Source organism: Cedecea sp. NFIX57 (assembly GCF_900177785.1).
Lineage (GTDB): Bacteria > Pseudomonadota > Gammaproteobacteria > Enterobacterales > Enterobacteriaceae > Cedecea > Cedecea neteri_C.
In genome coordinates this window covers 57,672-236,072 of sequence record NZ_FXAS01000005.1, presented here as the reverse complement: position 1 = coordinate 236,072, position 178,401 = coordinate 57,672, and the positions used below count along the sequence as shown (strand labels likewise).

162 protein-coding genes, 5 tRNA genes, 1 pseudogene, 2 riboswitches and 1 other annotated feature are annotated in these 178,401 nt (G+C 53.8%); of the genes and pseudogenes, 104 read left to right on the top strand and 64 right to left on the bottom strand.

Annotation, left to right across the window (positions count from 1 at the left end; translation table 11 throughout):
- Positions 1–215: 215 nt before the first annotated feature.
- On the bottom strand, positions 216–2,252 hold the full coding sequence (gene metG / locus B9Y90_RS06165; RefSeq protein ID WP_039295320.1) for a methionine--tRNA ligase: 2,037 nt from the start codon (positions 2,250–2,252) through the stop codon (positions 216–218).
- Between the two features lie 162 nt (positions 2,253–2,414).
- Here metG and apbC point away from each other — a divergent pair, with 162 nt between their 5' ends.
- Positions 2,415–3,527, top strand: coding sequence for an iron-sulfur cluster carrier protein ApbC (apbC, locus tag B9Y90_RS06160; protein WP_039295317.1), 1,113 nt, complete (start codon positions 2,415–2,417; stop codon positions 3,525–3,527).
- 83 nt (positions 3,528–3,610) lie between these two features.
- Here the strand turns inward: apbC and B9Y90_RS06155 are convergent, their stop codons facing one another.
- A complete protein-coding gene (locus B9Y90_RS06155; protein ID WP_085540582.1) occupies positions 3,611–4,051 on the bottom strand; it encodes a GNAT family N-acetyltransferase in 441 nt (146 codons plus the stop codon).
- A 168-nt stretch (positions 4,052–4,219) separates the two neighbouring features.
- On the opposite strand from B9Y90_RS06155, the gene B9Y90_RS06150 reads away from it, so the two are divergent.
- Positions 4,220–4,693, top strand: coding sequence for a YehS family protein (locus B9Y90_RS06150; RefSeq protein ID WP_085540581.1), 474 nt, complete (start codon positions 4,220–4,222; stop codon positions 4,691–4,693).
- 51 nt (positions 4,694–4,744) lie between these two features.
- On the opposite strand, the gene B9Y90_RS06145 is transcribed toward B9Y90_RS06150, so the two are convergent.
- From B9Y90_RS06145 to B9Y90_RS06135, 3 genes are all read right to left on the bottom strand, one after another.
- Entirely contained in the window at positions 4,745–5,038 is a 294-nt protein-coding gene (locus B9Y90_RS06145; protein ID WP_231560155.1) for a hypothetical protein, read from the bottom strand.
- Between the two features lie 219 nt (positions 5,039–5,257).
- Positions 5,258–6,268, bottom strand: coding sequence for an alpha/beta hydrolase (locus tag B9Y90_RS06140; protein WP_039295307.1), 1,011 nt, complete (start codon positions 6,266–6,268; stop codon positions 5,258–5,260).
- Between the two features lie 178 nt (positions 6,269–6,446).
- The gene (locus tag B9Y90_RS06135) at positions 6,447–7,358 is read right to left on the bottom strand and encodes a LysR family transcriptional regulator (protein ID WP_085540580.1); all 912 of its coding nucleotides are present in this window, start codon (positions 7,356–7,358) and stop codon (positions 6,447–6,449) included.
- An 89-nt stretch (positions 7,359–7,447) separates the two neighbouring features.
- Between B9Y90_RS06135 and B9Y90_RS06130 the strand changes: the two genes are divergently transcribed.
- From B9Y90_RS06130 to B9Y90_RS06120, 3 genes are all read left to right on the top strand, one after another.
- Positions 7,448–8,449, top strand: a complete 1,002-nt coding sequence (locus tag B9Y90_RS06130) for an aldo/keto reductase (RefSeq protein WP_085540579.1) — start codon at positions 7,448–7,450, stop codon at positions 8,447–8,449.
- Between the two features lie 69 nt (positions 8,450–8,518).
- Positions 8,519–9,742, top strand: coding sequence for an MFS transporter (locus B9Y90_RS06125; protein ID WP_085540578.1), 1,224 nt, complete (start codon positions 8,519–8,521; stop codon positions 9,740–9,742).
- A 10-nt stretch (positions 9,743–9,752) separates the two neighbouring features.
- Entirely contained in the window at positions 9,753–10,169 is a 417-nt protein-coding gene (locus B9Y90_RS06120) for a GlcG/HbpS family heme-binding protein (protein WP_085540577.1), read from the top strand.
- Positions 10,170–10,209: 40 nt separating this feature from the next.
- Here B9Y90_RS06120 and B9Y90_RS06115 read toward each other — a convergent pair whose 3' ends face one another.
- The gene (locus tag B9Y90_RS06115) at positions 10,210–11,256 is read right to left on the bottom strand and encodes a LacI family DNA-binding transcriptional regulator (protein WP_254902663.1); all 1,047 of its coding nucleotides are present in this window, start codon (positions 11,254–11,256) and stop codon (positions 10,210–10,212) included.
- 168 nt (positions 11,257–11,424) lie between these two features.
- On the opposite strand from B9Y90_RS06115, the gene ascF reads away from it, so the two are divergent.
- Together ascF and B9Y90_RS06105 are read left to right on the top strand one after the other, a co-directional pair.
- A complete protein-coding gene (gene ascF, locus B9Y90_RS06110) occupies positions 11,425–12,885 on the top strand; it encodes a PTS cellobiose/arbutin/salicin transporter subunit IIBC (protein WP_085540575.1) in 1,461 nt (486 codons plus the stop codon).
- A 12-nt stretch (positions 12,886–12,897) separates the two neighbouring features.
- Positions 12,898–14,328 carry a 6-phospho-beta-glucosidase gene (locus B9Y90_RS06105; RefSeq protein ID WP_085540574.1) on the top strand — a complete coding sequence of 477 codons (1,431 nt, stop codon included), beginning with the start codon at positions 12,898–12,900 and terminating at the stop codon, positions 14,326–14,328.
- Positions 14,329–14,447: 119 nt separating this feature from the next.
- Here the strand turns inward: B9Y90_RS06105 and B9Y90_RS06100 are convergent, their stop codons facing one another.
- Both B9Y90_RS06100 and B9Y90_RS06095 read right to left on the bottom strand, forming a co-directional pair.
- Positions 14,448–16,580 carry a TonB-dependent receptor family protein gene (locus tag B9Y90_RS06100; RefSeq protein ID WP_085540573.1) on the bottom strand — a complete coding sequence of 711 codons (2,133 nt, stop codon included), beginning with the start codon at positions 16,578–16,580 and terminating at the stop codon, positions 14,448–14,450.
- Between the two features lie 191 nt (positions 16,581–16,771).
- A complete protein-coding gene (locus tag B9Y90_RS06095) occupies positions 16,772–17,902 on the bottom strand; it encodes an ABC transporter substrate-binding protein (RefSeq protein WP_061277974.1) in 1,131 nt (376 codons plus the stop codon).
- A 189-nt stretch (positions 17,903–18,091) separates the two neighbouring features.
- Between B9Y90_RS06095 and hopBF1 the strand changes: the two genes are divergently transcribed.
- On the top strand, positions 18,092–18,703 hold the full coding sequence (gene hopBF1 / locus B9Y90_RS06090) for a T3SS effector protein kinase HopBF1 (RefSeq protein WP_085540572.1): 612 nt from the start codon (positions 18,092–18,094) through the stop codon (positions 18,701–18,703).
- Positions 18,704–18,729: 26 nt separating this feature from the next.
- On the opposite strand, the gene B9Y90_RS06085 is transcribed toward hopBF1, so the two are convergent.
- Entirely contained in the window at positions 18,730–19,656 is a 927-nt protein-coding gene (locus tag B9Y90_RS06085; RefSeq protein WP_039295282.1) for a LysR family transcriptional regulator, read from the bottom strand.
- A gap of 255 nt (positions 19,657–19,911) precedes the next feature.
- Here B9Y90_RS06085 and B9Y90_RS06080 point away from each other — a divergent pair, with 255 nt between their 5' ends.
- Positions 19,912–20,523, top strand: a complete 612-nt coding sequence (locus B9Y90_RS06080) for an FMN-dependent NADH-azoreductase (protein WP_197061689.1) — start codon at positions 19,912–19,914, stop codon at positions 20,521–20,523.
- Between the two features lie 60 nt (positions 20,524–20,583).
- Here the strand turns inward: B9Y90_RS06080 and lpxO are convergent, their stop codons facing one another.
- Both lpxO and B9Y90_RS06070 read right to left on the bottom strand, forming a co-directional pair.
- Positions 20,584–21,486 carry a lipid A hydroxylase LpxO gene (gene lpxO, locus B9Y90_RS06075; RefSeq protein WP_085540571.1) on the bottom strand — a complete coding sequence of 301 codons (903 nt, stop codon included), beginning with the start codon at positions 21,484–21,486 and terminating at the stop codon, positions 20,584–20,586.
- A gap of 137 nt (positions 21,487–21,623) precedes the next feature.
- The gene (locus B9Y90_RS06070; RefSeq protein ID WP_085540570.1) at positions 21,624–22,559 is read right to left on the bottom strand and encodes a YadA C-terminal domain-containing protein; all 936 of its coding nucleotides are present in this window, start codon (positions 22,557–22,559) and stop codon (positions 21,624–21,626) included.
- Between the two features lie 440 nt (positions 22,560–22,999).
- Positions 23,000–23,096: riboswitch (TPP riboswitch) on the top strand.
- 38 nt (positions 23,097–23,134) lie between these two features.
- On the opposite strand from B9Y90_RS06070, the gene thiM reads away from it, so the two are divergent.
- The 3 genes from thiM (at position 23,135) to B9Y90_RS06055 (ending at position 25,553) form a co-directional block, all read left to right on the top strand.
- Positions 23,135–23,923 (top strand): hydroxyethylthiazole kinase, encoded by a 789-nt coding sequence (gene thiM, locus B9Y90_RS06065; protein ID WP_085540569.1) that lies wholly within the window; start codon positions 23,135–23,137, stop codon positions 23,921–23,923.
- Entirely contained in the window at positions 23,920–24,720 is an 801-nt protein-coding gene (gene thiD, locus B9Y90_RS06060; protein WP_085540568.1) for a bifunctional hydroxymethylpyrimidine kinase/phosphomethylpyrimidine kinase, read from the top strand. Before thiM ends, thiD begins: the two co-directional genes overlap by 4 nt.
- An 86-nt stretch (positions 24,721–24,806) precedes the next feature.
- Entirely contained in the window at positions 24,807–25,553 is a 747-nt protein-coding gene (locus B9Y90_RS06055; RefSeq protein WP_039295267.1) for a GntR family transcriptional regulator, read from the top strand.
- On the opposite strand, the gene B9Y90_RS06050 is transcribed toward B9Y90_RS06055, so the two are convergent.
- From B9Y90_RS06050 to B9Y90_RS06040, 3 genes are read right to left on the bottom strand one after another with little or no spacing between them, the layout of a single operon-like run.
- Positions 25,527–26,507, bottom strand: coding sequence for a PfkB family carbohydrate kinase (locus B9Y90_RS06050; protein WP_085540567.1), 981 nt, complete (start codon positions 26,505–26,507; stop codon positions 25,527–25,529). The genes B9Y90_RS06055 and B9Y90_RS06050 overlap by 27 nt on opposite strands.
- Positions 26,494–27,510, bottom strand: a complete 1,017-nt coding sequence (locus B9Y90_RS06045; RefSeq protein WP_139827352.1) for an ADP-ribosylglycohydrolase family protein — start codon at positions 27,508–27,510, stop codon at positions 26,494–26,496. The genes B9Y90_RS06050 and B9Y90_RS06045 overlap by 14 nt, the downstream gene beginning before the upstream one ends.
- Positions 27,510–28,787, bottom strand: a complete 1,278-nt coding sequence (locus B9Y90_RS06040; protein WP_176227844.1) for a nucleoside permease — start codon at positions 28,785–28,787, stop codon at positions 27,510–27,512. Before B9Y90_RS06040 ends, B9Y90_RS06045 begins: the two co-directional genes overlap by 1 nt.
- Before the next feature lie 273 nt (positions 28,788–29,060).
- Here B9Y90_RS06040 and fbaB point away from each other — a divergent pair, with 273 nt between their 5' ends.
- Positions 29,061–30,113 (top strand): class I fructose-bisphosphate aldolase, encoded by a 1,053-nt coding sequence (gene fbaB / locus B9Y90_RS06030; RefSeq protein ID WP_085540563.1) that lies wholly within the window; start codon positions 29,061–29,063, stop codon positions 30,111–30,113.
- A 252-nt stretch (positions 30,114–30,365) separates the two neighbouring features.
- On the opposite strand, the gene yegS is transcribed toward fbaB, so the two are convergent.
- From yegS to B9Y90_RS05985, 9 genes are all read right to left on the bottom strand, one after another.
- Positions 30,366–31,265, bottom strand: coding sequence for a lipid kinase YegS (yegS, locus tag B9Y90_RS06025; RefSeq protein ID WP_085540562.1), 900 nt, complete (start codon positions 31,263–31,265; stop codon positions 30,366–30,368).
- Positions 31,266–31,515: 250 nt separating this feature from the next.
- On the bottom strand, positions 31,516–32,877 hold the full coding sequence (gene trhP / locus B9Y90_RS06020) for a prephenate-dependent tRNA uridine(34) hydroxylase TrhP (RefSeq protein WP_085540561.1): 1,362 nt from the start codon (positions 32,875–32,877) through the stop codon (positions 31,516–31,518).
- A 129-nt stretch (positions 32,878–33,006) separates the two neighbouring features.
- Positions 33,007–33,264: a hypothetical protein gene (locus tag B9Y90_RS06015; protein ID WP_085540588.1), complete on the bottom strand. Its 258-nt coding sequence runs from the start codon at positions 33,262–33,264 to the stop codon at positions 33,007–33,009.
- A 435-nt stretch (positions 33,265–33,699) separates the two neighbouring features.
- Positions 33,700–34,422 (bottom strand): envelope stress response regulator BaeR, encoded by a 723-nt coding sequence (baeR, locus tag B9Y90_RS06010; protein WP_008455132.1) that lies wholly within the window; start codon positions 34,420–34,422, stop codon positions 33,700–33,702.
- The gene (gene baeS, locus B9Y90_RS06005; RefSeq protein ID WP_039295242.1) at positions 34,419–35,813 is read right to left on the bottom strand and encodes an envelope stress sensor histidine kinase BaeS; all 1,395 of its coding nucleotides are present in this window, start codon (positions 35,811–35,813) and stop codon (positions 34,419–34,421) included. Before baeS ends, baeR begins: the two co-directional genes overlap by 4 nt.
- Positions 35,810–37,225: an MFS transporter gene (locus B9Y90_RS06000; RefSeq protein WP_039295239.1), complete on the bottom strand. Its 1,416-nt coding sequence runs from the start codon at positions 37,223–37,225 to the stop codon at positions 35,810–35,812. Before B9Y90_RS06000 ends, baeS begins: the two co-directional genes overlap by 4 nt.
- A complete protein-coding gene (mdtC, locus tag B9Y90_RS05995) occupies positions 37,222–40,305 on the bottom strand; it encodes a multidrug efflux RND transporter permease subunit MdtC (protein WP_085540560.1) in 3,084 nt (1,027 codons plus the stop codon). The genes B9Y90_RS06000 and mdtC overlap by 4 nt, the downstream gene beginning before the upstream one ends.
- Positions 40,306–43,428, bottom strand: a complete 3,123-nt coding sequence (locus B9Y90_RS05990; protein WP_039295232.1) for an MdtB/MuxB family multidrug efflux RND transporter permease subunit — start codon at positions 43,426–43,428, stop codon at positions 40,306–40,308.
- The gene (locus B9Y90_RS05985; RefSeq protein ID WP_085540559.1) at positions 43,428–44,681 is read right to left on the bottom strand and encodes an MdtA/MuxA family multidrug efflux RND transporter periplasmic adaptor subunit; all 1,254 of its coding nucleotides are present in this window, start codon (positions 44,679–44,681) and stop codon (positions 43,428–43,430) included. Before B9Y90_RS05985 ends, B9Y90_RS05990 begins: the two co-directional genes overlap by 1 nt.
- A 272-nt stretch (positions 44,682–44,953) precedes the next feature.
- Here B9Y90_RS05985 and B9Y90_RS27650 point away from each other — a divergent pair.
- Together B9Y90_RS27650 and B9Y90_RS05975 are read left to right on the top strand one after the other, a co-directional pair.
- Positions 44,954–45,318, top strand: a pseudogene (locus tag B9Y90_RS27650) (type II toxin-antitoxin system RelE/ParE family toxin).
- Positions 45,302–45,598 (top strand): helix-turn-helix domain-containing protein, encoded by a 297-nt coding sequence (locus B9Y90_RS05975; protein WP_039297031.1) that lies wholly within the window; start codon positions 45,302–45,304, stop codon positions 45,596–45,598. Before B9Y90_RS27650 ends, B9Y90_RS05975 begins: the two are co-directional and overlap by 17 nt.
- A gap of 44 nt (positions 45,599–45,642) precedes the next feature.
- Here B9Y90_RS05975 and yegD read toward each other — a convergent pair whose 3' ends face one another.
- The gene (gene yegD, locus B9Y90_RS05970; RefSeq protein WP_085540558.1) at positions 45,643–46,995 is read right to left on the bottom strand and encodes a molecular chaperone; all 1,353 of its coding nucleotides are present in this window, start codon (positions 46,993–46,995) and stop codon (positions 45,643–45,645) included.
- 161 nt (positions 46,996–47,156) lie between these two features.
- On the opposite strand from yegD, the gene alkA reads away from it, so the two are divergent.
- The gene (alkA, locus tag B9Y90_RS05965) at positions 47,157–48,002 is read left to right on the top strand and encodes a DNA-3-methyladenine glycosylase 2 (RefSeq protein ID WP_085540557.1); all 846 of its coding nucleotides are present in this window, start codon (positions 47,157–47,159) and stop codon (positions 48,000–48,002) included.
- Here alkA and B9Y90_RS05960 read toward each other — a convergent pair.
- Positions 47,995–51,327: a diguanylate cyclase gene (locus tag B9Y90_RS05960; protein WP_085540556.1), complete on the bottom strand. Its 3,333-nt coding sequence runs from the start codon at positions 51,325–51,327 to the stop codon at positions 47,995–47,997. The two genes, alkA and B9Y90_RS05960, sit on opposite strands and share 8 nt — an antisense overlap.
- A 356-nt stretch (positions 51,328–51,683) precedes the next feature.
- Here B9Y90_RS05960 and udk point away from each other — a divergent pair, with 356 nt between their 5' ends.
- The 3 genes from udk to asmA all read left to right on the top strand — a co-directional run bounded on the left by udk (position 51,684) and on the right by asmA (position 54,928).
- A complete protein-coding gene (gene udk, locus B9Y90_RS05955) occupies positions 51,684–52,325 on the top strand; it encodes a uridine kinase (protein ID WP_008455103.1) in 642 nt (213 codons plus the stop codon).
- A gap of 124 nt (positions 52,326–52,449) precedes the next feature.
- Complete coding sequence (dcd, locus tag B9Y90_RS05950) at positions 52,450–53,031, top strand: dCTP deaminase (protein ID WP_039304717.1); 582 nt, start codon at positions 52,450–52,452, stop codon at positions 53,029–53,031.
- 46 nt (positions 53,032–53,077) lie between these two features.
- Complete coding sequence (gene asmA, locus B9Y90_RS05945) at positions 53,078–54,928, top strand: outer membrane assembly protein AsmA (protein WP_085540555.1); 1,851 nt, start codon at positions 53,078–53,080, stop codon at positions 54,926–54,928.
- A 31-nt stretch (positions 54,929–54,959) separates the two neighbouring features.
- Here the strand turns inward: asmA and B9Y90_RS05940 are convergent, their stop codons facing one another.
- Complete coding sequence (locus B9Y90_RS05940) at positions 54,960–56,543, bottom strand: TerC family protein (protein ID WP_085540554.1); 1,584 nt, start codon at positions 56,541–56,543, stop codon at positions 54,960–54,962.
- Between the two features lie 727 nt (positions 56,544–57,270).
- On the opposite strand from B9Y90_RS05940, the gene B9Y90_RS05935 reads away from it, so the two are divergent.
- The 34 genes from B9Y90_RS05935 to wzzB all read left to right on the top strand — a co-directional run bounded on the left by B9Y90_RS05935 (position 57,271) and on the right by wzzB (position 94,002).
- Positions 57,271–58,410, top strand: a complete 1,140-nt coding sequence (locus tag B9Y90_RS05935; RefSeq protein WP_039295207.1) for a polysaccharide export protein — start codon at positions 57,271–57,273, stop codon at positions 58,408–58,410.
- A gap of 6 nt (positions 58,411–58,416) precedes the next feature.
- Positions 58,417–58,860 carry a low molecular weight protein-tyrosine-phosphatase Wzb gene (wzb, locus tag B9Y90_RS05930; protein ID WP_039295205.1) on the top strand — a complete coding sequence of 148 codons (444 nt, stop codon included), beginning with the start codon at positions 58,417–58,419 and terminating at the stop codon, positions 58,858–58,860.
- 2 nt (positions 58,861–58,862) lie between these two features.
- Positions 58,863–61,031 (top strand): tyrosine-protein kinase Wzc, encoded by a 2,169-nt coding sequence (gene wzc, locus B9Y90_RS05925; protein WP_085540553.1) that lies wholly within the window; start codon positions 58,863–58,865, stop codon positions 61,029–61,031.
- Positions 61,032–61,041: 10 nt separating this feature from the next.
- A complete protein-coding gene (gene wcaA / locus B9Y90_RS05920; RefSeq protein WP_139827351.1) occupies positions 61,042–61,890 on the top strand; it encodes a colanic acid biosynthesis glycosyltransferase WcaA in 849 nt (282 codons plus the stop codon).
- A gap of 2 nt (positions 61,891–61,892) precedes the next feature.
- Positions 61,893–62,378, top strand: coding sequence for a colanic acid biosynthesis acetyltransferase WcaB (gene wcaB / locus B9Y90_RS05915; protein WP_039295199.1), 486 nt, complete (start codon positions 61,893–61,895; stop codon positions 62,376–62,378).
- Positions 62,375–63,592 (top strand): colanic acid biosynthesis glycosyltransferase WcaC, encoded by a 1,218-nt coding sequence (wcaC, locus tag B9Y90_RS05910; protein WP_085540552.1) that lies wholly within the window; start codon positions 62,375–62,377, stop codon positions 63,590–63,592. The genes wcaB and wcaC overlap by 4 nt, the downstream gene beginning before the upstream one ends.
- The gene (gene wcaD / locus B9Y90_RS05905) at positions 63,567–64,799 is read left to right on the top strand and encodes a colanic acid polymerase WcaD (RefSeq protein WP_039295193.1); all 1,233 of its coding nucleotides are present in this window, start codon (positions 63,567–63,569) and stop codon (positions 64,797–64,799) included. Before wcaC ends, wcaD begins: the two co-directional genes overlap by 26 nt.
- Positions 64,799–65,551, top strand: coding sequence for a colanic acid biosynthesis glycosyltransferase WcaE (gene wcaE, locus B9Y90_RS05900; RefSeq protein WP_085540551.1), 753 nt, complete (start codon positions 64,799–64,801; stop codon positions 65,549–65,551). Before wcaD ends, wcaE begins: the two co-directional genes overlap by 1 nt.
- Positions 65,552–65,568: 17 nt before the next feature.
- Positions 65,569–66,108: a colanic acid biosynthesis acetyltransferase WcaF gene (gene wcaF / locus B9Y90_RS05895; protein ID WP_085540550.1), complete on the top strand. Its 540-nt coding sequence runs from the start codon at positions 65,569–65,571 to the stop codon at positions 66,106–66,108.
- A gap of 104 nt (positions 66,109–66,212) precedes the next feature.
- A complete protein-coding gene (gmd, locus tag B9Y90_RS05890; RefSeq protein WP_008455078.1) occupies positions 66,213–67,334 on the top strand; it encodes a GDP-mannose 4,6-dehydratase in 1,122 nt (373 codons plus the stop codon).
- A 2-nt stretch (positions 67,335–67,336) separates the two neighbouring features.
- Entirely contained in the window at positions 67,337–68,302 is a 966-nt protein-coding gene (gene fcl, locus B9Y90_RS05885) for a GDP-L-fucose synthase (protein ID WP_039295185.1), read from the top strand.
- 2 nt (positions 68,303–68,304) lie between these two features.
- Positions 68,305–68,784 (top strand): GDP-mannose mannosyl hydrolase, encoded by a 480-nt coding sequence (locus tag B9Y90_RS05880; RefSeq protein ID WP_085540549.1) that lies wholly within the window; start codon positions 68,305–68,307, stop codon positions 68,782–68,784.
- Complete coding sequence (wcaI, locus tag B9Y90_RS05875; protein ID WP_085540548.1) at positions 68,781–70,001, top strand: colanic acid biosynthesis fucosyltransferase WcaI; 1,221 nt, start codon at positions 68,781–68,783, stop codon at positions 69,999–70,001. Before B9Y90_RS05880 ends, wcaI begins: the two co-directional genes overlap by 4 nt.
- A 17-nt stretch (positions 70,002–70,018) precedes the next feature.
- Positions 70,019–71,461: a mannose-1-phosphate guanyltransferase gene (gene cpsB, locus B9Y90_RS05870; protein WP_085540547.1), complete on the top strand. Its 1,443-nt coding sequence runs from the start codon at positions 70,019–70,021 to the stop codon at positions 71,459–71,461.
- A 74-nt stretch (positions 71,462–71,535) separates the two neighbouring features.
- Positions 71,536–72,906 carry a phosphomannomutase CpsG gene (gene cpsG, locus B9Y90_RS05865; protein ID WP_085540546.1) on the top strand — a complete coding sequence of 457 codons (1,371 nt, stop codon included), beginning with the start codon at positions 71,536–71,538 and terminating at the stop codon, positions 72,904–72,906.
- Between the two features lie 147 nt (positions 72,907–73,053).
- On the top strand, positions 73,054–74,448 hold the full coding sequence (gene wcaJ, locus B9Y90_RS05860; protein WP_085540545.1) for an undecaprenyl-phosphate glucose phosphotransferase: 1,395 nt from the start codon (positions 73,054–73,056) through the stop codon (positions 74,446–74,448).
- A gap of 12 nt (positions 74,449–74,460) precedes the next feature.
- Positions 74,461–75,939, top strand: a complete 1,479-nt coding sequence (locus tag B9Y90_RS05855; protein WP_085540544.1) for an MOP flippase family protein — start codon at positions 74,461–74,463, stop codon at positions 75,937–75,939.
- A gap of 60 nt (positions 75,940–75,999) precedes the next feature.
- Positions 76,000–77,280: a colanic acid biosynthesis pyruvyl transferase WcaK gene (gene wcaK / locus B9Y90_RS05850; RefSeq protein ID WP_085540543.1), complete on the top strand. Its 1,281-nt coding sequence runs from the start codon at positions 76,000–76,002 to the stop codon at positions 77,278–77,280.
- Entirely contained in the window at positions 77,277–78,497 is a 1,221-nt protein-coding gene (gene wcaL, locus B9Y90_RS05845) for a colanic acid biosynthesis glycosyltransferase WcaL (protein WP_085540542.1), read from the top strand. The genes wcaK and wcaL overlap by 4 nt, the downstream gene beginning before the upstream one ends.
- A 26-nt stretch (positions 78,498–78,523) precedes the next feature.
- Entirely contained in the window at positions 78,524–79,948 is a 1,425-nt protein-coding gene (gene wcaM, locus B9Y90_RS05840; RefSeq protein ID WP_085540541.1) for a colanic acid biosynthesis protein WcaM, read from the top strand.
- Between the two features lie 174 nt (positions 79,949–80,122).
- Positions 80,123–81,022 carry a UTP--glucose-1-phosphate uridylyltransferase GalF gene (gene galF, locus B9Y90_RS05835; RefSeq protein WP_039295152.1) on the top strand — a complete coding sequence of 300 codons (900 nt, stop codon included), beginning with the start codon at positions 80,123–80,125 and terminating at the stop codon, positions 81,020–81,022.
- A 396-nt stretch (positions 81,023–81,418) separates the two neighbouring features.
- Positions 81,419–82,492, top strand: a complete 1,074-nt coding sequence (gene rfbB / locus B9Y90_RS05830) for a dTDP-glucose 4,6-dehydratase (protein WP_085540540.1) — start codon at positions 81,419–81,421, stop codon at positions 82,490–82,492.
- Positions 82,492–83,355 carry a glucose-1-phosphate thymidylyltransferase RfbA gene (gene rfbA / locus B9Y90_RS05825; protein ID WP_085540539.1) on the top strand — a complete coding sequence of 288 codons (864 nt, stop codon included), beginning with the start codon at positions 82,492–82,494 and terminating at the stop codon, positions 83,353–83,355. Before rfbB ends, rfbA begins: the two co-directional genes overlap by 1 nt.
- 5 nt (positions 83,356–83,360) lie before the next feature.
- Entirely contained in the window at positions 83,361–83,768 is a 408-nt protein-coding gene (locus tag B9Y90_RS05820) for a sugar 3,4-ketoisomerase (protein ID WP_085540538.1), read from the top strand.
- Positions 83,755–84,303, top strand: coding sequence for a GNAT family N-acetyltransferase (locus B9Y90_RS05815; protein ID WP_085540537.1), 549 nt, complete (start codon positions 83,755–83,757; stop codon positions 84,301–84,303). Before B9Y90_RS05820 ends, B9Y90_RS05815 begins: the two co-directional genes overlap by 14 nt.
- A complete protein-coding gene (locus tag B9Y90_RS05810; RefSeq protein WP_085540536.1) occupies positions 84,296–85,399 on the top strand; it encodes a DegT/DnrJ/EryC1/StrS family aminotransferase in 1,104 nt (367 codons plus the stop codon). Before B9Y90_RS05815 ends, B9Y90_RS05810 begins: the two co-directional genes overlap by 8 nt.
- The gene (locus B9Y90_RS05805; protein ID WP_085540535.1) at positions 85,396–86,655 is read left to right on the top strand and encodes an O-antigen translocase; all 1,260 of its coding nucleotides are present in this window, start codon (positions 85,396–85,398) and stop codon (positions 86,653–86,655) included. Before B9Y90_RS05810 ends, B9Y90_RS05805 begins: the two co-directional genes overlap by 4 nt.
- Before the next feature lie 101 nt (positions 86,656–86,756).
- Positions 86,757–88,079 (top strand): O-antigen polymerase, encoded by a 1,323-nt coding sequence (locus B9Y90_RS05800; protein WP_085540534.1) that lies wholly within the window; start codon positions 86,757–86,759, stop codon positions 88,077–88,079.
- Entirely contained in the window at positions 88,067–88,942 is an 876-nt protein-coding gene (locus B9Y90_RS05795) for a glycosyltransferase family 2 protein (protein WP_085540533.1), read from the top strand. The genes B9Y90_RS05800 and B9Y90_RS05795 overlap by 13 nt, the downstream gene beginning before the upstream one ends.
- 4 nt (positions 88,943–88,946) lie before the next feature.
- Positions 88,947–89,618: an HAD family hydrolase gene (locus B9Y90_RS05790; RefSeq protein WP_085540532.1), complete on the top strand. Its 672-nt coding sequence runs from the start codon at positions 88,947–88,949 to the stop codon at positions 89,616–89,618.
- 17 nt (positions 89,619–89,635) lie between these two features.
- Positions 89,636–90,424: a hypothetical protein gene (locus tag B9Y90_RS05785; RefSeq protein ID WP_139827350.1), complete on the top strand. Its 789-nt coding sequence runs from the start codon at positions 89,636–89,638 to the stop codon at positions 90,422–90,424.
- Positions 90,414–91,223 carry a glycosyltransferase family 2 protein gene (locus tag B9Y90_RS05780; protein ID WP_085540530.1) on the top strand — a complete coding sequence of 270 codons (810 nt, stop codon included), beginning with the start codon at positions 90,414–90,416 and terminating at the stop codon, positions 91,221–91,223. Before B9Y90_RS05785 ends, B9Y90_RS05780 begins: the two co-directional genes overlap by 11 nt.
- A gap of 183 nt (positions 91,224–91,406) precedes the next feature.
- Entirely contained in the window at positions 91,407–92,816 is a 1,410-nt protein-coding gene (gndA, locus tag B9Y90_RS05775) for an NADP-dependent phosphogluconate dehydrogenase (RefSeq protein ID WP_085540529.1), read from the top strand.
- Positions 92,817–93,003: 187 nt separating this feature from the next.
- Positions 93,004–94,002, top strand: a complete 999-nt coding sequence (wzzB, locus tag B9Y90_RS05770) for an LPS O-antigen chain length determinant protein WzzB (protein WP_085540528.1) — start codon at positions 93,004–93,006, stop codon at positions 94,000–94,002.
- A 57-nt stretch (positions 94,003–94,059) separates the two neighbouring features.
- Here the strand turns inward: wzzB and hisIE are convergent, their stop codons facing one another.
- The 9 genes from hisIE to hisL all read right to left on the bottom strand — a co-directional run bounded on the left by hisIE (position 94,060) and on the right by hisL (position 101,294).
- Positions 94,060–94,671, bottom strand: coding sequence for a bifunctional phosphoribosyl-AMP cyclohydrolase/phosphoribosyl-ATP diphosphatase HisIE (gene hisIE / locus B9Y90_RS05765; protein WP_085540527.1), 612 nt, complete (start codon positions 94,669–94,671; stop codon positions 94,060–94,062).
- Complete coding sequence (gene hisF / locus B9Y90_RS05760; RefSeq protein WP_039295111.1) at positions 94,665–95,441, bottom strand: imidazole glycerol phosphate synthase subunit HisF; 777 nt, start codon at positions 95,439–95,441, stop codon at positions 94,665–94,667. The genes hisIE and hisF overlap by 7 nt, the downstream gene beginning before the upstream one ends.
- Positions 95,423–96,160: a 1-(5-phosphoribosyl)-5-[(5-phosphoribosylamino)methylideneamino]imidazole-4-carboxamide isomerase gene (hisA, locus tag B9Y90_RS05755; RefSeq protein ID WP_085540526.1), complete on the bottom strand. Its 738-nt coding sequence runs from the start codon at positions 96,158–96,160 to the stop codon at positions 95,423–95,425. The genes hisF and hisA overlap by 19 nt, the downstream gene beginning before the upstream one ends.
- A 3-nt stretch (positions 96,161–96,163) precedes the next feature.
- Positions 96,164–96,754 carry an imidazole glycerol phosphate synthase subunit HisH gene (gene hisH, locus B9Y90_RS05750; RefSeq protein WP_039295104.1) on the bottom strand — a complete coding sequence of 197 codons (591 nt, stop codon included), beginning with the start codon at positions 96,752–96,754 and terminating at the stop codon, positions 96,164–96,166.
- Positions 96,754–97,821 (bottom strand): bifunctional histidinol-phosphatase/imidazoleglycerol-phosphate dehydratase HisB, encoded by a 1,068-nt coding sequence (gene hisB, locus B9Y90_RS05745; protein WP_039295101.1) that lies wholly within the window; start codon positions 97,819–97,821, stop codon positions 96,754–96,756. Before hisB ends, hisH begins: the two co-directional genes overlap by 1 nt.
- Entirely contained in the window at positions 97,818–98,900 is a 1,083-nt protein-coding gene (gene hisC, locus B9Y90_RS05740) for a histidinol-phosphate transaminase (protein ID WP_085540525.1), read from the bottom strand. The genes hisB and hisC overlap by 4 nt, the downstream gene beginning before the upstream one ends.
- Entirely contained in the window at positions 98,897–100,204 is a 1,308-nt protein-coding gene (hisD, locus tag B9Y90_RS05735; protein ID WP_085540524.1) for a histidinol dehydrogenase, read from the bottom strand. Before hisD ends, hisC begins: the two co-directional genes overlap by 4 nt.
- Positions 100,205–100,208: 4 nt before the next feature.
- Positions 100,209–101,108 (bottom strand): ATP phosphoribosyltransferase, encoded by a 900-nt coding sequence (hisG, locus tag B9Y90_RS05730; RefSeq protein ID WP_008455029.1) that lies wholly within the window; start codon positions 101,106–101,108, stop codon positions 100,209–100,211.
- Between the two features lie 37 nt (positions 101,109–101,145).
- Positions 101,146–101,268: a sequence feature (His leader region), on the bottom strand.
- Positions 101,244–101,294, bottom strand: coding sequence for a his operon leader peptide (gene hisL / locus B9Y90_RS26355; protein ID WP_139827354.1), 51 nt, complete (start codon positions 101,292–101,294; stop codon positions 101,244–101,246). It overlaps the preceding feature by 25 nt.
- A 200-nt stretch (positions 101,295–101,494) precedes the next feature.
- Between hisL and B9Y90_RS05725 the strand changes: the two genes are divergently transcribed.
- The 4 genes from B9Y90_RS05725 to B9Y90_RS05710 all read left to right on the top strand — a co-directional run bounded on the left by B9Y90_RS05725 (position 101,495) and on the right by B9Y90_RS05710 (position 105,055).
- Positions 101,495–102,322: an SDR family oxidoreductase gene (locus B9Y90_RS05725; RefSeq protein WP_085540523.1), complete on the top strand. Its 828-nt coding sequence runs from the start codon at positions 101,495–101,497 to the stop codon at positions 102,320–102,322.
- A 26-nt stretch (positions 102,323–102,348) separates the two neighbouring features.
- Positions 102,349–103,263 (top strand): LysR substrate-binding domain-containing protein, encoded by a 915-nt coding sequence (locus B9Y90_RS05720; RefSeq protein WP_039295089.1) that lies wholly within the window; start codon positions 102,349–102,351, stop codon positions 103,261–103,263.
- Positions 103,264–103,299: 36 nt separating this feature from the next.
- Positions 103,300–103,536, top strand: coding sequence for a hypothetical protein (locus tag B9Y90_RS05715; RefSeq protein WP_039295085.1), 237 nt, complete (start codon positions 103,300–103,302; stop codon positions 103,534–103,536).
- A gap of 154 nt (positions 103,537–103,690) precedes the next feature.
- The gene (locus B9Y90_RS05710; protein ID WP_039295082.1) at positions 103,691–105,055 is read left to right on the top strand and encodes an APC family permease; all 1,365 of its coding nucleotides are present in this window, start codon (positions 103,691–103,693) and stop codon (positions 105,053–105,055) included.
- Between the two features lie 59 nt (positions 105,056–105,114).
- On the opposite strand, the gene sbcB is transcribed toward B9Y90_RS05710, so the two are convergent.
- Both sbcB and B9Y90_RS05700 read right to left on the bottom strand, forming a co-directional pair.
- Positions 105,115–106,542, bottom strand: a complete 1,428-nt coding sequence (gene sbcB / locus B9Y90_RS05705; RefSeq protein ID WP_085540586.1) for an exodeoxyribonuclease I — start codon at positions 106,540–106,542, stop codon at positions 105,115–105,117.
- A gap of 76 nt (positions 106,543–106,618) precedes the next feature.
- Positions 106,619–107,770 (bottom strand): acyltransferase family protein, encoded by a 1,152-nt coding sequence (locus B9Y90_RS05700; protein ID WP_085540522.1) that lies wholly within the window; start codon positions 107,768–107,770, stop codon positions 106,619–106,621.
- Positions 107,771–108,022: 252 nt separating this feature from the next.
- On the opposite strand from B9Y90_RS05700, the gene dacD reads away from it, so the two are divergent.
- From dacD to B9Y90_RS05675, 5 genes are all read left to right on the top strand, one after another.
- On the top strand, positions 108,023–109,189 hold the full coding sequence (dacD, locus tag B9Y90_RS05695) for a serine-type D-Ala-D-Ala carboxypeptidase DacD (protein ID WP_039295076.1): 1,167 nt from the start codon (positions 108,023–108,025) through the stop codon (positions 109,187–109,189).
- Between the two features lie 152 nt (positions 109,190–109,341).
- Positions 109,342–109,806 carry a DNA gyrase inhibitor SbmC gene (gene sbmC, locus B9Y90_RS05690; protein WP_085540521.1) on the top strand — a complete coding sequence of 155 codons (465 nt, stop codon included), beginning with the start codon at positions 109,342–109,344 and terminating at the stop codon, positions 109,804–109,806.
- A gap of 12 nt (positions 109,807–109,818) precedes the next feature.
- Positions 109,819–110,253, top strand: coding sequence for a VOC family protein (locus B9Y90_RS05685; RefSeq protein WP_085540520.1), 435 nt, complete (start codon positions 109,819–109,821; stop codon positions 110,251–110,253).
- Between the two features lie 154 nt (positions 110,254–110,407).
- The gene (locus B9Y90_RS05680; protein ID WP_039295067.1) at positions 110,408–111,466 is read left to right on the top strand and encodes an FUSC family protein; all 1,059 of its coding nucleotides are present in this window, start codon (positions 110,408–110,410) and stop codon (positions 111,464–111,466) included.
- A 173-nt stretch (positions 111,467–111,639) separates the two neighbouring features.
- On the top strand, positions 111,640–111,975 hold the full coding sequence (locus tag B9Y90_RS05675; protein WP_039295064.1) for a DUF496 family protein: 336 nt from the start codon (positions 111,640–111,642) through the stop codon (positions 111,973–111,975).
- 36 nt (positions 111,976–112,011) lie between these two features.
- On the opposite strand, the gene B9Y90_RS05670 is transcribed toward B9Y90_RS05675, so the two are convergent.
- Positions 112,012–112,320, bottom strand: coding sequence for an ArsR/SmtB family transcription factor (locus tag B9Y90_RS05670; RefSeq protein WP_085540519.1), 309 nt, complete (start codon positions 112,318–112,320; stop codon positions 112,012–112,014).
- Between the two features lie 190 nt (positions 112,321–112,510).
- Here B9Y90_RS05670 and fusA point away from each other — a divergent pair, with 190 nt between their 5' ends.
- The 5 genes from fusA to B9Y90_RS05645 all read left to right on the top strand — a co-directional run bounded on the left by fusA (position 112,511) and on the right by B9Y90_RS05645 (position 116,605).
- Entirely contained in the window at positions 112,511–114,613 is a 2,103-nt protein-coding gene (fusA, locus tag B9Y90_RS05665) for an elongation factor G (protein ID WP_085540518.1), read from the top strand.
- A gap of 215 nt (positions 114,614–114,828) precedes the next feature.
- Positions 114,829–115,203: a type II toxin-antitoxin system RelE/ParE family toxin gene (locus B9Y90_RS05660; RefSeq protein ID WP_085540517.1), complete on the top strand. Its 375-nt coding sequence runs from the start codon at positions 114,829–114,831 to the stop codon at positions 115,201–115,203.
- Positions 115,188–115,490: a helix-turn-helix domain-containing protein gene (locus B9Y90_RS05655; protein WP_085540516.1), complete on the top strand. Its 303-nt coding sequence runs from the start codon at positions 115,188–115,190 to the stop codon at positions 115,488–115,490. The genes B9Y90_RS05660 and B9Y90_RS05655 overlap by 16 nt, the downstream gene beginning before the upstream one ends.
- Positions 115,491–115,644: 154 nt before the next feature.
- Complete coding sequence (locus B9Y90_RS05650; RefSeq protein WP_217808976.1) at positions 115,645–116,130, top strand: MarR family winged helix-turn-helix transcriptional regulator; 486 nt, start codon at positions 115,645–115,647, stop codon at positions 116,128–116,130.
- 16 nt (positions 116,131–116,146) lie between these two features.
- Positions 116,147–116,605 (top strand): tautomerase family protein, encoded by a 459-nt coding sequence (locus B9Y90_RS05645; RefSeq protein WP_085540514.1) that lies wholly within the window; start codon positions 116,147–116,149, stop codon positions 116,603–116,605.
- A gap of 48 nt (positions 116,606–116,653) precedes the next feature.
- Here B9Y90_RS05645 and B9Y90_RS05640 read toward each other — a convergent pair whose 3' ends face one another.
- Both B9Y90_RS05640 and B9Y90_RS05635 read right to left on the bottom strand, forming a co-directional pair.
- On the bottom strand, positions 116,654–117,028 hold the full coding sequence (locus B9Y90_RS05640) for a DUF4440 domain-containing protein (protein ID WP_085540513.1): 375 nt from the start codon (positions 117,026–117,028) through the stop codon (positions 116,654–116,656).
- Positions 117,029–117,031: 3 nt separating this feature from the next.
- On the bottom strand, positions 117,032–118,408 hold the full coding sequence (locus B9Y90_RS05635) for an MFS transporter (RefSeq protein WP_085540585.1): 1,377 nt from the start codon (positions 118,406–118,408) through the stop codon (positions 117,032–117,034).
- A 109-nt stretch (positions 118,409–118,517) separates the two neighbouring features.
- On the opposite strand from B9Y90_RS05635, the gene B9Y90_RS05630 reads away from it, so the two are divergent.
- The gene (locus tag B9Y90_RS05630; RefSeq protein ID WP_085540512.1) at positions 118,518–119,417 is read left to right on the top strand and encodes a LysR family transcriptional regulator; all 900 of its coding nucleotides are present in this window, start codon (positions 118,518–118,520) and stop codon (positions 119,415–119,417) included.
- A 16-nt stretch (positions 119,418–119,433) separates the two neighbouring features.
- On the opposite strand, the gene B9Y90_RS05625 is transcribed toward B9Y90_RS05630, so the two are convergent.
- A complete protein-coding gene (locus tag B9Y90_RS05625) occupies positions 119,434–120,960 on the bottom strand; it encodes a purine-cytosine permease family protein (protein WP_085540511.1) in 1,527 nt (508 codons plus the stop codon).
- A gap of 22 nt (positions 120,961–120,982) precedes the next feature.
- Positions 120,983–121,696, bottom strand: coding sequence for a purine-nucleoside phosphorylase (gene deoD / locus B9Y90_RS05620; protein ID WP_254902664.1), 714 nt, complete (start codon positions 121,694–121,696; stop codon positions 120,983–120,985).
- 292 nt (positions 121,697–121,988) lie between these two features.
- Between deoD and B9Y90_RS05615 the strand changes: the two genes are divergently transcribed.
- The 6 genes from B9Y90_RS05615 to B9Y90_RS05590 all read left to right on the top strand — a co-directional run bounded on the left by B9Y90_RS05615 (position 121,989) and on the right by B9Y90_RS05590 (position 126,632).
- On the top strand, positions 121,989–122,657 hold the full coding sequence (locus tag B9Y90_RS05615; protein ID WP_039295030.1) for a Crp/Fnr family transcriptional regulator: 669 nt from the start codon (positions 121,989–121,991) through the stop codon (positions 122,655–122,657).
- A gap of 84 nt (positions 122,658–122,741) precedes the next feature.
- Positions 122,742–123,869: a DNA alkylation repair protein gene (locus B9Y90_RS05610; RefSeq protein ID WP_085540509.1), complete on the top strand. Its 1,128-nt coding sequence runs from the start codon at positions 122,742–122,744 to the stop codon at positions 123,867–123,869.
- 316 nt (positions 123,870–124,185) lie between these two features.
- Positions 124,186–124,710 carry a hypothetical protein gene (locus tag B9Y90_RS05605; protein ID WP_139827349.1) on the top strand — a complete coding sequence of 175 codons (525 nt, stop codon included), beginning with the start codon at positions 124,186–124,188 and terminating at the stop codon, positions 124,708–124,710.
- Between the two features lie 194 nt (positions 124,711–124,904).
- The gene (locus B9Y90_RS05600) at positions 124,905–125,417 is read left to right on the top strand and encodes a hypothetical protein (protein WP_085540507.1); all 513 of its coding nucleotides are present in this window, start codon (positions 124,905–124,907) and stop codon (positions 125,415–125,417) included.
- Positions 125,418–125,742: 325 nt separating this feature from the next.
- Positions 125,743–126,078: a type III secretion system effector protein gene (locus tag B9Y90_RS27215; protein ID WP_254902662.1), complete on the top strand. Its 336-nt coding sequence runs from the start codon at positions 125,743–125,745 to the stop codon at positions 126,076–126,078.
- Positions 126,079–126,275: 197 nt separating this feature from the next.
- On the top strand, positions 126,276–126,632 hold the full coding sequence (locus B9Y90_RS05590; RefSeq protein WP_085540506.1) for a putative T6SS immunity periplasmic lipoprotein: 357 nt from the start codon (positions 126,276–126,278) through the stop codon (positions 126,630–126,632).
- Positions 126,633–126,698: 66 nt separating this feature from the next.
- Here the strand turns inward: B9Y90_RS05590 and B9Y90_RS05585 are convergent.
- Positions 126,699–126,774, bottom strand: a tRNA-Asn gene (locus tag B9Y90_RS05585).
- A 197-nt stretch (positions 126,775–126,971) separates the two neighbouring features.
- Here B9Y90_RS05585 and B9Y90_RS05580 point away from each other — a divergent pair.
- On the top strand, positions 126,972–128,426 hold the full coding sequence (locus tag B9Y90_RS05580; protein ID WP_039295011.1) for an EmmdR/YeeO family multidrug/toxin efflux MATE transporter: 1,455 nt from the start codon (positions 126,972–126,974) through the stop codon (positions 128,424–128,426).
- On the opposite strand, the gene B9Y90_RS05575 is transcribed toward B9Y90_RS05580, so the two are convergent.
- Positions 128,423–129,664 carry a mechanosensitive ion channel family protein gene (locus B9Y90_RS05575; RefSeq protein ID WP_039295008.1) on the bottom strand — a complete coding sequence of 414 codons (1,242 nt, stop codon included), beginning with the start codon at positions 129,662–129,664 and terminating at the stop codon, positions 128,423–128,425. The genes B9Y90_RS05580 and B9Y90_RS05575 overlap by 4 nt on opposite strands.
- Before the next feature lie 159 nt (positions 129,665–129,823).
- On the opposite strand from B9Y90_RS05575, the gene ldtA reads away from it, so the two are divergent.
- Positions 129,824–130,759: a L,D-transpeptidase gene (ldtA, locus tag B9Y90_RS05570; protein ID WP_085540505.1), complete on the top strand. Its 936-nt coding sequence runs from the start codon at positions 129,824–129,826 to the stop codon at positions 130,757–130,759.
- A gap of 44 nt (positions 130,760–130,803) precedes the next feature.
- On the opposite strand, the gene B9Y90_RS05565 is transcribed toward ldtA, so the two are convergent.
- The 5 genes from B9Y90_RS05565 to puuD form a co-directional block, all read right to left on the bottom strand.
- A complete protein-coding gene (locus B9Y90_RS05565; protein ID WP_052050381.1) occupies positions 130,804–131,064 on the bottom strand; it encodes a YdgH/BhsA/McbA family protein in 261 nt (86 codons plus the stop codon).
- Positions 131,065–131,387: 323 nt separating this feature from the next.
- Complete coding sequence (locus B9Y90_RS05560; RefSeq protein ID WP_085540504.1) at positions 131,388–132,668, bottom strand: NAD(P)/FAD-dependent oxidoreductase; 1,281 nt, start codon at positions 132,666–132,668, stop codon at positions 131,388–131,390.
- Entirely contained in the window at positions 132,665–134,158 is a 1,494-nt protein-coding gene (puuC, locus tag B9Y90_RS05555) for an aldehyde dehydrogenase PuuC (RefSeq protein WP_085540503.1), read from the bottom strand. Before puuC ends, B9Y90_RS05560 begins: the two co-directional genes overlap by 4 nt.
- 137 nt (positions 134,159–134,295) lie before the next feature.
- On the bottom strand, positions 134,296–134,853 hold the full coding sequence (puuR, locus tag B9Y90_RS05550) for an HTH-type transcriptional regulator PuuR (RefSeq protein WP_039294996.1): 558 nt from the start codon (positions 134,851–134,853) through the stop codon (positions 134,296–134,298).
- Positions 134,854–134,878: 25 nt separating this feature from the next.
- The gene (gene puuD, locus B9Y90_RS05545; protein ID WP_008454959.1) at positions 134,879–135,643 is read right to left on the bottom strand and encodes a gamma-glutamyl-gamma-aminobutyrate hydrolase; all 765 of its coding nucleotides are present in this window, start codon (positions 135,641–135,643) and stop codon (positions 134,879–134,881) included.
- 212 nt (positions 135,644–135,855) lie between these two features.
- On the opposite strand from puuD, the gene B9Y90_RS05540 reads away from it, so the two are divergent.
- Both B9Y90_RS05540 and B9Y90_RS05535 read left to right on the top strand, forming a co-directional pair.
- Positions 135,856–137,274 (top strand): glutamine synthetase family protein, encoded by a 1,419-nt coding sequence (locus tag B9Y90_RS05540; RefSeq protein ID WP_061278439.1) that lies wholly within the window; start codon positions 135,856–135,858, stop codon positions 137,272–137,274.
- A gap of 378 nt (positions 137,275–137,652) precedes the next feature.
- The gene (locus B9Y90_RS05535) at positions 137,653–139,041 is read left to right on the top strand and encodes an APC family permease (protein ID WP_039297012.1); all 1,389 of its coding nucleotides are present in this window, start codon (positions 137,653–137,655) and stop codon (positions 139,039–139,041) included.
- A 120-nt stretch (positions 139,042–139,161) separates the two neighbouring features.
- Here B9Y90_RS05535 and B9Y90_RS05530 read toward each other — a convergent pair whose 3' ends face one another.
- From B9Y90_RS05530 to B9Y90_RS05515, 4 genes are all read right to left on the bottom strand, one after another.
- Positions 139,162–141,834: an AAA domain-containing protein gene (locus B9Y90_RS05530; protein ID WP_085540502.1), complete on the bottom strand. Its 2,673-nt coding sequence runs from the start codon at positions 141,832–141,834 to the stop codon at positions 139,162–139,164.
- A 285-nt stretch (positions 141,835–142,119) separates the two neighbouring features.
- Positions 142,120–142,195 (bottom strand) — tRNA-Asn (locus tag B9Y90_RS05525).
- Between the two features lie 295 nt (positions 142,196–142,490).
- Positions 142,491–144,269 carry an aminopeptidase P family protein gene (locus B9Y90_RS05520; protein ID WP_085540501.1) on the bottom strand — a complete coding sequence of 593 codons (1,779 nt, stop codon included), beginning with the start codon at positions 144,267–144,269 and terminating at the stop codon, positions 142,491–142,493.
- 21 nt (positions 144,270–144,290) lie between these two features.
- A complete protein-coding gene (locus B9Y90_RS05515; protein ID WP_085540500.1) occupies positions 144,291–145,745 on the bottom strand; it encodes an AMP nucleosidase in 1,455 nt (484 codons plus the stop codon).
- Between the two features lie 200 nt (positions 145,746–145,945).
- Between B9Y90_RS05515 and B9Y90_RS05510 the strand changes: the two genes are divergently transcribed.
- Positions 145,946–147,583 (top strand): methyl-accepting chemotaxis protein, encoded by a 1,638-nt coding sequence (locus tag B9Y90_RS05510; protein ID WP_085540499.1) that lies wholly within the window; start codon positions 145,946–145,948, stop codon positions 147,581–147,583.
- On the opposite strand, the gene B9Y90_RS05505 is transcribed toward B9Y90_RS05510, so the two are convergent.
- A complete protein-coding gene (locus B9Y90_RS05505) occupies positions 147,580–148,500 on the bottom strand; it encodes a LysR family transcriptional regulator (RefSeq protein WP_085540498.1) in 921 nt (306 codons plus the stop codon). The genes B9Y90_RS05510 and B9Y90_RS05505 overlap by 4 nt on opposite strands.
- 111 nt (positions 148,501–148,611) lie before the next feature.
- Here B9Y90_RS05505 and B9Y90_RS05500 point away from each other — a divergent pair, with 111 nt between their 5' ends.
- The 4 genes from B9Y90_RS05500 to B9Y90_RS05485 all read left to right on the top strand — a co-directional run bounded on the left by B9Y90_RS05500 (position 148,612) and on the right by B9Y90_RS05485 (position 151,492).
- On the top strand, positions 148,612–149,619 hold the full coding sequence (locus B9Y90_RS05500; protein WP_085540497.1) for a zinc-binding alcohol dehydrogenase family protein: 1,008 nt from the start codon (positions 148,612–148,614) through the stop codon (positions 149,617–149,619).
- Position 149,620: 1 nt separating this feature from the next.
- Positions 149,621–149,926, top strand: a complete 306-nt coding sequence (locus tag B9Y90_RS05495; protein ID WP_085540496.1) for a putative quinol monooxygenase — start codon at positions 149,621–149,623, stop codon at positions 149,924–149,926.
- 61 nt (positions 149,927–149,987) lie between these two features.
- The gene (gene nfsB, locus B9Y90_RS05490) at positions 149,988–150,641 is read left to right on the top strand and encodes an oxygen-insensitive NAD(P)H nitroreductase (protein ID WP_085540495.1); all 654 of its coding nucleotides are present in this window, start codon (positions 149,988–149,990) and stop codon (positions 150,639–150,641) included.
- 95 nt (positions 150,642–150,736) lie between these two features.
- Positions 150,737–151,492, top strand: coding sequence for a helix-turn-helix transcriptional regulator (locus tag B9Y90_RS05485; protein ID WP_254902660.1), 756 nt, complete (start codon positions 150,737–150,739; stop codon positions 151,490–151,492).
- 11 nt (positions 151,493–151,503) lie between these two features.
- On the opposite strand, the gene B9Y90_RS05480 is transcribed toward B9Y90_RS05485, so the two are convergent.
- Positions 151,504–152,139 carry an acyl-homoserine-lactone synthase gene (locus B9Y90_RS05480; RefSeq protein ID WP_085540493.1) on the bottom strand — a complete coding sequence of 212 codons (636 nt, stop codon included), beginning with the start codon at positions 152,137–152,139 and terminating at the stop codon, positions 151,504–151,506.
- Positions 152,140–152,695: 556 nt separating this feature from the next.
- A tRNA-Asn gene (locus B9Y90_RS05475) sits at positions 152,696–152,771 on the bottom strand.
- Between the two features lie 191 nt (positions 152,772–152,962).
- On the opposite strand from B9Y90_RS05475, the gene B9Y90_RS05470 reads away from it, so the two are divergent.
- The 8 genes from B9Y90_RS05470 (at position 152,963) to zigA (ending at position 161,892) form a co-directional block, all read left to right on the top strand.
- Positions 152,963–153,328: a copper resistance protein gene (locus B9Y90_RS05470; protein ID WP_085540492.1), complete on the top strand. Its 366-nt coding sequence runs from the start codon at positions 152,963–152,965 to the stop codon at positions 153,326–153,328.
- Positions 153,329–153,376: 48 nt separating this feature from the next.
- On the top strand, positions 153,377–155,263 hold the full coding sequence (locus B9Y90_RS05465; protein WP_085540491.1) for a protein-disulfide reductase DsbD family protein: 1,887 nt from the start codon (positions 153,377–153,379) through the stop codon (positions 155,261–155,263).
- Positions 155,260–155,889, top strand: coding sequence for a DsbA family protein (locus tag B9Y90_RS05460; protein ID WP_085540490.1), 630 nt, complete (start codon positions 155,260–155,262; stop codon positions 155,887–155,889). Before B9Y90_RS05465 ends, B9Y90_RS05460 begins: the two co-directional genes overlap by 4 nt.
- Positions 155,879–156,382, top strand: coding sequence for a protein disulfide oxidoreductase (locus B9Y90_RS05455; RefSeq protein WP_085540489.1), 504 nt, complete (start codon positions 155,879–155,881; stop codon positions 156,380–156,382). The genes B9Y90_RS05460 and B9Y90_RS05455 overlap by 11 nt, the downstream gene beginning before the upstream one ends.
- A 249-nt stretch (positions 156,383–156,631) precedes the next feature.
- A complete protein-coding gene (nac, locus tag B9Y90_RS05450; protein WP_085540584.1) occupies positions 156,632–157,549 on the top strand; it encodes a nitrogen assimilation transcriptional regulator NAC in 918 nt (305 codons plus the stop codon).
- A 106-nt stretch (positions 157,550–157,655) separates the two neighbouring features.
- Entirely contained in the window at positions 157,656–158,600 is a 945-nt protein-coding gene (gene cbl / locus B9Y90_RS05445) for an HTH-type transcriptional regulator Cbl (RefSeq protein ID WP_008458004.1), read from the top strand.
- A gap of 385 nt (positions 158,601–158,985) precedes the next feature.
- Complete coding sequence (locus B9Y90_RS05440) at positions 158,986–160,530, top strand: methyl-accepting chemotaxis protein (protein WP_085540488.1); 1,545 nt, start codon at positions 158,986–158,988, stop codon at positions 160,528–160,530.
- A gap of 141 nt (positions 160,531–160,671) precedes the next feature.
- The gene (gene zigA, locus B9Y90_RS05435) at positions 160,672–161,892 is read left to right on the top strand and encodes a zinc metallochaperone GTPase ZigA (protein WP_085540487.1); all 1,221 of its coding nucleotides are present in this window, start codon (positions 160,672–160,674) and stop codon (positions 161,890–161,892) included.
- A gap of 44 nt (positions 161,893–161,936) precedes the next feature.
- On the opposite strand, the gene B9Y90_RS05430 is transcribed toward zigA, so the two are convergent.
- The 4 genes from B9Y90_RS05430 to B9Y90_RS05415 are packed head-to-tail and all read right to left on the bottom strand — an operon-like array spanning position 161,937 to position 165,079.
- On the bottom strand, positions 161,937–162,869 hold the full coding sequence (locus B9Y90_RS05430; RefSeq protein WP_085540486.1) for an ABC transporter substrate-binding protein: 933 nt from the start codon (positions 162,867–162,869) through the stop codon (positions 161,937–161,939).
- A 25-nt stretch (positions 162,870–162,894) separates the two neighbouring features.
- Positions 162,895–163,665 (bottom strand): ABC transporter permease, encoded by a 771-nt coding sequence (locus B9Y90_RS05425; RefSeq protein WP_085540485.1) that lies wholly within the window; start codon positions 163,663–163,665, stop codon positions 162,895–162,897.
- Positions 163,662–164,402, bottom strand: a complete 741-nt coding sequence (locus tag B9Y90_RS05420) for an ABC transporter ATP-binding protein (RefSeq protein WP_085540484.1) — start codon at positions 164,400–164,402, stop codon at positions 163,662–163,664. Before B9Y90_RS05420 ends, B9Y90_RS05425 begins: the two co-directional genes overlap by 4 nt.
- A complete protein-coding gene (locus B9Y90_RS05415) occupies positions 164,399–165,079 on the bottom strand; it encodes a TenA family protein (protein WP_085540483.1) in 681 nt (226 codons plus the stop codon). The genes B9Y90_RS05420 and B9Y90_RS05415 overlap by 4 nt, the downstream gene beginning before the upstream one ends.
- Positions 165,080–165,138: 59 nt before the next feature.
- A riboswitch (TPP riboswitch) is annotated at positions 165,139–165,240 on the bottom strand.
- A gap of 163 nt (positions 165,241–165,403) precedes the next feature.
- Between B9Y90_RS05415 and B9Y90_RS05410 the strand changes: the two genes are divergently transcribed.
- The 12 genes from B9Y90_RS05410 to B9Y90_RS05355 all read left to right on the top strand — a co-directional run bounded on the left by B9Y90_RS05410 (position 165,404) and on the right by B9Y90_RS05355 (position 175,034).
- Positions 165,404–166,426, top strand: a complete 1,023-nt coding sequence (locus tag B9Y90_RS05410; RefSeq protein WP_085540482.1) for an LLM class flavin-dependent oxidoreductase — start codon at positions 165,404–165,406, stop codon at positions 166,424–166,426.
- A 24-nt stretch (positions 166,427–166,450) separates the two neighbouring features.
- Positions 166,451–167,026 carry a DUF1349 domain-containing protein gene (locus tag B9Y90_RS05405; RefSeq protein WP_085540481.1) on the top strand — a complete coding sequence of 192 codons (576 nt, stop codon included), beginning with the start codon at positions 166,451–166,453 and terminating at the stop codon, positions 167,024–167,026.
- 196 nt (positions 167,027–167,222) lie between these two features.
- Positions 167,223–167,951, top strand: a complete 729-nt coding sequence (locus B9Y90_RS05400; RefSeq protein ID WP_085540480.1) for a MerR family transcriptional regulator — start codon at positions 167,223–167,225, stop codon at positions 167,949–167,951.
- Between the two features lie 228 nt (positions 167,952–168,179).
- A complete protein-coding gene (locus B9Y90_RS05395) occupies positions 168,180–168,614 on the top strand; it encodes a nuclear transport factor 2 family protein (RefSeq protein ID WP_085540479.1) in 435 nt (144 codons plus the stop codon).
- Positions 168,611–169,330: an SDR family NAD(P)-dependent oxidoreductase gene (locus tag B9Y90_RS05390; RefSeq protein WP_085540478.1), complete on the top strand. Its 720-nt coding sequence runs from the start codon at positions 168,611–168,613 to the stop codon at positions 169,328–169,330. Before B9Y90_RS05395 ends, B9Y90_RS05390 begins: the two co-directional genes overlap by 4 nt.
- Positions 169,327–170,586, top strand: coding sequence for an NAD(P)/FAD-dependent oxidoreductase (locus tag B9Y90_RS05385; protein ID WP_085540477.1), 1,260 nt, complete (start codon positions 169,327–169,329; stop codon positions 170,584–170,586). Before B9Y90_RS05390 ends, B9Y90_RS05385 begins: the two co-directional genes overlap by 4 nt.
- Before the next feature lies 1 nt (position 170,587).
- Complete coding sequence (locus B9Y90_RS05380; protein WP_085540476.1) at positions 170,588–171,310, top strand: DUF1365 domain-containing protein; 723 nt, start codon at positions 170,588–170,590, stop codon at positions 171,308–171,310.
- Positions 171,307–172,527, top strand: coding sequence for an SAM-dependent methyltransferase (locus B9Y90_RS05375; protein ID WP_085540475.1), 1,221 nt, complete (start codon positions 171,307–171,309; stop codon positions 172,525–172,527). Before B9Y90_RS05380 ends, B9Y90_RS05375 begins: the two co-directional genes overlap by 4 nt.
- Entirely contained in the window at positions 172,524–173,009 is a 486-nt protein-coding gene (locus B9Y90_RS05370) for a DUF2878 domain-containing protein (protein WP_085540474.1), read from the top strand. The genes B9Y90_RS05375 and B9Y90_RS05370 overlap by 4 nt, the downstream gene beginning before the upstream one ends.
- Entirely contained in the window at positions 173,006–173,533 is a 528-nt protein-coding gene (locus B9Y90_RS05365) for a hypothetical protein (RefSeq protein WP_085540473.1), read from the top strand. The genes B9Y90_RS05370 and B9Y90_RS05365 overlap by 4 nt, the downstream gene beginning before the upstream one ends.
- The gene (locus B9Y90_RS05360) at positions 173,530–174,057 is read left to right on the top strand and encodes a DUF3833 domain-containing protein (protein WP_085540472.1); all 528 of its coding nucleotides are present in this window, start codon (positions 173,530–173,532) and stop codon (positions 174,055–174,057) included. The genes B9Y90_RS05365 and B9Y90_RS05360 overlap by 4 nt, the downstream gene beginning before the upstream one ends.
- A 17-nt stretch (positions 174,058–174,074) precedes the next feature.
- Positions 174,075–175,034, top strand: a complete 960-nt coding sequence (locus B9Y90_RS05355; RefSeq protein WP_085540471.1) for a YbgA family protein — start codon at positions 174,075–174,077, stop codon at positions 175,032–175,034.
- Positions 175,035–175,076: 42 nt separating this feature from the next.
- Here B9Y90_RS05355 and B9Y90_RS05350 read toward each other — a convergent pair whose 3' ends face one another.
- From B9Y90_RS05350 to mtfA, 4 genes are all read right to left on the bottom strand, one after another.
- Positions 175,077–175,406 carry a gamma-glutamylcyclotransferase family protein gene (locus B9Y90_RS05350; protein ID WP_085540470.1) on the bottom strand — a complete coding sequence of 110 codons (330 nt, stop codon included), beginning with the start codon at positions 175,404–175,406 and terminating at the stop codon, positions 175,077–175,079.
- 186 nt (positions 175,407–175,592) lie between these two features.
- On the bottom strand, positions 175,593–176,393 hold the full coding sequence (locus B9Y90_RS05345) for an MBL fold metallo-hydrolase (protein WP_085540469.1): 801 nt from the start codon (positions 176,391–176,393) through the stop codon (positions 175,593–175,595).
- Positions 176,394–176,648: 255 nt separating this feature from the next.
- Positions 176,649–176,724, bottom strand: a tRNA-Asn gene (locus tag B9Y90_RS05340).
- A gap of 100 nt (positions 176,725–176,824) precedes the next feature.
- The gene (gene mtfA / locus B9Y90_RS05335; RefSeq protein WP_039294895.1) at positions 176,825–177,622 is read right to left on the bottom strand and encodes a DgsA anti-repressor MtfA; all 798 of its coding nucleotides are present in this window, start codon (positions 177,620–177,622) and stop codon (positions 176,825–176,827) included.
- A gap of 94 nt (positions 177,623–177,716) precedes the next feature.
- Here mtfA and B9Y90_RS05330 point away from each other — a divergent pair.
- Positions 177,717–177,806 (top strand) — tRNA-Ser (locus tag B9Y90_RS05330).
- The last annotated feature ends 595 nt before the right edge of the window (positions 177,807–178,401 follow it).

The following is a 178,401-nucleotide window of genomic DNA, read 5'->3' as shown; positions in this document are numbered from 1 at the left end:
GTCCCAGAGGGGAAACGGGCTGTGGCATCAGGTCAAACGCTTTGACAGTGTACCCGCCTGACGGCGGGTAACTGAAGTGACTTTAAACATACAAGGGGATAAAAGCAGAGTAAATCGCCATATTCCCCTTTCTAAAAAGGAGAGGGGATAAAGACAAGGTAGTTCGATTGTTTTGTACCCTCTCCCCGGTGGGGAGAGGGCTGGGGGGAGGGGAATTACTTAACAGCCATGCCAGGCTGAGCGCCGCTGTCCGGGCTCAGCAGGAAGATATCTTTCCCGCCAGGACCTGCGGCCATCACCATCCCTTCCGACACGCCAAAGCGCATCTTACGCGGAGCGAGGTTGGCCACCATTACGGTCAGACGACCTTCCAGCTTAGACGGATCCGGGTAAGCGGTACGAATGCCGGAGAAGACGTTGCGTTTTTCGCCGCCGAGATCCAGCGTCAGGCGCAGCAGCTTGTCGGAGCCGTCCACGAATTCTGCTTTCTCAATCAGCGCAATGCGCATATCCACTTTCGCGAAGTCATCAAAGGTGATGGTCTCCTGAATCGGATCGTCCGCCAGCGGGCCAGTTACCGGTGCCGCATTCAGCGCTTTCACTTCTTCTTTAGACGCTTCCACCAGGGCTTCTACCTGCTTGGTTTCAATGCGGTTATACAGCGCCTTGAAGCTGTTCACTTTGTGGTTCAGCAGCGGCGTAGCGATGCTGTCCCAGCTCAGTTCGGCATTCAGGAAGGCTTCTGTACGCTCGGTGAGCGACGGCAGAACCGGCTTCAGGTAGGTCATCAGCACGCGGAACAGGTTAATGCCCATGGAGCAAATGGCCTGCAGATCGGCATCGCGGCCTTCCTGTTTAGCCACAACCCACGGAGCCTGCTCGTCCACGTAGCGGTTAGCAATGTCCGCCAGCGCCATGATTTCGCGGATAGCACGGCCAAATTCGCGGCTGTCCCACGCTTCGCCAATGCTTTCTGCCGCGTCGGTGAAGGTTTTGTACAGCTCTGCATCGGCAATCTCTGCGGCCAGCACGCCGTCAAAACGCTTGGCAATAAAGCCAGCGTTACGGGAGGCCAGGTTAACCACTTTGTTGACGATGTCGCTGTTCACGCGCTGCACGAAGTCTTCCAGGTTCAGGTCGATATCGTCGATACGGGAAGAGAGCTTCGCGGTGTAGTAGTAGCGCAGGCTGTCGGCATCAAAGTGCTTCAGCCAGGTGCTGGCTTTGATAAAGGTACCGCGAGACTTGGACATCTTCGCGCCGTTAACCGTCACATAGCCGTGAACGAACAGGTTGGTTGGCTTGCGGAAGTTGCTGCCTTCCAGCATGGCCGGCCAGAACAGGCTGTGGAAGTAAACGATGTCTTTACCGATGAAGTGATACAGCTCGGTGGTGGAATCTTTCTTCCAGTATTCCTCAAAGCTGGTGGTGTCGCCGCGCTTGTCGCACAGGTTCTTAAAGGAACCCATGTAACCGATTGGTGCATCCAGCCAGACGTAGAAGTATTTGCCCGGTGCATTCGGGATTTCGAAGCCGAAGTATGGCGCATCGCGGGAGATGTCCCACTGCTGCAGACCAGATTCGAACCACTCCTGCATTTTGTTTGCCACCTGCTCCTGCAGCGCGCCGCTGCGGGTCCACGCCTGCAGCATTTCGCTGAAGGACGGCAGGTCGAAGAAGAAGTGCTCGGAATCACGCATTTCAGGCGTCGCGCCGGACACCACGGATTTTGGATCGATAAGCTCGGTTGGGCTGTAGGTGGAGCCGCACACTTCGCAGTTATCGCCGTACTGATCCGGGGCTTTACATTTCGGGCAGGTGCCTTTGACAAAGCGGTCCGGCAGGAACATGCCTTTTTCCGGATCGTAGAGCTGAGAAATCGTGCGGTTTTTAATAAAACCGTTCTCTTTCAGGCGGCCATAAATCAGCTCCGACAGCTCGCGGTTTTCGTCGCTGTGGGTGGAGTGATAGTTATCATAGCTGATGTTAAAGCCTGCAAAATCAGTCTGATGCTCCTGACTCATTTCGGCAATCATCTGCTCTGGGGTGATACCCAGCTGCTGTGCTTTCAGCATGATAGGCGTGCCGTGGGCGTCGTCTGCGCAGATGAAGTTAACCTCGTTGCCGCGCATTCGTTGGTAACGGACCCAGACATCAGCCTGAATATGCTCCAGCATGTGACCGAGGTGGATTGAGCCGTTTGCGTACGGCAGTGCGCACGTTACCAATATTTTCTTCGCGGGTTGAGTCATAGTCGGGATTGCATCCTCTGATTAAAAAAGGGGGCTTCGATATTACCGGATTGGCAATTGTTTAGTAACCCCAAAGCCCGCAATAACCGTATATGAATCGGTGGCGTGGTTTCTGGTATGCTTAGCGGATTGCAATGTCCGATAAAAACATAAGGAGTCGGGATGAATTCGCAATCCCCGTCCAGTAAGTCCCCGGAACAGCTACGCGCGATGGTTGCCGGAACCCTGGCTAATTTTCAGCACCCTACCTTGAAACATAACCTCACCGCGCTGAAAGCGCTGCACCATGTCGCCATGCTTGACGACACGCTGCACGTTGAACTGCAGATGCCGTTCGCCTGGCAAAGTGGGTTTGATGCCTTAAAAGAGACCTGCAGTTCAGACCTGCTGCGGATCACCGGCGCAAAAGCAGTAGACTGGAAGCTCAGCCACCACATTGCCACGCTGAAGCGGGTGAAAAACCAGCCCGGCATTAACGGCGTCAAAAATATTATTGCCGTCAGCTCCGGCAAAGGCGGGGTGGGGAAATCAACCACCGCGGTCAACATGGCGCTGGCGCTGGCGGCCGAAGGGGCCAAAGTCGGTATTCTTGATGCCGATATTTACGGCCCGTCGATCCCAACCATGCTGGGTGCCGAACACGAGCGCCCAACGTCCCCGGACGGCAAGCACATGGCGCCGATCGTGGCGCACGGCCTGGCAACTAACTCGATCGGTTACCTCGTCACCGACGAAAATGCCATGGTATGGCGCGGCCCGATGGCCAGCAAAGCGCTGATGCAAATGCTGCAAGAAACGCTGTGGCCGGATCTGGATTACCTTGTGATCGATATGCCGCCGGGCACCGGTGACATCCAGCTAACGCTGGCGCAAAACATTCCAGTCACCGGGGCGATGGTGGTGACCACGCCGCAGGACATCGCGCTGATCGACGCCCGTAAAGGGATCGTGATGTTCGAGAAAGTTGAGGTGCCGGTGGTAGGTATTGTCGAGAATATGAGTATTCATATCTGCAGCAACTGCGGTCACCAGGAGCCGATTTTCGGTACCGGCGGCGCGGAGAAGCTGGCGCAGCAGTATCACACCACGCTGCTGGGGCAGTTGCCGCTGCACATCACCCTGCGCGAAGACCTGGATGCCGGTAAGCCGACGGTCATTAATCGCCCGGAAAGCGACATCACTACGCTCTACCGTGAGCTGGCGGGGCGCGTGGCGGCTCAGCTTTACTGGAACGGGGATGTGATCCCAAGCGAGATCGCCTTCAGAGCGGTGTAAGAATTTAATCTCTCTCCCTTAGCCGCAACACGGCTTCTTATTTCTCCCTCGCCCCTTTGGGGTGAGGGGAAGAGAGATTATATTCAGCCGGTAGGCGGCAATTTCAACACAAAATGCATTAAATAGTACTCCCCGTCCGGCCCGTCTCCCGGGGCCTCAATATGCCAGCCGTTGCGCCGATAAAACTCAATCGCGTGTTCATTTTTCGCCAGGCACTTTAGCGAACCCGTTGCGGTAAATTCACTCTGCACCTTCTCCAGCAGCGCCTTTCCCGCGCCCGTCCCCTGAGCTTCGGGGCTGACGAACAGATTATGCAAGAAATTATCCTGCACCCAGACCGAGGCGAAGCCGATGCGGTGGCCGTTATCTTCCGCCACCCAGATACGTTCATCCTGAGTGGCACTGTCAAAGTCTTCGAGCTGCCATGCGCTGCCGTCTAGCCAGGGCCATGCCTTGCGGCGGGCATGAAGATAAAGGGTACGTAAGAAAGGGCGGTCGGATTCTTGCCAAAGTCGTAGGATCAAATGATTACCTTTTAGGATGAAAGTTAGCCCATTGAGTTTACCCTTAAGCCTGAAGAGTGCCAATTCACCGCCGGTAAATTTAGCTCCGGCGGACAAATCCGCGCGGTTTTTATTACAACGCGTTCGCTTCTCTATATACTGCCCGCTTTTGAGCCCTGAGATTGCCCCATGTTGAATAATGACGTACTGCTTAGCGTTCGCTACATGCTGAACCTGAATAACGATGGAATCGTTAAGATCTTTGCCCTGACCGGCACCGACGTCCCTGTGGAACAGATCGTTCCGTGGTTAAAGAAAGAGGACGAAGAAGGCTTTAAAGCCTGCCCGGATCTGATCATGGCAAACTTTCTTAACGGTTTGATCTACTTCAAACGCGGCAAAGACGAAAGCAAGCCGGAGCCGAAGCTCGAGCGTCGGATGACCAACAACATTATTCTGAAAAAGCTGCGTATCGCCTTTGAGCTGAAGTCTGACGACGTGCTGGAGATCCTTACCGCCCAGCAGTTCCGCATTTCTATGCCGGAAATTACCGCCATGATGCGTAACCCGGATCATAAAAACTACCGCGAGTGCGGCGATCAGTTCCTGCGCTACTTCCTGCGTGGCCTGACCCAGCGCCTGAAGCCTGCGAAAGCGGAATAAGACGTTGTGCGGGTGAGAGTCTCTCACCCGCCGGACATAAGCTTTTAGCTATTACTTTTCTGTCGGAATAATTTCCCCGTGAGCGCGGTGTTTACCGGTCCAACTGACGGAAGGACTGCCGTCAGGCATCACGGCAATCGATAACACCACACCCTGACCACGCGCCTCATAGAAATTATCGTTGACCTTTTTCAGCGCCATCTGCTTGCCGTTCAAATAGACTGGTCCTCCGTTATCGATATGCACATCCCCCGGTGCACCGTGCCCGTTGAACAGCGGTAGGGCGGCGTTTGCCAGGCCACTGACCAGACCCAGCGACAGCACCAACATTCTCAGTTTGCTCATCAGTCATTCACTCATCTGTCTTATTAATGATTAGTTTCCTTGCGGTATAATATGAATTCTATTATTCGCGGATGGCTATCATGCGCTTTCGCGGGAGCACTACGTTGACGTAAATCAACCCGGATAATGTCGGCAGATGAATAATTTGCGCGATCGATGAGTTGAGCTAAAAACAGAAAGGGGATAACCGCCGTTATCCCCCTCAATACAAGCTCGAAATCAGTTCAGATGGGCACGTAACTCGCCTGCGGCCTGTGCAATGGCGGTACGCACTGTGGGTTCATCGCTAATGGCATTCAATAGGCCGTAATCGTGGATCATGCCGTTGTAGCGGGTCACGGTCACCGGCACGCCAGCTTCATCGAGCTTCCGGCCAAACGCTTCGCCTTCATCACGCAGCACGTCAAGCTCCGCCGTTTGAATCAGGGTGGGCGGCAGGTCCTTCAACTGCTCACGGCTGGCCTCCAGCGGTGAAGCCAGAATATTGCGGCGGTCGCTCTCTTTCGTGGTGTAGTTGTCCCAGAACCATTTCATCATGTTCTTACTGAGGAAATAGCCGTTTGAGAACTGGTTATAAGAGCCGGTATCAAAGCGCGCGTCGGTTACCGGCCACAGCATGACCTGGTAGCGAATCGCCGGGGTATGCTGCGCTTTGGCCTGCAGGGCTACGGCGGCAACCATGTTACCACCCACGCTGTTACCGGCCAGTGCAAGGCGACTGCCGTCTACGCCAATTTCGCTGCCGTGTTCGGCCACCCAGCGGGTTGCTTCATAGGCCTGGTTGATGGCCACAGGGAAGTGCGCTTCCGGGGATGGGGTGTAGTTCACAAACACCGCCGCTGCGCCCGACTCAGAGACTAAATCGCGTACCAGGCGTTCATGAGTCTGGAAATCGCCCAGCACCCAGCCACCGCCGTGGAAGAACATAAACACCGGCAATTTGCCGCTGGCATTTTTGGGCTTAACAATGGTGAGCGTTAGCGGCTTGCCGCCAACGGTAATTGTCTTTTCAGAGATATCAGCGGCAGGAAGTTTGGCGCCTTTTTGGGCATCGATCAGTACCTGCCGGGCGGCCTGGGGAGAGAGTTGCTCGATGGGTTTGCCCCCGCCACTGTTTAAAACGGAGAGAAACTTACTCACGCCGACGGTCGGGGTCGGTGCGTCGGCGGCAAAAGCAGGGCTCAGGCTGGAAGCGGTTAAAGTCATGGCGATCAGTAATGAGCGTGACATTTTATCTCCTTTGCGATTGTATCGCGTGCTATTTAATTGGTGATGTCTTGTTGTGATTGAGTGCTGGCGGAAGTGAATTTAAATAGCACGCAATATTATTGCAAGCTATTTGATTGTGAATTAATATAAAATGATACTTACTAATTGATTTTTAAAGTGAAGTATTTTTTTGGGGCTGTCAGTACAGCGTGGCCTCACGCATCATTTCGATAAGTCTTCGCAAGCCGGGATGGAGCTGCCTGCGGCTGGGGTAATACATCACCATCGGTTCATCTTCGCACACCCACTCCGGCATAGCCTGCACCAGCTGCCCGCTTTCCAGCAGCGGCCGCACTCGCACGTCCAGGCAATACGCCAGCCCGAAGCCGTTCAGGGCGGTATCAATGATCATTTCGCTTTCATTGAGTATCAGCGAGCCGGGCACATCCAATGCCAGCGCCTCTTTGCCCCGGTTAAGTTCCCATTTGTACAGCGTGCCGTTGCCGAGCCGCATCCGGATGCACTGGTGCTGAAAGAGATCGTCCGGGTGGTTCAGCGGAAGGTGCGAGGTATGGCTTAAATACTGCGGGGAGGCCACCACAATCCACTTAAGCTTGCGCGTCACCGGCATCGCAATCATGTCTTTAGGGACGCTCTCCCCATAGCGAATCCCGGCGTCGTAGCCGCTGCCGATAATATCGACCAGCGTGTTATCGACGGTAATTTCCATCTGCAGCCGGGGGTATGTAGCCATGAATTTCGCCAGTACCGGCGCAAACAGCAGCTGGGCGGCGTCTCGTGGAATATTAATCCGCAGCCGCCCGACCGGGGATTCGCGGTAATGGTCCAGTTCATCAAGCGCCATGCGAATATGGGAAAACCCGGTTTCCAGGTGCCCGAGCAGCGCTTCACCGGCGTCAGTGGGGACGACGGAGCGGCTGGTGCGGTTGAGCAGGCGAACGCCGAGCCTCTCCTCCAGCCCGCGCATCGTGTGGCTCAGGGCAGAGGTAGACACTCCCAGCTCAGAAGCGGCAAGACGGAAGCTTTTCCGGCGGCAGATGGTCAAAAAAACGTTGAGATCGGCGAGTTCGCCGCGGACCGGAGCGGGCATAAAAGGGGCCTCTGTCATCAAGGGTTCGTTGAAATTAATTCAACTTAACATGAGTTACTATTAGTGCACAGAACAGACAGGGGTAAATCATGGCAATCGAAACGATTCATATCGCGGGCATCTCTGAACCCGTCAGCCGTATCGGCCTGGGCACGTGGGCCATTGGCGGCAGCATGTGGGGCGGCAGTAACGACGGGCAGTCGATCGCGACGCTGCATGAGGCGCTGGAGCGCGGCATCAACCTTATCGACACCGCGCCAGTCTACGGCTTTGGGCACTCCGAAGAGGTGGTAGGCAAAGCGCTGGTGGGCCGCCGGGACAAGGCGATTATTGCCACCAAAGTGGCGCTGGACTGGGACGAGGCCGGGCGGGTCACGCGTAATTCGACGCCGCAGCGTATTCGCCAGGAAATTGAAGACTCGCTTCGCCGCCTGCAAACGGATTATATCGACCTGTACCAGGTGCACTGGCCGGACGATTTAGTGGCGATAGATGAAACCGCGCGTGTGCTGGAAACGCTGCATCAGCAGGGGAAATTCCGCGCCCTCGGCGTCAGCAACTATTCCCCAGCGCAGATGGACAGATTCCGCAGCGCCGCGCCGCTGGCAACCATGCAGCCGCCGCTCAACCTGTTTGAACGCGGCGCGACCGAAACGGATCTGCTGCCCTATGCGAAATACCCTCAGATGGTAGTGCTGGCCTACGGTGCGATTTGCCGGGGCCTGCTGTCTGGCCGCATGACGCCGGAAACCGCGTTTGGCGAAGGCGACCTGCGCAGCTTTGATCCGAAATTCCAGCCGCCGCGCTTTGCGCAGTATCTGGCTGCAGTCGAAGAATTGAAAGCGTTTGCTGCAGAGCGCTACGGCAAGAGCGTGATGGCCCTGGCGCTACGCTGGGTGCTGGATGCCGGCCCAACCATCGCGCTGTGGGGGGCTCGTCGTCCTGAACAGCTTAACGGGGTGGAAGACGTGTCCGGCTGGACGTTGACCGCCGAAGATAAATGCGATATTGATCACATTTTAGCCAAACATATTAGCACCCCGCTGGGGGCCGAATTTATGGCACCTCCGCACCGGAAAACATCGCTTTAGTTCTCTCCCGCGCCCCGCTGAACCGCGCCGGGGCGTATTTTGTTGTTCACCTGCACAAGTCAAAAAACTATGTCATCACTTAATGAACAAACCCTGGAACAGGGGGCTGAGACGGTTTCCCTGTCGCGAGCCGGGCTGCTGAAAGCGCTGTTTGCGCTCGGCATGGGCGGCTTTGCCATCGGTACCGGCGAATTCGTCATCATGGGATTGCTGCCCGATGCTGCAAACGGGCTACACGTTTCTATTCCTTCTGCGGGCCACCTGATCAGCATTTATGCGCTGGGCGTGGTGGTCGGTGCTCCGCTATTGGCGGTGCTGGGCGCCCGTATGGCGCGGCGTGACTTTCTGATTGCCCTGATGGCGATGTTTGCCGTTGGCAACCTGCTGAGCGCATTTGCACCAGGTTACTACTCCATGATGCTGGCACGCTTCCTGGCCGGTTTCCCGCACGGCACGTTCTTCGGTGTCGCGGCTCTGCTGGCGGCAAGCCTTGTTGAGCGCTCGAAGCGGGCACAGGCGGTGTCGATGGTGCTGCTGGGCCTGACGATAGCCAACTTACTCGGCGTACCTGCGGTGGCGGCCATTGGGCAGCTGTTCGGCTGGCGCAGTGCGTTTGCCATCGTCGGCGGCCTTGCGGTATTGACGCTGATTCTGGTGTGGATGTGGGTGCCGTGGCGTGCCGGGGATAAAGACGCCAGTCCGCTGCGCGAGCTGACCGCGCTAACCCGCAAGCAGGTGCTGCTGACGCTGGCTATCGGCGCGATTGGCAGCGGCGGAATGTTCTCCGTATTCAGCTATGTGAAGCCTACCATGCTGGAGCTGGCGAATCAGTCGGTAGGGATGATCCCGGTGATTCTGTCGATGTTCGGCCTGGGCATGATTGTCGGTAATATCGTCGGCGGCCGCCTGGCGGATCGCGGGCTGGAGAAAACCGTTCGCCTGCTGCTGATTTGGGCGATCCTGGTGCTCAGCGCTTACGTTTACACCTCGCACTACCCGTGGCTGGGGGCGGTCACCGTGATGCTGGTGGGCACAATGGTGTCGCTTTCTTCGGTGCTGCAAATCCGCCTGATGGACGTGGCTGGTGACGCGCAAACTATGGCGGCAGCGATGAACCACTCGGCGTTTAACATCGCCAACGCGCTAGGTGCCTGGCTTGGCGGGGTGACGATTTCCGCAGGCTTTGGCTGGGAGTCCACCGGCTGGGTGGGCGCAATTCTGGCGGTCTTCGGGTTGCTGATCCACACCTGGGCTGTTATTGACGCCAAAAAACATCCCCCGTTAGCGCATTGAGGTTTTCATCGTGACAGTCAGTTTAGTTCTTGCAGAAGCGCTGATCGCCAGCGTAAAAACGGTGGTGGAGACCCACAGCTTCCCGCCGGTTTCCGTTGTGGTGCTGGACAGCGGCGGCCACTTAACGGCCTTTGCCCGTATGGACGGCACATTCCTGGCCACCATTGATATTGCCATGCGCAAAGCGCGTACGGCGGTGCTGTTCCAGGCCAACAGCGAAGATGTTGGCGTTAATTTGCATCCGAACGGCCCGGCATATTCGCTGGAAAACAGTAACGGTGGGCTGGTCGGCATTGATGGCGGTATCCCGCTGCGCAACGCGGAGGGCGCTGTTATTGGCGCAATTGGGGTGTCGGGGGCCACGAAAGAGCAGGACGGGCAAATTGCTGTCTTTGCCGTAGAAGCGGTGTTCGGTAGCCGCGTTTAATGACAGAAAAGGAGCGAAGTTCGCTCCTTTTTATTTTTCTCTATTTTTGCTGAAAATAAGGCCCTTTCGCCACAGAATCTCGCACGATCATCTCCGAACTGTACAAGTTATCCCGTGAGAAATAGCCACCATCCAGCATCGCGGTCAGGCGGTTAATCACTTCATGAATCATTTCGCTCACCGGCTCTTTCACACTCGACAGCGGCGGGGTAAGAAAAGCCCCGGTCGGGACATTATCAAAACCAATAACCGACACATCGCGCGGCACCGACAGGCCAGCCTGGCCGAGTCTGCCGATCGCGCCGATAGCCATGTCATCGTTGCTGGCGACCAGGGCGCTGAAGCCCTGTTTCGCTGAGAGCAGCGTTTCTACCGCCGCCGACCCGCTGGCAGGCGTCCATTTTCCGGTGGCGATCAGTTCGTCCCGCATCGGTAACCCGGCCTGCTCCAGCGCTTCCCGGTAGCCCGACAGGCGCTCTCTCGCCGTGGGGGAGTCCAGGACGCCAGTGATAAAGGCGATATCGCGGTGGCCCTGGTCAATCAGGTAGCGCGTGGCCGTAAAACTGGAACCTTTGTGATCGCAGCAAATACAGTGGCTCTGGTGTTTGCGCAGCTTGCGGTTCATCACCATGATCGGCTGCTTATGCTGTTCAATCAGCTCATCCATCTCGTCCACGCTTAAAAATCGCGGATAAATGATCACCGCGTCGCAGTGTAAATCGAGCAGAAACCGCACGGCGGCCTGCTCTTCCTGGGCGCTGTGTTTGCCGTCGACCAGAATCAGCTGACGCCCGCTGGCTTCCAGTTTCAGCGCGGCCTGGGAAAGCAGCTCGCTAAAATAGTTCCCGCTGTACAGCGTGTTGGTCACGACCAGCCCGATGTAGCCTGATTTGCTGGTCGCCAGATTACGTGCCAGCAGATTAGGGCGATATCCCGTTTCCTGAATGGCCTGGTACACCTGCGTTTTAGTGGCCTCGCTCACGTAGCCCTTGCCCGACAACACGCGCGAAACGGTTGCCTTTGATACGCCTGCTTTTTTCGCCACTTCCTGCATCGTCGACATAAAGGCTTCTCGTAAGTTCGTCATTTCTGACCATTTTACACTTTTCGCGGCCAGGGCGCAGTGCAGCCTGTATTTCGATGTAAATCACAAAAATCGATCTCAATAAAAATAATCATTGTGATCTAATTTTCAACTACACATGATTGTGTGGAACCGGTTACCTACGAAATCATAACAAGAGAGTTTCACCTCATGGCTAACAAGTACGAGGCAGTATCCCGACAGATTCTCGAGGCTTTAGGCGGCGCGGAAAATGTGGTGACGGTAACCCATTGCATGACGCGGCTGCGCTTTGTATTACAGGACGATACAAGGGTGGACGGCGCCCGGCTGAAGGCCATTTCCGGCGTGCTGGGCGTGGTGAAAAACGACCAGCAGTGCCAGGTTATCATTGGTAATACGGTGTCTCAGGCCTACGCTGAAGTGCTGAAACATCTTCCCGAAGGAGCTGGCGACAGGCCACAGACGACGGCAAAAGGCAAACTGACCCTGAAACGCATCGGTGCGGGTATTCTCGATGCGCTGATTGGCACTATGTCGCCGCTTATTCCGGCGATTATCGGCGGCTCGATGGTGAAGCTGCTGGCAATGATCCTCGCGATGACCGGGTTATTTGAAACGACATCCTCGACGCTTATCATTCTTAACCTCATCGGCGACGGCGCTTTCTTCTTCCTGCCGGTGATGGTGGCGGCTTCTGCTGCCGTGAAATTTAAAACCAACATGTCGCTGGCGATTGCTATCGCCGGGGTGCTGGTGCATCCGGCCTTTATTGACCTGATGGCGAAGGCGGCCCAGGGGCAAGCGGTTGATTTTATGGGCGTGCCCGTCACCGCCGTGAAATACACCTATACCGTGATCCCCGCGCTGGTGATGACCTGGCTGCTGTCGTACATCGAAAAAGGCGTGGATCGCATCACGCCAGCGGTGACCAAAAACTTCCTCAAGCCGATGCTGATCGTGCTGGTTTCCGCGCCGATAGCGATTTTGCTGATTGGGCCGCTGGGCATCTGGATTGGCAGCGGGATTTCTTCGCTGGTGTACACCGTGCACGGCTACCTGGGCTGGCTTTCCGTCGCCATCATGGGGGCTATCTGGCCGCTGCTGGTGATGACCGGGATGCACCGCGTATTTACGCCGACGATTATCCAGACCATCGCCGAAACGGGCAAAGAGGGCATGGTTATGCCGTCAGAAATTGGCGCTAACCTGTCCCTCGGCGGGTCGTCTTTAGCTGTCGCCTGGCGGACGAAAAACCCTGAACTGCGTCAGACAGCGCTTGCTGCAGCGGCATCGGCAATCGTGGCGGGTATTTCAGAACCTGCGCTTTACGGCGTCGCAGTAAGGCTGAAGCGCCCGCTGATTGCCTGCCTCATTAGCGGTTTTATTTGCGGTGCCGTCGCTGGTATTGGCGGGCTCGCCAGCCATTCTATGGCCTCGCCGGGGCTATTCACCAGCGTGCAGTTCTTCGATCCCGCGAACCCGATGAGCATCGTTTGGGTGGGGGCGGTGATGATTCTTGCCGTGGTGCTGTCGTTTATTACTACGCTTATTCTCGGCTTTGAAGATATTCCCGTGGAGGACGTTAAAGCCAAAGAACAGGGCAGCAACGCGACGTTTGTACGACCAGATAATGCAGTAAAAACACTTTAAGCAGAGGTAAGCATGGCTGAGACAGTTTTTCCAAAAGGATTTTTGTGGGGCGGCGCTATCGCGGCTAATCAGGCCGAGGGCGCGTATCAGGCCGGGGGCAAGGGGCTAAGCACCGTCGATATGATCCCCCATGGCGAGAATCGCCTCGGGGTAAAGCTTGGTGTGGAAAAACGTTTTGCACTGCATGACGATGAATTTTACCCGAGCCACGAGGCCATAGATTTTTACCATCGTTATAAAGACGACATCGCGCTGCTGGCAGAAATGGGGTTCACCGTGTTCCGAACCTCCATAGCGTGGAGCCGCATCTTCCCCAAAGGGGATGAAACGACGCCTAACCCGGAAGGGATCGCCTTCTACCGCGACCTGTTTGCCGAGTGCAAAAAATACAACATCGAACCGCTGGTAACGCTGTGTCACTTCGATGTGCCGATGCACCTGGTGCAGGAATACGGCTCATGGCGCAACCGTAAAATGGTGGAGTTTTTCAGCCGCTACGCGCGCACCTGCTTTGAGGCGTTCGACGGCCTGGTGAAATACTGGCTCACCTTCAATGAAATTAACATCATGCTGCACAGCCCGTTCTCCGGCGCGGGACTGGTCTTTGAAGCAGGCGATAACAAAGAGCAGGTGATGTACCAGGCCGCGCACCACGAGCTGGTTGCCAGCGCGCTGGTCACTAAAATCGCCCACGAAGTTAACCCGCAAAACCAGGTTGGCTGCATGCTGGCGGGGGGGAACTTTTATCCTTACAGCTGCAAGCCGGAGGACGTTTGGGCTGCGCTGGAGAAAGACCGCGAGAATCTGTTCTTTATTGACGTCCAGGCGCGCGGTGCATACCCGGCTTATGCGGCACGAATGTTCCGTGAGAAAGGGATTGAGATTGTCACCGAGCCCGGTGACAACGAGATCCTGAAGAACACTGTCGATTTTGTCTCCTTCAGCTATTACGCCTCGCGCTGTGCTTCGGCAGACATGAACGAGGGCAATACCAACCCGGCGAACATCATTAAATCGCTCAAGAACCCGCACATTACCTTCAGCCAGTGGGGCTGGGGCATCGACCCGCTCGGCCTGCGCATCACCATGAACATGATGTACGACCGCTATCAGAAACCGCTGTTCCTGGTGGAGAACGGGCTGGGCGCGAAAGACGAAGTAAATGCCGAAGGGGAAATCAACGATGACTACCGTATCAGCTACCTGCAGGAACACATTAAAGCAATGGGCGAGGCGATTGCGGACGGTATTCCGGTGATGGGCTACACCTCGTGGGGCTGTATTGATCTGGTGTCCGCGTCAACCGGCGAGATGAGCAAACGCTACGGCTTTGTGTATGTCGATCGTGATGATGAAGGGCAGGGAACGCTGGCGCGCATGCCTAAGAAGTCGTTCTACTGGTATAAGAAGGTGATTGCGAGCAACGGCGGGGATCTGGCGTAATTTTCCCCTCACCCCGGCCCTCTCCCAGAGGGAGAGGGGGAAAAATTCCCCGAAAGATGAGGGAGAAATACCGTTTTATCCCCTCCCTTTTAGGGAGAGGGTTAGGGTGAGGGTTGTGATTAGAACGCCAGAGAACCCTGCACGAAGAAGGTGCGCGGTTCGCCTACGTATTTACCGGAGTTATTATCATTCGAACGCGTGTAATAACGCTGATCGAACAGGTTTTTAATCCCGGCACCCAGTTTCAGGTTAGACAGCGACGGCCCGAAGTCGTACTCACCGCGCATATTCCACACCATGTAGCCTGCGATATTACCAAACTGCCCGTCCGCGCTTTCGTCGGTGATGTAGTTCGGCCCGGTACCCGGTGAGCTTTGTTTAGACTGTGCAAAGCTGTCCAGATTCCATACCCAGTTGCCGGTCGCGTAGCGGGTACCCACGGTGTAAACCTGACGAGAGTAGAACGGCAGGTCTTTACCGGCGAAGTCGCCTTTGTCGTTGGTGGCTTTGGTGTAGGTGTACGTGGTGTATACGCTCACGCCGTCCAGCGCGCGGTTCACTTCGCTCAGATCGTAATTCAGCGCCAGCTCAAGGCCCTGGTGCTTGGTTGCGCCCAGGTTTGTCCAGCCCACAATGTTGTTGATGTATTGCAGCTGATCGTCGAAGTCGATGTAGAACAACGTAGCTTCGGCTTTCAGCGTGGTGTCGTCATAACGGGTGCCGAACTCGTAGGTATGCGCTTTTTCAGGCGTCAGGCCCGCTGCCGGCTGGTTGCCGCTGCCGCCACGGGTCAGCTGGAAGTACTGCATGCTGCCGAAGGAGGTGCTGGCGTTGGCGAACAGTTTCCAGGCATCAGACATATGGTACATCACGCTAATAGAAGGCAGCGGCTGGCTGTAGGTCTTCTCGCGATCGATGTTCTGGAAGGAATCGCTGGTGTGCGTTTTGATGCTTTCATAGCGCAGGCCAGGGGTGATCGTCCAGTCGCTGACGTTGATGGCATCATCAATATAGAAAGCGTTGGCTGCAGTACCGCCGGAGCTGTGCTGGTAGTACTCGGTCATGTCCGGTTTGGTGAAGGTTGTCGCCGGATCATACGCTTTTGGCGTGCGGTAACCTTTCTCGTCCGACGTTTCGTTCAGGTAGCGGTAGCCCAGGGTGACCTCGTGAGACATATCCCAGAAGCGGAAGAGCTGAGAATAGGTTGGCTCAATCGCCCAGGTGGAGTAGTTGCGAGGCGCTGAGTTCAGGGTACGTTTGTTGCCCTTGAAATATTCCAGATCGCTGCTGCGGTAGCTGTCGGTGAAGTAGGTCAGGACTTCCAGCTTTTTGTCGTCTTCGGTGTGCTTATATTTGAAGGACATATCCTTGCGGCGGCCTTCAAAGCTGTCCCAGCGGCGGTCTGACTGGAACGGGTCTTTCGCATACTGGGCGGTCGTCAGGCCGCCCGGCATGCCGGACTGGGCTTCGTAATAGTGGAAGTTAGCCTGCAGCTCATCGCGATCGGTGAAGTTGTACTTCGTCTTCAGCATGAAATCGTCGATGTCGGTATTGTCGTTGCTTTCGCGGTAGCCCTGGCCGTGCAGGCCGGAGTAAAGCAGTTCTGCACCAAAGCCGTTATCGGCCGTGCCGCCCACGGAAGCGCTGGTCAGCGTCTTCAGGCCACCGTGGCTGGCACCCTGGGTCTGCGCGCTGACGGTGCCGCCAAATTCTTTCGGAATATCGCGGGTCACAAAGTTAATCACGCCGCCGACGTTTTGCGGCCCATAGCGCACCGCGCCGCCGCCGCGAACCACGTCCACGGACTGAATGTTGCCCATGCCCAGCGGTGCCATCGAAAGCTGTGGCTGGCCGTAAGGGGCAACCGCCAGTGGAATACCGTCCATCAGGATGGTAGAGCGTGGTGACAGGCGAGAAGTCAGGCCACGCACGCCAACGTTGAGCGAAATGTCGCTGCCGCCGGTGCCGTTGCTGTCACGCACCTGAACGCCGGGAATGCCCTTCAGCGCATCTGCAAGCGTCTCAGAGCCCTGTTCATGAAGCTGCTGCTCGGTGACGATTGAGCGAGCGCCAGGGTGGTTAAGCAGTACGGTGCTGGTGTCCGGGTTATCCAGCCAGTTACCGACGACGGTAATGTCATCAGCTTTTTTATCTGCTGGAGCTTTATCTGTTTGAGTGTTATCTGCGGCGAGAGCTGGCAGCGCAAATGCTATCGCGCTTGCCAGGAGAGAGACACGAAAAAGGGGGCGCATCATCATTCCTATCGAATTATGGGGTTATCGTTATGAGTTTTTTTGGAAATGACAATCTTAATGATAATTATTTTCAAGTAAATAGTTTTATTACGGAATAATTCGGAATAAGTCAGAAAGTAAGCAAAAAAAAGCCGAGCGATTAGGTTAGCGCTCGGCAGGAAAGACCAACAGGCTATGGATTCAGCTCATTAAGGGGTAACCCAGAACACGCCGCTGTAGTCCAGCGCGGTGAACTGCTTGTGAACCTGTTCGATGTCGGCCTGGGGATCAATGTCCTTGAACAGGTCCGGGTGCAGGAACTTAGCGATGGTTTCCACTGCGATATAGTTCAGCGGAGAGTCGTAGAACTGGTGGTAAATCGCCATCACGCGCTTCTCTTTCACCGCCGTCAGCACGTTAATGCCGGTCCGGTTCATCAGCCCTTTGAGCTTTTGTTCGGCCACGGCTTTATCGGCCATATAGCCCAGCGGCACGGCTTTTGGCGCGCGATTGCCGCGGTTCCAGTCGGCACCGGTCATCAGGTAAAAGTCCGGGTTGCTGGTGATCACCTGCTCGGTGTTTACCTGGCCGCTCATTTCCGGGAACAGCTTGCTGCCAATATTGTTGCCGCCGGCGGTATCAATAAACTGGCCGTAGCTGCCCTTGCCGAAGGTCTGGCAGCATTCGTCGCCGCGAATGCCCGCCGCGCGCTCAATAAACACGCTCGGACGCTGCTCAGGTTTCAGCGTGGCCACGCGCTCGCGGACCAGGTTCATCCGCTGCTGGTAGTGCTGAATAAAGGCGTCTGCGTTTTTCTGCTCGTCAAACACTTTGCCCAGCAGTTCGATGCTAGGCAGCGTGTTGGTCAACGGCTGCTGGCGGAAGTCGATAATCAGCACCGGAATGCCCACTTTTTCCAGCTGGCTCAGCACGCCACTGTTCTTCAGCTTGGCCAGCACGCCGATGTCAAAAATGATCAGGTCTGGCTGTAAGGTAACCGCTTTTTCGACGCTGAAATCCGTGTAGTACGGGTTTTCAAACATCGTGATTTTGCTTACCTGCGGGAATTTTCGCGCATAGGCGTCCGCGAGATCGGGCGCTTTGGTCTTCAGCGAGTTATCCCAGGCAATGATGTTTTCCAGCGGATCCTTCGGGTGAATAATATTCAGCGCCAGCAGGGCTCGCGCATCGGCCAGCATCACTCGCTTTGCCGGATGGGGCAGCGTCACTTCCCGGCCCGCTACGTCGGTAACAACAATCGGGGCGGCCTGGGCGGCGAAGCTCAGCAGGGCAACGGCGGCGAGCAGCCAGCGAGCTTTGGCGGTAAACACTGTGAACATGGATGACCTTCAGAACGGGAAAATTTAGGAAGGGAATGATAATCGATCTCATAGCGTTTGGAATGGGGATGCGGGAATTTTTCTGGTTACGAAAGGTGCCAGGGCTTGGCTTACGGGAACCTGCGGGCTGCCAGAGCTACTCAAGGGCTTTGCTATAGCGCGGTGTTGTACCGCACAGGAGAGTCCATCATGTATACCGTTTCAAATAATGCAGCCCAGGGGCGGCACTTGCATGCATCGAATGTACAGGCACCAGCCACGGCGTTTCAGGATGTGCCGTCGCTGGGGCAAAAGATCGGTGCAGGAAGTCAAAAAGATGTCTTTCATTCGCGGCAGGATCCACGCAAGTGCGTATGCCTGTTCAGACCTGGCACTACTGGCACCATTTCAGCGGAACAATACGCTTTAAAAGAGCTTGAAACCACCAAACAGCTTAAGCATCTCGGCTTCCCCGTGGTGGATGCTCATGCCCTGGTCAAACATGGCGGTAGTGTCGGCGTGGAGAAAGACTATATCCACAACGCTTTTGATTCCGAAGATATCGTGAATAATAAGAAAAGCCTGCCGGATGATAAGAAATTCAATCAAAACGTGCTGGCGGACTGTAATGCCATTATTAACAAGCTGAAAAACCATGAATTGCATATCGACGATCTGCAATTTTTAGTCGACAGCCATGGCCGCGTGCTGATTAACGATCCGCGCGATGTGATTCGCTCCTCGCCGGATAAAAGCATCAGTAAAGTCAATGAACTGCGGGCTCATGCTTTAAATAACCTGCTGGATATTGATAGCGACTGATACCCGGCCTGATGCCGTGGATGAAATTAGTCTTTAAGCCGGCTGGCGGCCAGTTTTGCCGGGCAGAGGTTTTTAAGCCGCTCAATCAGCCAGCGTCCGGCCGGGCCGGGCGGGGAGGCAATTGGGTAGACGCCAAACATCGGCAGCGCGAGTCCATCGGGCGGGACGTCCTCAATGTTCAGCCGCACCAGCCGTCCCTCGCGAATATCTCGTTCGACAACGTGCGACGGCATGCTGCCCCAGCCGAGGCCGTCGAGCAAAAAGGCGTGTTTGGCCAGCAGATCGCCCAGCCGCCAGGTAGAAGGCGACATCACGCCAAACTCTTTCCCTTTGGAAAGCTCGGAGCGGTCGGTCAGCACCAGCTGAACGTGTTTGGTCAGCTCTGCTTTTGGCACCATACCCTCGAACTGCGCCAGCGGGTGATCGGGCGCGGCTACCATTACCAGAGAAACGCCGGTCAGACGCTCCCCGGTCAGCGAGGCCGGCATATCCGGCAGTGAGCCAAGAATACCAATCCCCGCGCTGCCGTTAAGCACCGGTTTGTAGCCACCGCCCAGCGCCTCAACAAACAGGCGCAGCGGTGTGCCGGGGAACTGTTCGCGGAAGGCTTTGGCCGCCGAAGTCATCGCCTCCAGCGGGAAGAAAACGTCCACTACCACCGAGAGTTCTGACTCCAGCCCCGATGACATCCCGCGCGCTCGCGCCTTCATAAAATCAACGCCAGAAACAATGCAGCGGGCGTCGATCAGCAGCACTTCCCCCTCAGGCGTTAGCTTTGGGTAGCGGCCGGAACGGTCAAACAGCTGCACGCCAATCTGGGCTTCCAGCCCTTTAATCAAATCGCTGATCACCGACTGGGCGCGGTACATCTTGCGGGCGGCCGCGGAGAAGCTGCCTTCGTCGACGGCGGCAATAAACGTGCGAAGTTGGTCCAGCGAAATACCGTCCAGCATTGTGATTCCTGCCTGGTAGTGAAGGGGTGAAGCGCAATATAGCCCTTCGGCATGGCTTTGTCATTGGCGAAGATGTATCGGGTTTGGCGATGGATTACATCGAAATATAACGGCTATTCGGGTGGGAAAGGCGGTGGCATAGTGACAGCCATGTTCAGCGAATCTTAAAGATTGAGCACACCTATGTTAACGGCTTTAAAAAAACTCTTAACGCGCTTATCCCCTAAACCAGGCTCCATTTCAGAGGCTAAAACGATGTCGACTATCCTGCATATTGATACCAGTGTTCTGGGCGGTTATTCCGTCAGCCGCCAGCTGTCGGCGGAGATTGTTGCCCGCCAGAAAACGCTACACCCTGGTGCCACCGTGATTTATCGCGACCTGGTGCAGTCCCCGGCTCAGCACCTGTCCGACAAGCACATTGCCGCTTTCCAGGGCGCGGAAGTGACCGACGCTGAGCTGGGCGCAGATCTTGCTGCCGGTGGGGCGTTTATTGACGACCTGTTCGCCGCGGATGTGATTGTCATTGGCGTGCCGATGTACAACTTCTCTATTCCATCCCAGCTTAAGGCGTGGATCGACCGTGTTTGTGTGGCCGGGCGCACCTTCCAGTACGGTGCCAACGGCCCGGAAGGCCTGCTGCCAAAAGGCAAAAAAGTATTTATCGCTTCATCGCGCGGCGGCCAGTACACCGGCGACAGCCCGGCGGCATTCCTCGAGCATCAGGAATCCTATCTGAAAGCGGTGCTGGGCTTTATTGGCCTGACCGACGTGACCATTATCCGCGCAGAAAACCTGGGCCGTGGCGACGAAGCGAAAAGTGCCGCAATCGCCGATGCCAAAAACCAGATCGCGTCGCTGGCCTGATAACGGATAAAGAGCCTTTGCTATTACTGCAAAGGCTCTTCTGTTTCATGAAGGCTGAAACTAAAACGCCCGCCAGATAAGCACGGCAATCCCGCCAAACAGGATCCATTTCACGATGTAATACACCGTTTTATTCCAGCTTTTTAACTTCTTGCCGACGATACGAATCTGATAGATGTAGCGGAAAGCGCGGTTGATCCCGCCGATGCGGTCATTTTCATCGTTGGGTGCCGAGGCGGCGCTCATCAGGTTGCGCCCGAGCCAGTGGTTAACCGCCTGAGCCCAGCGATAACGCATCGGTCTTTCCACGTCACAGAACAGAATCAGGCGATTTTCGCCGCTGGTGTTTTCCGCATAGTGAATATAGGTTTCATCGAACAGGACGCCTTCGCCGTCCCGCCAGCTATAGCGCTGTCCGTCCACTTCAATAAAGCAGCGATCGTCATTCGGGGTCGCAAGTCCAAGATGAAAACGCAGCGAGCCGGCATACGGGTCCCGGTGTCTTGGCAGGCGGCTGCCGTCGGGCAGGGTAGCGAACATCGCAGCTTTGATGGACGGAATGGTGCGCAGCAGTTCGGTGGTTTTCGGGCACAGTAAGCTGGCTGACGGGTGGGCATTTTCATACCATTTCAGGTAAAAGCGCTTCCAGCCTGTTTTAAAGAAGGAGTTGAAACCGGCGTCGTTAAATTTTTCTGCGGCTTTTATCTGCTCCATTTGTTGCAGATGCATACCTTCGTCGCGAATCACTTCCCAGTTTTCCCGCAGCGTTGTTAGCTCGGGAAAGGTTTCTGGCGTTAAATAGGGCGTATTCGGCACCCTGGAGAAAAGATACATAAAACCGTTAAGTGGGGCGGTAAACGTTGAATGGTCCGACAGCTGTCGCCAGAAACGAAAACGAATCTTGCCGCGGTAATGCACATAGACCACTGAAATAATAATGACGATTAAAATAATATATTTCATATTGTTATCTGACCACTGTGTTTTTTGGAACGATCCCTGCCGGGCCAAAGCCCCGACTGCCAAAAATGCGCCTTTGTAAAGGCGCTGAAATAGAGCTTAGCAGTGGTTTTAGCGAAGTAAATGTTGCCAGGAACAACTTACCAGCCTACAGATAACCCCGCACCGTAACCCACATTGTTTTCTGTATCGTCACTGACGGTGGCTTTCACAACAACAGTATTTCCGATACGTGTAGAGGCGCCCACGGCTAAAGCATTTTCGCCTTCATAGCCGCCAATACCTGCCCCTATAGCCACGGTTTGATTATTCATCACCTGCGGTATATTGCTCATTGCCATCGCGCCAGAGATACCCGCGTTGGCCTCTTTTTGATTATTGTTAACCTCATCTTTTAATGCAGAAAATCCATTATTTAATTTGTCTATCGATTGACTATTATCCTGAATCAGGCGGGTATTGTTTTCTGCGCGTTCAGTATTTAAAGAAATATTGTTAGCGTTAGTGGATACGCGTGCCTGCGTTGCCGTATCAAGTTTCGTTTCGGTGGTCGTCAGGCCATTTGTGCCTTTAATACCATTGGTCCCGTTTTTACCATCAACGCCATTTTTTACCTGAGACTGGACATATTCGATCATCGCCTTATCTTTGGCTGCCTGGCGGTCGGCATCTGTTGCCGTGCTGTCCAGGTGTCTACTCTTGTCCACTATGGGCGGCACTACCGGGTCCACAACCGTCGTCTTTGAAGGCGTAAGCGTGCTGGCGACGATAGAATGGGGGGCATCGAGATGGGGAGTTACAGGTTCTGAATGGTCGCCATCCAGATGCGGTGTGGTGGTAATCCCACTCACAAAATCACTCGTAAAGTTTGTATTATGGGCGTGGTCATAATCTCGCACAGCCTGCTGTTGCGTTGCATCCATACTTTCAAAACGGGCATTAGCGTCCTGCCAGGTAATCGTTTTATTCACCATGCTGTTATAGAAATCACTCACCATATCGGCCCGGGCAGCAGCCGAAAGCACGAAAATACTCAATACCACGGCCAGTGATTGACCAACGTTAATGGATTTCATTTTTCTCTCGCCATAAATAATTTTAAAAGTGCCAATGCATTATTTGATGCATTGATAACGGCGATGAACTATCCCGGAATGTGACAATGCGATCCTTGATCTAAATCATAAGAAAATTCTTAGTTGAAAGTGTTTAAAATGGCTAAAACAGGCCGTTCACATTCATCACTTGTGCTGGTGTCCGAACGCTTACATGGCTGTTACAACCGGGGCAGGTGAGCTTACGTTTGAAAGTCCAGTGACGCATAGGGTATGCGATGACAGGACCGTTTAGTGCGGCCAAATTCGCCGGAATGATCTCTTCTCCAAATCGCCCTCCGTCCAGCCAGGCCCGCTACGTAAAACCCGCAAAGCGCCGCTTTTGCCGTTTACAAGACTTCCTGCTGGCATTACCATCCTCCTCACGGATTAATGACCTGCATTAATCACAACATATTGCTGTAAATGACTCGGGGTGCCCTTCTTTGTGAAGGCTGAGAAATACCCGTACCACCTGATCTGGATAATGCCAGCGTAGGGAAGTCAGATGCCTGTCCGGCGTCCCTTCTTTCACGCCGGACAGGAGCCTTACCGTTATGCAACCTGACCTGCTGCCCGGCGCGACCGCCGTCTCTGTTTTACACCATCTCCGCCAGCATTCGCCGCTGGTTCACTGCATGACCAATGACGTAGTGCAAACCTTTACCGCTAACGTGCTGCTGGCGCTTGGGGCTGCCCCGGCGATGGTGATTGAAGCCGAAGAAGCGGCGCAGTTTAGCGGGCTTGCCAGCGCGCTGCTGATCAACATTGGCACGCTGACATCAGAACGTTCGGCTGCGATGTTGGCCGCGATTCACGCCGCCAATAGCGCCGGAACGCCGTGGGCGCTCGACCCGGTCGCCGTGGGCGGTCTGGCTTTCCGCACGCGTTTTGCCCGCGAAATTATTCAACTGAAACCCGCCGCCATTCGCGGTAATGCGTCTGAAATCATGGCGTTAGCGGGCGAGCAGGCCGGAGGCCGTGGCGTAGACAGCACCGATGATGCGCTTTCGGCTATTCCGGCTGCGCAAAAGCTGGCGCGTGAAACCGGCGCGGTGGTTGCCGTAACCGGAGAAACTGATTACGTCACCGACGGCGAGCGAACGCTTGCCGTGACCGGCGGGGGAGAACTAATGACGCGTGTGGTCGGCACCGGATGTGCGCTTTCCGCCGTGGTGGCTGCGTGCTCTGCATTGCCGGGGGACAGGCTGGACAACGTCGCCAGCGCCTGCCGCTTTATGTCGCTTGCTGGCGAGCAGGCCATCGCCGCCAGCCGTGGGCCGGGCAGTTTTACCCCAGCCTTCCTCGACGCCCTTTATCTGCTGAACGCGGAGGTGCTGGTATGAAACGCATCAACGTATTAACCATCGCCGGAACCGATCCAAGCGGCGGGGCGGGTATCCAGGCCGATCTGAAAACTTTCTCGGCGCTCGGCGCTTATGGCACTAGCGTCATCACCGCGCTGGTGGCGCAGAATACCCGTGGCGTGCAGTCCGTTTACCGTATTGAGCCTGAGTTTGTGGCGGCGCAGTTAGATTCTGTCCTGAGCGACGTGCGCATCGACACCACAAAAATCGGCATGCTGGCAGAAACCGATATCGTTGAAGCTGTAGCAGAGCGGCTGGCCTTCTATAAGGCGAAAAACGTGGTGCTGGACACGGTGATGCTGGCGAAGAGCGGCGATCCGTTGCTGGCCCCGTCGGCGGTGGAAAGCTTACGTCGGAAGCTATTGCCGCATGTCGCGCTGATCACGCCCAATCTCCCTGAAGCGGCAGCGCTGCTGGATGCGCCCCATGCACGCAGTGAAAAAGAGATGCGTGAACAAGGAGAAGCGCTGCTGGCAATGGGCTGTGAGGCTGTACTGATTAAAGGCGGGCACCTCGACGATGCAGAAAGCCCGGACTGGCTGTTTACCCGCCACGATGTCCAGCGTTTTACCGCGCCGCGTGTGCAGACGAAAAATACCCACGGCACAGGCTGTACTTTATCCGCCGCGCTGGCGGCGCTGCGCCCCCGTCATGATGACTGGGCGCAAACCGTGGCTGCCGCAAAAATCTGGTTGTCTAAAGCGCTGGCGCAGGCGGATTCGCTGGAAGTCGGGCACGGTATCGGCCCGGTGCATCATTTTCACGAGTGGTGGTAACTGTCGGTTAAGAGAGAAGTTTTTAGCCAGCATAATACCAGTGGTACTATACTGGCTTCATCTTCCTTGCCGGACAATTGCGTACCATGGAACAGGCTCATCACCAGTTAGTTGAACAGCTCAAACAGCGCTTTGCCGCCCCGGATAACGCTCCTCTGTACCTCAAGTTTGTTGAAACGGTAAAAAATGCCGTGCGCGCGGGCCTGTTGCCGCAGGGTAATATCCTGCCGGGGGAGCGGGATCTCAGCCAGCTTACGGGCGTGTCACGCATTACCGTGCGCAAGGCGATGCAGGCGCTGGAAGATGAAGGTGTGGTAACACGTTCGCGCGGCTACGGGACGCAAATTAACGCCACGTTTGAGTATTCACTGAAAGAGGCCAGAGGGTTTTCGCAGCAGGTTGTGCTCCGGGGTAAAAAGCCAAACACGTTGTGGGTGAACAAACGCGTGGTGAAATGCCCGGCAGACGTGGCGGAACAGCTCGCGATCCCGGCGGAAAGCGAGGTCTTTTTGCTAAAGCGTATTCGCTATGTGGATGAAGATGCGGTGTCTATCGAAGAGTCTTACGTGCCGACCGGGCTGATTGCCGACCCGGATGAGATTGGCGTTTCGCTGTACGACTATTTCCGCAGCCAGAACATTATTCCGCAGCGCACCCGCAGCCGGGTGAGCGCCAGAATGCCGGACAGCGAATTCCAGTCACACATCAAACTGGAAACGCCGGTGCCGGTTTTGGTCATCAAACAGGTGGCGTTCGACCCGCATAACCGGCCCATTGAGTACAGCATCAGCCACTGCCGCAGCGACTTATACGTTTTCGTCTGCGAGGAGTAAGGCCTGCTCGAGCTGTGCGAGTTTTGGCGCGCAGTCCCCGCCCCGGTGGCCAACCACGTAGCTGGCTACCGCATTACCGAGACTGACAGCTTCTTCCAGGCTCCAGCCTGCTGCCAGGCCCGCAATTGTGCCACCCGCGTGGCTGTCACCCGCGCCGATGGTATCCACGACGGTGGTCGGGAAGGGCGCAGCGATCCCCATATTATCGCCGTCCGCAAACCACGCGCCGTCCTTATCTAAACGAACGATCAGCGGGCTGGCGTAGCGGGTCTGCCATGCGCGGCAGATCGCTTCGATGTTTTCAGGATCGACTTCAAGCCATTCGGCAACAATCGCCGCTTCCTGACGGTTGAGCGAAACAATCGGTTTGCAGGCCATAATCCGCGCCAGCAGCGGCTGCGGAATATCCGCGATACGCGGGCCAAAGTCGATAAACGGCGTAATTGCCTCCAGCGACTCCAGCCAGCCAACGAGCAGTTCCGCGCACGGCCCGGCAAGCTGGTAGCCAGAGAGCGACAGCAGGCTGCCTGGCGGGATGCTCAGGCCGTCAAGCCAGGCCTGACTCCACTGGTGCTCGACGCCGCGAAACGACATAAAGGTGCGCTCACCGTCGGGTTCGACCAGCGCCAGGCACCAGCCGTTGTCTCCCGCATCGGTGTGGATCTCGCTGCGGATGTGCTGTTTTTCGAGGCTGTTGCGAATAATATCGGCCCAGGTTCCCTGGCCAATCGGCAGCGCGTTCTGCGAGGCGATGCCGAGGCGTGAAAGCGTGATGGCGATGTTCAGCGCGCAGCCACCGATGTTCACGCCTTGCTGATGCAGTTCGATATCGCAGCCGCGCCACGGCAGGGCATAGGCGTCGGCGATGACGTCAATCACCGCCGAACCGAGCACGCAAACCGGGCGCTGAGCCTGGAGCTGGGGCAGTTTGCTCAGCAGTTCATTTGGCTTCATGGCTGGCCTCTCTTTGCTGGCGGTAAGCCATAAAGATGCGGCTGTAGCGCGTGAAGTCGAGCTGGTTCTCTTCATCCAGCTCCTGTTTTAACGCCGGGTCGATGCTTTCCACGCCGTTCAGTGCGCCGCAGATAGCCGTGGCCATCGCACCGATGGTGTCGGTATCTCCCCCGAGGTTGGCACACAGTACTGCGCAGCGGTTAGGGTCGGTTTTCGCCAGTTCGACCATTGCAATCGCCGCCGGTACGGACTCCACGGTGCTGGTGCCTGTGCCGACCAACTGGTAAATCTCTTCCATGGCGGATTCGGTGCCACGCGCTTTTCTTGCCACGCTCAGCGCTAATTCCAGGCGTGCCGCGAGGGAAGCGCTAAATGTCGTGATGCGTTTTTCCTGCGCGTGGCGGGCGATGGACGGCAGCTCATCGCAAATCGTTGCCCAGCTTGCACCGTCGATGGCGCGGGAGATGGCCCAGGCAATAACAACCGCTCCGGCAATCGCTAAATCTGATTTGTGCGTCGGGCTTGACGCTAACGCGACCTCGTCCACAAACTCATCGAGATTGGCCGTCGGCAGCAGGCAGCCAAGCGGGGAGGCACGCATCGCCGCCCCGTTGGTTACGCCGTTGTTTTCCAGCTCGCTCACCGGCGTCCCTTGTTTAATCGCATTCAGGGCTATTTTCGATGTTGGTCCGAGCACGTTTTTATTAAACGCATCGAACCCTTCTGCCCACGCCAGGATATGGCGGCCAATGGCGTCCGGGTTGATAGCCCCGTGGTGTTCGATGATGGCATCTGCCAGCGCCAGCGCCATCGACGTGTCATCAGTAAACTTAGCGCGGGCAAAATAACAGGCGGCATTGTTTTCCGCCGGGCCCGGCAGGAACTTGTCTATCCAGCCGAAGTGGGCCTTTACCCGCGAGCGCGGCCACAGTTCGGACGGCATGCCCATCGCATCACCTAACATCTGGCCGTAAAAGGCTCCCAGAATACGATTTTCCATTATTACGCTTCCTTTAATACTTTTTCAGATTCATCACCGGCAACGGCGATGGCAGCAATCTCTTTGTCCGACTCGCGGAAGAAGACCATGAACAGCACGGCGATGGCGGCAATCATTATCGCGCCAAAGCCCCACATCCCCGTCCAGTTAAAGGTCTGGCCGTTCACCGGCGAGGAGTAAGCAAACATTTTTTCCATCATTTTGCCGCCGAGGCTGTAGCCCAGCAGGCTGCCGAAGCCCTGGCAGCAAAGTGTGATCAACCCCTGCGCCGCGGTGCGCATATACACCGGGGATTTCTTGTCCACGTAAATGTAGGCGGTGACGTAGTAGAAGTCATAGCTCACGCCGTGCAGCAGAATGCCGAGGAACAGCAGGCCGTAGGTGAACAGGTGCGACGCATCGCCGTAGACAAAGAAGCCGTAGCGAATGGCGGCGGTAATCAGGCCCAGCAGCAGAACCTTTTTAATACCAAAGCGCTTAGTGAAGAACGGCAGCGCCAGCATAAAGAAGATTTCCGAGAACTGGCCGAGCGTCATCCAGCCCGTGGCGTTATGCATCCCGACTTCGGTCAGGTAGCCGTTGGCGAAGATGTAGTAGAACGCTAGCGGCATCGCAAACAGGAAGGAACAGAAGAAGAAGACCAGGAAGTTTTTGTCTTTCAGCAGCACCAGCGCGTCCAGGCCCAGCATCACCTTCAGGCTCAGCTTGCCGGTGCTTTTCGGCGGAGTGTTCGGAAGGAAGAACGCGAATACGCCTAAAGCGACCGAGCTGATGGCGGTGATCAGCAGCGGCACGTTGGTGGGCGAGATATCGCTGAAGCCCAGCATCTGCGGCAGGAAGCCGCACACGATCCCGGAGGCAATCCAGCCGATGGTCCCCATCACGCGAATACGCGGGAAATCACGCTCCACGTCGTCGACGTTGGAAAACGCGATGCTGTTGGTCAGCGCGATGGTCGGCATATAGGTGAGCGAGTAAGCCAGCAGGAGCGGGAAGAAATAGACAAACTCCGTTTGCTGAGCGGCCAGATACATCAGCCCGGCGCCGACGAACATCAGCAGCGCCAGCACTTTTTGCGCGGCAAAGAAGCGGTCGGTCAGCGAGCCGACCAGGATAGGTGACAAAATAGCAGCGATGGCGGTGCAGGCGTAGGACCAGCCAATTTCGCCGGCGGTAAAACCACTTTTGTTGAGGAACAGCCACAGGGGCACAAACCAGGCGCCCCAGATAAACCATTCCATAAACATCATGAACGAAAGGCTAATCGTTGTACGTTTCATGCTCAGGACCTTCATGACAGGTGTAGGGTGTGCCTTAACCATACCAATGAATAATACCTTTTAAATACCTTTGCGTCGATTCTATGATCGCCCTTGCAAAAATAACCGGGTGGCCACCTGGCTTTACTCCTGGAAAGGAGGCAAAAGTGCGCTCGAACTGGCAAATCCCCGCCGTCGGTACCAAGCTTAGTGCGGCCGGTTTTTTCGACCCGGCAGAACAGGATTTTTCATGCGCAGCGGGCAGGGGGCTCGCTGCCTTTACGGGAGCGTATTATGACTGATATTGCGCAGTTGCTTGGCAAAGATGCCGACGGCTTGTTACAGCATCGTTGTATGACTATTCCGGCAGACCAGCTTTATCTGCCCGGCTCGGACTATGTTGACAGAGTGATGGTGGATAATAATCGCCCGCCTGCGGTGCTGCGAAACATGCAGACGCTATACAACACCGGGCGTCTGGCCGGGACCGGCTACCTCTCTATTCTTCCCGTCGATCAGGGTGTTGAACACTCGGCGGGGGCATCTTTCGCCGCGAACCCGCTCTATTTCGATCCGAAAAACATCGTTGAGCTGGCCATCGAGGCAGGCTGTAACTGCGTGGCCTCCACCTATGGCGTGCTGGCCTCGGTTTCACGCCGCTATGCCCACCGCATTCCGTTCCTTGTGAAGCTTAACCACAATGAGACGCTGAGCTACCCGACCACCTACGACCAGACGCTGTACGCCAGCGTTGAGCAGGCTTTCAATATGGGGGCCGTTGCTGTCGGGGCCACGATTTACTTTGGTTCGCCGGAATCCCGCCGCCAGATTGAAGAGATCTCCGCCGCCTTTGAACGCGCGCACGAACTCGGCCTGGTTACCGTGCTGTGGGCCTATCTGCGTAACTCCGCGTTTAAAAAGGACGGGGTGGATTACCACGTCAGCGCCGACTTAACCGGGCAGGCTAACCACCTGGCGGCGACCATCGGGGCCGATATTGTGAAGCAAAAAATGGCGGAGAATAACGGCGGCTATAAAGCGGTAAACTTTGGCTACACCGACGAAAAAGTTTACAGCAAGCTGACCACCGACAACCCTATCGACCTGGTACGCTATCAGCTGGCTAACTGCTACATGGGGCGTGCAGGCCTGATCAACTCCGGCGGTGCCGCAGGCGGTGAAACTGACCTGGCGGATGCGGTGCGTACGGCGGTAATCAACAAACGTGCGGGCGGCATGGGGCTGATTCTGGGGCGCAAAGCGTTCAAGAAATCGATGACCGACGGCGTGAAGCTGATTAATGCCGTGCAGGATGTTTATCTGAATGAGAAAGTGACTATCGCTTAAGCTCTGTTGAGTAAGGTTATAAGGCCCTCTTTTTGAGGGCTTTTTTATGCGGAGTTTTTGCTGGTTGCGTTATTACCCCTCACCCCGGCCCTCTCCCCAAAGGGGAGAGGGGGGAAAGCAACAGAGAGCGCTTTTTATTCCATCTCCCCAAAGGGGCGGGGGAGGAAAGCAAGCAACAGAGATCGCTTTTTATTCCCTCTCCCTGTTGGGGAGAGGGTTAGGGTGAGGGGAAACAAACTGCACCGTGCTGGCTTACCCCAGCAGCGGGCAATTAGGCGGTAAACGGCAGGCCAGCGCATTCGGATGCACTTCAATGCGGAAATGCCGTCCGCTCAGCGGTTCTCCGTCAAGGTTGAAAGTTATCTCGTGCGGGGCGGAAATCTCAAACCAGGCTGATTTCCCTTCAATAACGTTCGGGTTTTCATCCGGGCGCGTCAGCGTAGTCAACAGCGCAGGAAGCAAGTCTTCACCGGTAAAAATTCGCAGCTCAAGCAGCCCGTCGTTGATCAACGCCTCCGGGCAAAGCTGTTGCCCGCCACCGGCCTGGCGGCCATTACCGATGCCGATCACCAGCGCGTCGCCCTGCCAGCTAAAACCTTCCCCGCGAATATCGCAGCGATCAGGTTTCAGCATATCCATGCGCATCAAACCGTGAATAAAGTAAGAGACGCCGCCGAGTGCTGCTTTGAGTTTTTCCGGCGTTTCGGTGGTGATGCGTGTACCAAATCCGCCGGTCGCCATGTTGATGAAGAAGGCTTCTTCGTTGACCTGTACCAGGTCGATGTTGGCGGCTTTGCCGAACAGCGCGAGGCGCAGCGCTTTTTCAAAGTCCTCAGGAATACCGGCGCTGGTGGCAAAGTCGTTGGCCGTACCCAGTGGGAGAATGCCCAATGCCGGGCGACTGCCCGGTGAAAGTTTTGCGAGACAGGTGGCAATCTCATTGATTGTGCCGTCACCGCCGCCGGCAACCACGGTGTCTACGCCGAGGCTCAGGGCTTCCGCAATGTAGCGTTCTGCATCTCCTTTTTCCCAGGTCACCCTGATGTGTAAGGTATAACCTTCCTCACGCAGCGTATGTACAGCCTCGCGCAGCTGTGGGTTTCCGGCACCTTTGCCGTTCAGAATCAAAAATGAATTCAGAGATCTCTCCATGACTTACCTCAGAAAAGTGAGCATTATCAAAGTGTAGAGCAAAGCGGGAGCGGGGGAGTAAGAACTGACTGAATCAGCGGAAAAAAGAAAGCCTGCGCAAGGGAGATTGCGCAGGCCAAGGAGGTGGTTCCTGGTACAGCTAGCATTTATGGGTTATGTTTTTCAGCTTGCGGATAATAACGTTATCTTGTGTAACCGTATGTGATCGGTTTCTAAGAATGGTCTTAGCGCGAAAAATAACCCGGATTCACTAGTTTGCGTGCGGTTTACGGGTTGTCTGACCAGAGAGATTGCGCATCAGCAGAGCATAATCCAGCGCTATCTCCTGAGGTACAGGCATCCATACGGTATGACCGTCGCCTGGGGCCACGTCTATCGGCTGGGATTTGCCGTTTTCCAGCGTTTCCAGCGTAAAGGTGATATTGCCCTGTGGAGTCATCATTTCCAGACTGTCGCCCAGCAGGAATTTGTTTTTCACTGCCACTGCTGCCAGGTCACCGCGGCGTTCGCCGGTAAACTCGCCCACAAACTGCTGGCTTTCGGAAATAGAGTGGCCGTACTCGTAATTCTGATGGCTGTCGTGGGTATGACGACGCAGGAAACCTTCGGTATAACCGCGATGGGCCAGGCCTTCCAGCGTTTGCAGCAGCGTAGGATCAAACGGTTTGCCCGCTGCGGCATCATCAATGGCGCGACGATACACCTGCGCGGTACGTGCGCAGTAGTAGTAGGACTTAGTGCGGCCTTCGATTTTCAGCGAGTGCACGCCCATTTTGGTCAGGCGCTCTACGTGCTCAATGGCGCGAAGATCTTTCGAGTTCATGATGTAGGTGCCGTGCTCGTCTTCGAAAGCAGTCATGTACTCACCCGGACGTTTGGCTTCTTCCACCATAAATACTTTGTCCGTTGGCGCGCCGATGCCAAGCGTAGGCTCAACGTTTTGCACCGGAATCGGCTCATGCACGTGGACGATGTTACCGATGTCGTCTTCTTTGCCTTCCTGAACCTTATATTCCCAGCGGCAGGCATTGGTGCAGGTTCCCTGGTTAGGGTCACGCTTGTTGATATAGCCGGAGAGCAGGCAGCGGCCTGAATACGCCATGCACAGCGCGCCGTGGACGAAGATCTCCAGCTCCATTTCTGGAACCTGTTCACGAATTTCGGCGATTTCTTCCAGCGACAGCTCACGGGAAAGAATCACGCGCGTCAGCCCCATTTGCTTCCAGAACTTCACTGTCGCCCAGTTAACGGCGTTAGCCTGCACGGAGAGGTGAATATCCATCTCCGGGAAAGCCTCGCGCACCATCATGATAAGCCCAGGATCGGACATGATCAGGGCATCCGGGCCCATATCGATAACCGGCTTGAGGTCGCGAATGAAGGTTTTCAGCTTGGCGTTATGCGGGGCAATGTTCACCACCACGTAGAATTTTTTACCCAGCGCATGGGCTTCGTTGATCCCGAGCTGGAGGTTTTCGTGGTTGAATTCGTTATTGCGTACGCGCAGCGAATAGCGCGGCTGGCCAGCGTAGACGGCGTCTGCGCCGTAGGCGAAAGCGTAACGCATGTTTTTCAGCGTTCCCGCCGGGGAGAGGAGTTCCGGTTTAAACATGAAGTTCTCGTTCTGATATCAGGTCAGAACCGCTCCACCTGGTGAAGCGGCTAAAGTCGAGTGGATTACCACAATTTAAGGGCGGGAATTGTAGCGCCGTGAGGCTGGGGAGTAAACCGTCTTGCGGAGTCAGAAAAGAAATCGCCCTCCGTTGAAGATCAGTGATGAGAATGCGATATCTTTCGCGTAATCCTCCAGCGCTTCGGTGTTTTCTTTGAAATGCGTCAGGTATTGTTCCATTGCCTCTGCTTCATCCTTAGCGTGCGTTTCAAAGCCTATTTTTTGAAACCCTTCTTCGCTCAGGCGCTTTTTTTCTGCAGCGGTAACCGACGCTTTCGGATAGATGTTGACGGAAATTTCTTTGCTGTAAAAAACATATTTTTCCACGATGAACACCTCCCAACTGCCGCTAATATATTTTTATTTCCTCTTCGGGCGAGACCTAATCTTGCTCACGCCAGAGTTGGTTTTTGCATTTGCTGCAAATAATGGTGCGACGAAAATCAGTAAATCTTGCCAGCCCAACGTCGAGTGTTTCTGACGAATGACAGTGAAAACACTGCGGGCTACCGGTGGGGGAAACTTCAGCCGGGTGGGCCTGGAGATATTCCTGCTTTGTTGGCAGTGTTGACCATAATCCCGTAATCGGGGATTTCCCCGTCGGAACAAAGCAGACATACAGCACGCCAAGCACCACTCCTACAGCCAATATAATAAGTATTGTTGACACAGCTTTTCCTTAAACCGAAGACACCCATTGTGGGTAACAGTCTGAAAGATAGTCGGTTAAAGGCAATTTGACTATATGTCGAGGCCGCTATTTTATATCACCCGCCCGGCGTCCGCCTCCCAGCGGTAACCCACGCCGTAAACGGCGCGAATAAACGACTGATCGGTATCCAGTGCTTCAAGCTTGCGGCGCAAGTTTTTAATGTGACTGTCGATGGTACGGTCGGTGACCACGCGGTAGTCGTCATACAAATGGTTCAGCAGCATTTCGCGGGAGAACACTTTCCCCGGCTCGTGGGACAGGGTTTTTAGCAGGCGGAACTCGGCGGGAGTAAGATCCAGCAGTTTACCGCGCCAAATAGCCTGGAAGCGGCCTTCATCAATCACCAGCGGGCTTTCTTCCGACCCAGCGGAAATGGCAAGCTGACGCTTGCAGCGGCGGAGGATTGTTTTCACGCGGGCGACAACTTCGCGCGGGCTGTAAGGTTTGCAAATATAGTCGTCAGCGCCAATTTCCAGCCCCAGCAGGCGGTCAATCTCTTCTATTTTGGCCGTCACCATGACGATAGGGACTTCGGAGAAACGTCGAATCTCTTTGCATAATGTCAGGCCATCTGTGCCGGGGAGCATCAGATCCAGCAAAATGAGATCCGGCGGCGTGTGGCGAACATACGGCAGTACCTGGTCGCCGTGGTTCAGCAGAGTAGGGGCATAGCTTGCCGCACGGAGGTAGTCGATGAGCAACTGCCCAAGCTTAGGTTCATCTTCTACGATCAAAATACGGGGCGTACTGTCGTCAATCGGTAGCTCGGTCATAATGTCCTCGACGTTTCTGTTTCCAGAGGAAGTTCAACGGTAATACTAACGCCGCCAAAGCGTGAATGGGAGGCGGTTAGCGTGCCGCCATGGGCGGTCACAATATTCTGGCAGATAGACAGGCCCAGCCCTGAACCGCCGCTGGCGCGGTTGCGGGAACCTTCCGCGCGGTAGAAACGGTCAAAAAGCTGACCTAACTGCTCGTCCGATACACCGGGCTCACTGTCGTCAAAGCTCATCACAAACTGCTGATTCACAATTTTACCGCTAATCACCAGTTGCCCACCGCTGTCGGTGTAGCGGAGGCTGTTTTCCAGAAGATTGTTGAACAGCTGCATCAGACGGTCTCCGTCACCGAAAATAGTCGCGGATTCCGGTAGCGCAAGACGTATTATCAGCCCGCGTGACTCAAAACGGGATCGAAATGCCCCGGCAACCACTTCCAGCAGCGCAATGATATCCAGCGATTTTTTCTGGTACGCCAGCGCGCCTTCATCGGACATGGAAAGCTGGTGCAGGTCGTCAACGAGTTTGGTCAGGGTGGCGACTTCCATCTGCAGTGACGTGACGGATTCCGGTGTAAACTGGCGCACGCCGTCCTGAATGGCCTCCAGCTCACCGCGTAAGACGGCAAGTGGGGTGCGAAGCTCGTGAGAAATATCCGCCATGTAAGCCCGGCGCATTTTATGGTTTTTTTCCAGCGTACTGGCGAGCTGGTTAAAGTCCTGTGCCAGTCGCCCCAGCTCATCCTGGCTACCGACCGCGACCCGGGTGGAAAAATCGCCGGCGGCCAGTTTGTGGGTACCATCAACCAGGCGTTTCACCGGAGCCAAAAGGCCACGGGCGAGCAGGAAGGTGGCCGCCGCCGCCAGCAGGCTAGACAGGGCGACGATGATCCAACTTGTGCGCCGCTGCTGGCGGTCAAAGTTAATGTCGGTGTTGCGGGTCAGGCGTTCAATCGGGGAGGCAATCACCCAGCCCACGTCCTGGCCATTGACGTTAATCGCTTTGCGCATTCCATCGGGAGGGAGCTTCTCTCGCGGGCCAACCAGAACCTGATAGTTTTGATCGACCACCCAAAACTTGGTGCGCCAGCCTTGTGGAGGCATGCCGTGTGCTTCATCCCCGTCGCGCTCAAATGAACGTAAAATCTGAAACACAAACCTGTCGTTGTGCCGCAGGAAGCGCCAGTTGCCATGAAGCGCATACTGTTCACCCAGCGCATCACTCAGCAGCTCAATGCGCTGGGTATTGCCGCGCTTGATGTAGTCAATAAAGCCGCGCTCAAAACTTAACCTGACGCCCCAGTGCATGATGGCCAGCACCAGCAGGCAGGTGGAGAAAATAGCGAGGAATAATTTCCCGGTGATCCCGGAGCGGCAGAGTTTCATGTTTCGCTCCTTTTACGGCGGCTGATGACCGTGTTTTCTGAACGGTCATTGGGGACGCGGGCAAACAGCAATGCCGGAAGGGCAATGACCAGCGCCATGCAGAAGTAGGTGTACATAAAGATGCTGTGAACCTGCTCACCACCGGCCGGAAGCTGCTGATGGCCAAACATGCCCAGCAGCAGGCCTGCGACGGTCACGCCGATACTCATGGAAAGCTGCATGACCATTGAGAGCATGCTGTTGCCGCCGCTGGCGAGGTCATCCGGCAGATCTTTTAGCGTCAGCGTATTCATGGAAGAGAAGCGCATGGAGTTGACCATGCCCTGTACAAACAGCACTACCGGCAGCAGCCAGAACCAGCCCATCAGGGCCGTACCCATAAACATCAGCGTGATCAGCGCCAGGCCGAGCGTGGCGACGACCAGCACATTGCGGTAGCCGAAGCGGTTGACGACCTGCACAACGATACGCTTCATGCCCATGCTGCCAAGCACCATCGGGACCATCATCAGCCCGGCATGGAACGGCGAGAAACCCATCCCAATCTGCAGAAATACCGGGGTCATAAACGGCAACATGCCGCTGCCGATGCGCCCGCACAGGCTGCCCAGCAGGCCAAGAGAAAAGGTTTTCGTGTTGAACAGATTGAGATTGAACAGCGCGTTTTCGTTGTCGCGCGCATGCCACAGGTAAAGCAGAATGGCGATAACCCCGCCGAGGATTAACAGCCCGAGCGTTTCACTGGAAATGCCCAGGCCCTTTTGGCCGTCCAGCGCAATCGTCAGCGCCGCCATGCCAAACGCCAGCAGCAGGAAGCCGGAAATATCAAAGCGACGAGTTTGCATGGTGTAGTTGGGCATCAGCCACAGGGTCGCGATAGCCCCGACAATGCCGACAGGAATGTTTATCAGGAAAATCCAGTGCCAGGAGGCGTACTCCACAAGCACACCGCCGAGCGCAGGGCCGAGCAGGGGGCCAACCTGGCCTGGAATCGTCACGAAGGTCATTGCCGCCATATACTGCGCACGCGGCACGATTTTCATCACCGTAAGGCGCCCCACTGGTACCATCATCGCGCCGCCAATGCCCTGCACAACGCGGGCCAGAACAAGTTCGTTGAGCGTTGAAGCGTTGGAGCAAAACAGCGACCCAAGGGTAAAAAGAATGATCGCCGTGAAGAAGATATTGCGTACGCCCACTCTGTCCGCCAGCCAGCCGCTTGCCGGGAGCATAACCGCAACCGTTAACACGTAGGCCACCACTACCGAGTGCATGTGCAGAGGGCTTACGCCCAGACTATGCGCCATCGAGGGGAGAGCGGTGTTAACAATCGTGGTGTCCAGCGCCTGCATAAAGAAGCCAAAAGCGACAATCCATAACTGCCAGCGAACGGCGGTGGGCAAATCAGTCATACGGACAGAGCCTTACTTTCACGGGGTTTGCGGCTAAAGCGCAATCTCAGTCGGTCAAAGAACAGGTAAACCACCGGCGTGGTGTATAGCGTCAGTAGCTGGCTCATCACCAGCCCGCCGACGATGGTGATCCCCAGCGGCTGACGCAGTTCTGCGCCGTCACCGCTGGTCAGCACCAGCGGTAATGCGCCAAACAGCGCGGCCAGCGTGGTCATCATAATCGGGCGGAAGCGCAGCAGGCAGGCCTGGAAAATGGCTTCTTCCGGCGTTAAATCGCCCTTACGCTGCGCCTCTATCGCGAAGTCCACCATCATAATGGCGTTCTTCTTCACGATACCTATCAGCAGCATGATACCGATTAGCGCAATCAGGCTGAAGGGGGCGCCGAAAAGTTCCAGCGCCAGCAGCGCCCCGACGCCCGCGGAAGGCAGCGTCGAGAGGATGGTCAGCGGATGCACGTAGCTTTCATACAGCATGCCGAGAACGATATACACCGTGGCAATCGCCGCCAGGATCAGGATCACCTGCGAGTTCATCGTCTGCTGGAACACCTGTGCCGTCCCGGCGTAGCTGCCGCGCACGGTCGACGGTACACCCAGCGAAGTCATCGTCCTGTCGATGGCATCGCTGGCTTCAGAAAGCGACACCCCGTCAGGCAGGTTGAACGAGATGGTGGATGCGGCAGACAGCCCCTGATGGTTCACCGACAGTGGGGCGTTCGCTGGCTGCCATTTGGCAAAGTAGGAGAGGGGAATCGACTTCCCTTCGCTGTTTATGACGAACATCTGGTTGAGCGAGCTGATGTCCTGGGTGTAACGCGGATCAACTTCCATCACCACTTTGTACTGGTTTAACGGCTGGTAGATGGTGGAAATCTGGCGCTGACCAAAGGCGTTGTTGAGCAGATTGTTGGCATCCGAGACGCTGATCCCCAATCGCGACATGGTTTCACGGTCGTAAATCAGGTCCATCTCCGAGCCGTTATCCTGCTGGTCGGAGTTAACGTCCGCCAGTTCTGGCAGCGCCGCCAGCGCTTTGCGGATTTTTGGCTCCCACTCTCGCAGGGCGCTTAAGTCATCCGAAAGCAGAGTGTACTGATAGCTGGCGTTAGCCTGACGACCACCGACGCGAATATCCTGCACCGCCATTAAATAGAGGTTGGCGCCGGGCTCTTTTGCCAGCTTGCCACGCAGCCGGTCAATGACCTGCTGGGCGGTTTCACTGCGTTCACTCAATGGCTTAAGTGAGATAAACATCATGCCGCTGTTAACCCGGGAACCGCCGGTAAAGCCGGTGACGTTATCCACCGCCGGATCTTCACGAATGATCTTCATAAAGTCCTGCAGCTTGCCGCGCATGGCCTGGAAAGAGATGCTCTGATCGGCCTGAATATTGCCCATCAGCCTGCCGGTGTCCTGCTCAGGGAAGAAGGTTTTTGGGATCGCAATGTAGAGCCAGACGCTCAGGGCTATCGTACCCAGAAGCACCATCCCCACCAGCCGAGTATGGTTTAGCACCCATTTCAACGACCGCGCGTATCCACCCTGCATGGCAATCAGCAGGCGACCGAATCCACGATTTTTGTTTCTCTTTTCAGGAGGCCGGTTTTTCAGGAGCCAGCCACACATCATTGGCGTGAGCGTGAGCGACACCACTAGCGAAATCCCGATAGCCACCGAAAGCGTGACCGCAAACTCGCGGAATAAGCGCCCCGGCAGCCCACCCATCAACAGCAGCGGCAGGAAGACCGCCACCAGCGACAGACTCATGGACAGCACGGTGAAGCCCACTTCCCGCACGCCCTGAAGAGCCGCCTGCATGGGCTTTACGCCCGCTTCCAGATGGCGGGAAATGTTTTCCAGTACCACGATGGCGTCATCGACCACAAAGCCGGTGGCGATGGTCAGTGCCATCAGCGACAGGTTATTCAGGCTGAAGCCACACAGATACATGGCGGCAAAGGTCCCGATCAGTGACACCGGGACTGCTACAGCTGGAATAAAGGTCGCTCGCCCTGAGCGAAGGAACAGAAACACCACCAGAATGACCAGCGACACGGAGATCACCAGAGATTGTTCTACCTCGGCCAGCGAGGCGCGAATGGTTGGTGACCGATCCTGGGCTACCTGCAGGTCGATGGAAGCCGGAATGGTTTCTCTTAATTCGGGTATTTTGGCGCGGATGCGATCCACGGTTTCGATGATGTTCGCTTCCTGCGATTTGCGGATCATCAGCAAAATGGCTGGTTTGGCGTTGGTCATCCCGGCGTTACGCACGTCCTGCACGCTGTCGGTTACGTTGGCGACATCCTGCAGCTGCACGGCCGAACCGTTATTGTAATGCACGATAAGCGGCATATAGTTCGCCGCTTTTTTTAGCTCGTCGTTGGTCTGAATTTGCCAGCGGCTTGTGCTGTCTTCTACCGAGCCAAGAGGGCGACGAACGTTGGCATTGCTAATTGCGGTTCGGACGGCATCCAGCGATACGCCCTGGTTAAACAGCGCTTGAGGATTAAGGTCCACGCGCACCGCGGGCAGAGAGCTTCCGCCGACATCCACGTCGCCAACCCCGTCGATTTGCGAGACGGTTTGCGCGAGCTGCGTGGAGGCAAAATCATACAGCTCACCCTGCGACAGCGTGTCGGAGGTGAGCGTCAGGATCATGATTGGCGCATCGGACGGGTTGGCCTTGCGGTAAGTTGGCCGCCCCGGCATCCCGCTTGGCAGCAGGCTTTGGGCGGCGTTGATTGCCGCCTGCACGTCCCGCGCGGCACCGTTGATGTCGCGGTCGAAATTAAATTCCAGAATGATGCGGGTGCTGCCCAGCGAACTGGACGAGGTCATTTCGTTGACCCCGGCAATGCGGCTCAGGGAACGCTCCAGCGGTGTTGCTACTGACGATGCCATGGTTTCTGGTGACGCGCCCGGCAGCGAGGCGCTTATCATGATCACCGGAAAATCCACCTGCGGCAGCGGCGCAACCGGCAGCAGGCGGAAGCCCAGCACGCCACACAGCGTAATGGCGACGGTCAACAAAATCGTCGCTACCGGGCGGTAAATGAAGAGGGCAAAAAACTTCACTTACGCCTCCTCATGCTGGCGGCCAAAGCGGCGGCGCGTGTAGTGTGACAAACGGTCGAACAGCAGGTAAATCACCGGCGTAGTAAACAGCGTCAGAACCTGGCTAAGCAGCAGGCCGCCGACCATGCCGATACCCAGCGGGCGACGAAGCTCCGCGCCAACGCCGGTTGAAAGCATCAGCGGCAGCGCACCCAACAGCGCCGCAAGCGTGGTCATCAGAATCGGACGGAAACGCAGTAAACAGGCCTGGTAAATGGCTTCGTAAGGGGCCATGCCCTGTTCACGCTCGGCGGCCAGCGCAAAGTCGATCATCATGATCGCGTTTTTCTTCACGATGCCAATGAGCAGGATGATGCCGATAATAGCGATAACGTCCAGTTCGGCGCCCGCCAGCATCAGCGCAAGCAGCGCGCCAACGCCCGCTGTGGGCAGCGTCGACAGGATAGTGATCGGGTGAATAAAGCTTTCATACAGCACGCCCAGCACGATATACATCGCCACGACTGAGGCAACAATCAGCCAGATAGTGCTGCCCAGCGCGGCCTGGAAGGCGAGGGTGCTGCCCTGGAACTGCGTCGTGATATCGGACGGCATCGCCAGCTCTTTTTCCGCCGAGGTAATGGCGGTCACCGCGTCACCCAGCGATTGCCCTTCCGGTACGTTAAAGGAGAACGTAGTGGACGGGAACTGGTCGAGGTGGTTAATCGACAGCGGGGCAAAGCGCTGCTCCACCTTCGCGATCGCGCTTAACGGAATGCTGCCGCCGGTGCTGCTGGTGAGGCGAATGTTGTCGAGCGCGCTTAGCCCTGGCGTGGTGCTGGTATCATGTTCGAGTACCACGCGATACTGGTTGGCCTGGGTGTAAATCGTTGAAATCAGACGCTGGCCGAAGGCGTTATACAGGGCGCTGGTCACCGATGACATGGTGATGCCGAGGCGGCTGGCGCTGTCGCGGTCAACGTTGACGTAGGCCATCAGCCCCTGATCCTGCCAGTCGCTGCTGATATCCGCGAGCTGAGGCAGCGTTTTAAGTTTGTCTTCCAGCTGCGGCACCCAGGTGCTCAGTTCGTCCAGTGAGGTAGCCTGCAAGGTGAACTGGTACTGCGTACGGCTCACCGTGGTGTCGATAGTCAGATCCTGGATCGGCTGCAGATAAAGTTGCACGCCCGGGACGCTGGCGACATTCTGCTGCAATCTGTCAATCACCGTCGGGATGCGATCATCGCGGTCACTGAGCGGCTTAAGGTTAATTTGCAGGCGGGCGCTGTTCAATGAAGGGTTGGTGCCGTCCACGCCGATAAACGAGGTCAGGCTTTCCACCGCCGGGTCTTTCAGTATCACGTCCGCCACCTGCTGCTGGCGCTGGGCCATGCTGGCGAAAGAGACCGACTGCGGGGCCTGCAGCGTGCCCTGGATGATGCCGTTATCCTGAATCGGGAAGAAACCTTTGGGGATAAAGATCCACAGCACAATAGTCAGCGCTAATGTGCCAAAAGCCACGCTAAGCGTCAGCCACGGATGATTCAACACTTTGCTTAACAGGCGGCCATAGGCGGCAATGATGTTATCAAACATCTTCTCGCTGGCGCGGGAGAAACGGTTCTGCTTACGCAATGATTCGTGGCTCAGCATTCTCGCGCACATCATTGGGGTAAGCGTTAGCGAAACCACGGCGGAGATTAAAATAGAAATTGCCAGCGTGACCGCAAACTCGCGGAACAGACGGCCCACGATGTCGCCCATAAACAACAGCGGGATCAGTACGGCGATGAGCGAGAAGGTCAGGGAGATAATGGTAAAGCCGATTTCCCCGGCACCTTTTAGCGCGGCGGCCAGCGGCTTCTCACCTTTTTCGATATAGCGAGAAATGTTCTCGATCACCACGATGGCGTCATCCACCACGAACCCGGTGGCGATGGTCAGCGCCATCAGCGTCAGGTTGTTGATGGAGAAATCGAGAAAGACCATCACAGCAAAAGTACCGACCAGCGACAGCGGCACGGCGACGGCAGGAATGATAGTGGCCGGCACGTTGCGCAGGAACAGATAAATGATCATCACCACCAGTGCAATGGCCAGCATCAGCTCGTGCTGGGTGTCGGTCACGGAGGCGCGAATGTTGGTGGTACGGTCGCTGAGCAGCTTCACTTCGACCGACTTCGGCAGGCTTTGTGTCAGCGTCGGCAGCATCTGGCGGATACTGTCTGCCGTCTCAATGATGTTGGCCCCAGGCTGGCGCTGAACGTTCATGACAATAGCCTGCTGCTTGTTCGCCCACGCGCCAAGCCAGCTGTTCTCAGCCCCTTGCTCAACGGTGGCGATATCCCCCAGGCGAATAGGCGCGCCGTTCTGATAAGCAATGATTAAATCTCGGTACTCCTGGGCCGATTTCATTTGATCGTTGGCGGATAGCGTGACGGCGCGTTCCGGGCCGTCAAGGCTGCCCTTTGCCGAGTTAACGTTGGCGTTGGTTATTGCGGTGCGAATGGTTTCGCTCGTCAGGCCAAGTGCGGCAATTGCCGGCGCATTCAGCTTCACGCGCACAGCGGGGCGCTGGCCGCCCGCCAGCGTGACCAGTCCAACGCCAGAAACCTGGGATATTTTCTGCGCTACGCGGGTTTCCACCATGTCTTCCACCTGCGTCATCGGCAGGGCAGTTGAGGTCACGGCAAGCGTCATGATAGGCGGATCCGCCGGGTTGACCTTGCTGTAAACCGGTGGGTTTGGCAGGTCGGTAGGCAGGAGGTTGGTCGCGGCGTTAATTGCGGCCTGCACTTCCTGTTCGGCAACGTCGAGCGCCAGCGTCAGCTGGAACTGAAGGGTGATAACCGACGCCCCTCCGGCGCTTTGCGATGACATTTGTTTCAGGCCAGACATCTGCCCAAACTGGCGCTCAAGCGGCGCCGTGATTGCAGACGTGATCACATCAGGGCTGGCGCCAGGGTAAAGAGTGACGACCTGAATAGTCGGGTAATCTACTTCCGGCAGCGCCGAAACAGGCAGAAAGCGATAGCCAATAATCCCCGCCAGCAGGATAGCCACCATCAATAGCGTGGTGGCAACCGGGCGGAGAATAAACAGGCGGGAAGGACCGCCCGTGGAGCCTGGAGGTAACACCTGCATCAGGAGCGTGCTCCGTTGTGTTTGTGGCCGGATTTCGACTGCGCTGCAGGTTTCGCGTTATCGTCAGCCGCGCTGTGCGGTTCGACAACTTCAACCTGTGCGCCTTCCGTCAGGCGGTCAATGCCATCGGTCACCACGCGATCGCCTGCTGAAACGCCAGCGGTGATCACGACTTTCTGGCTATCCTGAATTCCCGGTGTGACCAGGTGTTTACTGACTTTGTTATCGCTGTTCAGTACCCAGACAAAATGGCCTTCGTTGCCCATTTGCAACGCACCTGCTGGGATCACCACGGCATTCTGCTGGGTATCCACCAGCATACGGGCGTTCACAAACTGGTTCGGGAAAAGAGCGTCGTCCTGATTATCAAAGCGGGCTTTAAGCTTGATAGTGCCGGTAGTGGTATCGATTTGGTTATCAAGGCTCAGCAGTTTACCGCTACTGAGTTTTGTGCTGTTGGTGCGGTCCCAGGCTTCAACGCTCAGCGTTTCACCAGCCTTTTGCGCTTTAATCACCGTGGCGATATCGTTTTCCGGCAGGGTAAAGACCAGGTCAATCGGGTGCGTTTGCGTCAGCACGACAATACCATTGGTGTCGTTGGTGGAAATCTGGTTGCCAATATCGACCTGTTTCAGGCCAACTCGACCGTCGATAGGCGCGGTAACGCGGCTCCAGTTAAGCTGCAGCTGGGCGCTGGCTACGCTGGCTTCATCGGCCTTAACCGTGCCGAGTGTGGATTCTACGAGCGACAGCTGAGTATCGAGATCCTGGCGGGAAACTAAGTTAGTTTTTACCAGCTGTTGGTAGCGGGCGAGGTCGCGGCGAGCATTTGCCAGGGTAGCCTGATCTTTAGCCAATTGCCCCTGGGCCTGAGCCAAAGCGACTTTGAACTGGCTGGGGTCAATTTCTGCCAGCAAATCACCGGCTTTTACCTGCTGGCCTTCCTGGAAATGAATAGCAAGCAACTGCCCGTCAACGCGGCTGCGCACCGTCACGGTATTGGCCGCAGTGATAGTGCCAAGGCCGGTTAAATAATGTGGCACGGCTTCAGTGGTTGCCGTTGCGGCCTGAACCGGGGCCAGCGCACCGCCGCGCATTCCGCGTCGACCGCCCTGGGCGGAAGCCTGGCCAGATTTAGCCTGGGGCTGAGTTCCTGAAGATGTATTGTGGTTGTGCCAGAACCAGACGGCGGCAATCACCACCAGAATAAAGGCTGTAATCCACAACCAGCGAGAAGCCTGCGTGCCTTTCATAAATGACGTGTTCTCTTCCTGAAACGATTTTAGGCGTAATGTTACTAGTTTAGTAACGGATAGCCCTTCAATGATGGAGGAAATATGAAGTACTGTCAGATTAGCAACATATAGTAAGTAAGTGATGTTTTTGTGGCCAAATAAAACTGTTTTTCGCAAAACGTTTTCCGAGGTGTCACGCAAGTTTCAGTCCCAGGAGTAGTCATATCACGAAGTGAAAAATAAACTGTGGTTTATATTTCAAATATAATCTATAGTTTATGAGGTGAGTGATGATATGGCGCGTGATATTTACCGACTATTTCTACTTTTGGTATCAGGCCCAGCCCGTAGAGCTCCGCAAACGACTTGTGGCGGCCTTCGGCAATATTGAGTTCTGGGGCCTGCTTTAAGCCGCCCACAGGCGGACACGGTAAAGGGATCTCGTTATCCCAATATGAAGGAATTACGTTTGCTATGGCGCGGCAAGCCATATCGGATCTTTTTTGCTTTTGACCCGCATCGCAGAGCCGTTGTGCTGTGTGGTGGCGACAAATCAAACGATAAGCGTTTTTATCAGGCGCAGATAAACGTGGCCGATACGCAGTTTGCACATCACCTGGCAGAACTGGAGGATGAAAATGAAAACGTTAACTGAAGTAATGGCGGAGTTCTCGCCGGAAGAGCAGGCCGAAATCCGCGCAATGACAGACGTCTTAATTCTGGAAACCGGGTTGCAGCTGGTGCGCGAGGAACAGGGGTTTTCTCAAAAACAAGTGGCGCAAAAAATGGGTATTTCGCAACCGGCAATCGCCGCGATTGAACAACGCGGTAACGATCTCAAAGTGCTCACGCTCAAGCGCTACGTTGAGGCGCTGGGGGGCAAACTTTCGCTGCATCTGGAGTTTCCAGAAAGCGACCGGCGTTTTCAGATATAAAAACCGCAGGAGGCCTGCGGTTTGAGTGGTATGTTTTAACGCGATTATCTGAAAACTACGTCTGACCAGCGGGCAAGCCCCTGAGTGACCGAGCCAAAGTCATCGCCCCCGGCAATAGGGATATTCGGCAACTGTTGGGCCAGAGCATGGCGCAGCAGCGGAGAACGTGCGCTGCCGCCTGTCAGGTAGATAACCTCAGGCTTCGCCTGGCTGTTATCCATCGCCAGCGTGACCTGTTCCATAATGCGCTGTAGCGGCTGGCTGATGGCGGTTTCCAGTGCTTCCTGGCTGATGCTGCAGCCTACGTCTTTGGCAATAAACGGCAGCAGGGCAGAAACCTGCTGGCTGTTGGAGAGCGAGATTTTGCTCTCTTCTGCCGCCCTGACAAGGCGGTAGCTCAGACGCTGACGCCAGACTTTCTGCAGATACGCTACCTTTTCCGGCTCGCGCGCGTCGCGCACCAGCTCGTTGAGCGAACGACCGTTGGCCGCGCTGTAGAAGTCATTCTGTGCCGGAACATCGTTAATCGCGACGGCATTCCACCACGGCAATACCGGCAGCGCGATGCCTTTTTCCGTCTGGCCGCCCATGCCAAGCAGCGGAGCCAGCTGTTTAAATGCCAGCATAATGTCCAGGTCGTTACCGCCTACGCGGCAGCCGCTATGGCCCAGAAGGCTTTGTTCACGGTCGCGACGCTGGTGCCAGTCAGGCCCCATCAGCAGTACCGAGCAGTCGGTGGTACCGCCGCCAATGTCGACCACCAGCACCTGTTTTTCTTCCTGAAGCGTGGCTTCAAAATCCAGCCCCGCGGCTACGGGTTCAAACTGAAACACCACGTCGCGGAAGCCAGCGCGGTGCGCTGCGCGATCCAGAATGCCCTGAGCCTGCTGGTTGGCCTCTTCGCCGCCTAGCCCCTGGAAGTTAATCGGTCTGCCAATTACTGCCTGGTCGATGGTTCCGTCCAGTTGGCTTTCCGCCTGTTTGCGAATGTGAAGCATCATCGCGCAAACCAGGTCTTCAAATAACGCGACCTGCTGCGGTTTTAGTCCGGTGGCGCCGAGGAAGGACTTCGGCGATTTAACGAAGTAAACCTCTTCCGGATCTTCCATGTACTGGCTAAGTGAGCTTAATCCGAATTTTACGCTGCCGGGCAGTACGTCAATATCTTCTTCGCGATTAAAGCTCACCGCGCGGCGCAGCAGCGCCTGGGTCTCACTTCCCGTAGCCGGAACTTCGTGGTGGCGGAAGAGCCATTCGCTTACCGCTTCACGTGTCGGCGCACAGAGCATAGAAGGCAGCAGCGATGAGCCGTTCTCCATCTCCAGCAGCTGTGGTATTCCATCGCGCATAATGGCGACAGAACAGTTCGCCGTTCCGTAGTCAAAACCGATTTTCATTCTCTTTAATTATCCCCATGCCAGTGAGAAGGGGGGCGACTTTAGCGGAATGCCGGTCCGTGGGCAACTGAATATGAAAGCAAGGCAGAAATCGGTATTTGGCGGTATGCTAAATAAGCAATGTTGCCTGCCTAATACGCTCATTCTCTTCAGGATTATTTATGTACACCCTTAGCTATCAACCGCCTTATGACTGGCCATGGATCCTCAGGTTTTTGCAGGGGCGTGCCGTGGAAGGCGTGGAAATTGTCACCGAAAATCGCTATCAGCGCAGCTTCGCGCTGGGAGAATATGCCGGGTTGGTGACGCTTGAGCCAGACGAAAAGAATCTTTGCCTAAATGTGACGCTGAGCGACGGTCTGCAGCCTGTGGCAGGTGAAGTTTTACAGCGTGTTAAGAACTTACTGGATTTGGACAAGGATCCGCAGCAGGTTTTAAGTAGCCTGGGCACGCTGGCGGCAGCCCGGCCCGGCCTGCGCCTTCCTGGATGCATGGACCCGCTCGAGCAGGCTATTCGGGCCATTCTCGGGCAATTGGTCAGCGTGGCGATGGCGGCAAAATTGACCGGCAAAGTGGCAAAGACCTTCGGACATAAGCTTGCAGGTAACGATGACTGGTATCTGTTTCCGGATGCCTCGGCGCTGGCAAACTGCGATATTCAACAGCTGAAATCTTTAGGCATGTCGCTTAAGCGTGCAGAAGCGATTGTGCATCTTGCCGGAGAGGTGATGAAAGGGCAGTTTCCGCTGCAGTTACCTGATGATCTGGAGCAGGGAATAAAAACCCTGATAGCATTGCCGGGTATCGGGCGCTGGACCGCCAACTATTTTGCTCTACGCGGCTGGCAGGCCAACGACGTTTTCCTGCCGGATGATTACCTGATTAAACAGCGCTTTCCCGATATGACAACGGCGCAGATCCGCCGCTACGCCGAGCGCTGGCAGCCGTGGCGCTCCTATGCGCTACTACACATTTGGTATAGCGACGGCTGGACGCCGGTCAGTTAATGCCGAAATAACTGTTAGCCAGCAGCAGCTCCAGCGGCTGCGGCTGGGCGATGGTTTCCCCATAGATTAAATCAATGCCGATGCCCGACAGCGTATCCATCACCAAAGGCATATCCGCTGGACCGGCGATAGTTTGCAGCGTCATACGTTGGGCATGACCGTGCACAATCGTCACCATCATTTCGTCCATCAGATTACAGTGCACGTTGAGGATCAGGTCGGGATCTAACATCACGTAGTCGAACGGATGATGGCTCAGGGTATTAAACAGCTCCAGATCGCGCCCAACGTGGCTAAGCACCATGCGACAACCGGCTTTGCGCAGCCGCTTCAGGTTGGCATACGCGCGCTGTGGCTCCGTAAGCAAATCGCTGCTTTGAATCGTCAGGTGCAGCAGACGAGCGGGCATCCGGCTGGTGGACAGCTGTTCCAGAAGCTCATTGACGAAAGTGTCGCTGACCAAACCTGCACCAGAAACGGGCAGTGCGACGCCAAAGCCTTTCATGGCGACCTGAGTGGCATACTTCTCAAAAAATTCGCTAAACACGCGGCGATCCAGCGCATGGTGAAGCGCCGGGTCGGCCAGGCCTGAGCGGAATGCGGGTTCGTTGATAACGTCCCCTTCGTTGCCCCAGAAGCGCAGGGTCAGGAGATAGAAACAGGTGGACTCCGGAATACGCGGTGGCGCAACCGCCATCGCTATCATCAGGAGGGGATTGTCTTTGATCACCTGCCATTGTTCGTCGAGCGGCATGGTCTCGCGCCCTTGCTCCATATAGTGGCGGTGCGGCTCATAAACCGTGACCTGGCCACGGCCGTTGTTTTTCGAGGCGTAACAGGCAATATCGGCCTGGGAAAGTACTTCAGACGCGATAGCATTATCGCCGTCAATGTGGGTGATCCCGGCGCTGGCGCCGATGCGGTGCAGGCGGCCATCCCACATAAAGTGGTAGTCGTTGATGCTGCGAATGATGCGCTCGGAGATGTAGCGCGCGTTTTCAGTGGAGCAATCAGGCAGCAGCAAACCAAACTCGTCGCCGCCGAGGCGGGCAAGGAAATCCCCCGTGCGCAGCATACTCAGCATCATGGCCGCCAGCTCCCGCAGCAAAGCATCACCGGCGGCATGGCCTGCGGAGTCATTTACGGCTTTAAAACGGTCGAGGTCAATGAACACCAGCGCATGGTGCTGGCGGTGTTCAATCGCGCCCTGCAGTAGACGCTTCAGGTGATTCTCAAAGCTTACCCGGTTGGCCAGGTGCGTCAGGCTATCGTGGGAGGCGCTGTAGCTCAGCTGTTTGAGCATCTTCCGGGATTCGGTGACATCCTGGATAACCAGCACGGAGCCAATACTTTGGCCGTCCAGCGTGGTCAGTGGCGTAATGGTGTAGTGGATGTCGTAGCTGCCGCCGTTGCGGCAATGCAGCACGACGTCCTGCTCGATGGCGCTCCGGGAAAAATCGCCGCTGTGTATGTTTTCCATCACCGGGCCGTTATCGCCGAAGGTGATACGCAGAATCGCCAGAATGTGCTGGCCGATGGCCGCTTCCTGCGCCCAGCCGCTGAGCTTCTCGGCCACTGGGTTCATAAAGGTGACATTCATGTCGACATCAGTACAAATTACCGCTTCGCCGATCGAGTCCAGCGTGATGTGCAGCCGTTCTTTTTCCTGGTATAGCGCTTCGTTGAGCTGCTTAACCTCGGTCATATCCATATTAATACCCAGCAGCCGTTCCACGTCACCGTTCTTATTCAGCACGCGGTTAGCCAGGGAACGGATATGGCGGATCCCGTCTTTGACATGGATACGAAATTCAAGCTTAAACGGCAGGCGGTTTTTTAACGACTCGCGAATAACGGTTTCCGAGTGGGCAAGATCTTCTTTGACCAGCCTGTCCAGCCAGAGCTGGTAGGTGGGTTTGGTATGCGGCGGCACGTCGTAAAGCTCAAACATCCGCTTATCCCAACTGATGACATCGTTGGTCAGATCCCACTCCCAGATACCGATGCCGCCGGCTTCATTGGCAAGCGTAATTCGCTCCATCAACCGCTTGTTGATCCACTCGGTATGCTTCAGGTCGTTGATGTCTTCAATCTGGGCGATGTAGTAGAGCGGCGTGCCGTCGGTATGACGCACAACGGACGCCGTGAGCATGGCCCACACGACATTGCCCGCACTGGTGTAATAGCGCTTTTCCATTGAATAGCTATTGATGTGCCCGGCCTCGAGTTTGCTCAGGTGCTGCAGATCGAGATTCAAATCTTCGGGCCAGGTAATTTGCTGGAAGGTGAGATCGCTCAACTCTTCGCTGGAGTAACCGAGGAATTTGCACAGTGATTTATTCACCTGTAGCCATTTGCCTTCGGTAGAGACCAGCGCCATGCCAATAGCCGAGTATTCCATGGCGTTACGAAAGCGCGTTTCGCTTTCGGTGATGTGTTTACGCTCTGTGCGGGAGGAGTACATCACCATTGTGATGACGTTTGCCGGAAGCAGAATCAGCAGGAACGGCAGCCACGGCGCATATTCCAGCACGCGAGGGTGGGGCGTTAACATCGGGAACTTGCCGATGGCTATCATCGCGGAGACCATCATCAGCGTGACAAGGAAAATAATAAAGGCTTCCAGACGCGGCAGCCGAATGGCGCTCCACATCAGAATGACGATGATAAAAGTGAACGGCCAGGGCAGATAAATTAATGAAAAATAGCTGAGCGCCAGCGTGACGGCGAAGGTGGCCACGGTTTCAAACAGCAAAGCGGCTTTGCGGTGACGGAGTAAATAATAAGGCTTAAACAGCAGCCCTGCCGGCATTACCGCCAGCGCCCCGATGGATTCGGACAGTACCCAAATAAAGAAGGTTTTCAGGGCGGAAGAGTCAACCGGTATTGGCAATAGCGTAACCAGCAAGCCGCCAACCAGCGGGGGGATCGCCGCACTGCACAGGGCAAGCCGAGCCCAGTTATTGAGATTTTGTAAGGGGTTTTTCCGCGGCAAAAAGCGGCGTAACAACAAAGCACCCAGCAGTGCTTCGATCAGATTTATCGCGGTTAACGAGATATTTAGCCCACTAAAGGGAAAAACGACGGCGCTGGCTGTAATACTGCCCAGCGCGCAGACCACGGCAATTGCCAGCCACTGACGGAGAGGAGAACGGAAAAACGCCGCCATCATCACCGAAGTGGTAAACCAGATAGGCACCAAATCGGTGCCTTTTACCGTCAGTTCCAGAGAGTAGAGGGTGAAAATAAAGCTGAGTAACCCTAAGCCAGCCAGCAGTATCAAGGAGTGGGAGGCGGCTTCTGTTTGTCTATTTTTGATAATCATTACCGCAAATCCGCTTGGACACTGCCGCCAGGAGCCATGCCCGGATGCATATAAATAAAGAATCGGTTTATGCTAGTACAAACAATTTACAATTCCTATGCTCGCTTGTCAGAATTTACCTACAGAGCGTCAGAAATTGCGTAGCCAAATCACGTAATTAAATAATTCCACCTTAACCTGTTGCCAGAGGCTGCTCCGCTGTCATGCTGCTGTCACTTTGTTGCCTTCTTGCCGCGTAATTTCGCGATTGCAGAGGGGAAGAGACTGGTATCAAACGGCGGTTATCCCTATAATTGCGGCGTTTGACGCCTTCGCGTCCTCCTTCCAACACTTTTCGTATTCAGGCCGTAAATAATATGACCGATCAGTCTCATCAATGCGTCATCATCGGGATAGCCGGCGCATCGGCTTCAGGGAAAAGCCTCATTGCCAGCACGTTGTATCGTGAACTGCGCGAGCAAGTCGGCGATGAACACATTGGTGTCATTCCAGAAGACAGTTATTACAAAGATCAAAGCCATCTGTCGATGGAAGAGCGTGTTAAAACCAACTACGATCACCCCAGCGCGATGGACCACAACCTGCTTTTCCAGCATTTGCAGACGCTGAAGTCTGGCAAAGCTATCGAACTGCCGGTTTATAGCTATGTGGAGCATACCCGCACCGATCAAACCGTGCATTTGGTTCCGAAGAAAGTGATCATCCTGGAAGGCATCCTGCTGCTGACCGATGCGCGTCTGCGTCAGGAAATGAATTTCTCCATCTTTGTCGATACGCCGTTAGATATTTGTCTGATGCGCCGCATGAAGCGCGACGTCAACGAGCGCGGGCGTTCAATGGATTCCGTGATGGCGCAGTATCAAAAAACGGTACGCCCAATGTTCCTGCAATTTATTGAGCCTTCTAAACAATACGCCGACATTATTGTGCCGCGCGGGGGCAAAAACCGCATCGCCATCGATATTCTGAAAGCCAAAATCAGTCAGTTCTTTGAATAAAGACCTTTGCGAGCGCGCGTGAGCCGCTCGCTTTTACGTTGAACCCCTCTTCCATTGCCAATTGGCTATCGTCGGCGCTCTGTGGCAGTGTGTGTAAAACTGAGATTGATAAGGAGAATCTGCGATGCGCCTTTGCGATCGTGATATCGAAGCCTGGCTGGATGATGGCCGTTTAGCGATTACCCCCCGTCCTCCGGTTGAACGCATTAACGGTGCCACCGTGGACGTTCGCCTCGGCAATAAATTCCGCACGTTTAGCGGCCATACCGCCCCTTTTATCGATCTCAGCGGCCCTAAAGATGAAGTCACCGAAGCGTTAGAGCGCGTGATGAGTGATGAGATTGTGCTGGATGAGGGCGAAGCTTTCTTTTTACATCCAGGAGAGCTGGCGCTGGCGGTTACGCTGGAGTCTGTGACGCTGCCCGATGACCTGGTTGGCTGGCTGGATGGGCGTTCCTCGTTAGCGCGCCTGGGCCTGATGGTACACGTCACAGCCCACCGTATCGATCCGGGCTGGCATGGCTGTATCGTGCTTGAGTTCTACAATTCAGGGAAGCTGCCGCTGGCGCTTCGTCCGGGCATGATGATTGGCGCGTTGAGTTTCGAACCCCTCTCCGGGCCGGCCGCTCGCCCTTATAACCGCCGCCAGGATGCCAAATACCGCGACCAGCAGGGTGCGGTGGCAAGCCGTATCGATAAAGACTGAATTGCTGTGAGTTGTTCGCCCTGTGGCGAATGATATGGAGAATGCTATGAGACGACTTTTAACCACGTTGATGATTCTGCTGGTTGTGCTGGTAGCCGGCCTGACCTCACTTGTGTTGTTGGTTAACCCTAACGACTTCCGTGGTTATATGGTTCGTCAGGTTGAGGCCCGCAGCGGTTATCATCTTGAGCTGGAAGGGCCGCTGCGCTGGCATGTCTGGCCGCAGCTGAGTATTTTGTCTGGCCGTATGTCGTTGACTGCGCCAGGCGCCAGCCAGCCGATGGTCAGCGCGGAAAATATGCGCCTCGATGTGGCGCTGCTTCCGCTGCTGTCTCACCAGCTTCAGGTTCGCCAGGTGATGCTGAAAAGCGCGGTGATCCAACTGACTCCGGAGGCTGAAGCAAAGCTCTCGGCTAACGCGCCGGTAGGGCCAAAAGGCTCAGTGAGTGAACCGGATACCGGACGTGGCTGGTCGTTTGATGTCGCGAAACTTAAAGTGGTCGACAGCGTACTGGTCTTCCAGCATATCAATGACGAGCAGGTTACGGTCCGCAATATTAACCTGCAAATGACGCAGGATGATAAGCGTCAGGCTCACATTGAATTCAGTAGCCAAATCAACCGCGATCAGCGGGATTTAGCGCTTTCGGTCACTGCCGATGTCGATCTCAATGACTATCCACAGCAGATAAACGCCACGTTAAGCCAAATTGACTACCAGCTGCAGGGCGCCGACCTTCCGGCTGGCGGCATCGTCGGTTCGGGCACGCTACGGCTGGGCTGGAAAAACGCGAGCAGCCAGCTTTCGCTGACAAATATGCAGCTCACGGCTAACGACAGTGATTTGCAGGGCAATGTCAGCCTGACGATGCAGGATAAACCACAGTGGACGGTGGATCTGCAATCTCGCCTGCTCAATCTCGACAAACTGGTGGCTAATCCACCGGGCGCGGATAACGCAATTAACCAACAGGCGCAGCAGGCTCAGCAGCCTCGCCCGGGCCCGGTGATTGCCGAAGAACAGGGTGAAACCAACTACCACAGCCTGCGTAATTTTAATGCCGTAGTGAATATCAATGCCGGTGAAGTCCGCTGGCGTGGCCTGGCGTTCAATGATGTACAAACCGCGCTGGTAAACCAAAATGGCAAACTCAATATTAACCAGCTGAATGGCAAACTGGGGCAGGGCACTCTCTCGCTACCGGGCTTGCTGGACGCGAGCGGCGATACGCCTGAGCTTGCCTTCCAGCCGCAGGTGAAAAACATTGAGATTGGTAAAATTCTCACTGCTTTTGATTATCCGATCGCGCTGACCGGGCAGTTTTCCATGACGGGTGATTTCAGCGGCGAACGCCTGGATGCGGAAGATTTTCGCAGTAACTGGCAGGGAGAAGCCCAGCTTGAGCTGGCCCATTCTCGCCTTGAGGGGATGAACTTCCAGCAGCTTATTCAGCAGGCGGTCAGTCGCAGCAACGAGGGCGTGGATGGGCAGCAAAATGCTGAGAACGTCACCGAGCTTGACCACTTCTCTGCTTCGGCATCGCTGGATAACGGGCTTTTGACGATGACGAAGATGGTCGGTGAGTCCAGCGTACTGTCCCTGACCGGCGAAGGCACGATGGATCTGGTGAAAGAAGTGGGGGATACGACGTTTGCAATTAAAGTCAGCGGCGGCTGGCAGGGTAGCAACAGCAAGCTGATTGAAACATTAAAAAACACCGCTATTCCGCTTCGCGTTTATGGGCCGTGGCAGCAGCTGAATTACACGCTTCAGGTTGACCAGGTGCTGCGTAAGCAACTGCAGGATGAAGCGAAGCGTCGGCTCAATGACTGGCTGGATAAGCATAAAGAGAGCGACAAGGCGAAAGACGCTAAGCAGTTACTGAATAAACTTTAACGACTAAAAGAACCGGCGAAAGCCGGTTTTTTTATACTTCATAATCCAGCAAATTATCCTCTTGTTCGCGCGGGATAATTTGTACTTTATTCACCCTGTGATTCACTACCTCCAGCGTTTTGAGCAAATAATTCCCCACTTCAACGCTCTCGCCTTCGGCTGGAATATGCTGCAAATGCTCCATCAGCAACCCGGCAATGGTGTGGTATTCGCGCTTCTCATCCAGAGGAAGGGCGACGTACTGCACCAGGTCGTCCAGCGGCATGTGGCCGTTCGCCGTCCAGCTGCCATCCTGATTTTTCTGGATATCGTGGCGGGCATCTATCTCTTCCACTTCGTTCGGCAGATTACCGGCGATAGTTTCCATCACGTCGCTCAGCGTCACAATGCCTTCCACCGAGCCAAATTCATCCACAACAAAAGCAAAGTGGGTCCGGGCGTTGCGGAACTGTTCTAACGCCTGCAGCAGCGGTAATGTTTCCGGGAAAACCAGCGGCTGGCGAATCAATGGCGCAATATTCAGTGCTTCGCCGTGCAGCGACTGCTGCAATAAATCGATAACGTGCACCACGCCGAGGATGTCATCGTCATTGTCCGTGACCACAATGCGCGTGTGCTGATTTTTATCCAGCAGCTCGCGAACCTCCGCTTCCGGGGCGGTAATGTCCAGGTGTTCGACGTCGTGGCGGGAAGTCATAATACTGCTGACGCTGCGCTGATTCAGGTGCAGCACGCGCTCGATCATCCGCGTTTCCTGCGGATTAAAAACATCGCTGCTGATGCCGCTGTCGGCAATGAGTGATGCTGTTTTGGCATCCAGCTCCGCGTCTTCTTTCTTGCCATTTAACAGCCGCAGCACGGCTTCGGCAGTGCGCTCCCGCAGCGACTGATTTGCCGAAAGAAAACGCCGACGGTTAAAAATAGCCAATTGATTGAGTGATTCAATCATCACCGAGAAGCCAATGGCGGCGTAGAGGTAGCCTTTCGGGATTTGATAGCCAAAGCCGTCGGCCACCAGGCTAAAACCGATCATCAGCAGGAAGCTCAGGCACAAAATCACGATGGTCGGATGGCTGTTTACAAATCGCGTTAAGGACTTGCTGGCCAGCACCATCAGTCCGATGGCGATGATAACCGCGACCATCATGACCGCAAGGTGGTCGACCATGCCGACGGCGGTAACAACGGAATCGAGAGAAAATACGGCATCAAGAATGACGATTTGAGCGACAACGGGCCAGAATTTGGCGCCTCGTTTTTGCGTGTGGTGCTCGCTGTCTTTGCCCTCGAGTCGCTCATTCAGCTCCATCGTGGCCTTGAACAGCAGGAACATGCCGCCCAACAGCATGATCAGATCCCGAGCGCTAAAGCTAAGGTCATGAATAGTGAAAAGCGGTCGGGTCAGCGTCACCAGCCACGAAATGGAGGCCAGCAGCAGCAGGCGCATAACCATCGCCAGCAGCAAGCCCGTGACGCGGGCGCGGTCACGCAGTTTAGGAGGCAGCTTTTCGGCGAGGATGGCAATAAAAACAAGGTTATCAATGCCCAAAACCAATTCGAGAACGACCAGGGTAACTAACCCGGCCCAGATTGAGGGGTCGGCAATCCATTCCATACGGGGTTTATAGCCTTTAACTTACGGGCAAATGCCACACGGAAATGATGGATAATTGTCGGACAAAAAGCAATGTTTGCCTGAGATTAATCCGTAATGACTTATAGAATTATCATCATTAAATGAATATCCGGTAAGTCATTATGGACAATATTAAAAGAAGTATTTCGATTGTCTATTTTATATTGCCATTAAGCTCTATGAGATAGTTCTGCATATTATACGAGTAATTATCCTGATATTACCGCTGTCAATATAAAGAAAATCCTAAAACGTTATTGTTGCGTGGTTCATATTATTCTTAAAAGTCCCGTTGCGGCCTTTTGTCTCCTTGCTTGCTGAGTTTTAAGCTGCAACAATCTTTATCGATCATTAGCAATGAATGTTTTTTTATACATTGGTTAATAGTTCGCCCCAGCATTTTCATAAAACCTGATTCTCTGATTTCAATATCTTACTGGATATTTGAATACCTTAGATTATTAGGGTTATTTACCGTTTTCAGTAGGTTGGTGACTGTGAGCCAGGGGCGGTAGCGTGCCCGGATGCGGCCAGATAACAGCAAGTCATGGAGTCATCAGAATGTCGGGAAATAAGCTTATTTTAGGAATAATGCCAGTTATCTCACTTTCTGAATATGTTCAATTCTGTACTTCATCCTCACGGCTAATTGCTTGCCTGTTTTATTCGCTCAGGATAATTACTCAGCCATAGTGATAAATATTCAATGATAAAATACAAACTTAAGTTGATGCCTTTATTGGTGTCAGTCACCCTGATGAGCGGTTGCACGGTATTTCCCGGCAGCAATATGTCTGCTTCAGGAAAAGACGTCATCAAACAACAGGATGCTGATTTTGACCTTGACCGAATGGTCAATGTTTATCCTTTAACGCCGCGACTGGTGGAGCAACTGAGGCCTCGCCCGGTGGTTGCTCAACCGAATGCCGGGCTGGATAAAGATATCGCCAATTACCAGTACCGCGTCGGGCCGGGAGATGTATTAAACGTCACGGTTTGGGATCACCCTGAGTTGACCACGCCAGCGGGGCAGTATCGTAGCTCAAGCGACACCGGGAACTGGGTACAGCCGGACGGCACTATGTTCTACCCGTATGTGGGTAAAATCAGCGTGACCGGCAAAACGCTCGCAGAAATTCGCAGCGATATTACCAGCCGTCTTGCGCAGTACATTGCCCAGCCGCAGGTGGACGTTAATATCGCTGCCTTCCGCTCGCAAAAGGCCTATATCTCCGGGCAGGTCAATAAATCCGGCCAGCAGCCCATCACTAACGTGCCGCTGACTATCCTCGACGCGATCAATGCCGCAGGTGGTTTAACCGAAGTGGCCGACTGGCGTAACGTCGTTCTGACCCACAACGGGCAGGAAAAACGTATTTCTCTGCAGGCGCTGATGCAAAACGGCGACCTAAGCCAAAACCATTTGCTCTACCCCGGCGACATTTTGTTCGTGCCGCGTAATGACGATCTGAAAGTGTTCGTGATGGGGGAAGTGAAGAAGCAAACCACCCTCAAAATGGACTTCAGCGGCATGACGCTCACCGAAGCGCTTGGCCAGGCTGAAGGTATCGATCTCACCTCTTCAAACGCCAGCGGCATCTTCGTGATTCGTCCGCTCAAAGGGCAGACACAGCAAAACGGCAAGATCGCCAACATTTATCAGCTCGATATGTCCGATGCGACTTCGCTGGTGATGGGCACTGAGTTCCAGCTCCAGCCGTATGACGTGGTGTACGTCACCACCGCCCCGGTTTCCCGCTGGAATCGCCTGATCAACCAGCTCCTGCCAACCATCAGCGGCGTTCGTTACATGACCGATACCGCCAAAGATATCCACACCTGGTAACGCGCTATGTTCAACAAAATACTTGTGGTTTGCGTGGGGAACATCTGCCGTTCCCCCACGGCTGAACGGCTGCTCAAACGCTACCATCCGGAGCTTAGCGTCAGCTCTGCAGGGCTGGGGGCGCTGGTCGGGAAGAGTGCAGATGCCGGTGCTGTTGAGGTCGCCGGGCGGCACAATCTTTCTCTTGAGGGACATTTAGCCCGCCAGGTTTCCGGCCGCCTGTGCCGGGAGCACGACCTGATTCTGGCGATGGAAAAACGCCACATCACCACGCTGTGCGAAATGGCACCCGAAATGCGCGGCAAAGTGATGCTGTTTGGCCACTGGGATGCAGAGAAAGAAATCCCCGATCCCTATCGTAAAAGCCGTGACGCCTTTGAAGCGGTCTACAGCATGCTCGACCTTTCTGCCCAAAAGTGGGCTAACGCACTCAACGCTCATCAGGGATAACAATGACAGAGAAAGTACGCCGTTCGAGCGCCCCGACCGAGGGCAATGACGAAATTGATATTGGCCGTTTGTTTGGTACCGTGCTGGAGGCTCGCTGGTGGGTTATCGGCATTACCGGGCTGTTTGCCGTGTTGGCCGCGGTTTATGCCCTGTTTGCCACGCCGGTGTACAAGGCCGATGCGCTGGTGCAAATCGAGCAAAATGCCGGTAACACGCTGGTGAATGACATCAGCTCTGCGCTCAGCAATAAGCCACCGGCTTCTGCCGCAGAAATTCAGCTGATCCAGTCCCGCATGGTGCTGGGGAAAACCGTTGATGACCTGAATCTGGATATCTCTGTGACCAAGAACACCTTCTGGCTGTTCGGTGCGGGCTGGGATCGGTTGCAGGGGCATCAGAACGACACGGTGAATGTCACCACCTTCACGCTCCCCGCAGCGATGAACAAAGACACCTTTACCGTTGAAGTGCTGAACGATAAACAGTACCAGCTGACCAGTGACAATGGTTTTAGCGCCAAAGGTGAAGTGGGCAAGCTGCTGAGTAAATCGGGCGTCACGATGCAGGTGGATGGCATCCAGGCGCAGCCTGGTGACAATTTCACGGTGGTGAAGTATTCCACGCTAGGGATGATCAACCAGCTGCTCGGCAACCTGACGGTGACCGAAAACGGCAAAGATACCGGCGTGCTCAGCCTCTCCTACACCGGAGAAGATAAAGATCAGATCCGCACCATTCTCGACAGCATTACCCGCAACTATCTGGCGCAGAACGTGCAGCGCAAATCTGAAGAGGCCGCCAAAAGCCTGAAGTTCCTGGCCGAGCAGTTGCCTGAAGTGCGCCGCAATCTGGATGCCGCAGAGAACAAGCTGAATGCTTATCGCCAGCGTCAGGATTCGGTGGATCTTTCCCTGGAGGCGAAATCGCTGCTGGATTCCGTGGTCAATATTGACGCTCAGCTGAATCAGCTGACCTTCAAAGAGGCTGAGATCTCCAAGCTGTACACCAAAGCTCACCCGTCCTACCGCACGTTGCTGGAGCAGCGTAGAACGCTGGAAGATCAGAAAGCTCGCCTGACCAACAGCATCGCGGCGATGCCTAAGACCCAGCAGGAAATCGTGCGCCTGACGCGCGATGTGGAGTCCGGGCAACAGGTTTACATGCAGCTGCTGAATAAACAGCAAGAGCTGAAAATCACCGAAGCCAGTACGGTGGGTGACGTGCGCATCGTCGACCCGGCGATTACGCAGCCGGGCATTGTTAAACCACAGCGCGTGCTGGTGGTGCTGGGCAGCATCATTCTGGGTCTGATTGTGTCCGTGATTGGTGTACTGCTGCGCTCGCTGTTTAACGGCGGCATTGAAAGCCCGGCCGTGCTGGAAGAAGCGGGGCTCAGCGTCTATGCAAGCATCCCGCTCTCGGAATGGCAGAAAACCCGCGATCAGGCCAACCTGCGCAACGTCAAAGGCACTAAGCGCTTCAAACAGAGCCAATTGCTGGCGGTGGGTAATCCGACTGACCTGGCCATTGAAGCGATTCGTAGCCTGCGCACCAGCCTGCACTTCGCCATGATGCAGGCCTCCAACAATGTCCTGATGCTCACCGGCGTTAGTCCGTCTATCGGTAAAACCTTTGTGTGCGCCAACCTCGCGGCGGTGATTAGCCAGACTAACAAACGCGTGCTGCTGATGGACTGCGACATGCGCAAAGGCTATACCCACGAACTGCTGGGGACCACCAACGTGAACGGGCTGTCCGATGTGCTGTCAGGGCAGGGGGATATTACCCGCTGCGCGCAGAAAACGTCCGTGCCGAACTTTGACCTTATCCCTCGCGGGCAGGTCCCGGCTAACCCGTCCGAACTGCTGATGAACGAGCGCTTCTCTCAACTGGTGAAGTGGGCCAGTGAAAATTATGACCTGGTGCTGATTGATACGCCGCCGATTCTGGCCGTCACCGACGCGGCAATTGTGGGGCGCCATGCGGGCACCACGCTGATGGTGGCGCGCTACGCGGTGAACACGCTGAAAGAAGTGGAAACCAGCCTGAGCCGCTTTGAGCAGAACGGCATTGCCGTGCGCGGCGTGATCCTTAACTCGATTTTCCGCCGGGCCACGGGCTACCAGGATTACGGGTATTACGAATATGAATATAAGTCGGATGCTAAATAAGGTGATGGCCATGAACAGCAGCGCAACTCGCCCGCTTATCTCTATATATATGCCGACGTGGAACCGCCAGCAGCTGGCTATTCGCGCCATCAATTCGGTGCTGCGTCAGGATTATGATCACTGGGAAATGATTATCGTCGATGACTGCTCCGCCAGCTTCCAGCAGCTACAGCAGTTTGTTGCAGATCTTGGCGATCCCCGGGTGCGTTACATTCACAACGACGTGAACAGCGGCGCTTGCGCGGTACGCAACCAGGCGATTCAACTGGCGCAGGGGCGGTTTATTACCGGCATTGATGATGATGATGAATGGACGCCGAACCGTCTGTCGGTATTTCTGTCCCACCAACATCAGCTGGTCACCCACGCATTTTTATACGCCAACGACTATCTGTGTGAAGGGCAGGTCTACTCGCAGCCGACCAGCCTGCCGCTGTACCCGAAGTCGCCCTATTCCCTGAAGCTGTTCTACAAGCGCAACATCATCGGCAATCAGGTTTTTACCTACGCCGAGCGTTTTAAAAGCAGCCTGTTTGATACCGAACTGAAGGCGGCGCAGGATTACGACATCTTCCTGCGCATGGTGGTGGCGTTCGGCCAGCCGTGGAAGGTGGAAGAGGCTACTCAAATTCTGCACGTTAATCATGGCGAAATGCAGATAACCAAATCCCCGAAGAAGTTTGCCGGTTATTTCCACTTTTACCGCAAGCACAAGGACAAGTTCGACCGGGCCAGCAAGAAATATCAGCTGTATACGCTGTATCAGATCCGCAATAAGCGCATGTCATGGCGCACGCTGTTAGCTCTGCTGACGGTGCGCAACGGCAAGCGCCTGGCCGATAGTCTGCGGGGGAGATAAGCATGCTGGAGGATATTCGTGCCAATAGCTGGAGCCTGCGCCCGTGCTGCATGGTGCTGGCCTACCGTGTGGCTCACTTTTGCTCGGTGTGGCGCAAGAAAAGCGTCATCAACAACCTCTGGGCCGCGCCTGTACTGCTGGCCTACCGATTCATTACCGAATGCTTGTTTGGCTATGAAATTCAGGCTGGGGCAACCATTGGCCGCCGGTTCACGATTCATCACGGCTACGCGGTGGTTATCAATAAGTTTGTCGTCGCCGGGGATGATTTTACCATCCGCCACGGCGTCACCATTGGTAACCGGGGGAACAGTCTTGCCTGCCCGGTGATAGGCAACGGCGTTGAGCTGGGGGCCAACGTGATCATAGTGGGCGATATCACTCTCGGCAATAACGTGTCTGTAGGGGCGGGCAGTGTGGTGCTGGACAGCGTGCCGGACAACGCGCTGGTGGTAGGGGAAAAAGCTCGGGTGAAGGTGATCCAATGAACATCATGCAGTTTAATGTGCGCCTGGCTGAAGGCGGCGCAGCCGGCGTGGCGCTCGATCTGCACCAGCGAGCACGCCAGGCCGGGCTGTCTTCACGTTTTATCTACGGTTATGGCAAAGGCGGCAAGAAAAGCGCCAGCCATGACATTTATCCCGACGTTGAAAAGCACACGCCTCGCCTGGTGTCCGTCGCCAATATTGCGCTGTTTCGTTTCCTGAATCGCGATCCCTTCGGCAACCTGAACAAACTTTACCGCCGGGTCACCCGCAGCCCGCAGCCGATTGTGCTGCATTTTCATGTGGTGCACAGCTACTGGCTGAACCTGGACGAAATGGTGTCGTTTTGCCAGCGGGTGAAGGCCCACAAGTCGGATGTCACCTTCGTCTGGACGCTGCACGATCACTGGAGCATCACCGGGCGCTGCGCTTTTCTGGACGGCTGTGAAGGCTGGAAAACCGGCTGTGTTAAATGCCCGACGCTGAACAACTATCCGCCGGTCAAAGTGGATAAGGCGCACCAGCAGGTAGCGGGCAAGCGCCAGCTGTTTCGCGAGATGCTGGCGCTGGGCTGCAAGTTTATTTCCCCCAGCCAGCATGTCGCAGACGCTTTTAATCAGCTCTATGGCGCAGGGTGCTGCAGCATCATCAATAACGGTATCGACGTTGCCACCGAGGCAATTCTGGCGGAGCTGCCCGAAAGCAGCGTCGCAGCGGCGAAACCTCGCGTGGCTATTGTGGCCCACGACCTGCGCTATGACGGCAAAACCAACCAGAAACTGGTACAGGCGATAATGGCGCTGGGCGACAAAATCGAGCTGCATACCTTCGGCAAGTTCTCGCCGTTTGAAGGCGCTAACGTGCTGAACCACGGCTATATGACAGACAAACGAGCGCTGATGAGCGAGCTGAATACGATGGACAGCCTGGTGTTCAGTTCCCGGGTGGATAACTATCCGCTGATCCTGTGCGAGGCGCTGTCTATCGGCGTGCCGGTTGTGGCGACGAGCAGTGAGGCCGCCAATGAAGTTTTGCGCAAGGTTGGGGGAAAGACTTTCACGTCTGATGAGGTGCTGGCGTTGGTGCAGCTCAAAAAAGCGCAGCTAGCAGAGCAGGTTTTCGCGACTGATTTAGCGACGTTCCGCGCGGCTAGCCGTCAGGCCTACAGTGGCAAACAGATGCTGGAGGAGTATGTCTCGTTCTATCAGGGTCTGTAGCTATCTGCTGCTGCCGTTCATCTATCTGGTGGTGAACATTAAGCTTGCCTCCCTGGGAGAGAGCTTCCCGATAACCATCGTGACCTTCCTGCCGGCGATTTTGTTTCTGTATATCGAGCGCATCAACCTTAAAAAGCTGATGATTGCGCTGGGCGTGGGGGCGGGGCTGACGGCGTTTAACTACATCTTCGGCCAGTCGCTCGACCCGGCCAAGTACGTCACCTCGATGATGCTGTTTGTCTATATTGTGCTGATATTGGGGCTGACATGGAGTTGCCGATTCAAAACTATTTCTCAGCGCAATCACCGTAAGATATTGCGGTTTTTCTACGGCGTGGTGGGCATTATTGTGGCGCTGGCGGCGGCGGAAATGGCTCAGATTATTCTGACCGGCGGCAGCAGTCTGATTGAGAAAATTTCGAAATTTCTCATCTACAGTAACAGTTACGTGCTCAACTTTATTAGCTTTGGTGGACGCCGTACTACGGCGCTCTATTTTGAACCCGCTTTCTTCGCCCTGGCATTAATCTCAATTTGGCTCAGCATCAAACAGTTTGGTATCAAAACGCCGAAAACTGATGTTATGATTCTTTTAGGGATAATCCTGTCAGGATCTTTCTCCGGGGTAATGACGTTTATTCTGTTCTATCTGCTGGAGTGGGCGTTCCAATACCTGAATAAAAGCGCCATTAAAAAGAAGTTGCCATTGGCAATTATTTCTCTGGCTGTTTTTTTAATCGGTTTGGTATTTGCTTTCCCTTATATCGCTACCCGTGTTGGTGATTTGGGGACAGAAGGTTCGTCATCGTATTACCGTATTATTGGTCCGTTGGCGATGGTTGGATATTCCCTGGCAAACGTTGATGGTGTAGTACGTTTTGGTTCTCTTTATGAATATGTCGCATCATTCGGAATATTTAACGGTGCGGATGTAGGGAAAACTGTGGACAATGGACTGTATCTGCTGATTATTTATTTCTCATGGTTTGCAGTATTAATGACCGCTGGCTATATGTGGCGAGTCATGAAAATGATGCGTAATGCATTTGGTAATAATGAGAATTATCGTGTTCAGCTTTGGTTGTTTATGCCTGTATCTTTGTTCTTTACCGGTTCTATTTTTAGCCCGGAATATGCATTTTTAATTGTTTGCCCATTTATTTTGCGTAAAGCAATTAATCATTCGCTGCCAGGAGGTGCGCAATAATGTTGTTAAGTATTATTACAGTCGCATGGCGTAACTATGACGGGGTAGTCAAAACCTGGCAATCACTGGCACACCTGGCACAGGCCAAAGATATTGAGTTCGAATGGATTGTGGTGGATGGCAACTCTCCGGACGGCACGGCTGAGTTTCTTGCTGGCCTGCAGGACCAGTACAACCTGCGCTTTGTCAGCGAGAAAGACAACGGTATTTACGACGCGATGAACAAAGGGATTGCCATGGCGCAGGGGCGCTACGCACTCTTTCTGAACTCCGGCGATGCTTTCCACCCTGAGATTGCCGAGGTGATTTATCAGCTGGCAGCGTTAGGCGGGCGTGACGATGCGATGGTGATTGGCGACGCGCTGCTGGACTTTGGCGACGGCAATAAAATTCGCCGCAGCGCCAAGCGCGGCTGGTATATCTATCACAGCCTGCCGGCAAGCCATCAGGCGATCTTTTTCCCGCTCTCCGGCCTGCGTAAATATCCTTACGACCTGCAATATAAAGTCTCATCCGATTACGCGCTGGCGGCAAAAATGTACAAAAGCGGTTATGCCTTTAAGCGTATCAAAGGGCTGGTGTCTGAATTTTCAATGGGCGGTGTTTCTACCTCTAATAACGTCGAGTTGTGCCGCGATGCCAGGAATGTACAGAGAAAAATCTTACGCGTGCCGGGATTCATTGCAGAACTCTCTTTTCAACTGCGGTTAAAAACAACCGGCAAGGCCAAAGCGCTTTATAACAAAACCTAAAGCATACGGGAAATATTATGCAGGATTTAAGCGGCTTCAGTGTACCGAGGGGGTTTCGCGGCGCGAGCGGCATTAAAGTGCAATTGTGGTGGGCGGTACAGGCCACGTTATTTGCCTGGTCTCCGCAGGTTTTATATCCGTGGCGTGCCTTTTTATTACGCATGTTTGGGGCGAAAGTAGGCAAAAAGGTTGTTATTCGCCCCTCGGTAAAAATTACTTATCCGTGGAAGTTAACGCTCGGAGATTATGCCTGGGTTGGCGATGATGCTGTGCTTTATACCCTCGGCGAAATCAGCATCGGCGCAAATTCCGTGGTGTCGCAAAAGTGTTATTTGTGCACCGGCAGTCACGATTATATGAGTAAGCATTTTGATATTACCCAGTCGCCGATTGTTATCGGCGAAAAATGCTGGCTGGCGACGGATGTGTTTGTTTCCCCTGGCGTCACGATAGGCGATGGCTGCGTCGTGGGAGCCCGGAGTAGCGTTTATAAATCATTACCGGCGAATGCCGTTTGCCGGGGAAACCCGGCAATAAAAGTACGCAACCGCGCGTAATTCTTTTCACCCTCGCTTTGTTTGTTAACGGTTGTCTCTCCTCGCGGAGAGACAGGAAGTGAGGGGTAAGGGCCAATAAAAATGTTCACAGAGGATAAATTATCATGACTAAAGTAGCTCTCATTACGGGTGTCACCGGACAAGACGGCTCTTACCTGGCGGAATTCCTGCTGGAAAAAGGCTATGAAGTTCACGGTATCAAGCGCCGCGCCTCTTCTTTCAACACCGAGCGCGTGGACCACATTTATCAGGATCCGCACGCGGGCAACCCTAAATTCCATCTGCACTATGGCGACCTGACCGACACCTCCAACCTGACCCGTATTCTGTCCGAAGTGCAACCGGACGAAGTCTACAACCTGGGCGCGATGAGCCATGTAGCGGTGTCTTTTGAGTCGCCGGAATACACCGCGGACGTGGATGCGATGGGCACCCTGCGCCTGCTGGAAGCCATTCGCTTCCTGGGCCTCGAAAAGAAAACCCGCTTCTACCAGGCCTCCACTTCAGAGCTGTACGGCCTGGTGCAGGAGATCCCGCAAAAAGAAACTACGCCTTTCTACCCGCGTTCCCCGTATGCGGTTGCCAAGCTTTACGCCTACTGGATCACCGTCAACTACCGCGAATCCTACGGCATGTATGCCTGTAACGGCATCCTGTTCAACCACGAATCTCCACGCCGTGGCGAAACCTTCGTTACCCGCAAAATTACCCGCGCGATTGCCAACATCGCTCAGGGCCTGGAAAAGTGCCTGTACCTCGGCAACATGGATTCCCTGCGCGACTGGGGCCACGCCAAAGACTACGTGAAAATGCAGTGGATGATGCTGCAGCAGGAAAAACCGGAAGACTTCGTGATTGCCACCGGTGTGCAGTACTCCGTGCGTCAGTTCGTGGAAATGGCTGCGGCTCAGTTGGGCATCAAACTGCGCTTTGAAGGTCAGGGCGTGGAAGAGAAGGGCATTGTGGTTTCCGTCACGGGCCACGACGCACCGGGCGTGAAACCAGGCGACGTTATTGTCTCCGTTGATCCGCGTTACTTCCGCCCTGCGGAAGTCGAAACCCTGCTGGGCGACCCAACCAAAGCGCACGAAACGCTGGGCTGGAAGCCGGAAATCACCCTGCAGGAGATGGTCGGTGAAATGGTAGCCAAAGACCTGGAAGCGGCGAAGAAACACTCTCTGCTGAAGTCCCATGGTTACGAGGTCGCCATCGCGCTGGAGTCCTGAGCATGAATAAGAAACGTATCTTTGTTGCCGGTCACCGTGGGATGGTCGGCTCGGCCATCGTCCGCCAGCTTGGGCAGCGCGATGACGTTGAGCTGGTGCTGCGCGGGCGCGATGAGCTGAACCTGCTGGATGCCGGGGAAGTTAACGCCTTCTTCGCCAGTGAGAAAATCGACCAGGTTTACCTGGCAGCGGCTAAAGTGGGCGGCATCGTCGCCAATAACACGTTCCCGGCAGAGTTTATCTACGAGAACATGATGATCGAAAGCAACATTATTCATGCCGCGCACACGCACGGCGTGAACAAACTGTTGTTCCTCGGCTCATCCTGTATTTATCCGAAGCTGGCGAAACAGCCGATGGCCGAAAGCGAGCTGCTGCAGGGCACGCTTGAAGCCACGAACGAGCCGTATGCGATTGCCAAGATTGCCGGTATCAAGCTGTGCGAATCCTACAACCGCCAGTACGGACGGGATTACCGCTCGGTGATGCCGACCAATCTGTACGGGCCGAACGACAACTTCCACCCGAGCAACTCCCACGTCATTCCGGCCCTGCTGCGCCGCTTCCATGAAGCCACCCAGGAGAATGCCCCGGACGTGGTGGTGTGGGGCAGCGGCACGCCGATGCGCGAGTTCTTGCACGTGGACGACATGGCTGCGGCGAGCATTCACGTGATGGAGCTGGCTCAGGAAGTGTGGCAGGAGAATACCGACCCGATGCTGTCGCACATTAACGTCGGCACCGGCGTGGACTGCACCATTCGTGAGCTGGCGCAGACGCTGGCGAAAGTTACCGGCTACCGTGGGCGTGTGGTGTTCGACGCCACCAAACCGGACGGTACCCCGCGCAAACTGCTGGATGTTTCCCGTTTGCATCGCCTCGGCTGGTATCACGAGATTTCCCTGGAGGCGGGCCTCGCCAGCACTTACCAGTGGTTCCTCGAAAACCAGCAGCGGTTCCGGGGGTAAGCATGTTTCTGAGCGCTGAAGATTTTGCCACCGTAGTGAGCGCTACGCCGCTGATCTCCATCGACCTTATCGTCGAAAACCAGGCGGGCGAGTTCCTGCTGGGTTTGCGGACCAATCGCCCTGCGAAGGGCTTTTGGTTTGTGCCGGGGGGAAGAGTGCTGAAGAACGAAACGCTGGCGAATGCTTTTATTCGGCTCACCGAGGCTGAACTGGGCAAATCGTTCAGTCTGCTGGACGGGGAGTTTTACGGCGTCTGGCAGCATTTCTACGGCGATAACTTCTCCGGGAAGGATTTTTCGACCCATTACGTGGTGCTGGGTTTCCGCCTGCGGGTGGACGACAAACAGCTGAACCTGCCGGCTGAACAGCACAAGGCTTACTGCTGGCTGACGCCGGAAGCACTGCTCAAGCGCGAAGACGTGCACGACAACAGCCGCGCTTACTTCATCACCCAGGGCAAAGGGAAGGTACCGGGCTTATGAAAATTCTGGTCTACGGCATTAACTATTCCCCGGAACTGACCGGCATCGGTAAGTACACCGGTGAAATGGTGGAGTGGATGACCAGCCGGGGCCATGAAGTACGGGTGATCACCGCGCCACCTTATTATCCGGTCTGGCGCGTGCATCCGGACTACTCGGCGTGGAAATATAAAAAAGAGCAGGGGAAAGCGACCGTCTGGCGCTGCCCGCTGTACGTGCCGAAGCAGCCTTCGACTCTGAAGCGCCTGATCCATTTAGGCAGCTTCGCGCTGAGTTCATTTTTCCCGCTTCTGGCGCAGCGTAGCTGGAAGCCAGATCGAGTGATTGGCGTGGTGCCGACGCTGTTTTGTGTACCGGGAATGCGCCTGCTGGCAAAACTGAGCGGGGCGCGCACGCTGTTGCACATTCAGGACTACGAGGTGGACGCGATGCTCGGCCTCGGTATGGCCGGAAAGACACCGGGTAAAATTGCTCGCCTGGCCCAGCGTTTTGAAAAAAGCGGGCTGCACAACGTCGATAACGTCTCCACCATTTCGCGCTCGATGATGAATAAAGCGACGGAGAAAGGCGTCGACCCACAGCGGGTGATTTTCTTCCCTAACTGGTCGGAAGTGGCGCGTTTCCGTGACGTTGACCCTGCGCAAATCCAGGTTGTGCGCCAGGCACTCAAACTGCCAGAAGATAAAAAAATCATTCTCTACTCCGGCAACATCGGTGAAAAACAGGGGCTGGAAACGGTGATTGAAGTGGCGGGCCGGTTCTCAGAGAGCCCGTACCTGTTCGTGATTGTTGGCCAGGGCGGCGGTAAAGAAAGGCTCGAAAAATTGGTACACGTTCACGGGCTGAGTAACGTGGTGTTTCATCCGCTTCAGTCTTACGAAGCGCTGCCCGCGCTGCTAGGCCTGGCCGATTGCCACCTGGTGATCCAGCGCCGGGGAGCCGCAGACGCCGTTCTGCCGTCAAAACTCACCAACATCCTGGCCGTCGGTGGAAACGCGGTGATTACCGCCGAGCCTGAAACAGAGCTGGGCCAGCTTTGCGACGCCTATCCGGGTATTGCGGTTTGCGTGATGCCGGAGTCTGCCGATGCACTGGCGGCGGGCATAGAGCAGTGTCTGCAATTGCCTCAAAACAACACGACGGCACGTGAATATGCCGAACGCACGCTCGAAAAAGAGAACGTGTTAAGCCAATTTATTGCTGCTATTTCTTCATAAAAAGACGGGGATAAATGATGAGTCAGTCACAACTCTATCCGGTGATCATGGCGGGCGGGAACGGGAGCCGTCTTTGGCCGCTGTCCCGCGTGCTGTACCCCAAGCAGTTCCTCTGCCTGAAAGGGGATCTGACCATGCTGCAAACCACCATCAATCGCCTGAACGGGGTAGAGTGCGAAAGTCCGGTGGTGATTTGCAATGAGGAACACCGCTTCATCGTCGCCGAGCAGCTGCGCCAGCTAAACAAACTGACCGAAAATATCGTGCTGGAACCTGCCGGACGCAACACAGCTCCAGCCATTGCGCTTGCCGCCCTGGCCGCGCTGCGTAACCAGCCGCAGCAGGATCCGCTGATGCTGATCCTCGCCGCCGATCACGTTATTCAAAATGAAGAAGCTTTCCGCGAGGCGGTGCGTTGCGCGATGCCTTACGCCGAGGCAGGCAAGCTGGTGACCTTCGGTATCGTCCCTGACCTGCCGGAAACGGGCTATGGCTATATCCGTCGTGGTGCCGTGTCCGCGCCGGAAAGCGGGGCCGATGCCCTGGCGTTTAGCGTCGCACAGTTCGTTGAGAAACCCGATCTTTCCACCGCTCAGGCCTATGTCGCCTGCGGCGAGTACTACTGGAACAGCGGCATGTTCCTGTTCCGCGCGGGCCGCTATCTGGAAGAGCTGGCGAAGTTCCGCCCCGACATTCTGGCTGCCTGTGAAAAAGCCATGGCGGGCGTTGATCCGGATCTGGATTTTGTCCGCGTCGACGAGCAGGCGTTCCTGGCCTGCCCGGATGAGTCTATCGACTATGCGGTGATGGAAAAAACCGCCGATGCGGTGGTGGTACCGATGGATGCGGGCTGGAGCGATGTGGGCTCCTGGTCTTCGCTGTGGGAAATCAGCGCCAAAAGCCCGGAAGGGAACGTGCATCACGGCGATGTTATCAGTCACGAAACCGAAAACAGCTACATCTATGCCGAATCCGGCCTGGTGACTACCGTGGGCGTAAAAGACCTGGTGGTGGTGCAAACCAAAGATGCGGTGCTGATTGCCGATCGTGACCACGTGCAGAACGTGAAGAAAGTGGTAGAGCGCATTAAAGGTGATGGCCGCCACGAGCACCATAACCACCGGGAAGTTTACCGCCCGTGGGGGAAATATGACTCCATCGACGCCGGGGAGCGTTACCAGGTGAAGCGCATCACTGTTAAGCCGGGCGAGGGCCTGTCGCTGCAAATGCACCACCACCGCGCCGAGCACTGGATTGTGGTGGCGGGCACCGCCAAAGTCACGCTGGGGGATGAGATTAAGCTGTTGGGCGAAAACGAGTCTATCTACATTCCGCTCGGCATGACCCACTGCCTGGAAAACCCCGGCAAAATCCCCCTCGACCTGATTGAGGTTCGCTCCGGCACCTATCTGGAAGAAGACGACATCGTCCGCTTCCAGGACCGCTACGGACGTATTTAATCCCTGACTAAAAAACATGCTCCACGGGCCAAGAACCCGTGGGTTGGGTAACTGTTGCCCGAAGGAGCGAAATCATGCAGCAACTGACCTGTTTTAAAGCTTATGACATCCGCGGTCGCCTGGGCGACGAACTGAATGAAGACATCGCCTGGCGCATCGGCCGCGCCTACGGTGAGTACCTGAAGCCGAAAACCATCGTGCTGGGCGGCGACGTACGCCTGACCAGTGAATCGCTGAAACAGGCGCTGGCGCGGGGCCTGCAGGATGCGGGCGTGGACGTGCTGGATATCGGCCTGTCCGGCACCGAAGAGATTTACTTTGCCACCTGGCACCTGAACGTGGACGGCGGGATCGAAGTGACCGCCAGCCATAACCCGATGGACTACAACGGCATGAAGCTGGTGCGCCAGGGCGCCCGCCCCATCAGCGGCGACACCGGCCTGCGTGACGTGCAGCGGCTGGCGGAAGCCAACGACTTCCCGCCGGTGAATGAGGCGGCGCGCGGCAGCTATCAGAAAGTGTCGGTGGTGGACGCTTATCTCGACCATCTTTTCTCCTATATCAACGTCAGCCACATCAAACCGCTGAAGCTGGTGGTCAACTCCGGCAATGGCGCGGCAGGCCCGATCGTGGACGCCATCGAAGCCCGCTTTAAGGCGCTTAATGTCCCACTGACGTTTGTGAAGGTGCACAACACGCCGGACGGCAATTTCCCGAACGGGATCCCTAACCCGCTGTTGCCGGAGTGCCGCGCCGATACCCGCGACGCGGTGATTGCGCACGGGGCTGATATGGGCATTGCCTTTGACGGGGATTTTGACCGCTGCTTCCTGTTCGACGAGAAAGGGCGGTTTATCGAGGGCTACTACATCGTCGGCCTGCTGGCGGCGGCGTTCCTCGAAAAACAGCCTGGGGCGAAAATCATTCACGACCCGCGCCTGGCGTGGAACACGGTCGATATTGTCGAGCGTGCGGGTGGCCAGCCGGTGATGTCGAAAACCGGGCATGCGTTTATCAAGGAGCGTATGCGTGAAGAGGATGCGATTTACGGCGGGGAGATGAGCGCGCATCACTATTTCCGTGACTTTGCCTACTGCGACAGCGGGATGATCCCGTGGCTGCTGGTGACCGAGCTGCTGTGCCTGAAGGGTAAAACGCTGGGTGAACTGGTGGAGGATCGCATGGCGGCGTGGCCGGCAAGCGGCGAAATCAACAGCAAGCTGAAAACCCCGGCAGAGGCGATAGAGCGGGTACGCGCGCATTTTGGCCCACACGCGGAAGAGATTGACCACACGGATGGCATTAGCATGGCGTTTGGCGACTGGCGTTTCAACCTGCGCAGCTCTAACACCGAGCCGGTGGTGCGCCTGAACGTGGAGTCACGGGGGGATGAGGCGCTGATGCAGGCGCGAACGCAGGAGATTATGGCGTTGCTGAACCAATAATCTGCCGTATTCAGAGGTTTTGGCCCCTCACCCCAACCCTCTCCCCAAAGGGGAGAGGGGGAAGTCCGGACAGTCCCCTCTCCCTTTGAGGGAGAGGGCCAGGGTGAGGGGGAAAACACCGATGCGACAACTTTCTAAGGTAAAACGATGACAAATCTAAAAAAGCGAGAGCTGCCAAAAACCAACGCATCGTTGATCTCTATGGTGCAACGTTTTTCTGACATCAGCATCATGTTTGCCGGGCTATGGATGGTTTGCAAAGCTAACGCTTTGCCCTTTCTCTATATGCATTTGCTGATGGCTTTATTGACCCTCGTTGTGTTTCAGATGATCGGCGGGATGACGGACTTTTATCGTTCATGGCGTGGGGTGAAAATCTCCAGCGAGCTGTTCCTGCTGCTGCAAAACTGGACTCTGAGCGTGGTTTTCAGCGCCGGGCTGCTGGCGTTTAACAGCGATTTTGATGGCTCTTTCTGGGTGTACCTGGCCTGGTATGCGTTGACCGGTGTGGGGATGGTTCTCTGCCGGTCGTGGATCCGTTTTGCGGCAGGCTGGCTGCGTAACAAAGGTTTTAATACGCGTCGCGTGGCGATTGCTGGCTCTCTGCCGGTCGGACAGGTGCTGGCACAAAGTTTCAAGAATGAACCGTGGCTCGGCTTTAACGTGCTTGGCGTGTATGACGATGAGCCGCCCGCAGGCGCCCTGGTTAGCTACGTTGGCAACTTCAATACGCTGGTGACCGACGCCCGCAACGGTCAGATAGATAAAGTCTATATCGCGATGGAAATGAGCCACGAGTCGCGCATTAAAAAGCTGGTGAGTGAGCTGGCGGATACCACCTGTTCGGTACTGCTGATCCCCGATGTCTTTACCTTCAATATCCTGAATGCCCGAACCGAAGAGGTCAACGGCGTGCCGGTTGTGCCGCTGTTTGAAACGCCTTTGAGCGGCTTTAACAGCGTACTCAAACGGCTGGAAGATATCGTGCTTTCCTCTTTTATTCTGCTGCTGATTTCCCCGGTTCTGCTTTGCATCAGCCTGGCAGTGAAGCTGACTTCGCCCGGACCGGTTATTTTCCGCCAGACGCGCTACGGCATGGACGGCAAGCCAATCAAAGTGTGGAAATTCCGTTCCATGAAGGTGATGGAAAACGACGCCGTGGTTGTGCAGGCCACGAAAGGGGATTCACGTATTACCCCGGTGGGCAGCTTCCTGCGCCGCACCTCACTCGACGAACTGCCGCAGTTTATCAACGTGCTGCTTGGCGGCATGTCTATCGTCGGTCCTCGTCCCCATGCCGTGGCCCATAACGAGCAATATCGCGCGTTAATAGAAGGCTACATGCTGCGCCACAAGGTCAAACCGGGCATTACCGGCTGGGCGCAAATTAACGGCTGGCGCGGGGAAACGGACACCCTCGACAAGATGGAAAAACGTGTGGAATTCGACCTGGAATACATTCGCGAATGGAGCCTGTGGTTCGATATCAAGATTGTTTTCCTGACCGTTTTCAAAGGCTTTGTTAACAAAGCGGCATACTGACCGGAACCCAACATGAGCCTGAGAGAAAAAACCATCAGCGGCGCAAAGTGGTCCGCGATTGCAACGGTGATCATTATTGGTTTGGGGCTGGCGCAGATGACGATTCTGGCCAGAACCATCGATAACCATCAGTTTGGTCTGCTGACGGTGTCGCTGGTGATCATCGCCCTGGCCGATACGCTGTCCGATTTTGGTATTGCCAATTCCATTATTCAGCGCAAAGAGATAAGCCAGTTGGAGCTGACCACGCTCTACTGGCTAAACGTCGGGCTGGGCGTGGTGGTGTGCATCGCGGTGTTTTTACTGAGTGGCGTGATAGCCGGCGTGCTGCATAACCCGGACCTGTCGCCGCTGATTAAAACGCTGGCCTTTGCGTTTATTGTTATCCCGCACGGGCAGCAGTTTCGCGCCCTGATGCAAAAGGAACTGGAGTTTTCAAAGATCGGCTCAATTGAGACGGTGTCCGTGCTGGTGGGGTTTAGCGTTACCGTCGCGGCAGCAATGTATTATCCGTTTGCTATCACGGCAATCATTGGTTACCTGGCGAATACCGTCGTTCGTACCTCGCTGTTTGGCTTCTTTGGGCGCAAGATTTACCGCCCTGGTTTCCATTTCTCGCTGAAATCAGTCAGTGCAAACCTGAAATTTGGTGCCTGGCTGACTGCCGACAGCGTGATCAACTACGTCAACACTAACCTTTCCACGCTGGTGTTGGCGCGTATTCTCGGCGCCAGCGTCGCCGGGGGCTATAACCTGGCCTATAACGTGGCCGTTGTCCCGCCGATGAAGCTCAACCCGATCATCACCCGCGTGCTTTTCCCGGCGTTTGCCAAGATTCAGGACGACACCGCGAAGCTGCGGGTGAACTTTTACAAGCTGCTGTCGATTGTCGGCATCATTAACTTCCCGGCGCTGCTGGGGCTGATGGTGGTCTCCAATAACTTCGTTCCGCTGGTGTTTGGGGAAAAATGGCAGTTCATCACACCAATTCTGCAGCTACTGTGCGTTGTTGGCCTGCTGCGTTCCATTGGGAATCCGATCGGGTCACTGCTGATGGCGAAAGCGCGCGTGGACATCAGCTTTAAGTTCAACGTGTTTAAAACCTGCCTGTTTATTCCGGCGATTATTGTCGGCGGCCAGATCGGCGGCGCGCTCGGCGTCACGCTAGGTTTCCTGTTTGTTCAGGTGGTTAACACCGTTCTCAGCTATTTCATCATGATCAAGCCGGTACTGGGCTCCAGCTACCGGGAATACATCCTTAGCATCTGGCTGCCTTTTTATCTGTCGCTTCCCACGCTGATTGTCAGCGCCGGACTTGGCGTGGCGCTCAACGGGCATCTCCCGCTGGCGGCCTTGCTTGGCGTACAGGTAGCGGCCGGGGCTGCGGCTTTTATGGTGATGATTATTTTGTCCCGCAATGCGCTGATTGTTGAACTGAAGCAGCAGTTTTGCCGAAGCGAACGTTTGAAAGCGTTGCTCCGCGCTGGCTAAGAACAATGAAGCGGTAAAAAACATTCTTTTTCCCGTTTCGTCATAAATATAGAGGTCAATATGAAGTTACTTATTCTTGGCAACCATACTTGCGGCAACCGTGGTGATAGCGCGATTTTGCGCGGATTGATTGATGCCATCACCACGCTTGATGACAGCATTCATGTGGATGTGATGAGTCGCTATCCGGTCAGTTCTGCCTGGCTGCTGGGTCGCCCGGTGCTGGGCGACGGGCTCTACAAGCAAATGAAGCGGTATAACAACGCTGCCGGGCTGGTCGGGCGGGTGAAAAAAGTCCTGCGCCGTAAATATCAGCATCATGTGCTGGTGGCGAAAGCAACCAACACCGGGCGGCTGCGCAATATCGCTATCCCGCAGGGGTTTATTGATTTTGTGAAATCCCTGCAGGAATACGACGCGATTATTCAGGTGGGCGGCTCTTTCTTTGTCGATCTGTATGGCGTTACCCAGTTTGAGCATGCGCTGTGCAGCTTTATGGCGCGTAAGCCGGTTTATATGGTCGGGCATAGCGTGGGCCCGTTCCAGGAGCCGCAGTTTAACCAACTGGCGAACTATGTCTTCGGTCACGCCAGGTCCCTTATTCTGCGTGAAACCGTGAGCCTGGAATTGATGAAACAAAGTCAAATCGACACCAGCAAGGTCGAACAAGGGGTCGATACGGCGTGGCTGGTGGCGCAGCATAAAGAGGATTTTGTGCCGGGTTACGCGGTCAAACACTGGCTCGGCGTGGTAGAGGGCAAGAAAACCGTGGCCATTACGCTGCGTGAACTGGCGCCGTTTGATAAGCGGCTGGGCACCACCCAGGAAGCTTACGAGAAGGCCTTTGCCGAAGTGGTGAACCGCACCATTGAACAGGGCTATCAGGTGTTGGCGCTCTCCACCTGTACCGGCATTGACAGCTATAACAAAGATGACCGCATGGTGGCGCTTAATATCCGCCAGTACATCAACCAGCCCGACGACTACCACGTCGTGATGGATGAGCTTAACGATCTTGAAATGGGCAAAATTTTTGCTGCCTGTGAGCTGACGGTGGGCACGCGTCTCCACTCCGCCATTATTTCGATGAACTTCGGTACGCCGGCTATCGCCATCAACTATGAACACAAATCTGCGGGCATCATGCAGCAGTTGGGGATGCCTGAAATGGCTATCGATATTCGCCAGTTGCTGGACGGCTCTTTGCAGGGCGTAGTGGCGGATGTTCTGGGGCAATTGCCAGCGATTAACCAGCGTCTTACGGCGGCAGTGAGCGCTGAGCGTGCAAACGGCATGAAAATGGTGGAGTCGGTGCTTGAGCGAGTTAAGGGGGAGAAATGAAGGTTGGTTTCTTCCTGCTGAAGTTTCCGCTGGCGTCGGAAACCTTTGTGCTGAATCAGATCACCGCTTTTATCGACATGGGCCACGAGGTTGAGATTGTTGCCCTGCAAAAAGGCGATCTCACCAATACCCATGCGGCGTTTAAAAGCTACGGGCTTTCGGAAAAAACCGTCTGGTTGCTCGAAGAACCAGAAGGTAAAGTCGCGAAGCTGAAAACGCGGGCACTCAATACCTTACGGGGTATTTTACGCCGCAGTACGTGGCGAGCCTTGAATTCGGGTCGTTATGGTGATGAAGCCCGCAATCTGATCCTGTCCTCGATTTGCGGACGGCAGAAACGGCCGCTTGAGGCCGACGTTTTTATCGCACACTTTGGCCCGGCGGGCGTGACTGCCGCCAAGCTGAAAGAACTTGGCGTGCTCAACGGCAAAATTGCCACCGTGTTCCACGGCATTGATATCTCGCACCGGGATGCGCTGGCTCACTATACGCCGGAATACAGGCAGCTGTTTGAGCGTGGGGACTTAATGTTGCCCATCAGTAATCTCTGGGCCAGCCGCCTGAAGAGCATGGGCTGCCCGGAGAGTAAAATCTCGGTATCCCGGATGGGCGTGGATATGGATAAGTTTTCTTTAAGGCCCATGAAAACGCCGGGTTCGCCGCTGGAGATAATCTCGGTGGCGCGCCTGACGGAAAAGAAAGGGTTACATTTTGCCATTGAAGCCTGCCGCCTGTTAAAGGCGCGCGGCGTGGCATTTCGCTACAACATTTTGGGTATTGGCTCCTGGGAGCGTCGTCTGAAGACGCTGATTGAGCAGCTGCAGCTGGAAGACGTCGTCTTTATGCCGGGTTTTAAGCCGAGTCATGAAGTGAAAGCGATGCTGGACCAGGCCGACCTGTTCTTGCTTCCGTCGGTCACGGGGGAGGATGGGGACATGGAGGGCATTCCTGTGGCGCTGATGGAGGCGATGGCGGTTGGTATTCCCGTTGTGTCCACTGTGCATAGCGGTATTCCTGAACTTATCGACGCGGATGAGTCGGGCTGGCTGGTACCGGAAAAGGACTCGTTTGCCCTTGCCGACACGCTACAGGCTGCCGCTTCCGTGTCAGAAAGCGACCTGCAGTTGATGCTGACTCGGGCCAGAGAGAAAGTCGCCGGCCAGTTCAATCAGCAGGTTATCTACCAGCAGCTTGCCCGTCAGCTTCAGACGCTATAACTCACTGAATCTTATGCTGAGGACTTATGTTGAAAAGCAAGCCACTGAAACATGTTCCCTTTTTACTGTCTCGCCGTAAGCTGCTGACCGCGGGCTCTGCGATGGCAGCGGTATCCCTTATTCCGGGCACGGTAAAGGCCGCTGGCCGGAGCGCCCAGGTCAACGTCAAAGATTTCTATCAAACCGACTGGATAGCCGCGTTTAACCAGGCATTTGCCGCAGCGGATGTCGTTGAAGTCCCGGCAGACGTTGTCTGCGACAGCATTAATACCGCCATTTTTATGCCGCAGGGGAAAACGCTGCATGTGGCCGGTGGGCTGAAAGGCAACGGCAAAGGGCGATTTGTACTGCAGGATAGCTGCCAGATAGTCGGGGAGGGAAAAGGGCGGTTTAACAATATCACGCTGGATGTGAGGGGATCCGACTGCACGATCAGGGGCATAGATATGAGCGGGTTTGTCAATGTGGCGCAGATTTACATTGGCGGGAAAGATAACCGGACTATGCGCAATCTGACCATCGACAACATCACGGTACATGATGCCAACTACGCCATCCTGCGGCAGGGGTTTCACAACCGCATGGAGAATGTGCGTATCACCAATGGTCACTTCAGCCATCTGCAGGGAGATGCTATCGAGTGGAACGTGGCGATCAACGACCACGACCTGCTGATTTCTGACCACGTTATCGACAACATTAACTGTACGAATGGAAAGATTAACTGGGGAATAGGTATCGGGCTGGCGGGCAGCACATATGACAATAATTATCCCGAAGATCAGGCGGTAAAAAACTTTGTGGTGGCGAATATCACCGGCAGTAACTGTCGACAATTAGTTCATGTTGAGAATGGGAAGCATTTCGTTATTCGTAACGTAAAAGCGCGTAATATTAATCCGACCTTTAGCCGCACCGCAGGGATTGATAACGCGACCGTGGCAATATATGGCTGCGATAACTTTGTGATTGATGATGTGGATATGGTGAACAGCGCCGGGATGTTGATTGGTTATGGCGTGATTAAGGGCAATTACCTGTCGATTCCGCAAAACTTTAAGCTAAGCGATATTAAACTCGATAATAGCGAACTGAGTAGCCCTTTACGTGGCATTCAGATCTCATCCGGCAATGCAACCTCTTTTGTGGCACTGAACAATGTCACGCTCAAGCGCGCCTCGCTTGAGTTTCATAACAAACCTCAGCATCTTTTTATGCGTAATATCAATGTGATGCAGCTTTCCACGGCGGGGCCCGCCCTGAAGCTAAACTTCGACCTCCGTAAGGATGTGCGGGGTAAGTTTATGGCCAAAAACGACACGTTGCTGTCGCTGGCGAATATTCATGCGGTGAATGAAAGAGGGCAAAGCTCGGTAGATATTGACCGCATCGATCAGCTTCACGTCAACGGTGAACATCTTAATTTTACGCTCGCAAGGGTAAGCAAATAATAATGCAACCCCTTTTACGACAATTCTGAGTCAACAGAGGCTGAAATAGCAGCGTTTACATATTTCGTTGACACTTCTATGGCGTTAGCATGAATCATTCGTTTAATAAATTCATGCTGGCATCAGAGCACGAAAAGACTATAATCTTCCAACCATTTAGAGGTGGGACTAAGAATGACTAATTTAAAAGCAGTTATCCCGGTCGCTGGTTTAGGCATGCATATGCTGCCTGCAACGAAGGCGATTCCTAAAGAGATGCTGCCTATCGTTGATAAGCCGATGATCCAGTACATCGTCGACGAAATTGTTGCCGCTGGCATCAAAGAAATCGTGCTGGTAACCCACTCTTCCAAGAATGCTGTTGAAAACCATTTCGACACATCATACGAGCTGGAAGCCCTGCTTGAGCAGCGCGTCAAGCGTCAGCTGCTGGCTGAAGTCCAGTCTATTTGCCCGCCAGGCGTCACCATCATGAACGTTCGTCAGGCCCAACCGCTTGGGCTGGGGCACTCTATCCTTTGCGCACAGCCTATCATTGGCAACAGTCCATTTGTTGTGGTGCTGCCGGATGTGGTGCTTGATGGCGCTACTGCCGATCCGCTGCGCTATAACCTGGCGGCCATGGTCGCTCGGTTCAATGAAACCGGTCGTACTCAGGTGCTGGCTAAACATATGCCAAATGAAGATCTGGCGGCGTATTCAGTGATCACCACTCAGGAGCCTTTGCAGAATGAAGGGCAGGTGAGCCGGGTAGTTGAATTTGTTGAAAAACCCGATCAGCCGCAAACGCTGGACTCCGATCTTGCCGCAGTAGGGCGCTATGTTCTTTCAGCTGATATCTGGCCATTATTGGAAAAAACAGAACCGGGCGCATGGGGACGTATTCAGCTAACCGATGCTATCGCGGTGCTGAACGAAACTCAGCCGGTGGAAGTGATGCAGATGACCGGCGAGAGCTACGACTGTGGTAAAAAAATGGGCTATATGCAGGCGTTCGTCCAGTACGGGCTGCGCAACCACAAGGAAGGCCAAAAGTTTCGCGAAAGTATTCAGAAGCTGCTAGCTAAAGCATAAGTTCTGTTTTAAGTCGCTGTCATGGAGGAGAGCGCATCTAACGGTGGCATCGCGTTCAGTCTATGGTAGACGTTGAATGGTGAGCCGCCGTTTTTGCTTTGTTAATGATTATGTTTTTCAAGGTGTTATCATCTTTTTGGTGGCTTGTACAGACCGAAGATCTTCCTTGAGAATTGCAGTATGAAATATAAAATTGTGGCGATTTCTTAGATGCCGTACCGGAAGGTACGCCTATTGCCTATGTTTACAGTGTGCTGGTAGCTGTTGAGCCAGGGGCGGTAGCGTGGCTAAAATTCAGCCATAGCAAGTATCTGCCATTAAGATATATCTCAAATATATTCAAATCAGGGAGCCGTTCCCCTGAATGAAATGACAAGATTATAGAGAGACTGCACAGTGAAAATCCTTGTTACCGGCGGTGCCGGGTTTATTGGCTCAGCCGTTGTTCGCCATATTATTGATAATAGTCAGGACAGCGTCGTCAATGTTGATAAGTTGACCTATGCCGGTAATCTCGAGTCATTGGCCGATGTTGCCGCAAATGAGCGTTACCATTTCGTCCAGGCGGATATCTGCGATGCCGCAGCAATCAAGCAGATCCTTGAAGAGCACCAACCAGATGCCATCATGCATTTGGCCGCAGAGAGCCATGTCGATCGCTCTATTACTGGACCGGCAGCATTTATTGAGACCAATATTGTTGGTACCTACGTTTTACTTGAAGCCGCGCGTCACTATTGGTCTGGATTAACAGCGGAGAAGAAGAATAGCTTTCGTTTCCATCACATCTCTACTGATGAAGTGTATGGCGACCTGCCGCATCCTGATGAAGTTGAGCAGGGCGAAGGATTACCCCTGTTTACGGAAACGACGGCGTATGCGCCAAGCAGCCCATATTCTGCTTCTAAAGCTTCCAGCGACCACCTGGTTCGCGCCTGGCTGCGCACTTATGGTTTACCGACTGTTGTTACCAATTGTTCAAATAATTACGGGCCATACCATTTCCCTGAGAAATTGATCCCACTTGTTATCCTGAATGCGTTGGAAGGGAAGCCCCTGCCGATTTACGGCAAAGGTGACCAGATCCGTGACTGGCTCTATGTTGAAGACCATGCCCGCGCGCTTTACACCGTTGTGACTCAAGGTAACGTCGGTGAGACGTACAATATCGGCGGTCACAACGAGAAGAAAAACCTCGAAGTTGTGCATACCATTTGTGATTTGTTGGATGAAATTGTGCCTAAAGAAGGGACTTATCGCGATCAAATCACCTACGTGACCGATCGGCCTGGGCACGATCGTCGCTATGCTATCGACGCCGACAAAATTTCCCGCGAGTTGGGATGGAAACCTCAGGAAACGTTTGAGTCGGGGATCCGTAAAACGATCAACTGGTATCTGGCAAACCAAAACTGGTGCCAGCGTGTGCAGGATGGCAGCTATCAACGTGAGCGTTTAGGACTAGAATAATGAAAGGTATCATTCTGGCCGGAGGATCCGGCACTCGTTTGTATCCAATAACGATGGGCGTCTCTAAGCAGTTACTCCCAATTTATGACAAGCCAATGATTTATTATCCGCTGTCAGTACTTATGCTGGCGGGAATTCGTGACATTCTGATTATCACGACCCCGGAAGATCAGGACAGCTTTATTCGGTTATTGGGTGATGGCAGTGCGTTGGGAATTAACCTGACGTATGAAATCCAGCCTACCCCGGATGGCTTAGCGCAGGCGTTTATTATTGGCGAGAAATTTATCGGCAATGATTCAGTTTGCCTTGTGCTCGGTGATAATATTTTCTTTGGGCAAGGTTTCAGTCCTAAATTAAAAGCAGTGGCGCAACGTGAAACAGGCGCAACTGTCTTTGGTTACCAGGTAATGGATCCTGAGCGTTTTGGCGTGGTCGAATTTGATGAAAATAACAAAGCCATTTCTATAGAAGAAAAACCCGCTGAGCCTAAATCTCACTGGGCTGTTACCGGACTGTACTTCTACGATAACTCGGTCATTGACATTGCAAAAAATGTAAAACCCTCTGAACGTGGTGAGTTAGAAATAACCTCAATTAACGATGAATACCTAAAGCGTGGGCAATTGAATGTTGAGCAGCTTGGGCGTGGATTCGCATGGTTAGATACCGGCACGCACGACAGCTTGATTGAAGCTGGCAGCTTTGTTGAAACCGTACAGAAAAGGCAGGGGATGATGGTTGCCTGCCCGGAAGAGATTGCATGGCGTAATGGTTGGTTAAGTGATGCGGAAATTAAAAGCCGTGGAGCGCTGCTGAAGAAAAATCATTATGGTCAGTATTTATTAAAGCTAATTAAGTAATAAAAATGAAAATAGAATTTATTCCGCTTCAGATGCATGGTGATGAGCGTGGTTCTTTAATTGCTCTTGAAGAATCAGCGAATATACCATTTGAAATTAAGCGTGTATATTACATGTTTGATACGTGCAAAAATGTAACACGTGGCTATCATGCCCATAAGGCTTTAAAACAAGTAGCAATTGTCATTCGCGGTTCCTGTTGTTTTGTTCTTGATGATGGCAAAGATAGAGTAGAGGTTATTCTAGACAACCCGGCTCAAGGGCTGCTTATTAATTCAGTTGTCTGGCGTGAGATGAAAGATTTTACCCCTGATTGTATATTAATGGTTTTAGCCAGTGAACATTACGATGAAAATGACTATATTCGTAATTATAATGATTTCTTAAGGTATGTTCATAATGAATGTGAATAAATTGGAATCACGAACAATATATATGCGCTTGGCAACTGTTAATGATGCTGCTTTCATTCACCAATTAAGAACCAATGAACATTTTAACAAGCATCTCTCTACCACAACGGGAAAAATTGAAGACCAAAGAAAATGGTTGTCTGATTATAAATTAAGAGAAGTGAATGGTAGTGAGTATTATTTTATAATAATTCGGAGTGATACTGACCAACCTATTGGCACAGTAAGGTTGTACGATTTTCGTGAAAAGGATAAATCTTTTTGCTGGGGGAGTTGGATACTTGATGAAAACAAAACACGTTCCTCTGCTTTAGAGAGTGCTTTGCTGGTATATTTATTAGCTTTTGAACGCTTGGGATTTATGCAGTCTCACTTTGATGTTCGACGTGGTAATGAAAAAGTTATAGAGTTTCATAAAAAATTAGGTGCAACTGAAGTGTCTAGCAATGACGTAGACCTATTTTTTGTCTACGAAAAAAACACCTTCAGTGCTATAAAAGACAGCTATAAAAAATATCTGGTGCAAAATGGTTAATTTTCTCGATTTAAAAAAACTGAATGAAACATATAGTGATGAACTTAAACTTGCATGTTCGAGAGTGATTGATTCTGGATGGTACATACAAGGCAACGAACTTGAATCATTCGAGATTGATTTTGCTGAATACTGTGGTTCTAAATACTCAATAGGCGTTGCTAATGGATTAGATGCGCTTATCCTTGTCCTCCGAGCATGGAAGGAAATGGGGAGGCTTAAAACCAATGATAAGGTAATGGTGCCAGCTAATACTTATATCGCATCCATTATGGCTATAACACAGAATGAACTCGTTCCTGTACTAGTCGAACCCAACGATCAAACTTTCAACATGGATTATGAGGGATTGAAAAATGCATGGGAAGAGGGGGTAAAAGCCATTCTCCCGGTGCATCTATATGGTCAGATTGCGCCAATGAAAGAGATCATGCGTTTCGCTCGGGACAAAAATATCTTAGTCCTTGAGGATTCGGCGCAGGCGCACGGTGCTGAGATCGATGGGAAGAAAGCAGGTAGCTGGGGAGATGCTTCTGGGTTTAGCTTTTATCCAGGTAAGAATTTAGGTGCGCTCGGGGATGCTGGGATGATAACAACTGATGATCCTGAATTAGCTGATGTCCTAAAAGCGTTGCGTAATTATGGATCTCATAAAAAATACGAAAATAATTATATTGGCTACAATAGTCGACTGGACGAAATTCAAGCTGCAATGTTGCAGGTAAAATTAAAATATCTGAACAAAGAAATTGAACTAAGACGACATATAGCAAGTGTATATCTTGACAACATAAGAACGACACAAGTTATTCTTCCAAAAATTCAGGATATGAAACAACATGTATGGCATTTGTTTGTTGTAAGAGCGAAAAATAGAGATTTATTGCAAAAACATTTATCTGAAAAAGGTATTCAGACTTTAATTCATTACCCAATACCACCACATAAGCAAAAAGCTTATACATCATTGAGCCACTATACTCTACCAGTAACTGAAGCGATCCATAGTGAAGTACTTTCTTTGCCAATGGACCCTAACATGAGCGACGTAGAAATAAATCAGGTTGTTTCGGCAGTAAATGAGTTTGGTTCATGAGAAAGCTGTTTACCGTTACAGTTTTCACTGCAGTATTGACATTTTTTAAAATGTTAGCGGGTTTTTTTATTGCAAAAATAGTTGCTGTTTATACCGGCCCATCAGGTATGGCGATGCTTGGTCAATTACAAAGTTTTGTTACCGCATTGAATGGGATTGCAACTGCTCCTGTGGGAAACGGCGTTGTAAGATATACGGCAGAAAACAACTCGAATGGTTATGGTGCTTGTGCAAGATGGTGGCAAGCATCAGTCCAATGGGCATTTGGACTCACATTCATTACAATTATTTTTGCTTTTTTATTTAATAAAAAACTTTCGACATTTTTATTCAATACAACAGAATATTCGTGGCTGATCACTTTATGTTGTTTTGTGCTTCCCCTTTCGGTTGTTAATACGGCTTTTATTTCAGTTATAAATGGATGTCAGAAATATAGAAAATATGTCGCTGTAGGCTTTTTCTCTATAATTGTATCGACAACCATTATGGCTATAATGATTTATCATATGAAGCTAAATGGTGCGTTAATTGCCGCTGCACTTAATACTTCTATTGCTGGGGTTATTGTTTTTTTTGTGTCAGTTCGTGAGCCATGGTTTAAAGTTCGGTTATGGATTGGTCGCTCAGATACAGCAAGTAGAAAGGGAATTGGGGGTTATGTTTTGATGGCTGCTACATCAGCGCTTGCTACACCAATTGCGTTAGTATGTGTCAGGAATTTATTAATTAGATATACAGGTTGGGATGCTGCTGGGCAATGGCAAGCCGTTTGGAAAATTTCTGAGGTATACTTAGCAGTTATCACAATGGCATTGACGACATATTATCTTCCCCAACTTGCAAGGTTAAAAACACATAAAGAAATAAAAGACGAAATTAACGGGGCGCTCAGGATTATTGTGCCTATAGTTATTTTCCTATCTTTGTCTATATACGTTCTACGAGATTTTATAATTACTGTTTTGTTTACTTCTGATTTTGAAAAAGCCAGGGATATCTTTGCTATTCAGTTGATTGGTGATGTTATAAAAATAATTTCTTGGTTATATGCATTCCCGATGATAGCAAAAGGTGCAATTAAGATTTTCACGCTAACGGAAATATTTTTTTCTTTTACACTTGTCTTGCTAAGTTGGCTTTTTATTTCAAGGTTAGGAATGCAAGGCGCAAACTTAGGATACTTGGTAAATTATTGCTTTTATTTTATATTTGTATATTTAAATTTAAATAAGCTCGTAAAACGAGCTATCTAAGTTTGGATTGTTTCAATGTTAATATACAGATTTATTTAAAATATGAATTTTTACATTCATGTTCAAGAATTGATCTTTGTAATTAAGATGAGCGATGGTTTATGGATATAATTCTTGGTTTGTTGTTTCTTATATTAACCTTTATCCCTGCTTTTTATTTGGGCGCATTAAACTTTAAGACGGTGAACTATTATACACTGCTTTTTTGGTTTCCTATGATATTTTGCGTTGTAGGTGCCTTTATTATTAGAAGTGGAATAATGGACAATACATTTTTTGTCCAGCCAATAGCTAATAATCACGCTGTTAAGACCGTAGGGTTACTAATCACAATATTTTCTTTCTTTGTGTTTTTTTATGCATGTTGGTTTACAGAAATTTTCATCACTCTCGTCAGCCGGAAAAAAATTGATCCTAACGTTAGATGGGCGGAGTTTTCATTACGATATACCAGGGAAACACCAAGTCTTCTTCTTTGTGGAATAACAGTAACATCTTTATTGTTGATAATATATTATTATTCCACAATATCGCCAGCACCATTAATGATGGCTCTAACAGGGGCTTCTTCAGATATTGTTTCTTTAAGAAGACTAGAAATAACAAAAGACTATCAAGGTATTGGATATTTTAAAACATTGGCTTTAGTTTTACCTTGTATAGTTTCTTATTGTTATTTGATTAGATATTCAATAAGAAAGAAAAAAAATACTTTAATTGCTTTTTTATTTACCACATTAATTAGCATTTTTTCATTATCGTTAAATGGAGAGAAGGCACCATTAATCTTTTATATAATCGGTTTAATTGTATCATATTCGACGGTAAGGCCAGTAAAAAAGAAGGTGATGTTGTTTCTCGGCTTGATTATTTTTTTAATAATATTAATGTTATATATAGTGCTCTTCCAGTTTTCTGATTCTAATTATATGCTTTATATTATTATTGAACGTATATTTGTTGCACAGGAAATATCGGTGTTCTATGCTGCTGATTATTTCACTCAACACCAATTTTTAGGTATGTCAACGCTTGACAATGTATTCAATAAATTATTTGGTATAACTCCAGGTATACGAGCATCAGAATTGTTTATGTACTACTATCTTCCTGTTATGGCCAAAAATGGAGGGTGGAATGTCAACGGATTTTTCTCACATGAATCATATTCAAACTTTGGGTATCTTGGCGTGATTCTCGGTGCTATATATGGAGGCGTTGTTAATGCTTTAATCTGTAGGTATTTTCGTTCTACAATAAAAACCGAATTGGTTTTAGGTTTTTATGCTTTTTTTGCTATATCTGTAACATCCTTATTAAGCAGTTTTAATGCTATGTTGTTTAATACTCAATTGATACTTGTATTTATAATTTTTTTGTGTGCCCGTCTTTTTGATAAAGGAATTAAAAAATGCCATATGTAGCAGGGAAGGTATCAGTTGTTATTATTTCTTTTAACCATGCAGTATATATTGAAGAATGTATTGAAAGTATTTTGTGTCAACGTTATAAAAATTTCGAAATCATTATAATCGACAATAATTCAACTGATAATACACATGCAATACTTGATAAATACTCCGACAATGAGCTAGTTTCAGTTGTGAAATTACCTGCTAATAAAGGTGTTTCAGGCGGAATAAACGAAGGATTGGCACACCTTAGCGGTGAGTATGTTATTTTCTTTGCAAGCGACGATGTAATGCTTTCAGATCGTTTACATAAACAAGTCTCATTTATGAGTGGCACACCTGATGCTGATGGTTGTTTCGGGAATATGCTGAGGATCAATTCGGATAGCACTATAAATAAAAACGGATTGCTGCCTTTGGTGGAGTTTAAATGCTGGTCTCTTACAGATGTTCTTTTCAATAGAATTAAGCTTTATTCACCAACTCAAATGTACAAGACTCAATCTTTCATGCGGGCAATAAAAAAACTGCCCGGTGATGTCAAGATTGAAGATATTTGGATGTATCATAAACTATTATCTAAAGGGGCTAGGCTATATACTATGCCTCATCTACTGACGTTATATCGAGTTCATCCAAATAATACACATACAAAATACAAAATGATGATGAATGAAAAAATCAAGATATTGAACGAGTACAAAGATGAGAATTACTACAAAGATGCTCTTGACTTTATTTATCTAGAGCACTTTTCGAATTTTGGAAGCACCTCTAAATTTGATGCAATTAAACTTTTGCCTAAAGTTATTTTAAAATTTAAAAGTAAATACTTATATCTGGGGATTTTACGTTTGATTTTTGACTGGAGATAATTCAATGAAAGGAGTAATCGTTGCTATCGATGTATGCGACACCCTAGTAAAAGGAAATACAACCTTTCATTTTTTGGATGTTCTTTTTCAGGATGATAAAAGATACACTTTCTTTAAAAAAGTCAAAAAGAATTATCTTGTTAGGATCCTTTTAAAAATACTGTTTAAATTGAAGTTTGATATAAATAGACGAGTCGCCATTAAGTTTCTTGCTGGTTACACGAGGGATGATTTATTAGGGAAAGCGGATGTTTTCGTCAGAGAAGAATTCAAGTTTAAAAAGGATGTGTTAAACGTAATTGAGTATTGTAAAGGCAATAATATACCTGTTTATTTAGTTTCTGCTTCTCTAGATTTCATTGTAGAGTCTATATCTAAGTTTTTAGATGTAAATTGGTATGCCAGTAGTTTAGAATACTCACAAGGGGTATGTAATGGAAGAATTAACCAAGATCTTCTGTTTTCAAAAGCTAAAATAATACAGGGTATTGAAAGTCAACCGAATTGTGACTCTCTTATATTCATTAGCGATAATATTGAAGACTTAAAAATATTATCAGATTTGAATTATGGTTTCGGATATTACTCGAAAAAGAATTCGAGATTGTTCACGAGAAATAAAATTACAGCATTCGACACGGAACATATAATTAATCTCCTTAAGAGTATGCAATAATTTGAAAAGGCATTAACGTGATGATTTTATTTTACACCCCTTTCTTGTATACAATTCAAACTAGGCTGAAATCTAAAGCACATGTCTTATCTTGGTTAGTTATATATATTATTCCGGTTTTTTTTTGTTTTTCTTTTTTCAATGAAGGCGATAGTGTTACTACAATTATTTTAAAAGGAGTTCTAGGTATACTGTTAATATATAATCTATATGAAGTGGGTTATATTTATAATGATGCTGAAACAATTAAAAAAGAAAAGAAACCGACATATAGGCTAAGTCCTGATTCGTTAGATTATTATGAAAAAAATAAATATAGCATTTATTCAGTGCGTTTTGTTGCGGCATTAATAATCTCTATCATAATTTTCATTTTTTTTAAAAATGTTGGTTTCCTTTTTGCGGCTTGGAGTATAATTATTCTCTATGCTATCTACAATAACATTCGTAACATTTTCAATTTGCCTATTCATTTTTTACTCGTCACTGTAAGGTTTTGTTCTTTATTAATCTTGTATTCTCCTATTGGATTTGGATGTGCGTTCATTCTTATGATTTTTATTTTCCCAGTCATAAACACCTTAGAAAGATGCAGTGAGAAAAGATTTGATTTAGCGTTGTTTCAGAACATGACGCTCTGTAATAAAAAAGATGGCCGATATAAATATTATCTTGCACTCCTGTTAGTGTCTTTTGTTTTGCTAATAATAGATACTACTCAGGCTACAGTTGTTTTCACAATGTATTGCATTTATTTCTTTATCTATCGTTACCTTTTATCAAGAATTATTAAAGATGAATTTTAGTGTGCTATTATCTCTTTACAGCAAAGAGTCTCCAGAGTTTTTAGATAAATGTTTATTGAGTTTGTATACTCAAACTATCCAATCTGATGATGTCGTTATTGTTTTCGATGGGCCGGTATCCGAAGAACTTAATGATGTTGTTATGTCGTGGAAAGAGCGACTACGCATCAATGTAGTAAAATTACCCAAAAACCTGGGGTTGGGCCGTGCGCTGAATGAAGGGATAAATGAATGCAGGAATGAAATTATACTTCGAATGGATACGGATGATATTTGTCATCCAAAAAGATTCGAGTCTCAAATGAATTATTTCCGCAATCATCCGGAAGTTGATATTATGAGTGGATGGATAGCGGAATTTAATTCCGATATTGAAGATGTTCATTCTATAAGAAAAGTTCCTCATAAACATGCTGACATCATTAAATTTGCTAAAAAACGAAGCCCTTTTAATCATATGGCAGTAGCCTATAAAAAAGGCCGTGTCATCGATTCTGGTGGTTATCAAGCTGATTATTTGTATGAAGATTACGCATTATGGGTTCGAATGATAAGTAAAGGTGCGATAACTTACAACTTACAAGAAATTTTAGTATACGCCAGAACTGGCAATGGAATGTTTGTACGAAGAATGGGATGGAAATATGCTGTTTCTGAGTTTAATGCGCAGCGCAATTTTTATTCTTCTGGATTTATAAGTTTGTTTGAACTTATACGTAACTTGTGTATAAGAATGCCTATGAGAATTATGCCTGCATTTGTAGTGGGTTTTGTTTATAAAAAAATACTGCGTCGATAAAACTGAGTTTTTTAATTTTAAATCTATATGTTAATTCTTTATAAGAAATAAAAAAATTTCAGATAGATTAAATAAAATGTAACAATAATATTCCCATTTTAGCAAGCCCTGGGTTAACATGTTCTTTACTTACGCTCCCCAGGTTAAGCTTGGGTGAGCAACCACACCTGACAGGAGTATGTAATGTCCAAGCAGCAGATCGGCGTTGTTGGTATGGCCGTGATGGGGCGCAACCTGGCGCTGAACATCGAAAGCCGTGGTTACACCGTTTCCGTATTCAACCGCTCCCGTGAGAAGACTGAAGAAGTCGTCGCAGAGAACCCAGGCAAGAAGCTGGTTCCATACTACACCGTAAAAGAGTTCGTTGAGTCTCTCGAAACACCACGTCGCATCCTGTTAATGGTGCAAGCGGGCGCTGGCACAGATGCCGCAATCGACTCTCTGAAACCTTACCTGGATAAAGGCGACATCATCATTGATGGCGGTAACACCTTCTACCAGGACACCATTCGTCGTAACCGTGACCTGTCTGCCGAAGGCTTCAACTTCATCGGAACCGGTGTTTCCGGCGGTGAAGAGGGCGCTCTGAAAGGCCCATCCATCATGCCTGGCGGCCAGAAAGACGCTTACGAACTGGTTGCGCCAATTCTGACCAAAATTGCTGCGATTGCTGAAGACGGCGAGCCATGCGTAACTTACATCGGGCCTGACGGCGCCGGTCACTACGTTAAAATGGTTCACAACGGCATTGAATACGGTGACATGCAGCTGATCGCAGAAGCGTATTCCCTGCTGAAACATGGTCTGGACCTGTCCAATGAAGAGTTGGCAGAAACCTTCACCGAGTGGAACAAAGGTGAGCTGAGCAGCTACCTGATCGACATCACCAAAGACATCTTCACCAAGAAAGATGAAGACGGGAAATACCTGGTTGATGTGATTCTGGACGAAGCGGCCAACAAAGGCACCGGCAAATGGACCAGCCAAAGCTCCCTGGACCTCGGCGAGCCGCTGTCCCTGATCACCGAATCAGTATTCGCTCGCTATATCTCTTCTCTGAAAGAGCAGCGTGTTGCGGCGTCTAAAGTTCTGAGTGGCCCGCAGGCTAAGCCATTCACCGGTAACAAAGCTGAGTTCAGCGAGAAAGTTCGTCGCGCACTGTATCTGGGTAAAATCGTTTCTTATGCTCAGGGCTTCTCCCAGCTGCGTGCTGCATCTGAAGAGAACAACTGGGACCTGAACTACGGTGAGATCGCGAAGATCTTCCGTGCGGGCTGCATCATTCGTGCCCAGTTCCTGCAGAAAATCACCGACGCTTATGCTGAGACTCCGGCGATTGCTAACCTGCTGTTGGCCCCTTACTTCAAAAAGATTGCCGACGATTACCAGCAGGCCCTGCGTGATGTGATTTCTTACGCTGTGCAGAACGGCATCCCAACCCCGACCTTCTCCGCTGCAATTGCTTACTACGATAGTTATCGTGCAGCTGTGCTGCCAGCTAACCTGATCCAGGCTCAGCGTGACTACTTCGGGGCGCATACCTATAAGCGTACTGATAAAGAAGGTGTGTTCCACACTGAATGGTTAGATTAATCCTAAAATCTAAAAGTTAGTGATAAAGGGTCCTTTTGGGGACCCTTTTATATAATGTGTGTAAGATTAGATATTTTATGGCCAGATTTGCTTTGTTATAAAGTGGTGTGGCAGTTTTATTTTTAGTAATGTCAAATATCTCTAATCTCTTTGAAGTATGGAAAATCAAGAAACTCCCAAGGTTAATATGAACACTAATGATACCAATTTGACTAAGGTTCGCGCTGAAAGTCAGATCGAAGAATCTATCGATCTAATCGATCTTCTAATGCAACTTTGGCGTGGTAAAAAAATAATTTCTATCTTTTTTGTTATCTTCATTGTGTGCGCTATAGCATATTTATTTGTCGCTAAAGAAAAATGGACATCATCAGCCATTGTTACGTTGCCGGATGCCGGCCAGGTTTCTAACTATAGCAACGCGATGAACGTTCTGAATATCCAGCATCCAGACAGTGCCCCGACGCTGATTGATGTGCAACAACGTTTCTTTGGGCGTTTTAATGCTGCAGTTTCCGCTTTATCTGAGCAGCTGGATAATCAGCAGAAACCCGAAAAACTAACTATTGAGGCGGCAACAAAAGATCAGCCTCTGCCGCTAAAAGTGAGCTATGTAGGTAACTCCGCTCAGCAGGCACAGCAAACGTTGAATGTCTATCTGCTGCAGCTCAATAAGCGCACGGTAAGCGAACTTGATGATGACCTTAAGTCATCGATCAACTCAAAAATTGATAGCTTAAAAGAACAACTCACAGCCAAAGAAAAAGTGGCAAAAGAGAAGCAGCAAAAACGTCTGGACGAACTGAACCAGGCGCTGGTTGTTGCTCAACAGTCAAATATAACCAAGCCCGTGGTTTCTCAGGCAGAAACCTTGTCGCAGGACACCTTGTTTGTTCTGGGCAGCGAGGCACTTGCTTCGATGATAAAAAATGAAGCTTCCCGCCCACTGCCTTTAGACAATTCCTACTTTAACGCCCGCCAGGCGTTGCTTGCTGTCAGTGACTTGAAATCGACACCGGAAACAACGTATGCGTTCCGTTATGTCATGAAGCCGACCCTACCCGTGCGTAAAGACAGCCCGAAAAAAGGTCTGACGCTCGTATTGGCAGCTTTGCTGGGGATTATTGTTGGTTCAGGTTATGTTCTGGGGCGTAACGCGCTGCGGAACTATAAACCAGCAGCGTAAGTTTGTTAAAAAAACAAAAGGCCGCATTAGCGGCCTTTTTTACATCTGTTTCCGGGGTTATGTATGCCGGGCGCGCAAATTCTCAATCACTGTACTCAAGTCCAAATCCTGATCCTGCAGCAGCACCAGCAGGTGATACATCAAATCAGAGGCTTCGTTGGTCAGCTCGTGACGATCGTTCACGGTTGCGGCCAGCGCGGTTTCCACGCCTTCTTCACCCACTTTCTGCGCAATACGCTTGGTGCCGCTGGCGTACAGTTTGGCAGTGTAGGAACTTGCCGGATCGGCAGTTTTGCGCGAGGCCAGTAACTGTTCAAGCTCAAACAGGAAATGCCAGTCGTGGTGCGCTTCCCCGAAGCAGCTTGAGGTGCCCAGGTGGCAGGTTGGGCCGATGGGGTTCACCAGCACCAGCAGCGTGTCGTTATCGCAGTCTGGCGCAATACGTACCACGTTCAGGAAATGGCCTGACGTTTCCCCTTTAGTCCACAGGCGCTGTTTGGTGCGCGAGAAGAAAGTCACTTTGCCGCTTTCCTGGGTTTTTGCCAGCGCGTCCTGGTTCATATAGCCGAGCATCAGGACTTCGCCCGACACCGCGTGCTGAACGATAACCGGCATCAGGCCATCGGTTTTTTCCCAGTCCAGCTGGGCTAACTGTTGTTCTGTTAACACACTCGAATCTCCACGCCTTGCTGAACCAGAAACGCCTTCAGTTCACCAATATTAATAATTTGCTTATGGAACACGGAAGCCGCCAGGGCACCGTCAACGTCTGCATCGCGGAAGGCCTCATGGAAGTGTTCCATGGTACCTGCTCCACCGGAGGCGATAAGCGGCACGTGGCAGACTTCACGCACTTTCTTCAGCTGTGTCAGGTCGTAGCCGTTACGCACGCCGTCCTGGTTCATCATATTCAGGACGATTTCCCCGGCGCCGCGCTTCTGCACTTCCTGCACCCAATCCAGCGTTTCCCACTTTGTTACGCGGGTGCGGCTTTCGTCGCCGGTGTACTGATTTACGTGGTATTTGCCGGTTTCTTCGTCAAACCAGGTGTCGATGCCGACCACGATGCACTGCACACCAAAGCGATCGGCCAGCCGAGTGATAAGCTCAGGATCTGCCAGAGCAGGGGAGTTAATGGAAATCTTGTCCGCCCCGAATGACAGAATCTGCGCGGCATCCTCAACGGATTTAATCCCGCCCGCCACGCAGAAAGGAATATCGATCACTTCCGCCACGCGGGTCACCCAGCTCTTGTCCACCACGCGGCCATCGCTTGAGGCGGTGATATCGTAGAAGACCAGTTCATCTGCGCCTTCCTGAGCATAGCGTTGCGCCAGCGGCACGATGTCGCCGATGATTTCGTGGTTGCGGAACTGCACGCCTTTCACCACCTGGCCGTCACGCACGTCCAGGCAAGGGATTATCCGTTTTGCCAGCATGAAATCGCCTCCTTCACGTTAAATTTACCTTCCAGAAGCGCGCGTCCAACAATCACGCCTTTCACGCCGCTGCCGCGCAGGGCGGCAATATCATCCAGCCCGCCAATGCCGCCGGAAGCCTGGAAGGCGACCTGCGGGAAGCGCGCACAAACTTCCTGATACAGCTCGACGTTTGAACCTGCCAGCGTGCCGTCGCGAGAAATGTCGGTGCACAGTACATGTTTCAGGCCGAACGGCAGGAACTGCTCCACAAGTTGTTCCAGCGTGGTGCCGGAGGTTTCCTGCCAGCCGCTCACCGCGACCTGCTTGTTACCTTCGGCATCAATGCGCACGTCCAGTGCCAGCACCAGGGCATCGGCGCCAAAGCGTTTAAACCAGCTTTGTACCAGCGCAGGGGATTTCACCGCAGTGGAGCCAACCACCACGCGAGCGGCACCCGCTTCAAGCAGGGCTTCAACGTCCTGCTCTGTACGCACGCCGCCGCCAACCTGAACCGGCACGCTCACGCCAGCCAGCAGTTTTTGCAGCAGAGGAATTTGCCGGGCCGCCGGATCTTTAGCCCCGGTCAGGTCAACGAGGTGCAGTACTTCTGCGCCCTGGGCCTGATAATCCTGTAAACGTGGAAGCGGATCGCTGCCGTAGTCGCGCTGCTGGCCGTAATCTCCCTGATGGAGACGCACCACTTTGCCGTCAATTAAATCAAGAGCCGGAATGATCATCGTCTACATCTCCAGAAAGTTTTTCAGCAACTGAGCCCCAGCCGCACCGGAACGTTCGGGGTGGAACTGAACGCCCCAGAAATTATCTTTTTGCACCGCCGCAGTGAAGGCTTCACCGTAGTTTGCCTGGGCGATTGTGTTTTCGCAGACCGGCATTGCGTAGCTGTGAACGAAGTAGAAGTACGCCCCGTCCTCAATGCCGCGGAACAGGCGATCGCCCGCTTTCGGGTAAACACGGTTCCAGCCCATGTGTGGCAGCGGCAGGCCGAAGTCTTTCATCTGCAATACCGGCTGGTCGATAATGCCCAGCATTTCAACGCCGTGGCTTTCATCGCTGCGGCTGCCGAGAAGCTGCATTCCCAGGCAAATTCCCAGTACGGGCTGAGTACAGGCTTTAATCAACTCCACCAAATCGCGCTCGATGATTTGGTTCATGGCCGCCTGCGCGGTGCCTACGCCCGGCAGAAAAAGCTTATCGGCGCGCAGCACCACGTCCGGGTCACGGCTGACCAGCGGCTCATAGCCGTGGCGCTGAATGGCCGATTTCACCGAATGCAGGTTGGCGCAGCCCGTGTCGAGGATCACCACGTTCATCAGAGCACTCCTTTCGAGGAGGGGAGCATGTCACCCTCTACGCGAATCGCCTGGCGCAGGGTGCGGCCAAAGACTTTAAACAGGCTCTCCACGCGGTGGTGATCGTTCTTGCCTTTGGTCTTCAGGTGCAGCGTCACGCCCATGGTGTAAGAGAGTGAGCGGAAGAAGTGTTCCACCATTTCGGTGCTGAGATCGCCCACGCGCTGGTAGTTGAATTCGGCTTTGTATTCGAGGTGCGGGCGGCCGGAGATATCCAGCGCGCAGCGAGCGAGACATTCGTCCATCGGCAGCACAAAGCCAAAGCGAGTGATACCACGCTTGTCGCCCAGCGCCAGCTTCAGCGCTTCGCCCAGCGCCAGGCCGGTGTCTTCCACGGTGTGGTGATCGTCAATGTATAAATCGCCTTTCACCGCGATCTCCATGCGGAACCCGCCGTGGGTGCAGATCTGATCCAGCATGTGATCAAAGAAACCGACGCCGGTGGCGATCTTGCTGCCGCCTTCGCGATCCAGCCACACCTTCACGTCAATCTGCGTTTCTTTGGTGTTGCGTTCTACGTGAGCGTAGCGATCGCGCTTAGTGAGTTTCTCGGCAATTTGTTTCCAGTCCAGGCCATCGCTGTTGTAACGCAGCCCCTGAATGCCCATATTTTCGGCCAGCTCAATGTCCGTGGCGCGGTCGCCAATCACGTAGCTGTTGGCTTTATCCAGCACGCCGTCCTGCAGGTAGCCGGTGACCAGCGCCAGTTTTGGCTTGCGGCAATCGCAGTTGTCCGCCGGCAGGTGAGGGCAAATCAGCACCTCATCAAAAATAATGTCCTGTGAGGTCAGCACCTGCATCATCAGGTTGTGCGGGCCGTCGAAATCGGCCTGCGGGAAACTGGCGGTGCCCAGGCCGTCCTGGTTGGTGATCATCACCAGGCGGTAGCCCGCCTTTTGCAGCTGCAGCAGAGCCGGGATAACGGCCGGTTCAAAGGCGAGTTTATCCATGCGGTCGACCTGATAATCGCTTGGTGGCTCGGAAATCAGGGTCCCGTCGCGGTCAATAAAAAGTACTTTCTGGCTCATTTGCTCTCCGTGGCCTGCAGGCCGGGTTGCTGACGAAGCGCATCGATAGCGCGCTGGCACTCTTCTCGCGTGCCGATGCTGATGCGCAGGCAGCCGCTTAACGTCGGTTGTTTATTCTGGTCGCGTAAGATAATGCCCTGATCCCACAGCGATTTAAAGACTGCGCTGGAGGCGGTAATTCTGGCGATGATGTAGTTGGTTTCGCTGTCGAAAACCTGCTCAACGCAAGGCACGCTTTTTAGCTCATTGATCAGGTACTGGCGATTAAGCAGCACTTCGGCCACGCGCTCACGCATCGCGTTGATGCCCTGTGGGCTAAGCGCCTGGGCAGCGATATCAGCCACTGGTGTAGAAAGCGGGTAAGGGGCGATGACTTTTAGCAGAATATTAATGACTTCTTCATTCGCCAGCGTAAAGCCGCAGCGCAGGCCGGCCAGGGCAAACGCCTTAGAGAGCGTCCGCAGCACGACCAGGTTTGGGTATTCCTGAAGCCAGCCTGCCAGCGTCGCCTGGGGGCAAAACTCGATATAGGCTTCATCGGCAACGACTAATGCTTTGCCACGGGTCATTTCCAGCAGAACTCGCAGATCCTGCGGGTTGATCAACTGGCCGGTCGGGTTGTTTGGACTGCAAACATACACGACTTTTACGCCGTCGAGGTTCTCTGCAATCGCCGGAAGATCCAACTGCCAGTTATCCAGCGTGGCCACGGTGCGGCACTCTACGCCAAACGTCTCGGCACTGACGGTGTACATGCCGTAGGTCGGTGGGCAATAGAGAATGGCGTCTTTGCCCGGTTCGCAAAACGCGCGAATCAGCAGCTCGATACCTTCATCCGCGCCGCGGCTCACCAACACCTGCTCAGGCTTCACGCCTGCGTAGCTGGCATAGTTGGCGATCACTTGCTTTGGCTGGCACTCCGGGTAGCGGTTCAGCGTCTGCGCGGTTAACTGGAACTCTACCGGCGTTGGGTATTCGTTGGCGTTTAGCCAGACGTCGCCGTTCCCGCCCAGGCGGCGGGCAGACTGATAAGGGGTCAGGGCGCGAACGTTGGCGCGGGCTAACTCTTCAATGCTCATGCTTGCTCCTTCAGGGCGGCGACGCGGAGGGTAACGGCGTTTTTGTGGGCGGTCAGCTGCTCGGCGGCGGCCAGGGTTTCAATGGTTTTTGCCAGAGAAGCAAAACCTTGCGGAGACAGCTCCTGCACGGTCATGCGTTTCTGGAAGTCCGCCAGCCCGAGGCTTGAGCAGGTGGAGGTGTAACCGTAGGTCGGCAGCACGTGATTCGTCCCGGAGGCATAATCCCCTGCGGATTCCGGCGACCAGTCGCCCAGAAATACCGAGCCTGCGCTGGTAATATCATCCACCAGTTCACGGGCGTTTCGGGTCTGAATGATCAGATGCTCAGGACCGTATTGATTCGAGATCTCAATGCACTGAGCCAAATCACGGGCAACAATTAAGCGGCTGCTTTCCAGCGCTTTGCGGGCCGTTTCTGCGCGCGGCAGGGCAGCCAACTGGCGCTCAACCGCTTCGGCGACGGCCTGGGCCATGCCGCTGTCCGGGGTCAGCAGAACCACCTGAGAATCCGGGCCGTGTTCCGCCTGGGAAAGCAGGTCGGAGGCGACAAAGTCAGGCGTTGCGCCGCTGTCGGCAATTACCAGCACTTCCGATGGGCCAGCAGGCATATCAATGGCTGCCCCGTCGAGACGCTGGCTGACCTGGCGTTTCGCTTCGGTGACGAAGGCGTTGCCTGGCCCAAAAATCTTGTCCACTTTAGGAATACTTTCAGTGCCCAGCGCCAAAGCTGCGATAGCCTGTGCTCCACCAACCTGAAACACTTCCTGCACGCCGCAAAGCTGTGCCGCGTAAAGGATCTCGTCGGCAATTGGCGGCGGGGAGCAAAGCACCACTTTTTTGCAGCCCGCGATACGGGCGGGCGTGGCCAGCATCAGCACGGTAGAGAACAGCGGGGCGGAGCCGCCTGGAATATACAGGCCAACAGAAGCCACCGGGCGGGTCACCTGCTGGCAGCGCACGCCGGGCATGGTTTCCACATCCACCGGGGCAAGCTGTTGCGCAAGGTGGAATTTTTCTATGTTAGCGACGGCCACGGCCATCGCCTCTTTAATCTCACTACCAAGTCTCGCCACGGCTTCATCGATTTGCTGCTGAGTGACCTGCAGCTGTTTCACTTCAGTTTTATCGAACTTCGCGCTGTATTCACGCAGGGCCGCATCGCCGTTGCTTTTTACGTTGTGCAGGATCTCCGCCACGGTGCGGGTGATGCTGTCCGAAGCGGAGATAGCCGGGCGCATCAGCAGCGTGCGGCGAGCGGCTTCGTCGCAGTCGTTCCAGTTAATCAGCGTGTTGAAGTTGCTCATCACATCACTCCATCATCTTCTCAATTGGCAGCACCAGAATGGAGCTGGCACCCAGCGCCTTCAGTTTTTCCATGGTTTCCCAGAACAGCGTCTCGCTGCTCACCATGTGCATCGCCACGCGCTGCTGGTCGCCGGCCAGCGGCAGAATGGTTGGGCGCTCGGCACCCGGCAGCAGGGCAATCACTTCATCCAGACGCTCGGTTGGGGCGTGCATCATGATGTATTTGGACTCGCGGGCCTGAATCACCCCCTGGATACGGGTCAGCAGTTTGTCGATCAGCTGCTGCTTGGCTGCCGGCATTTCCCCGTCGCGCTGGATCAGGCAGGCTTTGGAGCGGTAGATAACTTCAACTTCACGCAGGCCGTTGGCTTCAAGCGTTGCGCCGGTAGACACCAGGTCACAGATGGCATCCGCGAGGCCAGCGCGCGGGGCCACTTCCACCGAGCCGTTCAGCAGGCAGGATTTAAACTGCACGCCTTTCTGGTCGAGGTAGCGCTTTAGCAGGTGCGGATAAGAGGTCGCAATGCGTTTGTTGTTGAGGCTGGCCGGGCCATCCCACGGTTCGTCCACGGCGGTAGCCAGCGACAGGCGGCAGCCGCCAAAGTCCAGGCGACGCAGCGTGTAATAACGCGGATCTTCGCCCTGGGCGCGACGTGTGAGCAATTCTTCTTCGAGGACGTTTTCACCGATGATACCGAGGTCCACTACGCCGTCCATGACCAGTCCTGGAATATCGTCATCGCGAACGCGCAGGATGTCGATAGGCATGTTTTCGGCCAGCGCAATCAGGCGTTGGGTGTGCAGGTTGATTTTTATGCCGCAGCGGGCGAGTAATTCGCGTGAATCATCGCTAAGACGGCCAGATTTCTGCATAGCTATGCGTAAACGGTTGTTGTCGGTCATCGGTAGTTACCCCTTATCAATTCCTGTCTGACGCCCAATAAAAAAGCCCCCGGAAGATATCTTCCGGGGGCTTTTTCTCGCGTTCACGCACCACTGGAAGATCTTTTCGTCTCCCAGCACCAATCGCCTGAAAGACTAGTCAGGGTGATAGTGATGATGGTGGTTTTTAAACTGAGCGCGTGTCATAAAATTCTCGTATGAATGACTATTCATTATGTGCCAATTAACGTAAACCAGATGACGCACCGAGCGCAAGGGGTTTTTTCCTCGTTGATTAATATTCTGTAAGGCTGAGGGAATTGTCAGTTCTGCCCGGGTGGCGTAGCCTTAACGGAGAGCTAAATTCACTCGTCAGAAGATAATGCTGCAAGGTCAGGAGACAAGGCATGAAAAGGGTCGCAATAGTCGGGTTGGGGTGGTTGGGAATGCCGCTGGCGCTCTCATTGTCAGCGCGCGGTTATCAGGTTACCGGCAGCAAAACCACGCTGGATGGCGTAGAAGCAGCCCGCATGTGCGGGATCGAAAGTTATCAACTGCATCTGCAGCCGGAACTGGTTTGCGACAGTGAGGACCTGGAAGCGCTGCTGAACGTCGACGCGTTAGTGGTGACGCTGCCCGCCCGACGCACTGGAGAAGGCGATGATTTTTATCTGCAGGCGGTGCAGGAAATTGTCGACAGCGCGCTGGCGCATTCCGTGCCGCGCATTATCTTCACCAGCTCGACCTCCGTGTATGGTGAAGGCGAGGGCAACGTAAAAGAGACGTCTCCGCTTAAACCCGTCACCGCCAGCGGCAAAGTACTTAAAGAGCTGGAAGACTGGCTGCATAAGCTACCGGGGACGTCCGTGGATATTCTCCGTCTCGCAGGGCTGGTGGGGCCGGAACGTCATCCTGGGCGTTTTCTGGCGGGGAAAACGGACGTGGCAAACGGGCAACACGGCGTAAACCTGGTGCATCTGGAAGATGTGATTTCGGCCATCACGCTGTTGCTTCAGGCACCGAAAGGCGGGCGAGTCTATAATCTTTGTGCCCCGGACCACCCAACGCGGGAAGAGTTCTATTCGCGTATGGCGCGGCAAATTGGCCTTGAGGCCCCGTCGTTCCGTAAAGACGCCGCAACTGGCCATGGCAAGCTGATTGACGGCAGCCGTATCTGTAATGAGCTAGGCTTCGACTATCAATATCCAAATCCACTGCTTATGCCTATGCAGTAAATTCAGCCGCCTGTCCGGGAGTGAGTATGAAACCTTTGCTGGAGGTCCTGATCATTCTCGATGCGCTGGATAAAGAAGGGAGTTTTGCTGCCGCGGCGGCAAAACTCTTTAAAACCCCTTCGGCGCTGAGCTACAGCGTGCAAAAGCTGGAAAGCGACCTCAATATTCAAATCCTCGACCGCAGCGGCCACCGGGCGCGCTTTACGCGAACCGGCCAACATCTGCTGGAAAAAGGACGAGAAATTCTGCATTCAGTGCGTGAGCTGGAAAAGCAGGCGATTAAACTCCAGCAGGGCTGGGAGCATGAACTCACCATCGGCGTGGACAATGCTTTTCCCTTTTCCCTGCTGACGCCCTTAATCGAGGCGTTCTATCAAAGCTACAGCGTCACGCGGCTAAAGTTTATCAACGATGTGCTTGGCGGCTCGTGGGAAGCGCTCACGGAAGGGCGGGCGGACATTATTGTCGGGGCGATGAGCGAGCCGCCTTCGCTGAGCGGTTTTGGCTTTACGCTTCTGGGCAGGCTGGAGATCGTCTTTGTTGTCGCCCCACACCATTCGCTGGCAAAAGCGGAGGAGCCGCTGCCACGCCGCCTGGTCAAGCAGTCCCGGGCGGTGGTCGTAGGAGACACCTCCAGAATTGAGTCTGCCAGGGCGCTGCATTTGCTTGAGGAGCAGGAAGCCATCACCGTGTTTGATTTCAAAACCAAGCTCGAGCTGCAAATCAGCGGCATTGGCTGCGGGTATATGCCACGCTATATGGCACAGCGCTATATTGAGAGCGGCGCGCTGGTGGAAAAGCAGGTCGCGGGGCAGGTGCCCTATGTGCCGGTGTGGATAGGTTGGAATGAACAAACGGCCGGGCTTGCCAGCGAATGGTGGCGAGAAAAAATCGTCGCCGACCCGCATATCGCCCAGGTCTATATGCCAGTAGAAAAATAGTGCCTTTTTGACTGGCGGGATTTTACTAACCTGGCTATGTTGAATGGCAGTCAGGCAGTGCGTTATGGCAGCGATGTGCCGGAACGGGCCTATCTTCTTCTGCCGTGCTGGATGTGGGAGGTTTTACTTCCGCCAGGCGCTGAAAAAGAAATTGCCAAAGCTGGCTTTAACATCTTGTCATTGTGCCTTCAAATGGTGCAAAATACGCGGCCTGCAAAAGAGAAAACTAACCGACGTTTAAGAGACGTCGGTTATTTTTTTGCAATCAATTAAGTCAGACAAACGGCATTTGCCAAAAAAACCAAGAGGCCGGGCTTCGTACCGGATAGATACTAGCTTTTAAAAAACGACAGTCGTGTCGCCGAGGAAATTAAGATGGGGCAGATTTTTGCTTTTGCGCAGGCTTTCTCCACTGAGGGAAACAACCATGTCGCTTAACGTCACCGCAGGTGCAAACACCCGCCCAGGTCTGCGTAAGACCCTGACGCTGGTTCCGGTAGTCATGATGGGCCTTGCCTACATGCAGCCGATGACCTTGTTTGATACTTTCGGTATTGTTTCCGGGATGACCGATGGCCATGTGCCGACGGCTTATGCCTTTGCTCTGGTGGCGATTCTGTTCACCGCGCTGAGCTACGGCAAGCTGGTGCGTCGTTTCCCGTCTGCGGGCTCCGCCTATACCTACGCACAGAAATCTATCAACCCTACCGTTGGGTTCATGGTTGGCTGGTCGTCGCTGCTGGACTATCTGTTCATGCCGATGATCAACATTCTGCTGGCAAAAATTTACTTTGAAGCGCTGGTGCCAAGCGTGCCGTCGTGGATATTTGTTGTTGCACTGGTGGCCTTTATGACCATCTCTAACCTGCGCAGCATCAAAACAGTAGCTAATTTCAACACCCTGATTGTGGTGCTGCAGATGGGGATCGTCTCCGTCATCGTCGGCATGATTGTTTATGGGGTTTATCACGGTGAAGGCGCAGCAACGCTGGCGAGTTCTCGCCCGTTCTGGTCCGGTGACGCACACGTTGTGCCGATGATTACCGGTGCAACTATCCTGTGCTTCTCGTTCCTGGGCTTTGATGGGATATCTTCTCTGTCTGAAGAGACAAAAGATGCCGAGCGCGTGATTCCAAAAGCGATCTTCCTGACTGCTTTAATTGGTGGGATGGTATTCATTGTTGCTTCTTACTTCCTGCAACTGTACTTCCCGGACATTTCTCGCTTTAAAGATCCAGACGCATCTCAGCCTGAAATCATGCTGTATGTGGCCGGTAAAACCTTCCAGTGGGGCGTGCTGATCTTCTCCAGCGTGACCGTTCTGGCTTCAGGTATGGCTGCACATGCGGGCGTTTCTCGCCTGATGTACGTGATGGGGCGTGATGGCGTGTTCCCGACTCGCTTCTTCGGTTACATTCATCCGAAATGGCGTACCCCGGCATGGAACGTGCTGCTGGTTGGGGCCATTGCTCTGTTAGCGATTCGTTTCGACCTGGTGACAGCCACTGCGTTGATTAACTTTGGGGCGCTGGTAGCGTTCACCTTCGTAAACCTGTCGGTTATCTCCCAGTTCTGGATCCGCGAAAAGCGCAATAAAACGCTGAAAGACCACTTTAACTACCTGGTTCTGCCAGTGTGTGGTGCTCTGACGGTTGGCGCGCTGTGGATCAACCTGGAAGAAAGCTCGATGATTCTGGGCCTGATTTGGGGCGGTATTGGCCTGGTGTATCTGGCCTGCGTGACCCGCAGTTTCCGTAACCCGGTACCTCAGTACAACGAAGACGCCGCTTAATCGACTTCGATGAAATAGAAAAGGCTCCCTGTGGGAGCCTTTTTTGTGGGCCAAAGAAGTTAACCGACCAGATACTGGGCGTATTCAAACAGCGCTTTCAGCAGCGCCATTTTCTCTTTATCCCCTTCATGCTGGTTATACAGCGCTTCCAGCTCAAGGGCATACGCCTGCAGGGCTTCCTGGGAAAGCACGTCCCGGCGATACTGCAGCCAGCGGTTCTGCTCATCTTCGCTTAACGTCCCCGGCCAGTTGCGCGCACGGTAGTTGAACAGCAGCTTCTCGATGCGCTTATCGGCAAAGGTGATATCCAGCGCCGGCAGATTCTGCGGGTCGGTTTGCAGCACGATGCGCATTGCGGCACGGTCGGCGTCACTAAAGAAGCCGTTGTAAAGCTGGGCATCGACGTTATCGGAAGGCACAAACGGCTCGGCTTCGGCAAACAGTGCCACCACTTTCTCACGCACTTCCGGGTGTTCACGCAGCACTTTCAGGTTATCAAGGCATTGCTGGCGGTTGATGCCGAGGCGTTCGGCATCTTCCGGGCGCAGGGTGTTGGCGACGGCCAGCACCGGGCATTTATTCAGATGCACCAGCTTAATCGGTACCGCTACGTTATCGCCCAGTTCGGCTTTGGGCGTGTAGAGACGTTCACGCAGGGTGTTGGCATCCAGCTCCAGCAGCGGAGAAATATCCCCGGCCAGGTCGACCATTATCACCGCATTGCGGTTGTCCGGGTGCCAGGCCAGCGGCGCTATCCAGCTGGTATTGCCGCGCTGGGCGCCGAACATGCCGGACACGTGGACCAGCGGCTTCATCTGCGGGATATCAATCAGCGTCTGTAACTTCTGCTTTGAGCGATGGCTGTAGAGATACTCAAACAGGCGCGGCTGGCGGGTTTTCACCAGCTGAGCCATTGCGATGGTGGCATAAACGTCTGACATCGCATCGTGTGCGTTAGCGTGTTCAATGCCGTTGGCTTTGGTGAGATGCTCAAGGCGGAAGCTTGGCAGCCCGTCCTCATTTTCCGGCCAGACAATGCCTTCGGGGCGCAGGGCGTAACAAGCGCGCATCACGTCGAGTAAATCCCAACGGGAATTGTCGTTCTGCCAGCTCCATGCATACGGATCGTAAAAGTTACGGTAAAAGATATTCCGCGTCACTTCATCGTCGAAGCGCACGTTGTTGTAGCCCACTACGCAGGTCTTTGGCACCGTGAAGATGTCGTGAATACGCTTCGCGAAGGCTGCTTCATTCTCACCGCGCGCCAGCGCCTGTTGGGGCGTTATGCCGGTGATCATCACGGCTTCAGGCTGGGGCAGGTAGTCATCCGCAGGCTTGCAGTAAAACACTTCTGGTTCGCCAATAACGTTAAATTCGCTGTCGGTGCGAATCGCGGCAAACTGGGCCGGTCTGTCCAGCGAAGGGCTTTTGCCGAAGGTTTCGTAATCGTGAAACAGAAAGGTAGCAAGTGAGGCGGAATCGGACACAGAGGTTACCATTGAGCTAGTTATCATCAGACTCAATGGTAAACCATCTGTCCACGCATCAGAAGGAAAAGCGCGTTTAAGAGACTGACCTTTCCGACTTCATTTCTGCCCCGCTAAGCAGCTGTTTACCCAGCGCGATGCCGCGTTTTTCTACCGTATGGTAAAGCGCGACGGCAATCAGCCAGACGGCAGGCAGCACAATAGCCGTGACGATCAGGAAGCGAATCAGTGAAGGCTGATGGGCAAAACCGGTGTAGCGGACGAGCAGGCCGATGGTGGGGAGGACAATCATCAGGTGCAGTAGGTACACCGAATAAGAGACATCCCCCAGGAACAGGCTAAACCGGCAGGTGAGCAGCTTGCGAGGTGCCGCAGTGATTCGGTGCAGGCGATTTTCCTTTTCAGGCAGCCAGAGCAGCAGCGTCATCCCGGTAATCATCACGCACTCTGCCACCAGCCGCAGATGGGTTTCGGCGATGTGCATCTGCCAGGCAATGACCGGGGCGAGCAGCGCCAGCGCGCAATAGCGCAGATTTTTTTGCATTACCGCGTGGGAAATCAGCATTCCGGCGATAAACAGCGGCAGCTTTATCAGAATCATCGACGGCATCGGAAAGGCGTTGAAGTAGTCCGGGAAGAGCCAGCGAGCCGCCAGGCAAACCACCATCAGCAGCGTAGCGCTTACCGCAAAGCCGTAGCGCATCACCAGCAGCATAATGAACGGGAACAGCAGGTAAAACTGCATCTCCAGCCCGATGCTCCAGTCAGGTAACACGGTGCGGAAAGACCAGGCGGGTAACAGGCCGAAAATAAACGTCAGATGGCTGATAATATTCACGGCAGAGTGGTCGGCATAGCGGCTGCTTGCAGTGGCGGTCGTCGGCCAGGCGCTGGCGATAATATCGCGCATTTCGCCAAACCAGCTGCCAAAAATCAGCGCAACGATCAGCAGCAGATAATAGAGCGGGGCGATGCGAAAGAAACGGCGTAGCCAGAATTTACGAAAAGTATCCGGGCTATTCCATGGCTCTTTTCCCCGACGTTCCTGATAATTTTTTGCCATCAAATATCCGGACAGCAAAATAAATAAATCGACCCCCATCCCCGGGTCGTAAAGAAGGGGAATGCGGCATTGTACCAGCAGGCAAATGTGGCCGAGCAAAACCCAAAGCGAGGCCAGCCCTCGCAGCCCCTCCAGCTCAGGAGACCAGCGTTTACTATCCACCATACTATGACCTTTATGCGTGTATTCTTCGGTCAGAGTAAAAATGAATCAACGCTGCCACAATCAGAATGTCACGCAAACATGGAATATCGGAATAAACGCAGTGTGATGCCAGGGGGAATATATTTAGTACAAATATCATTCACTATTATTGCTAAATATGAAATGTCATATTTTCTTGCAATTTAAAGAAGCAAATTAACAAGAACTCCCGTAAAACGAGCCGCTGTAAATTAAGTCTTTGAGGAAATTCCGTTGAAAACCCGCCTGCTTGTTGCCCTGAGCTTTTTGTCCCTTTCCGTCAATGCTGCTTATGCTGATGATATTTTCCCCCATCAGCCGCAGCCGCCTCAGGTAGAAGCCGGCGCATGGGTACTGATGGATTACACCACCGGGCAGGTGCTGACCGCAGGCAATGAACACGTCCAGCGTAATCCGGCCAGCCTGACGAAACTGATGACCGGCTATGTCGTTGACCGCGCCATCGACAGTAAACGTATTACTCCAGACGACATCGTGACGGTGGGGAAAGACGCCTGGGCAAAAGGTAACCCGGTGTTTGACGGCTCATCGCTGATGTTCATTAAACCTGGCGACCGGGTGACCGTGCGCGATCTCAGCCGCGGATTGATCATCGATTCCGGCAACGATGCCTGCGTTGCGCTGGCAGATTATGTCGCCGGGGGGCAAAAGCAGTTTGTCGCCATGATGAACCACTATGTCGAACAGCTTGGCCTGCACGATACCCATTTTGAAACCGTTCACGGTCTGGATGCGCCGGGGCAGCACAGCTCCGCCTATGATCTTGCCGTTCTGTCCCGCGCTATCATTCACGGTGAACCTCAGTTCTACCATATGTACAGCGAGCGCAGTCTCACCTGGAACGGGATTACCCAGCAAAACCGCAACGGCCTGCTGTGGGATAAATCCCTGAACGTGGATGGCCTGAAAACGGGGCACACCGAAACAGCAGGGTTTAATATTATTGCCTCCAGCGTGCTCGGCCAGCGCCGCCTGATTGCGGTGATTATGGGCGGCCTCAGCTCAAAAGGGCGTGAAGAGCAGGCCCGCAAGCTGCTGCACTGGGGGCAGGATAACTTCGACACCGTGCAGGTCTTGCAAAAAGGCAAACCTATCGGCAGTGAGCACATCTGGTACGGCGACAAGGCCAATATCAATGTGGGCCCGGATCAGGACGTCTTCCTTGCGTTGCCTAAATCAGAAGTGCCAAACATCAAGGCAAAGTATGTGCTGAGCAAACAGGACATGGAGGCTCCGCTGGCAGCCAATACGCAGGTCGGTGAGATCCAGCTGTTTGATGGCGACAAGCTTATCTCCCACTGGCCGTTAGTGAACCTCACTCCGGTGGAGAAGGGCGGGCTGTTTTCGCGTCTCGGCGACTTTATCAGCCGCAAGCTTTAACCCTTTGTCTTGTTGATGAACCGCGCGATTTGCGCGGTTTTTTTGTCTCTGTTTCCTGCGAAGCAGCTCCCAAATCTGGCAGCTTGTACGTCATCTTTAAAAAAGATAGTGTATAAATGTACAGTGCATTTATTCATCAGCGTGGAGGCAGTATGACATTCAAAGTTCAGCATGTTCCGGCGCGTAAAGTGGCCGGCTTTCATCTGGTTGGGCCGTGGGAAACCACGGTTCCTCAAGGTTTTGGGCAACTGGCCATGTGGGCGAAAACCCACAGCCTGCATGGTGACTGGTTGGCCGTTTACTATGACGACCCCGATGTTGTTCCGCCAGAAAAGCTCCGCGTGGACACGGTGCTGGGCGTACCTGAAGAGTTCAAACTACCGGAAAACAGCGAAGGCGTTATTATCACGGCTATTGAGGCAGATACGTACGCCATCGGGCATGCCATCGTAAAAAATGAAGCGTTCCAGGAAGCCTGGGAAACCTTCTTTGACCAGGTAGAAGCTGGCGGTGACTATCAGTTAACCGGCAAACCCTGTTACGAAATTTATCTCAACGACGGCTCGACGTCCGGCGTATGGGAAATTGATATGTATATTCCGGTCGCTAAAGTCTGACAGGAGCTCACCATGACGGAAGCTATCGCAGGATTAAACGTGTTATTCATCGCTGGATATGGCCCCGTTACGCGCGACGTGGCGGCAAGTGCCGGGTTTTATCAGCAGGTGCTCGGCCTGCCGCTGAAAGCGATGGAAGGCAACGAGGACTATCTGGCAACGGAACACGGTGAGCTGGATGGCGTGAAGCATTTTGCGCTCTGGCCGCTCGCTCAGGCGGCACAGTCCTGCTTTGGCATTGACGGCTGGCCAGAGCACATTGTCGCGCCCCAAAGCTGGGTCGAATTTGAAGTAGAAGATGTCGGGCAGGCGACAGAGGTGCTAAAGCAGGCTGGTTACCAGATGCTGGTGGATAACCGTATAGAGCCCTGGGGGCAAACGGTGTCACGTTTGCTCAGTCCCGAAGGGCTGCTGGTTGGCGTGACCGTTACGCCCTGGCTGCGCTAGCTGGCTTGAATCCGGGCGGCATTCTGCCGCCCATTTCTGATATTCAGCAAAGAAATGTGAAATATTCCGCGTAAACGCCCCGCTGTACCTGGCGATATGATTCCTTTGCGAGAAAAACGGGTACAATTTCTTTTTTCTTTTCGGAGAGCCGGGTGTGCGCCCCGACAAATCACTGACCCCGTTTGAGATCCGTATTTACCGCAACTATCGTGTTGCCCACGGTATACGCATCGCCCTTGCTTTTGTGCTGACCTTTGTTCTGGTTCGCCTGCTGAACATCCCTGAAGGCACCTGGCCGCTTATCACGCTGGTGGTGGTGATGGGCCCAATCTCCTTTTGGGGGAACGTGGTTCCGCGCGCCTTCCAGCGTATTGGCGGTACTATTTTTGGCGCGGCCATCGGGCTGATAGCCCTCAAGCTGGAGCTTTTTTCCTTACCGCTGATGATCATCTGGTGCGGGCTGGCGATGTTCCTGTGCGGCTACCTGGCGCTGGGCAAACGTCCCTATCAGGCGTTGCTTATCGGCATTACGCTCTCCGTAGTTGTTGGTGCACCACCGGGGGACATGGAGATTGCGCTATGGCGCAGCGGCGATGTTATCTTCGGCTCGCTTCTGGCCATGTTATTCACCAGCGTTTATCCGCAGCGGGCGTTTATCCACTGGCGTATCCAGATGGCGACCTTCGTGCAGGCATTCAGCAAAATTTATACTGCAGGGTTCTCGCCAAACCTTGTTGAGCGCCCACGGCTGGAGAAGCCCCTGCAGAAAATCCTTAATGATGTGGTTAAGATGCGCGCCCTGATTGGCCCCGCAGGTAAAGAAACCCGTATTCAGAAGTCAGTCTTTGAGGCGATTCAAACTATTAATCGCAACATGGTCTGCACTCTTGAACTGCAAATCAACGCGTACTGGGCAACGCGGGAAAGTCATTTCGTGATGATCAACGCCCATACGCTGCGCGACACGCAGCAAATGACGCAGCGGACGCTGTCGGCCATTGCAAAGGCGCTGTATGAAGGGAACCCTTCGCCTATCTCAGCCAATACCGAGAAACTGAACGAAATTGTTTTTGAACTGCGTCAGCTCATGGAAGAGGGCAAAGGCAGGCAGCTGCAGGAGACGCCTATTCACGGCTACGTCTGGCTCAGCCTTGAGCTCGCCCGCCAGCTTGAGCTGCTGTCGCATCTTATTTGCCGGGCGCTGCGCAAATAGCGCGCGTAAAGCACAGAAATGACAATGCTTGTTTCGATTCAGCAGAATTTGAGGTTAAGATAGGGCAAGCCCGTTAGTGAGACTGACAAAAAATTGTAATCGTCAACCGCTACTACTAAGGTTATGGCGGTTGTCTTAACGAATCCGAGTACCAATTTAGCAGGGGTGTAAAAATGGAAAATATCAAACCTACCTTCCAGGACGTTCTGGAGTTTGTGCGTCTGTTCCGTCGTAAAAACAAACTGCAGCGCGAAATTCAGGACGTAGAGAAAAAGATCCGTGACAACCAAAAGCGTGTGCTGCTGCTTGATAACCTGAGCGATTACATCAAGCCAGGTATGAGCATCGAGGCGGTGCAGGGCATCATCGCCAGCATGAAAACCGACTACGAAGACCGCGTGGATGACTACATCATCAAAAATGCCGAGCTTTCTAAAGAGCGTCGCGAAATCTCTAAGAAGCTGAAAGTGATGGGCGAGCAAAAAGTTGCTGACACCAAGCCTGAATAACTTCAGCGATGAAAAACCGCCTTCAGGGCGGTTTTTTTATGCCTCGGTCATCATTACCCGCAGTAAGGTTTCCAGCAGTCCGGGGAACCGAGCATTCAGATCCTCACGCCTTAACGAAATCAAATTCTCACGCCCCTGAGGGCGCTGCCAGATTACACCGCTATCGCGAAGAACGCGCCAGTGGTGGGTCATGGTCGACTTCGCCACATCCTGCCGCAAAGCCCCGCAGGTCAATTCAGCGCCTCCTGCAAGCTGTCTGACGATCTCCAGCCGCAAAGGGTTACCCAGCGCAAAAAGCACATTTTCAAGGCGGATTTGTTCTCGTTCCGGGTGGGTGGCGATCATACTCTTCCTGTAGGCGGTAACGGCACGGCGGCCGGCTACTATAACAAACTTGATGCCCTTCGAATGTATCGATATTAACGATAGCTCAAATTGTTCGAATATACTCGTACAGTTGTACTATCCTGATGGCGAACAAATCTGGCGGCCATAGTGGCCGTCGCTTAACAGTCAACAAGACTAAGGACACATCATGCCCCGACCCATCCCTCTCGAACGCTATCGCAACATTGGTATTTCTGCCCATATTGATGCCGGTAAAACAACCACGACCGAACGTATTTTGTTTTACACCGGCATGAGCCACAAACTGGGTGAAGTTCACGATGGCGCAGCAACGACAGACTGGATGGCTCAGGAGCAAGAGCGCGGTATTACCATTACGTCCGCCGCGGTGAGCTGCTTCTGGCCGGGTATGGATCGCGGTTTCGAGCCGCACCGTATCAACATCATCGACACGCCGGGACACGTGGACTTCACCATTGAGGTGGAGCGATCCATGCGCGTGCTGGACGGCGCCGTAATGGTTTACGACTCCGTGGGCGGCGTACAGCCGCAGTCAGAAACCGTTTGGCGGCAGGCAAATAAATACCATGTGCCGCGGCTGGCCTTCGTCAACAAAATGGACCGTCCGGGGGCTGATTTCTTCCGCGTGGTGCAGATGATGATTGACCGCCTGAAAGCTAATCCAGTGCCTGTCGTAATCCCGGTTGGCGCAGAAGACAGCTTCACCGGTGTGGTGGATCTGATCAAAATGCGCGCCATCATCTGGGACGATGCTACTCAGGGCATGACGTTCAGCTATGCGGCGGTGCCGCAGGATTTGCTGCCAACGGCACAATTGTGGCGCGAAAAAATGGTCTCCGCGGCGGCAGAAGCCAATGATGAGTTAATGGATAAATACCTGGAAACCGGCGATCTGAGCGAAGCGGATATCATTGCTGGCCTGCGTAAGCGCACCATTTCCGGGGAAATTCAGCCAATGCTGTGCGGCAGCGCCTTTAAAAACAAAGGCGTGCAGCGCATGCTCGATGCGGTGGTAGAGCTGATGCCGTCTCCGCTCGACATTCCTGCCATTGACGGCGTGGATGAAAAAGGGCAACACGCGGAACGCCATCCCAGTGACGATGAACCCTTCTCTGCGTTGGCCTTCAAGCTGATGACCGACCCGTATGTCGGACAGTTGACCTTTATCCGGGTTTACTCCGGCGTGTTGAAAAAAGGCGATTCGGTTTACAACCCGGTGAAAGGCAAGAAGGAGCGTATCGGGCGCATTGTGCAGATGCATGCGAACGACCGCCATGAGGTTGACGAGCTTCGTGCCGGCGATATAGCCGCCTGCGTAGGGCTGAAAGATGTGACCACCGGCGACACGTTAACCGACCCGAATGCGGTGATCACGCTTGAGCGGATGGAATTCCCCGATCCGGTGATTTCCCTCGCTATCGAGCCGAAGACCAAGGCCGACCAGGAGAGAATGGGTATTGCGCTGCAGCGTTTAGCGGCGGAAGACCCCTCTTTCCACCTGCACACGGACGAGGAATCCGGGCAGACAATTATTTCCGGTATGGGCGAGCTTCATCTGGAAATTATCGTCGACCGCATGAAGCGTGAGTTTGGCGTGGAAGCGAACATTGGCCGGCCACAGGTCACCTACCGCGAAACGATCCGCAAAACGGCGAAAGACGTGGAAGGGAAATTTGTGCGGCAGTCAGGCGGTAAAGGTCAGTATGGTCATGTGGTGTTGACGCTCGAACCGCTTGAGCCAGGTAAAGGCTTTGTGTTTGAAGATGCCACCAAAGGGGGCGTAGTGCCACGCGAGTTCATTCCTTCTGTGGAAAAGGGGCTACGTGAGGCGATGAATACCGGTGTACTGGCCGGTTACCCGGTGGTGGACGTCAAAGCCACGCTGACCTTCGGCTCTTACCATGACGTCGACTCTTCGGAGATGGCGTTCAGGATGGCGGCGATCTTCGGCTTCAAGGACGCCGTGCGCAAAGCGGATCCGGTTATTCTGGAGCCTATCATGCACGTCGAAGTGGAAACGCCAGAAGACTACGCCGGTAACATCATGGGCGATCTCTCTTCCCGCCGTGGCATGGTGCAGGGCATGGAAGAACGTTTTGGCAGCCAGATTATTCGGGCGGATGTCCCGCTGGCAGAAATGTTTGGTTATTCCACTACGCTGCGGTCTATGTCTCAGGGCAGGGCGACCTACAGCATGGAGTTCCATCATTATGCTGAAGCGCCGCGCAACGTGGCCGACGACATTATTGCCAGTCGCGTAAAAGCTTAAGCTGTACTCAAAATGGGCGAGGCCATCTCGCCCATTTTTTTCATCTGCGAGTCATTTCCCATTCCCTTTGCAACGCCCCGCATACGTCAAAGAATACTTGAAGCCTGCCCGAACATGCTGAATCAGCGGCATGAACTGATTCAGTTTTACACAGATAATCCACGATATAGTCTTGTGCCTATATAGCATTTAACCTATATTGAAAAGGATGTCGCATGTGGTCGATAAAAATGACGGATACGTTTGATGCCTGGTTTACGGCATCGGATGATGCAGTCAAAGCCTTTGTCATAGCTTCAATGGTGTTGCTAAAGAGCAGGGGGCCTTTGCTAAGCAGGCCTTATGCTGACACCGTGAGAGGGTCGCAATACGCGAACATGAAAGAGCTGCGTGTTCAATGCAAAGGTGAACCATTAAGGCTGTTTTTCGCTTTTGATATAAGGCGTTGCGCCATCCTGCTGTGCGCAGGTAACAAGGTCGGGAACGAGAAGCGGTTTTATGACGTCATGATTGCTCGGGCCGATAAGGAATTTGCAGCTCATCTGAAACAGTTAACGGAAAAGGAGCAAACAGAATGGGTCGAACACTAGAGCAACTGCTGGCCGAAGAAAAACCTGAAGTGGTGGCCGCCGCACAGGCCATGGCCGACGAAATGCTGCTGAATATCCATCTGGCTGAACTTCGTGACAAAGTCAAAAAAACACAGACTGAGATGGCACAGAAGCTCGGCGTGAAGCAGCCCACTGTCGCCGAAATGGAAAAAAAAGGCCGTGATATCAAGCTCTCTTCCCTCAAACGTTACGTTGAGGCGGCGGGCGGCAAGGTAACGCTGGATATCGAGCTGCCGGACGGTACGCACTTCAATATTGCCCTCTAATGATGTGGGGGGGCACCGCCCTCACTTTTCACCAGCGACGCCTTCTTTCTGACGGCCAATATCTGCTGCCATTTCTCTTCGTTAAGGGCCGGTGCAGAATACAATAGTTGCATATGCAACTTAATGGGCGCACCCTTATCGGCATCCCTTGAAGATGGCCGATCCCATGACGCTCAACGACAAAATCATCAGCTTTTACGACGACACCACGCCTCCTTGCAATGCAACGGCATTACGCAAGGCCACGCGAAGGATCTCCCAAATCTACGATGAGGCCCTCCAGGCCTGCGGGCTGAAAACCACCCAACGCACGATTCTGCGTCATGTTGACCAACTGCAATCCCCAACCATGACACTGCTCGCCGAAGTGCTGGTGCTGGATAAAACCGCGCTCTCGCACAACATAAAACCGCTGATCCGCGACGGCTATCTCGCGCTAACGCCTGCTGAAGAAGACAAGCGCCTGAAGCGCGTGACGCTGACCGCGAGTGGCAGGGCAAAGCTGGAGGAGTCGCATCTGATTTGGACTGAATTGCAGACGCGGTTTGAAAACGCGCTTACGCCTGAACAGCATCAGGCGCTGCTCTCCCTGCTGACGCTGATTGCTACGGATGAGTTCGGTACAAAAGTTCGCCCTTAATACCAGGAGTACGCACATGCCTACCTATTATTGCCACCTTCCTAAAAATCGCGTTTCAGAAGCGGACAAACATCGCCTGGCCCACGCCATCACTGCGCGGCATACCGAAGCCACGGGCGCTCCTTCCTGGTTTGTGCAGGTCGTGATAGAAGAGGACGACAATAAAATTCGTTATCTTGGCGGAGAGCCTGCGGGCGAGCATATTTGGGTTCGCGCAGATATCCGTGCCGGAAGAACAAAATCCCAACTGCAGCAGATCATGCTGGCGCTTAAAACAGACATTGCTTCTATCACCGGGGTAGTGGCAGAAGATATCTGGATTTATCTCAACAATATTGAGCCAGACAATATGCTGGAGTACGGGCATGTTCTGCCGCTTCCTGGTGAAGAAAAAAGATGGTTTGATGCACTCCCCGCCGAGCTTCAGCACCGCCTGGAAGCGTTGGGCGTGACCCACGCTAATTTCACGCTGTAGCTTTGCACAAGGGGAAGCCAGCCCGGCATCCCCTTCAAAGTAGAAATATTAAATCTGCCCGGTTTCCTGCAAATGCCGCCATAACACTTTCTCGTCCTCGCGGCGGAAAATAACGGTCGACCAGCGCACGGTGGTGGAGCCGTTCAGCGTTTGCGTTTCGCGGTAAAGCACGGCGGCACCCTGCGGCCATTCGTCCAGTAACTGGAGGTTATCGACCTCAATAGCCAGCCCTTCACGGCTCCCGCCGCTGGCGCTGAAAAAGCCGCAAAGCGCCGGATAATCCAGCCTGACGCCACTCAGCGCGATCATAGAATAGTCGTTTGCAAAGCGCGCCAGCAGCGCTTCCAGTTCCCCCTTGCTCGTGCCAAGCCATTGCTCAATGGCGACGTGGGCCTCAAGCACTTCTTTAAACCAGATATTCATTGCTCAGTGTTCCTTTTGGGTCAGTTGATTTTTAATGTGCTGATTATTCAGCCGGAAAGCGTAAACCAGCGGGGCGAGCGTCCCGGCGGCGGCAAAACTAAAAGTAAAAAGATAAGCTTGAGGCGCGGGCATCATAGCCTGCAGTAAGGTCAGCAGCAGGCTGAGCAGCGCCACGCCAAAGCAAAAACTCAGTTGGCGATTTATGTTCCACAGCGCGCTGGCTTCCGGCATCGCCTCCGAAGGGATGGAGATAAAAGCGGTGCTCTGCGCCGTGCTGCTGGAAAGACTTCCTCCCAGACCCATCAACGCGTAAGCGACGACCAGCCATGAGGCTTGCTCGCCGGCGTTGATTTGTGTGAGCAGCAAAATTCCTGCGGCCTGAAATACGCCCCCGGCCGCAATCAGCGGGCGAGGGCCGAGGCGATTAAACATTTTGCCGGTAAATGAAATCGCGACAAAAGAGGCCATCGCCCACGGCAGCATCAACATCCCCGTTTGCGTGGCGGACAGGCCCAGCTGCGTTTGCAGATAGACAATGCTGACCAGGCTGGTGCCCATAAAAATGCCCGGAATGCACTGGTAAACCAGCATGGCGTAACGCAGCAGAGGATCTGCCAGCAGCGGCAGGCTGAACAGCGGGGTCGGATGTTTGCCATTACGGCGAATAAAAAGCCAAAGAATAAGTAGGCCAGCGATGAGCCACGCCAATGCCGCTCCATGTGCCGCCGGGTTTCCGGCCTGCGTGACGCCCAGCAAAATAGCGAACAGCCCCGCCGATCCCAGTATCAACCCTTTAACGTCCAGCGGCCTGCGAGCAGTTTGTTGCTCTGCGGGTTTTAGCCAAAGCCCCGCGAGAACCAACGTCAGCAGCGCCAGCGGCAGGCTGGAGAAAAATATCCAGCGCCAGCCGAAGGACTCTACCAGCAATCCACCCGCGGTTGGCGAAAGCGCCGGAGCCAGCAGCGCCACCAGCATGATTGCCGAGGAAAGCCTGGCCCGCTCATGCACCGCGAAAAGCTGCCAGGTCAGGGCCTGGCCGACGGGGATAAGCAGCCCGCCGCCCACACCCTGAAGAATACGTGCGGCGACTAATGCATTCAGGCCAGAAGCAAGGCCGGAGGCCAGCGTACCCAGCGTAAAAAGCGCGAGCGAAAGCATAAACAGGCGCTTTGCCCCAAGCCGCTGGGTCAGCCATGCGCTGCACGGAATAACCAGCGTCAGGCCGCAAAGATAGCCGTGGCTTATCCACGCCAGTTCGGTCACCGGCGCGTGAAACTCCCTCCCCATTTCAGGCCAGGCGACGTTGGAGATAAACATATTGATTAAGTCGAGAAAAAAACCGAGCAGATAAACGGCGGCAACCCTGTAACGATAAGGCATGGCGGCTCTCGTAAAAAGAAAAGGCGATTTCAGCAGGTTCTGCGAGGCGGATAAATCCCGTTCCGGCTGATACACTGTCAAAAATAATTTGATAATCAGGCGAATTAGAATGCTTAACTTGCAGCGGGTGGCACAGTTTGTTGCGGTGGTAGAGGCCGGGGGCTTTACCGCAGCCGCGCAGTCTATGCAACAAACGAAAGCGGCGATCAGCTTTAACGTTCGTCAGCTTGAGGCGGAGCTTGGCGTTTCGCTGCTGGTGCGCTCCACCCGGCGCGTGGCGTTAACCCAGGCGGGGGAAGTGTTTTACCAGCGAGCCTTACAGCTATTAAGGGAAAGCGAAGCGCTGGTGGAAGACGTGCAGGGGCATCACGGCGGGTTTACTGGCGAGCTGAGTATTTCAACCACGCCGGAATACGGCCAGGCGAAGATTATCCCGGCGCTCAGCACATTTGGTCGCCTGCATCCGGGGCTGACTATCCGGCACGAATCTTCATCTGCCCCGGTAAATCTTATTTCCGGGCAGTTTGACGTGGCTATTCGCCTGGGCAAGCTGGTGGATTCATCCTACCGCGCGGCGTTGATAGAGCGGTTCGAGATTGTGGCGGTTGCCGCGCCGCAGTGGCTTGAGCGTAACCCGATCGGCAGCCTGGAGGCGCTGGCCGAAGCGGAATGGGTCATTCACCGTCGGCTGCCAACCCCCAGAGAATGGCAGGTCATTGGGCCTGACCAGGAAACGCGAGAGCTAACAATAACCGGGTCTGCCCGCTTTATGACCGACACGGCGGCGGCACTCATGGCTTTTGTGGTTCAGGGTTGCGGCGTAGGTTTGTTGCCCGAATGGCTGGTGCGCAGTGCGATAGCGCGCGGTGAGCTGCAGCATGTGCTGCCTGAATACCGTTTCCCGTCGCAGGGGATTTATGCGGTTTACCCCAATACGCGATATGTTCCGGCGAAGGTACGTGCACTGATAGACTTTTTGCAGGAGTGGGAAAATAACAGACCCGCTTAGCGGGCCTGTTTTAGGCTTACAGCGCTTTTTGGGTTTTACCCTGCACGGTTGATGTCGCTTGTGCAGATGATATCCCCGGCAGCTCAATTTTCAGGCCGAAGGTCAGCAGCGAATACAATACGCCCCCGGTCAGCATCGAGACGATAACGCCCAGGTTCGCCGTCGCAAAGACGCTGTGGCGGGTTTCTTCCGTCAGCAGGAAGCCAACCACGTGCGCGATGTACGGGTCACCGGAAGTAATTGTGCCGAGCCCCACAAACGTCGCGATCCCCAGCGAAAGCAGCGCCGTCCAGCGTCCATCGCGGCCACCAAAACCCGCTTTATTCGCCATCGCCACATCCCAGCCCAGGCGTTTCTGGCGCAGGAAGTCAATCAGCTGAATTGCTCCGGCGGAGCCAATCACCACGGAGATAGAAGCCAGGAACGACTGGAACGTCGCCAGGAACGAATCGGAAATAAACATCAGGTAGAACGCGCCGAAGCCGATGATAGCCGCGTTCAGGGTGGTCGTCGTGGCGCGGCTGGCCGGAATGCCAAGCGCCAGCAGGGCAAGGCCTGAGCTGTATACGCCGGTAATGGCCGCCGCCAGCAGCGAAACGATAATCACGATGGAGAACGGCACGTAGAACCAGAACGGCAGCAGGTTAGTCAGCGAGGCGATAGGCGACTGCGCCGCCGCCGCGCTCAGATCCGGGTTGCTGTCGGCGAGGAATGCGCCCAGCACCAGCAGGATGCTCACCGGCAGGGAAATCCCCGTGGTCGTCCAGAAAATAACCTTCGAAGCCGGGGTTTTCTTCGGCAGATAGCGTGCAAAGTCGCCGCCGTAGTTCAGGAAGCCCAGGCCCACCATTGTCATCGCCATCACCACGCCGCCAATGTACGTCAGCAGGTCGCCGTGCGCCGTGCTCTGGCCCAGCTTTTCCCAGTGAATATGCGGCAGCATCAGGAAGATAAAGATGATGCTCATAAATCCGGTCAGCCAGGCGATGTACTTCTCCACCTTCATGATTAACTGGTGGCCATAAATGGCGACCGACATGGTCAGCACCAGACTGACGATGAACCAGCCGAGAATACACACCAGCGTAGGTTTGCCGTCTGCCAGCGCAAACGCCGCAGGCCAGAGTTTGGCAAACAGCGCCGCACCGGTGGACGAGGCGAGGGTAATAATGGTGATTTTCCAGCCCATGTTGGAGATATAGGCGAACAGCGTCGGGAATTTATTGCCGTGGTAGCCGAAGCAGAAACGGGTCTGGGTCAGCGTAGGCAGGCCGGTTCTTGGCCCGCCCACCGCCAGCACGCCGACCAGGCAGCAGGAAAGCAGGTAGCCGATGATTCCGGCGGTGATCGACTGCCAGACGCTCAGGCCGAGCGAGTAAACGTAAATGCCATAGGTCATCCCCAGAATAGAAACGTTCCAGGAAAACCAGATCGGGAACAGCCCGGCCGGTTTGCCGTAGCGTTCCGCTTCCGGGACGGCATTGACGCCGTTTGCTTCAACTTTTATGCCGCCCGAGGCCGGCTGATGTGTAGAGTTTGTCATCGGAGAACCCTTATGGGAGAAATCAATCGCAGAGAAGTGCGGTTTCTAAAGCGAGCTCAATCATTTTGTCTAACGTGTTTTGTAGTTCTTCTGCCGTTGGCTCTTCCCCCGTGACGCTGCTTACGCAGGCCGTCAGCAGGCTCAGGGCTTTGGCGCGGTACTGCGCGGCGATGGTGAACAGCGCCGAGGTTTCCATTTCCACCGCAAGGATGTTCATCTTTTTGAGGGCAGGGAGCATGCCTTCGGGTTTGTCGTACAGCAGGTCGTTGGTAAAAGTGTTGCCGAACTGGGTCGGGATATTGTGTTGCTCGGCCGCCGTCCAGCAGCGGCGCAGCAGTTCAAAGTCCGGTACGGCGGCGTAGTCGTAGCCGCCAAAGCGGTCGCGGTTTACCGAAGATGAGGTGCCCGCGCCGGTGGCGACAATCACGTTACGCATATCCACGCTTTCATCCACCGCCCCGCAGGTGCCGATGCGAATAAGCTGCTTCACGCCAAACGCGTTGATCAATTCATGGGCGTAAATTGAAACGGACGGAATGCCCATCCCGTGCGCCATCACGGAAAGCCGCTTGCCTTTGTAGTAGCCGGTAAAGCCGAACATATTGCGGGTGTCGCACACGCGCTTTGCATCGGTTAAATACGTCTGTGCGATGTACTGCGCGCGCAGCGGGTCGCCGGGCATGATCACGGTTTCGGCAAAGTCGCCGGGGTTGGCGTTAATATGTGGCGTCATCAGACGATCTCCAGGCTGGTTTCATGCCATTACGATAGAAATCCCGCGCTCTGTAGAAAAAGGCAAATGTCCGGCCGGGCTGACGGCGATCACAAATTTGATTTTTGCCTTTGCAAGAAAAGAGAAACGCCAGGGCTGGCAAGGGGTGAGCAAAACGCGGAGTATTGACAATACCGAGGGGCGATAGTTAATCTCAGCCGCCTTTTTCGCCACAGACTCTGGCGAAACAGGCAATACTTGACGGGTTAATGACCTTATTGAGCTGCATGGCAGCCTGCCGGAGAGCGACAACACCATGAATATTATTCAGCAATTCGCTCAGCGCGGGCACCAGATCCTGCGCGATGCCGTGTACGCCGCGCCGCTTAAAAGCAAAGAGATCGGCCCCGATGAATTTATTCTGCGCCAGGGCGAGGAGATCAAAGCGCTCTACTGGATCACGCTCGGCGAGTACACCATGCATTACAACGCCGAAAACGGGAAGGCATTCAGCCTGGGGCAGCGCTTTGTCAGCGACACTATCATCGGCGAAATTGAATACCTCACCCATACGCCGAGCCAGTTCTCGGTCGTGGCCCACGACACCATGACGGTAAAAGTCATTCCGCTGGCGATGATGGACGCCATTCTGACCAGCCACGCGGAAGTCGGCGTCTGGCTCAGCCAGCTGCTTTCTACCAGCTACCAGCGTGGAATGGCGAGAACCATGGAGCGTTTCCTGCAGCCGCTGGTGTTTAACATCGTGGCCGACCTGTATGAACGCCATCAGCAGAACAAGCCGCTGGTGGATTTCTCGCAGGTGTCCCGTGAGGCCGAGCGCTTTGGCTGCTCCGAGAGAACCTACCGCCGGGTGATCAACCAGCTGATAGAAGAGCAGTACATTCAGAAAGTGGCCCATGAATACGTGATTTGCGACATAGAAAAATTCCGCCAGGTGCTGACGAACCCAGGGCGAATCAGCTAGCCAGTTTTTGTAGCAAAGGGCTAAAAAGCAAAGAAAAAACAGTGATAGACTCCGGCAATACGTTATCCGCCATGGAGTAGTGCAGTGAGTGAGTCCGTCGAAAATCAGAACGCGTTTAAACATGCCTTTAATCATGCGCTTTTGCAGGACATCGCGAGCTTAATCGCGCGGCATTATCCCGCCTTTAACGCCGAAGCGTTTTTAAACCAGGCGGAAAACCTCGATAAGCTGGAAATGAAGGCCAGAGTCCAGGTCATCCGAGATGCGCTGGCGGCTGGACTGCCGCAGGACTACCCGGCTGCATTGGCTGTGGTGGTTTCGGTGCTAAAAGAGAACAAGCTGCGCGGCTTTGCCGTCTGGCCCTTTGCGGAGTTTATTCAGGTCTATGGCCTGAACCACCCGGCACTTTCCCTCGAAGCCCTGAAAGTGGTCACCGTCTGTTTTACCGCTGAATGGGCGGTAAGGCCTTTTATCAAGCGGGATCCCGATGCGACCATGCGCTTCCTTCTACAGTGTGCGCAGGACGAAAGCGTGGACATCCGCCGCTGGGCCTCGGAAGGCACACGCCCGCGCGTGCCGTGGGGCGAGAAGCTGCATCTGTTTATCAAGGACCCGGCGGGAACCAGAGCCATTCTGGATGCCCTGAAGTTCGACCCGGAGCTTTACGTCAGAAAAAGCGTCGCCAACCACCTCAATGACATCACCAAAGACCACCCGGGCTACGTGATTCAGCTTCTGCAAAGCTGGCAGCAGCAGGCGAAACAGTCCGGTGGTGACGACGTGAAAAAAGTCGCGTGGATAACCCGCCACTCGCTGCGGACCTTAATTAAGAATGGCGCCCCGGATGCGCTGGCGCTGATCGGCGTGCAACACGGCGCAGATGTCGTGCTGGATGCTTTCTCCCTTAAACAAAAAACGATTGCGCTGGGCGAAAACCTGGAATTTAACGTCAGCCTGCGCTCAACCAGCAACGCCCCGCAAAATATCGTGGTCGATTACGTGCTGCACTTTATGAAAGCCAACGGCAGCACCGCCCCAAAAGTTTTCAAGCTCCGCGCGTTCGAACTCCCTGCCGGAGGCACGGTCACCATAGAGAAAAAGCATGCGGTAAAGACAATCACCACCCGCCAGTATTACCCCGGCGTGCAGCGGATTGAGATCCAGGTCAACGGTAAGGTGTTGGGGGGAGAGGAGTGGGAGTTGGAGTTATAAATTAATCGGTTTTAGTGAATACAGCCTCAGCGTTTTGGGGCTGTATTATTTCAGACAGATAATGTCAAAGCCATGCTAATTGGTGTGAATAGCCCCTGCTTTTATTTTCCTTCATTGCATACAATGACTAAATACGCTTCCCTTATTTAATGTCATTTTTGTTAAATTTAATTTGCATACTTAAAGAAATTAACAATCTTAATTCATGTCTTTAAATTTCAAAATTGAGGCGTGCTTTGCTAGCTTATCCCTCGCTTTCTAAGGAGCATTTATTTAAATTGACAAATACGGGAATGTATTATGAAAAAAAGGTTTCATGGCTTTAAGCGTATTATCAGGCATGTTTTTAGCGTCCAGCGCGATGGCTGCGCCAACAAGCTCAGACTGGATTGGTAAGGGTCAAACGCAGACTGCCACGTTCACGGTGAGTGCTGATACATCGTTAACGTTCGGTGCAAGCACCGCGACTACGTTTGAGGGAATTGTCAGGGCTGGTGAGCCGATATTTGATCTTACAGTGACTGCCCCGCAAGGAGTTAAGGTCGCTATAGGTGGTGTGAATCAGGGAATCAGTGTTAGCGGCGCTTGTATCCGCAGCGATGAATATATAACAGGAAAACGGGAGATTGTTGCCCGTGTTGCAGATAGCGGGCTTATTAAAGGTAATGAATACCTCCCTGATGGCGCTGCACAGAAGGATAATTCTGCTGTCGGTACTATTGTTGTCGACGGTGCTGGCGACGCTGAGGTGAAAATTAATTCCGTCGCTGGAGCTGATTATTTCAATAATATCGAGGGTAAACATAATTATACCTTTATAGCACAGGCATTTAATGTGTAATAGCTAAGCCCCTCGCTGTTTAACCGCACAGCAATGTTATGCATTGCTGTGCGGTGTCTTTAATTGTTCTTAAGTATTGAGCGCCTGAAAGGTATAAATAGTGAATAATGAGCCTTAATCGTCTCAATTCACACCTTAAAGTTATAGGGTTGCGCCGCGTTTTGCTAATCTCCGCCATTTCAGAGAGGTCAGGCATGAAAAATAAACTCTTCACGTTAAGCATGTTGTCAGCCTTGTTTTTAGCCTCCGGCGCATCAGCAGTACCGGCAGGGATAGTCACCGCCACGTCAGACTTCACGGTTAATCAGTATACGGGGCTTAAGCTTTCCGCAGGTGAACCGAAGGTATTCACGGGGCGTATAAATCAGGGTGATGTGTTGATTAGCCTTAAGGTAGAAATCCCTGATGCACCGGAAGGGACTAAGGTGGCAATAGCCGGCGATAAGAATACGTCAATATCTGTCGATGGTACTGTAGAGTCAGAAACTGGGGGGATTGTGGCGAGACTTGATGATGTTGAGAACTATTCGATAGAAGGCTCTGAATATATCCCTCCGAGTGTGAACAAATCCGCAGATTCCAGCGCTATTATCGTTACGGAGGCGACTGAACTTACATTTAGATCGGTACATTCTTATACTGTAGGAAAAGATCTTGACCCTGGCACATACACCTATAATTTTGTTGCACAGGCTTTTATTGAATAATCGTTGAAACCTCCTGTTTCCCCGAATCGAAATGTTATGCATTGCGGTTCGGTGCCTTTCATAGATAGACCCCAAAAAAGTTCATCAGTTAACACCTCGCACCGTCAAAAGGACATTTCTTTGGTGTGCTCATCGATAATCATTAATTACAAAACAAGAGTAATTTTTAAACAAGGAAAATATTAATAAAAATCTACTAAGACTAAGGGTATATTGGCCATATACTATTTTTCTCATGATTACATTGTCGTAATTCATTCATAAAATAAATAATTGTATGATTTTAATCCGATGGTAGCATAAGTCCTCCTTAAAGGAATGTTATATGTCTAAAGGAATAAAGCAAGGTGGTCTGCGACTGCTGACGCTCGGGGAAATTAAACTCGCCAGAACGCTCTACGGTAACGCTATTAAATATCACAAAGTCTGTATTCATCGCGGAAGCTATTTGCCTTTCAATATGCAAAATAATAACTATGCCATGACACCTAACGGAGAAATATGGTTCCAGGAAGGCGTCTATGAGCCTGATTTCTCCTCAACTCAGCGTAATCCCATCGATGCATCTCATCTCTTCATGCATGAAATGATGCATGTCTGGCAGCATCAACACGGAATGTGGGTGAGGACTCGCGGGGCTTTCTCCTGGGCTGCTGACTAGACCTATGATCTCGATAAACAGACACTGCTCGATTACAGTCTGGAGCAGCAAGCCTGTATCGTTAGCGATTACTGGCTATTGAAGACTCACGGATTTCGAGGCAATTCTAATACCTACAATCTTCGCCAGTTTAGCCCGGCAGAGCCGACGTTTTCACTGTTGGCGCAGTACAAGAAAATACTGGGGAGATTTCCTTTATGAATCACTTATTCAAGTTAACCCTTTTGTGTACCGCATTGTCTGGATGCGTCGGAGAAAATCTTGGGGTGGGGGAGTGGAAGAGTATTTATATTGACGGACCCCAGATTTGTTTCACCGTGGACAAATCAGACGTGCTGACTCGCTATGTGCTTTCGTCGACTCAGGGGGGGGAATACAAAGTCCTTGCTGTAACCGATCACGATTCACTTTCGTATCCGGATACATGCATTAATATCGAGCTAACGCCGGGGTATATTTACCAGGCATCCTACACGATGAATAAAGTAAACTATCGGTACAGCTTTTTTATTGATAATGACAGACACATCACCGAACTTGGCGGTTGGGAGTAACACCTTTACTCAAGCCACCAACAGCAAAAAGCCCGCTTAAGTTTCCTTAAGCGGGCTTCTCAAATATGGCTCCTCTGACTGGACTCGAACCAGTGACATACGGATTAACAGTCCGCCGTTCTACCGACTGAACTACAGAGGAATCGTGTGAACGGGGCGAATATTAGCGGCGGCTCTGTGGCTTGTCAAAGGCAAAATCTCACCCTCTGGTGCGTTTGCGGAAACTATCAACATCTTGTTGCCTTTTCAGGCAATCAGAGACAAAAAAATCCTTTGCAGGATAACGATTTGTTGCCCATTATTTGAAATGCCGTTTTATCTTTCCTTGCAGGTCCTCGCTTGAACTTACATGCAGTCCTTCGCCAGACCGTGGCGAAAACGCCGTGGTACGCCAAACGTAAGAGTTATCGGGTGCTGTTCTGGCGTGAGATAACGCCGCTGGCGGTGCCAATTTTCCTCGAAAACACCTGCGTGTTGTTGATGGGCGTGCTCAGTACCTTCCTCGTCAGTTGGTTAGGGAAAGAGGCGATGGCGGGCGTAGGGCTCGCAGACAGTTTTAACATGGTGATCATGGCGTTCTTCGCCGCTATCGATCTCGGCACCACGGTGGTGGTGGCGTTCAGCTTCGGCAGGCTGGATCCGGAGCGGGCGAGGGCGGCGGCCCGGCAGTCGCTGGTGCTGATGACCATAGTTTCTTTTATCATGGCCGCAGGCATTCATCTGGCGGGCACGCACATCATCGATGTGATTGCCGGGAACGCCACGCCGGAAGTTAAAGCTCTCGCACTCTCTTATCTGCAAACCACTGTCTGGAGCTACCCGGCCGCGGCGATTGCGCTTATCGGCAGCGGGGCGCTGCGCGGGGCGGGGAACACCAAAATTCCGCTGCTGATTAACGGCGGCATGAACATCCTCAACATCATCATCAGCAGCATTCTTATCTACGGCATCTTTGGCTGGGGCGGGCTGGGCTTTGTCGGCGCGGGACTGGGGCTGACGATTTCCCGCTACATCGGCGCGGCGGGCATTATCTTCGTACTGATGATTGGCTTTAACCCGGCGCTGCGTATTTCGCTGAAAAGCTACTTTACGCCGCTCAACTGGGGCATTTTGTGGGAAGTGCTCGGCATCGGCATTCCGGCGAGCGTTGAATCGGTGCTGTTCAACGGCGGCAAGCTGCTGACGCAGATGTTCGTTGCCGGGATGGGGACCAACGTGATCGCCGGTAACTTTATTGCCTTCTCCGTGGCCTCACTGATTAACCTGCCGGGTAACGCCCTCGGGTCGGCGTCAACGATCATCGTCGGCAGGCGGCTCGGGAAAGGGCAAATCGGCCAGGCCGAGCGCCAGCTGCGCCACACGTTCTGGCTCGCCACCATTGGCCTGACAATTATTGCGTGGGGAACCGCGCCGTTCGCCGGGCTGTTCGCCTCGTTCTACACCAGCGAAGATGACGTCAAAGAAGTCGTGAAAGTCCTGCTGTGGATGAACGCCGCCTTTATGCCTATCTGGGCCGCTTCCTGGGTGCTGCCAGCCGGGCTGAAGGGCGCCCGTGACGCACGTTTTGCCATGTGGGTTTCAATGGCGGGGATGTGGGGCTGCCGTGTTATCGCCGGCTACACGCTGGGGATTGTATTGGGCATGGGCGTAGTGGGCGTCTGGCTCGGGATGTTTGGCGACTGGGCGGTGCGCGGCGCGTGCTTCTACTGGCGAATGGTCAGCGGCCGCTGGCTGAAAAAATACCCGCGACCGCCGAAAGAACCGCTTACCGTTCAGGAAGAAAGCGCCGTTTAGCGCTCAAAAGCCCCGGCAATGGCCCGCATATCGTTGCCGGTTGGCGTCTGGTGAATACGTAGTCCAAACTCGTCCACCACGGCAAAAATATGGTCGAAGATATCGGCCTGAATGCTTTCATACTCAGCCCAAACCACGGTGTTGGTGAAGGCATAGATCTCCACCGGCAGCCCTTCGCTTTCAGGGGCAAGCTGGCGCACCATTAGCGTCATGTCTTTGCGAATACGCGGGTGGCTACGCAGGTACTCGTTCAGGTATGCCCGGAAGGTACCGACGTTGGTCATTTGGCGCTGGTTCAGCACCGAATCGTCGGCGTGCTGCTGGTTGTATTCGCTGATCTCTTTCCCGCGCTCGGCCATATACGGCTGCAGCAGTTTCGCTTTAAGCAGCTTCTCCTGCTCGTCCTGCGACAGAAAACGGATGCTGGTGGTGTCGATGTTCACGCTGCGTTTGATGCGCCGCCCGCCGGAAGCTGACATCCCGCTCCAGTTTTTAAACGCGTCAGACACCAGCGCGTAGGTTGGGATAGTGGTAATGGTGTTGTCCCAGTTACGGACTTTTACCGTCGTCAGGCCGATGTCGATCACCGCCCCGTCCGCGCCGTATTTCGGCATTTCCAGCCAGTCGCCCATTTTCAGCATGCTGTTGGCAGAAAGCTGGATCCCTGCAACCAGGCCGAGAATCGGATCTTTAAACACCAGCATCAGCACGGCGGCCATCGCGCCAAGGCCGCTTATCAATATTGCCGGGGATTTGCCGATCAGCAGCGAAACCATCATGATGCCGACGATAATCGCGGCCAGCAGCTTCACGCCCTGGAAAATGCCTTTCAGCGGTAGCTGAGAAGCAAAGGCGAATTTCCCCGACAGGCCGAAGATCACGTCCAGCAGCGAGAAGAAGGACATCAGCGCGTAAAGCATGACCCACAGCTGGGCGCAGGTGGTCAGAATGGTTGCCGCATCGCTGCCTTTTTGCAGCCACAGTACCGCCTGAACGTTAACGATGATGCCCTGCAGCAGAAACGCCAGCCGCTGAAACAGTTTGTTCTGGGTGATTATCTGTAAAGAGAGGCTGGAGCTGGACTGCGCGCGCTTCTCAAAGGCACGCAGAACAATGCCGTGCAGAATAAAATGCACCACCAGCGCGGTAAGAAAAATGATGCCGAAAATGACGATCAGGGAAGTGGTGTGGCCGGGTTGAATGCCGTATTGCTCGAGGGCGGATATCAATTCCTGCATAACGTCTCCTTTAAAAACAAGAGGACATCATGCCCTCTCAAGCCAGCAGTCGCAACCCGGCTGTACAATTAATAGACATATTAACGCCTAATCCTTACAGAATTGTCTCAGGGCGGTTATGCTTAATGCATTCACATCATGTTAACTAACAGGGAAATTATGATTCGTTTCTCCACGCTGGCATTTGCTCTGGCGGCGGTCACGCAGAGCGCGATGGCCGTGACATATCCTTTACCGCCGGAAGGCAGCCGCCTTGTTGGCGCGCCCCTGACGATTACCGTGCCGGAAGGGAACAAGGAGCCGCTGGAACACTTTGCTGCTCAGTACGGGCAGGGCTTCAGCAATATGCTGGAGGCCAATCCGGGCGTCGATCCGTTCCTGCCTAAAGTGGGCACGCAGCTGGTGATTCCGCAGCAGGTTATTTTGCCGGATACCGTGCGGGAAGGGATCGTGGTGAACGTGGCGGAAATGCGCCTTTATTATTATCCGAAGGACACTAACACCGTAGAAATCCTGCCGATAGGTATCGGCCAGGCAGGACGCGAAACGCCGCGCAACTGGGTCACCCGCGTTGAGCGCAAGCAGGATGCCCCGGCCTGGACGCCAACCCCGAATACCCGCCGTGAATACGCCAAAGAAGGCAAAACGCTGCCTGCCTTTGTGCCGCCGGGGCCGGATAACCCGATGGGCCTGTACGCCATTTACATCGGCAAGCTGTATGCCATTCACGGTACCAATGCCAATTTTGGTATCGGCCTGCGCGTCAGCCAGGGTTGTATCCGCCTGCGCAACGACGATATTAAATTCCTGTTCGATAATGTGCCGGTCGGGACACGCGTGCAGTTGATTGACCAGCCGGTGAAGATAACCACTGAGCCGGACGGCAAACGCTGGCTGGAGGTTCACGAGCCGCTGTCGCGCAACCGCGCGGAGTTTGAGTCCGACAAGAAAGTGCCGCTGCCAATGACCGCCGTATTGCGCAGCGAAACTCAGGCGTCTGGGGTGAATACGTCGGTGGTAAGTGAAGCCCTTAACAGGCGCTCGGGGATGCCAGTCCAAATAAATACAGCCGCCACGGATACAGGGCGACTGTAATATTCAGTCAGAAAAATAAAAGCTCGCATATCGCGAGCTTTTATTTATTTGAATAATTCTGCAGTAGCAAAAAGTTTATTTTGCCCGCCAGCGGAAGTCACTTTAAAGGATGTGGCACCGGCTTTATCTGCTTTGTCAGAAAGTTGATTTATCGCCTGATCCAGGGTGGTTGCCCCGCTGGTTGATACCGAGCCAATGCTTTGTCCGGTGCCGGTTTGCTGGACTTCGGTCGCGGCTAAAGCTGTACCGGTAAGGGCGGTCAATACGGTCAGGGCCAGGGCGGAGTTAATTAGTTTACGCATCATAATGAGTCTCTCAATGTAGGTATTAAAGTGAGTCGTCGGTGAATGCGTTGCATGCTACGTTGCCGCTTAAGCAATGAATAGCGGGGGTTATTGATGAAGACTTTCAAAAATTCTGGCTGGTAATATCTGGGTGTTATTGACTGTAAATTACTTTAAACCACCTTATTTTTTCCTTAATTATATCTAACGTAACGTGAAGTTTTGGCGGTCATACAACGGTGGGCCGTTAATAAAAAAACGCACGGAGGGGATCGCTCCGTGCGTCGGGTTATTGCTCGTCAGTCTCAGCGTGACCGAGCCTTTTGAACAATAGCGAAGGCAAATTAAACCCCAAGGCGATCGCGAAGACTGTAGTAAGCCGCGCCCATTGCGGTAAACGGAATGCGGAACGTGCGGCCACCCGGGAACGGGTAATGCGGCAGGTTGGCGAAGGCATTGAAGCGTTCCGCATCGCCGCGCAGCAGTTCTGCAATCAGGCGGCCAGCCAGGTGGGTATAGGTCACGCCGTGCCCGCTGCAGCCCTGGCTGTAATAAATATTCTTATCCAGACGGCCCACCTGCGGCAGGCGAGACAGCGTCAGCAGGAAGTTCCCGGTCCAGCTGTAGTCAATCTTCACGCCTTTCAGCTGCGGGAAGGTTTTCAGCAGGTTTGGCATCACCAGGCGTTCAATATCCGCCGGGTCACGGGCGCCGTACACCACGCCGCCGCCGTACAGCAGGCGGTTATCGGCGGTCAGGCGGTAGTAATCCAGCAGGTAGTTACAATCCTCCACGCAGTAATTTCTCGGGATCAGCGAGCGCGCAAGATCTTCCCCCAGTGGCTCGGTGGTCAGTACCTGCGTGCCGCACGGCATGCTGCGCTTCGCCAGTTCAGGTTCGAGTTTATTGCCGAGGTAAGCGTTGCCGGCGACGATCACATACTTCGCCGTGACCTTGCCTTTCTCCGTGCTGACGATGGCCGGGCTGGCATGCTCAATATGGGTCACCGGAGACTGCTCGAAAATGCGCCCGCCGTTCAGGCCAATCGCATTGGCCTCGCCAATGGCCAGATTGAGCGGGTGAATATGGCCGCCGCTGTGGTCGAGCAGGGCGCCGACGTAGCGGTCGCTGTTCACCTCGCGCTTCAGTTCGCTGGCGTCCAGCAGTTCAAGCTGGGTGTTGCCGTAGCCTTCCCAGTTGGCCTTTTGCTCTTCCAGGGTTTCCATTTGTTTGTGGTTCATCGCTACAAAGAGGCCGCCGGGGCGATAGTCACAGTCAATCTGGTAGCGCTTGATGCGCTCGCGAATAATTTCCCCGCCTTCGAACATCATACTGCCGAGCATTTTGGCTGCTTCCGGGCCATAGCGGCGCTCAATCACGTTGATGTCGCGGCTGTAGGAGTTCACCAGTTGCCCGCCGTTGCGCCCGCTGGCACCGAAACCGATGCGTGCGGACTCCAGCAGCACCACGTCATAACCCATTTCGGACAGATGCAGCGCGGACGAAAGGCCGGTGTAGCCGCCGCCAACCACGCACACGTCGCAGGTCACGGACTCGTTCAACTGCGGGAACGGCTCATATTGGTTGGCGCTGGCCGCGTAATAGCTGGTGGTATGTTCAGTCATGATGAAGGCTCCAGGGCAATCCAGATGGTTTTCAGTTCGCTAAATTTCTCAAGGGCATGCAGGGATTTATCGCGGCCGTTGCCGCTCTGCTTGTAGCCGCCGAACGGGACGGTCATATCGCCGTCGTTGTAGTTATTGACGAAAACGGAACCGGCTTTAAGGCTGCGGCTCATGCGGTGGGCGCGGGAGAGATCCCGGGTCCACACGGCGGCGCCGAGGCCATAGTCGCTGTCGTTGGCAAGGGCTAGCGCCTGGGCTTCGGAGGTGAAGCGGGTGACGACGAGCACCGGGCCGAAGATCTCTTCCTTGCCGACCCGTGCATCTGCGGTTGTGTCGGTGAAGATTGTCGGGCCGATAGCCGCCGGGTGAGTGCTGTTCCGCCCGTCGAGCGCCAGCTTGCCCTGGCTTTCCCCGTCGCGAATAAAGCCGTGAACGTTGTCGGCGTGGGCGCAGTCGATCAGCGTCCCCATAGTGGTTTCCGGGTCGAGCGGGTTGCCGGGCTGCCAGTTTTTCGCCTGCTCTTTCAGCAGGGCAATAAACTCGTCGGCGATGCTTTCTTCCAGCAGCAGGCGAGTCCCGGCGATGCAGACCTGGCCCTGGTTATAGAAAATACCGGCGGCGGTGGTTGCTGCGGCTTTTGACAGGTCCGGGCAGTCGGCAAAAACGATGTTGGCGCTTTTTCCGCCGGCTTCGAGCCAGACGCGTTTCATATTGCTGTCGCCCGCATCTTTCAGCAGCTGTTTGCCGGTACGGGTGGAGCCGGTGAAGGTAATCACGTCCACGTCCGGGTGCTGAGCCAGCGCCTGGCCCGCCTCATGACCCAACCCGGTCACGACGTTAAACACGCCGTCCGGCAGGCCCGCTTCTTTAGCCAGCGCCGCAAGACGAATTGCCGATAGCGGTGATTTTTCAGAAGGTTTAAGGATCACGCTGTTGCCCGCCGCCAGCGCCGGGCCGAGCTTCCAGCAGGCCAGCAGCAGTGGGAAGTTCCACGGCACAACGGCGGCAATCACGCCAACGGGTTCGCGCACAATCAGCGCCAGCTCGTTAACGCCGGTGGTGGCGACTTCGCCGTAGACTTTGTCGATGGCCTCGGCGTACCAGCGAATCGCACGGGCGCTGCCCGGAATATCATCACGCAGGCTATGGCGGATAGGCTTGCCGGTGTCGAGCGTTTCCAGCAGCGCCAGCTCCTCGTGATGCTGCTCCATTAAATCCGCCAGCCTGCTGAGCACGGCTTTGCGTTTGGCCGGGGAAGCCTGCGCCCAGTCCCCGCGATCAAACACATCACGGGCGGCCTTAACCGCAATATCGACGTCCGCTTTTTTGCCTCGCGCCACTTCGGCAAGGTCACGCTGCGCAAAAGGGTCAACGGTGCTAAAAGTTTCGCCGTCCTGCGCAGCGCAATATTCACCGTTAATAAACAATCGAGTTTCCGGCGAGGTATTTTTGGCTTTCTCCTGCCAGTAATTAAGATGCTGAAAGTCCATGATGACTCCTTTTATTCAATCGGATAAATGGCCTTACTGGGTTCTTCAGGCAAATTTGGGCTGCAAAAAGCCCCAGGAAATAAGTCCTGTTAAAAAAGGTTTGGAAATAAGGCCTGAATACTCAGGCCTGAAAATAATTAGAACGTGGTGGGGGTGTGGGCGCTGATAATGCGGCAGATGCCTGCCGAGGTGTTGCTGAAGCTGTGCGGCATGCCGGTATTAATGGCATAACTTTGCCCCGCAACCAGGTGCCAGGTCTGGCCGTTAACGGTCAAAACCACTTCACCTTCCAGTATCGTGCCCGTCTCCTCACCCTGGTGTTTGATCCTTTCACCGGTGGTGGTTCCCGGTTGATAGGTCTCAATGATCATCGCCAGCGTACGGTTAGGATTCCCATTGTGTATTAATTTCATTGAAACACCCTGACTGCCTATTTCAATCAGATCGTCGTAATTGATAACGACCTGCGGCTCATCAGGTTTTTCCGGTTCCGCGAAGAACTCGGAGAGCGACAGCCCGTAGACTTTCAGCAGCTTTTGCAGCGTACTGATGGCAGGACTGACTTTGTCCTGTTCTATGGTGCTGATGGCGCTATGCGTTAATCCAGACAGTTCGGCGGCACGACGTTGAGACAGACCCAATTGCTGGCGGATCTCTGACAAACGTTTACCCGGCGCCAGGCCGTCATCGCTCATAGTGGCATTTCCTTAACGGTAGTGGTCAGAGCCGCTGCTTTTCAGCGAGGTGGTTCTGACTGGCGGTGATAAAACCCTCAAGCAACAAACGCGATAGTGCATATTCGCTACTGTTCCATTCCGGATGCCACTGAACCCCGAGGGCAAAAGGATGATCGTGAACGCTCGCAGCTTCCACCAGACCATCCTGTGAACGCGCCTCGACGCGCAGCAGCGGACCCAGCGTTTTCGCTCCCTGGCCATGTAATGAATTCACCCAAAACGTGTTGCAGCCCGGTATCAACTGCGAAAGCAATCCTCCCTCATGAACCTGGACTTCGTGTGATGGGGCATACTGCTGCTCCACCGGGAGTTCCGGATCTTCACGGTGCTCCAGAAACTCAGGACGATCGCTCAGGCGACGATACAGAGTCCCGCCGGTGGCGACAACAAGTTCCTGTAAACCCCGGCAGATGGCGAAAATGGGGATGCGCCTTTTGAGCCCGGCGGCGATAAGCGCCATGCTCAGTTCATCACGCCCGGGGTCGGCGTCAGGCTCATCGCCGTTTTCACCATAGAGGTGCGGCTGCACGTTGCTGGGGCTGCCCGGCAGGAAGATCCCGTCCAGTTTTGGCAGCAGCGCTTCCAGCAGTTCAGGCTCTGCCAGCGCGTGGGGAAGGGCAATGGGTAAGCCGCCCGCGTTCAATACCGCATTCAGGTACTTTTCTTGCAACGTTTGGGTCAGATGACCCTTAAGCCTGTTTCTGCACATCACAACGCCGATTAACGGCTTGTCAAATATATCGACCATGATCAACCTCACATTCTGGACTAAATTATTTCCAAACGATTCCATGTTGGCCATTTCCGTTCAATATTTTCTCAACTTAGCAGCGGTTTAACTGTCTTGCAAACTTAAATTAACATTTGACAAACATTTTATTTCGCACCATTGTCGATAAGTGGACATTATATTTAACGGTCGACATCAGCGACCGGCATCCAACGCAACGGCGGTGAATCATGGAAACCAATATCGTAGAAGTTGAGAATTTTGTTCAGCATTCCGAAGAGAGACGAAGTAGCGCGTTTGCACGCGAAGTGAATACCTTCCTTGAACGTTATCCCAATACCCAATATGTCGATGTCCTTCTCACTGACCTTAACGGCTGCTTCCGGGGAAAACGTATTCCGGTGGCCGGGCTGCGTAAGGTAGAGAAGGGCTGTTACTTCCCGGCTTCCGTGTTTGCCATGGATATTCTTGGGAACGTAGTAGAAGAGGCCGGGCTGGGGCAGGAGCTGGGTGAGCCGGACCGCCGCTGTGTGCCGGTGCTGGGCACGCTCACCCCTTCGGCGGCTGACCCGGAATTCATCGGCCAGATGATGCTGACCATGCTGGATGAAGATGGCGCTCCCTTTGACGTTGAGCCGCGGAACGTGCTGAACCGACTCTGGCAGCAGCTGCGCCAGCGTGGGCTATTCCCCGTGGTAGCGGTAGAGCTGGAGTTCTATTTAATTGATCGCCAGCGTGACGCCGAAGGCTACCTGCAGCCGCCCTGCGCGCCGGGCACTGACGACCGCAATACCCAAAGCCAGGTCTACTCCGTCGATAACCTTAACCACTTTGCCGATGTGCTGACCGACATCGACGATCTGGCTCGCCTCCAGCTGATCCCCGCCGACGGCGCGGTAGCAGAAGCTTCACCGGGGCAGTTCGAAATCAACCTGCACCACACCGATAACGTGCTGGATGCCTGCGATGATGCGCTGGCGTTAAAACGCCTGGTGCGAACTGTTGCAGAGAAGCATAAGATGCACGCCACTTTTATGGCGAAGCCGTATGAAGAGCATGCGGGCAGCGGGATGCATATCCACATCAGCGTGCTGAATAACAAAGGCGAAAACGTGCTGGCGGACGCCGATGGCGAAGACTCAGCGCTGCTGAAACGCGCGCTGGCGGGCATGATCCACCTGATGCCGTCGTCGATGGCGCTGCTGGCCCCGAACGTGAACTCGTGGCGCCGCTTCCAGCCGGGGATGTACGTCCCGACTCAGGCTTCGTGGGGGCATAACAACCGCACCGTAGCGCTACGCATTCCGTGCGGCGACCGGGACAACCACCGCGTGGAGTATCGCGTGGCGGGGGCGGATGCCAACCCGTATCTGGTGATGGCGACAATCCTGGCCGGGATTTTACACGGGCTGGATAACGACCTGCCGCTGCAGGAAGAAGTGGAAGGCAACGGGCTGGAGCAGGAAGGGCTGCCGTTCCCGATCCGCCAGAGCGACGCGCTGTGGGAGTTCACCCAGAACGATCATCTGCGCGACCTGCTGGGCGAGCGTTTCAGCCACGTTTTCCATGCGTGCAAACACGATGAGCTGGTGCAGTTTGAGCGTTTAATCACAGAAACTGAAATTGAGTGGATGCTGAAAAACGCCTGATTGTGGCGCCTGCCCGGCAGAGCTTACATGGCCGGGCACACTAATAAATAAGTAGCATCATACGGACTGAGCGGAGCCAGGCCGGACGTTTTGCAGGGCAACCTGCCATTTCCCGAAGTCGCGTAATGGAGCGCGGGCGGCAACGGGTCTTCAGTTAACGACAATGTGTACGACGAGGAAATGAAATGATGCAGACGCAAATGTTTAAATATCCGCACGGCGAGGGCGAACGCTGCTGCCGTATTGACAACGACGGGCCAGCGGCCTGCGTGAACCTTATTCCCGTACCCCGACAGTTACGATTAACCCCCAGGCTAAGCAGGTTTGCCCGAACGAACAATGTTTCGCAAACCTGTATTCGCGTGGGGGGACATCGTCATGGCGACTAACTCTACCGTAGACATTGCTTCGCAGGCGGGGAAACCGCAGCTGCGTAAATCTCTGAAACTCTGGCAGGTGGTGGTGATGGGCCTGGCCTATCTCACGCCGATGTCGGTGTTTGATACCTTCGGGATTGTGTCCGGCATCAGCGACGGCCACGTACCTGCATCTTACCTGCTTGCGCTGGCGGGCGTGCTGTTCACCGCCATCAGCTACGGCAAACTGGTACGCCAGTTCCCGCAGGCGGGCTCAGCTTATACCTACGCCCAAAAGGCCATCAGCCCGCACGTAGGCTTTATGGTGGGCTGGTCTTCGCTGCTGGACTATCTGTTCCTGCCGATGATTAACGTCCTGCTGGCAAAAATCTACCTTTCGGCGCTGTTCCCCGAAGTCCCGCCGTGGATTTGGGTGGTCGGTTTTGTCTGCATCCTGACGGCGGCCAACCTGAAGAGCGTCAATCTGGTGGCGAACTTCAATACCCTGTTTGTGCTGGTCCAAATTGCCATCATGGTGGTGTTTATCATTCTGGTGGTGCAGGGGCTGCACAAAGGCGAAGGTGTGGGCACCGTCTGGTCGCTACAGCCGTTTATCAGCGAAAATGCGCACCTGATCCCGGTGATTACCGGCGCGACGATAGTCTGCTTCTCGTTCCTCGGCTTTGATGCGGTGACCACGCTGTCGGAAGAGACACCCGATGCGGCGCGCACCATTCCTAAAGCCATTTTCCTTACCGCGGCCTATGGCGGCATTATCTTTATCGTTGCCTCGTTCTTTATGCAGCTGTTCTTCCCGGATATCAGCCGCTTTAAAAATCCGGACGCAGCGCTGCCGGAGATTGCCCTCTATGTTGGCGGCAAGCTGTTCCAGTCGATTTTCCTCTGCACGACCTTTGTGAATACCCTGGCTTCCGGGCTGGCCTCCCACGCCAGCGTTTCTCGCCTGCTTTATGTGATGGGGCGCGACAACGTCTTCCCGGAAAAATACTTCGGCTACGTGCACCCGAAATGGCGCACCCCGGCGCTGAACGTGATCATGGTCGGTATCGTGGCTCTGTCCGCGCTGTTCTTCGACCTGGTAACGGCGACGGCGCTGATCAACTTCGGCGCACTGGTGGCCTTTACCTTCGTGAATCTGTCGGTGTTTAACCACTTCTGGCGTCGCGAAGGGCGCAATAAAACCTGGCGTGAGAAACTGCACTACCTCATTTTGCCGCTGATTGGTGCAGCGACGGTGGCGGTGCTGTGGGTGAACCTGGAAGTCACGTCCCTGACGCTTGGACTGGTGTGGGCGGCGGTCGGCATTCTGTATCTTGCCTTCCTCACTCGCCGCTTCCGCAGGCCACCGCCGGTGTTTGACGCCACGAAGGCCGAACGCGCCTGGGAGTAAGGTGTGTTGCGTTAGAGAAGAAGCCCGCTTAAGGTGAATTAAGCGGGCTTTTATTATTCTGTTACTGCCAAAAATAGCGGAAAATGTACAGGTAATGGTTGGCTATCCTACTAACTCTACCTAGTTTTCCAGCATGCTCGACAGAAGAAAGTTCGCTATCTTTTCCTCAACTTTGCTATCGGTAGTTTTGAGTCTCAGCAGCGCAATACCACTCTCTTTCAGGATTGTATTTTTCAATTCATCACGTTCACGTTGTTTGGGCATTTCGTGGTGATGGCCGTCTATTTCAATAACTGCGAGAGGCAGTTTTCCAACGTGAAAATAAAAAACAAAATCACAGCTAGCGCCTTGTGCCAAAAACTCTTTTTGACGTTGACTTAAACGGATATTGGAATTTTTTACCAGCTGTTGTAGCAAAATTTGCTTATGGAAAACAAGCGAATGGTACTCTGCTCGTTGCAGTACGTCTTTTATTACACGCGTTGCAATCTGCTCTGACAGGTAAAAGGAGTCTTTTGCACTTAGCCTGCGCCTTAACCTGTCTAATGAGCGATCGTACTCTCGATAGAGCAAGTCGAAAGCGCTGACTACGGGGCTGTAATGAATCTGCGCCTCGTTGGAATAGTATTTCATGTAACGTACTAGCGCCGCGATATGTTTGTTATTACCAGTGAAAACATTTTCCCCTGTTGTTAAGGTAAAGCGTTTTTGTGCCCTTGAAACAGCCACATTAATTAAGTGTGGGTCGTCTACAAAATCGAGTGTTTTGGCATCCATTTTTTTGTCTATAACGGTTGAAAAAACAATCTGCTCACATTCTCTTCCCTGGAATTTATGGACGGTCGAGGTAATAAATTCCGACGGCAGCATTTGTTCAGAAAGTGAAACTTGTGCGTTGTACGGAGAGATAAAGCCGCAGCTATTCGAGCTACTATCGGAGACTTCCATGAAAGATTCAATTTCTCGCTGATTTTTATAGCCTCGGGCATGGTTGCCTTTTGCGGTAATAATCAAAGAGAGAGCATCCTCACCTTTATCACGGGTCATAACAACGAGCTGATTGTCATAAAATTGCTTGTTGCAGAAATGAATAATCCTGGGATGACAGCGATAGTGCTCTTTCAGCAATGTGACCGGAAGAGACTCGTCGTATACGCCGAATAGTGAATCCAGCAGGCTTTTACTGTTGCAGTCATAATAAGGTTTCGGGGCCGTAATAGCTGTTTTTTCGGGTACGTGTGGGAGTTGTTTACGATCGCCGACCACAATCACATTTCGGGCGCATGCCAGCGCCAGAATCCCCGGGACAATATCCTGCTGAGAAGCTTCATCGATAATGACATAGTCCAGCAGCTTACCCTGAGCTAATGAGTTTGCGATAGAATGCGTGCTGCTGCCAATAATAGGGTAGCGCTGGATAAAGTCGGCAAATTGTTCATGGTAAGTATCTGCTGAAAACTTAATGTTTACCGGAATGGCATGTTTTAGATGCTGCTTCAAAAATGCCAGAGAACCTGAGGTGACATGCTGCAATAATTCTTCAAACTTATTTTTTTCTAGAAAATTTTCTTTTTCGATTAACTCACGTTGTGCTTGCTGCAGTCGCGATCTGTAGAAATAGTGCTGAAGAGCAATGAAGAGTGTTTGCCTTTTCTGCCGAGTATTCAGTGGCTTTGTTCTGAAGATGCCAAATCTAAAAAGGAGTGACAGGCGATGACGCCAGTCGAGTTTATCGTCGGGCACAGCGTTAATGAACGCCATAAGATCGGTGATTTTCTCTTTTTTTAGTCCGAAGCCTGTCACATCTGGCAGCGTGTTAAGAGTATGTTCTTCAAGCCACTGCTGAAGGTATTTGTCTTCTATGTTTAGTTCATCAATTTCTGCCTGTAGTTTTGCGACATCACCTTGTGTGCTTAAGTGATTTTTAAGTTTTTTAATTTGCTCGGTTAGCTGCATTTTTTCGGGCGCAGAAATGATTTGCTCGAAAGGTTTTGAGGGTTGTTTATCAAAAAACGCTGCTCGTTTTTCCGTACTGCCCAGTTTTGCCACCAGGTAATCAAGACCCACTTTCCCAAGTTTTTCGTAGACGTTATCAACCGCAGAATTGTTATTTGAGACAACGGCAACGGTACCGTTGCTAAGCAGAATGTTTGCAATAATATTCAATATGGTCTGGGTCTTTCCAGTGCCAGGAGGACCTTCAATGACAGATATTTGATGGCTAAAGGCTTTCTGTATCGCCTGCATTTGGCTTTCATTCAATCCGAAGGGATAGATGAAATTCTCTGGATCAGGACGGAATGCATTTTGACCGGAACAATAAGCTTCAAGCGCGGTGTCAGGATGAGCAATGAGCTTGTCCATCTGTCTGACAATGTTTCCAGCAATGTTTTCTTTCCCCCCCGAGGCCTGAAAAGCACGTTGTTCAGCAATACGACGAAAGTATGAAAAAACGGAACTCTGCTTTAAAGAGGACTCGGTGACTAACTGGATATCTTCGAATTTATAAATCCAAATTTTTTCAGAATCAACATATTTAATAAGTGCATATTTATTACCAATAATTTGCGCTTTATCGATACGTTGTGCGTTTGGCTGGCCTTTACGGAACAATATGTTGCTATTAGTTTCCACTGTGGGGATCACACGGCAGACGCTAAGAGGACGAGTGTATGTTTTCCCTGAGGGGAAATGGCATGTCAAATGAACGGTGTCGTTACTTTTGGAATTATATAGTGTCCAGTTTGAAATTTTGGCGGTTTTATCTTCCCCATCAACAACGATGGTGACCATTTCTCTTCTCCCTGAGTTTAGCGAAAGTCAAATACTATACCGGAGTACCTATTAAGGGGGAAGTTAGAGTTTAATAAATTAATTTATTTATATGCTGCCTTTGTTGTTTGGGTGAAGTTTTATTTTCTGGGCCAGCGCATTAAATGCGTTATCGAATGTATGAATAATTTCTCCCAGCGTAGCGGAAAAACTGAACAGGCACGGTTAGATACATCATGCTGACTGGGTGGAGCAGGATAAAAAAGCAAAAAGCCCGCTTAGTTTCCTAAGCAGGCTTCTTAAATTTGGCTCCTCTGACTGGACTCGAACCAGTGACATACGGATTAACAGTCCGCCGTTCTACCGACTGAACTACAGAGGAATCGTGTGAACGGGGCGAATACTAACGAGGTGGGACTGGGTTGTCAAAGCCTGTTTTGGTGAAATGCGTTCAACTGCCGATTAATCCAGCAAATCAATGAAAAAGGCCGCTAACGCGGCCTTAACAGGCAGTTGGCAAAGCTCTGTGGAGAGAATAAATAACAGACGGCGCATTTAAACAAACAGGAAAATCAATTCATTGATTTTCGGCAGATAACCACAAAGAGGGAAAAACCACGCTTTTTCCCTCTTTGTTAGCACCTTTAAAAGGCCGCAAACGCGGCCTTAAACGGTTACTACTTACGCTGTTGACTGACGGGCAATGTGGCAGCTTCAAGCCATTGACGCACCTCTTCGTTCACGCGCGGGGAGAGCGTTTCCCGCACCTGCCGGTGGTAATCGTCAAGCCAGGCGATGTCCTGCGGGCTGAGCAAATCAACATCGACCGCGGCCAAATCGATAGGGATCAGCGTCAGCGACGAGAATTTGCAGAAGCCAGGCTGGGAGGCAATGACCTCGACCTGGTTTTCGATGCGGATCCCGTGGCTGTCCGCCTGGTAATAACCCGGCTCGATGGTGATAATGTTGCCCGGCAGCATCGGCCACGGGTTCACCTTTTTCGCCATGCGGTGTGGGTTTTCGTGGATCATCAGCCGGTGGCCAACGCCGTGCCCGGTGCCGTGGTCGTAATCCAGCCCCAGCGCCCAGAGCGGGCGACGGGCAAAGGCATCGAGCTGGTGGCCCTGAGTCCCCTGCGGGAACTGCAGCGAAATCAGCGCCAGGAAGCCTTTCAACACGGCGGTGTAGTGCAGGCGGCGGGTCGCATCCAGCTCGCCAAAGCTGAGCGTGCGGGTGGCGTCCGTCGTGCCGTTGATATACTGCCCGCCGGAATCATTGAGGTAGAACTGCGCGGCGGTAAGGGCGAAATTCGTTTCCGGCGAAGAGTGGTAGTGGCACATCGCGGCGTTGCTGCCTGCCGCGGAAATGGTGCTAAAGCTTTGTTCGGTAAAGGTGGAGCCCTGCTGGCGGAAGCTGAGCTGTTTTTCCTGGGCCTCCAGCTCGGTGACTGGATTGCCTGCGGCTTCACGGCGCGGCACTTCTCGGGTCAGCCAGGCAAGAAAGTTCACCCAGGCCACGCCGTCTTCGATGTGGCTGTCGCGGTAGCCCGCCAGTTCGCTTTCGTTCTTATTGGCTTTGATTAGCGTGACAGGATCCGGTGCCCACAGCACGCTGCCTCCGCCTTGCTCCACGGCAAAGCGCACCGCAACCGGCGCAGAGTCCGCGTCGATGAGGATGCGTTTCCCGGTCGCGGCCTGCTGGCAGCGCGCAAGGAATTCACTCATCGGGCGGATCGTGATGCCGTTAAGCCAGGCTTTATCCAGCTTCCGCAGTTTTCCTTCCGCCACAAACCATTCAATGTCGCCCCTGGCGCTCAACAGCGCGAAGGAGTGCGGCACCGGGCTCATTGGAATATCCGAGCCACGCACGTTCAGCAGCCAGGCGATATTGTCCGGCAGCGTCAGCGCCAGATAATCCGCGCCGTCTTTGCTCAATACCTGGGCGACCCGCTCACGCTTTGAGGCGGAGCTTTCGCCACTGATGTCGTCTGGCATGGCGATGATTTCCCCGCAGGGTGCCGCCGGGCGGTCAGGCCAGATAGCATCGAGCGGATCGTCATCCACCGCCACCAGATCGCAGCCGCTGGTACGCAGGTTTTCGTACTGACTGTTGACCATCAGCAGCGGTTCGAAGGCGATGCGTTTGCCCGTCGGAAGGTTATCGCGGAGCCAAAGGTGAAGCGGCTCGTCGTGCAGATGATGAATCTCAAACTCCTGCACATTCACCTGATGGCGAGCCTGAACCTGATAGCGTCCGTCCACAAACAACAGAGCGCGGTCGGCAAGCACTAATGCCAGCCCGGCGGAACCGGTAAAGCCGCTGATAAATTCGAGTTTATTGTCATGAGTCGCACAGTATTCGCTCTGATGGGCGTCGGCGCGCGGCACGATGATCCCATCCAGCTCGCGCTCCCTGAGCAGCGCACGCAGTGCGCCGAGTGAAGAAGTGTGTTGCATCCAGCTTCCTAATTATTGTTGTTAACGGAACGGCGGCTCGTTGAAAGTGCGCAGCTTGCGCGAGTGCAGCTTTTCCCCTTCGGCGCGCAGCAAATCAATGGCGCGAATGCCAATTTGCAGGTGCTCGGAAATCGCCCCCTCATAGAAGCGGTTAGCCTGGCCTGGCAGCTTAATTTCGCCGTGTAATGGTTTGTCTGATACGCACAGCAGCGTGCCGTAAGGCACCCGGAAGCGATAACCCTGGGCGGCAATCGTCGCACTTTCCATGTCGATAGCCACCGCGCGGCTGAGATTAAAGCGCAACGCAGAAGCTGAATAACGTAGCTCCCAGTTGCGGTCATCGGTGGTGACCACCGTGCCGGTGCGCAGGCGCTGTTTCACTTCTTCGCCCGGCATGCCGCTCACTTGTTTGGTGGCGTCATAAAGGGCGCGTTGTACTTCGGCGATGCTTGGAATAGGAATGTCCGGTGGCAGCACCGCATCCAGCACGTGATCGTCACGCAGATAGGCGTGGGCCAGCACGTAGTCGCCAATCTGCTGGCTTTCACGCAGCCCGCCACAGTGGCCAATCATCAGCCAGGCATCCGGGCGCAGCACCGCGAGGTGATCGCAGATGGTTTTGGCGTTGGACGGGCCAACGCCAATATTAATCAGCGTAATGCCGCTGCCGTTTTTATCGATCAGGTGCCAGGCTGGCATCTGGTGTTTTTTCCATGCCAGGTCGGAAATTGCCTCTTCAGGGGCTTCGGTGTCGGCGGTCAGCCAGGTGCCTCCGGCGCAGGACAGGGCGATATACGGGCTGTCCGGGTCGAGGATTTGCTGGCAGCCCCAGCGGACAAACTCGTCCACATAGCGGGTGTAGTTGGTGAACAGCACGAAGGGCTGGAAGTGCTCCACTGGCGTGCCGGTGTAGTGGCGAAGGCGAGCCAGCGAGAAGTCTACCCGGCGGGCGTCAAAGTGCGACAGCGGCCAGGCTTCCGTAGGGTGGAACAGGCCGTCGGCGGTTTCATCGCCAATCTGCGACAGCTCGGTGGTCGGGAAATGGCGCGTCAACCCGGCGCTCATCGTACGGTCGAGGTTCAGGCCGTCAATCACGTACGGGTAAGGGATTTCGTGCTGAGAAGGGCCAACCTCAATGTGCACACCATAGTCTTCGCTCAGCAGACTCAACTGTTCGTGCAGGTAGCTTTTAAACAGCGTGGGACGGGTCACCGTGGTGGTGTAGCTGCCGGAGTGGGTAAAGCGGGCATAGGAGCGGGTGTTTTTCGGGCCACGGGGAACGCCGTCCCAGCTCACCCGCAGTTCCGGGTAGACAAACAGCCCGTCGGAACGCGCGTCTACGTCCGGCAGCGTGCCTTGTTGGGTGTAGAGGGCAATCGCATCGCGAAGGGCGGTTACCGAGTTTTCGTACAGCGCTTCCAGCTTCTCCAGGGCTTCAGCAGGCGTCAGCCCCTGGCATACAACGTTATTATTCATTGATTCTCCTTTACCGGTTCTCGCCGGGTTAGTGTCTCAGTATGTCATGCCGGGAGCAGAACGGAAGTGGAAGACGGGGAGAGTTGCGAACCTCATAAAAAATTCATCACAAATAAATGAATACCCGCGCAAAGATTGCCGATAACCCCTGAGATACCCGAGCTTGATGGGATAACGACAATAATGATGAGGGGAACAACATGGGAATGTTAAAGAATTTTACCGTACGCCGGGTGCTGCTCACCGTGCTGGGGCTGTTCTGCCTGCTGTGGTCAGCCGTGGGCGTGTTTACCGTTTATTCGCTGGCGAAACTGGGGGACGGTAACGCTGTGGACCATCAGCTGGTGTCTCAGATGACGATACTCAGCAAAGGCAACGACCAGTATTTTCGCTTTATCACGCGCCTTTCGCGGGTGATGGAGGCGAAGGCGGCCGGGGAAAGCACAGATTTTAAACCGGTGCAGGAAGCGCTGGATAACATGAAAAGCGAACTGAAGCGCCTGAAAAGCGTTTCGCCTGGGCCAATGGATCCGGTTGTTTCCGCAGATGTTATCGAAAAATGGCAGCAGCTTTTAGATAACGGCGTGGCGGTGCAGATGCAGCTTGCTCAGCAGGGGAGCGCGGCGGAGTATCGCCAGCAGGCCACCCAGGTCACACCGCCTCTCAGTCGTGCCTTCGGGGCCAGCAGCAGCAAGTTTACCGCCGTGGCCGAAGAACGGCTGGACCGGACGCGGGTTACCGTGGACTCGCTGACACGTCTGATGAAAATCACCGTGCTGGTGGCCATTGTGATTGGTCTGCTGATCCTACTGTTTACCGACCGCTATCTGGTGAACCTGCTGGTAAAACCGCTGGACCGCATTCGTGATCATTTCTCGGTGATAGCCAAGGGCGACCTCAGCCATCCGGTTGAGGACTTTGGGCGAAACTGTGTCGGCAAACTGTTCCCGCTGCTGGCCGAGATGCAGGGCAGCCTGCGCGATGCGGTGAGCGCGATTCGCAGCGGCACGGAGAACATTTATCGTGGCTCGGCGGAGATCTCTTCCGGCAATAACGATCTCTCTTCGCGCACCGAAGAACAGGCCGCCGCGCTGGAAGAGACTGCCGCCAGCATGGAGCAACTCACGGCCACGGTTAAATTCAACGCCGAGAATGCCCGCCAGGCCAGCAGCATTGCGGAGAAAGCCTCCCAAACCGCCAGCCGCAGCGGCAAGCTGGTGGGCGATGTGGTTATCACCATGGAAGGGATCTCCGACAGCTCCCGCAAAATCAGCGAGATCACCAGCGTCATTAACAGCATTGCCTTCCAGACTAATATTCTGGCACTTAATGCGGCCGTTGAGGCCGCACGTGCAGGCGAACAGGGCAGAGGTTTTGCGGTGGTAGCGGGAGAAGTGCGTAACCTGGCCAGCCGCAGTGCGGGCGCGGCGAAAGAAATTGAAACGCTGATTGCCGACTCTGTAAATCGGGTGAACAGTGGCGCGGCGTTGGTCAACGAGGCGGGCAACACCATGAAAGAGGTGCTGAAGGCCGTGTCCGACACCACGCAAATCATGAAGCAAATTGCCTCTGCGACGGACGAGCAAAGCAAAGGTATTTCTCAGGTGAGCGTGGCGGTCAGCGAAATGGACAGCGTGACGCAGCAAAACGCCGCGCTGGTGGAACAGATTTCGGCGGCGGCGGCAGCGCTCGAAGGCCAGACCGAAATGCTACAAAAAGCGGTGGCGCGTTTCCGCCTGTCCGGGCGCGAAGAACAGGCCGTAGTGGAAACGAAAGTCAAACCTCAGACAAAAGCCGCCGCAGCCACCGCGGCAGGTGATGACTGGGTCACGTTTTAAGCTTCGATAGCGGGCAGGGTGCGCATTGCGTTTTCGCAGCGCGCCTTGACCGCTTCGTGCAACAGCCGCACCGTGGTCGACACCTGCTTACGGTGCGGGCAAATCAGATTCAGCGGAATGCTGTCTCCTTCATACTGCGGCAGCAAGAGCTTCAGGCGGCCTGCCTGTACATCTTCGCTAACATCCAGCCAGGATTTGTAGGTAATGCCTTCGCCTTTTACCGCCAGCCGGTGAATGACTTCCGCATCATCGCTCATCATTGAACCTTTCACCGCCACCTGCTGCATTTTGCCGCGCAGGCTGAACGACCAGCTATTGTGCACCCGCCCGCGAAGTACAAACGTCAACGCATTGTGTTGAGCCAGATCGGCAAGGGTTTTAGGTTCGCCATTGCGTGCCAGATAGGCAGGGGAGGCAACCAGCACGCGGCGGTTTTCCGGTGCGACCGGCAGGGCGATGTAAGACGCGTCATCATTGTTGCCGTAACGAAAAGCCACATCCACCGGATCTTTAAACACATCGGTGATGCGATCGGAAAACAGAAGCTTCAGGCATAGCGCCGGGTAATTGCTGCGAAATTGCTGAAAAACGTCGAGCAGAAGATTGCGCCCAAGATCGGAAGGGACGGCGATTTGCAGCGTGCCGCGTACTTCGTCGCTGGGGGGCTGGATCTGTTCATACCCGGCATCCAGCGTCTGCAGCACCTGCTGGGCGTAAGGCAGCCAGGCTTCACCTTCGGGCGTCAGGCGCAGGCTGCGCGTTGAGCGGGCGAACAGGCGAATGTTGAGATTCTGCTCCAGGCGCTTAATGGCAGTGCTGACCTGGGCCGGCTGCAGCCCGGCTTCCCTGGCGGTATCGCTAAAACTGCTTAACGCCGCCGCCCTGACAAACAGCGCAAGGTCTTCCAGCCTGAGCATTTTCACTCTCCGAGTATAAGTGTTGTTTCCTGACGCCGGTTTTTCACCTGCCGCGCTCCTTGTACCATGATTTTACTCAATTGATGAACTCATTACCTTATTGGAGCTGCTATGAAAGCTATTGCTATTACCCGCGCCGCAAAAGACGGCAGCAATATTGATGCGCTGCAGGACATCACGCTGCCGAAGCCCGTTGCTCAGGGGCACGACATTCTGGTGGCGGTGAACGCCATTTCTGTCAACCCCGTTGATACCAAAGTTCGCAGCGGCTTTAGCGGTGACACACCTCGTGTGCTGGGCTGGGACGCCGTGGGTACCGTTGTCGAAGTGGGTGAGGCTGTCACGCTGTTCAAGCCCGGTGATGCAGTATGGTACGCCGGGTCGCTGACTCGCCCAGGCAGCAACAGCGAATTTCAGCTGGTGGACGAGCGCATTGCGGCATTCAAACCTAAGTCCGTGGAAAATGCCGCGGCGGCCGCATTACCGCTAACGGCAATCACCGCGTGGGAAATGCTTTTCGACCGCCTGGGGATTCAGGAAAACGGCAGTGAAGATGCGGTGCTGCTGATTGTGGGCGCGGCCGGTGGCGTGGGATCGATTCTGACCCAGCTCGCCCGCAGGCTGACAAAAGCCACGGTGATTGGCACTGCCTCTCGCCCGGAAAGCCAGAAATGGGTGAGTGAACTTGGTGCCCACCACGTCATCGACCACAGCCAACCGCTGACGGAAGAATTACAGCGTATTGGCGTGAAACACGTCACGCACGTTGCCAGCCTGACCAATACCGAACAACATTATGCCCAACTGATTGAGGCGCTGATCCCGCAGGGGAAATTTGCGCTGATTGATGACCCGGTCGCGCTGGACGTTCGCGCGCTGAAGGCTAAAAGTATTTCGCTGCACTGGGAGTTTATGTTCACCCGTTCTATGTTCGTCACCAGCGATATTATTGAGCAGCATAATCTGCTCACCCGCGTCGCTGCGCTTATCGATCAAGGCGTGTTAAGAACCACGCTGGGCGAACACTATGGCACAATTAACGCGGGCAACCTGCGCCGCGCTCATACGCTGCTGGAAACCGGGCGCGCGGTGGGCAAAATCGTGCTGGAGGGGTTCTGATATGGCAACGGCAGAAACGTTGACAATTATTGCCATGCTGAAGGCAAAAGCTGGCCAGCAGGATAACCTCAAAGCCGCGCTGAAAGCGCTGGTTGCACCGAGCCGCCTTGAGCCTGGCTGCCTCGACTATACGCTGTTCCAACTTCAACAAGAGCCGGATACTTTTTACGTGCGTGAGTCGTGGCGAGGGCAGCAGGCGCTCGACCTGCACAATTCGCTGCCTCACTTCCAGGCATTTGTGAAACAGATGGACGCGCTGCTGGCAGAGCCACTGAAGCTGGTACCCCTGGACGAAGTTGCCGTCTAATGATTACGTGCAGCGGCCAGGCCGGCCGCTGCAAAACACAAAGACTTAATCAGGAAAAATAATGAACATTGTTGATGCTGCCTCCCGACGCTATGCCACGAAGGCATTTGATGCGTCTAAAAAAATTGCCGCCGAAGATGTGGAAAAAATCAAACATCTGCTGCGCCTGAGCCCCTCAAGCACCAACTCGCAGCCGTGGCATTTCTTGCTGGTAAGCAGTGATGAAGGCAAAGCACGCATTGCCAAAGCGACCACCGGGCCTTATGCCGCAAACGAACCTAAAGTGCTGAATGCTTCACATGTCGTGGTGTTCTGTGCCAAAACGGTTTATGACGATGCGCACCTGCAAACATTGCTGCAAAAAGAGCAGGAAGATGGGCGCTTTGCTACTGAACAAGCCAAAGAAGGGCAGCACAAAGGCCGCTCTTTCTATGCCAATAAACACCGTTTTGACCTGAAAGATGCACAACACTGGATGGAGAAGCAGGTCTACCTCAACCTCGGCACGCTACTGCTGGGCGTTTCCACTCTGAAGATTGATGCCGTGCCGATTGAAGGCTTTGACGCCGCCGCACTGGACGAGGAATTTGGCCTGCGTGAGAAAGGCTTGAGCAGCGTGGTGATGGTGGCGCTGGGTTATCGCAGCGTGGAGGATTTTAATGCCGGGTTACCGAAGTCTCGCCTCGATTTCAGCCAGATCCTGACTGAAATCTAAGTGTGTGATGATAACCTGATTTAACTTTTATTTTTTGACGCAGGAATGGATATTAGGCCATTCCTGCGTTTATCCATCAAATCCGTGGCATTGAGGTGTGGCAAGCGAAGGGAAATGATCTATACTTTGCTCTCTTAATTCTACGGACGGCGATGGTTGTGAAGGACACGTATTATAATGACAGCAAAGTAAATTCATTAATTCAGCGCGAACTTGATGAATTTATTCTGGATTACAAACATACGACCTACGCGTATGCTGTGATGAATAAGAAAGACCCTTCCCAAATGCGTATTATTAATAACAATCCGCAATGGTTTAACATTTATCTCGAGAATAAATATCAGTTTATTGACCCAGTGATTGTCCGGTCTCTCAGCAGCCTGGAGGATTTTTCATGGGACAGCGGGATGATGGTCTCTTCCGGGTATACGCTGAAGCGTATTTTTGACGAAGGTTCTCAGCATAACATTGTGCAGGGGCATACATATCCGCTCCACGACTATGTTAACAATCTTGTGGTGCTTTCGCTGATCAGCCATCAGCCTTCTGAAGTTAACCTCACCGAAAATCGTGAGGCAGTGATCGCTTTCTTTATCCGACTTCACCAAAAGATGCTGAATTTATACAGCGATATTCGGCAGAAAAAAAATGTTTTCCTGTCACCACGCGAACAGCAAATTCTGCAGTGGGTCTACGCCGGAAAAACCTATGCCGAGATTGCGACGATCTTGTCCATTACCGAGCGCACGGTAAAATTCCACATGGGCAATGCCATGAAAAAACTCGGCGTTAACAATGCCCGTCACGCGGTTAAACTGAGTATCGAACTCAGGTTGCTGGATGCCTGAGTCGAGAGAGACTAGAGGTGCTGGAGCTGGGCAAGCGTGTCGCGCAGCCATGCGCTGTTTTTATCTTTAGTAATAATATCTTCAATAACCTGCTCATTGGCGGGCATAAAAATATAATAAACCGCCTCGCCCTTTTCCGAGAGCCCTTTCTGCAGCACGTCAACTTTCCAGTCCGCCTGGCGGAAAATGGCGTACATCCCCCGGCTTGTCACCGCATGCATGCCCGGATAGCCGTTTTTTAGGCAATACATGATCATCGCCAGAAATAACGCTTTGCTGGCGGGGAGGGTACGTAAATTTCCCTCGTCGCGCCGATTCTTATCTAAGAATAAGCGGGTGATTTCGCAACACGGAATATCTTTCGGCAAACTAATTTTATTAAAATATTGATGAAATATTTCATCTGTCATGGTCGGATGTTTGGCATCAATAAAGCGTGCGCCGCAAAATAATTGGCCTTCCGACATGCCCATTAAATAAGTTGTATTTGCGTTATCGAATTGATCTTTTTCCTGATTATCTTCACATTCCACTTTCCATTCTAGCCGTTCATGAAATGTTTTTTTGCGTAACGCATACAGCTCCCGGGCGAGGCCAGGGTGTAAATCATTATGATTACTTATAAAAAATTCAATTGCAGAACACATAGCGTATCCCTGTATGTGGAAGTCCCCCTGTACTTAATGACAGCTTTTTTTTGCCTAAGGCCTTCTCTAAACTTAAAAAAATCCTGACCGGCCGCGCCAACACGCAAGCGGGTCAGGCGGTCAAAGACCTGAGCAACACCAAGGGAAATGTTCACAGATTATTATCTAGTACACCGATTTCCCGATGCACAAGATTGTAAGCACTTGTAATTTTACATTACAAAAAATAAAAATAAAGAAACTTAAGCCCCTGCATTTGCGGGGGCTTTTCTTTTATATCTCTCATGATCCCAACGCATTCACTGCAGTTACCGACAATATACCGCAAATCTTTGAGAAAATTTACTAACATAACGGCCATCGTACGGGGCGAATATTTTATTACATGGCGGGGGTGTTGCACGAAAAGCGTACGGCATAACTGAATAGTAGCCGACTAATTAAAAAAGTGAATCGCCGTTGCAGAGGAAAAATGAATTTTGTGAAGGGATAGAAACTTTCGGAAAATCAAAAGCAAAAAGCCTGCTTAAGTTTCCTTAAGCAGGCTTCTCAAATATGGCTCCTCTGACTGGACTCGAACCAGTGACATACGGATTAACAGTCCGCCGTTCTACCGACTGAACTACAGAGGAATCGTGTGAACGGGGCGCATATTAACGAGGCCACACTGGCTTGTCAAAGCCTCCAAAGCACCTTTTGTATCGTTTGCCGATAAAACAAGCAGAATTTGCCAGGAAACCGGCTCAGACATAACTTTACAGCGCAAAGATTGCCAATCTTTCACCAGCCGCTAAGATAAGCCGGGTTAAACAGTGAGGACCTGATGGTAAAACAGCGGCGTATAGGGATTTGGTTTCTTTGTCTGGCATGTGTTGTGGTACTGGTTTGTACCGCACAGCGCATGGCGGGCCTGCACGCGTTGCAGATGGAAACTGTAGCCAGTGCCGTCGCGGTCCAGGTCGATAGCCCCCAGGCCGATGGTGACGCACCGGTCACGCCGTGCGAACTTAGCGCCAAATCATTATTGAGCGTGCCGCCAGTCTTGTTTGACGGGGCATTGTTTGCGCTTTGCCTGCTGCTTTCGCTGCTGGCCCCCGTGCGTTCCACGCGCATGCCGTACTCACCTCCAAGAGCGACTTCACCTCCCACCCTCAGGGTGCATCTCCGCTTCTGCGTGTTCCGTGAATGACAGACCGGCTGTTACCGATAGTTAGTTAATCATTTACGGAGAAAAAACATGTTCACTCGCTTCAGGCAGGCGCTGCTGTGCCTGCTCATGCTATGGCTGCCCATGTCCTGGGCGGCAGAGTCTGGCTGGCTGCAATCGCCGGATAACGATCACGCCAGCGTCAGGCTGCGCGCGGATACCTCTGGCAATAACGACACGCGTCTTTTACTGGACGTGAAGCTCGAAAAAGGCTGGAAAACCTACTGGCGATCCCCTGGGGAAGGCGGCGTTGCGCCAGCCATTGCCTGGCAGGGTGATATGCCAAAAGTAGAGTGGTTCTGGCCCACGCCAGCACGTTTTGACGTCGCCGGGATCACGACCCAGGGCTACCACGATCGGGTCACCATTCCAATGGTGTTTCACGGCACGGTGCCGGAAACAATCCGTGGCGTGCTGACGCTTTCTACCTGCGGCAACGTCTGCCTGCTGACCGATTATTCCTTTAGCATCACGCCTTCTGCGGCAGATGCTCAGTTTGCCCATGATTTCGCTCAGGCGATGGGGCAGGTACCGGTTGAAACTGGGTTAACGGATTCACTGGAAGCAGGTTACCGCTCGGGAAGTCTGGTTATCAGCGCCGTGCGTGCCGGCGGCTGGACGAATCCGGGCCTTTATCTTGACCCGCCGGAAGAGGCCGATCTTGGCAAACCAACCTTCCACATTAACGGTGATTCGCTGCAGGCCACGGTGCCGGTTAGCGACAGCTGGGGGGAAGGTGCGCCAGATTTGCGAGGGAAATCGATCACGCTGGTGCTGGCCGACAACGGCATTGCTCAGCAAAACACGCTCACCATTGGTTCAGCGCCAGCCGCAGCAGGGGGAAATGATGCCTTCCCGCTCTGGCAGGTAGTGCTGATGGCGCTGGTGGGCGGCCTGATCCTTAACCTGATGCCGTGCGTCCTCCCGGTTCTGGGTATGAAGCTTGGCTCGATTCTGCTGGTGCAGCAGAAAGACCGGGGCCTGGTGCGACGCCAGTTTTTAGCCTCGGTCGCGGGCATTATTGCTTCCTTTATGGTGTTGGCGCTGTTGATGACCGTCCTGCGGCTGACCAACCAGGCGTTGGGCTGGGGCATTCAGTTCCAGAACCCGTGGTTTATCGGCTTTATGGCGCTGGTGATGCTGGCTTTCAGCGCTAATCTGTTTGGGCTGTTTGAATTCAGGCTCTCTTCCAATATGAACACCCGGCTGGCAACGCAGGGCGGCAATGGCATGGCCGGGCATTTCTGGCAGGGGGCGTTTGCAACACTGCTGGCGACGCCGTGCAGCGCGCCTTTCCTCGGCACGGCAGTGGCGGTCGCGCTCACGGCTTCTTACCCGGTGCTGTGGGGGCTGTTCCTGGCCTTAGGGCTGGGGATGAGTCTACCGTGGTTGCTGATCGCGCTTCGTCCCGGTCTGGCGATGCGATTGCCTCGCCCGGGCAAATGGATGACCTGGCTGCGTCGCGTGCTTGGCCTTCTGATGTTAGGTTCGGCTATCTGGCTGGCAAGCCTGCTGCTGGTGCATTTCGGTGTTTCGACTAGCAAGCCTGCACAGGAAAACATCGCCTGGCAGCCGCTCAGCGAGCAGGCAATCCAGGACGCACTGGCGCAACATAAACGCGTTTTTATCGATGTCACCGCCGACTGGTGTATTACCTGCAAAGCCAACAAATACAACGTGCTTAGCAAAGAAGATGTGCAGGCAGTCCTGCAGGCGCCGGATGTGGTTGCCCTGCGCGGCGACTGGACGCTGCCGTCCCCGCAAATCACCGATTTTTTAAGAAGCCGCGGCCAGGTTGCCGTGCCATTCAACCAAATTTATGGCCCAGGCCTGCCGGAAGGCAAAGTGCTGCCTACGCTGCTGTCACGCGATTCGGTGCTGACGACCCTGGATGAAGCCAAAGGAACAACACCATGAAATATGTCTTTATTCTGATCCTCTCGCTGTTCTCCGGCCTGACGCTGGCGGCAAAAGAAGAGCCTGCTCCGTTTTCTGCCGAACAGCAAAAGCAGCTGGAAGTGTTGATCGAGCAGGCGCTGTTTAACGATCCGGCCAGCCCGAGATTTGGCGCTAAAAAACCGGTGTTAACGCTCGTGAACTTCACCGATTACAACTGTCCGTACTGCAAACAGCTCGATCCGATGCTGGAAAAAATTGTGCAGAAATACCCGGATGTGGCGGTGATCGTGAAACCGCTGCCGTTTAAAGGGGAAAGCTCCGTGCTGTCGGCACGCACCGTCCTGACGACCTGGCGTCAGCATCCGGACCAGTTCCTGGCGCTGCATGAAAAACTGATGCAGAAGAAGGGCTATCATGATGCGACAAGCATTGCGACTGCGGTTGAAAAGAGCGGGGCAACGCCGGTTACGCCGGATGAAAAAAGCATGGAAACCCTAAGCACCAACCTGCAGTTAGCGCGCATCGTGGGCGTACAGGGCACACCAGCCACTATCATTGGTGATGAAATGATCCCCGGTGCCGTGCCGTGGGAAACGCTGGAAGAAGTGGTAAAAGAAAAACTGGCGGCCGCGCATGGCAAGTAAATTGCGGCGCTGGCTGCGGGAAGGATTCATTCTTCTGGTTTTACTGGCGGGCGTGATGCTGGTGATGGACTGGTGGCGCGCGCCTCAGTCGCCAGTGGCTTTTGATGCCACCCCGCTGCACACGCTGGACGGGCAGGATGTGACGCTTGGTGCGTTGAGCGCGGAGCGCCCGCTGCTGGTTTATTTCTGGGCCAGCTGGTGCGCTGTCTGTCGTTTTACCACGCCGGACGTCGCGAAACTGCAGGCCGAAGGGCAGAACGTGATAACCATTGCGCTCCGCTCCGGGAATGAAAGTGAGGTTTCCCGCTGGCTGGCGCGTAAAGGTGTGCAGTTCCCGGTGGTCAATGATGCCGACGGGTCTATCTCCCGTAGCTGGCAGATTGGCGTCACGCCGACGTTTGTCATTGTCGATAAAGGGCAGGTGGTGTCTACCACAAGCGGCTGGACGAGCTACTGGGGAATGAAAATTCGCCTGTGGTGGGCCAGCGTGTGATTCATCGTGCCGGCTTATCACCGGCACGCAGTTTTATGCTGAAATGCACTGTAATGGTGCATTTGTACCCCTTATGGGGCATAAGTCAGCCTCCTGTTTCGTTAATCCTCGCGAGTGCTTTATCAGTTTCTCTTATTATCCAGCCTGTTAACGCGTTTGTGCCGTAAACGAAAAATGTGGCAAGCATATTGCAAAACCCTTTACGACATCACTGCCATCACTGGCTGGCACACCGTAATAGGGGGCAAAATGAATTTAAGACGACTGAAGTACTTCGTAAAAATCGTTGATATTGGCAGCCTGACCCAGGCGGCAGAAGTACTACACATCGCACAGCCGGCGCTCAGCCAGCAGGTTGCCACTCTGGAAGGAGAGTTGGATCAGCAACTGTTGATCCGCACCAAACGCGGCGTGACGCCGACGGAAGCCGGAAAGGTTTTATATGCCCACGCACGGGCGATTCTTCGCCAGTGTGAGCAGGCTCAGCTGGCGGTGAATAACGTTGGCCAGACGATGCAAGGCCTTGTCTCGATTGGGCTTGCGCCGGGGATGGCGGCGTCTTCTATTACCATGCCGCTGCTGCAGGCCGTGCGCGCCGAGCTGCCGGATGTGCAGGTGTATTTGCATGAAAATAGCGGTTCACAGCTGAATGACAAACTGCTCAGCGGGCAGCTTGATATGGCCGTGCTGTATGACCGCACGCCAACCGCGGGGCTGACCAGCCAGCCATTGCTGAAAGAGGATTTGTTCCTCGTGGGCACCCGTGACTGCCCGGGCAACAGCGTTGATTTGTCGGACGTTGCCGCCATGAATCTTTTCCTGCCGCGCGACTACAGCGCAGTGCGCAAGCGCGTGGACGAAGCCTTTTCCCTGCGCCGCCTGACGGCAAAAATTATCGGTGAGATCGAGTCTATTTCCACCTTAACGGCGGCGATTGCCAGCGGTATGGGCGTGACCGTGCTGCCGGAATCCGCCGCGCGTTCACTTGCTGATTCTGCCGGTGGCTGGATGGCTCGCATTACCAGCCCATCTTTAAATTTACCGCTGTCGCTGAACCTGTCAGCGCGTTTGCCGCTCTCGCCCCAGGCCCAGGCGGTAAAAGAAATTCTTATGTCTCTGGTCACCCGCCCGTCGCTGGAAAATCGCGAACTGATGCTGGTGGGCTAAGTCCGCTTATTACTAAATGGAATAGGTTGCTGGTTTTTATTATTTGTCCCGCCGGGGCTGTGACTTTAACAATGGTGTAAAGAACAGTCATGATCCCGGGGGCGATGTGAATTTCCAGCAACTTAAAATAATCCGCGAGGCGGCGCGACGGGACTACAATCTCACCGAAGTCGCCAATATGCTTTTCACCTCTCAGTCTGGCGTCAGCCGCCATATTCGCGAGCTGGAAGAAGAGCTGGGGATTGAAATATTCATTCGCCGTGGCAAACGGTTATTAGGTATGACCGAACCGGGTAAAGCCCTGTTGGTGATTGCCGAACGTATTCTCAACGAAGCCAGCAACGTACGTCGCCTGGCTGATCTTTTCACTAACGACACCAGCGGTGTCCTGACCATCGCCACCACCCACACTCAGGCTCGTTACAGTCTGCCAGTGGTGATCAAAGCTTTCCGCGCTTTATTCCCTGAAGTTCGCCTCGAACTGATTCAAGGCACGCCGCAAGAAATCGAATCGCTGCTGCACAGCGGGGCGGCGGATATCGGTATCGCCAGCGAGCGCCTGAGCACCGACCCTCTGGTGGTGGCTTATCCCTGGTTCCGCTGGTATCACAGCCTGTTGGTTCCGCAGGGGCATCCGTTAATTCATACCAGCCCGCTTACGCTGGACGATATCAGCCGCTGGCCGCTGATCACCTACCGCCAGGGCATCACCGGCCGTTCCCGTATTGATGAAGCCTTTGCCCGGCGTGGTTTAACGGCGGATGTGGTGCTCAGCGCGCAGGATTCCGACGTGGTTAAAACCTACGTTGAACTCGGCCTTGGCATTGGGCTGGTAGCCGACCAGGCCAGTGGGGAAGAAGGGAGTCTGGTGCGCCTGGATACCCGGCACTTGTTCGACGCGAACACCGTCTGGCTGGGGATCCGCCGTGGACAACTGCAGCGTAACTATGTCTGGCGATTTATTGAGCTGTGCAACCCGGAGCTGTCGGTTGAGGAAATTAAGCGCCTGGCGCTGGAGCCTGAAGAACCCGCCATCGATTATCAAATTTGATATTTCCCCGCTCTGAGCAGGGTAATTCAGGCTTGTTAATAAAATATTAAATAATTAAATAAAGCGGTGCGAGATGAATTTATATTTACCTCGCGCTTGCTGTATTTAAAAAAATAGTGTTCGGCAAAGTATGGCTCTCGTCAAAATAGAATAAAAAAACGTTCCCTATCGCAAATCATCGATCAATCGCAAATCAATTAATAGCTTTCATCTATCCATCTGGCCTGACCATAAGAAAAAACCGATCAAATTCATAAAGTTAATCTGGATATATCCGATAAGCCTGTACGAGGTGCTTCCATCCCTTTGTGCTATTTATTTTCTGCTGTTTCGGCCGCAGAGGATTTTGCGCATTCATAAAAACAGGCTTCCCAAGGGAGAAAAAATGTCACTACATGATGTAAAAATTCGCAGCAAATTAACGCTGACGATTGCTATTTTTATTGTGCTAATGGTCTTCAGTTCAGGGCTTTCTTTGCTCAGTCTCAGCAAGGCAAATACCGGCATTCAAACGATTATTAACAGTGATTATCCAACAACCGTTAAAGCGAATGATCTGATTGATAGTTTCCAGGAATTTGTAAATACACAGCAGCTAATGTTGCTGGATGAAGCCGGCGTATTTCGTCAGAAATCAGAAAAACACCTTGCGGAGATCAGCGCGCATATTACCGGGCTGCTGGCGGACCTGAACAAGTCCAGTACCGATGCCGCATCACAAAAAGCGCTGCGGGAGCTGGCCGATATTCGTAAACAGTATCTGGACTCACGTTTTCGTATTTTACAGGCGGTACAGCAAAACGATCGCGCCGCCGCGCTGCAGGAAATGATGTCCACCACCATTCAGGTGCAGGAAAAATACAAAGATAAAGTGCAGGAACTTATCGTTATCCAGAATCAAAAAATGACCGCTGCTGGCCAGCAGGTTGATAAAGATTACCACGCTAACCGCCTGGTCACTGTGCTTCTGACCTTGCTGAGTATTGCGCTGGGCAGCCTCATTGGCCTGTTTGTGGTGCGGTCTATTACTCGCCCGCTGGTGCGTGCGGTTGAGTTTGCCGGCGCGATTGCCGAAGGCGACCTTACGGGCAGCATCACGGTCACTCATAAAGATGAAACAGGCGAACTGTTGCAGGCGCTGATGAGCATGAAAGTCCGCCTGCAAGAGATTGTCCATCAGGTTCAGCAGGGGTCGGAAACTATCTCTTCTGCCGCCGCGCAAATCGTTGCCGGGAACCAGGATCTTGCGGCTCGCACTGAAGAGCAGGCCAGTTCTGTAGAGGAAACGGCGGCTTCCATGGAGCAGATCACCTCCACGGTGAAAAACACCTTTGACCACACCAACGAGGCCACCAAGCTCTCTTCCGAAGCCGCAACAGTGGTGAAAAACAACGGGCAGATGATGTCTCAGGTCACCAGCAAAATGCGTGTGATTAATGAAACCTCCAACCGTATGTCGGACATCATTAACCTTATCGACTCTATTGCGTTCCAGACGAACATTCTGGCGCTGAACGCGGCGGTGGAAGCGGCTCGCGCCGGAGAGCACGGCCGTGGTTTTGCCGTCGTTGCCGGGGAAGTTCGCCAGCTGGCGCAAAAAAGTGCTTCATCGGCGAGTGAGATCAGAAGCCTGATTGAGAACTCAACCACCCAGACTCGTGAGGGGATGGGACTGGTGGAAAAAGCGAACACGCAGATTGCTGGCATGATCGAAAACGTACAGGAAATGAACACCATCCTCGGGGAGATCAAACAGGCCAGCCAGGAGCAAACCGACGGTATTTCCCAGATTAACAGCGCGATCGGCATGATTGATTCCACCACCCAGCAAAACTCCGCGCTGGTAGAGGAGTCGGTTGCCGCCGCGGCATCGCTTAATGACCAGGCGAAACAGCTACGCGACCTGGTCCGGGTATTCCGCCTGCAGTAATTCAGGTTTCCTTCTCAAAGCCAGCACTAGCTGGCTTTTTTCATTTCTACGCCCGGTTTTTATCTCCGGCATGACAATGCCATTCATTGTTGCTATGTTATAACATATCAATAATAACTGCGCAGTCAGTGAGGAGTTGCAATGTCATCGTTAACACAGGCCAACAATCGGTCAAAGAAACTGCCCGTTACCGTGCTCTCCGGTTTTTTGGGGGCAGGAAAAACCACGTTGTTGAATCACATATTAAATAACCGCGAAGGGCGGCGGGTGGCCGTGATCGTCAACGATATGTCCGAGGTGAATATTGACGCCGCGCTGGTGCGTGAGGGCGGCTCCAGCCTGACGCGCACCGATGAAAAACTGGTGGAAATGAGCAACGGCTGCATTTGCTGCACGCTGCGCGAAGACCTGCTGGTGGAAATCAGCCAGCTTGCCCGGGAAGGGCGTTTTGATAACCTGGTCATCGAATCTACCGGTATTTCCGAACCGCTGCCCGTGGCGGAAACCTTCACCTTCGTGGATGACAAAGGCGAAAGCCTGTCCGATATCGCCCGGCTCGACACCATGGTGACGGTGGTGGACGGCTTTAACTTCCTTCGTGATTATGAATCCTACGACAGCATTCAGTCTCGCGGCGAGTCCATGGGTGAAGAGGACGAACGCACCGTGGTTGACCTGCTGATTGACCAGATAGAATTTTGCGACGTGCTTGTTCTCAACAAAACCGATCTGATTGGCGAGGCAGAGAAACGCCGCCTGATGTCCGTGCTGTATTCCCTTAACCCACGGGCAAAAATCATCACTTCGGCGTTTAGTCAGGTTAGCCTTGATCAGGTTCTGGATACCGGGCTGTTTGACTTCGATGCCGCCGCTCAGGCACCGGGCTGGCTAAAGGAGCTGCGCGGAGAGCATACGCCGGAAACTGAAGAATACGGCATTCGGAATTTTGTTTTTCGCGCCCGGCGCCCCTTCCACCCGGCGCGTTTCCAGATGGTGACCGACAGCGGGCTTAAAGGCGTTATTCGCTCTAAAGGGTTTTTCTGGCTGGCGAGTCGCCCTAATCATGCAGGCTCATGGTCCCACGCCGGTGGCGTGATGCGTCAGGGGCTGGCAGGCATGTGGTGGGCCAGCATTCCCCGCGAACAGTGGCCTCAGGATGCCGAAAGCCTCCGGCACATTTTAAAGCACTGGGAAGAGGGCATCGGCGATGCGCGCCAGGAGATTGTTTTCATCGGCATTGATATGGATGAGGCGGACCTGCGCGAGAAGCTGGAGTATGCCTTACTCACCGATGCCGAAATGGCCGAAGGCCCTAAAGCCTGGGCGCGGTATTACGATCCGATTGAGGCCTGGTTTGACTGACTGAATGCCCGGCGGCCCGTTGGCAGGCAGCCGGGCAATCAGGCTCAGTGCAGCTCTACGGCGTAGTCATCCACCGGGGTGATTTTCTTGATCAGCTTGTTATTAAAAAGGAACTGCTCGTAGGCCTGGTAGCGGGCGCGGTCGAGTTTAGCCGGGTCGGCAGCAAACAGCGGCAGACTGGCCTGCCAGGCCTGCTTATTCAGCTCAGTGTTCAGTTCCGCATGGGCTTTGGCGAAGGCCTGCCAGGTTTCCTGCGGATGCGCCTGCAGGTACTCGTTGCCTTTTTTCAGCGCGGCGAAGAATTTTTTGACCTTCGGTTCATTCGCCGTTTTACGGTTGGCCACAAAAATCAGCTCATCGTAGGCGGGAACGCCGTAATCCTCGACGTTAAACACCACCGGGGGTTTACCCTGAAGCTTCAGCTCGAGCGCTTCGATATTGCGGTAGCCGCCGATCACCGCATCCACCTGGCCGGCCAGCAGGGCGCTGGTGAGCTGGAAGTTGACGTTGATGAGTTTCATCTCTTCCGGTTTGACGTGCTCATGCTCAAGCATGGTCGCAAGCGTTGCCTGTTCGATACCGCTGACGGAGTAGCCGATTTTTTTGCCTTTGAGATCCGCTGGCGATTTGATGTTCTGATCCAGCGTCATCACCGTATTGAGCGGGGTATTAATCAGCGTTCCGACGCGCACCAGCGGCAGACCCTGATCGGCAAAGAAATGCAGCTGGGGCTGGTAGGTAATCGCCAGGTCGGCCTGCCCGGCGGCAACCAGGCGCGGCGGCAGAGCCGGGTCAGACGGGGGAACAATCTTCACATCCAGCCCTTCAGCCTTAAAAGCGCCAATCTGTTCTGCCACCATAATCGGCGCGTGATCGGGGTTAATGTACCAGTCCAGCACCAGGGTCAGCTTTTCGGCGGCGGAGGCCTGAGCGGCAAAGGCGGCGGTGAGCAGCAGGCCACACAGCGTTTTTTTCATCTTCTTAATTCCTTAATTAAGGCGGTTATTCATGATGTTCAGGCGACCAGACAATCAGCCGCCGCAGCAGGGCATCGACCGCCAGCCAGAGCAGAACGGTCATCAGGACTAAAATAAACAGCGCGGCAAAACAGACATCGGTTTGCATCCGGGCGTTGGCGTTCAGCATGACGTACCCCAGCCCCTCCGCAGAGCCCACCCATTCGCCAATAATCGCCCCGATGGGGGCGACGGCGGCGGCCATGCGTAGCCCTGAACCAAAAGCAGGTAGTGCGGCCATCAGTCGGACGTGTCTTAGCTGCGCCCAGCGTGAAGCCCCCATCGTGCGGGCCAAATCCAGATAGTCGTTATTCACCCGCCGCAGCCCGTCAAAGAACGACGACACCACGGGGAAGAAGATAACCAGCACCGCCATCGCCACTTTGGCGCTCATGCCAAAGCCGAACCACAGCACCAGCAGCGGCGCCAGGGCAAAGACCGGAATTGCCTGGCTGGTGAGTACCAGCGGCATCAGCCAGCGCTGCAGGCGGGGGGAAAACATCATGCCCAGCGCCAGACCAGCGCCGAGGAGCACGCCCAGAATTAGCCCGCTGATAATCTCTGAGGCGGTGACCAGCGTGTGCCAGGCGAGATAATCGCGGCCATCCCATAAAGCCAGCGCTACCGAAGCGGGAGAGGGCAAAAGAAAAGCGGGAATATTGCCGAGGGTAAGCAGATACCAAAGCAGCAATAGCCCGGCAAAAACGGTCAGCCCACGGCGCAGGCGGGGAGCATGGGTGTCTGAAGTCGGCTTCATTCGGCCGCCCTCATCAATTGCTGCAGCAGCCCGGCCTGGCTTTGGAGCAGATCCACATCGTCCGGCGCGCGGGGCGGTTGCCCGGCAATGACATGCGTATCGTCAATGCCCGCAGGCCAGCGGGAGAGGACCAGCAGGCGGTGGCTGAGCCGGCAGGCTTCCATCGGATCGTGGGTGATCAGCAGCACGGTATTGTTTGCCAGCAGCCTGGCGGCCAGGTCCTGAATGGCCGTGCGGGTAATAGCATCCAGCGCCGAAAAAGGCTCATCCATCAGCACGATCGGGCGCTTTTCGTAAAGCGTCCTGGCGATGGCGGCACGCTGACGCATACCGCCTGACAGTGAGGCGGGTAAGGCTTTGGCATAGCCGCCGAGCCCGACCTGCTCAATCAAATGCGCGGTCCATTGCTTGTCGACCATTTCACCCCGCAGACGCGAGCCCAGGGCGACGTTCTGCTCAATGGTAAGCCACGGGTAGAGTAAGTCCTTCTGCCCCATCCAGGCGATGCGTCCGGCAACGGGCTGCCCGTCGCTGCAGGTCACGCTTCCGCCACTGGCCTGCGCCAGTCCGGCGATAATTTTAAGCAGACTGGTTTTACCGGCCCCGCTCGCGCCCAATAGCGCCACGAAGCTGCCGCCGGGAATATCAAAATTCAGCCGCTCAAAAATGGTCTGCTGACCAAAACACAGGCTGAGATCGCGAACCTGAATGCCCGGCGAAGTTGCGCTGTCGGTCATGAGACATTCAGCCCCATTTGCCAGAACGCGGATTCAAGCTGCGTCGCGGTGGTAAAAATCTGCGATAGCTCAGGGAAACGGCTTTCCGCGCCACGCTGGTGGCCTACGTTTTCGAGCAACTGCACAGCGGCCCGCACGCCGGTGAGATAGCCTTCATCGCCATAGTTACGGATCCAGTTCGCGTAGGGATTGCCTGCCATCACCGTGTCGGGGCTATGCAGTAGGCCAAGGCCGATTTCTGCATATCCGGCCACGCAGGGCAGCAGCGCAGTCAGCAGATCGAGTGCGTCGCCTGAATGGCCAATATCCAGCACGTAACGGGTGTAATTCATGGTTTCCGGCGCTTCCGCCTCCGCCGCCATTTGCGCCTCGTCCAGCCCCCAGCCTTGACAGTAAGCCACATGGAGCGGCAGCTCGGAGACAATGGCATTCAGCGATGCGGTCGCGGCGCGCATTTCCGGCAGCGTACGGAGCTTGCTCACCAGCAGCGCGTAGGCGCGAGCAAAATGAATCAGAAAAAGATAATCCTGAGTCAGATAGCGCTTAAATGCGGCTTCAGGCAGCGTGCCGACGGCAAGCTGCTGCAGAAAAGGGTGAGCGACGTAATCCTGCCAGTGCTGACCGGCGTGTTGACGTAATCGACCGTAAAGACCGTTTTCGAAAAGTGGGGTGTACATAGGACCTCCTGGGTAAATGGAGATCCGGGCGCGCAGAGGTATGAACAGACAATAACAGAGCTGTGATTGCCGACCGTCCCTTCGCTGGCATGACCCAGATCAGGTTCAAAGGGTTCGGCTTGCGCCATCTCAGCCCATACAGGACACCCCTCGGAGGTGCCTGTTATACGACATTTACTTTTTGATTACAATCGCCGGGCACCGTCGTAGCCCTCACGGAAACCGACGATCCGTTTAGTGCGGTATCGCAATATTTTTCTGGCACTCGGGGCGGGAATTTTGTCACTGTAGGACGGTTACCTCCGAGTCTAAGGATGATATCCGATGAAAAAGATTGGCTTTCTCTCGTTTGGCCACTGGTCGCCTGCCGCCCAGTCAGGCACGCGCTCAGCGGCGGATACGCTGCTGCAGTCCATCGACCTGGCCGTTGCCGCTGAAGAGCTTGGCGCGGACGGCGCTTACTTCCGCGTGCACCATTTTGCTCGCCAGTTAAGCTCGCCTTTCCCGCTGCTGGCGGCCATTGGGGCAAAAACCAAACGCATTGAAATCGGCACCGGCGTGATCGACATGCGCTATGAGAACCCGCTTTACATGGTGGAGGATGCGGGAGCTGCGGATTTGATTGCCGGGGGCCGCCTGCAGCTTGGGATCAGCCGTGGCTCGCCGGAGCAGGTGATCGACGGCTGGCGCTATTTTGGCTATGTGCCGGGCGAAGGAGAGACCGAAGCCGATATGGCGCGCCGTCATACCGAAGTGTTCCTCGAGGCGCTGAAAGGGGAAGGTTTTGCCGAACCGAACCCGCAACCGATGTTTCCTAATCCGCCGGGGTTGCTGCGTCTGGAGCCGTTTTCTGCCGGGCTGCGGGAGCGTATCTGGTGGGGAGCCAGCTCCAACGCGACTTCGGTTTGGGCGGCGCAGCTAGGGATGAACCTGCAAAGCTCCACGTTGAAAACCGATGAAACCGGCGAGCCGTTCCATATCCAGCAGGCGAAGCAAATTCGCGCCTATCGTGCCGCGTGGAAAGACGCGGGTCATCCGCGTGAGCCACGCGTTTCGGTTAGCCGGAGCATCTTCGCGATAATGGACCAGCGCGACCGCAACTACTTTGGCGGCAGCGGCAAAGAAGGCGACCAGGTGGGCTACATCGAGCCACAAACCCGGGCTATTTTCGGCCGCAGCTATGCCGCCGAGCCGGAACTGCTGATTAAGCAACTGGCGCAGGATGAAGCGATTGCCGAAGCCGACACGCTCCTGTTAACCGTGCCAAACCAGCTGGGCGTGGACTACAACGCGCATGTGATCGAATCTATTCTCAAGCACGTTGCGCCGGAACTGGGCTGGCGCTAAATCCAACAGGGAAAGGGTCAGGCTATGCACACGGATTTTTACTGGATCAATGCGCCAAAAGTCTGGCGCGAAGGCGACGGCACGCTTTCTGTGGTGACCGATGAACAAACCGACTTCTGGCGCAAAACATGGTACGGCTTTGAGCGTTTCTCCGGCCATTTTTATGGTTGCAACGTGCGGGGGGATTTTACCTTCCAGGTGAAGGTCAACGCTGAATTTAGCGCACTCTACGACCAGGCCGGCATCATGCTGCTGGGGGATGAATCCCACTGGTTAAAAGCGGGCATCGAGTTTAACGACGGCGTGCCTGCCATTGGCAGCGTGCTGACGCTGGGCCATTCCGACTGGGCAACCGGCGTGTTTCCACGAGATGCGAATCTGTTCTGGATGCGCCTGACCCGTAAAGGTGACAGCCTGCGGTTGCAGTATTCCGTTGACGGCACAACCTGGCCGCTACTGAGGCTGGCGCATTTCCCTGGGTTCGACACATGCAGGGTAGGCGTGATGTGCTGCACCCCGCAGCGTGGCGGTCTGGCGGTGAAATTCGAAGACATTATGCTGAGTGACGCGCTGGATAAAGCGTTGCACGATTTAAGCTAATCATCCCTTTACTCGGTCGACGCCCCGCCAGACTTTTCTCTGGCGGGGTTTTCATCATACGTGGGTATTCAAGCCGGTAACCGGGTGAACGTTTTCGGTTTGTGCATTGAAAAAAGAGGGCAAACCCCTGGGGCTTCATTCAGCCCGGTATAATTCGTAGTATATTGTGAGTATTCATGGTTATCAGGTGCTCCTCATGTCTTACTCCATCGGCGAATTTGCCCGGCTGTGCGGGATAAACGCCACCACGCTCCGTGCCTGGCAGCGACGTTACGGTCTGCTCAAGCCAATGCGAACCGATGGCGGCCACCGGCAGTACAGCGATGAAGATATCCAGCAGGCGCTTAACATCCTCGACTGGGTGAAAAAAGGGGTGCCGGTCAGTCAGGTGAAACCGCTGCTGGCCCGGCCTGAAACTCGCCGGGCGAACAACTGGCTTGGTCTGCAGGAGAGTATGCTGCAGCGGCTGAATGAGGGAAAAATTGAATCCCTTCGCCAGCTTCTCTACGATGCAGGTCGGGAATATCCGCGCGCGGAACTGGTGACGGAGGTTCTACGCCCCCTGCGCAGTAAAGTCTCGGCTAACGTGCCGGCCATCATGACCCTGCGCGAGATCCTCGACGGCATCATTATCGCCTACACCTCGTTTTGCCTCGAAGGGGATAAAAGAGCGCCCGGTGACAACTGCCTGATTACCGGCTGGCATCTGAGTGACCCTTGCGAAATCTGGCTGGAAGCGCTCAGGCGAACCGGCCAGGGGCACCGTATCGACGTGCTTCCTGTTCCGCCAGCCGTTCTGGCCCCGGAAATTTTTCCTGACCGAAAATGGCTGCTGGTCACCTCCGGTAAGCTGACGGCGACCCGTAAAAAGCAGCTTGAGCTCTGGCAGCAGCAGGGCGCTATGCTCGAGATAATTCCCCTCTAGGGTCGCTTTCCCCCTCCACAATATGCTCATCCAACGGCCCGCTGAAAACGCGGCGGGTCGAGCTTCGTTGTTGAAAAATGGAATTTCCCACATCGTTTTCCTGTTATTAATTCATTGAAATGGTTGGTTTTTTAAAAATATCACAATCTAAACTTGGACAAATTTAAGTATTTGTGCAAGTTTTAATTATACGATAACGTCAGGTGCTTCACCGCGAGGGTGAAACTCATGGGCACAACGCCAACCGCCATTCATCGCTTTGTGGATTATTACGCCGGGCTGGACAAGCAGCCGCTCTCGGCGCTGGCCGGGCTTTACGCCGCCGATGCCATACTCATCGATCCGTTTGGCGAGCATCGAGGATTGGCTGAGATCCAACGCTACTTCGCTCACCTGTTGACCAGCGTGGCGTATTGCCGTTTCGCTATCGATCCTCCGCTATGCGACGAGGCGCGTTTTGCCGTCAGTTGGACCATGCACTGGTCTCACCCGAAGGTCGCCGGAGGAGAAGGGCTGTCCTTGCCTGGCTGTTCGGTCGTTGATCTCGAGAATGACCTGATCGTTCGCCAGCGCGACTACTACGATGCCGGAGAAATGCTGTATGAACACTTGCCCCTGCTGGGATGGGCTGTTCGCAGCGTGAAAAGCAGGGTGCGTCCATGATGACTGTCCTCATTACGGGCGCAAGCTCCGGCATCGGGAGCGGGCTGGCAAAATCCTGGGCCGATGAGGGGCATCGCGTCATTGCCTGTGGCAGAGATGCGGCGCGGTTGGCCTCGTTGCAGCAGCACAGTTCAAACATCGCGGTACGCCAGTTCGATATGACCGACCGGGATGCCAGCCGTGAGGCGCTGGCCGACTGCCGGGCCGATCTGGTGATCCTCTGCGCGGGAACCTGTGAGTATCTGGATAACGGTCGGGTGGATGCCGCGCTGGTTGAGCGGGTGATGACGACCAATTTTCTTGGGCCGGTCAACTGCCTGGCCGCCCTTCAGCCACAGCTTGTTGCCGGCAACCGTGTGGTGCTGGTCAGTTCGATGGCCCATTGGTTGCCTTTTCCTCGGGCAGAGGCCTATGGCGCTTCCAAAGCCGCGCTGACCTGGTTTGCCAACAGCCTGCGCCTGGACTGGGAGCCGAAAGGGATTGCCGTCACGGTGGTCTCACCGGGCTTTGTGGACACACCGCTAACTCAAAAAAATGATTTTGCCATGCCGGGGCGGGTGAATGTCGATGATGCGGTGAAAGCGATCCGCCGTGGCCTGGCTAAAGGCCGCGATGAAATTGCTTTCCCGACGGGATTCGGTCTGGTAATGCGTCTGTTGGCGGGGTTACCCGCCGGTCTGCAGCGTCTCTTTTTGCGCAGGATGGTGCGCCCATGAACATCGCTATTATCGGCAGCGGCATCGCCGGGCTGACCTGCGCCTGGCGGCTCGCCGGGCATCATCAGGTCACCCTTTTTGAAGCTGGCTCCACCGTGGGAGGCCACACTGCCACCGTGGATGTGGCTACGCCGCAGGGCACTTATGCCATCGATACCGGGTTTATTGTCTATAACGACAGGACTTATCCGCGTTTTATGGGCCTGCTGAGCGAGCTTGGCATTCGTGGGCAAAAAACGCAGATGAGTTTTTCGGTACATAATCCGCAAAACGGGCTGGAATATAACGGCCACACATTTAGCTCGTTGTTCGCCCAGCGTCGCAACCTGATTAACCCGGCATTTTGGGGGCTGCTAAAAGAGATTGTCCGTTTTAACCGGCAGGCAAAAGCCGCGCTGGCGGGCGAGGTTGATCCCCTGGCGACGTTGCAAGACTTTCTTGACCAGCATCAGTTCAGCGCCTTTTTTGCACGCCACTACATTTTGCCCATGGGGGCCGCTATCTGGTCTTCGTCGCTGGAGGAGATGCGCCGCTTTCCTCTGGCGCTGTTTCTGCGCTTCTTTGAGCACCACGGCCTGCTGGATATCACCCAGCGTCCCCAGTGGTACGTGGTACCCGGTGGTTCACGGGAATACATCCGGGCAATGCTGGCGCAACTGGGCGAAAGGCTGACCGTGCATCTTAACGCCCCGGTCCAGCGGGTTAGCCGTCATCACGACGGTGTTACCATCCAACTGGAACACTCAAGCCAGGCGTTCGATCAGGTGATTTTTGCCTGCCACTCTGCTCAGGCGCTGGCGATGATTGAGCACCCCACTCAGGCCGAACGTGAAGTGTTGGGGGATATTGGCTGGCAGCGTAACGAGGTGGTATTGCACAGCGATCGCCGCTGGTTGCCGGTGCGCGAACGCGCCTGGGCAAGCTGGAACTATCGCCTGAGTTCGCAGGAGCAGGCCAGCGCCTGCGTCACTTACAACATGAACATTCTGCAGGGGTTGCCGAAAGAAGCCCCGCTGTTTTGCGTGACGCTGAACCCGGACACGCCCATTGACCCTCGCTTCATCTGGCAGCGTTTTGTCTATGAACATCCGCTCTTTAACCCGCAAAGCTGGCGGGCTCAGGCACGCCGCGGCGAGATAAACGGCCAGCAGCGAAGCTGGTTCTGTGGTGCCTATTGGTACAACGGTTTTCATGAAGACGGCGTGCGTAGCGCACTGGATGTGGTGCAAGGCATTGCGGCCGGAGGAGGGCAATAAGATGAACAGTTGCCTTTATGAGGGGATCTTGCGCCACCGCCGCCTTCAGCCTAAAACGCACCACTTTATCTACCGCGTGTTTATGGCCTGGCTTGATTTAGACGAGCTTGATGCGCTGCCGGGGATTGGCATCCGCCACAACCGCTTCGCCGCTGCCGCTTTTCACGATGCGGATTACCCGCTGGGTACACCGCTCAAAGAGAACGTCCTGGCACGGCTAAAAGACCTGACGGGGGAGCAGCCTGAAGGACGAGTCATGCTTCTGACCCAGCTACGCTACTACGGGTTCCACTTTAATCCGGTCAATTTTTACTACTGCTATGACGGCGACAACAGCCTGCGCTGGGTTCTTGCCGAGGTGCGTAATACTCCGTGGAACGAGCGTCATTACTATGCTGTGGATGGGCAGACGCCACGTCCGAATGAAAAAGCCTTCCATGTCTCGCCGTTTAACCCGATGGACATGGTGTACCACTGGCGTTTTAACCCCCCTGGCAAAACGCTGCATATGCATATTGAAAATCATCAGGCCTCGAAAGTGTTTGATGCCACGCTGTTGCTGCGCCGTCAGCCCCTGACGCGCAAAAATCTGACGTCCATGCTGCTGCGCTTCCCGGCCATGACGTTAAAAACTGCGGTCGCCATTTACTGGCAGGCGCTGCGGCTGTGGCTCAAACGTGTGCCTGTTTACAATCATCCGGCCAGCAGGAGTGAACGTTCATGACCAATCCCGCCTTTGCGCTTGAACCTGATGTGCCGCGCAGCGTCCGTATCGCACGCTGGCTGCTGTTCCGCTTGTTGAGCGGCATAGAACAAGGGTCTGTCACCGTGCGTGAAGGATCGCAGACCTTCCATTTTGGTGATGCAACCGCCTCACTCAGCGCCGGGGTGCAGGTTATCTCCCTGAGGGTTTACTGGCGAGTGCTCACCGGCGGGAGCCTGGCCGCCGCCGAAGCCTGGATGGACGGTGACTGGGAGACCGAAGAGCTAACTCCTTTACTGCAAATTCTTGCGCTAAACGGGCGCGTTCTGGGGCGGCTGGAAAACGGTTTCCGCCTGCTGGGTAAACCCGTGGAACGCTTTCGCCACTGGACGCGGCGTAATCACCGGGAGCAGGCGCGGGAAAACATCGCCGCACATTATGATTTGGGCAATACCTTTTACTCGCTATTTCTTGATCAAGAGCTGCTCTACTCCAGCGCGCTGTTTGCCTCTGAGGAGCAGGATCTTGTTCAAGCCCAGCGTGCAAAAATGGCGCGCCTGTGTGAACAGTTGACGTTAAAGGCAAGCGATCATCTGCTTGAGATTGGCACCGGTTGGGGGGCGATGGCGGAGTACGCCGCGTCTCACTATGGCTGCCGGGTTACCACCACCACGCTGTCCCAGGAGCAATACGACTGGGCGAAGGCTCGCGTCGCCCGTGCCGGACTGCAGGACAGGGTCGAAGTGTTGCTTTGCGACTACCGAGATTTGACCGGGCACTATGACAAGCTGGTTTCGATAGAGATGATCGAGGCCGTAGGGCAGCGTTATCTGCCCGCATTCTTCCGCACCTGCCAGGCACGCCTGCGCCCGGGAGGAAAAATGGCGATACAGGCTATCACCATTCAGGACCAGCGCTACCGGGACTACAGCAAAAGCGTCGACTTTATTCAGCGCTACATATTCCCCGGCGGTTTCTTGCCGAGCGTGACGGTGATGAGCGACCTGATGACCCGCCACACCGATTTTGTCGTGCGTAACCTGTTTGACATGGGACCTGATTACGCCCGCACGCTGGCGCACTGGCGGCAGCGTTTTGTTCATGCCTGGCAGGAAATTGAGGCGCTGGGGTTTGATGACCGCTTCCGCCGGATGTGGCTCTATTACTTCGGCTACTGTGAAGCCGGGTTTAACGCCCGCACCATCAGCGTGGTGCAGTTGACCGCAGAGCGGGTATGAAACGCCCTCTGCAGCTGTGCCTGTTGGCCATTGCGTTCGATCTCTACTGGACGCTGGTGGTGCTGTTTCGCGAGCGGGGGCTGATCTTATGGTTGGTCCTGTCGTTACTGGCCTGGTGGCTGCTATCCCCCGCCCACAGAGTTAGCGTATTACTGCTGGCGGCTGCGGGCACCGCGATGGATGCCTTCTGGGTAGCCAGGGGCTTAATCGCCTTTGACGGCGGCGGGGTCTTACCGCTGTGGATGGTGTCACTGTGGCTGATGTTTGCCACTGTCTGGACGCGGATGACGTACCTGTCAACGTTGCCAGGATGGGTATTGACGCTGATGGCGACGCTGGGCGGCCCGGTGGCTTATTGGTTGGGTAAGCATTTAGGCGCCATCAACTTTCTGGCACCGACGTTTGTTGTCGTGCTTTGGATGGCTGCGGGCTGGTTCACGCTGATGCTGTTTTTTCATCTTTTACCGAGGAGGCGAACATGAGAGGCGTTTTGCTGATGCTGTTGTGGCTAAGCGCGCTTTCGCCTGCCGCCCACGCTGCCGACTGGCTTAGCTGGCGCAAAGTGGGGGACGCGACCCTGACCTGGGGGCCGTTTACCGTCTATACCTCGCAGTTGCGCACGCCGGACGGGCGCTATCAGGGCCCGACGCAAGATCAGGCGCTGATCATTACCTATAAGCGCGATATTGACCGCCAGGCGCTGGTGGATGCCACCCGCGAGCAATGGCAGGCGCAAGGCATTCTGGCCAGCGAACCGCGAAGTGAGGCCTGGTTGCGGATGCTGCAAACGCTTTGGCCGGATGTCTCGGCAGACACGCAACTGGCTTTTGTCCTGACTGACCGCCAGGGCCAGTTCTGGTATCGCGCCTCTGCGGCGCAAAAAAGCTTCATGCCATTAGGGCCGCGCCAGACTGCAGATTTCAGCCGCCGTTTTCTGGCTATCTGGCTGGGGCCCCGGACGCAATATCCTGAGCTGCGTCAGCAACTCACCGGAGGTGAAAAATGAAACGCATACTGTTACTCGCCCTGGGCGGGCTGATGCTGCTGGCCGGCTGTAGCACCGAGATTACGGATTATCGTCACCAGCAGCCCCCGCTGGATATCTTCCATTATTTCCAGGGCAAAACCGAGGCGTGGGGCATGGTGCAGGATCGCAGCGGAAAACAGCTACGCCGCTTTCACGTTGAGGTCGAGGGCGATGTGGTGGGAGATACCCTGACGCTGAATGAGCACTTCATCTATGACGATGGTGAAAAGCAGCAGCGGGTGTGGCACATCCGCCGCCTCAGCCCGGAACGCTACGAAGGTACGGCCGGGGATATCGACGGCGTGGCGACAGGCCAGGCCGCAGGCAACGCTTTTAACTGGCGCTACAGCATGAACGTTAAAGCCGACGGCAGCACCTGGCTGCTGCACTTTGACGACTGGATGTACCTCCAGGACGACAAACATATTTTCAATAAAACCGAGATGAAAAAATTCGGGGTCACCGTAGGCACCGTCACGCTTTTCTTCACCCGTAAAGCGTAGTCAGAGAGGATAAAGCGATGAGCACCAAACCTGTGATTGGGATCAGCGGCTGTTTAACCGGTACTGCCGTGCGATTTGACGGCGGGCACAAGCGCATGGCCTTTGTCATGGAGGAACTGGCGCAGAGTGTGACCTTTAAACCTGTCTGCCCGGAAATGGCGATTGGGCTGCCTGTTCCCCGGCCTGCACTGCGCCTGGTTAAACTGGGCGAAGGGGAGGTCAGAATGCGGTTTAGCCAGGCGCCGCATGACGACGTCACGGAGAAAATGACCGATTTTGCTACGAACTATGTCTCGGGGCTGGATGGACTGACTGGGTTTATCGTTTGTGCTAAATCGCCGAGCTGCGGGATGGAACGTGTCAGGCTGTACGACGTGAAGGGCAATCCTGGCCGCAAAGAAGGCGTGGGGATGTTCACAAAAGCGTTGCTGGAGACATTCCCCTGGCTGCCTGTCGAAGAAGATGGCCGCCTGCACGATCCGATGCTGCGGGAGAACTTTGTGGAGCGCGTTTTCGCGCTGCATGAGCTGAACACGCTGCGGGCTAACGGCCTGAGCCGCCGCGCGTTACTCGATTTCCATAGCCGGTACAAACTTCAACTGCTGGCGCACCATCAGGCAGGCTACCGCGAGATTGGGCCTTTCGTCGCCTCGCTGCATCAGTGGGACGACCTGGACAGCTTCTTTGTGGCCTACCGTGAGAAGCTGATGGCAATCCTTAAAACGCCAGCCTCGCGGAAAAATCACACCAATGTGTTGATGCATATTCAGGGGTATTTTCGTCCTAAGCTGAATACTCGCCAGCGCGGTGAGCTGCGGGATGTGATCCTGCATTATCGCGACGGATTGTTGCCGATCCTGGCTCCTTTGACGCTGCTGAAACATTATCTGGCGGAGTACCCGGACAGCTATCTGCTGACGCAGAATTACTTTAATCCTTATCCGGACTATTTAGCGCTGCGGCTCGGCGTAAATTAATCGACTAAAAGGAGGAGGCCGAACCTGCATTCGGTCTCCGGTTTAACGCTGCGGCTGCAACTCATAAATCCAGGCGGTGACGGTGCGGCCATCAGGCGTGGTGACCTCGACCTCAACCCGGTCGTATCCGTCTTCAAACTCGTCCAGCATGGGCCAGTGCTCGCTCAGGTTTTGGGATAAAAACAGATAGCCGTGAACCTCCGGGCCATTTTTATCCAGCACGATGCCGGGGAAGTCGGCAGCCGCTCCCCAGCCGCGTTCGTAAAAAGTGCCGCGCACATAGCCGGGCAGCCACTCGCCGCCAATGTTTTCCATAATGTGGGCGTTAACGTGGCCGGGGCGAAGCGTGCCGTAGACAAACAGTGATTCCATTTTTCCTCAACGCGTAAAACCGCTAAATCAGGACCAGAACAGGGGATTTAACATACGGCGTATCGGGGCGGCTGGCAACGGGAAAGCAGGGGGGATTAATTCAAGGGATTCATGCTGATGAAAATCGTCGGCAGCCTGGTACTGTTCAGTGGCGGTGTCGTGATAGTCACTCTGTTTATTTAAACCCTAGCCAAGAACATAAACATCACCCGTTGCCGGAGAGACTGCTTCTGGCAACCACAAGCTGCCCCATTTACCCGTACAATGACAACCCAGTATTTTATCTGGTTTATGGCGATGTAGAAATTGCCTTACCTTCCAGAGCTTAAGGGGTGACGCACAGCGTAGATGAAAGCCGCCGAAAATAGCATGAATATGATTTATCCCGGTTATATTCTGGCAGTGGCGTACGATATCAATCAATCCACGGTGACCACAGCCGATAAAAATGATCAGCCCAAAGTCGGATTTATAAATTAAAACTCCTTCATCTTTTACATAATCCGTTTCCGTATTTTTACGACCGAGAACGCCGTAGGCATGCGGTTTGGCTACAGGGATCTCTCCTGACCACATAAAACGTTCCCCGATATGTAGTGGGGTTCTGCTGTACTCCATGCGAAAACGTGAAAAATCATTATCCAGTGATAATTTTTTTATTCTGGCGGTATAGCCTGAAAACCTTACTGCCGAGTAGCGCTCATTCGCCACCATGGGATGGCATATTATCCGGCATGTATCAGAGAGCCACGGAACACCGCCACAATGATCATAGTGACCGTGGGAAAGTACAGCCGCGGTCAGGTTTGTCAAATCGACGCCCATTAAACCTGCGTTGTGCATGAAGCTATCATCAGGGCCGGTATCAAACAGAATTGAATCATTTTCATCCTGTATCAACAGACTAAGTCCGGCCTTAGCACGCAGCAAATTTTTAGCTCCGGGCTTAAGTCGGTTTTCCAGCAGGACGCTGACGGTTATGGACATGTTCGCTCTTCCCTGAAGTGATTCGTTACCGCCAGGCGGGATAACTCTGTGAGACGCAGTCAATAATACTTCATTCCTGGAGGGGAGCACGATTTATATACAGGCAGCTTTTGCTTATCTGAAAGCAATGTATGAGGAGGAAGGCTGGGCCTAACTAAAGCTGGGATGCTTTAATGACCACAAATTTTTCCCGATTCAGAGATGTATGATAAGCAAAAAGCCCGCTTAAGTTTCCTTAAGCGGGCTTCTTAAATATGGCTCCTCTGACTGGACTCGAACCAGTGACATACGGATTAACAGTCCGCCGTTCTACCGACTGAACTACAGAGGAATCGTTTGAACGGGGCAAATATTAGCGTTAGCCATAAAACCTGTCAACAGTAAAAGTAACGCATTAATTCATATGGTTAAATTTACGCCGCGTTGCTGATTTAATGCACCGTATTTCCGGCAGTGCCGGGGGAGTTTTCACGCTCAACCAGCCGCTGGAGCGGATCCTGCCCGTAGAACTGGCAAAAGCGCTGGTAAAGTGAGGCGAAACGCGGCGTGAAAAGCTGTGGCGCGCTGAAGAAATATTCGGAAAGCACGGCAAAACATTCTGCTGGGTCGGTGGCGGCATAGGCATCGATGCTGGCGGCATTTTCACCCACCATATCAATTTCATCCTGAATGCTATCCATCGCGGCATGGAGGTCGTGCTCCCAGCCGGCCACATCGCGCAACGCAATTAACGGCACGCCGCTGGCGCGGTCGCCGTTGCGGCTGTCCAGTTTGTGGGCAACTTCGTGAACAATCAGGTTAAAGCCGGAGGCGTCGAAGGAGTCCTGCACGTCCAGCCAGTTCAGAACAATAGGCCCCTGCTGCCAGCTTTGCCCGGACTGCACCACGCGTTGGCTGTGCACCAGGCCGAAGTCGTCCTGCCATTCGTCATCCACAATAAACGGCGCGGGGTAGAGTAAGATTTCGTGGAAACCGTCCAGCCATTCAATGCCCAGCTCCAGCACCGGCAGGCAGAACAGGAGCGCAATACGGGCACACTTGAGATCATCCAGCTCAAAACCCTGCAGCGGCACCAGCCGTTTTTGCTGTAAAAAACGATCCGCAAGGCCAATTAATTTCTGCTGCTCGGTTTCACTGAGTGATGCCAGCACGGGAATGGCTAACGCTTGCTCCCACGGTAACGCGGGGGCGGCGCTTGAATCGGTTGCTTTCCAGGGCCACTTAATCATGTTACTTGCTCGCAAAGTCATCGTTTGAACTGAAACGAAAGAACCCAGACTGTTAAAATGCCGCATAACCTGGCATGATGGCAACCACCAGAACGGAGAGATGCCGGAGCGGCTGAACGGACCGGTCTCGAAAACCGGAGTAGGGGCAACTCTACCGGGGGTTCAAATCCCCCTCTCTCCGCCACTTATTCTGCCAGATTTCACTCTTTCCCCTTCTTCTCTGAAGCGTTGCTCATCGCTGATGCTAACGCCTGCCCAGAGACGACCGACACGTTATCACCTGGCTTACCTCATTGGGTAGCGCTTTACAACTATGTCATTAATTTTGTGAGCTAAGTCGTAGCGTTTACCACGGCAATATCACGCCCATGAACGAGGCCTTCTGAGAAGCGAAGCTAATTACGCGTGTCCGGTTTGGGCTGATTTCAGATAAAGAATATTTCAGGCGGGAGTCGATTCACTTACCCTGTATTAAATTCATGCGGGAGTGACCCGGAAATATCTCATCCATAAAAGAGCGTCAGGGTAATGATTATTACTGTCGAGTTTGTGTGAAAATTTCATCGAATCAAAATATGAATAATATTTTCAACCTACTAATATTGGTGGGGTGTCAGGCGGGGTGTGCCATCGGGGATGATATTCCTGAACTGCGAATAATCCAGAGTTTGGTCGGTTGAAGATAACGTACGATTCTGAATTAAGTTAAGTTAAATCAATGTTTTATTGTTTGTTTTTTCGGCGTTTTACTCTGAGGTGTTTCTGTTGTTCATATATTA

Coding starts and splice junctions, on each gene's coding strand:
- metG (WP_039295320.1), bottom strand. CDS start 2,252: ATGACTCAACCCGCGAAGAAAATATTGGTAACGTGCGCACTGCCGTAC.
- apbC (WP_039295317.1), top strand. CDS start 2,415: ATGAATTCGCAATCCCCGTCCAGTAAGTCCCCGGAACAGCTACGCGCG.
- B9Y90_RS06150 (WP_085540581.1), top strand. CDS start 4,220: ATGTTGAATAATGACGTACTGCTTAGCGTTCGCTACATGCTGAACCTG.
- B9Y90_RS06145 (WP_231560155.1), bottom strand. CDS start 5,038: ATGAGCAAACTGAGAATGTTGGTGCTGTCGCTGGGTCTGGTCAGTGGC.
- B9Y90_RS06140 (WP_039295307.1), bottom strand. CDS start 6,268: ATGTCACGCTCATTACTGATCGCCATGACTTTAACCGCTTCCAGCCTG.
- B9Y90_RS06135 (WP_085540580.1), bottom strand. CDS start 7,358: ATGCCCGCTCCGGTCCGCGGCGAACTCGCCGATCTCAACGTTTTTTTG.
- B9Y90_RS06130 (WP_085540579.1), top strand. CDS start 7,448: ATGGCAATCGAAACGATTCATATCGCGGGCATCTCTGAACCCGTCAGC.
- B9Y90_RS06125 (WP_085540578.1), top strand. CDS start 8,519: ATGTCATCACTTAATGAACAAACCCTGGAACAGGGGGCTGAGACGGTT.
- B9Y90_RS06115 (WP_254902663.1), bottom strand. CDS start 11,256: ATGACGAACTTACGAGAAGCCTTTATGTCGACGATGCAGGAAGTGGCG.
- ascF (WP_085540575.1), top strand. CDS start 11,425: ATGGCTAACAAGTACGAGGCAGTATCCCGACAGATTCTCGAGGCTTTA.
- B9Y90_RS06105 (WP_085540574.1), top strand. CDS start 12,898: ATGGCTGAGACAGTTTTTCCAAAAGGATTTTTGTGGGGCGGCGCTATC.
- B9Y90_RS06100 (WP_085540573.1), bottom strand. CDS start 16,580: ATGCGCCCCCTTTTTCGTGTCTCTCTCCTGGCAAGCGCGATAGCATTT.
- B9Y90_RS06095 (WP_061277974.1), bottom strand. CDS start 17,902: ATGTTCACAGTGTTTACCGCCAAAGCTCGCTGGCTGCTCGCCGCCGTT.
- hopBF1 (WP_085540572.1), top strand. CDS start 18,092: ATGTATACCGTTTCAAATAATGCAGCCCAGGGGCGGCACTTGCATGCA.
- B9Y90_RS06085 (WP_039295282.1), bottom strand. CDS start 19,656: ATGCTGGACGGTATTTCGCTGGACCAACTTCGCACGTTTATTGCCGCC.
- B9Y90_RS06080 (WP_197061689.1), top strand. CDS start 19,912: ATGTCGACTATCCTGCATATTGATACCAGTGTTCTGGGCGGTTATTCC.
- lpxO (WP_085540571.1), bottom strand. CDS start 21,486: ATGAAATATATTATTTTAATCGTCATTATTATTTCAGTGGTCTATGTG.
- B9Y90_RS06070 (WP_085540570.1), bottom strand. CDS start 22,559: ATGAAATCCATTAACGTTGGTCAATCACTGGCCGTGGTATTGAGTATT.
- thiM (WP_085540569.1), top strand. CDS start 23,135: ATGCAACCTGACCTGCTGCCCGGCGCGACCGCCGTCTCTGTTTTACAC.
- thiD (WP_085540568.1), top strand. CDS start 23,920: ATGAAACGCATCAACGTATTAACCATCGCCGGAACCGATCCAAGCGGC.
- B9Y90_RS06055 (WP_039295267.1), top strand. CDS start 24,807: ATGGAACAGGCTCATCACCAGTTAGTTGAACAGCTCAAACAGCGCTTT.
- B9Y90_RS06050 (WP_085540567.1), bottom strand. CDS start 26,507: ATGAAGCCAAATGAACTGCTGAGCAAACTGCCCCAGCTCCAGGCTCAG.
- B9Y90_RS06040 (WP_176227844.1), bottom strand. CDS start 28,787: ATGAAACGTACAACGATTAGCCTTTCGTTCATGATGTTTATGGAATGG.
- fbaB (WP_085540563.1), top strand. CDS start 29,061: ATGACTGATATTGCGCAGTTGCTTGGCAAAGATGCCGACGGCTTGTTA.
- yegS (WP_085540562.1), bottom strand. CDS start 31,265: ATGGAGAGATCTCTGAATTCATTTTTGATTCTGAACGGCAAAGGTGCC.
- trhP (WP_085540561.1), bottom strand. CDS start 32,877: ATGTTTAAACCGGAACTCCTCTCCCCGGCGGGAACGCTGAAAAACATG.
- baeR (WP_008455132.1), bottom strand. CDS start 34,422: ATGACCGAGCTACCGATTGACGACAGTACGCCCCGTATTTTGATCGTA.
- baeS (WP_039295242.1), bottom strand. CDS start 35,813: ATGAAACTCTGCCGCTCCGGGATCACCGGGAAATTATTCCTCGCTATT.
- B9Y90_RS06000 (WP_039295239.1), bottom strand. CDS start 37,225: ATGACTGATTTGCCCACCGCCGTTCGCTGGCAGTTATGGATTGTCGCT.
- B9Y90_RS05990 (WP_039295232.1), bottom strand. CDS start 43,428: ATGCAGGTGTTACCTCCAGGCTCCACGGGCGGTCCTTCCCGCCTGTTT.
- B9Y90_RS05985 (WP_085540559.1), bottom strand. CDS start 44,681: ATGAAAGGCACGCAGGCTTCTCGCTGGTTGTGGATTACAGCCTTTATT.
- B9Y90_RS05975 (WP_039297031.1), top strand. CDS start 45,302: ATGAAAACGTTAACTGAAGTAATGGCGGAGTTCTCGCCGGAAGAGCAG.
- yegD (WP_085540558.1), bottom strand. CDS start 46,995: ATGAAAATCGGTTTTGACTACGGAACGGCGAACTGTTCTGTCGCCATT.
- alkA (WP_085540557.1), top strand. CDS start 47,157: ATGTACACCCTTAGCTATCAACCGCCTTATGACTGGCCATGGATCCTC.
- B9Y90_RS05960 (WP_085540556.1), bottom strand. CDS start 51,327: ATGATTATCAAAAATAGACAAACAGAAGCCGCCTCCCACTCCTTGATA.
- udk (WP_008455103.1), top strand. CDS start 51,684: ATGACCGATCAGTCTCATCAATGCGTCATCATCGGGATAGCCGGCGCA.
- dcd (WP_039304717.1), top strand. CDS start 52,450: ATGCGCCTTTGCGATCGTGATATCGAAGCCTGGCTGGATGATGGCCGT.
- asmA (WP_085540555.1), top strand. CDS start 53,078: ATGAGACGACTTTTAACCACGTTGATGATTCTGCTGGTTGTGCTGGTA.
- B9Y90_RS05940 (WP_085540554.1), bottom strand. CDS start 56,543: ATGGAATGGATTGCCGACCCCTCAATCTGGGCCGGGTTAGTTACCCTG.
- B9Y90_RS05935 (WP_039295207.1), top strand. CDS start 57,271: ATGATAAAATACAAACTTAAGTTGATGCCTTTATTGGTGTCAGTCACC.
- wzb (WP_039295205.1), top strand. CDS start 58,417: ATGTTCAACAAAATACTTGTGGTTTGCGTGGGGAACATCTGCCGTTCC.
- wzc (WP_085540553.1), top strand. CDS start 58,863: ATGACAGAGAAAGTACGCCGTTCGAGCGCCCCGACCGAGGGCAATGAC.
- wcaA (WP_139827351.1), top strand. CDS start 61,042: ATGAACAGCAGCGCAACTCGCCCGCTTATCTCTATATATATGCCGACG.
- wcaB (WP_039295199.1), top strand. CDS start 61,893: ATGCTGGAGGATATTCGTGCCAATAGCTGGAGCCTGCGCCCGTGCTGC.
- wcaC (WP_085540552.1), top strand. CDS start 62,375: ATGAACATCATGCAGTTTAATGTGCGCCTGGCTGAAGGCGGCGCAGCC.
- wcaD (WP_039295193.1), top strand. CDS start 63,567: ATGTCTCGTTCTATCAGGGTCTGTAGCTATCTGCTGCTGCCGTTCATC.
- wcaE (WP_085540551.1), top strand. CDS start 64,799: ATGTTGTTAAGTATTATTACAGTCGCATGGCGTAACTATGACGGGGTA.
- wcaF (WP_085540550.1), top strand. CDS start 65,569: ATGCAGGATTTAAGCGGCTTCAGTGTACCGAGGGGGTTTCGCGGCGCG.
- gmd (WP_008455078.1), top strand. CDS start 66,213: ATGACTAAAGTAGCTCTCATTACGGGTGTCACCGGACAAGACGGCTCT.
- fcl (WP_039295185.1), top strand. CDS start 67,337: ATGAATAAGAAACGTATCTTTGTTGCCGGTCACCGTGGGATGGTCGGC.
- B9Y90_RS05880 (WP_085540549.1), top strand. CDS start 68,305: ATGTTTCTGAGCGCTGAAGATTTTGCCACCGTAGTGAGCGCTACGCCG.
- wcaI (WP_085540548.1), top strand. CDS start 68,781: ATGAAAATTCTGGTCTACGGCATTAACTATTCCCCGGAACTGACCGGC.
- cpsB (WP_085540547.1), top strand. CDS start 70,019: ATGAGTCAGTCACAACTCTATCCGGTGATCATGGCGGGCGGGAACGGG.
- cpsG (WP_085540546.1), top strand. CDS start 71,536: ATGCAGCAACTGACCTGTTTTAAAGCTTATGACATCCGCGGTCGCCTG.
- wcaJ (WP_085540545.1), top strand. CDS start 73,054: ATGACAAATCTAAAAAAGCGAGAGCTGCCAAAAACCAACGCATCGTTG.
- B9Y90_RS05855 (WP_085540544.1), top strand. CDS start 74,461: ATGAGCCTGAGAGAAAAAACCATCAGCGGCGCAAAGTGGTCCGCGATT.
- wcaK (WP_085540543.1), top strand. CDS start 76,000: ATGAAGTTACTTATTCTTGGCAACCATACTTGCGGCAACCGTGGTGAT.
- wcaL (WP_085540542.1), top strand. CDS start 77,277: ATGAAGGTTGGTTTCTTCCTGCTGAAGTTTCCGCTGGCGTCGGAAACC.
- wcaM (WP_085540541.1), top strand. CDS start 78,524: ATGTTGAAAAGCAAGCCACTGAAACATGTTCCCTTTTTACTGTCTCGC.
- galF (WP_039295152.1), top strand. CDS start 80,123: ATGACTAATTTAAAAGCAGTTATCCCGGTCGCTGGTTTAGGCATGCAT.
- rfbA (WP_085540539.1), top strand. CDS start 82,492: ATGAAAGGTATCATTCTGGCCGGAGGATCCGGCACTCGTTTGTATCCA.
- B9Y90_RS05820 (WP_085540538.1), top strand. CDS start 83,361: ATGAAAATAGAATTTATTCCGCTTCAGATGCATGGTGATGAGCGTGGT.
- B9Y90_RS05815 (WP_085540537.1), top strand. CDS start 83,755: ATGAATGTGAATAAATTGGAATCACGAACAATATATATGCGCTTGGCA.
- B9Y90_RS05810 (WP_085540536.1), top strand. CDS start 84,296: ATGGTTAATTTTCTCGATTTAAAAAAACTGAATGAAACATATAGTGAT.
- B9Y90_RS05805 (WP_085540535.1), top strand. CDS start 85,396: ATGAGAAAGCTGTTTACCGTTACAGTTTTCACTGCAGTATTGACATTT.
- B9Y90_RS05800 (WP_085540534.1), top strand. CDS start 86,757: ATGGATATAATTCTTGGTTTGTTGTTTCTTATATTAACCTTTATCCCT.
- B9Y90_RS05795 (WP_085540533.1), top strand. CDS start 88,067: ATGCCATATGTAGCAGGGAAGGTATCAGTTGTTATTATTTCTTTTAAC.
- B9Y90_RS05790 (WP_085540532.1), top strand. CDS start 88,947: ATGAAAGGAGTAATCGTTGCTATCGATGTATGCGACACCCTAGTAAAA.
- B9Y90_RS05780 (WP_085540530.1), top strand. CDS start 90,414: ATGAATTTTAGTGTGCTATTATCTCTTTACAGCAAAGAGTCTCCAGAG.
- gndA (WP_085540529.1), top strand. CDS start 91,407: ATGTCCAAGCAGCAGATCGGCGTTGTTGGTATGGCCGTGATGGGGCGC.
- wzzB (WP_085540528.1), top strand. CDS start 93,004: ATGAACACTAATGATACCAATTTGACTAAGGTTCGCGCTGAAAGTCAG.
- hisF (WP_039295111.1), bottom strand. CDS start 95,441: ATGCTGGCAAAACGGATAATCCCTTGCCTGGACGTGCGTGACGGCCAG.
- hisA (WP_085540526.1), bottom strand. CDS start 96,160: ATGATCATTCCGGCTCTTGATTTAATTGACGGCAAAGTGGTGCGTCTC.
- hisH (WP_039295104.1), bottom strand. CDS start 96,754: ATGAACGTGGTGATCCTCGACACGGGCTGCGCCAACCTGCATTCGGTG.
- hisB (WP_039295101.1), bottom strand. CDS start 97,821: ATGAGCCAGAAAGTACTTTTTATTGACCGCGACGGGACCCTGATTTCC.
- hisC (WP_085540525.1), bottom strand. CDS start 98,900: ATGAGCATTGAAGAGTTAGCCCGCGCCAACGTTCGCGCCCTGACCCCT.
- hisD (WP_085540524.1), bottom strand. CDS start 100,204: ATGAGCAACTTCAACACGCTGATTAACTGGAACGACTGCGACGAAGCC.
- hisG (WP_008455029.1), bottom strand. CDS start 101,108: ATGACCGACAACAACCGTTTACGCATAGCTATGCAGAAATCTGGCCGT.
- B9Y90_RS05725 (WP_085540523.1), top strand. CDS start 101,495: ATGAAAAGGGTCGCAATAGTCGGGTTGGGGTGGTTGGGAATGCCGCTG.
- B9Y90_RS05720 (WP_039295089.1), top strand. CDS start 102,349: ATGAAACCTTTGCTGGAGGTCCTGATCATTCTCGATGCGCTGGATAAA.
- B9Y90_RS05715 (WP_039295085.1), top strand. CDS start 103,300: ATGTTGAATGGCAGTCAGGCAGTGCGTTATGGCAGCGATGTGCCGGAA.
- B9Y90_RS05710 (WP_039295082.1), top strand. CDS start 103,691: ATGTCGCTTAACGTCACCGCAGGTGCAAACACCCGCCCAGGTCTGCGT.
- B9Y90_RS05700 (WP_085540522.1), bottom strand. CDS start 107,770: ATGGTGGATAGTAAACGCTGGTCTCCTGAGCTGGAGGGGCTGCGAGGG.
- sbmC (WP_085540521.1), top strand. CDS start 109,342: ATGACATTCAAAGTTCAGCATGTTCCGGCGCGTAAAGTGGCCGGCTTT.
- B9Y90_RS05685 (WP_085540520.1), top strand. CDS start 109,819: ATGACGGAAGCTATCGCAGGATTAAACGTGTTATTCATCGCTGGATAT.
- B9Y90_RS05675 (WP_039295064.1), top strand. CDS start 111,640: ATGGAAAATATCAAACCTACCTTCCAGGACGTTCTGGAGTTTGTGCGT.
- B9Y90_RS05670 (WP_085540519.1), bottom strand. CDS start 112,320: ATGATCGCCACCCACCCGGAACGAGAACAAATCCGCCTTGAAAATGTG.
- fusA (WP_085540518.1), top strand. CDS start 112,511: ATGCCCCGACCCATCCCTCTCGAACGCTATCGCAACATTGGTATTTCT.
- B9Y90_RS05660 (WP_085540517.1), top strand. CDS start 114,829: ATGTGGTCGATAAAAATGACGGATACGTTTGATGCCTGGTTTACGGCA.
- B9Y90_RS05655 (WP_085540516.1), top strand. CDS start 115,188: ATGGGTCGAACACTAGAGCAACTGCTGGCCGAAGAAAAACCTGAAGTG.
- B9Y90_RS05650 (WP_217808976.1), top strand. CDS start 115,645: ATGGCCGATCCCATGACGCTCAACGACAAAATCATCAGCTTTTACGAC.
- B9Y90_RS05645 (WP_085540514.1), top strand. CDS start 116,147: ATGCCTACCTATTATTGCCACCTTCCTAAAAATCGCGTTTCAGAAGCG.
- B9Y90_RS05640 (WP_085540513.1), bottom strand. CDS start 117,028: ATGAATATCTGGTTTAAAGAAGTGCTTGAGGCCCACGTCGCCATTGAG.
- B9Y90_RS05635 (WP_085540585.1), bottom strand. CDS start 118,408: ATGCCTTATCGTTACAGGGTTGCCGCCGTTTATCTGCTCGGTTTTTTT.
- B9Y90_RS05630 (WP_085540512.1), top strand. CDS start 118,518: ATGCTTAACTTGCAGCGGGTGGCACAGTTTGTTGCGGTGGTAGAGGCC.
- B9Y90_RS05625 (WP_085540511.1), bottom strand. CDS start 120,960: ATGACAAACTCTACACATCAGCCGGCCTCGGGCGGCATAAAAGTTGAA.
- B9Y90_RS05615 (WP_039295030.1), top strand. CDS start 121,989: ATGAATATTATTCAGCAATTCGCTCAGCGCGGGCACCAGATCCTGCGC.
- B9Y90_RS05605 (WP_139827349.1), top strand. CDS start 124,186: ATGGCTTTAAGCGTATTATCAGGCATGTTTTTAGCGTCCAGCGCGATG.
- B9Y90_RS05600 (WP_085540507.1), top strand. CDS start 124,905: ATGAAAAATAAACTCTTCACGTTAAGCATGTTGTCAGCCTTGTTTTTA.
- B9Y90_RS27215 (WP_254902662.1), top strand. CDS start 125,743: ATGTCTAAAGGAATAAAGCAAGGTGGTCTGCGACTGCTGACGCTCGGG.
- B9Y90_RS05590 (WP_085540506.1), top strand. CDS start 126,276: ATGAATCACTTATTCAAGTTAACCCTTTTGTGTACCGCATTGTCTGGA.
- B9Y90_RS05575 (WP_039295008.1), bottom strand. CDS start 129,664: ATGCAGGAATTGATATCCGCCCTCGAGCAATACGGCATTCAACCCGGC.
- ldtA (WP_085540505.1), top strand. CDS start 129,824: ATGATTCGTTTCTCCACGCTGGCATTTGCTCTGGCGGCGGTCACGCAG.
- B9Y90_RS05565 (WP_052050381.1), bottom strand. CDS start 131,064: ATGATGCGTAAACTAATTAACTCCGCCCTGGCCCTGACCGTATTGACC.
- B9Y90_RS05560 (WP_085540504.1), bottom strand. CDS start 132,668: ATGACTGAACATACCACCAGCTATTACGCGGCCAGCGCCAACCAATAT.
- puuC (WP_085540503.1), bottom strand. CDS start 134,158: ATGGACTTTCAGCATCTTAATTACTGGCAGGAGAAAGCCAAAAATACC.
- puuR (WP_039294996.1), bottom strand. CDS start 134,853: ATGAGCGATGACGGCCTGGCGCCGGGTAAACGTTTGTCAGAGATCCGC.
- puuD (WP_008454959.1), bottom strand. CDS start 135,643: ATGGTCGATATATTTGACAAGCCGTTAATCGGCGTTGTGATGTGCAGA.
- B9Y90_RS05540 (WP_061278439.1), top strand. CDS start 135,856: ATGGAAACCAATATCGTAGAAGTTGAGAATTTTGTTCAGCATTCCGAA.
- B9Y90_RS05535 (WP_039297012.1), top strand. CDS start 137,653: ATGGCGACTAACTCTACCGTAGACATTGCTTCGCAGGCGGGGAAACCG.
- B9Y90_RS05530 (WP_085540502.1), bottom strand. CDS start 141,834: ATGGTCACCATCGTTGTTGATGGGGAAGATAAAACCGCCAAAATTTCA.
- B9Y90_RS05520 (WP_085540501.1), bottom strand. CDS start 144,269: ATGCAACACACTTCTTCACTCGGCGCACTGCGTGCGCTGCTCAGGGAG.
- B9Y90_RS05515 (WP_085540500.1), bottom strand. CDS start 145,745: ATGAATAATAACGTTGTATGCCAGGGGCTGACGCCTGCTGAAGCCCTG.
- B9Y90_RS05510 (WP_085540499.1), top strand. CDS start 145,946: ATGGGAATGTTAAAGAATTTTACCGTACGCCGGGTGCTGCTCACCGTG.
- B9Y90_RS05505 (WP_085540498.1), bottom strand. CDS start 148,500: ATGCTCAGGCTGGAAGACCTTGCGCTGTTTGTCAGGGCGGCGGCGTTA.
- B9Y90_RS05500 (WP_085540497.1), top strand. CDS start 148,612: ATGAAAGCTATTGCTATTACCCGCGCCGCAAAAGACGGCAGCAATATT.
- B9Y90_RS05495 (WP_085540496.1), top strand. CDS start 149,621: ATGGCAACGGCAGAAACGTTGACAATTATTGCCATGCTGAAGGCAAAA.
- nfsB (WP_085540495.1), top strand. CDS start 149,988: ATGAACATTGTTGATGCTGCCTCCCGACGCTATGCCACGAAGGCATTT.
- B9Y90_RS05480 (WP_085540493.1), bottom strand. CDS start 152,139: ATGTGTTCTGCAATTGAATTTTTTATAAGTAATCATAATGATTTACAC.
- B9Y90_RS05470 (WP_085540492.1), top strand. CDS start 152,963: ATGGTAAAACAGCGGCGTATAGGGATTTGGTTTCTTTGTCTGGCATGT.
- B9Y90_RS05465 (WP_085540491.1), top strand. CDS start 153,377: ATGTTCACTCGCTTCAGGCAGGCGCTGCTGTGCCTGCTCATGCTATGG.
- B9Y90_RS05460 (WP_085540490.1), top strand. CDS start 155,260: ATGAAATATGTCTTTATTCTGATCCTCTCGCTGTTCTCCGGCCTGACG.
- B9Y90_RS05455 (WP_085540489.1), top strand. CDS start 155,879: ATGGCAAGTAAATTGCGGCGCTGGCTGCGGGAAGGATTCATTCTTCTG.
- nac (WP_085540584.1), top strand. CDS start 156,632: ATGAATTTAAGACGACTGAAGTACTTCGTAAAAATCGTTGATATTGGC.
- B9Y90_RS05440 (WP_085540488.1), top strand. CDS start 158,986: ATGTCACTACATGATGTAAAAATTCGCAGCAAATTAACGCTGACGATT.
- zigA (WP_085540487.1), top strand. CDS start 160,672: ATGTCATCGTTAACACAGGCCAACAATCGGTCAAAGAAACTGCCCGTT.
- B9Y90_RS05430 (WP_085540486.1), bottom strand. CDS start 162,869: ATGAAAAAAACGCTGTGTGGCCTGCTGCTCACCGCCGCCTTTGCCGCT.
- B9Y90_RS05425 (WP_085540485.1), bottom strand. CDS start 163,665: ATGAAGCCGACTTCAGACACCCATGCTCCCCGCCTGCGCCGTGGGCTG.
- B9Y90_RS05420 (WP_085540484.1), bottom strand. CDS start 164,402: ATGACCGACAGCGCAACTTCGCCGGGCATTCAGGTTCGCGATCTCAGC.
- B9Y90_RS05415 (WP_085540483.1), bottom strand. CDS start 165,079: ATGTACACCCCACTTTTCGAAAACGGTCTTTACGGTCGATTACGTCAA.
- B9Y90_RS05410 (WP_085540482.1), top strand. CDS start 165,404: ATGAAAAAGATTGGCTTTCTCTCGTTTGGCCACTGGTCGCCTGCCGCC.
- B9Y90_RS05405 (WP_085540481.1), top strand. CDS start 166,451: ATGCACACGGATTTTTACTGGATCAATGCGCCAAAAGTCTGGCGCGAA.
- B9Y90_RS05400 (WP_085540480.1), top strand. CDS start 167,223: ATGTCTTACTCCATCGGCGAATTTGCCCGGCTGTGCGGGATAAACGCC.
- B9Y90_RS05395 (WP_085540479.1), top strand. CDS start 168,180: ATGGGCACAACGCCAACCGCCATTCATCGCTTTGTGGATTATTACGCC.
- B9Y90_RS05390 (WP_085540478.1), top strand. CDS start 168,611: ATGATGACTGTCCTCATTACGGGCGCAAGCTCCGGCATCGGGAGCGGG.
- B9Y90_RS05385 (WP_085540477.1), top strand. CDS start 169,327: ATGAACATCGCTATTATCGGCAGCGGCATCGCCGGGCTGACCTGCGCC.
- B9Y90_RS05380 (WP_085540476.1), top strand. CDS start 170,588: ATGAACAGTTGCCTTTATGAGGGGATCTTGCGCCACCGCCGCCTTCAG.
- B9Y90_RS05375 (WP_085540475.1), top strand. CDS start 171,307: ATGACCAATCCCGCCTTTGCGCTTGAACCTGATGTGCCGCGCAGCGTC.
- B9Y90_RS05370 (WP_085540474.1), top strand. CDS start 172,524: ATGAAACGCCCTCTGCAGCTGTGCCTGTTGGCCATTGCGTTCGATCTC.
- B9Y90_RS05365 (WP_085540473.1), top strand. CDS start 173,006: ATGAGAGGCGTTTTGCTGATGCTGTTGTGGCTAAGCGCGCTTTCGCCT.
- B9Y90_RS05360 (WP_085540472.1), top strand. CDS start 173,530: ATGAAACGCATACTGTTACTCGCCCTGGGCGGGCTGATGCTGCTGGCC.
- B9Y90_RS05355 (WP_085540471.1), top strand. CDS start 174,075: ATGAGCACCAAACCTGTGATTGGGATCAGCGGCTGTTTAACCGGTACT.
- B9Y90_RS05350 (WP_085540470.1), bottom strand. CDS start 175,406: ATGGAATCACTGTTTGTCTACGGCACGCTTCGCCCCGGCCACGTTAAC.
- B9Y90_RS05345 (WP_085540469.1), bottom strand. CDS start 176,393: ATGTCCATAACCGTCAGCGTCCTGCTGGAAAACCGACTTAAGCCCGGA.
- mtfA (WP_039294895.1), bottom strand. CDS start 177,622: ATGATTAAGTGGCCCTGGAAAGCAACCGATTCAAGCGCCGCCCCCGCG.